This is a genomic window from Amycolatopsis sp. NPDC005003, assembly GCF_053600695.1.
Window position 1 is genome coordinate 57,257 of record NZ_JBSGAI010000011.1, and the last position, 172,087, is coordinate 229,343.

A 172,087-nucleotide genomic window follows, 5' to 3' on the forward strand; every position below is an offset into this window, starting at 1 on the left:
TCGAAGATGCGCGAGCCGCTGGTGAGCGTCGAGAGGAACGCTTCCTCCTCGATCCGGACGACCTCGTTGATGCGGTCGAAGCCGGAGACCAGCTCGGGGTAGGTCGGGCCCATCGTGTCGCGGACGACCGCCGCGAAGGCCTGCAGCACCGGCTCGTGCACGCCCAGCAGGCGCGAGGAGCGGATGATGCGGCGCAGCAGGCGGCGCAGCACGTAGCCGCGGCCGTCGTTGCCCGGGGTGACGCCGTCGCCGATCAGCATGACGCCGGTGCGGGCGTGGTCGGCGATGACCCGGAAGCGGACGTCGTCGGCGTGGTTGCTGCCGTAGCGGCGGCCCGAGAACTCCTCCGCGCGGCCGATCACCGGGCGCACCAGGTCGGTCTCGTAGACGTTCTCGACGCCCTGCAGGATCGTCGCGACGCGCTCGACGCCCATGCCGGTGTCGATGTTCTTCTTCGGCAGCTCGCCGATCGGCGGGTGCCCGAGCTTGGGGCTCAGGTCGCCGCGGACGTCCTGCATGAAGACGAGGTTCCAGATCTCGATGTAGCGGTCCTCGTCGGCGACCGGGCCGCCCTCGCGGCCGTACGCCGGGCCGCGGTCGTAGTAGATCTCCGAGCAGGGGCCGCCGGGACCGGGCACGCCCATGTCCCAGTAGTTGTCCTTGCCGTCGCGGGCCTGGATGCGCTCGCCGGGCAGGCCGGTGAGCTTGCGCCACAGCCCGGCCGCCTCGGAGTCGTCGTTGTAGACGGTCGCCCAGATGCGGTCCGGGTCGAGGCCGAAGCCGCCTTCGCTCTGCGGCTTGGTGATCAGCTCCCAGGCCGCCTCGATGGCGCCTTCCTTGAAGTAGTCGCCGAAGGAGAAGTTCCCGGCCATCTGGAAGAAGGTGTTGTGCCGGGTGGTCTTGCCGACCTCGTCGATGTCCGGCGTGCGCACGCACTTCTGCACGGAGGTCGCGCGCGGGTACGGCGGCGGCGCCTCACCGAGGAAGTACGGCTTGAACTGCACCATGCCGGCGTTGACGAACAGCAGGTTCGGGTCGTCGAGGATCAGTGGCGCGCTGGGCACGCGCGTGTGGCCCTTGCCCTCGAAATGGCGCAGGAAACGGTCGGTGATTTCGTGTGTGTCCACGGGTCAAGTCCTTGTAGCTGTGGTTCGGAACGGGGTCGGCGGCTGTTGCAACGGCGGAAGGGGTTTCCGGGCAGGCCCGGATCAGCCCTCCGCCCGGCGAGCTCGCCGGACCGGGCGCCGGGCAGCCGCGTGCCGCCCCTCGGCGCGGGGCGCGCTCACGCCCGTCCGCTCCTCGACCATGTCGTGCAGCTCCTGTTCCCGCTCGTTCATGCCCGCGCGCACCTCGGCGCCGAACGAACCCACGGCGCCGGCCAGCTCGCGCACGGCGTCCCCCAGGTTCGATGCTATCCCGGCCGGAGTGGCCTGACGAGCGGTTTCGGTGGCCTTGCGGGACAGCGCGACGCCGGCGACGACCCCGACGCCGAGCCAGAACAGCCGCTTCACTTGCCGGCCTTCCTCGCGGCCTTCAAGGCGCTCTTCTTCTTGCGCGCCTTGATCGCCTTGCTGAGCCCGTACGACAGCGCCGCGGTCTTGACGAGCGGGCCGCCGAGGGTCGCGGTGAAGACGGAGGTGAGAGCGGAGACGTTGCCGGTGACCGCCTGCGCGTTCGCGGTGATCCCGTCGACCCGCTCGAGCTGGGTGTTGACGTGCGTGATCGTCTCGTTCGCGCCGATCAGCAGCGGATCGGTGTTGCTGTTGGTGCGCTCGATCGCCTCGGTGGCCGCGTCCAGCGTCTTGCCGAGCTTGATCAGCGGGATCGCCAGCAGGACGACCAGCACCACGAATGCTCCTGCGGCGATCAGCGCGGCGATCTGCCCTGCCGACACGGGCCCTCCTCGGTTCAGGGGTCGGGATGCCGACTGAGGTTACCGCCTGGGCCGGTCCCCGACCGTGTCACCCCGCCGGGCCCGGGAAACGCCCCGCCGGGAGCCGCTCCGGCTCGCCGAGGGCGGCCCGGATCGCGGGAGGTCGCCCGGGCCGTTCGGCCGGTTGCGGGCTGTCCGGCCCGCCGAAACTGTCGGTGCCTGCCGGTAGAATCGAAAACGGGGGGCGCCCCGGCGGCCCGGGCCTGTTTTCTACGGTTCCTTCCGCACCGCGCGGTACAGCGCGGCCATGTCCTCTTCGCCGTGGCCTGCCGCCACCGCCGCTTCCAAGTGGGCCAGCACGGCCTTCGCGCCCGCCACGTCGACCTCGTCGCCCGCGGCCTCCACCACCAGGCGGGCGTCCTTCGCCGCCAGCCCGGCCGGGAACGACGGGGAGAACTCGCCCGCCAGCATCGCGCCGCCCTTCACGTGCGCGTAGCCGACGTCGAGGCCGCCGCCCTTGATCGTCTCGAGGAACAGCGCCGGGTCCAGGCCGAGCGCGCCGGCCAGGCCCAGGCTCTCCGCGGTCGCGTTCGTCAGCGCGAGCACCCACGCGTTCATCACCAGCTTCAGGCGGCTGCCGCGGCCCGCCGGGCCGAGCCAGACCGTGCGCATGCCGACCGCGTCGAACACCGGCGTCGCCGCGGGCCGGGACTCCTCCGGGCCCGAGCCCAGCACCAGCAGCTGCGCCTGCTCCGCGGGTTGGCGGGTGCCGAGCACCGGCGCGTCGACGAACACCACGCCCGCCTTCTCCGCCATCGCGGCGAGCCGGTCGGTCCAGTCGAGGCCGACCGTGCTCATCTGCAGCCACAACGTCCCCGAAGCCGGTGAAGCGGCCTCGAACGCTTCGGCCACGGCGGGGCCGTCGGCGAGCATCGTCACCAGGGTGTCCGCGCCCTCGGCGGCGGCCGACGGGGAATCGGCCACCGTGGCGACGTCGGACAGCGGCTCGGCCTTGGCCCGGGTCCGGTTCCAGACCCGCACGTCGAGGCCGGCCTTGGCGATGTTGGCCGCCATCGGGGCGCCCATGATCCCGGTTCCGAGAAACGCGACAGTCATGCCGCCATCGTGGCGGAGACCGGACGGGCCCGCGCGCTCAGTAGTCGCCGAGGAGGCAGAAGGGGTGGCCCGCCGGATCGGCGTAGACGCGCCAGCCGCGGCCGCCGAGGTCGGGGTCGAGCAGCCGGCCGCCGTTGGCCAGGACGACGTGGTGGGACTCGCGGAAGTCGTCGACCTCGAAGTCGAGGTGGAACTGCTGCGGGAAGGTGGGGTCCGGCCAGCTGGGCGGCCGGTGGTCCGGCGCGCGCTGGAAGCCGAGGACCATGCCGTCCACGTGCAGGGTCGACCAGTCGTCGTCCACGCGCCACCGCGGGTCGGGCCGATCGACCTCGCCGCCGAGCAGGGCCTGGTAGAAGCGGGCGAGGTCCAGGGGTTCCGGGCAGTCCAGGACGATGCACTGCAGCGTCGCGGGCACGGGCACGCCTCCTGCGGTCGCGGGGCCCGCACCGGGTCGGGGCCGCCTGGAGGGGAAAAGTTTACGAACCCCGATGATCTTGCCGCCCCCGCCCCACACGGCGGCCGGACGGCGTTCGGTGACAGCTCGGCCGGAGCTCGCCGCCTGGGCCGACTGCCGCGGCTGGGCCCGCGCGGTTCACCGCCGCCCTGGGCAGCCGCACCCCAGTCGGCGCGGCTCACCGCCGCCGGGCCGCCGGCCGCCACTCAGCCCGGGAGGCTCGCCACCGCCCGGGCCGCCAGCCACCACACAGCCTCGCGGCTCACCACCGCCGGACACCACTCAGCCCGCGCGGCTCACATCACCCGGCCGCCAGCCACCACTCAGCCCGCGCAACGCACCACCACCGGGACCGCCAGCCACCGCACAGCCCCCGCAACTCACCGCCACCCGGCCGCCACTCAGCCCGCGCAGCTCACCACCGCCGGACACCACCCAGCCCGCGCAACTCAGCACACCCCGGGCCGCCAGCCACCACAACCCCCGCGGCTCATCGCCACCCGGCCGCCGGCCACCGCTCAACACCCCAAAGCGCCCCCCTCACTCGCCGCGGATCGTCCTCCGCAGCTTGGGAACCCGCTCGGCCAGCGTCCGCTCGGCGCCGCGCTGGGTGGGCTCGTAGTAGTCGCGGCCGATCAGCTCGTCCGGGGGGTACTGCTGGGCCAGCACGCCTTCCGGCACGTTGTGCGGGTACCGGTAGCCCTGCGCGTTGCCGAGCTTCTTCGCCCCCGCGTAGTGCCCGTCGCGCAGGTGCGGGGGCACCGTGCCCGCCAAGCCCGCGCGGACGTCCGCCAGCGCCGCGTCGATGCCCTTGATCACCGCGTTGGACTTCGGGGCCGTCGCCAGGTGGACCGTCGCCTGTGCCAGCGCCAGCCTGCCCTCCGGCATGCCGATGAACTGGACCGCGTGCGCGGCCGCGACCGCCGACTGCAGGGCCGTCGGGTCGGCCATCCCGATGTCCTCGCTCGCGTGCACCACCAGCCGGCGCGCCAGGAACCGCGGGTCTTCGCCCGCTTCGATCATCCGGGCCAGGTAGTGCAGCGCGGCGTCCACATCGGACCCGCGGATCGACTTGATGAACGCGCTGATCACGTCGTAGTGCTGGTCGCCGTCGCGGTCGTAGCGCACCGCCGCCTTGTCCACAGTGGACTCGACGATCGCCAGGTCGATCGTCTTCGCCTCGGTGGCCGACGCCGCGTCCGCCGCCGCCTCCAGCGCCGTCAGCGCGCGGCGCGCGTCCCCGCCCGCGAGGCGGACGAGGTGGGCGCGCGCGTCCTCGGTCAGCGTCAGCTCGCCACCGAGGCCGCGCTCGTCGGCCAGCGCCCGCTCGATCAGCTCCGTGATGTCGGCGTCGGTCAGCGGGCGCAGCTGCAGCACCAGCGACCGCGACAGCAGCGGCGACACCACGGAGAACGACGGGTTCTCGGTCGTCGCCGCGACCAGCAGCACCGTGCGGTCTTCGACCGCGCCGAGCAGCGCGTCCTGCTGGGTCTTGGAGAACCGGTGCACCTCGTCGATGAACAGCACCGTGTTCTCGGTGTTGTACTGACGGCGCCGCCTCGCCTCTTCGATGACGCCGCGGACCTCCTTGACGCCCGCCGACAGCGCGGACATCGCCACGAACCGGCGGCCGGTCGCGATCGAGACCAGGTTGGCCAGCGTCGTCTTGCCCGTGCCGGGCGGGCCGTAGAGCAGCACCGACGCCGGCGCGGCGCCCTCGACCAGCCGCCGCAGCGGCGCGCCCTCGCGCAGCAGGTGCTGCTGGCCCACGACCTCGTCGAGCGAGCGCGGCCGCATCCGCACGGCCAGCGGCGAACTCGCCGGGTCCGCCTGCGGTTCCGCGCCCGCGTTCGACGTCGTGCGCTCCGGCGGAGGCGCGATGTCGGCGTTCGCTCGATGGGATGCCGGCTCCGCGGAGAAGAGTGCGTCGCCGGGGAAGAGCTCGTCCTGTGCCACAGAGATGACGTTAACCGAACCCACCGACAGAACCGCTTGCCCCGGCCTCCACCGGAGCGCTACCGTCGTGATGACTGGTTGACCGAAATCGCAAATCCGGTCAACCAGTCAAATGCTCAACGAAACCACAGGTGGAGACGCATGAGCCATCCCAACCGCGAGCGCGCCGACCGGATCCTGGACGCGGCGGGCGAGCTGCTGCTGCGGATGGGCTACCGCAAGGTGGCGGTCGACGACGTCGCGCGGGCGGTCGGCATCGGCAAGGGCACGGTCTACCTGCACTGGCGCAACAAGGAACTGCTGTTCAAGGCGCTGATGCTGCGCGAATCGGCCGACCTGACCGACGAGCTGCTGGCCGAGATCAAGGCCGACCCGGAGATGATCCTGCCCCACCGGATGATCCCGGCGTCGTTCCTGATCACCCACCGCCGCCCGCTGGTGATGGCGATGCTGCGCGGCAACGCGGAGATGTTCGGCTCGCTCGGCGACATCGCGCTGAAGAAGCAGCAGGACGAGGTGAGCGGGCACTTCGAGAACGCGCTCCTCCGGCGCGGGCTGATCCGCGGGGACGTCCCGCACATGAGCTACGCGCTGCACGCCGCGACGCTCGGCTTCTACGTCGGCGACACGATTTCGGACGAGTTCGAGGGCATCCCCGTCGAGGAGAAGGCGGAGGTCCTCGCCCACCTGATCCGCACCGCGTTCGAACCGCCCGGGGCACCCGACCCCGCCGCGGTCGCGGAAGTGGCGGCGGAGCTGAGTTCGACGCTCGAGGAGCTCGTCTCGGGCTTCCGAAACGGGATCTACGCACACGATCCCACCAGGGCCTCCGGCTGATTCGTGAGGCCACACCGGGGAAAGGGGCGGAAATGACCAGCACGATGGCCGACACCTGGGGACTCCACGAGGCCCAGTTCTGGCTGCGGGGGAAGCAACCGGAGAAGCGGATCGAGTTCGCCGCGGAACTGGGGATGTGGAACGTCTACGGGCACCCGGAGATCGAGACGATCCTCCGCGACCCGGCGACGTTCTCGTCCGACACCACGCGGCTGATCCCGAAGGAGCTGATGCCGGACCCCGACTACGACATGTCGACGGGCAGCATCCTGCAGCTCGACCCGCCACTGCACAACAAGATGCGCAAGCTCGTCAGCCGCGCGTTCACGCCCAAGGTGGTGGCGGACCTCGAGCCGAGGATCGCCGCGATCACCCACGAGCTCCTGGACGCGGTCCCCGCCGGGGAGCGGCTGGAGCTGGTCGAGCACCTGGCCTACCCGCTGCCGGTGATCGTGATCGCCGAGCTGCTGGGCGTCCCGGCCGCTGACCGGAACCTGTTCAAGGGCTGGGTGGACAAGATGTTCGAGTCCTCCAACCAGGTTTCGCTGGTGAAGAAGGACGAGAGCCAGGACGCGGCCATCCGGTCGTCCATGGAAGGCCAGAAGGCGCTCGCCGACTACCTCGGCGTCCACGTCGACGAGCGGCGCAGGCAGCCGCGGGAAGACCTGCTGACGAAGCTGGTCGAGGCCGAGCTGGACGGCGAACGGCTGTCGCGCACCGACGTCGTCAACTTCGCGAACATCCTGCTGCTGGCCGGCCACATCACCACCACGATGCTGCTCGGCAACGCGGTGCTGTGCCTGGACACGCACCGGGAGTGGGACGAGCGGGTGCGCGCCGACCGCTCGCTCGTGCCGCCGACGATCGAAGAGTCGCTGCGGTACCTGACGCCGTTCGCGGCGGTGGCCCGCGTGACCATGCGGGAGGTCGAGGTCGGCGGCGTCACCGTGCCGGCCGACCAGATGCTGCTCTGCTGGGTGGCGGCGGCCAACCGCGACGAGCGGGTGTTCCGCAACCCGGACACGTTCGACCCGCTGCGCGCGGAGAACCCGCACCTGGCGTTCGGCCGCGGGATCCACTTCTGCATCGGCGCGCCGCTCGCGCGGCTGGAGGGCCGGGTGGCGCTGGACATCCTGTTCGACCGCTACCCGGTGCTGCGCACGATCCCGGGTGAGCCGCCGAAGTTCCAGGTCAACCCGAACATGACCGGCGTGCGCGAACTGCCGCTGTCGACGGTGTGAGGCAAGTTGCGCCCTGGGCGAAATCCCTCGCCCGGGGCGCTCGCCGTGCCCGATGGTGGACCGGTGAACGTGGCGGTGCTGGCGGACATCCACGGCGTCCTCCCGGCGCTCGAGGCGGTCCTGGCGGAGCCGGACGTCCAGGCGGCGGAAAAGATCGTTCTGCTCGGCGACCTGCTCGCCGGGCCGATGCCCGTGGAGACGCTCGATCGGCTCCGGGCGCTCGGCGACCGGGCGGTGTGGGTGCGCGGCAACGCCGACCGCGAACTGGCCGAATCGGCCCGCACCGGGGGCACGTTCGTCCCCGACCCGATCTTCCCGTGGGCGGCGCGGCAGCTGCGTCCGGCCGACCTGCCGCTGCTCGACGCGCTGCCGCTGACGGTGACGCTCGGCGGAGTGCTGTTCTGCCACGCGACCCCGCGCGACGACACCGAGATCGCGCTCGTCGACTCGCCTCCGGAGCGCTGGGCGGAGGTCCTGGACGGCGTCTCCGCGTCGACGATCGTCTGCGGGCACACGCACATGCCGTTCGTCCGCCTCGCGGACCGGCGGCTGGTGGTGAACCCCGGAAGTGTCGGAATGCCGTACGGCGCAAGGGGTGCGCACTGGGCCCTGCTCGGCGACGGTGTCCAGCTGCGGCGCACGGTGTACGACGCCGAGGAGGCGTGCCGCTACCTGGCGGCGCACTGCGCGTACCCGGACATCGAGGAGTGGGCGGACTTCTTCGTCCGCAACCCGGCTTCGGACGTCGAAGCGCTGCGGGTGTTCAGCGGGCCCGGAACGAGTTCCACATGATGACGGCGGCGTAGGGCAGGAACTCGCGGCCGCGGCGCCAGAGCCACGGGACGCCCTTGAGCACCAGCCAGCCCACGTGTCCGGTGGTGCTCGGCTCGACACCGCCGCCGCAGGTGAGGCTCACCGGTTCCGGCACGGCGAACCCGGCGTCGGCGAGCAGCCCGGTGAAGCCGCTCGCGAGCATGCGGTGGCCGAGTTCGGAGGGGTGCAGCCGGTCGACGCTCCAGGACGCGAGGTCGTAGGCGCCGGGCAGCCGCTCGAGGTCGAGGCACGGCACGCCTTCGCGGGCGACGACGTCGTCGATGGCGGCGTTGAGTTCGGCGACGCGGGCGCTGAGGGCGCGCTTGAGCGAGGCGGGGAGGCGGAAGACCTTGCTGTGGTCGTGGAAGCGGACGGGTACCACGGTGGTCCCGGTTTCCCGCAGGCGCCGGATCACTTCGGTGAGATCGGCGGCGATCCGCGCGGCATCGAAGTCCGGCCGAAGGGTGTCGTTCATCCCGGCGACGAGCAGGGCGACATCGGGCCGGTGCGCAACGGCGGCGGGCACCTGCTCGCTGAGAACGCACCGCATCCGAGCCCCGGCGAAGGAGGGGTTGAGATAGCCATGGCCCTCAACCCCCAGCGCGGCGGCGACCAGCGGGCCAACCCCACGCCAGCCGGCCCGCCGCGGAAGCGGATCCCCGAGCCCGACGGCGGTGGAATCGCCGAGAACGGCCAGGCGCCGGGCTCGTTTGAGCGGGATCGAGGGGCGATCGGGCTGTTCGGGCGGCTCGGGCGGCTCGGGCCGGGGAGTGACATCGACGCTCATCACGGTCACGGTCAAGACCATCGGCCACGCAGGCTCACACCCGGTGAGGTAGAGGTAACGCGGTCACGACACGGGGCCTAATTCTTGACTCGCACCTCACAGCCCACCGATGCACCCCACCAACCTTCCGGCCACACCCCCCTGCCGACCCGACACGCAGCCGCTGAACAATCCGGCGTTCGGGCCGGCGGGGGAACCCTCACCGAAAAGCGGGATAAAAAGCCAGATCGGCGTGCGGCCCCAGCCGGGCCGCCAACGCCGCGGCCACCCGGGCCGCAAACTCCGAAACCGCCGTCATCCGAACATATCCGGCGTGCTTCGCCAGGTCCCGCCACCAGGTCACGAACGCCGCTTCGCGGCTCACCGGGGCCGCGTGGCGGGACAGGTTCAACGCCCCCAGCTCCTCGCCCGTGATCAGCCAGACCCGCAGGAGCTCGCTCGACGTCAGATGTCCCGCGAGAACGTCGTCGTCGGCGAAGGCCGGCCACACCCCGACCACCTCGGCACGCCAGGCCGCGATCATCGCCTCGCTCATCCCCGCCGGCAGGGCCAGCGCGTCCGGCCAGCTCGCGAACGGCAGCCGCAGGTGCGCCGCGTCCACCAGCGCCGACCGGACGCGGCCGTTCTCGAAGTCGAGGAACCGGACCCCCTGGCCCGTCACCAGGTTGTTGTCCGGGCTCAGCTCGACCGGGCTGAACGCCCGGAACCCCGCCGCCCGTGACTGGTCGACCGCCGCCTTCACCTGCGCGAGCACGTCGTCCGGCACCGGGATGCCCAGGCGCTTCTGGACCAGCGGCGGGACCCGCGAACACAACGCGTCGACCTCGTCGGAGTCGGGCTTCACCGGGCCGCCGAGGCGCCGCAGCAGGGCGTTGAAGTCCGCTTCGCGGCCGGCCGTGCTCGCGTGCAGGCGGCCCAGCGACCGGGCCCAGGACAGCAGCGCCCGCTCGGCCGCGCGGGAGTCGCGGGCGTAGAGCTTGTCTTCGAGCGTCGGCGTGCGGCCGAGGTCCTCCAGCACCAGCACGCGGTCGCGGCCGTCGTGGGCCACCAGCTCCGGGCACATCCGCTCGTCCGGGGCCAGCGCCGTGAACAGCTGGTAGCTGACCGCCTCCTGGGCGAACGGGTCGGCACCGGACTCCGGCCGGTCCGGGTAGTGCTTGATGACGAGCGTGCGCGGCAGCGCGAACGACGACACCACCCGCGCGCGGACCACCGTGGCCGGCCCGCTCCCCGCCAGGTCCTCGGGCGAGACCAACGTGATCGCGCTGCCGAACCGGCGTGAGAGAACGGACTCGCCCGCCGCGACCGCCGCGGCGATGGCGAGCTGCTCGGCTCCTGCCCCGACTCCAGCGTCGCCGGCGGAGGAGGTGTCGACTGTCATTGTCACCGACCCTACTCGTGACTGAGCAACCATGACTACTGACATCCGGACAAGAAAGGGCATCCCGCCCGGATACGGGTCACCCGCGTGAAAGCGGACGCATTCCCACCCGTGAACGTTGCCCATTCCGGCGCACCATCAACACAATGGCCGCAGCTGCAACGATTCCGAGAAGGTTGACCAGCAGCTGCCCGACGGACTGGAGGCACCGGCTCCACTCCCCCGCCACGGCCGCGACGACCGCGTACCCCGCGGCCGGCACGGTGGTCACGGAGATGAACACGCCGACCAGCGCGGCCGACTTCGCCGACGTCATGGCGAGCATCCCGGCCGCGCCGGCGAGCAACGCGACCACCAGCGACGGCGCGCCGACGGAGAACACGAAGTCGACCTCGTCGTGCTCTTGCAGCTCGAAGGCGCGCTCGCCGAGCACGCCGGTCGCGCGGAACAGCAGCGTCGCGCCGAGCGTGACGGCCATCGCCAGCGGGAAGCCGACGCCGAGGGCCACCCCGGCCCGGCGGACCAGATCCCACCGGCGCAGCACCAGGCCGACCGCCAGAGCGGCCAGCGGCCCGAACTCCGGCCCGACGACCATCGCGCCGACGATCGTCACCGCCGACGAGGTGAGCACGCCGACGGCGGCGAGCAGGCAGGCGATGGTGAGGAACGCCAGGAACGTCACGTTCAGCCGTGACTCCTCGCCCGTGCGGCCGAGAAGCTCCTGCCAGACGACGGCGTCGGCCGCTTCGCCCGGCGCCTTCTCCTCCGCCTTGTCGGCGGCGTCGGACAGCGCGGTGTCGAGCGCTTCGAGCGTGATCCCGCCGGTGTGGTCGAGCTCGAGCACGCACAGCGCCTCGATGATCTCGTCCGCCGCTTCGCGGGCGATGTCGGCCTCGACCAGGTCACCCGCGGGCTCCACGGCGGCACCGCGGTGCACGACGAGGTGCGCGGTGCCGGCGTGGGCCCGCAGGATTTCCAGGGCCTCGGCGGTCTTGTCCGGCGGGCACACGGCCCTGAGGTGGAGCACTAGTTCTGCGGGGCGGCGGCCGGTTTCGCGTCGATCCCGGCTTCCTTGCGCTGCTGCGCGGTGATCGGCGCGGGCGCCGCGGTCAGCGGGTCGTAGCCGCCGCCGGTCTTCGGGAACGCGATGACGTCACGCAGCGAGTCGGCCTTGGCCAGCAGCATGACGATGCGGTCCCAGCCGAACGCGATGCCGCCGTGCGGCGGGGGGCCGAACTGGAAGGCGTCGAGCAGGAAGCCGAACTTCTCCTGCGCCTCCTCGTCGCCGAGGCCCATCAGGTTGAAGACGCGCTTCTGGACGTCGCCGCGGTGGATACGGATCGAGCCGCCGCCGATCTCGTTGCCGTTGCAGACGATGTCGTAGGCGTAGGCCAGGGCGTTGCCCGGGTCCTGCTCGAACTTGTCGATCCACTCCGGGGTCGGCGAGGTGAACGCGTGGTGCACCGCGGTCCACTTGCCGGAGCCGACCGCGACGTCGTCGCCGATGTCCTCGACCGGCGCGAACAGCGGCGCGTCGACGACCCAGACGAACGACCAGGCGTCCTCGTCGATCAGGCCGAGCCGCTTGCCGATCTCGTCGCGCGCGGCGCCGAGCAGCGGCTGCGTCGAAGACGCCTTGCCCGCGGAGAAGAAGATGCAGTCGCCCGGCTTCGCGCCCGCCGCGGCGGCGACGTTCTCGCGCTCGTGCTCGGACAGGTTCTTCGCGACCGGGCCGCCGAGCGTGCCGTCCTCGTTGACGAGGATGTACGCGAGGCCGCGCGCGCCGCGCTGCTTCGCCCACTCCTGCCACGCGTCGAGCTGGCGCCGCGGCTGGTCCGCCCCGCCGGCCATCACGACCGCACCGACGTACGGGGCCTGGAACACGCGGAACGGCGTGTCGGCGAAGAACTCCGTCATGTCGGTGATCTCGAGGTCGAAGCGCAGGTCCGGCTTGTCGGAGCCGTACTTGGCCATCGCCTCGTGGTAGGTGATGCGCGGGATGGGCCGCGGGATCTCGTGCCCGATCAGCTTCCACAGCGCGGAGACGATGTCCTCGCCGAGCGCGATGACGTCGTCCTGCTCGACGAAGCTCATCTCGATGTCGAGCTGGGTGAACTCGGGCTGGCGGTCGGCGCGGAAGTCTTCGTCGCGGTAGCAGCGGGCGATCTGGTAGTACCGCTCCATGCCGCCGACCATGAGCAGCTGCTTGAACAGCTGCGGCGACTGCGGCAGCGCGTACCAGGAGCCGGGCTTGAGCCGGGCCGGGACCAGGAAGTCGCGCGCGCCTTCGGGCGTCGAGCGGGTCATCGTCGGGGTCTCGATCTCGACGAAGTCCTGGGCGTGCAGCACCTCGCGCGCGGCGCGGCTGACCTCGCTGCGCAGCCGCATGGCCGCGGCCGGGCCGCTGCGGCGCAGGTCGAGGTAGCGGTGCTTGAGGCGGACCTCTTCGCCGACGTCGACGCGGTCGTCGATCGGGAACGGCAGCGGCGCGGACTCCGACAGCACCTCGAGCTGGGTCGCCAGGACCTCGATCTCGCCGGTGGGGATTTCGGCGTTGGCGTTGCCCTCGGGGCGCTTCGCGACCTCGCCGACGATCTTGACGCAGAACTCCGAGCGCAGCGCGTGGGCGCGCTCGGCCATCTCGCCCTCGCGGAAGACGACCTGGGCGACGCCGCTGGCGTCGCGGAGGTCGATGAAGATGACGCCGCCGTGATCGCGCCGCCGGGCCACCCATCCGGTGAGGGTGACGGTCTGTCCGGCCTGTCCGGCACGCAGGGTGCCGGCGTTGTGAGTGCGGAGCACTGCGACTGCTCTCCTTCGACAGGGGGTGGTTCTCGCTGCTTGGAAAGGCTAACGAACCGCCCAGCCTACGATGTCGGCAGGCTTGCCCGGCGCAGCGGGTCGCCCGGGTGGACTAACCAGACAGTTCATTGCTGGAGCGAACTAACCAGGTGGTCCATAGCGGCGACGAACTAACCAGGCAGTTCATGGCGGCAACGAACTAACTGGGTGGTCCATAGCGGCAACGAACTAACCAGGCAGTTCATGGCGGCAACGAACCAACTGGGTGGTCCATAGCGGCAACGAACTAACCAGGCAGTTCATTGTGCTCCGAACGGCCGCGTTCCGACGGTCAGAGGACGTACTTGGGCCGGGTCTCCAGCGCCGCGACCAGGCGGTGGGTCTGGGCCAGGTAGGCGGCCACCTGGTAGATGCGGCCGCCCGGGTGCGCCACCAGCCAGCTCGCCGCCGCGGTGGCGGAGGCGAAGAACGGCTGGCCGGCGCAGGCCACCGCGTCGACCCCCTCGAGCCCGAACCCGAGGTCGACCGCCGCGACCACCGCTGTCGGCGGGTCGGCCAGCAGGATCGCGTGGGACGTCAGCTCGATGCGGATCCGCGTCCCGGTGACCGGGCAGATCGCCGCCGCGTGGACGCGCTCACCGGTCGCGATGGCCAGGAGGAACATGTCGACGGTGCCGTCCGGGCCCGCGCCGAGGGTGCCTTCGGCCGGCTGGAGGCGGTGGTGGGCGCCGCGCGGGGCCGGGCCGGTCGACACGAGGTCGCGGTGCAGGGTGAACCCGATCAGCTCGACCAGCCGCCGGGCCTCGGCCGGGGCGACGCCGACGGTCGCGGCCAGCCGGTCGACGCCCACCGGGTGCCGTCCGGCCCGGGTCAGCTTCAGAGCGGCCCAGGCGAGCCGGGCGGCCGCGACACGGTCGGTCTGCGAGGTCGTCATCGTCCGGCTCCTTTCGGGATCGATCCCTTCGACGTTAGGCGCCGGAGAGGCGGGACGACAACGACATGACCGGACATTTTGCCGCAAACCGAAGACACCGGGTCGCAAACGCCCCGAACGGCCCAGTACGTCACCCGGTGGGTCCACAAAGGACCATCACAGCAGGCGCAGCTGCTCCGCGGGCGCGGCCTCGGCCGCCGTCGGCTCGGGGCCACGCGCGCCGAAATCGCTCTTGCGGTCCAGGCCGTGCCGCCGCAGCAACGGCCCCACCCGCTCCGCGAGCCCCTCCCGGTAGGCCTTCCGGACGTAACTCCCCCGCGCGTACAGCTCCCGGTAGCGCGGGACGAGCTCCGGGTGCGAGTCCGCCAGCCAGCGGCCGAACCACTCGCGCGCCCCGGGCCGCAGGTGCAGCGCGAAGGCCGTGACGCTCGTCGCGCCGACGTCGGCGAGGCGGGCGAACAGCGCGTCGAGCGCCTCCTCGGAGTCGGTCAGCCACGGCAGCACCGGCGCCACCAGCACCGAGCACGGCAGCCCGGCCTCGCGCGCCTTGCGAACCAGCTCCAGCCGCGCCCGCGGGCTCGGCGTGCCGGGTTCGAGGCGGTGCTGGAGCTCTTCGTCGAGCAGCGCGATCGACACCGCGAGCCCGACCGGGACGTCCCGGGCGACGTCCCGCAGCAGCGGCAGGTCCCTGGCCAGCACCGTGCCCTTGGTCAGCACCGAAAGCGGGGTGCCGGAGCGCGCCAGCGCCGTGATGATGCCGGGCATCAGCCGGTAGCGGCCCTCGGCGCGCTGGTACGGGTCGGTGTTGGTGCCCATCGCGACGTGCTCGCGCCGCCACGACGGCTTCTTCAGCTGCGCGGCCAGCACCTGCGGCGCGTTGACCTTGACGACCACCTGCGTGTCGAAGTCGCGGCCGGCGTCGAAGTCGAGGTAGGTGTGGGTGTTCCGGGCGAAGCAGTTGTGCGACACCATGCCGTCGGCCACGAAGTCGCCGGTTCCGGTGGTGATGTCGAACAGCGGCAGCTGCAGGCCCAGCGGCTCGATCGCTTCGACGCGGCGGCGGCTCGCGCCGATCACCGCGCCTTCGAGGGACCGCTTCCAGGTCACCGCCGGGTTGCCGACGTGGAAGAACCGCAGCACTTCGCCGACGCCGCCGAGCAGCCGGATCTCCTGGCGCGTCGGGAACTTCGGCACCTCGTCGAGCTGGTACGCGAAGCCGAAGCGGGCGAGCGCGGCGGTGAAGGCGTCGGCGATCTCCGGTTCGTCGTGCGCCACCGCGAGGACGCCGCGGCCGTAGTCGCCCGCGATGTCGAAGACCCCGGCGAGGAATCCGCGCTGCCAGTGGGCGTCCGGATCCGGCGGCACCTTGAGAAAACCGACCGACGCCCCGAAGTCCGGCAGGTAGCGCAACGCACGGGCGGCGGCGTCCGGCTCCGCGGCGAACCCGCCCGAGCGCAGCATCCCGCACAGGTAGCCGGCCCGGTAGCCGAGCGTCTCGTCCGGCGTCGGCGCGAACCGGCCGACGCCGATCAGCTCGGCGCCCGGCTCCAGGTGTGGTCGCTGCGCGGCGCCGAACTTGCTGCCGGTGACGTGCTTCCAGCCCTTGCTGGTGAGAAACCGGTGGTCGCCGCCGGCGACGAGCCGGGTGCCGTCTTCGAGCGTCACGCGGTAGGCGGCGCGCAGCGTGGTCCAGTGGGCTTCGACCCGGGTCGGCACCAGCCGCCGGGACGCGCCGTGGCCGCGGGTGCCGTAGATCTCGTCGCCGACCGTCAAGTCGGACAACGCCTTCGTGCGGCCGTCGGCCATCAGGATCCGGGTGCCGCCTTCGAGGCAGTAGGTGCAGGCGTGGGAGCAGCCGCGGTAGGGGTTGACGGTCCAGCCGAAGGGCACGCCGGAGCCGGCGGGCACCTTGTTCAGCACCGATCGCGCGTGCACCTCGTGAAAGGTGACGCCGTCGAATTCCGGTGACCGCACCGATCGCACCAGGCCCTCGAGCCCGGGCAGTGCCGGTTCACCCTCCCTTGTCCGCTGCCGATCCCATCGCACGGCGCCAGTCGAACATATGTTCTAGACGGGTGTCAAACCGGTTCGGGACGGGTGGATCATGTGGTGCTGGTGTGGCTGCTGGGGCGATCAGGAAAAGCGTTCCAAGGCCCGGATCTTGTTGGTCGCGTCCAGCGCCGCCACCTTGTACGCCTCCGACAGCGTCGGGTAGTTGAACACCGCGTCCACCAGGTAGTCGACCGTGCCGCCGCAGCCCATCACCGCCTGTCCGATGTGGACCAGGTCCGTCGCGCCCGTGCCGAACACGTGGACGCCGAGCAGCTTGCGGTCCGTCGTGGACACCAGCAGCTTCAGCATCCCGTAGCTGTCGCCGGTGATCTGGCCGCGGGCCAGCTCGCGGTACCGCGCGATGCCGACCTCGTACGGCACCGAGGACGACGTCAGCTGGGCCTCGGTCGAGCCGACGTACGAGATCTCCGGGATCGTGTAGATGCCGATCGGCTGCAGCGCGCCGAGCTCGTGCGCCGGTTCGCCGAACGCGTGGTACGCCGCCAGCCTGCCCTGGTCCATCGACGTCGCCGCCAGGGCCGGGAAGCCGATCACGTCGCCGACCGCGTAGATGTGCGGCACCGCCGTGCGGTAGCTCTCGTCGACCACCAGCCGGCCGCGCTCGTCCGCGCTCAGGCCCGCCGCCTCCAGGTTGAGCTCGCCGGTCATGCCCTGGCGGCCCGCCGAGTACATGACGCCGTCGGCCGGGATGCGCTTGCCGCTGACCAGCGTCGTGATCGTCGCGTGGTCGGACACCGCCACGTCCGCGACCTTCTCGCCGAAGCGGAAGGTGACGCCCAGGTCGCGCAGCTGGAACTTGAGCGACTCGACGATCTCCGGGTCGCAGAAGTCGAGCATGTGGTCGCGCTGCTCGACCACGGTGACCCGCGAGCCGAGCGCGGCGAACATCGACGCGTACTCGATCCCGATCACCCCGGCGCCCACCACGACCAGCGAAGACGGTATCTGCTCCAGCTGCAGGATCTCGTCGGAGTCGAGCACGCGGGCGGCGTCGAAGTCGACCTGCTTCGGCCGCGCGGGCCGGGTGCCGGTGGCGATCACGACGTGGTCGGCCGACAGCGTCCGCCGGTCGCCGCGGTGGCGGCCTTCGACCAGCACGGTGTGCGGGTCGGCGAAGGAGCCGGTGCCGTCGATCAGGTCGATGTGGTTGCGCATCAGCTGCGCGCGCACGACCTGGACTTCGCGCCCGACGACGTGCTGGGTGCGGGCGAGCAGATCGGCGATGGTGATGTCCTGCTTGACGCGGTAGCTCGCGCCGTAGAGCTCCCGCTGGTTCATGCCGGTCAGGTAGAGCACGGCTTCGCGCAGCGTCTTGGACGGGATCGTGCCGGTGTTGACGCACACCCCGCCGACCATGTCGTGGCGGTCGACGACCGCCACCTTCTTGCCGAGCTTCGCCGCGGCGATCGCGGCCTTCTGCCCGCCGGGGCCCGAACCGATGACGATGAGGTCGTACTCGTGCTCGCTCACGACGTCGAGCGTGCGCACCCGGCGGGCCGGGCGCAAGCCCCTGCCGGTGAAGATCCGCGCACGGACGGCCGGAGGGGCTAGCGTGTCCGGGTGCTGCGCGTCTCGCTGCTGGGCGAGCAGGTGATCGCCGACGACGAGTCCGGCGCCGTGCTGACGCGGTCGCCGCGGTCGGTCGCGCTCGTGGCCCACCTCGTCGTGCACGCCGGGCGGGCGCAGCCCCGGCGCCTGCTCGCCGGCCTGTTCTGGCCGGACTCCACCGACGCACAGGCGCTCACCAACCTGCGCCGCGAGCTGCACCAGCTGCGCCGGGTGCTGGGCGACCCGCCCGCGCTGACCGTCACCGGGCAGGACCTGTGCTGGCGGGACACGCCCTCGAGCCGCGTGGACGTCCGGGAGTTCGCCGCCGCCCACCGGGCCGCGCTGGCCGCCGCCGAACCCGGTGAAGCCGTCGCCCACGCCCGGGCCGCGCTGGCGGCCTACCGCGGCGAGCTGCTGCCCGGCCTGGCCGACGACTGGGTACTGGCGGCCCGCGCCGAGCTCGAGCGCCAGTGCGTCGAACTGTGCGACCTGATCTGCCGGACGCCGTCGGGCGACCCCGCCGCCGCGCTCGCCGCGGCCCGCCGCCGGATCGCGCTGCGCCCCCTCGAAGAGACCGGCTACCGGACGCTGATGGGGCTGCAGGCCGAGGCCGGGGACCGGGCGGGCGCGGTGAGCACCTACCACCGGTGCGCGTCGGTGCTGGAGCGCGAGCTCGGCGTGGTCCCGGCCGAACCGACCCGCGCGGCGCTGCGCCGGCTGCTCGCCCGGCCGGACCCAGAGCCGCGGCGGGCGGCCGCACCCGGCCTGGTCGGCCGCGCCGCGGAGCTGGCCCGGCTGGGCGAGCTCTGGCGGACGGCCGCGGCGGGGCGAGCCGGGTTCGTCCTCGTCCGCGGGGACGCCGGGGTCGGCAAGACCCGGCTGGTGACCGAGCTCGCCGGGCTGGCGCGGGCCGACGGCGCGGTCGTGGCGGCCGGCCGGTGCTTTCCGGCGCCGGGTCGGCTCGCGCTGGCCCCGGTGGCCGAGTGGCTGCGCACGCCGGCCGTGCGGCAGGCGGCGGCGTCACTGGACCCGGTGTGGCGCGCCGAGGTCGACCGGCTGGTGCCGGCCACGCGCACCTCCGGCGAGCACGCCGTCGTCGAGGCCTGGCAGCGCCTGCGGTTCTTCGAGGGGCTGGCCCGGGCGCTCACCGCCGGCGGCCGGCCCGTCCTGCTGGTGCTCGACAACGCGCAGTGGTGCGACGAAGAGACCGGCGCGTTCGTCGCCTTCTGCCTCGGCCTGCTGCCGGAGGCGCCGCTGCTGGTCGTGGCGACGCTGCGCGACGGCGACCCGGCCGCGGGCGTCGCGGCCTGGACCGGTCAGCTGCGCGACGACGGCAGGCTGACCGAGCTGCCGCTGCGCCCGTTCGACGCCGACGGCACGGCCCGCCTCGGCGCAGCGGTCGCCGGGCGCCCTCTGTCCACTTCGGACCGTGACCTGCTGCACGCGGCCACCGGCGGTTACCCGCTCTACGTCGTCGAAGCCCTGCGGGCGCACGATTCCCCGCCCGCCGAGGGGCTGGCCGCCGTGCTGCGGACGCGGCTGGAGCAGCCGGGCCCGGCCGCCCGCGAGATCGCCGGGCTCGCCGCCGCGGCCGGCCGGGACGTCACCCTCGAGCTGCTCACCGAGGCGAGCGACCTCGACGCGGACACCGTCGTCGACGCCGTCGACGAGCTGTGGCGCCGCCGGCTCGTGCGCGAGTTCGGCGGCAGCTACGACTTCACCCACGACCTGCTGCGCGAGGCCGCCTACGAGCAGATCAGCCCGCCGCGGCGGTGGCTGCTGCACCGGCGGCTGGCCCAGGGCCTCGAGCTGCTGCACGCCGGCGACACCGACGCCGTGGCGGCGCAGCTGGCCGAGCAGTACGCCCGCGGCGGCCGCCCGGACCGCGCCGTCGCGCACTACCGGCGGGCCGCCGCCGTCGCCGCGGGCACGTTCGCCCACGCCGAGGCGATCCGGCTGCTGCGGGAGGCACTGGACCTCGTCCGCGCCCGCCCGGCGAGCGGCAACCGCGACCGGGACGAGCTGGCCGTGCTCGAAGCCCTTGCCGGGCCGCTGAACGCCCACCAGGGCTACTCGTCCCCCGAACTGCAGCGCACCCTGGAACGGTCGCTCGCGCTCGCGGAGTCGCTGGGCGACGAGGAGGCCGCGCTCACCGCGCTGCTGGAGCTGTGGTCGTCCCGGTTCGTGCAGGGCCGGACGGTCCAGGCCCACGAGGCGGCCGAACGCGCCCTCGAGCTCCTCGCGCCGGGGACGAGCGCCGAACAGAGCGGCTCGGCGCACTTCATCGTCGCGGGTTCGTCGCTGAGCCTCGGGCACGACCCGGCCGAGGCGCTGCGGCACTTCGACCTGGGCGCCGAGCGCACCCGCGGCGCGTCGTCGTGGCCGATCGGCACCCGCCCGGACGTCCACGGCCCGGCGTGGGCGGCGCACGCCCACTGGCTGCTCGGCCACGAAGACGCGGCCGTGGCGTGCGGCGCCGAAGCGATCGCCCTCGCCCGCCGGATCGACCACCCGTACAGCCTGGCCATCGCGCTGGCCTACGCCGGGATCACCCACCAGATGCGCGGCGACCGCCGGGCGCTCGGGCAGGCCGTCGCCGAGCTGAGGGCGCTGTGCGACCGGTACGGCTTCGCCTACTACCGCGAGTGGGCGCTGGTACTGGGCGGCTGGGCCCGCGGCGACGCGACCGGGCTGGCCGCGGCGCAGCAGGGCGTCGCGAATCTCAAGGCGGAGGGGTCGTTCGCGCGGATGCCGTACTGGCTTTCGCTGGTCGCCGAGCTGTCGCCGCCGGAAGCGGCGCGGGCGACGCTGGACGCCGCCCTGGCCGCCGGGGAAGCCCGCGACGACCGCTGGTGGCTGCCGGAGGTGCTCCGGCTGCGGGCGGCGCACGACGTCGATCCGGTTCCCCGCCTGCGCGCGGCCGTGGAGCTGGCCCGCGCCCAGGGCAGCACCGCCCTGCGGGAGCGGGCGGAGGCGGACCTGCGGCGCCGGCGCTGACCGGGCCCGAACGACCCGAACGCTGCGCGAACGCCGGCTGCCTACGTTCCCTCCGGTACCGGAAATCCGAGAGGGGCCACTCATGACCACCACCGCTCTGCCGCACGAGGAACTGGCCGCCACGCTGCGCGGCGACCTCGTCACCCCCGCCGACCCCGGCTACGACGAGGCCCGCGCCGTCTACAACGCCATGATCGACAAGCGGCCGGCCGCGATCGCCTACTGCCGCGACGCCGCCGACGTCGTCACCTGTGTCCGCTACGGCCGCGCCCAGGGCCTGGACATCGCGGTGCGCGGCGGCGGCCACAACGCGGGCGGCCTCGGTGTCGCCGACGGCGCGCTCGTCATCGACCTGTCCCGGCTGCGCAGCACCACGGTGGACCCGGTCCACCACACGGTCCGCGCCGACGCCGGCTGCACCTGGGGCGACGTCGACCACGCCACGGTCGCGTTCGGGATGGCCACGCCGTCGGGCATCGTCGCGTCGACCGGAGTGGCGGGCCTGACCCTGGGCGGCGGCATCGGCTACCTGGCCCGCCGCTTCGGACTGACGGTCGACAACCTGCTCGGAGCGGACGTCGTCCTCGCCGACGGCTCGTTCGTGCACGCTTCGGCGTCCGAGCACCCCGACCTGTTCTGGGCCCTGCGCGGCGGCGGCGGCAATTTCGGTGTCGTCACCTCGTTCACGTTCCGCTGCCACGACATCGGCGAGCACGGCGTGGTCATCGGCGGCCCGGTGCTGTACGACCTGGCCGACACCCCGGAGGTGCTGCGCTGGTACCGCGAGCTGCTGCCGTCGCTGCCCGAGGAGCTGAACGGCTGGTTCGGCCTGCTGACGGTGCCGCCGGCCCCGCCGTTCCCGGAGCAGCTGTGGGGCCGCAAGGCCTGCGGAATCGTCTGGTGCTACACGGGATCGCACGACAAGGCGGACGAGGTGCTGGCCCCGGTCCGGTCGTTCGGGACACCGCTGCTGGTCGGCCTGCACGACATGCCGTACACGGCACTGCAGGGAGCGTTCGACGCGCTGTACCCGGCGGGCCTCCAGTGGTACTGGCGAGCGGACGTGTTCCACGAGATCTCCGACGAGGCGATCGACATCCACCTCAAGCACGGCGAGGGATTGCCGACCATGCACTCGTCGATGCACCTGTACCCGATCGACGGCGCGGCGAGCCGGGTGGCCGCGGACGCCACGGCGTTCCCCCACCGCGCGGGCGGCTGGTCGGGCGTGATCGTGGGAGTGGACCCGGCACCGGAGAACGCCGAGAAGATTTCCCGGTGGACCAAGAACTACTGGGAGGAACTGCACCCGACATCGGCGGGAGGGGCGTACGTCAACTTCATGATGGAGGAGGGCCAGGACCGGGTCCGGGCGTCCTACCAGGGCAACTACGAGCGCCTGGCGGCGGTGAAGCGGAAGTACGACCCGAAGAACGTGTTCCACGTCAACCAGAACATCCACCCGGCGTAGTTCACGAGCGGAGCGCACCGCGGCGGCGCTGCCAGTCGGTGACCGTGTCCAGCCCGGACTCGATCTCCTCGGTGAGCAGCGCCGCCAGCTGTGCGGCGACGTCGGCGCCCAGCAGCTCGCCCACCCGGTCCAGCAGCGGCAACGCCTCCCACGGCGACCTCGCCAGCGCGCCGGCCGCGACCCCCGGTTCGGGTGGCACCAAGCCCTCCTCCAGGCCGAACCGCCCCGCCGCCAGCAGCGCGGCGACCACGAGGTGCGGCTGAGCATCGGCCCCGGCGAACCGGAACTCCAGCCGGGGACTCGACGACGGCCCGGCCACCCGCACGGAGGCAGTCCGATCGTCGTGGCCCCAGCGAACCTCCCGGGGCGAGAACGGCGCGGTCCGCAGCCGGACGTAGGAGTTCCACGTCGGCGCCCAAACCGCCGTCAACGCCCGGGCATCCCGGAGCACACCGGCCAGGAACCCACCGAGCAGATCCGGTTCCGAACCGTCCAAAGCAGACAGGGACAGGTGAACGTGCCCGGAGTTCCCCTGCCCCGGCTCGGGAGCCGCGAGGTAGTCGGCAGTGACCCCGTGACGCGCACAAGCCCGGCGCACCACGAGCTGCTGCAGGAGCACATCGTCACAAGCGGCGAGCGCGTCCCGGTGCCGCAGGACGATCTCGTACTGCCCGGGGTGGCACTCGGCCCGAGCCGATTCGACGCCGAGCCCGGCGTCGGCCAGCTCCCTCCGCAGCTCCCCCAGCAACGGCGCCAGCCGTTCGGTACCACCGAGCGCGTAGTCGACGCCGTGCGCGGTGAGCGGCACCCCGGCGGAATCCCGGAACACGACCTCGTGCTCGATCCCCACCGAAGGCACCAGCCCCAGCCCCTCCAACGCCACGAGCTGACTCCGCAGCACCTCCCGCGGCGCCAGCTCCGCGGCGACCCCGGACGGCCATTCGGCGTCGCCGACCACCGCCCAGGTGCGCTCCCCCAGCGGGATGGCCGAAGCCGCGTCCGGCCGCACCCGCAGATCGCCGAACCCTTCGAGGTACCCGCCCAGCACACCGGACGCCGGCAGCGGATCCCGCGACGGCGTCCACGCGAAGACGTAGCTGCAGACGCCGTAGCCGTCTTCGAGCACCGAAGCGGCGAACGGCGCGGCGAGCTCGACCGCGGCGAACCGGGCGTGCGGGTCGGGGACCAGCAGGAGCAGCCGGGCACCGTCCTCGGCGAGCACGCCGCGCAGCACCGCCTCGCCCGCCGTGGCCGCCGCGCGCCGGGCCGAGAGGGACCGCGGGCCGGCCGGTCGCGCGAACGCCGTCACCACGCGCCGCCCGGATCCGGGGCGTGCAGCGGGTTCGGCACCCGGCCCCAGCGGACGTCGAACTCGTCGTCGCGCTCCACCTTGTCGAAGCCCTGCCCGGCGAAGTGCTCCCGGTTGAGCGTCACGCGCTCGACGTCCGGGGCGAACAGGCGGCACGCGTCGAAGCGCGCGGCCAGGTCCGGGTTCTCGTCGCGGTAGCGGCCGACGACGGCACGCACGAGGCTCCAGAACCGGGCGCGGGGCAGGCCCACCTCGTCGAGCAGCACCTCGGCCCAGAACCGGAACTGGCCGGAGAACACCGAGCTGAACAGCGACTGGGCCAGCAGGTGCGCCGGCCAGCGGAGCATGTCCGCCGCGGCTTCGGGCGGGAGGCTCGCGTAGCTTTCGACCTGCTCGTCGAGCAGGTCGACGCCCTGGGCGAAGTCCTTGATCAGCACCCGCCGCGGGAGCCCGGCGCCGTCGACGACGAGGATCAGGTTCTGGCCGTGCGGGCAGAACCCGACGCCGTGCCGCAGCAGCCACTGCAGCAACGGCGTGAGCAGCAGGTCGAAAAGCCGGGCCAGCCACGTTTCCGGGTCGTGGCCGCCGATCAGGTGGGCCAGCACCGAGCCGCCGTCGGGACCCCGGTACGGCAGGGCGGCGAACGAAATCGCGCGCTCCCCCTCGGCGAGCCGGATGGGCTCGCGCCACAGGGCGCCGAGGGTTTCGTGGAACCGGTACGGCAGCTCGTCCAAGTGCCCGAACAACGGGTGCTTCACCGACACGCTCGCGACCTCGCCGAGCAGGCCGAACCGGTACTCCTCGCGCAGCACCGGATCGGCGGCGCCGACCTGCCGCAGCCACGACGTCACCGACGGCCCGGCGAGCGTCGCCGCGGAGTTGAGCCCGCGGTAGACGAGCGTGTTGCGCACCGAAACGGCGGTCTTGACGTCGTGGCGGCCGGGCGTGCTCACGTTCGCCAGGGTCCGGACGGTCTGGTGCGGCCGGTAGGCGTCGGTGCTCTCCCCCAGGTCGATCACGACGCCGGTGGCGAGTTCGGCGGCGTAGAGCGTGCCGAGGATTTCGTCGGCCTGCCACGGGTGCACGGGCACCCAGACGTAGTCCTCGGGTGCTTTCGCGGCGAACTCGCCGCGCTGGTCGCCGAGTTCGGCGGCCAGCAGCGCGTCCCGGCTGAGCTCCTCGACGCAGCGGAATTCGGCGTGCTCGGGGTGGACGGCGAACCAGCGCAGCCGGACGTCCGCGCCCGCTTCGGGCGCGTACCGGGCCCGGTCGCGCGCGGAGAACCCGACGCGGCCCTTGTTGAGCACGAGCCGCGGGTGCCCGGTCAGGTGCCCGTCCGCGAGGTTGTAGTCCATCGTGGACAGTTCGGTCGCGGTCGGCGCGCGGCGCAGGCGGGCGGCTTCGTTGGCGACGGTCGAGGTCAGCTCGGCGAGCACATCGGCCAGCCGCAGCCCGCTCAGGCCCAGGACTTCGCGGGCGTCCACGACGAGGGTGCGCGGGTCGGTGACCGGTTCGCCGGACCGGCGCGCGCTGCCCGCTTCGACCGTGAGCGCGTCGAAGGCGCCGCGCCGGGCGCGGAACGTGTAGACCGCGCCGGGCAGCTCCAGCCGGTGGGCGTCGCCGTCGCCGGCCGGCTCCAGCATGTGCTCGTAGGACAGTTCGCCGAGCATCTTGTGCGTGATCAGGGCGCCGGCCTCGCGCCAGGCGGCCGCCTCGTCCAGGGTCACAGGTCCTCCAGGCCGAACGTGGTGAACGCGGTGCGGTCGGGCAGCTCGTGCACGGTCCTGCCGCACACGGCGTTGAGGATCACGGCCGCCCGCCACGCGCCGAGCCCGAGGTCGGGGGCGCCGGGCCCGTGGGTGTGCCGTTCGGCGTTCTGCACGAACAACGAGCCGGGCACGTCGAGCGCGACGCGGTAGTCCGCGCCGACGTCGAGGCGGCCCTGCCGGTCGCGGCGGACGGCGCCGCCGAGCCCGGCCAGCAGCGGCCCGGTCGGCGCCTCCGCGTACCCGGTGGCCGCGACGAGGGCGGCGGTGCGCAGGGTGGCCTCGCGGCCCTGCTGCGCGTGCCGGACGCCGAGCTCGATCTCGCCGTCCACTGTGGACGCCGAGACGACTTCCACGCCGGGGATCAGCACCGCACCGGGCGGGCCGGTGATGCTGCGGCGGTAGAGCTCGTCGTGGATCGCGCCGATCGTTTCGGTGTCGATGCCCTTGTAGAGCTGCCACTGCGCGGGCAGCAGCCGGTCGCGGACGGCTTCGGGCAGGCCGTGGAAGTACGCGGTGTAGTCCGGCGTGAACTGCTCCAGCCCGAGTTTCGAGTACTCCATCGGCGCGAACGCGGGCGTCCGGGCGAGCCAGCGCAGGCCGTCCACGGCGGACCGGCCGCGCAGGAGGTCGAGCACGACTTCGGCGCCCGACTGCCCCGAGCCGACGACCGTGACGCTGCCGGCGGCGAGGAGCGCGTCCCGGTGCGTGAGGTAGTCGGCCGAGTGCAGGGCCGGCACACCGGGATCGGCGACGAGCTCGCGCAGCGGCTCCGGCACCGACGGCACCGAGCCGACGCCGAGCACGACGTTGTCCGCGAGGACGGGTTCGGCGCCGTCGATCGTGAGCTCGAAGGCGTCGCCGGCCCAGCGCAGCCCGGTCACCTCGTGCCCGAAGCGGCACGACGGCAGCCGCGCGGCGGCCCAGCGCCCGTAGTCGTCGTACTCCTCGCGCGGCAGGTGGAACCGCTCGGCGAAGTAGAACGGCAGCAGGCGGCCGCGGTCGCGCAGGTAGTTGAGGAAGGAGAACGGGTTCGTCGGGTCGACCAGCGTGACGAGGTCGGCCAGGAACGGCACCTGCAGCGTCGCGCCCTCGACGAGCAGGCCGGGGTGCCAGCGGAACTCCGGGCGCGTGTCGAAGAAGACGGCGTCGAGGCCGTCGACCCCGGCGGCCAGCGCCGCGAGCGAAAGGTTGAACGGCCCGATCCCGACACCCGCGAGGTGGTGGCGCCTCACGAAGCGACCGGGCTTTCCCGGCCGGCCACGAGCTCGGCGCCCGCCGTGGCGGCGATCCGGTCGAGCAGCGGGCGGTAGTCGGCGGCGGTGGTGTGCGGGTGCAGCAGCGTCAGCTTGAGCCACAGCTGGTGCGCGCCGCCGGGCCCGGTCGGCAGCGCGGCCCGGCCGATGACCGCGGTGCCCGCTTCGAGCAGGGCCCGGCGGACGCGCGCGACGAGCTCGTCGCCGCCCGCCTCGTCGGCGACGACCGGCCGCAGGACCACTGTGGACAGTTCGGGTGGGCCCCAGAGCCGCAGGCCGGGGTGGGCCTCGACGCTGCGGGCGACCTCGGCGGCGGTGGCGCAGCAGCGTTCGACGAGCGCGCCGAGGCCGTCGGTGCCGAGCGCGTGCACGGTGACGGCCATCCGGAAGGCGTCCGGCCGCCGTGACGTCCGGATCGAGCGGCCGAGCAGGTCCGGCAGGCCGGCTTCGGTGTCGTCGTCGGCGTTGAGGTATTCGGCGCGGACGGTGAGCGCGCCGAGATCGGCGGCTTCGCGGGCGGCGAAGAGCCCGGCGGCGACCGGCTGCCAGCCGAACTTGTGCAGGTCGAGCGCGACGGAGTCGGCTCGGTCCAGTCCGACGAGCTTGGGTTTGAGCGTGTCGCTGCAGAGGGCCATGCCGCCGTAGGCCGCGTCGACGTGCAGCCGGGCGTTGTGCCGCCGGCAGATTTCGGTGATTTCCGGCAGCGGGTCGAGGGTGCCGGTGTTGGTGGTGCCGGCAGTGGCGACGACGACGCAGCCGGGGGTGAGGACCTCGGCGAGCGCCTCGGGGAGCAGCCGGTCGCCTTCGCACTGGACGACGATCGGGGCGGGCAGGCCGAGCAGCCAGGCGGCGCGGGCGACGCTGTGGTGGGCGTTGGCCCCGCAGACCGGCTGGACGACGCCGTTTTCACGGGCGAGGAGCAGCCCGAGGAGGTTCGATTCGGTGCCCCCGGTGGTCACGACGGCGTCGGGGTTTCCGGCCTGGGGGTAGCAGAGCCGGGCGATGCCGGTGGTGAATTCGCGCTCGAGTTCGCCGGCGACGGGGGCTTGGTCCCAGGAGTCCATGGAGGGGTTGAGGGCACCGGCGACGACATCGGCGGCAACGGACACGGCCAGGGGCGGGCAGTGGAGGTGGGCGGCGCAGGCGGGATCGGCGGGATCCGCGGACCCGGCGGCGAGCAGCCGGCTGAGCTGTTCGAGCGCGGCTTCGGCCCCGACGCCCCGGCGGGGCAGGACCCCGGCCCGGGCAGGCGCTGGGGCAGTGCCGTGCGGCCCGGCGGCGGCAGGGAAGTCCGGCTCGGCGGGAGTTGCGTCGGCCACCCGCCGCAACTCGGCGTGCTCGGGAGCCGGGATCGGCCCGCCTGCGGGCACGAACTCCACGCGCCCCAACTCGGCGAGCGCCGCGTCGGAGGCGACCGGCCGCAACTCGCCCGCCAAGCTCGGCCCGGCCACGGGCGCCGACTCCGGCCCGGCGGCAGCCGCGTCGGCCGGCCCGCTGTCCCCCGCCGCCTGGCCACGCTCCGCCACCAGGGCCGCCGCCACCGCGGCCGGGCCGCCCGCCGGGATCGGGCCGCCGCGCTCGGCCACGCCGGCCGCCATTGCGCGCAGGGCCACCGGGATCAGCTCGCCGAGCCGGTCCGCGCCGCCGTCGCCCCCGGCCAGCCCGTCTGCCCGCATGTGCCCGCCTTCCTTAGGGTTGCCTTGCCTACGCTGAGCAACAGTACGGCGACCGGCGACCGCCTGTCATCCCCGTCCAGCATGCTCGACCGGGTGGCGGCGACGCGTCGGCCATCGGGAGTAGGTTCACCGCGAGGAGGTGATCAGCGTGCCCCGGTGGGACGTCCTGGCCGCGATCGGCGCCGGCGGCGCGCTCGGCAGCCTGGCCCGCTACGGCCTGTCGGTGGCGCTCCCGCACGCGCGCGGCGAGTTCGCCGTCGCCACGCTGCTCACCAACGTGCTCGGCTGCCTGCTCATCGGCGTCCTGATGGCGGTACTGACGACCACCGCCCGCCCGCACCACCTCCTCCGCCCGTTCCTCGGCGTCGGGATCCTCGGCGGCTTCACGACGTTCTCCACGTTCGTGACCGACACCCTCGACGCGGCGACGACCGGCCGTCTCGTGGGATCCTTGGCGTACGTGGCCGCTTCGGTGGTGCTGTGCCTGGCCGCCGTCGCCGCCGGTCTGGCCGCGACCCGCGCGGTGCGAAAGGGACGCTGATGGAAGGACCGGCCACCCGCCTGACGATCTACCTCGGCGAAGACGACCACTGGCACCACAAGCCGCTCTACCACGAGATCGTCCGCCGGGCGCGCGATGCGGGCCTCGCCGGCGCTTCGGTGCTTCGCGGCGTCGAGGGCTACGGCGCGTCGTCGCTCATCCACACCACGCGGATCCTGTCCCTGTCCGAGGACCTGCCCGTGGTGATCGTGATCGTCGACGAAGAGGCGAAGCTCCGGGCGTTCCTGCCCCAGCTGGACGAGCTGATCGGCGAAGGGCTGGTGACGCTCGACCAGGTCGAGGTGGTCCGTCACGTGGGGCGGACGGAGTGACTCTCGTCCTGGTGGCCCTCGGCGGGGCGGCGGGCTCGATCCTGCGCTACCTGACCGACCGGAAGGTGCAGCAGTGGCGCGATTCGCCGTTCCCGTTCGGGACGCTGACGGTGAACATCGCGGGCTCGTTCGTCCTCGGCTTCCTGAGCGGCTGGCTCCTGCACGGCGCGGAGCCGTCGTCGGTCCGCGCGTTGGTGGCGGTGGGCTTCTGCGGCGGCCTGACGACGTTCTCGACGTTCGGCTACGAGACGGTCCGGCTGTTCCTGGAGAAGACCCGGCTGTACGCGGTGGTCAACGTGCTGGTGACGGTGGCCGCGGGCCTGGCGTCCGGCGCGCTCGGGCTTGCGCTGGCCACCGTCACCTTCACGTGAGCGTCAGCGCGGTGCCAGGCCGCGCACCTGCTCGAACGGGTCTTCCCCGGTCGGCAGCAGAGCGATGATCGGCGTCGTCAGGCCGTTGTCCACATAGGCCTGCACCTGCTCCCGGCACGACTCGACGCTGCCGTGGATCACCAGCTCGTCCACGACCGAATCCGGGATCACCTGGTTGGCCTTCTGCCGGTCCCCCGCCGCCCAGGCCTCGTGCATCGGCGCCAGCGCTTCCCCGCGGCCCAGCCACTCGTGGAACGCCGCGTACACCGGCACCGTCAGGTAGCTCGAAATCAGCATCCGCCCCAGGCCACGCGCCGCGTCGGCGTCCTCCGTCGGGCAGACGAAGATCCGGGCCGCCAGCTCGACGTCCGGCCCCACCACCGCACGCACCTTCGGGACGTCCGAAGCCGCCAGCCAGTTCGTGATCGCGCCGTCCGCCTCACGCGCGGCGAGGCGGAGCATGCCCGGGCGGAGAGCCGCCAGCATGATCGACGGCGGCGGGTCGGCCGGGCGCTCCAGGCGGAACTTCGACACCGCGAACGTCTCGTACTTCTCGCTGACCTTCTCCCCCGCCAACGCCGACCGCAGGAAGCGCAACGTGTCCCGCGAACGCGCGAAGGGCTCGTCGAAGGAAGCCGCGTTCCAGGCCGAGACGATCACCGGGGACGACGCGCCGATGCCGAGGACGAACCGGCCGGGGGCCAGCTCCGCCACCGTCGCCGCCTGCATCGCCAGCAGGCCCGGGCCACGCGTGTACACCGGGACGATCGCCGTGCCCAGCCGCAGCTGCGGCGCCCACTGCGAGGCCAGGACCAGCGGCGTGAACGCGTCCGTGCCCGCCGTCTCGGCCGTCCACGCGTCGGTGTAGCCCAGGTCCGGCAGCTGTTCCACCAGTTCGCGGTGCGCCGTCAGCGGCACTCCGGTCAGCGGGATCGTGAGGCCCCAGCGACTCATGCGCGCCTCGCTGACGCTCGGCCCGGCCTGAGCCGAAGACGCAGTGTCCAATGGTTCGCTCGCAGGCTCACTCACGCGGTCTCCTTCTCGACACTGGACAGTTCACGCAGCAGCCAGTCCACCTGCGTGCGCATCAGGTTCTCCGCGACCTCTTCGGCCTGCGGCGTCATGTGGGTCGCGCCCGCCAGCGGCAGGAACACGTGCGGCCGCCCCTTCGCCAGCAGCGCCGACGACAGCCGCAGCGCGTGGGCGACGAACACGTTGTCGTCGGCCAGCCCGTGCACGATCAGCAGCGCGCGGCTCAGCTCGCCCGCGCTCTCGATCAGCGAGTTGTGCGCGTAGCTCTCCGGTTCGTCCTGGGGCTTGCCCAGGTACCGCTCGGTGTAGTGGGTGTCGTACAGCGACCAGTCGGTGACCGGCGCGCCCGCGACCGCCGCGTGGAAGACGTCCGGGCGCCGCAGCACGGCCAGCGCCGAGAGGTAGCCGCCGTAGGACCAGCCCCGGATCGCCACCCGCTCCAGATCCAGCTCCGGGTACGACGCGGCCGCCGCCTGCAGCGCGTCCACCTGGTCCTGCAGGGTGACGTCGGCGAGGCGCCCGTGGATCTCCCGCTCCCACACCGCGCCGCGGCCCGGCGTGCCGCGGCCGTCCGCCACCAGCACCGCGAAGCCCTGGTCGGCGAGCCACTGCGACGTCAGGAAACTGTTGCGGCTCTGCAGGACGCGCTGGGCGTGCGGGCCGCCGTACGGGTCGAGCAGCACCGGCAGCCTGCCCTCGCTCGGCTCGTACCCCCGGGGCAGCAGCAGCGCGGCGCGCAGGTTCCGCTCACCCAGCGTCAGCCAGGTCAGGTTCGGCACGATGTCCGGGTCCACAGTGGACGACTCGATCGTCGCGACCGGCGAGCCGTCCCGCAGCACCGAGACGCGCGGGCCGCTGTGCTCCAGGCTCCACGACGACAGCACGGTGACCTCGGCGGACCCGGCACCGATGTGCACGCCGTCCACAGTGGACAAGCGCCGGACCGACGAGCCCTCGGTCCGGAAGACGTGGATCTGGGTCGGGTCGGCCTCGGACGCGCTGAACAGGATCTCGTCGCCGACGTCGAGCACGGCCCGCAGCTGCAGCCCGGCCGGAGTGACGGCCTCACCGCCGACGAAGAGCCGGTGATCGCCGTCGACCATGCCCTCGACGACCAGGCGGCCGTCGGGCGTCCACGCCGGGACACCGCCGACGATGTCGATCCAGTGCTGGTCGGAGGCGCTGTGCACCACCGACGTCGAGCCGTCGGCGACGTCCACCGCGAGGACGTCCATCCGCTTCTGGTCGCGCGGCTGCACGGCGAGCAGCGGCGCGCCGCCTGCCGACCAGTGCACCGACGCCAGGTACTCCCAGTCGCCCTGCGCCACATCGACGCGGGAACCGTCCAGGCCGAGCACCGACAGGGAAACGAGGGCGTTCGTGGTGCCCGCGGCCGGGTAGGCGACGACGTTCGCTGGGTTCTGCGGGTTGACCGGGTCGGCGATGGTCCAGTGCGGGACCGGGCCGCGGTCGGAGCGCTCGGCCAGGACGCTGCGGCCGTCGGGGGCCCACCAGTAGCCGCGGGTGCGGTCCATCTCCTCGGCGGCGATGAACTCGGCGAGGCCCCAGGCGATGTCCTCGCCGTCCTCCTCGACCAGCACGCGGTCGTCGCCGGTGGCCAGCTCCAGCACGTGCAGCCGCCGGTTCTGGACGTAGGCGACGTGCGTGCCGGTGGGGTTCGGCCGCGGGTCGACGACCGCGCCGTCGACCCGCAGCGCCACCTCGCCCGAAGCGAGGTCCAGGGTGTAGAGCTTGCCCGAAAGGGAGAACACCGCGACGGTGAAGGCCGCGTCGACGCCGTAGTGCACGACACCGCCGCCGCTCTCGCGGGCCCGTTCGCGCCGCGCGCGCTCTTCGGCGGGCAGCTCCTCTTCGCCGGGCAGCAGCTCGGCGGCGTCGACGAGCTTGGTCTCGGCGCCGGTCGCCAGGTCGGCCGACCAGAGGCTGTGCCGGGGGTCGCTGCCCGACTCCGCGCGCAGGAACAGCACGCGGGAGGCGTCCGGGGCGACCCGGAACTCCTTCGGCGCGCCGAGGGTGAAGCGCTGGGTCCGGGCCTGTTTGCGGAGGAACGGGAGGTCGTCGACATCGGTCACGCCCGCACTCTTCCAGACGATCACGAGGGGGCGCCAACACCCTTCAGCTTGGCCAGCTCGGCGTCGACGTCGTAGTCCGGCGCCGGGAAGCGCGGCTTCAGCTCGGTGAGGGTTTCGATGAGCAGTTCGGCGACGGCCCAGTTGCGGTACCACTTGTGGTCGGCGGGCACCGCGTACCAGGTCGGCGTCTTCGCGAAGATGTCGGCGTAGGCCTTCGCGTAGGCCGGCCAGTGCGACCGGGCCTCCAGGTCGCCCGGGTTGTACTTCCAGCGCTTCTCGGGCGTGTCGAGCCGGGCCTTCAGCCGCTTGAGCTGTTCTTCGGGCGAGATGTGCAGGAACACCTTGAGCACGGTCGTGCCCGCTTCGGCCAGCTCCGCCTCGAACGCGGTGATCTCGGCGTAGCGGCGGCGCCGCTCGGCCGCGGTGAGCAGGCCGTTCACCCGCGGGACCAGGATGTCCTCGTAGTGCGAGCGGTCGAAGACGCCGATCTGGCCGGGTGCGGGCAGCTGCTTGCGGATCCGCCAGAGGTAGTGGTGCCGCCGCTCGGCGGCGGTCGGCTTCTTGAACGCGGCATACCGGACCCCCATCGGGTTCACCAGGCCGAGCACGTGGGAGACCGTGCCGCCTTTGCCGGAGGTGTCCATGCCCTGCAGCACGAGCAGCACCCGGCGGGTGCCGCCGCCGACGCCCTCGGCGTAGAGCGCCTCCTGCAGCGCGGACAGCCGCTCGCCCGCGCTGCCGAGCCGCTCGAGGGCCTTCGCCTTCTTGCCCGGCCCCACCGGGACCGAGCCCGGGTCCGGCAGTGCGCCGTCGACGCGCAGCGCGTCCCGGACCCGGCTCCCTGCGTCCTTCTTCGCCATCCCGGCAGGCTAACCGCTCAGGCGGCGGCTTTCTCGGCGAAGAGCTTCAGCAGGGCGCCGTGCCCGCCGTCACCCGAGACGCCTTCGCGAACCTTGGGACCGGTTTCGCCGTGCCGCTCGAAGTCCCGGTGCTCCAGCTCGACGCGGGTCGACCTCGGCCCCTCCTCGATGAATCTGACCTCGATTTCGCTGGCGTAGGCGGGGTCGGGGTTGATCTTCCAGTCGCCGTCGATGCGCCAGGAAAGCACCACCCGGGCCGGCGGCTCCCAGACGAGCACCTCACCCCACTGGCACTCGGCGCCGTCCACGGTCCGCTCGTACCAGTGGCCGCCGGGCTTCGGTTCGAGGACGGCTTCGGCGAGGTCGCCCGCGCCGATGTGGTGCTGCCGCGGCCACCAGCTGTCGAAGGCCTCTGTGTAGGTCTTGAAGGCGTGCTCGCGCGAACACGCGACGGTGACGCTCCTGCGGATCGGCTCGAGTGTCATGACTGCTCCTCTTCGGTGGATTCCGCCAGTTCGGCGAAGGCGTTGAGCGCGTCCGACCACATCCCGTCGAGGTAGGCGCGCAGGGCGGCGATCCCGGCCGGTTCCAGCCGGTAGAGCCGCTTGGTGCCGGCGGCCCGGTCGGTGACCAGGCCGGCCGCCTTGAGCACCTTGAGGTGCTGGGACACGGCCGGGCGGCTGATCGGCAGGTCCGCGGCCAGCTCGCCGACCGCGCGCGGCCCGGCCCGCAGCGCTTCGAAGATCGCGCGGCGCGACGGGTCGGCGAGGGCGGCCAGCTGGTCGCTTCCGTAAGTCGCCACGAACGGTAAGTTACGACTTACCAAGGAGCTCGTCAACCGGAACGCACTGTTTCGGGGGTGTGAACGCGATATTGCGCAACGAACAACGGGTGAAAGCAATGTTTCCCGGCTGAACTCTGCGTGTCCTGCCTCTAACCTGAACGTATGACGACGTTCGCCGGCCGGGAGACCGCCGCCCCCACCGCCGCGAGCTTCATCGAGCTCGACGAGCGGTGGAGCACGCACAACTACCACCCGCTGCCCGTCGTGATCGCCGAAGCCGAAGGCGCTTCGGTGACCGACGTCGAGGGCAAGTCCTACCTCGACTTCCTCTCCGGCTACTCGGCGCTGAACTTCGGCCACCGCCACCCGGACCTGGTCGCCGCCGCCGTCGAGCAGCTCGGGCGCGTCACCCTGACGTCGAGGGCGTTCCACCACGACCAGCTGGGGCTGTTCTGCCGCGAGCTGGCCGAGCTGACCGGCACCGAGCTGGTGCTGCCGATGAACTCCGGCGCCGAGGCCGTCGAGTCCGCGGTCAAGATCGCCCGCAAGTGGGCGCACCGGGTCAAGGGCGTGCCGGACGGCACCGCGGAGATCATCGTCGCCGGGTCGAACTTCCACGGCCGGACCACCACGATCGTGTCGTTCTCGACCGACGAGACCGCGCGCGCCGACTTCGGCCCGTTCACGCCGGGGTTCGTCACGGTGAAGTACGGCGACGCGGCCGCGCTGCGCGACGCGATCACCCCGCGCACCGCCGCGGTGCTGCTGGAGCCGGTGCAGGGCGAGGCCGGCGTGATCGTGCCGCCGGAGGGCTACTTCGCCGACGTCCGGCAGGCCTGCGACGAACACGGCGTGCTGCTGATCGCCGACGAGATCCAGTCGGGCCTGGCCCGCACCGGCACGGTGCTGGCACTGGACCACGAGGGCGTCCGCGCCGACATGTACACGCTGGGCAAGGCCCTCGGCGGCGGCATCATGCCGGTGTCCGCGGTGGCCGGCCGCCGCGACGTGCTGGGCGTCCTGAAGCCGGGCGAGCACGGCTCGACCTTCGGCGGCAACCCGCTGGCCTGCGCGGTCGGGCGCGCGGTCGTGCGCCTGCTGAACACGGGCGAGTTCCAGCAGCGGGCGACCGAGCTGGGCGCGCACCTGCACTCGCGACTGAACGAGCTGGTCGGCCACGGCCTGTCGGAGGTCCGCGGCCGCGGCCTGTGGGCGGGCATCGACATCGCCCCGGGCGGCCCGTCGGGCCGGGCGGCCTCGGAGGCGCTGATCGCGCGGGGCGTGCTGTGCAAGGAGACGCACGAGCGCACCCTGCGGGTCGCCCCGCCGCTGGTGATCACCCGCGAGGAGCTGGACCGCGGCATCGACGCGATCGCCGAGGTGATCCGCCCCTGAAACCACCCGGACGCCGCCGGGTGAGCCTCCCGCCCCGGCGGCGTCCGGGAGCACAACGTCGGGTTCGGACGTTGTGCCCGGTATGGGATCAGGGGAATGGGCCGAACGGCCGCTGGTCGGCACCGACAGCGTGACACCGGCCGAGCTGTACGAACGGGGGAAGCGGCTCCGGGAGAAGACCCCGGCCGCGGCACACGACCACCAGGCCGCCGCGCGAGACCGGCCGAGCGCGAAGCAGTACTTCGACGCCACCAACGCCGGGCGGCTGCCGGACCTGATCGAACTGCGGCGGGAACGCATGCTCGCCTCGCCGTTCACCTTCTTCCGCGGCGCGGCCGGGCTGATGGGCGCCGACCTCGCCGGGACGCCGGACTCGGGGCTCACCGCCCAGCTCTGCGGCGACGCGCACGCGGCGAACTTCGGGCTCTACGGCACGCCCGAAGGCAAGATCGTGATGGACATCAACGACTTCGACGAGACCGTGCCGGGCCCGTGGGAATGGGACCTCAAGCGGCTCGCGGCGAGCCTCGTGCTCGCCGGCCGCGAAGGCGGCATCGGCGAGTCCGGCTGCCGCGAAGCCGCCGAAGACGCCGTGAAGTCCTACCGCCGGACCATCCGCGCGCTGGCCGAGCTGCCGTTCCTGCGCAGCTGGAACGCGCTGCCCGACTCGTCGGTGCTGTCGAAGGCGCGGGCCGACGAGCTGATCGACGACTTCGCCGACGCCGCCGAGAAGGCCCGCAAGAACGACAGCGCGAAGGTGGCCGCGCGGTGGACCGAGCGCGTCGACGACCACGAGACCGGCCTGGCCCGCCACCGGTTCGTCGCGGACCCGCCGGTGCTGACGCACGTCGACGAGAAGACCGCCGAAGCCGTCGCCGCCGGCCTTCTGTCCTATGTGGACACCCTGCGCGAGTCGCGGCGCACGCTGATCGCGCGGTACCGGCTCGCCGACGTCGCCTTCCGGGTGGTCGGCACGGGCAGCGTGGGCCTGCGCAGCTACGTCGCCCTGCTGCACGGCAACGACGACGAAGACCTGGTCCTGCAGGTGAAACAGGCCCAGCGGCCGGCGCTGGCGCCGTACCTGGGCCTGCCGCCGGCCCCGCACGAAGGGCAGCGCATCGTCGACGGCGCCCGGCTGGTGCAGGCGGAAACCGACATCCTGCTCGGCTGGACCACGATCGACGGCGTCCCGTTCATCGTCCGGCAGTTCCGCAACCTCAAGGGCGACATCGACCCGTCGGAACTCGAGAAGGACCACCTCGACGACTACGGCAGGCTGGCCGGGGCGTTGCTCGCCCGCGCCCACACTCGGTCGCTGCACCCGAAGCTCCTGGCGGGCTACTTCGCCGAAGACTCGGAGCTCGACGAGGCGATGGGGGCGTACGCCGTGCGGTATGCCGACCGAACGGAAGCCGATCATGCCGCCTTCTCCCGCAATTGACGGACAGATCGCCGGTCACCCCTGGAGATCGACTTCCCCGCCGTGCTAGATGTGCGCGAACACAAGGAGGCGGCGTGGCGGATCTCAAGCGGCGGTCGGTGCTCACCGGAGCGGTCGCGACGGCGCTGGCCGCCACAGCGGCACCCGCACTGGCGGCTCCCCCGCCGCGGGCGTTCCGCCTGGGCGTCAACTACACGCCCTCGACGCGCTGGTTCCACATGTGGGAGGACTGGCGCGAGGACGACCTGCGCCGCGACCTCGACGACATCGCCGCGATCGGGCTCGACCACCTCCGGCTGATGCTGCTCTGGTCGGCCTTCCAGCCGGAACCCGCGCTGGTGAGCGGCGAGAAGCTCGACCGGCTGCACCGGTTCCTGGACCTCGCGGGCGCGGCCGGGCTGGACGTCGAGGTCACGGTGTTCAACGGCCACATCTCCGCCCGCTACTGGACGCCGAACTGGCTGCAGACGAAGCCGAAGCCGGTCAACTGGTTCACCGACCCGGCGGCCCTCGACGCGCAGCGGACGCTGCTGCGGGCCCTCGCCGAGCGGATCGGGCGGCACCCGCGCTTCCTCGGCTTCGACCTGTCGAACGAGCCGTACTACTACTGGGACGACTTCGCCGGCCTGTTCGTCACCCAGGCGCAGGCGGACGCCTGGGCCCGCACGCTCTGCGCCACCGCCGAAGAGGTGGCGCCCGGCAAGGCGCACACGGTCGGCTGCGACCGGGCGCCGTGGGACAACGGCACGTATTTCACCCGCCGCGGGCTCGCGGACGCGGGCAACGTGGTGGCGATCCACCCCTGGACGTCGTTCTCCAGCGCGCTCGAGACGGACCCGCTCGGCGCGGTCGCGACGCACAACGCGGAGCGGCTGATCCAGGTGGCCCAGGCGTACGCGACGGACCCGGCCCGCCGCGTCTGGATCCAGGAGGACGGCGCGGCGCCGTCGATCCACTTCAGCGACGCGACCCGCCCGCAGTACGGCGAGTGGCTGTCCCGGTCGATCCGGAACGCGGCCTCCTGCGCCCGCACCCTCGGCTTCACGTGGTGGTGCTCCCACGACGTGGACCCGGCTCTGGTGCCGAACCTGAACCCCCTGGAGTACGACCTCGGGCTGTACACGAACGACCGGCGCCTCAAGCCGGCCGGCCAGGCGTTGAAGGCACTGGTCGCGGAGTTCGACCGGACCCCGCCGCAGCCGGCCCCGCGCACGACGGCGATCGTGGTCCCGGACCTCTTCCCGACCTGGGGCAACGACCGGTTCTTCAAGCTGGCCGCCGAGGGGAAGCCGGTCGCGTTCGTGCTGCAGAGCCGCGCTTCGGACACCGGCTATCTGAAGCAGCGGGGGATCACCGAGCTCATCAGCCTGTGACCAGCGCGGCCGCTCAGCCTTCGGGGTCTTCTTGCGAGAACAGGTCGGGTTCCGCCCCCAATTTGGGGGCGGCTTTGGCGGCGGCAGGTACCGGAAGGACGTTCGCCTCGATCAGGTCGTCGACCGCGAGCAGGGGACCAGCCATGATCTCGTCCAGCAAGGCGGCCTGACGTGGCTCGAGCGCGACACAGAGCTCGAGGACGTTCAGCAACTCGAGCAACTCGGTCGTCATGCCGGGCGTCCACGTGGTCGCGACCACGTCGTCGAGCGGCGACTTCCGGTTCCCGGATGGCTTTTTCTTCCGGTAATCGCACCAATGCTTGACGACCCGCATCCCGGCGACCCGGTAGTTCCAGACTTCCGGGGAAACCGGAGAGATACGGCCGTCCCCCACATTCAGGGTCCGTATCTGGTCGTCGTAGGTGATGCGCTCCGGCATGCCGTCCTCAGTGTCCGGGATACCGATCCGCACCGCCGGACGGCCACCCGGCATCTTCGGCGGCCCGGGACGGCGCCCGGCCGAGGCATCGGCGAAACGTTCTCCGTACGTGTGCAGCCACACAACCTCGCGACCGACCCGAACCGCTTCCTCCCACAAGCCTGGACTGAGCGTGAGCGGGACCCTGATCCCCGGGGTCTTGAGATCCGCTGCGAACCGGGTGGTGAACGCCGGGTGGGCGACGATGGCCGCCAGGTAGGCCACCAGATCTTCGGGCGCCACGTCGAGGGAGAGCCGACTGGACAGGAACCGCAGCAGGCCTGGCGAGATGTTGGGTGCCCGCCCCACCGAGTCTCGGTACAACGGCGAAATCCGGCCACCACGTCCAGCGAAGTGATGCATATCGGGGATGAGGCTGCAGAAGACCAACCCCGGTCCCGTTCCGATGTCGTGCAGATGCTGCTCGACCACGAAGACTTGCCGATCTCCCAAGGCAGACCAAAGAGCGGGTCGCGGCGTCGCCAGCAGCCGTGAGTCCGGAATTATCCACTGTCGGTCGAAGGATCGGAACCCGACACGAACCGGTTGCGGCGGAGCACCGCACTCTTCGATGAATGGCGAGGCCGACGTCGGATAGCCGGGGAGGGGTGGATTGACACGCCGCAGGTTCGCATCTCGACTTTCGTAGAAAAGCGCGGACTTCGCGTCCGCGTCTGCTTGCACGAGCGTACGCCAGCGCGCGTGCAGTGAACCACGATCCGGCGCATACACCCATGTTCGATTCGGCTTCACTCCCGGCGACTGCCAAGGCATGAGATCGGTCAACGGCGGCATCGAACTCCAGAGCTCGTCGCCGGCACTACGGAATGGTGCTGACCAGGAGCTTGAGCAGGTGTCCCACTGACCGTCCACCTGCAACCGATCCAATGCCCTCTCCTTCTCCGGGATAGTTCCAGAGACACTCAGCCGGTGGATCAGCGCCGGAACCTCAGGTGTCGGCGATCCCCGGCGGATAAAGATTGCCACACAGATGGGTTGCTGATTTTCCCTGAAGAAGCGCGTCGAGATCGGCGGTTGATGTCCCTCCGGAGTCAGATCGATGAACCAGCCTTCGTCCGCCGTCCGGCGAAGATACTCGCGCATACCCGCAAAGCCCTCCCCGGTTGCGAAACCCGAGGGACACACCAGCGCCACGACACCTGCGGGATCAGCCGGATGCGCGTCGAACGCTTTCCAAGTCGCCCATCGCCAGAAGTAGATGTACTTGTTCGACAGAACATACTCAAGACGACCGTTACCAGGCTTCTTGAAGGCGTGCAGGCTTGGCGCAGCAACCGCAGTAGCAGGAGATTCAAGCCACGACGAGATGCCCTTCACCTTGTCAACAAAGGGCGGATTTCCGATCACCACCATGACCGGTTCTTCACGTTTGACTCTGTTCGCACCTCGACGAGATCGCTCAATGGCTTCGTACATCCGCCCCATCGGCAGGAGTTGAACGTCAGGATCATCGAGGGTGTCAGCAAGGAACCTCCGCTCCGAGGCGGGCACCTCCGCGCGATGGCGCTTCTTCAGTAAACTATGGAGGCGAAGTTCCGCAACTGCGTAGGGAGCGGCCTGGTTCTCGAAGCCGATCAGCCTCTTCGAGAGTTCCCGCAAACTGGCGGGGACAGCGCCGACCCCTTCTTCTTCCGCAACGGTGCACGCAACCTTGTCGACAACCTCAGCCAGAAAGCTTCCTGTACCCATCGCCGGGTCGACCACGATGACGTCCTGGTCAGCGAACCCCAAACTCCGCCCCAACCGTGACCGCAGCACGTCGTCCACAAATCTGGTCATGAACGAAACCAGCGATACCGGCGTGTAGTAGACGCCGCTCTTCCGCCGCAAGGCCGGGTCGTAGACGGTGAGGAAGCGCTCGTACAGCATCGCATAGGTATCGTCGGGGAACGCGCCCCAATCCACGACGCTCAGCACTCTCACCATGGTGGTCAGAGCCACACTCTGATCCTCTTCGGGTTGATCGGTGAGGACAGTGAGCGCACGTCCCATCAGCGAGTGCTTCTTCCCCAACAAGCGAGCGATTTCGCCAATGGAACGCCCGGGAAAGCTGACGCCCTCCACCCGAGCTAGCAGAAGTGCAAAAGTGACCGTTTGTGCGTACTGGTCCGCGAATTCGACATCAGTCAAGTTCGGAAAGAGGGCCTGACGCCAATCGGCCGCGAGACCGAGAAAGGTCTGCGCCGTCGACTTTCCGGTGTACTCCCGCACAATCTCAGCCATGACATCATCCCGAAGCAGGCCGCACAGGTTGGCGATCAGGCGAACGAGCTCGTCCAACGTGCGCGGACGTTCGGGCTCCCAGAGCAGGAAATCGGTGAGAACCCGCGCAAAGTCGGTTCCGACCGCATGCAGCTTGCTGCCAGCGCGTTCGAGCCCCGGCTCGAGCTTCGCAACCACTCCCTGCAGCTTGCCGAAGTTGTAACGCGCGAACTGTTCTCCGTCGGTGTAGAGCACGTTTGGAAGCCGTTTGAATTTCTCCCACTGCTCGAGGTCGTGCTTGCTCGCTTTCGTCCAGGTGTCCGGAACGCCGTGGCCGGGCTTCTTCAACTCGACGTACCCGGCCCGGGTACCAGCAACGTCAATGGCATAGTCAGGCCGGATCGAGAGGTCAGGAAGACGCGTCTCGCCGATACTCGTGATCTTCAGCCCCAGACTTCCCGCAATCGCACCGAGCATGCGCTCGAAGGGGCCACGCAGATGATCCTCTCGCGACCCATGGCCAGTCCGGAGCTTGCTGGTGACCTCCCGGCCGAACTCTGCAATGACTGTTTCGACGACAGTGGTACCGATCGTGATTCCGACCGTGCGGCTTCGGGGCATTTACCCTCCTGCCAAACTGGCAACCCGACAGGTCAAATTCACCTGATTTGAAGCGAACTGTCTTCGACCTAAAGTGTATGATCGCCACGACAGGCGATCACCAAGAGTCAACAAAGATGACGCCTGGATACTGATCGGAAAACGAATTCGCGACGAAACCGCCAAACAGGGGATCTTTGCGAAATTACAGACTTGTTCTTCGTCCACTTTTTGACCAGTTTATCATTGACCGCGACCGACGCGGGTTCATGATTCCCCGTCGCTCCGAACTAGCCGATCAGCGCGGCGACGTCCGCCGCGCAGCCCCAGGCCAGGGTGATCCCCGCGCCGCCGTGCCCGTAGCAGTGCACCACGTCGCCGACCCGCTCCAGCCGGACCCCGGGCCGGAACGGGCGCAGCCCCACCAGCGACCGCAGCACGCCGGCGCCCGCCAGCCGCGGCTCCAGCTCCCGGCAGCGGCGCAGGATGTCCGCCGTGACGGCCGGGTTCGGGTCGGTGTCCCCGCGCCCCGGCTCCTCCGTGCCGCCGCACACCACGTGGGTGCCGTGCGGGATCACGTAGGTCACGCCCGGGCCCGTCTCGTCGACCACGAACTCCGCCAGCCCCGGGTCGGTCACGTGCACGACCTGGCCGCCCACCGGGACCATCGCGGGGTCGCCCGCCAGCGCGCCCGCGCCGAGACCCGCCGCGTTCACCACGATGTCCGCGCCCAGACCCGACAACGACGTCAAGGGCCGGTACTCCACCCGGACGCCCAGCGAACCCACCCGGGCGAGCAGCCACTCCAGGTAGACCGGCGTGTCGACCACCGCGGTCGCGAACGCCACGCCGTCGCCCTCGCGGACCGGGTCCGCCACGGCCGGGAGCCACCAGGGGTCCGGGTCGCCCAGGACGCGGCCACGGCGGAAGCGGATCCCCGGCGCGTCCTGCCCGCGCAGCACCGCGAGGCTCGCCGCCGTCCACCGCACGACCCGCTCGTCCGGGCGGCGCAGCGGCGGGTACACCACCCCGCCGGCGACCGCCGACGTCGACCCGGCCGGCGGGGCCGCCGCCACGACCGTGACGTCGTGGCCGGCTTCCGCCAGCCGGTACGCGCAGCTCAGCCCGACCATCCCGGCCCCGGCGACAGTGACCCGCATCCGCTCCTCCAAGTCGGTCTCCCCGCATCGTGACGCACCCGCGGCCCCCGCCGCCTCCCGGGGGCCCGGCTACCCTCGCGCGGGTGAGGATGACCGCCGCCGTGTGCGGCCTGTTCGCGCTGCTGCTGGGCCTGCCGTTCGCCGGCGGGCGCACCCCCGGCGCGGTCGACGCCGCCGCGGCCGGGGCCGTCGCGCACCTGGGCCCCGGCGTGCTGCGGGCGCTGATCCTCCCGACCGAGCCGTACGTCGTGGTCGCGCTGGGCCTGCTCGCGGTCCTGCTGTGCCTGCGCGCCGGCAGGCGGCTGGAGGCCGGCTTCGCCCTGGCCGTCCCGGTGCTGGCGATCCTGCTGACGACCTGGCTGCTCAAACCGCTGTACGACCGGTGGAAGAACGACACCCTGGTCTACCCGAGCGGCCACACGGTGAGCCTGGTCGCGGTGCTGACGGTGCTCGTCCTGGTCACGCGCCGGGCCGTCGTGGCCGCGCTGTCGGCGGTCGCGCTGCTCGCCGCGGCGGCCGGGCTGGTCGGCATGGGCTACCACTACCTCACCGACGTCGTCGGCGGGACGCTCTTCGCCGTCTCGGTCGTGCTGTTCAGCTGGCCGGCACGGCGTCCCGAGCCAGCGCCGTCAACCGGCTGACCGCGCGCAGGTACTTCTTGCGGTAGCCGCCGTTCACCATCTCCTCGGTGAACAGCGACGGCAGCGGGTTCCCCGACACGACCAGCGGGACGGCCCGGTCGTAGAGCCGGTCGGCGAAGGCGACCAGCCGCAGCGCCACGTTCTGGTCCGGCGCCGGGTGGATGCCGCGCAGGTGCACGCGGGTGACGTCGTCGAGCAGCCGTCCGTAGCGCGACGGGTGCAGCTCGGCGAGGTGTGCGCACAGCGCGTCGAAATCGTCCACAGTGGACCCTTCGTGCGCGGCGGCGGACGCCTCGAGCGCTTCGTCGGAAACCGGCGGCGGGGCGTCCGGCAGGCCCCGGTGGCGGTAGTCCGGGCCGTCGACGCGGACCACGCCGAAGCGGGCCGACAGCGTCTGGATCTCGCGCAGGAAGTCCTCGGCCGCGAACCGGCCCTCGCCCAGCTTCTCCGGCAGGGTGTTCGACGTCGCCGCGACGAACACCCCGGCGTCCATCAGCTCCTGCAGCAGCCGCGTCACCAGCGTCGTGTCGCCCGGGTCGTCCAGCTCGAACTCGTCGATGGCCAGGATCCGGTGCTCCGACAGCCGCCGGACGGCCTCGGCGAACCCGAGCGCGCCGACCAGGTGGGTCAGCTCGACGAAGGTGCCGTACGCCTTGGGCCCCGGCGCCGCGTGCCACGTCGAGGCGAGCAGGTGGGTCTTGCCGACGCCGAACCCGCCGTCGAGGTAGAGCCCCATCGGCCCGGCCGGCCCGGTGGTGCCGCCGAAGAGCTTGAACCGCTTCTTCTCCTTGCGCGCAGCCACCTTCGCCGCGAACGCCGAGCACGCCTCGACCGCGGCGGCCTGGCTCGGCTCGTCGGGATTCGGGAGGTACGTGTCGAACCGGACGGCGTCGAAGCGCGGCGGCGGCACCAGCGCGCCGATCAGCTCGTCGGCGGACAGCTCGGGACGGCGGCCGGTCAGGTGCGCGGGCATGGTCGCAGAGCCTAGCCACGCGCCAGGTGCCGGTGAGCGGGTATATCCCCCGGTAGAGACGCGATTCACGTCCGTGCTGGGATGATCGGGTGCAGAGTGTGTGGCCCGAACGGACGGGCGAGCTGAGCGGTTCGGACCTCGAGCGGATCTACGCCTACCCCGAGGACCTGGATCGCCCCTGGGTGCAGGTGAACTTCGTCGCGTCCGCCGATGGCGCCGTCGAGATCGACACGACCTCGGCCGGGCTCTCGCACGCTGCCGACCGGAAGGTCTTCCTGCTGGGCCGCGACCTCGCCGACGTCATCCTGGTCGGCGCGGGAACCGCCCGCGCCGAGGACTACCGCGGGGTCGTCGCGGGCGCGAAACGCCTGGAGCGCCGTCGCCGGCTCGGGTTCACGACCGTCCCGCCGATCGCCGTCGTGACGCGCACCGCCGACCTCGACCCGGCATCCCGGCTGTTCACCGAAACCGCCGTGCCGCCGATCGTGGTCACCACGGACACCGCCGACACGCGCGCCCTCGAAGCCGCCGGGGCGGAGGTCCTGCGCGCGGGCGCCGAAGACGTCGACCTCGCGCGCGCCCTCGACCTGCTGGCCGCCCGCGGCCTGCGCCGCGTCGACTGCGAAGGCGGCCCCGGCCTTTTCGCCCGGCTCGTCGCCGACGACCTCGTCGACCAGCTGTGCCTGACCGTCGCCCCGTTGCTGGTGGCCGGGACGGCGGGCCGGATCGCCGCGGGTGCCACGCCCGCCGTGCCGCGCCGGCTCGCCCTGGCGTCGATCCTCGTCGAGGACGGCTTCACGCTCCTGCGCTACCGCCGGGACGCCGGGTGAGCGACGACGCCGAGCTGCTCGCCCGCGCCGCGGGCGGCGACGACACCGCGTTCGGCACGCTGGTGCGCGAGCACACGCCCCGGATGTACCGGGTCGCGCTGCGGATCACCGGCAGCGCGGCCGAGGCCGAGGACGTCGTGCAGGAGGCGTGGCTGGCCGCGTGGCGGGCACTGGCCGGGTTCCGGCAGGAGTCGGCGGTGTCGACTTGGCTCTACCGGGTGGTCACCAACAGCGCGCTCGCCGTGCTGCGCCGCCGCCGTCCGACGGTCTCGCTCGACGACCCCGATCCGCAGTCCACTGTGGACAGCGCACTGCTCGCCGCGGCGGTGCCCGGCCCGGAAGGCCGGGTCGTGCGGGCCGAAGAGGTCGACGCGGTGCTGCGGGCGGTCGGCAGGCTGGAGGTGTCCCAGCGCGTGCCGCTCGTGCTGCGCGAACTGGAGGGGCTGAGCTACGAAGAGGTCGCCGAAGTGCTCGACGTGAACGTCGGCGCCTTGCGTTCCCGGCTGCACCGGGCCAGGGTGGCGCTGCTCGCCGAGTTGAGGGAGCGGTGATGACCGAGACCCACGATCCCGAGCGGGACCCCCGCTGGGACGCCGTGCGCGCCGCGGCCCGGCGCCGGGTGCCGACCCCGCCCGGCCTGGTCGAACGGGTGCTGCGGGCGGTCGCGCGCGGCCGCCGGACGGCGGTGGAGGTGCCTGGCGAGGCGGGGCGGCTGCGCGTCACCGAAGGCGTGGTCGACCGGCTGGCCAGGACGATCGCCGTGGACCGGGCCCCGTTCGGCGTGCGGATCTCGGCCGTCGCGGTCGAAGACGACGTCGTGCAGGTGCTCGTGTCGGTCCGGTTCGGCATGGTGGCCGACGTGGCCGCCGAAGCGCTCCGGCGGGAGGTCACCGCGGAGCTGTCGCGGCAGCTGGGCGTTCCCTCGGTGGTGAACGTGCACGTCGTGGACGTCCACCCGGGCTGACATTAACCCATTCGAGGGACCTTGCGTGAGGGTTTCGCGCCGCCGGGCATCGTAAGGGCGAGAAACCCGGCGAGAGGAGCCCGAAGGCATGCACCCGGAACGGACCGAGAGCCCCGGCACGGTCACGCCGCTCAACGAAGAGGGCGCCGCCGGCCGCACCACCATCTCGTCGCTGGTCGTGCAGAAGGTGGCCGGCCTGGCCACCCGCGAAGTCGCCGGCGTGCACACGCTGGGTGGTGGCGGGGTGTCCCGCGCGATCGGCGCGCTGCGCGAGCGGATCCCCGGCTCCGGCACGGTCACCACCACCGGCGTGTCGGTGGAGGTCGGCGAGAAGCAGACCGCGATCGACCTCGACGTCGTCGTGGAGTACGGCGCCCGCATCACCGACGTCGCCCGCGCGGTGCGGCGCAACGTGATCACCGCGGTCGAGCAGATCACCGGCCTCGAGGTGATCGAGGTGAACATCGCGGTCAACGACATCTTCCTGCCGGGCGACGAAGAACCCGAATCGACGCGGGTGGAATGAGCGACCGCACGGCCTTCCGGGCGTTCGCCCGCAGGCACCGCCCCGACGTGGGCGGCGACCCGGCCGTGTTCGCCGCCGGGCTCGCGCGGTTCCGGGAGCCCGATACCCGGTTCGACGCGCCGGTGACGTTCGTGGCGCGCCGCCGCCGGGTCGCGGCGGTTCCTTTCCGCCGCCGAAGGGTGGCCCGCTCGGGCCGAGTGGCGGCTTCGCGCGGCGCGGCCGCGGTGCCCGCCCGCCTCCGGGCGGCACTCTTCCCCAGCCGCCGGGTGGCGGCTCCTGTCCCCCGCCGCCGGGCAGCCCTCTTCCCCAGCCGCGGGGTGGCGGCCGCGGTGCCCACCCGCCGCCAGGCGGCGCTCTTCCCCCGCCGGGTGGCGACCCCCGTCCCCCGCCGCCGGGTGGCGGCGCTGCTCACCCGCTTCCGCCGCCCGTCCCGCGTGCGGTGACTTCTCCGTCCCAGTCCAAGGAGGACATGTGAACGCAACGCAGACCGGGCTCCTGGCCGGGCTGATCCTCGGCCTGGCCGCGACCCAGGGGTTCACCGCGTTCCTGGTGACCCTGGCGGTCGGGATCATCGGCCTCGTCGCCGGCCGGGTCCTCGACGGCGAACTCGATCTCGGCGAGCTGTTCGGCAAGGGCCGCGACAAGTGAGCCCCGCCTTGGACGTGCCGCGCGAGCTCGCCGAACCGGCCGAGCGCGGCACCCTGACCATCGGGCACGCGGTGGTCCGCAAGGTCGCCCAGCACGCGGCCGGCCAGGTCCCCGGCACCGCCCGCGACGGCAAGAAGGGCCCGAAGGCCAAGGTCGGCGGCCACGACAACGACGTCGACCTCGCCCTCGACCTGGCCCTGCGCTACCCGGCGGCGGTCCGCGCGGTCGTCGGCGACGTGCGCGAGAAGGTCACCGAAGAGGTCGAGCTGATCACCGGCTACCGCGTGCGGAGCATGGCCGTGACGGTGTCGGCGCTGCTGCCGGACGTCGCCCCGAGGGTGCGGTAGCCGTGCGCCCCTTCGTCCGCATCGTCGCCACCCTGCTGGGCCTGGCCTTCGCGGCGGCCGGCGCGCTGCTGGCCCTGGAAGTCGGCTGGCACTGGTGGCGCCCGTCGTCGGCGCCGCTGCTGGTGCCGTGGCCGCGCTGGCAGGCCGGCCTGGCCTCGCTGGGCTGGGACGCCCACGCGGTGCGCGTCGGGGCCGGCGTGCTGGCCGCCGCGGGCCTGGTGCTGGTGGGGTGCGCGCTCGCCGCCGGCAGCCGCGCGGTGCGGCTGACCGACCCGGCCGGCGACGTGAGCGTCTCGACGTCACCGCGCTCGCTGGCCCGGCTGGTCGGGTTGACCGTGCGCGCGCAGGACAACGTCGCGGGCGCGTCGGTCACCGCGAGCGCCCGCCGCGTCCGCGTCCGCGCGAAGAGCACTCTCGAGACCGAAGGCGAGCTGCGGCCGCGCCTGCTCGCCACGGTGTCGGCGCTGCTGGACGAGCTCCCCCTGGTGCGGCGGCCGAAGGTGACGGTCGTCGTCGACTCGCCGAAGGACCGCCGATGAGCAAGACGATCGCCGCGAAGGCACTTTCCCGGTCCTACACCGGCGAACGGACGCTGACGTTCCTGGTCGGCCTGCTCGCCTTCCTGGGCGGCGCGCTGGCGCTCGTGGTCGGCTTCGGCGGGCTCGGCGAGTTCCGCGGCCGCCGTCCCCTGCTGGACCCGATCGCGGTGAGCTGGCTCGGCGGCCACGCGACACCGGCGCGGATCGCCGCGATCGTGCTCGGCGTGCTGCTGTTCGTACTGGGGCTGCGGTGGGCGCTGCGCTCGCTGCGCCCGGAACCGCGGCCCGACCTGGACCTCGACCGCACGGAGGGCGCGGAGCTGGTGGTCACGGCGGCCGCGATCGCCGGCGCGGTCCAGGCCGACGCGGAGCAGCTCGACGGCGTCAGCCGGGCCCGCGCCCGCGCGGTCGGCTCGCGGACTTCTCCGGCGTTGCGCATCACCCTGTGGCTGCGCGAAGGCACAGACATCAAGGCGGTCTGGTCGGATCTGGACACGCGGGTGCTGACCAGGGCGCGCGAATCGCTCGGCCTGGCGTCGCTGCCTGCCGCGGTCCGGCTGGAACTCGACACGGCCCCGGCGAAACGCGTGCGCTGAGCCGGGGTTTTCCGCAGAATGCGGGGCATGCCCCTACCGCTGCAGCCGCCGCTGAAGCCGATGCTCGCCAAGCCCGCCAAGGCCATCCCGGACTCCGGGGGCCTGCTGTTCGAACCCAAGTGGGACGGCTTCCGCTGCATCGTCTTCCGCGACGGCGACGAGCTGTACCTGCAGTCGCGCGCGGAAAAACCGCTCAACCGGTACTTCCCCGAGGCCGTCGCGCGGCTGCTGGACACGCTGCCGCCGCGGGTGGTGCTCGACGGTGAGCTCGTCGTCGCGCGGGAGGGCAAGCTCGACTTCGACGCCCTCACCGAACGCATCCACCCCGCGGAAAGCCGGATCACGCTGCTGGCGGCCGGACAGCCCGCCGAGTTCGTCGCCTTCGACGTCCTGGCCCTCGGCGACGAAACCCTGCTCGACGAGCCGACGTCCGTGCGCCGCGAGCGGCTCGTCGAACTGGCCGGCGACCGGTTCCCGCTCACCCCGGCCACCACCGATCCGGACACCGCGCGGCACTGGTTCGAGCTGTTCGAAGGCGCCGGCCTCGACGGCGTCATCGGCAAGCCCCTCGACGAGCCCTACACCCCCGGCAAGCGCGTCATGGTCAAGTACAAGCACGTGCGCACCGCCGACTGCGTGCTCGCCGGGCTGCGCTGGCACGTCGACGGCGGCCCCGGCGAACTCGTCGGCTCCTTCCTGCTCGGCCTGCACGACGAAAAGGGCGTGCTGCACCACGTCGGCACCATCGGGTCGTTCCCCAAGGAACGCCGCCGCGAGCTCGCCGAAGAGCTGGCGCCGCTGATCACCGACGGCGAGGACCACCCCTGGGGCGGCCGGGCCACCGGCGAGGCGCAGCGCATCCCGGGCGGGATCACCCGCTGGCGCGCCACCGAGCACGAATGGGTGCCGCTGCGGCCCGAGCGCGTCGTCGAGGTCGCCTACGAGAACACCGAAGGCGGGATGCCGTCGCGGTTCCGGCACAACGCGCGGTTCGTGCGGTGGCGGCCGGACCGCGAACCCGCGTCGTGCGACTACGGCCAGCTCGACGAGCCGGCCCGCTACGACCTCGACGCCGTCTTCCGCGGCCAGGTGGTGCGGACCCGCTAACCCGCGTCCCACACCGGCCGTGCGAAGCTCGGCCTGCCCTTGATCGACGTTCGACGTGAGGACCCCGCCCGTGCGCCGCCGCCGTACCCGTCTCCTGGCCGGGCTGCTCGCCGTGACCGCCGCCGCGGGGTGCGCCGCGGGGCCGTCGGTCCGCCCGGCGCTGGTCGAGAACGACGGGAAGACGACCGGCAGCACGCCGACGCGCACGCCCGGGGTGCCGCTGCCGCCGCTGAACGAGCCGCAGGTGCCGCCGACGCTGAAGTGGGCCGACTGCGACGACGACACCCGCCAGCGCATCGGCACCCCCGGCGTCCCGGACGGCCTGCACTTCAGCTGCGCCCGCGTCACCGCGCCGCTCGACGCCCCGGGCGAGCCGCGGCGGTCGGTGGTGCGGCTGCTCGCACTGAAGGTCGGTAGCGGGCCGGTTCCGCTGGTCGTGGTCAACGACGTCGACGGCGATCCGGGCACCGTGTACGCCGCGCGGCTGGCCGCGACGCTGCCGCCCGCGTTCCTGGAGAAGTTCTCGCTGATCGGCCTGGACCGGCGCGGCACCGGGCTCTCGGGCGCCGCGCAGTGCGTTCCCCCGGACATCCGGCACGACCTCGTCGACGCCGACCCGGCGCAGGGCGGCCTGGGCGACGTGCTCGACGCGGCCCGCAAGGCCGGCCAGCAGTGCGCCATCGAACTGGACGACACCCAGACCGCGCTGGACAGCTGGCGCGGCGCGGGCGATCTCGACGAGCTGCGCAAGCAGCTGGGCATGCAACGGCTCGACGCGCTCGGCCACGGCGACGGCTCGAAGGTGCTGGCCGAGTACGCCGTGCGCTTCCCCGGCCTGGTCGGGCGCATGGTCCTCGACGGTGTGCCCGACCCCGGCGCCGACACGGCCGCGGTCCTCGACGCGGTCGCCGCCGGCGCCCAGTCCACATGGGACGCCTTCGCGGCGGACTGCGCGTCGCGGCACTGCGCCCTCGGCGACGCCAAGGCCGCGCTGGGCGCGCTCACCGACCAGCTGCGGAGCACCCCGGCGACGACCGGCGACGGCGTCTCGTTCGGCCCCGGCCTCGCGACGTTCGCCGTCTACACGGGACTTTCGCAGCGCTCGCGGTGGCCGGAGCTGGCCGACGCGATCGCCGCGGCGCGCGCCGGCGACATCGGGCCGCTGGCGGCCTTCGCCGCGCCGGTGCTGCGCGACACGCGCGCCCAGCCGTCGCGGATCGACGCCACGATCGCGACCCGCTGCAACGACAGCCAGACCCGGCTCTCGGCCGACCAGCTCGACCAGGTCGCGGCCGGGATGCGCGGCAAGTACCCGCAGTTCGGCGCGGTCGTCGCCCAGCAGCTGGCCTGGTGCGGCCCCTGGCCGGTGCGCACCGAGCCGCTGCCGGCGCCGGGCACGCCGGGCGTCCCGCCGATCCTGGTCGCGGCCACCGCGACCGACCCGGTCACGCCCCAGGTCGGCAGCACCCGCGCGGCCGACCAGATGCCCTCCGCGGTGACCATCACCTGGCAGGGCGCGGGCCACGGCGCCCTCGGCGTCTCCCCCTGCGTCACCGAGGCGGCCCGCGCCTTCCTGATCGACGGAAAAATCCCCGCCGACGGCACCCTCTGCCCCGCCTGACCCCGTAACCCGCGTGATAAGAGCCGTAACCGGCGTGATTGAAGCCGTAAGTGGCGTGATTGGGGCCGTACCTCGCGAGTTCCGGCTTCAATCACGCGGGTTACTGGCCCAGTCACGCGAGTTGCGGGCTCAAGCACGCGAGTTGCGGGTGTGGAGGCGGGCGGCCTGGCGGGTGAGGTGGTCGACCTCGGCGAGGCTCGACGCCTTGGCTGCCGCCTCCGTGTACAGCTTGGCCGCTGTCTCGAGGTCGCCGTCGCGCTCGTGGAGGTAGGCCGACACTGCCGTGTGGCGCGGGACGGCGGAGTCCACTTCCGCGAGCGCCGCGAGGCCGGCGCGCGGGCCGTCCGCCTCGCCGACGGCGACCGCGCGGTTGAGCCGCACGACCGGGCTGCCGGTCAGGCGCACGAGCTCGTCGTACCACTCGACGATCTGGACCCAGTCGGTCTCCGCGGCGTCCCGCGCGTCGGCGTGCAGGGCCGCGATGGCGGCCTGGGCCTGGAACTCGCCCAGCCGGTCGCGGGACAGCGCCCGTTGCAGGACGGCGACCCCCTCGGCGATCAGCGTGGTGTCCCACCGGGACCGGTCCTGCTCGGCCAGCGGCACGAGGGCGCCGCCGTCCGTGGTCCGGGAGGCGCGCCGGGCGTGGTGCAGCAGCATCAGCGCCAGCAGTCCGGCCACCTCGGGGTGGTCGATCGCCGCCGCGAGCTGCCGGGTCAGCCGGATCGCCTCGGCCGCGAGGTCGACGTCCCCCGAGTAGCCCTCGTTGAAGACCAGGTAGAGGACGCGCAGCACGGTGGCGACGTCACCGGGCCGGTCGAACCGCACGCCCGCCACCGTCCGCTTGGCGCGGCTGATGCGCTGCGCCATGGTCGCCTCGGGCACCAGGTACGCCTGTGCGATCTGCCGGGTGGTCAGCCCGCCGACGGCCCGCAGCGTGAGCGCCACCGCGGACGACGGCGTCAGCGACGGGTGCGCGCACAGGAAGTACAGCTGCAGCGTGTCGTCCACGGCCGCCGCCTCCCCGGGCGCCACCTCGGCGTCGACGACGTCCTCGCGCTTGCGGCGGGCGGCGTCCGCCCGGGTCGCGTCGAGGAACTTCCGCCAAGACACCGTGACCAGCCAGCCCTTGGGATCCCGGGGCGGGTCGGCGGGCCAGACGCGCAGCGCCTCCACCAGCGCCTCCTGGACGGCGTCCTCGGCCGCCGCGAACTCGGCGCCGCGGCGGACGAGGACGGCCAGGACGCCCGGGGTGAGGCTCCGGAGCAGGGCTTCGTCCACGAGCTCAGCCGATCCGCTCGGCCAGCTCGACGATGATCCCCTCGGGCCCGCGGACGTAGCAGAGCTTGAAGCTGTCCTCGTACCGCACCAGCTCGCCGACGAGTTCGGCGCCGTGCGGCTTCAGCCGGGCCAGGACGTCTTCGATGTCCGCCACCTCGAACAGGATGTGCCGCAGGCCGGGCGCGTTCGACGGCGCCTGCGGGTCCCCGTCCGGCCCCGCCGGCGTCCGGTACCGGATCAGCTCCAGCTTCCCGTGGCCGTCCGGCGTCCGCAGCATCGCCATGGCGGACTCGACGCCGTCCAGCCCGACGATCCGGTCGACCGCGCGGCCTTCGACCGTCATCTCCGCCTCGACCTCGAGCCCGAGTTCGGCGAAGAACGCCTTCGCGGCTTCGAGGTCCCCGACGACGATGCCGACGTGCTCCAGCCGTGGCAGCACCATGGTCTCCCCCGTCATTCCGTGATGGTCGGCGGCGCGGCCATGAACGGGCGCAGCTCGAGCCACTCGTGGATCGGCTCGCCGTTCGGGCCGGGCGCGGCCGACAGCTCCGCGGCCAGCTCCAGGGCCCGTTCGTAGCTGTCGACGTCGATCACCGTCCAGCCGGCGATGAGGTCCTTGGTCTCGGGGAAGGGACCGTCGGTGACCGGCGGCTTCCCCTCGCCGTCGTACCGGACCCACGTCCCCTCCGGGGCGAGCGCCTGGTGCTCGACGAACTCGCCGGTGGCGACGAGCTTCTCCCCGAAGTCCTGCATGTACCGGATGTGCGCCGTGATCTCCTCCGGCGTCCACTGGTCGATGGTCGTGTCGCAGTTGGCCGGGGCCGGCGCGCCGCGGTAGTGCTTCAGCAGCAGGTACTTGGCCATCGTGGTGCTCCCTCGTGTCGGACGGCCCATTCTGGCCGCTTCCACCCCGGGGACGGAGCCGGTTCCGGGTTCTCGACATCACGAGCGAGGGAGTTTTCGCGGCCGCCCCGCACGGGAGCGGCCGCGCGGCCCTACTGGCGGTAGGACTCCACCTCGGACACCGGGCGCGCCGCGGCGTCGTCCGGGTTCTCGTGGAACTCCGCCTTCGCCCGCCGCTGGCGCAGCAGGTCCCAGCACTGGTCGAGCTGCTGCTCGACCGCGGTGAGCCGGTCCTTGTCGCCGCCGCTCAGCCCCACGCCGACCGAGCGCGACCGGAGCTCGTGCTCCTCCGCGATCAGCTCGTCGATCCGGCCCAGGATTTCGCCGTCGGCCATCTGTTCCTCCTCTTCGCGGGTGCGCTCGTGCAGACGCTACCCCGGCCCCGGGAATTCCCGCCGGACGCGGATCGTTGACCAGGGCATGAGCACCGTTGAGCTGACCGCCGAGAACTTCGACCAGACGGTAACCGACAACGAGTTCGTCCTGATCGACTTCTGGGCGAGCTGGTGCGGGCCGTGCCGCCAGTTCGCGCCGGTCTACGAGAAGGCGTCCGAGAAGCACGAGGACATCGTGTTCGCGAGCGTCGACACCGAAGCGCAGCAGCAGCTCGCGGCCGCCTTCGACGTCCGCTCGATCCCGACGCTGGCCATCATCCGGGACAAGACGCTGATCTACGCCCAGCCCGGTGCGCTGCCCGAAGCCGCCCTCGAGGACCTGATCAAGCAGGCCCGCGAGGTCGACATGGACGAGGTCAAGCGCAAGGCCGCCGAAGCCGAGGCCGAACAGGCCTGACCACCACCACACGGCGAAGGCCGCCCCAGCTCAGCGGGGCGGCCTTCGCTGTATCCGAGACCGTCGTGTTCAGGACCGGGTGGCGAGCCCGCGCAGGAAGAACGCCAGGTTGGCCGGGCGCTCGGCCAGCCGCCGCATGAAGTAGCCGTACCACTCGTCGCCGTAGGGCACGTAGACGCGCATCCGGGCGCCCGACGCGGCGATCCGCGCCTGCTCCTCCGGCCGGATGCCGTAGAGCATCTGGAACTCGTGGTCGTCGTCGGTCCGGCCGTTCTCCTCGGCCAGTGTGGCGGCGATCCCGATCATCCGCGGGTCGTGCGAGGCCACCATCGGGTAGCCCTCGCCCGCCATCAGGACGCGCAGGCAGCGGACGTAGGACTTGTCCACGTCGGACTTGTCCGCGAACGCCACCGATTCCGGCTCGGCGTACGCGCCCTTGCACAGCCGCACGCGCGAACCGGGCCCGGACAGCTCGCGGCAGTCCTGCTCGGTGCGGCGCAGGTAGGCCTGCAGCACCGCGCCCACCCACGGGTACTCGCCGCGCAGCTCGCGCAGGATGCCGAGCGTCGAGTCCGTGGTGGTGTGGTCCTCCATGTCGAGCGTCACGGTGGCCCCGACCGCCTCGGCCGCCGCGCAGATCTTCCGCGCGTTCTCGAGGGCGACGTCCTCGCCGTTCGACGGCAGGAACTGGCCCACCGCGGACAGCTTCACGGAGACGTCGGCACCGGCGGCCAGCCCTTCCGCGGCCAGCGCGGTCAGCACCGCCTCGTAGGCCCGCACGGTCGCCGCCGCCTGCGCGGCGTCGGTGGTGTCCTCGCCCAGGTGGTCGAGGGTGATCCGGCGGCCGTCGGCGGCCAGTTCCCGGGCCACCCGGACGGCGTCGGCGGTCTCGGACCCGGCCACGAACCGGCGCACCACGGATCGCGTGGCGGGCACGGCCTCGACCAGCGCCCGGATGCGCCGCGATCGGGCGGCGGCGAGCAGCGGGGCACGCAGCATGACGGTCTCCCTCTCAGCCCTGGTGCGGGTAACGCACGCTGGTCGGCGGCACGAACGTCTCCTTGACCGAGCGGGGGCTCGTCCAGCGGAGCAGGTTGAACACCGAGCCGGCCTTGTCGTTGGTGCCCGAGGCCCGCGCCCCGCCGAACGGCTGCTGGCCGACGACCGCGCCGGTCGGCTTGTCGTTGACGTAGAAGTTGCCCGCGGAGAACTTCAGCGCCTCGGACGCCTTCGCGACGGCAGTGCGGTCGTTGGCGATCACCGCGCCGGTCAGCGCGTACGCGGCGGAGGAGTCGATCAGCTTCAGGACGTCGTCGAAGCCGCCGTCCTCGTAGACGTACACCGACAGGATCGGGCCGAAGTACTCGGTCGAGAAGATTTCGTGCTTCGGGTCGTCCGAGACCAGGATCGTCGGCTGCACGAAGTAGCCGACGCTGTCGTCGGCGGTGCCGCCGGTGAGGATCTCCACCGAAGCGTCGCCCCGCACGCGGTCGAACAGGTCGGTGTGCTTGGTGAACGCGCGCCGGTCGATGACCGCGCCGCCGAAGTGCGACAGATCGGTGACGTCGCCGTAGGTCAGCGCCTCGGTCTCGGCGACCAGGCCATCCTTCAGCTCGTTCCAGACGCTGCGTGGGACGTACGCGCGCGAAGCGGCGGAGCACTTCTGGCCCTGGTACTCGAAGGCGCCGCGGACCAGGGCCGTGCGCAGGACGTCGACGTCGGCGGAGGCGTGCGCGAGCACGAAGTCCTTGCCGCCGGTCTCGCCGACCAGGCGCGGGTAGCCGCGGTAGCCCGCGATGTTCGCGCCGACCGTGCCCCACAGGTGCTGGAAGGTCGCGGTCGAGCCGGTGAAGTGGATGCCGGCCAGGTCGCGGTGGGTCAGGGCGACCTCGGAGACGGCCTTGCCGTCGCCCGGCAGCAGGTTGATCACGCCCGGCGGCATGCCGGCCTCTTCGAGCAGCCGCATGGTCAGGTGCGCGGCGAACGACTGCGTCGGCGACGGCTTCCACAGCACGGTGTTGCCCATCAGCGCGGGCGCGGTCGGCAGGTTGCCGGCGATCGCGGTGAAGTTGAACGGCGTGATCGCGTAGACGAAGCCTTCCAGCGGCCGGTGCTCCATCCGGTTCCACACACCCGGCGAGCTGATCGGCTGCTCGGCCAGGATGCGGCGGCCGAACTCGACGTTGAAGCGCCAGAAGTCGGCGAGCTCGCAGGCGGCGTCGATCTCGGCCTGGGTCGCGGTCTTGGACTGGCCGAGCATGGTGGCGGCGTTCAGCGTGGCGCGCCACTTCCCGGTGAGCAGGTCGGCCGCGCGCAGCAGGATCGCGGCGCGGTCGTCGTAGGACAGCGCGCGCCACTCCGGCGCGGCCTTCGCGGCGGCCGCGATGGCGTCGGTGGCGTCCTGCTGCGTGGCGCTGTGGATGGTGCCGAGGACGTGCTTGTGGTTGTGCGGCTGGACGACGTCGATCTTCTCGCCGCCGCCGGGGCGCTGCTCGCCGCCGATGGTGACGGTCAGGTCGACCGGTTCCGCCTGGCCCAGCCGCTGGAGCGCACCCTCGAGCTCGGCGCGCTCGGCGCTGCCCGGCGCGTACGTCAGCACCGGCTCGTTCTTCGGGGCGGGGGTCTGGGTCACGGCGTCCACGGCGGCTCCTCTGCTTTGTGTCCAGATGCCCCGAACGGTAACTCCGGACACGTCCTGGCGGCTTGTCCGATCGGCTAAAATCAATCAGGTGATCTTGGCCGATCGGATAACACTGCCGTGACGTCGCTGCGCCACGTGCTGGCGACCCTGGGCGAGCCGCTCGTCGAGGTCGTCGTGGCCCCGCACGGCCTCGGCGTTCCGGTCTCCGACGTCGTGATCCTCGACCCCGAGGACCCGCTCGAAGCCTCCCCAGGCGACCTGGTGCTGGTGATCGGCGCCCGCGGCCGGGCGGCGGCGCCGGCCATCCGCGCGGCCGGGCGCGGCGGGGCGGCCGCGGTGGCGGTCAAGGGCGCGACGGGCGCCGACGTCGCCGCGGACGCGGGTGTCGCGCTGCTGACGGTCGGGGCGGAGGCGCGCTGGGAGCAGGTGGAATCGCTGGCCCGCGGGGTGGTCGAGGCGGCCCGCGCGGGTGGCGAAGCGGCGAGCGGCGAGGTGCTCGGCGACCTGTTCGCGCTGGCGCAGACGATCGCGACGCTCACCGGCGGCCTGGTCAGCATCGAAGACACGGCGAACCGCGTGCTCGCGTATTCGCGGGCCGGCGACGAGGTCGACGAGCTGCGGCGGCTGTCCATCCTCGGCCGCGAGGGGCCGGAGCGCTACCTCGCGATGCTCCGCGAATGGGGCGTCTACCAGCGGCTTCGCGCCGGGGAAGGGATCGTCCGGATCGACGAGCGACCCGACCTGGGCATCCGCCGCCGGATCGCGGCGGGCATCCACGCGGGCAAGCAGCCGCTCGGCACGATCTGGGTCCAGGAGGGCGCCCAGCCGCTCACCGAGCGGGCCGAGACGGCCCTGCTCGGCGCGAGCCGCGCCCTGGCACCACAGCTGATCCGGGCGCGCACGCTGCCGAGCCCGGAGCTGCGGCTGCGTGAAGACCTCCTGGCCAGCTTGCTCGAAGGGCGGCTGGACGCGGAGTCCGTCGCGGACGACATCGGCGCGGACCCGGCACGGCCGGCGCAGGTGCTGGCCTTCTCCCTGGAGCGCTCGGACAACCGGCAGCTCCGCCGAGCCGAGCTGGTGCACCTGATCGCCGTCCACACGGCGGCCTACCGCCGCAGCGCGCTGGTGAGCGTGATCGGCGGCCGCGTCTACGCGCTGCTGCCGGACCTGCCCGAGCACTCCGACGCGGCGGTGCTGGCGCTGGCCCGCGAGATCACCGCGACGGCCCGCCGTCACCTGGACGTCCCGGTCCGCGCGGCCCTCGGCGGCGTGGTGCCCCGGCTGTCGGAGGCGGCGGCGTCCCGCGGCGACGCCGACCGCGTCCTGGCGGCGATGACGCGCGGGCACTGGGCGGCGGACGTCGCCTCGCTGGCCGACGTCCGCGCCGAGGTCCTGCTGTCGGAGGTGCTGGCGTTCCTGGCCGCGCAGCCGCGCATCCGCGACCCGCGGCTGACGGCCCTGGTGGAGCACGACGCCGAGCACGGCGGCATCCTCGTCCCGGCGGTCCTGGCCTGGCTGAACGCGTTCGGCGACGTCCGCGCGGCGGCCCGGGCGCTGAACATCCACCCGAACACGGTCCGGTACCGCGTCCGGCGCGCGGCGGAGGTGTCCGGCGTGGACTTCGACGACCCGGCGCAGCGCCTGTTGACTCAGCTGCAGCTGCGGTTGTGATGCTGCTAGCTTCGCGCGCGTGGATCTCTTCTCGCGCACGTGGGCGGCGTTGCGCGCCGCTGTCGCTTCCCTACCTGATGCGGACTTCGCGAAGCCGTCCGGCTGCCGGGGGTGGCTGGTCCAGGACCTGGTCTGCCACCTGGTGATCGACGCGCAGGACGTGCTGATCACCCTCGCCACCCCGGCTTCCTCGGCGCTGACGCACGACGCGATCACGTACTGGGCGGTGTCTTCCGAACCACCGGCGGGCGACGACCCGCTGTCGGCGTTGATCGTCCGCCTGGCGGCGGCGTACGAGGACCCGGCGCTGCTGAAGTTCCACCTGGACGACGTGGGGTCGGCGGCGGGCCGCGCGGCGGACCTGGTGGACCCGGGCGAGCGGGTGTCGACGCAGGACATGGTCCTGACCGCGGGCGACTACCTGTCGGCGTACGTGCTGGAGTGGACGCTGCACCACCTGGACCTGGTGGCGCACGTCCCGTCGGTGGCCGGGCCGCCTGCCGAGGGGCTGGCGCGGACGCGGGTGATGGTGGAGAAGATCGCGGGGGCGGAGTTCCCGGCGTCGTTCTCGGACACCGACGTCCTGCTGGTGGCCACCGGCCGCCGCGAGCCGACCGAAGCGGAGGCGGCGGCGCTGGGCGACCTGGCCGCGCGGCTGCCGCTGGTGCTCGGGTGAGGCAAGGCGCCTTGCCTCACCCGGCTCACCTCACGCCTTCACCAGGCTGAACCGGCGCCGCTCCACGTCGATCCGTTCGATGCGGACCGGCAGCCGCGTGCCGGCCGGCGGGGCCGCGTCCGTCACCAGCAAGCCGTGGATGCCGTCCGCGACTTCGACGAAGGCGCCGAACGGCAGCACCCGGGCCACGACGCCGTCGAGGACGCCGCCCTCGGCGTGGGCCGCGAGAAACTCCTGCCATGGGGTCATGCGATTTCACCTCCTTCCGCGCACGTCCCAATCAGGGTTTGCGTGCGAGGAGGCGGCGGCCCGCGGGGCCGCCCGGAGGTCACGGCACAGCCGGGTACCCCGTCTGCTCACGGCTCGAGGCCGACCCGGCAGTCACCCGGAAATCGTACCACCGGATTTCGCTCCGAAATTCTTTGACGGGCTGTCCGCGGATCAGGAAACGAGCTCACGCCGGCCCGCCAGTTCGGCGAGCGAGGCGAAAGAATCCAAGCGCGCCGATTGGTCGTACGCGGCGGTCGTGGCGAGGATTTCGTCGGCGCCGGTCAGCGCGACCAGTCTCCCCAGGCGGTCTTCCACCTCGGCCGGCGTGCCGGAGATCTGACCGTCCAAAGTCTCCTCGAGCCGCCTGCGCTCGCGATCGGTCATCGGCCCCGCGAGGACGTCGCCGGGCGGGTCCAGCGGGGGGAAGACGCCGTGGGAGCGCGAATACACCGTCGCCCAGGCTTCCGAGACGAGCAGGCGGCGGGCGGCCGCCGCGGAGTCCGCCACCGCGATCGCCGTCGACACCACCACGTACGGCTCGCGCGCCCACCCGGACGGCTGAAACCCGTCCCGGTAGCGCGTCACCGCCTCGACCAGGGCGGGTTCGCCGCGCACCGGCGCGATCACCAGCGGCAGCCCGAGTTCCGCGGCGAGCTCCGCGCCCGACCCGGTAGCCAGCAGGAACGGCGGCACGCGCAGCCCCTCGGCCGGGTAGGCGTGGACGCCCGGGTAGGCGTGCTCGCCGGTGAAGAACCCGAGCAGCTCGCGGACCTGCGCGCCGAAGTCGTCGGCGGCCTCTTTGCCGTGCCCCAGCGCCGATCGGACGCCACCGGTGAAGCCGACGGACCGGCCGAGGCCCATGTCGATGCGGCCCGGGTGAAGCGCTTCCAGCACGCCGAACTGCTCGGCCACGACCAGCGGCCGGTGGTTCGGCAGCATCACGCCCCCGGTGCCGACGCGGATCCGGCTGGTCGCGCCCGCGACGGCGGCGGCGAGCACGGTCGGCGCGGACCCGGCGACGCCGGGCACGCCGTGGTGTTCGGAGACCCAGAACCGGTGGTAGCCCAGCCGTTCGGCCTCGGCGGCGAAGGCGACGGTGTCCCGCAGCGCCCGCGCGGGCCCGCGGTCCCGCCGCACCGGCGAGCGGTCGAGCACGGAGAACCTCACGCCGAGTGCAACGCCCGGCGTCCGGCGGGATTCCCGTCAGGGCCGCCAGCGCTCGCTGTACTCCGGGTGGTCGGCGTACGGCAGGGCCAGCAGGCGCAGCGTGAGGCACCAGTTGGAGCCGGCCTCGTCGGCGGGCACGTGGCAGGTCTCACACCAGTATTCGCTGCCGTAGAGCGGAAAACCGGGCACCTTCTCCGACACCGTGGTGCGGTGGGCGAGCAGGATCCGCCGGGCCGCCTCGATCTCGTTGATCATCTGGTTGACCACGTCGAGCTCGAGATCGGTGAGCCCCCGGATCTTCTGCTCCACGGCGACCTTGGTCTCGCCGCGGTTCATCACCTCGCCGGCCTTCGCCTTGTTGACGGCCTGCATGATCAACGCCTGCCGCGCGCCCACGCGCGCCGCGAGGAAAGCGATCAGGTCGTCCACGAACGGCCTCCTTCCTCGAACCCGCCCCTCGATGGCCCCGGGGAGTCGTCGGTCCGGGACCGCACGTTACGCCGTCGGAGACGAAGATCGTGACATGGAGATCGGCCGTGCAACATTTGTGACCCGAAAGGCGACAGCGGGCGCCTGAGCGGTCACTCGCTGTTCTCCGGCCGGGCTTTACTCGGCTGCACGCGCTTCGGTTCGCCCGGCATTTTCGGATAATCGGGTGGGTAAGGCAGATCACCGAGACCGTGATCACGCGCGTCGCGTTCGTACCACTCCAATGCCGCCTCCAGGCCGAACGGTTCTTCGTCCATTCGGGCGTGCAGGTCGCCGTGCTTCTCCAGGAACGCCGGGATCGTCAGCACGTCGAAGTCGTCCGCGTCGACCTCGCCCAGCAGGTCCCACGTCAGTGGCGTCGACACCGTCGCGCGCGGGGTGCCCCGGACCGACCACGCCGAGGCCACCGTGCGGTCGCGGGCCGCCTGGTTGTAGTCGAGGAACACCCGGCCGCCGCGTTCCTCCTTCCACCAGGAGATCGTCGCCTTCTCCGGGATCCGGCGCTCGACCTCGCGGCCGAGCGCGATCACCGCGTGCCGGACCGCCACGAAGTCCCACTCCGGCCTGATCCTGACCAGCACGTGCACCCCGCGGCCGCCCGACGTCTTCGGCCAGCCCGTCAGGCCCGCGTCCGCCAGGACCTCGCGGACCACCAGCGCCACCTCGACCGCGTCCGCGAAGCCCGCCCGGTCCGGCGGGTCGACGTCGATGCGCAGCTCGTCCGGGTGGTCGACGTCGGGACGGCGGACCGGCCACGGGTGGAAGTCGAACGTGCCCAGGTTGGCCGCCCACGCGAACACCGCGGGCTCGGTCGGGCAGACCTCGGCGGCCTTGCGGCCCGACGGGAACGTGATCTCGGCCGTGTCGACCCACGAAGGCGCCCCCTTGGGCAGGCGCTTGGCGTAGAACCACTCGCCCTCGACGCCGTCGACGTAGCGCTTCAGCGTCGTCGGGCGCTCGCCGACGGCGCGCAGCAGCGGCTCGCCCACCGTGATGTAGTGCTCCACCACCTGCCGCTTCGTGATGCCACGCTGGGGGAAGTACACCTTGTCGGGGCTGGTGACGCGGACCGTGCGCCCGCCCACCTCGTACTCGACCGGATCACCGTGCTTGGGCATGCGGCCACGCTAGCGCGCACCGGAGGGGCCGGTAGGCTCGAACGGGTGTCCGGCCGCACCAAGCTGATCGTCGCGCTCGCCGTGCTCGCCGTCTTCGCGGTGGCCACGGTGCTGCTGCCGATCCCCGGTCCGGCCGAGCTGCGGGCCTGGGCCGCCACCACCGGCCCCGCGACCCCGCTCGTGCTGCTCGTCGCGTACTCGCTGCTGACCGTGGCGCCCGTCCCGCGGACGGTGTTCAACCTCGCCGCCGGTCTGCTGGTCGGCACCGCGGCCGGGATCGCGATCGGCCTGGTCGCCACCACCATCGCGGCCGGTCTCTCCTTCGGGCTGGCCCGGCTGCTCGGCCGCGACCTGGTCACCCGCCACCTGCACCGGTCCGCCGTCCGCACGGTCAACGACCGCCTGTCCGACGGCGGCGTCCTCGCCGTCACGTCGCTGCGGCTGATCCCGGTGGTGCCGTTCGCGCCGTTCAGCTACCTCTGCGGGGTGTCCTCGGTGCGCCTGGCCCCGTACCTGGCCGGTACGCTGCTCGGGAGCGTGCCCGGCACGGTCGCCGTGGTCGTCCTCGGCGACGCGCTGACCGGCGACACGCCGCCCGCGCTGCTCGCCTGTTACGGCGTGTTCGCGCTGGCCGGAGCGATCGGCCTGGTCAAGGTGTTCAAGAAGCGGGCACCGGCCGAACCGCAGCCCGCCGGACCGGCTGGCTGACGCGAAGAGCACGCGGCCGACCGCTACACTCGATCGGGTGCGCGAAGCGGTAACGCGCTGAGCAGGGACACCACCACCGGGAATTTCGTCAGGAGCAGTCGCCATCGACACCGGTCAGCTGATCGCGGGGCACTACCGCCTCGTCGAGCACATTGGTAGCGGTGCCATGGGTGTCGTGTGGCGCGCCACCGACGTGCGCCTCGAGCGCACCGTCGCGATCAAGCAGATCCTCCCGCAGCCGGGTGTCTCCGAGACCGAACGCGACAACATGCGCCAGCGCGCGATGCGCGAGGCGAAGAACGCGGCCCGGTTCCAGCACCCGAACGCCATCGTCGTGTTCGACATCGCCGAGCACAACGGCGACCCCTGCCTGGTGATGGAGTACCTGAACGGGCCCAGCCTCTCCACGATCCTCGCCGAGGAGGGCACCCTGCCGCTCGGCCGGGTCGCCCGGATCGGCGAGCAGGTCGCGTCCGCGCTGGTGGCCGCTCACCGCGCCGGGATCGTGCATCGCGACGTCAAGCCGGGCAACATCCTGATCGACGAGACCGGCACCGCGAAGATCACCGACTTCGGCATCTCCCGCGCGGCCGGCGACATGACGCTGACCGCGACCGGCCTGATCGGCGGCACCCCCGCGTACCTGGCGCCCGAGCTGGCCCGCGGTGCCGACCCGGTGCCCAGCTCCGACGTCTTCGCCCTCGGCGCGACCCTCTACCAGGCGATCGAGGGCACCACGCCGTACGGCAACACGACCAACCAGCTCGCGCTGCTCTACGCGGCGGCGAACGGCCAGATCAACCCGCCGGTGCAGGCGGGCGCGGCCACCGCGCTGCTGATGAGCCTGCTGCGCAGCGAGCCGGGCGAGCGGCCGAGCATGGCCGAGGCCCGCGAGCGGCTGGCCGCGCTGGCCCGCACCGAGCCCGGCGGCATGACGGCGTCACCGCCGCTGCTCTCCGGCGGCGCGGGCCGCAAGCCCGCCGCACCCGCGGCACCAGCGTCTTCGGACGAGGGCGAGCGGCCCCCGTGGCAGCGGACCGCGAACAAGGCGCCGTCGTCCCCGCCGGTCGGCACGCCGGCGCCCGCGAACAAGGCACCGTCGTCGAACCCGCCGCGCCCGACCGCGGCGTTCATGCCGATGCGGTCCCCGGCCGCGCCGCCGAACACCCCGCCCAGACCGATGCCCGCGGCCGCGCCGTCGGCCAGGGCTCCCCAGTACTCGTCGGGCGCCGCGAAGCCGGACAACAAGCGCAGGTACGCGGTGTTCGCCGGAGCGGGCGCGGCGGTCGTCGTGGTCGCGGTGATCGTGTTCCTGGTCCTGAACTCGGGCAACGGCGGTTCGGGCGGCAACCAGAACGCCCAGTCGCCGGGCCGCCAGCCGACCACGGGCCACAGTTCGAAGACCACCGGTCCGAGCGACGACGCGCCGGCTTCCTCCCAGCTCGGCCAGACGCCGTCCGAAGGGAAGATCACCGACTACGGCGCGGCGGGCCGGCTGCTCGCCAACAGCTACTACCCGAACGTCGAGAGCGGCTGGGGCCAGCTGACGCCGGCCGCGCAGGCGGTCTACGGCTCGCAGGCCAACTACCAGTCCTACTGGGCGGAGCACAAGAGCGAGCTCTCCAGCTGGAAGTCGGCCAGCGCGGCGGGCAACGGGAGCGACGGCTCGCTGGACCTGACGATGGAGCTGAACGGCACCCGCCGGAAGTACCACATCGTCCTGGTCGGCGGACAGCTGCTGATCGACAGCAACACCAAGCTCGACGCCAACCCCAGCACCGGCCTCTGAGACTTAACGCGCGTCCGGTGGGCTGACGGGCCCGGATGGCCTACCGTGGTGGCATGGCCGACAACGGAGCTTCGCTGCCGGGCCAGAATCCTCGCTTCCACGAGGACCTGGTCGGCCTGGACCCGTACGACCCGGAGGCGCGCGCGTTCGCCGAGCACCTCGACCGCATCGAGCGGTGCGGCCCCAACTTCACCATCGAAGCCGCCCTCGACGGCGTGGCCGACTTCGCCGACTCCAGCAACCGGCTCGGTGGGCTGCGCTACTGGGTGTCCGCCCTGATCGTGGTCCTCATCGTGCTCGGCGTGATCGTGGCCGCATGGGACATCGTGGTGCACGCCCTCGCCTGGCTCGCGGCGTAACGTGGATCGGGTGAAAGGTATGAAACCCGTTGTCGGCGCGACCCCGCGCGTCGTGAAGTCCGAGCAGGAATGGCGGGCCCAGCTCAGCCCCGACGAGTTCGCCGTGCTCCGCCAGGCGGGCACCGAACGGCCGTTCACCGGTGAGTACACCGACACCAAGACCACCGGCGTCTACGAGTGCCGCGCGTGCGGTGCCGAGCTGTTCCGCAGCGACACGAAGTTCGACAGCCACTGCGGCTGGCCGTCGTTCTACGACCCGGCCGATTCGGACGCGGTGCTGCTGCGCGAAGACCGCACCATGGGCATGAAGCGGATCGAGGTGCTCTGCGGCTCCTGCCACAGCCACCTCGGGCACGTCTTCGAGGGCGAGGGCTACCCGACCCCGACCGACCAGCGCTACTGCATCAACTCGATCTCGCTGAAGCTGGTACCCGAGTCCTAAATCCTCCTTAAGCGAGCAACCCGCCGCCCTTCCTCGAACGTAGTCTCCGCACACGGACGAGGGAGGGCGGACTCATGACCGACACCTGGGGTGTTCCCGGACCGGTGTTCGCGGGGTTCTACGGAGGCCTGCTGCTCCTGACGGCGCTGGCCGCGCTGGTCCGCCGCGCGCTGCTGGCGCGGGGCCACGCCGGCGGCTCCCCCGCGCGGGGCGAAGAGCTCGCCCTGCTCACCGGCGGGCGGGCCCGCGCGGCGGAGTTCGTCGTCGCCCGCCTGCTGGACCAGCAGGCCGTCCGGCTGGACGGCACCGGCAGGCTTTCGCGGGTCAAGGGGTCGGCGGCCGACGACCTGGGCCGCGCGGCCCTGCTGAAGATCGGCAAGAACGGCGCCTCGATCGACCGGGTCCGCGCCACCGTCGCCGGCCACCCCGCAATGCGGGCGCTGGAAGCCGGGCTGACCGGCCGGGGCTTGCTCACCGACGCGCGGAAGGTGCGCTCGACCTGGGTGCTCGCTGCCGTGGCGTACTGGCTGCTCGTGGTCTTGGGCATTGTCCGGCTGATCGCCGGGGCGAGCACCGGGCACCCCGTGGGGTACCTGCTCGGCCTGCTCGCGGCCGGGGTGGCCGCGGCGGTCGTCGTGACGGTCAGGGCCCGGAAAGCACCGCCGGTCAAGGCCACCGCGGCCGGCCGGGCGGCCGCCGAGGAGGCGCACCGGGCCGGCACCCTCGTGGCGGGACCGGCCGGAGCGGTCGCCGCGGGCGGCTTCGACGGGCACCCCGAGAAGGACGTTCGGCTGGCGGTCAGCCGAGCGGCGCAGCAGTCGGCGGCGCGGACCCACCGCCGGGCCCGGTTCGCCGGCGCCGGCGGCGGGACCGCCGTCGGCTACTGGGGCGGCAGCTCGTGCGGCGGAGGTTCGAGCAGCTCCTGCGGCGGTGGGGGCGGCGGCTGCGGTGGGGGCGGCGGCGGGGGCTGCGGCGGTTGAAACGCCGACGCGAGCGTGTGCGTCTCACAGCTACGGTAACCGCGACACACTGAGGGGAGACGGTCGATGACCGACCCGTGGGGCATCTCCGGACCGGATTTCGTGGTCCTCTACATCGCGTTGCTCGGCGCGGTCCTGCTGGTCAGGGTCATCGTGTCCGGGATCGTGAACAGCCGGGCGATGCGGGCGGACGCCGTCGCGCCCGGCCCGCCGCCGACCGTCTACCAGCTGGCCTTCCTCGCCGGCGGCCCCGACCGGGCCGTCGACGCGGCGATCGCGGCCCTGGTCGAGCGGGGGCAGCTGCGCGTCAACAGCTACAAGCAGGTCAGCCAGGCCGGGACGCGCCCGGCCGAGCCGCTGGAGCAGGCCGTCTTCGACGTGGCGCAGCTGAAGACCACGTCGGCCATCCGGGGGTACGTGCGCGGCTCCGCGGCCATGCGGGCGCTGGAGGAGGGCCTCGACCAGCGCGGGCTGCTGGCGTCGGCGGCCGCCAAGCGGCAGGCGCGGACGTTCGGGCTGTTCCTGCAGCTGGCCGTGCTGGCGTTCGGGGTGGCCCGCCTGGTCAACGGCATCGCCCTCGGCCGCCCGGTCGGGATCCTGGTGTTCCTGGTGATCGTCGCGGCGGTGCTGGCGATCATGGCGGCGGTCCGCCGGTCGAAGACGGGGGCCCGGCAGCCGTCGGCCGCGGGGCACCGCCTGCTCGGCCAGGCCCGCGCCGCGGCGAGCGGGCCGGTCCCGGCCGGCATGCTGGCGGGCGGCGTCCTGCTCGGCGGGGCCGCGGCCGCGGTGGCGTTGGGCGGCTGGGCGATGTACCCGGACGAGGAGATCAGCGCGGCGCTGATGCCGCCGGTGAACTACGGCGGCGGCTCGTCCGGTTCGTCCGGGTCGTCGTGCAGCAGCGGGTCGTCGTGCTCGAGCTCGTCGTGCAGCAGCGGCTCTTCGTGTGGTTCGTCGTGCGGCGGCGGAGGGGGTTGCGGTGGGTGAGCTCGGCATCGGGATCGGCTGGCGGCACGAGCTCGACCTGTCCATCGCGCGGCTGCCGGGCGTGGACTGGGTCGAGGTCGTCGCCGAGAACCTGCACGCCGACCACCTGCCGGAGACGCTGGTGGCGCTGGGCAAGCGGGGCCTGCCGGTGCTGCCGCACGCGGTCTCGCTGTCCCTCGGCGGGGCCGAGCCGCTGGACACCGGCCGCGTCCAGCACCTCGCGGAGATCGCGCGGGCCCTGGACGCGCCGCTGGTCAGCGACCACGTGTGCTTCGTGCGCGCGGGCGGGCTCGACTCGGGCCACCTGATGCCGCTCCCCCGCACGCGCGAGGCGCTGGACGTCCTGGTGGCGAACGTCCGGCTGGCCCAGTCCATCGTGGACGTGCCGCTGGCGCTGGAGAACATCGCCGCGGTGCTCGACTGGCCGGACGCCGAGCTGACCGAGGAGCAGTTCCTCACCGAGCTGACCGACCGCACGGGCTGCCGGCTGATCATCGACGTCGCGAACCTCTACGCCAACGCCCGCAACATCGGCACGGACCCGGTCGCGTTCCTGGACGGCATCCCCTGGGAGCGGCTGGCGTACGTCCACATGGCGGGCGGCATCGAGCGCGACGGCGTCTACCACGACACGCACGCGCACCCGGTGCTGCCGGAGGTGTTGTCGTTGTTGGCGGAGCTGCGCCGCCGCACGGACCCGCCGGGTGTCCTGCTGGAGCGCGACGACGACTACCCGAGCGACGACGAGCTGGCTTCGGAGCTCGCGGCCCTGCGCGAGGCGGTGACGGGGTGAGCCGCTCGGACCTGGCCCGTCGCCAGGCGGAGTTGTTGCAGGCGCTGCTGGCCGACGGCCCGCCACCACCGGGGTTCGACCCCGCGCGGCTCCGGGTGGAGGCGGGGGTGTTGCGCCGGAAGCACGGCCGGGTGCTGGCTTATCAGCGGCCGGAGCTGGCGGAGGAGCTGGGCGAGCGGTTCGGGCCGCTGTTCGCGGAGTTCAACGCCGGGCGCCCGAAGAAGGCCGCCGAGCGCTCGGGGGCGTACGCGGACGAGTTCGTGACATGGCTGATCGAGGGCGGCCACTTGCCGAAGCCGAAACGCCGGCTGGTGGACCGCCTCCGGCGCCGGTGATCCACAATCCCGCCGGGGTGTGGACAACCTGGCCGTCTTGGGGCTGATCCCGCGATTTCTGTCGGGCCGCCTCGATACGCTGGAAGCGGGGGCAGCCCCCAGGGAGGGCGGGCTCCGCCCGAGTCGATGGGCCCTTTCCGGTGACTCACCGGCCTGAGCGGCTCGCTCGCCGGCGTGAACGGCTGGCTCACCGGCCTGAGCAGCAGACTAACCAGCCTGAGCAGCTGGCTCACCGGCCTCAACGGCAGAACTCACCAGGCTGAGCGGCAGGCTCACCAGCCTCAGCGGCAGAACTCACCAGGCTGAGCGGCAGGCTCACCAGCCTCAGCGGCAGAACTCACCAGGCTGAGCGGCAGGCTCACCGGCACCCACCCAGACCTCCCCGCAACCCCGATCCGAAGCCCCAACACGGCCGGCAGCGCCGGGTCAAGGCACGCTTTCCCGCCTTGACGCGGCACTGCCGGCCGTAGTCACAATCGGGCATCGGGGTGGTGGGTCCCACCGAGCCTGGCTTCGAGGGTCGCGGCCACCCGCCTGCCCGTCGAGCCAAAAGAGACCCGGGCCAGCTCCACCTCGGCCCCAGCAACGAATCCCGACCCGCACAACGACTTTGCCGAAGCCCCGCCCGGGCGGGCGGAGCCTGCCTCAGGGGGTCCAGGTCGGTTTGTCGACTCCCGGTTCCCGCGTCCCGAACTCCCAGTACGGCTCCGAGCCCGGCAATCCACCCGCCATCCGGACCCGCGTCAGCCGCCCGTAACCGCTGTCCGCTTCCTCCAGCAAGTCCGCGAAATCCACGTCCACGGCCGCCGGATCCTTACGGCCCAGGGAATCCAGCCACCGGCCCGTCCCGGCCAGGGACAGCCGGGCCCGCCAGGTGCCGCCCTCCTCCAGCTGGCGGTGCAGGGCCGTCATCACCGCCGCCGCCGTGAGCCAGCCTGTGGCGTGGTCCAGGGCCTGGACCGGCAGCGGCGAGGGAGGATCGCCCCACGCGATGCCGCTCGACATCTGGACCAGGCTGTCGAACCCGCGCCGGCGCGCCCACGGGCCTTCCCAGCCGTACGCGCTCAGGTCCGCGATCACCAGCCCCGGGCGCAGCTCGGCCAGCTCCGCGGGCCCGAAACCGATGCGCTCCAGCGCCCCCGGGCGGAACGACTGCACCAGCACGTCGGCCCGGCTGATCAGCTTCTTCAGCCGCGCGCGGCCGCCCTCGGTGTCCAGTGCCACGAACGTCGAACGCTTGCCCTGGTTCGTGTCCCGCACCAGCGCCTCGACCCGCGGCAGGTGCGCCGCCCCGACGTGCAGGACGTCGGCTCCGTGCGCCGCGAGCACCCGCCCCGCCACCGGGCCGGCCAGGACGTGGGTCAGCTCCAGCACCCGGATCCCGCCCAGCGGCCGGTCCGAGTAGAACAGCGTCCGCTTCGGAGCCGAGCGCAGTGGAGACAGCGAAACCAGCGGCAACGTGGCCACCGCCGAACCCTGCGGGTGCGCCGCCCAGTCCGACGGCGACCGCAGCTCGGCGGCCGCTCCCCCGGCCGACACCACCGCGTGCTCGACCTCGCGCGCGGGACGCCCGGCGACCGCCTTCTCGACGGCCTCGCGGGCCGCGGGGACGCCGAGTCCCCAGCACACCGCCGCTTCGTGACGCGGGTAGTTGCAGTGCAGCCGCACCCAGCCGTCGGTCGCGCGGTAGTCACCCGAAAGCGGGGCCCAGACCGGCTCCGCGCCGACGCCGTCGACCTTCAGCAGCTGCTCGCTCCGGAACGCCGCCGCCGCGTGCCGGGTGTCCGCCGTGACCACGCCGGGCTCGATGTCCCGCGCCCGCAGCAGTTCCCCGGCCGCCAGCGTCGCCGCGGCGACCGACGCCGTGGCCGCGGCCGCCACCCGGTACGGGCCCGGCAGGACGTCCTCGGCACCGGTCAGCTCGAAGGGCCCCGGCGCAGACCCGGTGAGGGCGTCCCAGACGCCCTCCACGATGTCCCGCACTACGGGAGCGCCGCGACGAGCTCGGCGGGCGGCACGCGGGTGCCGGTGTAGAACGGGATCTCCTCGCGCACGTGCAGCCGCGCCTCGGTGCCGCGCAGGTGGCGCATGAGGTCGACGATCCGGTGCAGCTCGTCGGCCTCGAAGGCGAGGATCCACTCGTAGTCGCCCAGCGCGAACGACGCGACCGTGTTCGCGCGGACGTCCGGGTAGTCGCGGGCTTCCTTGCCGTGGTCGGCGAGCATCTTGCGGCGGTCGGCGTCCGGCAGCAGGTACCACTCGTAGGACCGCACGAACGGGTACACGCAGACGTACTTGCGGGCCTCTTCACCGGCCAGGAAGGCCGGGATGTGGCTCTTGTTGAACTCGGCGGGCCGGTGCAGCGCGGTCTGGCTCCAGACCGGCGTCGACGCGCGGCCCAGCGGCGTCCGGCGGAACCCGGCGTACGCGGCCTGGACCTGCTCGATCTCCTCGGCATGCCACCAGATCATGAAGTCGGCGTCGGCGCGCAGCGCGGACAGGTCGTAGACACCGCGCACGGTGACGCCCTTGGCCTCGAGGCCGTCGAGGTACTCGGCGGTCTCCCGGCCGGCGGTCCCACGGTCCTCGCCCAGCCGCCCCGGCTCGATCCGGAAGACCGACCAGGTGGTGTAGCGGATGGTGTCGTTGAGCTCGTTGTAGTTGACCCGCGCCATGGCTCCATCCTGTCACCGCGGTGGCCCGGCCGCTGCCACGGGTCAGGTGAGAGCACTCACGAAGACAACTGGGCCGCGATCCGCTGTGCCGCCGCCTCCGCGGTCGCCACACAGGCCGGCAGTCCGACACCGTGCAGGGTCGCCCCGGCGACCGCCAGGCCCGGGACCCCCGCCACGGCCTTCTCGATCCGCTCGACGCGGTCGAGGTGGCCGGTGCCGTACTGCGGCAGCCCGCCACCCCACCGCGTCACCAGGGTCTCGATCGGCGCCGCCGTGATGCCGGTCAGCCGGGCGAGGTCGTCGCGGACCACGCGGACCAGCTCGACGTCGTCGGCCCGCAGCGCGCCCGGCTCGCCGAACCGGCCGACCGACCCACGGACCAGTACCGGGCCGGTGCCGAAGTGGGCCCACTTGCGCGAAGAGAACGTGAACGCCTTCGCCGCGTACGGCTTGCCCGAGGCGTCGCGCTCGCCGGCGCCGATCAGGATGCCGGACGCTTCCGGGAGCGGGGTGCCGGGCGGCAGCGCCAGCGCGACCACGGCCATCGACGCCAGCTCGACCTCGCCGAACGCCGCCGAGGCGGCCGGGACGAGGTCGGCCAGGAGCCGGCGGGCCGAGGGCGCGGGCACGGCGAGCACCACCGCGTCGGCTTCGAAGGTGTTGTCCGCCGGCGCGTGCGCGGTCGGCGCCGCGCCGATGCGCAGCCGCCAGCCGGCGCCGTGCCGTTCGATTTCGCATACCGGCAGGCCGGTCCGCAGGTCGGCGCCGGACGCCGTGGTGAGCCGGTCGATCACCGCGCCCAGGCCGCCCGGGACGGTGCCGAACACCGGCGCCGTCGACGGGTTCGCCGGCAGCTGGGCGGCGGCCGCCGCGGTCAGCGAGCCCGCGCCCGCCGCCAGCGCGGCCGCCAGGCCGGGCATGGTCGCGCGCAGGCCGAGGCCGTCGGCCCCGCCCGCGTATACGCCGCCGAGCAACGGGTCGACCAGCCGGTCGACCAGTTCGTCGCCGAAGCGCTCGCGCAGCAGCGGCCCCAGCGGCACGTCCCCGCCGGGCAGCCGCAGCTCGGGCAGCGACGGCTCGGCCTCGACGGCCCGCCGTCCCGCCTCGGAGAGCACCCCCGCCACCGACTCCGCGGACGCCGGCACACCCATCACCGTGCCGGGCGGCAGCCCGGTGACGGCGCCGCCCGCGTGGATCTTCGCACGGGCCTTCGTGGGGTTGACGACGTCGAGCCCGAGCTCCTGCACCAGGCCGAGCATTTCGGGGCGGCGGACGAGGAACGCCTCGGCGCCGACGTCGTAGGGCACCCCGGCGAGCTCGGCGGTGCGCAGCTTCCCGCCCGGCGCCGTCGTCTTCTCGAAGACGGTGATCCCGGCGTCCGGGCCGAGCAGCCGCCGCAGCCGGTACGCCGCGGTCAGCCCGGAGACACCGCCGCCGACGACCGCGACGTGCTTCACAGTCCGTGCACCAGCCCGACGACGCGGGTCAGCACGTCGGGGTCGACGCCCGGCAGCACGCCGTGGCCGAGGTTGAAGATGTGGCCGTCGGCCGCCTTGCCCTCGGCGACGATCCGCCGGACTTCGGCTTCCAGCACCGGCCAGGAGGCGTGCAGCAGCGCCGGGTCGAGGTTGCCCTGCACGACCGCGCGGCCACCCAGCCGCCGGACAGCTTCGTCGAGGGGGATCCGCCAGTCGACGCCGACGACGTCCGCGCCCGCGTCGCGCATCGCGGCGAGGAGCTCGCCGGTGCCGACGCCGAAGTGGATCCGCGGCACGCCGTACTCCGCCACGCCCGCGAGGACCTTCGCCGAGTGCGGCAGGACGAACTCGCGGTAGTCCCGCTCGGACAGCGCGCCGGCCCAGGAGTCGAACAGCTGGACCGCGTCGACGCCGGCGTCGAGCTGGGCGCGCAGGAAGGTCAGCGCGACGTCGGCCAGCCGCCCGGCCAGCTCGTGCCAGAGCGCCGGCTCCGAGTGCATCAGCGCCTTGGTGTGCTCGTGGTTGCGGCTCGGACCGCCTTCGATGAGGTAGCTGGCCAGCGTGAACGGCGCGCCGGCGAAGCCGATCAGCGCGGTTTCGCCGAGCCGCTCGACCAGCAGCCGGACGCCGTCGGCGACCTTCGAGACCTGCTCGGGCTCGAGCTCCGGCAGCGCCTTCACCGCGGCGAGGTCGCGCACCGGCGCGGCGGCCACCGGGCCGGTGCCGGGCACGATGTCGATGTCGACCCCGGCCGCCTTGAGCGGCACGACGATGTCGCTGAAGAGGATCGCGGCGTCGACGCCGTGGCGGCGGACCGGCTGCAGCGTGATCTCGGCCAGCATTTCCGGGTCGAAGCAGGCGTCGAGCATCGGCACGCCCTCGCGCAGCGCGCGGTACTCCGGCAGCGAGCGGCCGGCCTGGCGCATGAACCAGACGGGCGTGCGGGCCGGGCGTTCGCCGCGCGCGGCGGCCAGGAACGGGGCTTCGGGCAGCTCGCGGCGGGCGGCCGGAGCGGCCTGGCGCGGCAGGGGCGTGGTCTGAGACATCGCCGTCAATCGTGCCACGAGGCCGGGCGGGCCGTTCTCTCGGCGCGCCTGCGCCCGCAACGGGGCGTGCCCGCCCTAAAGTCGAAGCGTGACCGCGATGACGCCAGTGCCCGAACTCTTCCGCGAAGCAGTCGCGGCGCTGCAGTCCGTCCGGCCCCGCCCGGAGGTGCTGCTGGAGCCGATGCGGGCCCCGCAGCGGCTCGCGCCGTGGTCGTACGCGGTCAGTTGCGAAGTGGCCGGGCCCGCCGACGTGCTGGCCTCGGGCCGGCTGGTCCTGCTGCACGACCCGGCGGGCCAGGACGGCTGGGACGGCGTGCTGCGCCTGGTCATGTACGTGCGCGCGGAACTGGACCGGGAGCTGGCGACGGATCCGTTCCTGCCGGCGGTCGGCTGGTCGTGGCTGACCGACGCCCTGGAGGTGTCGGGCGCGAGCTGGACGGCGCTGGGCGGCACGGTGACCGAGACGTCTTCGGCCCGCTTCGGCGACATCTCCGGGCCCGCCCGGACCGACGACCTGGAGCTGCGGGCGTCGTGGACGCCGGCGGACGCCGGGCTGCTGCCCCACGGGCAGGCCTTCTGTCAGGTGATGGCGAGCGTCGTGGGCCTGCCCCCGGTCGGGGTGACCCTCTTCGGGCAGCGCCAGGGCTCCTGACCGGCACGGCTGTCCGGGCGATCTTCGGCAACGAATCGGCAACGGCGGGCCGCCGCCGGCCGGCCTGGGACGCCGTCTTGTACGGAAGTGAGCAAAATTCACGTCCGCTGAACGTCGTTCATTTCGTTATCGGGCCCGGAGAGGCCGCCTGGCGGCCCGAACGGCCCGGATGACCGTCGAGGGGCCTGGGAGAGCCGCCACGGTCTGCGAGGCCGTTTCACGTCTCCTCGTTCGTGACTCCCCGCGGTCACGCACCGCAACAAGATCAAATCACTGTCCGGGCGCCCGCCGGCACCCCGCGACGGACACGGACAGTCACACTTCCTTGCTTCGGCAGCCACCCGCGAAGCCTCGCGGCGGAGCCGACGCGGAGTTGATCATGCCCCGGCCGGAGCCACATTCCGAGGCTTGGGGGAGCCCATCCGGCCCCTCGTCACTAGGCGCACCGGAAGCTGCACGCCTCATCTGCACGACCATTTGGGCGCCGGTAACTCCTTAGCATCGTGTTCACTGGGCTATCCGTTAGCAACCGGCCGTGTACTAGCCCGATCGTGTTACTACGAACCCACTGAGTGACTGTTCGTTTGAGATAGATACCCATTCGATCCCCCCGCAACGGCCTCAGGACGGCTACAGTGCCTTCGACGACACCACTTTCGGTCTAAAGCTGGCGCGGCTGAACGGCCGAAGGTCCCGGTGCCGGTCGGGGGGCACGACCGACTCCAGGGAGGTAGTGACGTGGCTACCGTCGGCATTTCTCAGGCCGTCCGATCCACGCCAGCCGGCGCGTTGCCGGCGAGCATGGTTCCGCACCCGCGGGAAGAGCTCTTTTCGGTACTGGTGGTCGATGACCACCCGCTGTTGAGGGAGGCAATCGCAGCAAGACTCGCACAGATGGGTGCGGGCACCGTCCACGAAGCCGCCACGGTGGCCGAGGCGAGGGCGCGAGCACAGGCCACCGGGCCTTGTGACCTGGCGATCCTCGATCTCGGACTGCCGGACGGCAGCGGCATCGAGCTGGTCACGGAACTCCGTAGCCACGGCTGGCCGCGCGTGGTGGTCCTCGCATCCTCGGACGACCCGTACGCGGTCCGCTCGGCCTTCCAGGCCGGGGCCCAGGCGTACCTGCTGAAGTCCGCGTCGCCGGTCGTGGTGACCGACGGCGTGCGGCGCGTGCTCGAGGGCGGCGTCTACGCCGACCCGAGCGTGGCTCCGGTGCTCGCCACCGGGACCCGCGTCGCGGGCACCGACAACACCCCGCGCGAGCTGTCCGCTCGTGAGGTGGAGGTGCTCCAGCTGGTCGCCGACGGGCAGTCCAACAAGGAGATCGGCGAGGAGCTTTCGCTCTCCGCCCTCACCGTCAAGTCCCACCTGTCCCGGATCGGGCGCAAGCTCGGCACGGGCGACCGGGCGCAGATGGTGGCGCTGGCCATGCGGGCCGGCGTCATCCGCTGACGAAAGCACACCTCCCTGCGGGGCGGGCAGACCAGGCGCGGTATGCCCGTCCCGTAGGGTCGTCAACCATGGGAAGCACAGAGGCCGAGGACACCGGGATGGAGATCGAGTCCACGGGCGGCCCGGTGCTGCTACGCGAACCCGCCGAGGGCACGCCCCCGGTGATCACCGAACCTTCCGCGCTGGCCGAGGCCTGCGCGAAGCTCGCCGCGGGCTCCGGCGCGGTCGCCGTCGACACCGAACGCGCGTCCGGCTACCGGTACTGGCCCAAGGCCTACCTCGTGCAGCTGCGCCGCGAGGGCGCGGGCACGTTCCTGATCGACCCGATCGCGCTGGCCGACGACCTGCAGCCGCTGCGCGACGTCCTGAACCACCTGGAGTGGGTGCTCCACGCGGCCTCCCAGGACCTCCCCTGCCTCGCCGAGCTGGGCCTGCACCCGGCGGCGCTGTTCGACACCGAGCTGGCCGGCCGGCTGGCGGGCTACGAACGCGTCGCGCTGGGCACGCTCGTCGAGCTGCTGCTGGGGTACACCCTCGAGAAGGGCCACAGCGCGGCCGACTGGTCGAAGCGGCCGCTGCCGGTCGACTGGCTGAACTACGCCGCCCTCGACGTCGAGCTGCTCGTCCAGCTGCGGGAAAAGCTGGAAGCGGAGCTGGGCGCCCAGGGCAAGCTGGAGTGGGCGCGCCAGGAGTTCGAGAACGTGCGGACGGCCCCGCCGCCGTCGCCGCGCGCCGAGCCGTGGCGCCGGACCTCCGGCGTGCACAAGATCCGCAGCCCGCGCGGCCTCGCGGCGGTCCGCGAGCTGTGGCAGGCGCGCGACGAGCTGGCCCGCAAGCGCGACCGGGCGCCGAGCCGGATCCTGCCGGACAGCGCGATCGTCAACGCCGTCACGGCCGACCCCAAGACGGTCGAGGAACTGCAGGCGCTGCCGGTGTTCAGCGGTCGCGTCCAGCGCAAGTACACCGCGAGCTGGCTGCGCCACCTGCAGGCGGCCCGCGCGCTGCCGGCTTCCGAACTGCCGTCGCCGTCGCAGCCGACGGACGGCCCGCCCCCGGTGAACCGCTGGGCGGACAAGGACCCGGACGCGGCGGCCCGGTTGGCGGCGGCCCGCGCGGCACTGGCGGCCATCGCGGAGGACCGCCGGCTCCCGGTGGAGAACCTGCTGCTGCCCGATCTGGTCCGCCGCACGTGCTGGCGTCCGCCGTCCGAGACGGACGAGGACGCGGTGGCGGCGGTCCTGCGCGCGGGCGGGGCCCGGCCGTGGCAGGTGGAGCTGACGGTGGCGGCGCTGAGCAAGGCGTTGCAGGCCACCGCTTCCTGAACGGACAGATCCGGGACAGTTCCCGGGATCGTGCTGCCCCGGCCACCGGCTGCCCTAGGCTGCGCCGGAAAAGCCGTGCCGCCCGAAGGTCTCCCGATGCCCGATTTCCTGTCCGACCGGCCAGCCGTGCAATGCTTTCTCAGCTTCACGCACGAAGATGACAGTTTTCTGAATTTCGTCACACCGCTCAAGAATTCGCTGGAAAAGTTCTGCGCTTCGGCGCACGGCCGCCGGATCGAAGTGTTCGTGGACCGCGAAAGCATCGGCTGGGGCGAGGACTGGCGAGCGAAGATCCAGGACGGCCTCAATGCCGCGATGGTGTTCCTCCCGGTCATCTCGATGAACTACTTCTACGAAAGCAGCGCCTGCCGCGAGGAGCTGACCGCCTTCTACGCCAAGGCGAACGAGCTCGGGCTCACCCAGCTGATCCTGCCGCTGATCGTGCTGGGGCACGAGCTGCTCACCGGCCAGAGCGACGACGCCGACATCCGGATCATCGAAAAGCTCCAGTACGTCGACATCAAGGAGGCGGTGCTGTCCGGCGCCGGCACCGCGGAATGGCGGCGCACCATGGACCTGGTGGCGGGCAGGCTCATCAAGGCGATCCGCTCCGCGGAGGCGGCGCTGGCACAGCTGAAGAAATGCGACCGGCTGCTGCTCGGTGTCGGCACACCGGAAAAAGCCGGGCCGGGGCTGCAGGAATACAAGGAAACGCTGACGAAGATCGGCAAGCTGCTGGAAAAGCAGTTCGACGCGATCAGCCGCTCGCTGGACGAACTGGCCGAGGCGATGCGCCAGGTGACCGGCGACGTGGCCGGGCTGGCCCCGGAGGCGATCAGAGCCCGGGTGGTCCGCGCGGCCGACACGATCAGGCCGATGGCGGTCGACATCCAGCGGGTCGGCACGGCGTTCGAGGCCACGGTCGCGGAGACCGACGCGACGATCCGCTCGTACATGCGCCTGCTGGACTCGCGCATGAACCCCGAACTGCTGGCCCGCGCGCACCGCGAATACGACGAATTCGTCGAAATGCTGGCCGGGCTGATGGAACTGGAAGCCCGGGTCACGGAGTTCCTGACGCAGATCCGCCCGCTGGAAGCGATCAACGCGCCGTTGCGCGCGGCGATCCGCCCGCTGCGCGTCGGCGCGCGGTCGATCCGGCTCGGGATGCAGACGATGTGCGAGCTGTCGCGGGTGATCAGCGGCCTGCTGAGCGGCTGCCCCCGGCCGCCGGCTTGAGCCTATTCGGCGAGCGCCGCCAGCAGCCGGTGCGCCTCCGCCCGCAGCTCTTCCGACGGCTCACCCAAGCCCACCAGCCGGACCACTCCGTCGGCGCCTTCGCGCACGTGGGCTTCGACGTCCAGGTCCGGGTCGTCCCTGCGGATCACCGCGATGCTCTCGACCAGCCCGAACACCAGATCCGTCCGGATGCCGACCGCGTCCGGCGCCACGCCCGAAGCCGCCACCAACCGGCTGTACGCCGCCTTCAGCTCCGCTCGCTCGATGCGGAACCGGGCCAGGTTGGGCGAGCCGACCTCCGGCAGGAGGTACAGCGCGCCCAGGTTGTGCCGGGCGCCGCCCAGCAGGCCGATGTCCGCGTACGCCAGTGCCCACAACCGGGTCGCCGCCGGGGCCGCGCCGGCCACCAGGCGGGCCGCCAGTGCCAGTGACGGGCGGACCGTCTCGGCCAGCAGCGCCGCGAGGATGTCTTCCTTCGCCGGGAAGTGGTAGTAGAGCGACGCCTGGCGCAGTCCCGCGCGTTCGGCGATCGCTCTGGTGGTCGTGGCCGCGTACCCGGCTCCGGTGAACAGCTCGCCCGCCGCTTCGAGCACCGCCTGGCGCGCGTCGGGGCGGCTCGCCGCCGCTCCGCTCGCCCTCGGCCTGCCGACTCCCGACCCTTTGACCACGGATGTGATCTTGCCAGGTCACCGGCCGTGACACGCGCACGGAGGTGCGGTTACGCCCGGATGTCGTCATTGACGCGGTGTCGGTCCCGCCGTTAACAGCTCCCTAACCGAGCGGAGACCACCGCGTCGCGGCGGCGACCTAATTTCTGTCAAGCGATCGAAACAAGGAGCCCGCATGACACCACCCGACGAACTCGCCGCCTTCGGTTACCGCCAGGAACTCCGCCGGTCGCTGGGCGGGTTCTCCGCCTTCGCCGCCGGGTTCTCCTTCGTCTCCATCCTGACCACCGTCTTCCAGCTCTTCGGCTTCGGCTACACCTTCGGCGGCCCGCTGTTCTTCTGGACGTGGCCGGTCGTCCTGGCCGGCCAGCTGCTCGTGGCCCTCAACTTCGCCGAGCTCGCCGCGCGCTACCCGCTCGCCGGATCCGTGTACCAGTGGGCGAAACAGCTCGGCAAAGGCTTCCTGGGCTGGCTCGCCGGCTGGATGATGCTGATCGGCTGCATCGTCGCCCTCGCCGCGGCCGCGATCGCGCTCCAGATCGTGCTCCCGTCGGTGTGGGACGGCTTCCAGCTCGTCGGCGGCGACTCTTCGGTGACGTCGCCGACCGGCGCGGCCAACGCCGTGCTGCTCGGCACCGTGCTGCTCGTCTTCACCACCGCCGTCAACGCCGGCGGCGTCCGGCTGATGGCGCGGATCAACGACGTCGGCGTCGCGGCCGAGCTCCTCGGCGTCGTCGTCCTCATCACCGGGCTGCTCCTGTTCGCCGTCCGCGGCCCGCAGGTGGTGCTGCACGACGCGCCCGGCAGCAGCGCCGGGATCGGCGGCGTGCTCGCTTCCGCACTCATGGCCGCGTACGTCCTCTACGGCTTCGACACCGCCGCCTCGGTGGCCGAAGAGACGAAGGACGCGCGTCGGGCGGCTCCGCGGGCGGTGCTGCGCGCCGTGCTCGTCTCCGGGATCGGGGGGCTCGCGGTGGTCGTCACCGCGCTGATGGCCGCGCCGAGCCTCACCGACGGGCAGCTCGCCGGCAAGGGCCTGCCGTACGTGATCACCGCCGTCTTCGGCGACACCCTCGGCCGGGTCTTCCTCGCCGACGTCGCGATCGCCGTGGTCGTCTGCACCCTCACCATCCAGACCGGCACCGTCCGGCTGATCTACGCGATGGCCCGCGACGGCGCGCTCCCCGCGTCCACCCGCCTCGCCGGGGTCAGCCCCCGCACCGGGACGCCGGTCGCGCCCGCGCTGCTGTCCGGCGCACTGGCCATCGGGCTGTTGCTGCTCAACGTCGGCAACCCGACGCTGTTCAGCACGATCACCGGGACGTCGGTGGTGGTCGTCTACCTGGCCTACCTGCTGGTGACCGGCCCGCTGCTGCTCAAGCGGCTGCGCGGGGGCCTCCCGGCCGAGCCGGGCCGGTTCTCGCTCGGCCGCTGGGGCGTTCCACTGAACGGAGCAGCCGTTCTGTACGGAATCGGCATGATCGTGAACATCGCCTGGCCGCGTGCGGAGATCTACGATCTCGCCGGTTCGGGCTCCCCCTGGATGCTCCTGTTCCCGATAGAGTTCGTCGGCGGCGCACTGGTGATCGGCTGGCTCTGCTGGCTGCGGCTGCGTCCCGCTCCCGCCCTCGAACCCGCGACCTGAGAGAGGACGACCATGAGCACCACCGCGACGACCTACGGAGCGCGCGACCACGCCCGCGCCCAGGCCGGCACCGTGGTCGACACGATGCCGTCGATCCCGGCGAGCACCTGGCCCGCCCCGCCGGCCGAGGTCGCCCCCGAGGCGCTGACCTGGGCCGAAACCGTGGCCGGGGGCGGCTACACGCACAAGGTGCTGGCCCGGGGCACGCGGCTGCGGCTGACCGACGTCGACGGTGCCGCCTGCGCGCACCTGCTGCTGTTCAACGCCGACCAGCCGTGGGAGCGGCTGAACGTCGCCGACACGGTCAAGGTGCAGTGGAACGCCTACCTCGGCGAATCGGTGGCGCTGCTGTCGGACCAGGCCCGGGTGCTGGCCACGATCGTCGCGGACGCGAGCGGGAAGCACGACGCCCTCTGCGGGACGTCCACTGTGGACGGCAACACCGAGCGCTACGGCGACGGCGCCCCGCAGGGCCCCTCCCCCGCCGGACTGCCGCTGTTCACCCTGGCGGCGGCCAAGAACGGGCTGGGGCCGCGGGACCTGCCGCCGAGCCTGTCGTTCTTCCAGGGCGTGCGGGTCCAGCCGGAGGGCGGCCTGGAGTTCACCGGTTCCGCGGGCCCCGGCAAGGCCGTCGACCTCCGGATCGAGATCCCCTCGATCGTCCTGATCGCCAATGTCGCCCACCCCGTCGACCCGCGCCCGGACTACACCGTGTCCAAGCTCGAAGTGCTCGCCTGGCGCGACCGGCCGACCACCCCGGACAGTCCGGAGTGGACGGCCACGCCGGAAGCGCAGCGCGCGTTCGAGAACACCGCCGACTACCTGACCGCACGGGGGATCGCATGAGCACGGCCTACGAATCCCAGCTGGAAGTCAGCGTCGACGTTCCCGCGCGGGCGCCGTATTCGACGGTGCTGCAGCAGGGCCAGGAGCTGGCGATCATCGACCTCGGCGGCAACCAGGCCGTCGACTTCCTCTGCTACGACGCGAACGACACGGCCAAGCGCTACAGCGCGGCCGCGACGATCGCCGCGCAGGGCAACATCTTCCTGACCACCGGCAGCGTGCTGCGCACCCAGGAGGGCGCGCCGCTGCTGACCGTCGTGGCCGACACCTGCGGCCGCCACGACACCATCGGCGGCGCGTGCAGCAAGGAGTCCAACAGCCTCCGCTACGGCCAGCACACCCGGTACCAGCACGCCTGCGTCGAGAACTTCCTCATCGAGGGCGCCAAGTGGGGCCTGGGCAAGCGCGACCTGGTCAGCAACGTCAACTGGTACATGAACGTGCCGGTCGAGGCGGACGGCACGCTCGGCATCGTCGACGGGATCTCCGCGCCGGGGCTGGAGGTCCGGCTGCGCGCGGAGACCGACGTGCTGGTGCTCGTCTCGAACTGCCCGCAGATCAACAACCCGTGCAACGGCTTCGACCCGACGCCGGTGCGGATGGTCGTCATCTCCCCGGGAGTCGGCGCGTGAGGCTGCTCGTCGCCAACCGCGGCGAGATCGCGGTCCGGATCCTGCGCAGCGCCAAGGAACTGGGTCTCGAAACCGTGGCCGTGTACTCCGACGCCGACCGCCTCGCCCCGCACGTGCGGCTCGCCGACCGGGCCGTCCGGCTCGGCCCGGCGCCCGCGGCGGAAAGCTACCTGCGGGCCGGCGCCATCGTCCAGGCCGCCCTCGACACCAGCTGCGACGCGATCCACCCCGGCTACGGCTTCCTCTCGGAGGACGCGGCGTTCGCGCGGGCCTGCGAAGACGCCGGGATCGCGTTCGCCGGGCCGTCGCCGGAGCACCTGGAGGTGTTCGGCAGCAAGCACACCGCGCGCGAAGCGGCGATCGCGGCCGGCGTTCCGCTGCTGGCCGGCACCGGCCTGTTGTCCGATGTGGACGAAGCGCTGGCGCGCGCGGAGGACATCGGCTACCCGGTGATGCTCAAGGCGACCGGCGGCGGGGGCGGGATCGGGATGCGCGCCTGCGCGTCGCCGGACGAGCTGCGCGCCGCCTGGGACACCGTGCGCAGCGTCGCGGCCAAGAGTTTCGCCAGTTCCGGGGTCTTCCTCGAACGCCTGGTGACCCGCGCGCGGCACGTCGAGGTCCAGGTGTTCGGCGACGGCTTCGGCGAGGTACTGGCCCTGGGCACGCGCGACTGCTCGCTGCAGCGGCGCAACCAGAAGGTCGTCGAGGAGTGCCCGGCGCCGGACCTGCCCGAGGCCGTCCGGAAGCACCTGGTGGCGTCCGCCGTCGCGCTGTGCTCGTCGGTGCGGTACCGCTCGGCGGGCACGGTCGAGTACGTCTACGACCCCGAGCGCGGCGAAGCGGCGTTCCTCGAGGTCAACACGCGGCTGCAGGTCGAGCACCCGGTCACCGAGGCGGTCTACGGTGTCGACCTGGTCGCCTGGATGCTGCGGCTCGCCCAGGGCGACCGCGCGATGTTCCGGGCGGTCCCGGTCGCGCGCGGGCACGCCGTCGAAGCACGCGTGTACGCCGAAGACCCGGGCGCCGGCCACCGGCCCAGCGCGGGCCTCGTCACCCGGGTCACGCTGCCCGCCGGCACCCGCGTCGACACCTGGGTCGAGCCGGGCGCGACCGTCACGACGCACTACGACCCCATGCTGGCCAAGGTGATCTGCACCGGCGCCGACCGCGCCGAGGCACTGGCGAACCTGCGGGAAGCGCTCGCCGCGACCCGGTTCGACGGCGTCCAGACCAACCTGGGCCAGCTGCGGGCGGCGGCCGCCGAGGCGGCCTTCGGCGCGGCGACGCACGACACGTCCACCTTGGACCACGTCGAGGACGCGGAGCCGCGGATCGACGTCCTGCGCGGCGGGACGATGACGACCGTGCAGGACTGGCCCGGCCGCACCGGGTACTGGGCCGTCGGGGTGCCGCCGAGCGGGCCGATGGACGACCTTTCCCTGCGGCTGGGCAACCTCGCGCTCGGCAACCCGGAGGGTGCGCCCGGCCTGGAGTGCACTGTGGACGGTGTCGCGCTGCGGTTCTCGCACGCCACCGAGGTGTGCGTCACCGGCGCGCCGACGACCGTGCTCGTCGACGGCGCCGAAGTTCCCCTGTGGACACCCGTCGGAGTCCCCGCGGGGGCGACCGTCGACGTCCGGGCGTGCACGGCCGGGCTGCGCAGCTACGTCCTGGTGCGCGGCGGCGTCGACGTGCCGGAGTTCCTCGGCAGCGCGGCGACGTTCACCCTGGGGAAGTTCGGCGGGCACGGCGGCCGCGCGCTGGCCGCCGGGGACGTCCTGCGGCCCGGGCCGGCTCCCGCGGACCCGGTGGTGGGCCCGGTGCCGGCCGCCGACCGGCCGGAGTTCGCTCCGGAGTGGACGATCGGTGCGCTCGAAGGGCCGCACGCGGCCCCGGAGTTCTTCACCCCGGAAGACGTCGACACGTTCTACGCCACGGACTGGCAGGTGCACTTCAACTCGGCCCGCACCGGCGTCCGGCTCGTCGGGCCGCGGCCGAAGTGGGCGCGGCCGGACGGCGGCGAGGCCGGCCTGCACCCGTCGAACATCCACGACACGCCGTACGCGATCGGCGCCGTCGACTACACCGGTGACCTGCCGATCCTGCTCGGCCCGGACGGGCCGAGCCTCGGCGGGTTCGTCTGCCCGGCGACGGTCGCCACCGGCGAACGGTGGAAGCTCGGGCAGCTGCGGCCGGGCGACACCGTGCGGTTCGTGCCGATCGGCACCGACCACGCGGCGGCGCTGCGGACGCGGCCGGCGTCGGCGGTCGAGCCGAGCCGCCCCGCGCGCGACGACGGTGGCGTCCTCGCGCGGCTGTCCGCTTCCGATGACGAGCCGTCCGTCACCTACCGCCGCAGCGGCGACGACAACCTGCTCGTCGAATACGGCGAGATGAAGCTCGATCTCGCGCTGCGGATGCGGGTGCACGCGCTCGCGGAACGGCTCACGGCCGAGGGCGTGCCGGGGATCGTGGACCTGACGCCGGGCATCCGGTCGCTGCAGGTGCACGTCGACCCGGACGCCCTGCCGGTCGGCAAGGCGCTCGGGCTGGTGCGCGAGCTGGAGCGGGACCTGCCGCCGACGCACGACCTCGTCGTGCCGAGCCGCAGCGTCCGGCTGCCGCTGTCGTGGGACGACCCGGCCACCCGCGAGGCGATCGAGCGGTACATGACCGGCGTCCGCGACGACGCGCCGTGGTGCCCGTGGAACATCGAGTTCATCCGGCGCGTCAACGGACTGTCCAGTGTGGACGACGTGTACCGGACGGTGTTCGACGCGGAGTACCTCGTGCTCGGCCTCGGCGACGTCTACCTCGGCGCGCCGGTGGCGACGCCGCTGGACCCGCGCCACCGCCTGGTGACGACCAAGTACAACCCGGCCCGGACGTGGACGGCGGAGAACTCCGTCGGCATCGGCGGCGCCTACCTGTGCATCTACGGCATGGAGGGCCCGGGCGGCTACCAGTTCGTCGGGCGGACGGTCCAGGTGTGGAACAGCTGGCACGGCGGCGACCAGCCGTGGAACCTGCGGTTCTTCGACCGGATCTCCTGGTACCCGGTGTCGGCCGAAGAACTCCTGGACCTGCGGGCGCAGAGCGCGTCCGGGCAGCTGGCGCTCGACACCACCGAAGGCTCCTTCGCGCTGGCGGACTACCAGAAGTTCTTGGCGGACAACGCCGAGAGCATCGCCGCCTTCCGGGCAACGCAGTCGGCCGCCTTCGAGGCGGAGCGGCAGGCCTGGGCCGCGGCGGGCGAGTTCGACCCGAAGCCGGAGCCGGTCACCCGGCCGCCGGCGCGGGTCGAGGCACCACCGGGCGGGCACGTCGTCGAGGCGCCGTTCGCGGCGACGGTGTGGCGGGTCGACGTCACCGCGGGCGAACGCGTCGAGAACGCGCAGTCGCTGGTGACGCTGGAAGCGATGAAGACCGAGGCGCGGATCCCCGCGCCGGCGAGTGGTGAGGTGGTCGAGGTGCTCGTGTCCCCCGGTGACCAGGTGGCCCCCGGCACGCCGCTGGTGGTGCTGGGATGAGTCTTTCGGACCGAGTGCGGGCCGCGTACCGCCGGATCGAGCAGGTGGACCGGCCGGAGATCTGGATCGATCTGCGGCCGGAAGCCGACGTCCTGGCCGAGGCCGCGGCGTTGTCGGAACGTGGGTTGCCGCTCTACGGGAAGCTGGTGGCGGTCAAGGGCAACATCGACGTCGCGGGCCTGCCGACGACGGCGGCCTGCCCGGATTACGCGTACAAGCCGGAGGCCGACGCCCCGGTCGTCGCGCGGCTGCGGGCGGCGGGCGCGTTGGTGCTCGGCACGACGAACCTGGACCAGTTCGCGACCGGGCTGGTCGGGACGCGCAGCCCCTATGGCGCGGTGCGCAACGCCGTCGACCCGGCTTACGTCTCCGGCGGGTCGAGCTCGGGCTCCGCGGTGGCCGTCGCGTTGGGCATCGTGGATCTCGCGTTGGGGACGGACACCGCGGGGTCCGGCCGGGTGCCCGCGGCGTTCAACGGGATCGTCGGGCTCAAGCCGACGCCGGGCCTGCTGCCGACGCTCGGGGTGGTCCCCGCGTGCGCGAGCATCGACTGCGTGTCGCTGTTCGCGCGGACGGTCGAGGAAGCGTCCTTCGCGCTGACCTGCCTGGCCGAGCCCGCGCAGGTCCACACGGGACGGTTCCGGCTCGGCGTCCCCTCCCCGGATCAGCTGGGTCCCCTGGCTCCCGGCTGGGCGGAGGCGTTCGACGCGGCGGTGTCCGAGTACGCGGCGGCGGGCGCCGAAGTGACCACAGTGGACATTTCGGCGTTCCTGGAGGCGGCCCGGCTGTTGTACGGCGGGGCGTTCGTCGCCGAGCGGTACACCGCGGTCGGGGAGTTCGTCGACGCGCACCCGGACGCGGTCGACCCGGTCGTCCGCTCGATCATCGCCCCGGCCCGCGACATCCCGGCCCATCGGCTGTTCGCCGACCAGGCCACTCTGGCGGGCCTGCGCACGGCGGCGCTGGCCACGCTGGCCGGCGTCGACGCGCTCCTGCTCCCGACGACGACCGAGCACCCGACGCTCGCGGAGGTCGCGGCGGACCCGGTGGCGGTCAACGCCCGCCTGGGCCGGTTCACCAACGCCACCAACCTGTTCGGGCTGTCGGCATTGGCCGTTCCGGCGGGCACGGTGGCCGGGCGCCCGTTCGGCGTGATGTTCCTCGGCGCCCCGCACGACGACCTGAAGCTGGCGGCCCTGGCCGGGCTGCGCCGCGAGCGCATCCCGATCGTGGTGGTCGGCGCGCACCTGCGGGGTCAGCCGCTGAACCACGAGCTGACCTCCCGCGGCGGCCGGTTCGTGTCCGCGGTCTCGACGGCGGCTGCTTACCGGCTGTACGCGCTGGACACCGTGCCGCCCAAGCCGGGCTTGGTGCGCGTCGCGACCGGCGGGGTGTCGGTGGCGGCGGAGGTCTGGGAGCTGCCGGTCGCCGGGTTCGGCGAGTTCGTGGCCGGCATCCCGGCCCCCCTGACGATCGGGAAGCTGGAGCTGGCCGACGGGACGCGGGTGCCCGGCTTCCTCTGCGAACCGGCGGCCGTCGAGGGCGCGGAGGACATTTCGGCGAAGGGTGGTTGGCTGGCCCACCTCGGCGGGTAACGATCAGCTGCCCGGCGCGGTAACGAGCCTTCAGCGACCGCGCCGGGCGTACCGATGTACCCGGTAGCGACTCCGGAGGCGGCCATGACCACGGCGACCAGATCCCCGCAGAACACCCTCGTCCACTCGTACCTGTTCCTGAGGCGCGCCATCGGGCTCATCGGCCTCGCCCTGCCGTTCGTCCTCATCCTCGGCAAGCAGCTCGTCCAGGGCGGCGACCTCCTCGGCTCGCTGAGCAGCTACTACTACACCGACCTGCGGGACGTCCTCGTCGGCGCGATGTGCGCGGTCGGGGTGTTCCTGCTCGCCTACTACGGCCACGACCACGTCGACAACGTCGCCAGCACGGTCGCCGGGCTGGGGGCGATCGGGCTCGCGCTGTTCCCGACCACCCCCGACCACGACGTGACGGCGTGGGACCGGACGGCCGGTATCCTGCACCTCGCCTTCGCGGCCGTGTTCTTCCTCTCCCTCGCCTACTTCTGCCTTCGCCTCTTCCCGCACGACGGCGAACAGCCCGAGAAGTTCGGCGCGCTCTACCGCGTCTGCGGCGGCGTGATCCTCGTCTGCCTGGTGCTGATCGCCGGGGCCAAGTACCTCGGGCTCACCCCGGACCTGCACCCGGCGCTGTGGCTGGAGGCCGTCGCCGTGGAGGCGTTCGGCGTCGCCTGGCTCGTGAAAGGCGGGACCCTCAAGCCCAAGAGTGTGCCGTAGCCCACTCGACCGGGCCACACCACTGGTTACCGGTGGGTAACAAGGGCTATCGTGCGGTCAACAGACATCTACTTCCATGGAGCATTCGTGGCCGCACCAGCAACGCCGCTCGCGCCGACCGCGCGAGGCGTGCGCAACGTCGCCTTCGTCGAGGGGGTCCGCACCCCCTTCGGCAAGGCCGGCGACAAGGGCATCTACGCCGGGACCCGGGCCGACGACCTGGTCGTCAACGCCATCCGCGAGCTGCTGCGGCGGCACCCCGAACTGCCGCCCGAGCGCGTCGACGAGGTGGCCATCGCCGCCACCACCCAGACCGGCGACCAGGGCCTGACCATCGGCCGGACCGCCGCGCTGCTGGCCGGGCTGCCCAAGTCGGTGCCCGGCTTCGCCATCGACCGCATGTGCGCCGGCGCCATGACGGCCGTCACCACCGCCGCGTCCGGCATCGGCTTCGGCGCCTACGACATCGCCATCGCCGGCGGCGTCGAGCACATGGGCCGCCACCCGATGGGCGAAGGCGTCGACCCGAACCCGCGGATCATCGCCGACAAGCTCGTCGACCCGACCGCCCTGGTCATGGGCCAGACCGCCGAGAACCTGCACGACCGCTTCCCGGCGATCACCAAGCAGCGCACCGACGCCTACGCGGCGCGCAGCCAGGAGCGCTACGCCGAAGCCGTCAAGACCGGCAAGATCGGCCCCGAGCTGGTCCCGGTCGCCACCCGCTCGAAAGAGCTGGGCTGGGGTCTGGCCACCGAGGACGAGCCGCCGCGGCCGGGCACCACCGTCGAGCAGCTGGCGAACCTCAAGACGCCGTTCCGCCCGTTCGGCCGGGTCACCGCGGGCAACGCGGCCGGCCTGAACGACGGCGCGACCGCATCGATCCTCGCCGACGAGGAAACCGCCCGCGAGTTGGGCCTGCCGGTCGCCATGCGGCTGGTCGGCTACTCCTTCGCCGGCGTCGAGCCGGAGGTCATGGGGATCGGCCCGGTGCCGGCCACCGAGAAGCTGTTCAAGCGCACCGGCCTGTCCATCGACGACATCGGCCTGTTCGAGATCAACGAGGCCTTCGCCGTGCAGGTGCTGGCCTTCCTCGACCACTTCGGCATCGACGACGAAGACCCGCGCGTCAACCAGTGGGGCGGCGCGATCGCCTGCGGCCACCCGCTGGCTTCGTCCGGCGTCCGGCTCATGACGCAGCTGGCCCGCCAGTTCGCCGAGCGGCCCGACGTGCGCTACGGCATGACCACGATGTGCATCGGCATCGGCATGGGCGGCACCGTGATCTGGGAGAACCCGGCGTTCGAGGGGGCGAAGTAATGACTTTCACCGCTGAAGAAGCGAAGGCCGCGTTCCCGGACGAGGTCGTCACGGTTGCCAAGACCCGCCTGGTCAAGGTGCCCAGGCTCGAGAAGCCCGTCGCGCTGATCACGCTCGACAACGGCCACGACCACACCCGGCCGAACACCTTCGGCCCGCAGGGGCTCGTCTCGTTGAACGCCGCGCTGGACGAGGCCTTCGCCGCCGAGCCGGCCGCGATCGCCGTCACCGGCAAGCCGTTCATCTTCGCCGTCGGCGCCGACCTGTCCGGCGTCGAGGCCGTGAGCGACCCGAAGCTGGCGCGCGAAATCGCCCAGACCGGGCACGACGTGTTCCGCCGCCTGACCGAGTCGAAGATCCCGACCTTCGGGTTCGTCAACGGCGCGGTCATGGGCGGTGGCCTCGAGCTGGCGCTGTCCTGCCACTACCGGACGCTGTCGGAGAACACCGCCGCGATCGCGTTCCCCGAGGCCTTCCTCGGCCTGTTCCCGGGCTGGGGCGGCACGCAGCTGCTGCCGAACCTGATCGGCGCGGACGCCGCCGTCACGGTGATCATCGAAAACGCCCTGGCGCAGAACAAGATGCTCAACGTCAAGCAGGCGGCCGAGCTCGGCATCGTCGACGAGGTCTTCGGCTCGGCCGACTACCTCGAGCAGTCGCTGCTGTGGCTGGCGAAGGTGGTCAACGGCGAGATCACCCCGGCCCGCCGCGAGATCGACCGCGGTTCGGCCTGGGACGCGGCCATCGCCCGCGCCAAGTCCATTGTGGACGGCCGCACGCACGGCGCCTCGCCGGGCGCGACCAAGGCCGTCGAGCTCCTCGAACTGGCCCGCGAAAACGATCTGGACCGCGGCTACGCGGCCGAGACCGACGGCCTCGCCGAGCTGCTCATGTCCGACGTCCTGCGCGCCGGGCTGTACTCGTTCAACCTGGTCAACAAGCGCGCCAAGCGCCCGGCCGGCGCGCCGGACAAGTCCCTGGCGCGCAAGGTGAACAAGGTCGGCATCGTCGGCGCCGGCCTGATGGCCAGCCAGCTCGCCCTGCTGTTCGTCCGCCGCCTGAAGGTGCCGGTCGTGCTCACCGACGTCGACCAGGAACGCGTCGACAAGGGCGTCGGCTACGTGCACGCCGAGATCGACAAGCTCCTGGCCAAGAAGCGCGTCTCCCCGGACGGCGCGAACCGGCTCAAGGCCCTGGTCACCGGCTCGCTCGACAAGGCCGCGTTCGCCGACGCCGACTTCGTCATCGAAGCCGTCTTCGAGGAGCTGGGCGTCAAGCAGCAGGTGTTCGCCGAGCTGGAGCAGCACGTCAAGCCCGAGGCGATCCTGGCGACGAACACCTCGTCGCTGTCGATCACCGCGATGGCGTCGAAGCTGCAGCACCCCGAGCGCGTGGTCGGCTTCCACTTCTTCAACCCGGTGGCCGTGCTGCCGCTGCTGGAGATCGTCCGCGGCGAGCAGACCGACGACGCTTCGCTGGCGACGGCGTTCTCGGTCGGCAAGCAGCTGAAGAAGTCCAGCGTGCTGGTTAAGGACGCGTCGGCGTTCGTCGTCAACCGGCTCCTGCTGCGCTTCCTCGGCGAGGTGCTGGTCACCGTCGACGAGGGCACGCCGTTCGAGGTCGCCGACAAGGCCCTGGAACCGCTCGGCCTGCCGATGACGCCGCTGACGCTGATGCAGCTCGTCGGCCCGGCCATCGCCCTGCACGTCGGCGAGACGCTGCACGAGTCGTTCCCGGACCGGTTCACCGTGTCCGAGAACCTCGCCAAGTTCGTCAAGGCGGGCAAGAAGGGCGTCTGGATCTGGGACGCCCAGGGCAACTCCTCGGCCGACCCCGAGGTCGTCGAGCTGTGGACGCAGGGTGACAAGCCGTCCACCTCGGAGGAGGTGCGCGACCGGGCGCTGTCCGCGATCGCCGAGGAGATCCGGATCATGCTCGACGAGGGCGTGGTCGCCGAGGCGCAGGACATCGACCTGTGCCTGATCCTCGGCGCGGGCTGGCCGTTCTGGAACGGCGGCATCACGCCGTACCTGGACCGATCCGGCGTGTCCGAGCGCGTGAACGGCAAGCCGTTCCTCGCCCCGGGTGTGGCCTCGGTCCCGACGGCCTAGTACTCGCCCTCGCGAGGGCACTTCGGCGGCGGCGCAGTGAGTTTCAGCTGCGCCGCCGTCGTGTCGGAGTCGATCACCGTCACGCGTTCGGCGGTCCGGTAGCGGGCGTGCAGCTCCTGCGCCCACACCTTCAGGTCCGTGCCCGGGACGGCGAGCAGCGACACCGACGGCGGGTCCACGAACAGCCGCCGGGCCTTGGCGTCGTCGCGGAAGGACGGCACCGCGGCCCGCATGTCCTCTTCGGACAAAAAGGTCACCACCACCGCCGCGCAGAGCGTGTGCCCAGCCAGGGGCGCGGGGTTCGTGTCCACCGGCAGGTCCGGTGGCCGGACGAGCGCGGCGATGAAGAACGCGAGCCCGGCGCCCGCGGCCAGTGCCAGCGCGATCACCGGCGGCAGCACCCGGGTCAGGGATTTCTCCTCCACACCGAAGATCACAACACAGTTGGCCGCCGGGACACCGCCCGTTCACCCCGGCGGCTTAGCGTCCCGCCGTGACCACCGATCGACGCCGGTTCCTCAAGGGGGCGGGCCTCGCGGCCGCCGCCGCGAGCGTGCCCCTCCCGGCTCCCGCTCTCCCCGATTTCGACCTGGGCCGCGTGTGCGGCCGTTACCAGTGGCTGGTGGGCGACCACCACACGCACAGCCAGTACTCCTACGACGCGATGTACCGGATCGACGACATCGCGCGCGGCGGGCGGGCGCACGGCGCGGACTGGATCGTCTTCACCGACCACGGCCACGCCGAGCACGAGAAGGTGTCGGTCGAGCCGACCGAAGCCGACTTCCTCGCCGCCCGGCGGAAGTACCCGGACCTGCTGCTGTGGCACGGGATGGAGTGGAACGTCCCGGGCGCCGAGCACGCGACCGTGTTCTTCCAGGCCGGTGACCGGCAAGCGGCGAAGCTGCGCGAGTTCGAGCGGGCCTTCGACTGGCGGCTGACGAACTCGGAGGCGTCGAGCCCGGCGAACGAGGCGCTCGCCCTCCGGGCGTTGCGCTGGCTCGCTGCCGAGGAACAGGCGAAGCGGATCCACGCGCCGGTCGTGCTGATCAACCACCCGCTGCGCAACGGCCGGGTCGCCCCGCACGAGCTGCGAGCCTACCGCGACGCCGCGCCGGGCATCGTCATCGGCATGGAGGGCGCCCCCGGTGCCCAGGCGGACGGCTTCCCGAAGCCGCTCGGCAACGGCGGCGCGCGCGGCGGCTACGTCAACACCCCCGGCCCGAACTCGTGGCCGGGCTTCCCGGCCGAGGCGTACCGGACGCACGGCGGCTGGGACTGGGCGACGGCGAAGGTCGGCGGGCTCTGGGACTCGCTGCTCGCCGAAGGCAAGCCGTGGTGGATCACCACGAACTCCGACTCGCACTACAACCGCGGGGACACGCTGGTCCGCCCGGACGTGCCGGGTGACTGGTACGACACGCACGGGAAGTTCCCCGACCCGGTCGACGCCGGCACGCCGCAACTGCTCGCGCCGTACGCGGACTTCTACCCGGGTGAGTTCAGCCGGACGTACGTCGGCGTCACGCGGCGCAGCCTCGAAGGCGTCCTGGAAGGCTTGCGGGCCGGGCGGATCTGGCTGACGCACGGCGGTCTCGTCCAGGGGCTCGAGGTCGAAGCGCACGGCGGTGGTTCCGCCGCGACGCTCGGCGGGCGCCTGCGGGTGCGGCGCGGCTCCGACGTCACGGTCGTGGTGCGCGCGCGGCTGGCGGACCGGCCGAACGGGGGCGGCTCGGTGCCGCGGCTGGCCCGCCTGGACGTCGTTTCGGGCCCGGTGACCGGCCCGGTCGCCGACCGCGACACGATGACCGCGCCGGGTACGCGGGTCGTGGAGTCGTTCGAGCCGCGCTGGGCGCCGGGACGGCAGGTCGTGTTCCGGCACACCTTCCGGAACGTCCGGGACCCGTTCTACCTGCGTGTCCGGGGTGCCAACGGCGATGCCGAGCCCACGCCGGACGTCGTCGGGCAGGCGAACCCGTTCGAGGACTTGTGGTTGTACGCGAATCCGATATTTGTGGACCTGTGCTGAATGGACTGTCCCGGCGGCTGCTCGTGCGGTCGATCATGGCCGGATTGCGTTTCCTGTTGCGGCTGCCGTCGCCCGTGTTGCGGGTGATCGCCGGCCGGCCGGTGGTGGTCGACGGCCGCCGGCCGGTCCTCACCGCCCAGGTGCTGATGCGGGTGTCGCGGCTGGCGCCGTTCGACGCGCCGCACCAGAACGGCAGCCTGGCGCGGGCCCGGGCCGAGCTGAACCTGGCGGGGGCGCTGGCCGGCGCCGGGATCTGCCCCGGCGTCCGGACCCGCGACGCGTCGTGGCCCGGGCCGGGCGGGCCGCTGCCGCTGCGGCTGTACGAACCGGCCGGGGTCCCGGCGCCCTCCCCGGCGATCGTGTACTTCCACGGCGGCGGGTTCGTGCTCGGCAGCCTCGACACGCACGAAGGCGCGTGCCGGCTGCTCGCCGAGGAAGCCGGGGTCCGGGTGGTGTCGATCGGCTACCGGCTCGCCCCGGAGCACCCGTTCCCCGCGGCGGCTTCGGACGCGGTGGCGGCTTTCGCGTACGTCTTTTCCCACGCGGAGGAGCTCGGCATCGACCAGGCCCGGCTGGCGGTGGGCGGCGACAGCAGCGGCGGCAACCTCGCGGCGGTGGTCGCCCACGCGGCGGCCCGCGGCGAGCTGCCCCGGCCGGCGTTCAGCCTCCTGCTCACCCCGGCGACGGACGCGCTCGGCTCGTCACGGTCCCATCGGCAGTTCGGCTCGGGCTTCCGCCTCGACCGGGACGAATGGGCCTGGTACCGCGAGCAGTACCTCCGCGACCCGGCGTCCTACACCGACCCGCGCGCGTCGGTCCTCTACGACGACAGCCTCGACGGCTTGCCCCCGACGTACGTGGCCACCTGCGGCTTCGACCTCCTCCGCGACGAAGGCGAGGCCTACGCGGCCCGCCTCGCCTCGGCGGGAGTCCCCCTGGTCCACCGCCGTCACGAAGGCCAGCTCCACGGCTTCGCCAACCGAGTCGGCGTGGACCCGGACGCCCGCGCAGCCATGCTCCACGCCGCCGGAGTCCTCCGCGCCGCCCTCGCCCTGGGGCATCACACGTGACTGAGCGGGCATCACGCGTGACCCGAGAGGCATCACACGTGATTGGCGGGGCATCATGCCGATGCCCGTCCAATCACACGTGATGCCCCTTCAAGCACGGGAGATGCCCGGCTGATCACGCGAGATGCCGGTTGGCGCTCGGTCAGTGGGCCGGGAGGTGGACCGTCACGCCGAGGCCGCCGCCCACGATGGGCTCGGCCGTCACCGTTCCGCCGTGGGCCGCCACCGCGGCGCGGACGATCGAGAGGCCCAGGCCGGCGCCGTGGCGGGCGGTGCGGGCCACGCCCGCGCGGCGGAACGGCTCGAACAGCTCCGGCACCGCGGCCGGGTCGACCAGGCCGCCCGACGACCGGACCCGCAGCGTCGACCACCGCGGCCCGGCCTGCGTCACGACCTCCAGCCAGCCGCCGTCGACGTTGTGGCGGACGGCGTTCTCCAGCAGGTTGCCCGCGATCCGCTCCAGCAGCGCCGGGTCGCCGAACGCGGACGCCGGCGGTGTCGTGAACGTCGCCCGGATGCCGCGTTGCGCAGCTTCCCGGTGCACCGCCCGCCACGCCCGGTCGACGACCACCGCGAGGTCCACCGGCTCGTGCACACCGAGCCCGGCACCGTCGGTGCGGGCCAGCAGCAGCAGGGAGTTCACCAGCTGCCCGGCGCGCTCGGTCGCGTCCCGGACGACGCCGGCCATCCGGCGCAGCTCGGCTTCGTCGGCGTCGTCGTCGGCGAGGGTGACGTCGAGTTCCGTGCGGATCACCGACAACGGCGTCCGCAGCTCGTGGCTCGCGTTGGCGACGAAGTGGCGTTGCGCGTCGAACGCCGCTTGGAGCCGGTCGAGCATGTCGTCGAACGTGCTCGCCAGCTCGGCCAGCTCGTCGCGGGAGCGGATCTCGCCGATCCGCTCCCCCAGCGACTCGACCGACAGCCGCCGCGCGGTCCCGGTGATCTCGCGCAGCGGCAGCAGCACGCGCGAGGTGAACGTCCAGGCGAGGATCGCCGCGGCCGCCACCACCAGCAGGAACGCGATCGAGCCGAACAGCAGCATCCGGTCGCGGGCGTGCACGCGCAGGTGCTCGGCGAGCGTGGAGGCGTCGACCGTGACGCCGTCGACGACCACCACACTGCCCGACGGCATCTGCGGGACGCTGTCGAGCGAGTCCCGCACCAGCGTCCAGGCGAGCCAGAGCAGCAGCAGGCTGACGGCGGCGACCAGCACGGTCGCCAGCAGGGTGATCCGGGCGCGGAGGGTGCGCGTGCCCGGCAGGTTCACGCGCGCTGCGGTGTGCCGGGTTCCGGCACGCGGTACCCGGAGCCGACGACGGTCTCGATGATCCCCGGCTCGCCGAGCTTCTTGCGCAGCGTCATGACGGTGACCCGGACGGTCGTGGTGAACGGGTCGGCGTTTTCGTCCCAGACCCGCTCCAGCAGCTCCTCGCTGCTGACGACGGACCCGGCGGCCTGCAGCAGCACCTCGAGGACACCGAACTCCTTGCGCGTCAGCTCGACCGGCCCGCTCGCCCGCCGCACGGTGCGCTTGGCCGGGTCGAGTTCGACGTCGCCGGCGGTGAGCAGCGGCGGCGCGGCCGGCGTGGCCCGGCGGCCCAGCGCCCGCACCCGCGCGACCAGCTCGGGGAAGGCGAACGGCTTCGCGAGGTAGTCGTCGGCGCCCAGCGAAAGCCCGTCCACGCGATCGGACACCGAGCTGCTCGCGGTGAGCATCAGCACCCGGGTCAGTTCCCCGGACGCGACGATCTCCCGGCACAGCTCGTCGCCGGACATCCCGGGCAGGTCCCGGTCCAGCAGCACGACGTCGTACCGCGTGACGGCGGCCTTCTCGTGCCCGTCGTCGCCGGTGAGCGCGACGTCCACCGCCATGCCCTCACGGCGCAGGCCGCGGGCGATCGCGTCGGCCAGGGGTTCTTCGTCCTCGACTACCAAAACTCGCACCAGCCCACAATCCCATATTTTCCTGAGAGTGCCCTTTAAGGACGGGGTGCCACCCAGCGCAGGGCGAACCACAGCCGCATCCGGACCTCCGGGTCCGCCAGATCCACTCCGAGCGCCTTCTCGACCTGCGCGATCCGGTGCCGGACACTGTTGCGGTGGACGCCCAGCTCGGCCGCCGTCGGTTCCCAGCCGCCGTGGTGGGCCAGCCACGTCCGCAGCGTCAGCACGAGCGACCGATCGCCGGCTTCGTCGAGGGCCACCAGCGGTTCCAGCGCCTTCGCCGCGAAACCGCGGGAAGCGCCCGGGTCCACCACCGCGTCGAAGTCCAGCGGCGCATCCCCGGCCACCACCGGTCGTCCCAGTGCCTGAGCCCGCGCGAGCAGCAGGTCGACCTCGCCGTCCGGCGGCTGCCCCGCCGGTGCCGGTGAGCCCACCGCCGCCACCCAGCCGTGCGCGCGCAGGTCCTCCAGCACCGCGAGCGGCGGCGCGGACCCGGCGATCGCCACGAACCGGCCGGGCGACACCGAGACCAGCGGCGTGTCCAGCCGGGCCCGCAGCCAGTCCGGGCGCCGGGCCACCTCGTCCGGGCCACGCCGGTACGCCGCCCCGGCGACCAGCCGGACCACCTCCGACCCCAGCAGCGACCGGGCCACCTCCGGAGGAGACGCGCGGCCGAGCAGCAGGCCGGTGGCCGCCGCGCCCAGCTCGGCCGCGTCCGAGCCCGCGCGGCCGACCAGGCCGAGCAGGGCCGCGCCCACCGCGAGGATCGCCCGGTCCGCCCCTTCGAACCGCCGGGACCGGCCGACGACCACCAGGTGCGAGGCCGTGGCCTGCGGGTACACCGGCTGGACGACGACGAACCCGCCGTCGAGCTCGGTCGTCGCGCTGCGGATCCCGCTGCCCGCCCGCACGGTCGCCATCAGCGCCCGCACCTGCGGCGGCAGCGGTGCCGGCGCGTCGTGCGCCGAGGCCAGCACGTCCCCGGCACCGACCAGGGCGACCCAGGACCGCAGCACCGCCGCCAGCGCCGTCGTCAGCTCGCCGAGCCCGCCACCCGCCGCCCGCGTCAGCGTCTCGCGTGCCGCCGTGATCCGCCGCTGTTCACGCTGCCCGGCTTCGGTCAGCGCGACGGAAACCGCCCGGTTGATCGCGAGGAACGGCGTGCGCGAGGGCACCACCAGCAGCGGCAGCCCGCGGCGCGCGCAGGCCCGGCGCAGGGACTCCGGCAGGGTCTCGTGCACGGTCGGGGTGAGGCCGAAGCCCAGCGCCGTCACGCCGGCGTCCCGCAGCCCGCGCACGTACCGGTCGATCCGCTCCGGCAGGTTCACCCCCGCGGTGAGGATCAGCTCGCCGCCCAGCAGGTAGGGCGCGGGGTCCTCCAGCTCACTGACGTGGGCCCAGCGCACCGGCAGGTCCAGCGCGCCCGGCCGCAGCGTCTCGGGCACGACGTCCAGCGCGAGCTCCCGGTTGCCGACCACGTCCCGTAACGGGACATTCACCTCGGTGGGCAAAGAATCCGGCATCCTGGCCATTTCATCCTGGTCGAAGTCGATTTGTGGATGAATCATCCCATGCCGGGGTGGTGGCGGGCGAACCTACGGTGACCCGAAACCGACGTGAGGAGGACACCGTGACCGGCGACTACGCGGTGATCGCGCTGTACATCGCGGGCATGCTCGGGGTCGGCTGGTACGGCCTCCGGCTCGCGAAGACGAAATCCGACTACCTCGTCGCCGGGCGGCGGCTGGGCTGGTTCATGTACTCCGGCACGATGTCGGCCGTCGTGCTCGGCGGCGCGTCGACCGTCGGCGGCGTGAAGCTCGGCTACAAGTTCGGCATCTCCGGCATGTGGCTGGTGGTCAGCATCGGCGTCGGCATCCTCGTGCTGCACGCGCTGTTCGCGCGGCGCCTGGTGCGGCTGAAGGTCTACACCGTCGGCGAGATGCTCGACCTGCGCTACGGCGGCCGCACCAGCGCGGTGTCCGGCGTCGTCATGTGGGGCTACACCCTGATGCTGACGGTGACCTCGACGCTGGCCTTCGCGACCATCTTCAAGGTGCTGTTCGACCTGCCGAACTGGGCCGGGATCGCGATCGGCGGCTCGATCGTGGTGCTCTACTCGGTGCTCGGCGGCATGTGGTCGATCACGCTCACCGACATCGCCCAGTTCGTCATCAAGACCATCGGCATCCTGGCCATCCTGCTGCCGGTCGCGATCACCTCCGCCGGCGGCTTCAGCGGGATGAGCGAAAAGCTGGACGCGAGCTTCTTCAGCTTCACCTCGATCGGCACCGACACGATCGTCACCTACTTCGTGATCTACACCTTCGGCCTGCTGATCGGCCAGGACATCTGGCAGCGCGTGTTCACCGCCCGCACCCCGGCGATCGCGACGTCCGGCGGCATCACCTCCGGCGTCTACTGCCTGGTCTACGGCCTGGCCGGCGCCCTGATCGGCACCGCCGCGCACGCGCTCTACCCGGACATCGCCAGCGCCCAGGACGCCTTCGCGACGATCGTCGAGCGGCTGCTGCCCACCGGCGTCCGCGGCCTGGTCCTGGCCGCCGCGCTGTCGGCGATGATGTCGACGGCGAGCGGCGCGCTCATCGCGTGTTCCACCACCACGACGTCGGACCTGCTCACCAAGCTCGGCCTGAAGAAGGGTGGCGAGGTCAGCCGCAACCGGCTCGCCACGCTGCTGCTCGGCCTGCTGGCCATCGGCATCGCGATGGTGGTCGACGACGTCGTCAACGCGCTCACCATCGCCTACGACATCCTGGTCGGCGGCCTGCTGGTGGCGATCGTCGGCGCGCTGTTCTGGAAGCGCGGCACCCGGCAGGGCGCGTACGCGTCGATGGTGGCCGGCACGCTCTCGGTGATCGCCTTCATGATCATCGACGGTGTCGACGCCAACACCCCGATCTACTGGGGCCTCGGCGCGAGCCTGGTCGTGTACCTGGCGGTCAGCCTCGCCACGCCCCGCACCTCCGAGACCATCCTCTCGGTCTGGACCCGGCGCCTGAACGGCGTCGAAACCGAAGAAGCGGCCACCCCCGCGCCCGTCGATGCCTGACCACGAGAACAGGAGCCCGCAGCAGTGAACGACATGCCCCCGGTCGGCCCGCTCGACTCGTCCCGCGTCCCCCGGTTCGCCGGATTCGCGACCTTCGCGAGGCTGCCCCGGATCGACCAGGTCGACCACGCCGACGTCGCCGTCGTCGGGGTGCCCTTCGACTCCGGCGTGTCCTACCGCCCCGGCGCGCGGTTCGGCCCGGCCGCCGTCCGCGAGGCGAGCCGGCTGCTGCGGCCGTACCACCCGGAGCTGGACGTCTCGCCGTTCGCCGAGCGGCAGGTGGTCGACGCCGGCGACATCGCGGTCAACCCGTTCAACATCGGCGAAGCGATCGAGACGCTGCAGCAGGAAGCCGAGGCGCTGCAGGCGAACGGGACGCGGCTGGTGACCGTCGGCGGCGACCACACCATCGCGCTGCCGCTGCTGCGGGCCGCGGCCAAGAAGCACGGCCCGGTGGCCCTGCTGCACTTCGACGCCCACCTGGACACCTGGGACACCTACTTCGGCGAGCCGTACACCCACGGCACCCCGTTCCGGCGGGCGTCCGAGGAAGGCATCCTCGACACGAGCGCGCTGTCGCACGTCGGCACGCGCGGGCCGCTGTACGGCAAGCGGGACCTCGAAGAGGACCGCCGGCTCGGCTTCGGCATCGTCACCTCGGGCGACGTCCTGCGCCGCGGGGTCGCCGAGACCGTCGACGCGCTGCGGCAGCGCATCGGCGACCGGCCGCTGTACGTCTCGGTCGACATCGACGTGCTCGACCCGGCCCACGCGCCCGGCACCGGCACCCCCGAGGCGGGCGGGATGACCAGCCGGGAGCTCCTGGAGATCCTGCGCGGGCTGCGTGACCTCAACCTGGTCGGCGCGGACGTCGTCGAGCTCGCCCCGGCGTACGACCACGCCGAGATCACCGCCATCGCGGCCTCCCACGTCGCCTACGACCTGGTGAGCCTGCTGACCCTCGGGAAGGGCGCATGACACGCATCGGTGGCGACGTCGTCGTCGAAACCCTGCGGGCCCTGGGCGCCGACACGGTGTTCGGCCTGCCCGGCCAGCACGCGCTGGGCCTGTTCGAGGCGCTGCGGCGGGCCGGCGACCTGCGCGTGATCAGCGGGCGCGTCGAGAACAACCTCGCCTTCGCCGCCGACGGGCACGCCCGCGCCCGGCTCGCGGCGGACCCGGACGGCCCGGTGCCGGTGACGCCGCTGATCGTCTCGACCGGCCCGGGCGCGCTGCTGACGCTGGCCTCGCTGCAGGAATCCCGGGCGGCGTCGGTGCCGGTGCTCGGCATCTCCAGCCAGGTCCCGGTCGCCGGCCTCGGCGGCGGCCGGCACGGCTACCTGCACGAGCTGCCCGACCAGCAGGCGAGTTTCCGTGACGTGGTGAAGTCGGTGCACGTCGTCCGCCGCGCGAGCCAGATCCCTTCCGCGTTGCGGGACGCGTGGACGTCCGCCGCGACCGCGCCCTACGGCCCGGTGTGGGTCGAGATCCCCCAGGACGTGCTGCTCGGGCCGGCCGGTCTGCCGCCGATCACGTCGGTGTCGGCCACCGCGCCTCCGCTGGAACCCCTTCCGGAGCTGGTCACCGAGGCCGCCCGGCTGCTCGGCGCGGCGGCGGACCCGGTGATCCTGGCCGGCGGCGGGGCGCTGCGGTCGGGGGCGCACGCCGAGCTGCTGGCCCTGGCCGAAGCGCTGCGCGCGCCGGTGATCTCGACGTTCGGGGGCAAGGGCGTCTTCCCGTGGGACCACGAGCTGTCCGGGCGGTCGTGGCTGGAGGACTGGCACACCACGGAGTTCCTCGCGAACGCCGACGTGCTGCTCGTGCTCGGCTCCGGCCTCGGCGAGCTGTCCAGCAACTACCGCGCGTTCGCCCCGCGCGGCCGGGTGATCCAGGTCGAGGCCGACCTCGGCAAGCTGGAGTCGAACTACCCGGGCCTGGGCATCCACGCCGACGTCCGGCACACCCTGCAGGCGTTGCTGGAGTGGGTGCCGATGCGGGCGTCCGACGGCCGGGCCGAAAAGGCGGTCGCGGGGCTGCTCGCGCGGGTCGAGTCGCGGTTGGACGGTCAGGACCTCGCTGTCGAGCGGAAGCTGATCGACGACGTCCGGGCCGCGCTCCCCGAAGGCACCCAGACGTTCTGGGACATGACGATCGCCGCGTACTGGGCCTGGTCGGCGTGGAACCCGCAGGGCGCGCCGATCCACACCGCGCAGGGCGCGGGCGGGCTGGGCTACGGCCTGCCGGGCGCGCTCGGCGGCGCCGTCACCGGAGGTCCCACGCTCGCCGTGTCCGGGGACGGCGGCGCGATGTACGGCGTCGCCGAGCTGGCGACCGCGGTGCAGCACGGCCTCGACGTCACGTGGCTGATCATCGACGACGGCGGCTACGGCGTGCTGCGCGAGTACCTCACCGACGCCTTCGGCCGGACGACGGCCACGGAACTGGCCCGGCCCGACTTCGCCGCCTTGGCGTCGTCGTTCGGCATCCCCGCCCGGTTGTCTTCTTTGGACACGGTGGGCGCGGACCTCGCGGAGGCGCTGCGCACGCCCGGGCCGTCCGTCGTCGTCCTCCCCGCATTGCTGAAGCTGTTCGCGCCGACCCACCTGGAGCACGCATGACCCGCACGCTCGACCTGACCGACCCGGCGACCGGCGAAGTCTTCGGCACCAGCGTGATCGCCACGCAGTCCGAAGTGGACGCGGCGCTCGAATCGGCGGCGCAAGCGTTTGCGGTCTGGCGTCGCAGCACTCCGGCGCAGCGGCAGCTGGCGCTGCTCAAGATCGCCGACGCGCTCGAGGCCAGGGCGGCCGAGTTCGCGGACCTCGAGGTGCGCGAGACCGGCAAGATCCGGTCCGTGGTGCTCGAAGAGGAAATCCCGGAGTGCGTGAGCGCGCTGCGGTTCTTCGCCGGCGCCGCGCGGCACCTGGAAGGCACCGCGGCGGGCGAGTACACGCCGGGCCACACGTCGGTGATCCGCCGGGAGCCGATCGGCGTCTGCGCGCAGATCGCGCCGTGGAACTACCCGCTGATGATGGCGGTCTGGAAGATCGCGCCGGCGCTGGCCGCGGGCAACACGGTGGTGCTCAAACCGGCCGAGACGACCCCGTCGACGGCCGTGCTGCTGGCCCGAGTCGCCGCGGAGTTCCTGCCGCCGGGAGCGTTCACCGTGCTGACCGGCGACCGCGACACCGGCCGCGCGCTGGTCCGCCACCCGATCACGGCGCTGGTCTCGATCACCGGGTCGACGCGCGCGGGCATCGACGTGGCCACCGTGGCGGCCGCGGACCTCAAGCGCACCCACCTGGAGCTGGGTGGCAACGCGCCGCTGCTGGTCTTCCCGGACGTCGACCCCGCCTCGACGGCCGAGGGCATCGTGGGTGCGGCGTTCTACAACGCGGGCCAGGACTGCACGGCCGGCAGCCGGGTGCTGGTCCACGAGTCGGTCCACGACGACTTCGTGGCGGAACTGGCGAAGACGGCCGCGGCGCAGACACCGGGCGTCGACTACGGGCCGTTGAACAGCGCGGCGCAGCTCGCCCGCGTCGAGGGCCTCATCTCGCGGCTGCCGTCCCACGCCCGCATCGAGACCGGCGGCACCCGCTTCGGTTCCCGGGGCTTCGCCTTCTCCCCCACGGTGATCTCGGGGGTGCGCCAGGACGACGAGATGGTCCAGGAGGAGATCTTCGGCCCGGTGATCACGGTCCAGTCCTTCGCGGACGAAGCGGCGGCTGTCGCGCTGGCCAACGGCGTCCCGTACGGGCTGGCCTCATCGGTGTGGACGAAGGACCTCGGCGTCGCCGCACGGGTGTCGGCCGACCTGGACTTCGGCTGCGTGTGGGTGAACACGCACGGCCCCCTGGTGGCGGAGATGCCCCACGGCGGCTTCGGCCACTCCGGCCACGGCAAGGACCTCTCGGCGTACGCGTTCACCGAGTACACCCGCGTCAAGCACGTGATGACGAGGTTCGCATGAGGGAGCGGATCACGGAAGTCTTCGATCAAGCCCCGACAGCGGTCCCAGCCAGGCCCTGAGCTGATTGATCATCCCAGAGCCTGCCCGTCCGGCCCCCGTCCGGCGAGGACGATCTTTTCACCGGCGACCGGCTTTCACCGGCGATTGGCATCCTTCTTGTCCCGCCGAGCAGGCTCATCCGAACCCAACCGCCCGGAGGCCCATTCGGTCACGCGCCGAGCCACATCCTGAGCGGTCAGCCCGACCCGCCCCAGCACCTCATCCCGGCTCCCGTGATCGTGGAAAGCCTGCGGCACGGCCAGATCCCGCAACGGAACATCACACTCGGCATCCCGGAACAGCGCAGCCAAGGCCGACCCGAACCCACCGTGCCGCCCACTGTCCTCGACCGTGACCACAAGCTTGTGCCGCGAAGCCAGCGCCACCAGCTCGGCGGGCACCGGAAGGACCCACCGCGGATCCACCACCGTCACCCCGATCCCCTGGTCAGCGAGCCGATCAGCAGCCGCGAGACCCAGCGTCGCGAAGGCACCGACCGTCACCAGCAGCACATCCGCGCCCTCGGCCGGCCGCCGCAGCACGTCGACGGTCCCGACCCGCTCGACGGCGGCGACGTCGGTGCCGACCTTGCCCTTGGAGAACCGCAGCGCGGTCGGCCCGTCCGACACCGCGACCGCCTCGCGAAGCTCCTCGCGGAGGGTCGCCGGGTCGCGCGGCGCGGCCACCCGCATCCCCGGCACCATCCCGAGCAGCGAAAGGTCCCACATCCCGTGGTGACTGGGCCCGTCCGGCCCGGTGATCCCGGCCCGGTCGAGCACCAGCGTCACCGGCAGCCGGTGCAGCGCGACATCCATCAGCACCTGGTCGAACGCCCGGTTCAGGAACGTCGAGTAGATCGCCACCACCGGGTGCAGCCCACCCATGGCCAGCCCCGCGGCCGAGGTGACCGCGTGCTGCTCGGCGATCCCGACGTCGTACCACCGGTCCGGGAACGCCTCGGCGAACTTGTCCAGCCCGGTCGACCGCAGCATCGCCGCGGTGATCGCGACGACGTCCGCACGCTCGGCGCCGATCGCCGCCAACTCGGCGCCGAACACGCCGGTCCAGCTCGGGCCCTTCACCGGCGGCAGGCCGGTCTCCGGGTCGATCGGGTCGGTCTGGTGCATCTGGTCGTGCTGGTTGTTCACCGCGGGCGCGTAGCCGTGCCCCTTTTCGGTGACCACGTGCACGATCACCGCGCCGCCGAACGTCTTCGCGCTGTGCAGCGCCTTCTCCAGCGCCACCTGGTCGTGGCCGTCCACCGGGCCGAGGTACTTCAGGCCCAGGTCGGAGAACATCGCCTGCGGGCTCAGCGCGTCCTTCAGGCCGGCCTTCGCGGCGTGCAGCGCGGCGTAGATCGGCTTGCCGACGACCGGGGTGTGCTTGAGGATCTCGCGGCCGCCGTCGAGGAGCCGCTCGTAGCCGGGCTGCAGGCGCAGCGCCGCGAGGTGGTCGGCCAGGCCGCCGATGGTCGGCGAGTAGGACCGGCCGTTGTCGTTGATCACGATGACGACCGGGCGGTCCTTGTGCGCGGCGATGTTGTTGAGCGCCTCCCAGCACATGCCGCCGGTGAGCGCGCCGTCGCCGACGACGGCGATCGCGTGCCGCCCGCCGCCGGCCAGCGCGAACGCCTTCGCCAGGCCGTCCACATAGGACAGGCCGGACGACGCGTGGCTGCTCTCCACCCAGTCGTGCTCGCTCTCCGCGCGCGACGGGTAGCCGGTGACCCCGCCGGTCTGGCGCAGCAGGTCGAAGCCGGCCGCGCGGCCGGTGACCAGCTTGTGCACGTACGCCTGGTGACCGACGTCCCACACGATCGCGTCGCGCGGCGAGTCGAACACGCGGTGCAGCGCCAGGGTCAGCTCGACGACACCGAGGTTCGGCCCCAGGTGGCCGCCCGCCCGGCGGACCTTGTCGACGAGGAAGTCCCGGATCTCGGCGGCCAGTTCGCCGAGGTCCTCGACACTCATGCGCTTCAGGTCCGCCGGTCCGCTCACGGACTCCAGCATCGTCACTCGTCTCCACCTCACTCGCTCGGTTCCGGCCAGTCTACGGAGAGCCGCTAGAGCGAGACCGCAGGCCGCGTCAGGCGTCACAACCGGAGCGCGACCGCACGTCGACACGCAGGGTGAATCTCCTCTCCCCGCACCGCTGTGGCGGTCACGCGGCGTGGCCACGAGAATGGGTCGCATGGCGGATTTCTTCATCGGTGGCGAATGGGTGGACGCGCTCGAAGGCGCACGACGGGAGATCCGCTGCCCGGCCGACGGCTCCCTGGTCGCGACCGTCGCCGAGGGCACCGCCAAGGACACCGAGGCGGCCATTGCGGCGGCGCGGCGGGCGTTCGACACCGGCCCGTGGCCCGGCACCCCCGCCCACCTGCGCGGTGACCTGCTGCTGCGCACGGCCGACCTGCTCGACCGCGACGCGGAGGCGTTCGCCCGCGCCGAGTCGCTCGACACCGGCAAGCGCCTGGTCGAGAGCCGGTACGACATGGCCGACATCGCGGCCTGCCTGCGGTATTTCGGCAAGCTCGCGGCGCAGGACGCCGGACGGGTCGTCGACACCGGCAACCCGGACGCGTTCAGCCGGATCGTGCACGAGCCGGTCGGGGTCTGCGGGCTGATCACCCCGTGGAACTACCCGCTGCTGCAGACCGTGTGGAAGATCGCACCGGCGCTGGCCGCGGGCAACACGTTCGTGCTCAAACCCAGCGAGCTCACCCCGCACACCGCGATCCTGTTCCTCAAGCTGCTCACCGAGGCGGGCCTGCCGCCGGGGGTGGGCAACCTGGTGCTCGGCGCGGGCGCCGAGGCGGGCGCGCCGCTGGCTTCGCACCCGGACGTCGACCTCGTGTCGTTCACCGGCGGCCTGGCGACCGGCAAGGTGATCGCCGCGGCGGCCGCGGGGACGGTCAAGAAGGTGGCGCTGGAGCTGGGCGGGAAGAACCCGAACGTGGTGTTCGCCGACGCCGACTTCGAAACCGCGGTCGACTACGCGCTGACGGCGGTGTTCCTGCACTCCGGCCAGGTCTGCTCGGCGGGCGCGCGGCTGATCGTGCAGCGGGAGTGGCACGGCGAGTTCGTCGACGAGCTGGTGCGCCGCGCCGAGCGGATCCGCCTGGGCGGCCCGTTCGACGCGCAGGCGGAAACCGGCCCGCTGATCTCGGCGGCACACCGGGCGAAGGTCGAGGCGTACGTGGCGGCGGCGCTGGCGGAGGGCGCGGTGCTGCGCACGGGCGGCCGCCGCCCGGACGACCCGGCGCTGGCCGACGGCTTCTACTACCTGCCGACCATCCTCGACCAGGTGAAACAGGGCTCGTCGGCGGTGGTCGACGAGTCGTTCGGCCCGGTGCTGACGGTCGAGACGTTCACCGACGAGGACGACGCCGTCCGCATCGCCAACGACACGCACTACGGTCTCGCCGGCGCGGTGTTCACGAACGACGCTTCCCGGGCGCAGCGGGTCGCCGGGCGGCTGCGCCACGGGACGGTGTGGATCAACGACTTCCACCCGTACCTGCCCCAGGCCGAGTGGGGCGGCTACAAGCAGTCCGGGTTCGGCCGCGAGCTGGGCCCGACGGGGCTGGCCGAGTACACCGAGGTCAAGCACATCTACCAGAACCTGCGGCCGGCCCCGCAGCGCTGGTTCTCGGGCTGAAACCCGCCTTATGCTGCGCGTCTACGGCGACGCAGGGGAGGCGGGAGTGGACGAGCAGCGAAAGCGTCTCCGAGGCCCACGGGCCGTGCTGGTGGGGGCGGCGGGCCTGGGCGTGATCGCCGGGCTGACCCTGCGGACGGCCGAGTACCCGGGCATGCTCCCGCCCGGAACGCCGGACCCGGAGCTGGACCTGGGCCTGCGCCTGGTGTGCGCGGCCGCGGTGCTGATCGCGGTGACGCTGGCGTACCTGACGTTCGCCCGCCACCAGGACGAGCCCCTGGCCATGGCGTGCCTGCCGGGGCTCGTGGTGACGGGCGTGATCCTGCGGCACCTGGTGGTGACGCTGCCCGGGGTGACCCGCATCCAGCCGGCGGCGCGGGTGATCCCGGGAGCCGGGGCCTGGGTGCTGCTCGTGTCGGGCGTGGCGATGACCGCGACCGGCCTCGCGGCGGCGTTCGCGGTGCGCCGGGCAGGCTGAGCAGCGGCCTCGCGGTTCTCGGCCCACGGCGCGGCGGCGACCGGGCGGCCTGCCGGTGCGCCGAGCAGCCACCTCACCGCCCTCGGCTCACCAGCGCGACACCACCGCACCACGGCGACACCCGCTACACGGGGGCCGAGCAGCCACCCTCCTGGCCCTGCCCGCGCCACCGTCGCACAGCAACCACTGGCCCTGCGGTGTGCTGGCGCGCCGAAGCCCAGCCGATCCCGGCGCCACCGAGCGACCAAAGCCCAGCCGACCCCGATGCCGCCAAGCGACCAAAGCCCAGCCGACCCCAGCGCCGCCAAGCGACCGAAACCCCCTCTCCCTCTCCCTCCCCCAGCCCGCCCTCCCCCACCTCCGCCGAACTGCGCTAGCCGCTCACCGCCTTCCGCCCCAGGAAGGCCGCCAGCCGGTCGGCCGCCGTCGCGTCCGGGGGTGCCGGGATCTCCGGCCCGAACGGGCCGCCCGGCTGCCGGGGCATCGCACCGAACCGCGACCGCCACTGCTCCAGCGCCCGCGAAGCCAGCTCGGGTGCCAGGTCCGTCGGCCGGCCCGTCGCGTCCGCGATGTCCCAGCCGTGGGCGAGGTACTCGTTCACCCGCATGTGCACCAGGAACACCCCGGGCACCTCACCCAGCGGTGTGGTCACCTGCCGGGAAAACAGCCCGGGCGCGGCCAGCACCGCCCGGGCCGCCGCCACCGACGCGGGGAACGCCTCGGCCGGAGCAGCGCCCAGGTAGTCGCCGTCCGGAGCCGGTGGGCCCATTCCGGCCCAGAACGCCACCTTCGCGTTGCCGTGCGCCAGGTGGTTCACCACCGCGCGCACGTCCCAGTCCGCGCACGCCGTCGGGAGCGCCCACTGGTCGGCACGGACCGCGGCGACCAGGCCGGTCACCGTCGAAGCTGCGAGGTCGAAGTCGTCGAGTGCAGTCATGAGCACAGTGTGCCGACCACCACCGACAAAAACTCAGGACAGCAGCGCCACGCACTCCACGTGGTGGGTCATCGGGAACGCGTCGAACGCCCGCAGGTCCGTCAGCGAGTACCCGTGCGCCGCGAAGGTCGCGACATCGCGCGCCAGCGCCGCCGGGTCGCAGGCCACGTACACGATCCGGTCCGGGGCACCGGCCACGATCGACTCCACGACCGCCTTGCCCGCGCCCTTGCGCGGCGGGTCCAGCACGACCACGTCGACCGGTTTGGCCGCCGACGCCAGCACGTGTTCCACCCGGCCGGCGTGCCACGACACCTGCGGCAGGTCCGCGAGGTTGCGCTCGCCGTCGGCGACCGCGCGCCGGCCGGACTCGACCGCCAGCACGTGCCCCGAAGGACCGACCTGCGCGGCCAGCACCGACGCGAACAGCCCGACCCCGGCGTAGAGGTCCCACGCCGTGCCGCCGGACGGCGCTTCCGCCCACTCCCCCACGACCGCGGCCAGTGCCGACGCCGCCGCGGGGTGGACCTGCCAGAAGCCGTGTGCGTCGAGGCGCCAGTCGCGGCCCGCCGCGTGCTGGACCGCGACGCCGCCGGTCAGCTGCCGGGCGCGGACCTTGCCGCGCACCGTCGACAGCTCGCGGACGTGCAGTTCGCCGTCGCCGTCGGTCGTGACCTCCAGCTCGCTGCCCGGGCGCCAGCGCCGCGCCAGGACGTCGTCGAGCTCGCCGGGGACGGCGATCGGGCAGTCGTCCAGGGCCACCACCCGGTGGCTGTGGTGGGCGCGCAGCCCGGCGCGCCCGTCCCGCCCGGCGACCAGCCGGACCCGGCTGCGCCAGTCCAGCGGCCCGCCGTCGAGGGCCTCCACGACGACGTCCCGGTCGATCCCGGCCAGGCGCTGCAGCTGCTCCGCGACCACCGACGCCTTGAGCGAGCGCTGGTAGTCCGGCGAAGCGTGCTGCCAGTCGCAGCCGCCGCAGCCGCCCGGCACGGCCAGCGGGCACGGCGGCTCGACCCGGTGCGGAGACGCCGAGAGCACCTCGATCGCGTCGCCGCGGCAGAACGAGCCGCCGTTGTCCTCGGTGACCTCGACGCGGACCTGCTCGCCCGGCAGCGCGTGCCGGACGAACACGACCCGTCCTTCCGCGCGGGCGACGCAGTGGCCGCCGTGCGCGACCGCGCCGACCTCGACCTCGAGGACGCGGCCCAGCCAGCTCGTCATTCGGCGGGCTCCTTGGGCTTCGGCGCCGCGACCGGCTTCCCGTTGGCCGAGAACCCGCGGCGGACGTCGCCCGCGGCCGGGCGCTCGGTCCGGACCCGCGCGGCCGCCTTGGCCGACGACTCCAGCTGCCACGGCACGCTCGCCACGATCACGCCGGACTGGAACAGCAGCCTGCCCTTGAGCCGCAGCGCGCTCTGGTTGTGCAGCACCTGCTCCCACCAGTGCCCGACCACGTACTCCGGGATGAACACGGTGACCACGTTGCGCGGGTTGTCACCGCGCACGCGCTTCACGTAGTCGAGGACGGGTTTCGTGATCTCGCGGTAGGGCGATTCGACGACCTTCAGCGGCACCTTGAAGTTGTGGGCGTCCCACTCGGCGGTGAGCTTGCGGGTGTCGGCATCGTCCACATTGACCGTCACGGCCTCGAGGACGTCCGGGCGCATCGCCTTGGCGTAGGCCAGCGCGCGCAGCGTCGGCCGGTGCAGTTTGGACACCAGGACGATCGCGTGGTTGCGCGACGGCAGCACGGTCGGGGTGTCGCCGAGCTCCTTCAGCTCGTCGGCGACGCGGTCGTAGTGCCGCCGGATCGCCGTCATCAGCGCGAAGATGGCCACCATCGCGGCGATCGCGATCCACGCGCCGAGCAGGAACTTGGTGATGAGCACGATCACCAGGACGGTCGCGGTCATGGTCAGGCCGATCGCGTTGACCGTCTGCGAGCGCCGCATCCGGCGCCGCACGCCCGGGTCGGTTTCCTTGGCCAGCAAACGGTTCCAGTGCCGGATCATGCCCGCCTGGCTCACCGTGAACGACACGAACACGCCCACGATGTAGAGCTGGATGAGCCGGGTCACCTCGGCGTCGAACGCGATGATCAGGACCAGCGCGAAGGCGGCCAGGAACAGGATGCCGTTGGAGAAGGCCAGCCGGTCGCCGCGGGTGTGCAGCTGCCGGGGCAGGTAGCGGTCCTGCGCCAGGATCGAGCCCAGCACCGGGAAGCCGTTGAACGCGGTGTTCGCGGCCAGCAGCAGGATGATGCCGGTGGAGAAGGAGATGTAGTAGAAGGCCGGCGGGAAGTCGGCGAACACCGCGTGCGCGATCTGCGCCACGATCGTCTTCTGCTCGTAGCCGGCGGGCGCGCCTTCGAGCTGCTGCGCCGGGTCCTCGGCGAACTTGACGTCGGTGATCGTGGCCAGCGTGATGATGCCGACCAGCATGGTGACCGCGAGCAGGCCCATCATCAGCAGCGTGGTGGCCGCGTTCTTCGACTTCGGCTTCTGGAACGCCGGGACGCCGTTGCTGATGGCCTCCACGCCGGTCAGCGCGGCGGCGCCGGACGAGAAAGCGCGCAGCACCAGGAAGGCGTACCCGACGCCCGCGAAGGTGCCCTCGGCGGTCAGGGTGAACCCGGCGCTCTCGGCCTTCATCTCGGTACCGGTGGCGGCCTGCACCAGTCCCCAGGCGACCATGACGAGGATGCCGATGATGAACCCGTATGTCGGGATCGCGAAGGCCTTCCCCGACTCGCGGATCCCGCGCAGGTTCAGCGACGTCAGCACGACCACGATGACGATCGAAGCGAGCACTTTGTGTTGCGCGACCCAGGGGACCGCCGAGCCGATGTTGGCCACACCGGACGAAGTGGACACCGCGACCGTCAGCACGTAGTCGACGAGCAGGGCGCTGGCCACGGTGAGGCCGAACTTGCCGCCCAGGTTCGTGTTGGCGACCTCGTAGTCGCCGCCACCGCTGGGGTAGGCGTGCACGTTCTGCCGGTAGGAGGCGACGACGACCAGCATGACCAGGGCGACCATGACGCCGATCCACGGCGCGAGCGCGTACGCCGAGAGGCCCGCCACGCTCAGTGTCAGGAAGATCTCTTCGGGTGCATACGCCACGCTCGAGAGCGCGTCGGAGGCGAAGATCGGCAGCGCGATGCGCTTGGGCAGCAGCGTGTGGGACAGCCGGTCACTGCGGAACGGGCGTCCGAGGACCAGGCGTTTCAGCACGGTCGGGAACTTCGACACCACGAAAGCCTAACGGCACCGGGCACGGTAGGTTCGGCCCTGGTATGTCGGGGAAGGTACGGACGGGTAACCGCCGAGGAGGAGGCAGGGCGTGCACGTGGTGATCATGGGGTGCGGCCGGGTCGGCGCGTCCCTGGCCGCTGCGCTGGAGCGGCTCGGCCACGAGGTGGCCGTCATCGACAAGAACCAGCAGGCGTTCCGCCGGCTCGGCAGCGACTTCCACGGCCACCAGGTCGTCGGCGTCGGGTTCGACCGCCGGGTGCTGGTCGAGGCCGGCATCGAGCGGGCGGGTGCGTTCGCGGCGGTGTCCAGCGGCGACAATTCGAACATCATCTCGGCGCGGGTCGCCCGCGAGAACTTCGGCGTCGAGCACGTCGTCGCCCGCATCTACGACCACAAGCGCGCGGCCGTGTACGAGCGGCTGGGCATCCCGACGGTGGCGACCGTGCCGTGGACCACCGACCGGTTCCTGCGCACCCTGCTGCCGGACGGCGTGGCGTCGGCGTGGCGGGACCCGTCGGGCAACGTGGCGCTGCTGCAGCTGCCGCTGCACGAGGGCTGGGTCGGGCACTCGGTGAAGTCGCTGCAGGAGGCGACCGGCGCGCGGGTGGCGTTCATCATGCGTTTCGGCACCGGCGTGCTGCCCGACACGAAGACGGTGCTGCAGGCCGACGACGTCGTGTGGGTGGCGGCGCGGTCCGGCACCGTCACCGACGTGACCAGTGTGGCCCACCGCGAACCGGAGGACGAGGCATGAGGGTCGCGATTGCGGGCGCCGGGGCGGTCGGCCGTTCCATCGCCGCCGAGCTGATCGACGGCAGGCACCAGGTGATGCTGATCGAGCGCGAGGCCGACCAGTTCGACCCGCACACGGTCGAGCAGGCCGACTGGGTGCTCGGCGACGCGTGCGAGGTGTCGATCCTGGAGGAGTCCGGGATCGAGCAGTGCGATGTCGTCATCGCCGCGACGGGCGACGACAAGGCGAACCTGGTGGTGTCGCTGCTGGCCAAGACGGAGTTCGCGGTCCGGCGCGTGGTGGCCCGGGTGAACAACCCGGCCAACGAGTGGCTGTTCACCGACGCGTGGGGCGTCGACGTGGCGGTCTCGACCCCGCGGATGCTCGCGGCGATGGTCGAGGAGGCGGTCAGCGTCGGTGACCTGGTGCGGCTGATGACGTTCCGGCAGAGCAACGCGAACCTGGTCGAGCTGACGCTGCCGGCGGAGACGCCGCTGGCCGGGAAGCCGGTGAGTGAGCTGACGCTGCCTCGGGACGCGGCTTTGGTGACCATCCTGCGAGGGGATCGGGTGATCGTGCCGCAGCCTGAGGACCCGCTGGAGCCCGGCGACGAGCTGCTGTTCGTGGCGACCGCGGACGTGGAGCCGGAGATCCGGACGGCGCTCGGGTACTGACGCTTGGCGAGGATGGCCCTCGGCGAGTTTGCCTGGGGCCTTTCCCGGATCTCGCTTGGTCTCGGCGCGGATGGCGGTGCCGGCGCGGTCGCCTGGGGGTGACCCTGCTTTCTCCGGCACTTCTCCGCCACCCCGAAGCCTGATTGTGACTACGGCCGGCAGCACCGCGTCAAGGCGGGAAAGCGTGCCTTGACCCGGCGCCGCCGGCCGTGTTCTGGCTTCGGATCGGGGGGTCTGGGTGTCGTCCGATTTGGTTGCTGCCGGGCCTTTTGCCGCGTGTCGTAGCCTCCGGCGTGCCGCCGTCCCGTGATCAGGCCCGGAGCTCACGTGACTCGGCCCGGAACTCGCGGGATCGGGACCGGAACTCGCGGGATCGGGGCCGCAACTCGCGGGATCGGGCCCGGATCTCACGTGCCGGAACCGGCATCACGTGTGCTCAGGCAGGCATCTCGCGTGATCAGCGGGGCATCACGCGTGATTGAGGGGGCATCTCGCCTGATCAGGTGGGCGACACGGCAAAACTGTCGGTGGTGTCCGGTAGCGTGAAAACCGGGGGGTCCCCCTCGCGCGCGGGTTGTCAGGCTTCGGGGGTCTGGGCGTACTTCTCGCGCAGCCGGGCTTCGACCTCCGCGTCCGTCTCCGGCTTCGGCTCCTCCTCGGCCATGGCCTTCAGGCGCTTGTCCGACCTCCGGACCGCCCACACGACCACCAGCAGGCCCAACGCGTACAGCGGGTACCCCATCGCGATCTTCGCGAAGGCCAGCCAGCCGGTGTAGTCCTCCTGGTAGAGCCACCGCTGCACCACGAACCGGGCCGCGAAGATCAGCGCCATGGCCAGCGTGGCGATGTCGTAGCCGTAGCGGGAGGGCTTGTCCTTGCGCCACGCCTGGCCGGTCCCGTTGAGCATGTTCCAGACCACGCCCGCGATCGGCCAGCGCACCACCACCGACAGCACGAAGATGCCGCAGTAGATCAGGCTCGCGTAGATCCCGAACAGGAAGAAGCCCTTCGCCGACCCCGTGCGGTAGGCGATGAACGCCGCGATCGCGACGCCGAAGAAGCCGGAGATCGCCGGCTGCAGAGGCTCCTTGCGGACCACCCGCAGCACGGTGATGGCCACCGCGCTGCCGATCGAGGTCCAGATGCCCGCGGTCAGCCCGAAGAACGAGTTGGCCAGCACGAACACGATCACCGGCACCGACGAGTAGATCAGGCCGGACACCCCGCCCATCTGCTCGAGCAGGGTCGGCTGCGGCTCTTCGCCGTCGGTCTTCGCGGGTTCAGTCACTTTGGGTGATCAACTCACTGGGCTCTGGAGCTCGTAATAGGGGTTGTACAGCACCTTCTGGCCGTCACGCTCGGCCATCCGGCCGCGCACCTTGATCGTCCGGCCAGGCTCGATGCCCGGGATCCGGCGGCGGCCGAGCCAGATTAGCGTCACGCCCTGTGTCCCGTCGAACAGCTCCGCCTCCAGCGTGGCGGCCTCGTTCGTCGGGCAGAGCTCCACGCTGCGGAGTCTCCCCATCACGGTGACCTCTTCGCCGGAGCGGCAGTCGCAGGCCCGCTGCGCCCCTTCGGCGCCGGACCTCATGGACATCTCGTCGGCGTCGAGATCCTCGACGTCGCTGGTCAGCTTGCGTACCAGCCGGCTGAAGTAGCCGCCGTCTTTGGCGGACATAGGTGCTCCTGTGCTCCGGGGCCCCCGACAAACTGCTTGCGGCCCGTGCGATTCCAGCGTACTGCGGTCCCCGCCAGGGAAACGCCTTTGCGCAAAGATCGCAACGTGACGTCCGCGATCAGAGTTCCCGCCGCGGTGCTGCTGCCCGGCACCGGCTCGGACGAGGTGTTCGTCCGAGCCGTCTTCGAACGGCCCCTGCGCGCCCTCGGTGTCCCGCTCATCGCGCCACCGCCGCCCCCCGGCGCGGCGCTCGCCGAGGGCTACCTGGCGACGCTCGACGCGCTGGCGGACGAACACGGCGAACTGCTCGTAGGCGGCATTTCGTTCGGCGCGCACCTCGCCGCGGAGTGGGCGGTGCGCCACCCGGCCCGTTGCGGGGGCCTGCTGGCCGCTCTCCCGGCCTGGAACGGCGTCCCGGGCCCGGCACCCGCCTCGCTGGCCGCGACGCTGACGGCGGATCTGGTGGCCTCTTCCGGCGTCGACGCGGCCCTGGCGCAGACCGAAGGCAGCCCGGGGTGGCTGCGAGCGGAACTCGACCGGGCGTGGCGGCGCCACGGCGACGACCTGGCCGGCAACCTGCGCGCCGCGGCGGACCGTCCGGCACCGACCCTGGAGGAGCTGGCGGCGCTGGCCGTTCCGGCCGGGATCGGCACCTGCACCGACGACCCGATCCACCCGACGAAAGTCGCGGCGGAGTGGGCGGGCGCGCTCCCACGGGCGGCCCTCGGCGAGACGACGCTCACGGCGCTGGGCGCGGACCGCGAGTCACTCGGCCGGGCGACCGTCCTCGCCTTCCTCAGGGCCCGGAAAACGCGCTGAAGGGCGCCCTCGACGTCGAGGGCGCCCTTCAGGGGAACGTCAGCCCTGTTGCTGCTGGGCCGCGATGTGCTCCGCGACCGCCTCGGGCAGCGTGATGGTCAGCGGGGTCCGGACCGGCATGGGCGCGTCGCCGCGGTCGACGATGGTCCGCCGGACGATCTCGCGCAGCACCTCGACGGCGGCCGCCGCCTCCGACTGGGGGCCGGCGATGACGCCGCGCAGCATCCAGCGGGGCCGGTCGACGCCGACGAAGCGCAGGGCGACGTCGCCGATGATGGCCGAGATCTCCAGGCCCCACACGCCGCGGCCCAGGGTGACCTTGGCGCCGTCGGAGCGCAGCTGGTCGGCCAGCTCGGAGCTGACCTCCCGCCACAGCCCGCCCGAGCGCGGCGCGGCGTACGCGCTGACCGTGATCTGGCCCTGTTCGGTGACGACGTGCACGGCGCGCACGCCCCCGGCCTCCGGGTCCATCTCGACCTGGACCTGGGAGCCGTCGGGCACCGGCACCTTCACCGAGCCGAGGTCGATCCGCGGGATGCCGTCGTCGTCGAAGTCGGCCACGTCGTACGGGCCGTCGGAGACGTCCGAAAGCTCCGATTCCTCGTCGTACGGCTCGTCCTCGAAAGTGTCTTCGGCCTCGGGCGCGGCGTGCCGTCCCGCGGACCCGCCCTCGGTCCGCCGCTTGCGTCCGAAAATCCCCACTACTTCTCCGTTCCTTCCCCCGTGGCGGCGCTCGCGGCGAGCGCCGGTGCTCCCAGTGTGGCGTGTCCACCCGTGGAGCCGTAGCCTCCGTCGCCCCGCTCGGTCGCGTCGAGCGTCTCGACCTCGACGAACTCGGCGTGCTCGACCCGCTGCACGACCAGCTGGGCGATGCGGTCGCCGCGCGTCAGCTCCAGCGGGTGCACCGGGTCGTGGTTGATCAGGCAGACCTTGATCTCCCCGCGGTAGCCGGAGTCGATCGTGCCCGGGGTGTTCACCACCGAGAGGCCGGCCCGGGCGGCCAGGCCGGACCGGGGGTGGACGAACCCCGCGTACCCGGGCGGGAGCGCGATCGCGACGCCGGTGCCGACGACGCCGCGTTCCCCGGGTCCGAGGACGATATCCGAGGTGGTGACGAGATCGGCGCCCGCGTCGCCCGGTCGGGCGTAGGCGGGCGGCGGGACATCCGGATCGAGCCGGGAGAGGAGTACCTGAACGCTGGACACGGGCCGCGAGATTACTCTGTTGCCGTGGGTGAATCAGCGAAGACGGCCGCGAACGCCGCGGTCCGGCACTCCGAACGGCTGTACGTCCCGTGGTGGGGCTGGCCGCTGCCGGTACTGGGCGCGATCCTCCTGGCCGCCGAGATCGATCTCGGATACCCGGGGATCCGGGCGTGGCTGCCGTACGTGATCGCGCTGCCGGTCGTCGTGGCGCTGCTGCTGTCGCTGGGCCGGTCGAAGGTCCGGGTCACCGGCGGTGACGAGCCGGAACTGTGGGTCGGCGACGCCCACCTGCCCCTGCGGTTCGCGGGTGAGGTGGAGATCTTCGACAAGGAAGCCAAGCGCAAGGCGCTGGGGCGCGACGGCGACCCGGCGGCCTACGTGCTGCACCGCGGCTGGGTCGGCCCGGTCGTGAAGGTGCACCTCACCGACGCGAACGACCCGACGCCGTACTGGCTGTTCAGCACCCGGCACCCGGAAAAGGTCGCCGAGCTGCTCAAGAGCTCCTGAACCCCGGCATGTGGAAGGGGGCCGGCCTGCCGGCCGGCCCCCTTGTCCCCAGCGCGCTTCGAGCCTCCCCCGGTCTCCCTCGAGGCTCTCCGTCGCGTCTGTTCGTCCCCTGTGTCCGAGAACCCCTCTGCGCGGTTCAGGCGCAGTCGCGGCAGATCAGGCGTCCGCCGTTGTCCTCGGCCAGCCGGCTGCGGTGGTGCACCAGGAAGCACACGGAGCAGGTGAACTCGTCCGCCTGCTTCGGCACCACCTTCACGGTCATGTCCTCACCGGAAAGCCCGGAAAGGTCCGCACCCGGCAGCTCGAAGTTCTCGGCGGTCGCGTCCTCGTCGACGTCGACGACGCCGGACTGGTTCTCGTTCCGCCGGGCCTTGAGCTCCTCCAACGAGTCTTCGGCCAGCTCGTCGGCTTCGCTGCGGCGCGGAGCGTCGTAGTCGGTAGCCATGTTGTCCCTCACCCCTGCGATCAGCTTGTGTAGTCGTTTTCCCGGACTCCCGGATGCGTCCCGTGAGTCCGCCGTGCCGCTGGTCAACGTCCCAGGGCCCCTGTTTGTGCCCGACGGCCGAAGTGACCGAGGTCTCTTCTTTTGGGCCTCTTCCTGCGGCCGGAGCCCGGGAAGGGTAGCTCACCGCTCCGGGGGTTCTGCAACGAGTCAGACATTGCCGGGGAATCGTCACCCGACAGGGGGAACCCGCAGGTAAGACGCGTTGTCGTCCGTTCGGGTTGCGCGGGGGTGGAGAACTTCACGCGCGACCCGTGTCCGCTTGCCCCCGCCGGCCCCGCCGTGGTGCGATCGCTGCACGGGGATCGGTCCGGCTGGGGCCCGGTACCGCAGGCTAGAGCACGGAACCCGCGGGGTTGACCCTGGACGAGGCGCGCCGGCTGCAGCGCCTAGGCTGAACGGCCTCGACGGTGCGCGGTACGCACGGTCGGTTTCGGTGTTCGGGAAGGGACGGGCAGGTGGCGTCGGGGAACGGCATCGGGGACCGTAAGGCGCGGCCGTATCGCAAGCACAAGCCGCTGCCGGCGCTGATCGTCATCGGCGTGCTCGCCCTCGGCGCGATCATCGTCTGGGTGAACGCCGCCGTCGGCAAGGGCGACGTCGACGAGGCCGTCAAGTGCGATCCGCCCGCGAGCCCGCCGCCGGGCGTCACGTTCAGCAGCCTGCCCCACAACGCGCTCGACGACCGCGCGCCGGTCCCGCCGGACAAGGTCGCCTACCGGGTCCTCAACGCCTCGGGCAGCCGCGGCCAGGGCGGCATCACGACGACGGCGCTGCGCGAACTCGGCTTCACGAGCGCGGCCGACCCGGCCAACGACCCGGCGTACGAGAACCGCGAGGCCAAGTGCCGCGGCCAGATCCGCTTCGGCGAAAACGGCGTCACCGCGGCCCGCACGCTCAGCCTGGTGGTGCCGTGCGCCGAGCTGGTCCAGGACAACCGCAAGGACGCGAGCGTCGACGTGGTGACCGGAACGCTCTTCGGCGACCTGCGGCCGCGGGCCGAGGCGCGGCAGATCATCACCCAGCTGGCGGACTGGTCGAAGGCGCACCAGGGCGGCGGCGGGAACGAGCAGTCCGCGGGCGCCAAGGCGCCGGTGGTGGACCAGACGCTGCTGGCCTCCGCCCGCGACGTGGCCTGCTGACCCGCGCCGGACACCGCGCCGAACCCCCGCCCGCGGGGGCGCCCCCCGTTTTTCATGCTACCGGAGGGCACCGACATTTCCGGTCCCTCCGCTGGTCGGGCCGATACCGCGAGAGTCGGTTCGCGTACCGGAAGGGTCGGCTCGCGTACCGGGACGGTCGCCCCGGGTCGAGCCCGCCGGAGCGGTCAGACCTCCGCCGCCCCGCAGTCGGACAGGGCCTTCCGCAGCGGGTCCGCGATCGACGGTGCCGCCGCGTACGTCGCGTCCGCGCCCAGCTCCGGCGCCACGCCCGGGAGGGACACCTCCGCGCCCGCCTCCGCCGCGATCAGCGCCCCCGCCGCCCAGTCCCAGCGGTTGAGCCCGTGCTCCACGTACGCGTCCAGCCAGCCCGCCGCCACCGCGCACAGGTCCAGCGACGCCGCCCCGTTGCGGCGGATGTCGCGCACCCGTCCGAGCAGCGAGGCCGCGAACTCCGCCTGCCGCGTCCGCCGCGACGGCGAATACGCGAAACCGGTTCCGACCAGCGTGACCTCGAGCCCCGCTGGCGCCGACACCGCCAGCCGCCGTCCGTCCAGGTGGGCACCCTGGCCGCGGGCCGCGGACCACACGCGGCCGCTCGCCGGTTCGACCACCGCCCCGGCCACCGACACCCCGCCGACCTGCGCGGCCACCGACACCGCGAACCACGGCAGGCCGTAGAGGAAGTTGACCGTCCCGTCGATCGGGTCGACCACCCACGTCACGCCGTCGCCCGCGGCGCCGCCGCCTTCCTCGCCCAGCACCGGCTCCCCCGGGCGCAGCGAAGCCAGCCGCGACCGCACGAGCCGCTCCGACTCGTGGTCCACCGCGGTCACCACGTCGGTCGCCCCGGACTTGGTCCCGACGGCCACCGACCGGCCGGAAGCCATCCCCTCCCAGGCCTCGCGGACCAGGGCGGCGGCCTCCGTCGCGACCTGCACCGCGACGCTTTTCAGCAACGACTCGTCAACTCCCACGTCCGACATGTCACCACATCCGGTTAAAGTCTCCGAGGCAGGCTTCTGAATCGTGCGAGAAGGGACCACGTCCGTGGTGGAGGCGACCCGCCGAGGTTTCGGCATCGACATCGGCGGCAGCGGGATCAAGGGCGCCTTGGTCGACCTGGACAAGGGACAGCTCATCGGCGACCGCATCCGGATCGAGACGCCGAAGCCGTCCACGCCGACGGCGGTGGCCGACGTCGTGCACGACATCGTCACGCAGGCGGGCTGGGACGGCCCGGTCGGCGTCACCCTCCCCGCGGTCGTCAAGAAGGGCGTCGCGCACACCGCCGCCAACATCGACAAGCAGTGGATCGGCACCGACGCCGATGCGCTGTTCGCCAAGCGGCTCGGCCGCAGCGTCGACCAGGTCGCGATGCTCAACGACGCGGACGCTGCGGGCATGGCGGAGATCCGCTTCGGCGACCCGGTCGCGCGCAAGGGCGTGACCGCGCTGCTCACCTTCGGCACCGGCATCGGCAGCGCGGTGTTCCAGGACGGCAAGCTCGTCCCCAACACCGAATTCGGCCACCTCGAGATCGACGGCCACGACGCCGAGAAGCGCGCGGCCGCTTCGGTGAAGGACAACGAGGGGCTCTCCTACCCCGAATGGGCCAAGCGCGTGCACCGTTACCTGACCGTGCTGGAGAACCTGATCTGGCCCGATCTGTTCATCGTCGGCGGCGGGGTCAGCAAGAAGGCCGAAAAATGGGTGCCGCTGCTGGACATCCGCACTCCGGTGCTGGTGGCGAGCCTGCAGAACAACGCCGGCATCGTCGGCGCCGCGGCCGCCGCGGCGGAGGGCATCCAGCACTGAATCGGCGCTGAGGGTGATCGCTTCGCACCGCATGCGCGTACCGTCGTTACAATGGAACACGGCCCACGGCTGCGGAGGGCAAAACCGCAGGCCGAGGCGTGATCCCCGAATGTGAGGCAGCAGTGGCACCCGTGCCGTTGCTCGTCGTGATCGACCGCTGCGAAAGGGCGTAAGTGGCAGCCGCAAGAACCGCAACCCGAGGCGGGACGAAGACCGCGACCGCAGCCGGCGAGCCGGCCGAAGAGGCAGCCACCGGGACGGCGAAGCCGGCGGCCCGCAAGACCACCACCGCCAAGAAGGCGCCGGCCAAGAAGGCACCGGCGAAGAAGCCCGTGACCAAGGGCCCCAAGACCGAAGACGGCGAGCCGGACGGCCCCGGCGACCTCGAGGACGACGAACTGGGTACGCCCGATCTGTCGGACCTGGAAGAGGTCGAGGTCGACGTCGTCGACGAAACGGTCAACGACGAGCCGGACACCGACTCGGCCGACGACGACGATGACGACGAGGAAGCCGACGAGGAGACGCCGGCCCAGCGTCGTCGCGGCGCCGCGGCCGACAAGGCGGCGAAGGGCTCCGACAACCCGGACTTCGTCTGGGACGAAGAGGAGTCCGAGGCGCTGCGCCAGGCGCGCAAGGACGCCGAGCTCACCGCGTCGGCCGACTCCGTGCGTGCCTACCTCAAGCAGATCGGCAAGGTCGCGCTGCTGAACGCCGAGGAGGAGGTGGAGCTGGCCAAGCGGATCGAGGCCGGGCTCTACGCCGCCGAGCGCGTGCGCACCGCCGAGGAGGAGGGCGAGAAGCTCGTCACCCAGATGCGCCGCGATCTCAAGTGGATCGTGCGTGACGGCGAGCGCGCCAAGAACCACCTGCTGGAGGCGAACCTCCGGCTGGTCGTCTCGCTGGCCAAGCGCTACACCGGCCGCGGCATGGCGTTCCTGGACCTGATCCAGGAGGGCAACCTCGGCCTGATCCGCGCGGTGGAGAAGTTCGACTACACCAAGGGCTACAAGTTCTCGACGTACGCCACGTGGTGGATCCGCCAGGCGATCACCCGCGCGATGGCCGACCAGGCGCGCACCATCCGCATCCCGGTGCACATGGTCGAGGTCATCAACAAGCTGGGCCGCATCCAGCGCGAGCTGCTCCAGGACCTCGGCCGCGAGCCGACCCCGGAAGAGCTCGCGAAGGAGATGGACATCTCCCCGGAGAAGGTCCTGGAGATCCAGCAGTACGCGCGCGAACCGATCTCGCTGGACCAGACGATCGGCGACGAGGGCGACTCGCAGCTCGGTGACTTCATCGAGGACTCCGAAGCGGTCGTCGCGGTCGACGCGGTGTCGTTCACGCTGCTGCAGGACCAGCTCCAGTCGGTGCTGCAGACGCTGTCCGAGCGCGAGGCGGGCGTGGTCCGGCTGCGCTTCGGCCTCACGGACGGCCAGCCGCGCACGCTCGACGAGATCGGCCAGGTGTACGGGGTGACCCGCGAGCGCATCCGGCAGATCGAGTCGAAGACGATGTCGAAGCTGCGCCACCCGTCGCGGTCCCAGGTCCTGCGCGACTACCTGGACTGATTTTCCTTCCGGCACAACGGAAACCCCGTCACCTCGGTGGCGGGGTTTCCGCGTTCAGGGGACGGCAAGGCCGCGCTCCCGCAGCGACTGTTCGACGCGCAGGCGTTCGATCTCGCGGTCCATCCCCTCGGGCAGCTCGCCGAGCCGGTGCGGGACGCCGACCTGGCGGCAGGCCACGGTGAGGAGCTCGTCGTACGCCTGCCGGGTGCCGATCCGGCGCGCGGCGGGCGTGCCGGACGGGTAGCCGGCGAGCAGCCGGTGCACCCGCCGCAGGTCCGCGGCGACGCGTTCGATCGGCGGCCCTTCCGGCTGTGGCCCCGCGCGTTTCTCCCGGACCCAGCCGACCAGCTTGGGGACGCGCAGCGCGCACCAGAACAGCACCGTGGGCGCAAAGCAGACCACGGCGAAGAGGATCAGGTTCGCGAGGACGCCACCGGCGCCGTCCATCCCCTGATGGTAAGCCCGCACCACCCGCCCGGCGGAGGTCTTTTCGCGTGACTGAAGGGTCAGCACGCGTGATTGGAGAGTCGACTCGCGTGATTGGAGGGTCGACACGAAATCCGTCGCCGTGTCGTCCCCTCAATCACGCGTGTCGACCTCCTGATCACGCGTGTTGACCCTTCAGCTACGGGAGTTCGGGGGTCTCCGGGGCTTCTTCGACCAGCCAGAGGACTCCGGCCGGGGGGAGCTGGAGGACTGCGGAGGCCGGTTGGCCGTGCCACGGGTCCTCCGTGGCCTCCACCGCGCCCAGGTTGCCGACGCCGGAGCCGCCGTAGGCCTCCGCGTCGGTGTTGACGACCTCACGCCAGCGGCCCGCCGAAGGCAGGCCGACCCGGTAGTCGTGGTGCGGGACGCCGGCGAAGTTGGCCACGCAGGCCAGCCGCGAGCCGTCGGCGCCGATACGGAGGAAGCTGAGCACGTTGCCGCTCGAGTCGTTCGCGTCGATCCAGCGGAAGCCGTCCGGTGAGGTGTCCTGGCTGTACAGCGCCGGCGACGACCGGTAGATCGTGTTCAGCGACCGCAGCAGCTCCCACACCCCGAGGTGCAGCGGCTCGTCCATGAGGTGCCAGTCGAGCGACCGCGACTCCGACCACTCCCCCGGCTGGCCGAACTCGCCGCCCATGAACAGCAGCTGCTTGCCCGGGTGCGCCCACATGAACGCCAGCAGCGACCGCAGCCCGGCCGCCTTGTTCCAGGCGTCGCCCGGCATCCGGCCCCACAGGGAGCCCTTGCCGTGCACCACTTCGTCGTGCGACAGCGGCAGCACGAAGTTCTCGCTCCACGCGTACACGAGCGAGAACGTCATCTCGTTGTGGTGGTACGCGCGGTGGATCGGCTCGTGCGACAGGTACCGGAGCGTGTCGTGCATCCAGCCCATGTTCCACTTGAAGCCGAACCCGAGCCCGCCCAGGTGGGTCGGGCGCGTGACGCCCGGCCACGCCGTCGACTCCTCGGCCACCATCACGATGCCCGGGTGTCGCTTGTAGACGGTCGCGTTCAGCTCCTGCAGGAACCGCACCGCGTCCAGGTTTTCCCGCCCGCCGTACTGGTTGGGCAGCCACTCCCCTTCCTTGCGGGAGTAGTCGAGATAGAGCATCGAGGCGACGGCGTCGACGCGCAGGCCGTCGAGGTGGAACTCCTCGATCCAGTACAGCGCGTTGGCGACCAGGAAGTTGCGGACCTCGTTGCGGCCGAAGTCGAACACGAGCGTGCCCCAGTCGGGCTGCTCGCCGCGGCGCGGGTCCGCGTGCTCGTACAGGGCCGTGCCGTCGAACTTCGCCAGCGCCCAGCTGTCGCGCGGGAAGTGCGCCGGCACCCAGTCCACCAGCACGCCGATCCCGCGCTGGTGCAGGCGGTCGACGAAGTAGCGGAAGTCGTCCGGGGAGCCGAAGCGGGACGTCGGCGCGTAGTACGACGTCACCTGGTAGCCCCACGAGCCGCCGAACGGGTGCTCCGACACCGGCAGCAGCTCGACGTGCGTGAAACCGGTTTCGACGAGGTAGTCGCCCAGCTGGTCGGCCAGTTCGCGATAATCGAGCCCGGGCCGCCACGAGCCGAGGTGGACCTCGTAGACGCTCATCGGCGCCGCGGCCCACTGCGTGGCTTCGCGCTGCGCGACCCACTCGTCGTCTTCCCACAGGTGCGCCGACTGCGTCACGACCGAAGCCGTCGCGGGCGGCTGCTCCGTGCCGAACGCCATGGGGTCGGCCTTCTCGTGCCAGTTGCCGTCGGCGCCGAGGATCCGGAACTTGTAGCAGGTGCCCGCGCCGACGCCCGGCACGAACAGCTCCCAGACGCCGGACCCGCCGAGCGAGCGCATCGGGTGCCCGCGCCCGTCCCAGCCGTTGAAGTCGCCGATCACGCGGATGCCGCGCGCGTTCGGCGCCCAGACCGCGAACGACGTCCCCTCGACCACGCCACCAGGGGTCTCGTACGACCGGACGTGCGCGCCGAGCGCCTCCCAGAGCCGTTCGTGCCGGCCCTCGCCGATCAGGTGCAGGTCGAGCTCGCCCACCGTGGGCAGCCAGCGGTACGGGTCATCGGCGGTGACGGTGTGCCCGTCGTACTCCACCTCGAGGCGGTAGTCGCCGGGGTGTTCCGGCACGGCGACGGCGAACAGCGCGTCGATCACCGGTTCCATGGGGTACTTCTCGCCGCCCGCGCAGAGCGTGACGGCTTTCGCGCCGGGCAGCAGCGCCCGGGCCACGAAGCCCTTGCCCACGGCGTGCACACCCAGCACCGAGTGCGGGTCGTGGTGGGATCCGGCGAGCAGCCGGTCGATGTCCGCGGCCGGCGGGGCCGCGGCCGGGAGGCCTTCGGGAGCCGCGTTCACGGTGTCGTCCCTCCGCTAGTGATCCGGGCGATCGAGGCGAGCGGCACGCCCAGCCAGTCCGGCCGGTTCGCGTGCTCGTAACCCACTTCGTAGACCGCCTTGTCCAGTTCGAAGGCGCGCAGCAGCTCGCCCTGGTCACGCGGGTCCGCCGCGATCGCGGCGTAGCCCTCGCAGAACGCCGCCCGGTTGCGCTCCGACCATTCGTGGGCGCGCTCGGCCAGCGCCGGCTCGTCCGGCTGGCCGACCAGCATCTGCTGGGCCGCGTAGTCGAACGACCTCAGCATGCCCGCCACGTCGCGCAACGGCGAGCGGAGCGCGTGGCGTTCTTCCACCGGCGCCGCGGGCTCGCCCTCGAAGTCGATCAGGAGCCAGCCGCCGACGGTCCGCAGCACCTGGCCGAGGTGCAGGTCGCCGTGGATGTACTGCATCTCCACCGCACCGGCGGGCAGCGTGCGCAGCTTCTCGAACGCCGCCCGCAGCTTCGGGGCGTGCGCGGCCAGCTCCGGCACCCGCCCGGCGATCGTGTCGAGCCGCTCGAGCATCGCCTTCGCCGAGCGTTCCAGCTCGTCGGCGTCCACGGGCTCGGTGCCGAGCGCCTCGGCCAGGTCCGCGTGCACCTCGGCGACGGCCCGCCCGAGCCGCTCGGCCTCGCCCGCGAAGTCGCCGCCGACCTCCCCGGCGTGCAGTTCCGGCGCGGCCATCAGGTCGCGGACGCTGGTGGTGGCCATCGCCCAGCCGTCCACCGCGTCCGAGACGAACTGCTGGAGCATGCCGACCGTGGTCGGCTCGCCGTCCAGGTCGCCGGTGATCGAGCCGAGCGGCGCCGCGATGTGCTTGCTGCCGACGGCCTGCAGCGCGCGGTGCAGCAGCAGGTCCTTGTTCTTGCCCGGCGACAGCTTCCGGAACAGCTTGAGGATGTACTGCCCGCCGTAGACCAGGGACGTGTTGCTCTGCTCCGACGTGATCGGCCGCGCCCGCAGGCCGGTCTCCAGCTCCACGCCGGGCTCGTGTTCGAAGACCAGCGACCCCACGGTCTCCTCGCGGGCCATCAGGTCCAGCAGCACTCCGGTGACGTCCAGGTCGCCGGACGCCTCGTAGGCGTTGAGGTCGCCGACCGCGCCGATCCAGCTGGTCGACGCGATCTCCGGCGGGTGCGTCCGCCGGCCCACCAGCAGCTGGTAGGGCTCCCGCCGGTCGTCCTGGGCCACCTCCACGACCACGTGCAGCAGCTGCGGATCACCGGACACCAGCTCGGTCACACCGAGCGGCCGGACGCCGGTCACCGGCCGGTCCTTGCCGGCGAACCAGCGCTGTTCGGGCAGCCAGCGCTTCAGGTCCTCGGTCAGGTCGTCGACCAGCTCGCGCGGGTCGGACAAGGGACTCACCTCGCTTCGCCTTCGTCTCCCGGGCTCGTCAGCTGGAACCAGTAGAAGCCGTGCCCGGGCAGCGTCAGCAGGTACGACAGGTCCCCGATGCTGGGGAACCGCACGCCGCCGGTGAGCTCCACCGGCGTGCACCCGCGGTGCGCGGACAGATCGAGCTCCACCGGCTGCGGGAACCGGGAGAGGTTGTTCACGCAGAGCACGACGTCTTCGCCGCCGTCCGGGCGCCGCCACTGGCGCTTGTAGGCCAGCACGCTCGGGTTGGACCCGCCGAGGTCGACGAACTCGCCTTCGGCGAACGCGTGGTGCTGCTTGCGCACCTCGATCATCCGGCGGGTCCAGTTGAGCAGCGAGGCGTCGTTGTTCGACTGGGCCTCGACGTTCAGGCCCTGGTAGCCGTACACCGGGTCCATGATCACCGGCAGGTAGATGCGGCCGGGGTCGCAGGAGGAGAACCCGGCGTTGCGGTCCGGGGTCCACTGCATGGGGGTGCGCACCGCGTCGCGGTCGCCGAGCCAGATGTTGTCTCCCATGCCGATCTCGTCACCGTAGTACAGAACGGGTGAACCCGGCAGGGACAGCAGCATCGCGGTGAACAGCTCCTGCTGGTTCCGGTCGTTGTCCAGCAGCGGCGCGAGCCTTCGGCGGATCCCGATGTTGGCCTTCATGCGCGGGTCCTTGGCGTACTCCGCGTACATGTAGTCGCGCTCTTCGTCGGTGACCATCTCGAGGGTCAGCTCGTCGTGGTTGCGCAGGAAGATGCCCCACTGGGTGCCGGCGGGGATTTCCGGGGTCTGGTCGAGGATCTCCGAGATCGGGAAGCGCGACTCGCGGCGCACGGCCATGAAGATCCGCGGCATCAGGGGGAAGTGGAACGCCATGTGGCACTCGTCGCCGCCGACCGCCGGGTCGCCGAAGTACTCGACGACGTCCGAGGGCCACTGGTTGGCTTCGGCGAGCAGGATCCGGCCCGGGTACTCGTCGTCGACGACCTTCCGGCAGCGCTTGAGGAATTCGTGCGTGCGCGGCAGGTTCTCGCAGTTCGTGCCCTCCTGCTCGAACAGGTACGGCACGGCGTCCAGGCGGAACCCGTCGATGCCCAGGTCGAGCCAGAAGCGCAGGACGTCGATCATCGCGTTCTGGACGTCGACGTTCTCGTAGTTCAGGTCCGGCTGGTGGGAGAAGAACCGGTGCCAGTAGAACTGGCCGCGGACCGGGTCGTAGGTCCAGTTCGACGTCTCGGTGTCGACGAAGATGATCCGCGCGTCGGCGTAGCGGGAGTCGTCGTCGCTCCACACGTAGTAGTCGCCGTACGGGCCGTCGGGCTCGCTGCGGGACTGCTGGAACCACGGGTGCGCGTCCGATGTGTGGTTGAGCACCAGGTCGGTGATCACCCGGATGCCGCGCCGGTGCGCCTCGTTGAGCAAGAAGACGAAGTCCTCGACGCTGCCGAACTCCGGCAGCACCGCGCGGAAGTCACTGATGTCGTACCCGCCGTCGCGCAGCGGCGAGGCGTAGAACGGCGGCAGCCACAGGCAGTCGATGCCCAGCCAGGCCAGGTAGTCGAGCCGCCCGGCCAGGCCTCTCAGGTCGCCGGTGCCGTCGCCGTTCGAGTCGGCGAACGCGCGCACCAGCACTTCGTAGAACACCGCGCCCTTGAACCACTCCGGGTTGCTCGGCGCCTGCTGCGCCGACCGGAAGTCCCCGGCCTGCGGTTCCACGAGCATGCCGTCGGCGGTCATCGCCTCGCCGGTGTGCGGCACGCCCTCCAGCCCCAACGCGGCGTCGGGCCGGGCTTCTTCCGCCATCTGTTCCACCTCAGTCCCTCGGATTCCTGTCCTTCCGTTCTCAGCCGGCCAGCCGTCGTCTCAGCGACACGACGTGCGCCACCGCCCGCCAGGGCTCGAGCCGGACGAAGTTCGCCGGGCCCCAGTCCCAGGTGTCGCCCGTGACTTCGTCGTGGGCGATGAGCCGTTCGTGCGCTTCGAAGCCGAGCGCGCCGGTGTCGAGCCAGAGCGTGCCCTCCTGGGGCCCGTACGGGTCGAGGGTGACGACCGTGACCACGGTGTCGCCGGTGGCCGGGTCCTGTTTGGAATAGGCCAGCAGCGCGTCGTTGTCGACGTGGTGGAAGTGCAGGGTGCGCATCTGCTGCAGCGCGGGGTGGGCTTTGCGGACGGCGTTGAGCTTCGCCAGCCACGGCTCCAGCGAGCGCCCTTCGGCGAGCGCGCGCTCGAAGTCGCGCGGGCGCAGCTGGTACTTCTCCGAGTCGAGGTACTCCTCGCTGCCCTCGCGGACCGGGACGTGCTCGAACAGCTCGTAGCCGGAGTAGACGCCCCACGTCGGCGAGATCGTCGCCGCGAGCGCGGCCCGCAGCGCGAACATGCCCGGGCCGCCGCGCTGCAGCGACTCGTGGAGGATGTCCGGGGTGTTGACGAACAGGTTCGGCCGGCCCTCGTTCCAGTGTTCCCGCAGGTCGATCGCGAAGTCGATCAGTTCCTGCTTGCCGGTGCGCCAGGTGAAGTAGGTGTAGCTCTGGGTGAAGCCGAGCCGGGCCAGGCCCCACAGGCGCGCCGGGCGGGTGAACGCCTCGGCCAGGAACAGCACGTCCGGGTGGGCGTCCTTGACCGACTGGATCAACCACGCCCAGAAGTCCGGCGGCTTGGTGTGCGGGTTGTCGACCCGGAAGATCTTCACCCCGTGGTCGATCCACACGGTGATGACCCGCAGCATCTCTTCGTAGACGGCCTTGGGGTCGTTGTCGAAGTTGATCGGGTAGATGTCCTGGTACTTCTTCGGCGGGTTCTCCGCGTACGCGATCGAGCCGTCCGGGCGGGTGGTGAAGAACTCGGGGTGTTTGAGCACCCACGGGTGGTCGGGGGCGGCCTGCAGCGCGAAGTCGAGCGCCACCTCCATGCCGAGCTCTTCCGCGCGCGCCACGAAGGCGTCGAAGTCCTCGAAGGTGCCGAGGTCGGGGTGGATGGCGTCGTGGCCGCCCTCGTCGGCGCCGATCGCCCACGGCGAGCCGACGTCGTCGGGCTTGGCGTCGAGGGTGTTGTTGGGTCCCTTGCGGTTGACTCGCCCGATCGGGTGAATCGGCGGGAGGTAGACGACGTCGAAGCCCATGTTCGCGACCCGGTCGAGCGCGGTCGCGGCGGTGGCGAAGGTGCCGTGCACCGGCTTGCCTTCGGCGTCGAGGCCGCCGGTGCTGCGGGGGAACAGCTCGTACCAGGAGCCGTACGCGGCGCGGCGGCGGTCGACCCAGATCTTGTGCGGCTTGCCCTTGGTGATCAGTTCGCGCACCGGGAACTCGTGCATGACCTGGCGGACCTCGGGCGAGAGCGCCGGCCCGACGCGCTCGGCGAGGCTGCGCTCCTCGTCGCGCAGGGCCTTCACCGCGCCGACCAGGAGCGCCTTTTCCGCCCGGCGGTCGGGGCGGCGGGAGACGCGCTCGATCAGCCGGGCGCCGTTCTCGAGGTCGTTCGCGAGGTCTTCGGGCCCCTGCCCGGCGGCGACCTTCACCTCGACGGCGTGCTCCCACGTCGCCCAGGGATCGCCCCACGCGTCGATCCGGAACGTCCACAGGCCGGTGGTGTCCGGGGCGATCACCGCGGCGAACTCGTCCGGGTGGTCGGGACCGCGCGGCACCATCCGCGTCTGGCGGGTGAGCCGGTCTCCCGGACCGCGCCACGCGACAGTCGCCGCGACGGCGTCGTGGCCCTCGCGCCAGACGGTCGCGAAGACCGGGATGTGTTCCCCCACAACGGCTTTGGCCGGATACCGGCCGCAGCTCACGCTGGGGGAGACGTCGTCGATGCCGAGCCGGCCGGTCATGGGCAACGCCCTTCGCTATGTCGGTTGGACGCAGACGGCGACAGTCTGCCTGACTCGATCAAGCGCCCACGAGGCAGGGTTCTTAAGGCTGGTACCCAGTGCACGCCGACTGAAACGCTTTCGCCGCAACGAATTTCCAGCGGATGTCCGGCAGGTTAAGCCGGCGCGCGAACGACACGCGAACCCGAACGGCCAACACCCGTACCCGAATGGACGATTCGCGTACCTGGAGGGTCGGCCCGCGTACCTGAAGGGTCGGATCGCGTACCTGGACGGTCGGCTCGCCGTCCGACCCTCTGGGTACGCAGGCCGACTCCCTGGGTACGCAGGCCGACTCCCTGGGTACGCAGGCCGACTCCCTGGGTACGCGGGCCGACCCTTCCGGTACGGGTCAGTAGGGTTCGGGCTGGGGGTCGGCGGCCAGGCGCGGGGCGCGGAGCAGGAGCAGGGAGCGGGACTGGAGGGTCACGCGGGTCTTCGCCTCGAGGACGCCGGGGTTGGCCGGGTTGCCGTCCGCGGTGCTCGTGTCCAGGGTCGGTTTGAACGTCTCCCCGTACTCGCGGCCCGGGAGGATCACCTCGGCCGGGGCGTCGCCGGCGTGCAGCCAGAGCAGCCACGAGTGGTCCGGCACCAGCTCGCCGTCGCGGTTGCGGGCCTGGCTGTTCGAGCCGTCGATCCACATGCCGAGCGTGTGCCGGTCTTCGAACCAGTCGGTCTCGCCGAACTCCTCGCCGTCCGGGCGGAACCAGACCAGGTCCGGCTTGCCGGTCGGCGTGGTCCGGCCTTCGAAGAACTCCGGCTGCCGCAGCGCCGGGCTGTTCGCGCGCAGCCGCACCACCCGGCGGGCGAAGGCGAGCATGGCCTCGGCCTCGGGGGTGTCCGGCGTCCAGTCGAACCACGACGTCTCGTCGTCGAGGCAGTACGCGTTGTTGTTGCCGCGCTGGGTCCGCCAGAACTCGTCGCCCGCGGTGATCATCGGGGTGCCGGTGGACAGCAGCAGCGTCGCGAACATGTTCCGGGCCTGGCGGGTCCGCAGGTCGCGGATCGCCGGGTCGGCCGTGTCGCCCTCGGCGCCGTGGTTCCACGAGCGGTTGTCGTTGCCGCCGTCGCGGTTGTCCTCGCCGTTGGCCTCGTTGTGCTTTTCGTTGTAGGACACCAGGTCCCGCAGCGTGAAGCCGTCGTGCGCGGTGACGAAGTTGATCGACTGCCACGGCCGCCGCAGGTTGTGGTCGTACAGGTCCGACGAACCGGACAGCCGGTAGGCGAGGTCGCGGACGCCGGTCGCGCCGCGCCAGAAGTCGCGGATCGTGTCGCGGTAGCGGCCGTTCCACTCGGCCCACTGGGCGCCGAAGCCGCCGACGCGGTAGCCCTCGCCGGTCGCGTCCCACGGCTCGGCGATCAGCTTGCACCGCGAGAGCACCGGGTCGACGGTGATCGCCGTGAGCAGCGTCGAGGCGTCGTCGAACGCTCCCCCGCGCGGCCGTCCGAGCGTGCTGGCGAGGTCGAACCGGAAGCCGTCGACGCCCATCTCCTGCGTCCAGTACCGCAGCGAGTCGGTGACCAGCCGGACCACGGTCGGCGAGCCGGCCTCCAGGGTGTTGCCGCAGCCGGTGATGTCGGCCATGTGCCCGCGGTCGGTGTGCAGGTAGTACACCGGCGCGTTCAGCCCGCGGAAGCTCAGCGTCGGCCCGTCCGGCCCGCCCTCGCAGGTGTGGTTGAACACGACGTCGAGGATCACCTCGATGCCGGCCGCGTGCAGGGCGGCCACCATCAGCCGGAACTCCTCGACTTCGTGGCCGGGCTCGCTGGCGTACGCGGCGTGCGGGGCGAAGAAGCCGAGCGGCGAGTAGCCCCAGTAGTTGTGCCGCCCGGCCCGGATCAGCGACGGCTCGTCGAGGAACGCGTGCACCGGCAGCAGCTCGACCGACGTGACGCCGAGGCGGGTCAGGTACTCGATCGCCACCGGGTGGGCCAGGCCGAGGTAGGTGCCGCGCAGCGCCTCCGGGATGAACGGGTGCTGCCGGGTGAAGCCCTTGACGTGCAGCTCGTAGACCACCGCCTCCTCGAACGGCACCTCCGGCTTGATCCCGGTGTCCGGCCCGCCGGGCGAGGTGACCACCGACAGCGGCACGCTGCCCAGGGAGTCCACAGTGGACATCGGCCCGCGCTCGGGGTCGCCGGTGAAGCCCTGGGCCGCGGTCAGGTCGGTCAGGCTGCCGGTGATCTGCCGGGCGTACGGGTCGACCAGCAGCTTGTGCGGGTTGCAGCGCAGGCCGCGGGCCGGGTCGTACGGGCCGTGGATCCGGTAGCCGTACCGCTGCCCCGGCGTCACCCCGGGCACCAGGCCGTGCCAGACGCCGAAGGTGCGCTCGGTGAGCGCGATCCGGCGTTCCGACCCGTCGGCGTCGATCAGGCACAGCTCGACGGCGTCCGCGACGGCGGACGTGATCGCGAACCGCACCCCGCCCGCCTCGGGGTGGGCCCCGAGCGGGAACGGACGGCCGGCGAGGACGTGGTCGGCGGAGGGTCGTGTGGCCATTCCTGAATCGTCCCAGATGAGTGGTGGTCCGTGCGCGCCATTACCGAGGAGTTACCCGGAGGTAACCGTCGTTCCGGCCAGCACGAAGGTGTCCGGCGGCAGGTGGGCGGCACCCCCGTCCACCGTGGCCTTCCCCCAGGTCAGCAGCGACTCCGTCGCCCCGAGCGGCAGCGTCACCGGGCCGGGGCCGAAGTTGACGGCCAGCCGCAGCCCGCCCCGGTGCAGCACGAGCCAGGACCCGTCCGGCGCGGAGTCGACGCGCAGGTCGGCGACCCGCGGGTCGGCCAGCTCGGGCCGGTCCCGCCGCAGCCGGATCAACGCGCGGTAGAGCTCCAGCATGTCCCGGTGACCGGGACGCTCCGGCTCGGTCCAGTCGAGCCGCGACCGTTCGACCGTGGCCGGATCCATCGGGTCCGGCACCTCCGATTCGCCCCAGCCGTGCCGGGAGAACTCGCGACGGCGGCCCGTGCGGACGGCCTCGGCCAGCTCCGGGTCCGGGAAGGACGCGAAGAACTGCCACGGCGTGCTCGCCGCCCACTCCTCCCCCATGAACACCATCGGCGTGAACGGCGAGCAGAACAGGATCGCCGCGCCGCAGGCCAGGCGGTCCGCCGGCACCGTCGCGGACAGCCGGTCGCCGGTGGCGCGGTTGCCGATCTGGTCGTGGTTCTGCAGGTAGCCGAGGAAGCGGTGGCCGGGCACGGTCCGCGTGTCGACCGGACGGCCGTGGGTCCGCTCCCGGAAGGACGACCAGGTCCCGGCGTGGAAGAACACCTCGCGCAGCACCCGCTCGAGCGCGTCCGGCGCGGCGAAGTCGGTGTAGTACCCGGTCGTCTCGCCGGTGAGCTTGACGTGCAGGACGTGGTGGAAGTCGTCCGACCACTGGGCGTGCAGGCCGAAGCCGCCGCGCTCGCGGGGCGTGACCAGCCGCGGGTCGTTGAGGTCCGACTCGGCGATCAGCGTCAGCGGCCGGTTCAGCGCCGCCGACAGCGCGTCGACCTCGGTGGCGAGCTGTTCGAGCAGGTGGACGGCCCGCCGGTCGAGCAGCGCGTGGACGGCGTCGAGGCGCAGCGCGTCGATGTGGAAGTCGCGGAACCAGCTCAGCGCGTTGTCGATCACGTACCGGCGGACCTCGTCGGAGCCGGGGCCGTCGAGGTTGAGGCCGGGCCCCCAGTCGTTCTGCCCGGCGAAGTAGGGCCCGAACTTGTCGAGGTAGGCGCCCGAAGGCCCGAGGTGGTTGTAGACGACGTCGAGCACGACGGCCAGCCCGCGCGCGTGGGCCGCGTCGACGAACCGCTTGAGCCCGTCCGGGCCGCCGTAGGGCTGGTGGACCGCGCCCCAGAGGACGCCGTCGTAGCCCCAGCCCGCGGTGCCGTCGAAGGCGTTCACCGGCAGCAGCTCGACGTGCGTGATGCCGAGGTCGACGAGGTGGTCGAGCCGGTCGATGGCCGCGTCGAAGGTGCCGCCCTCGGTGAACGTGCCGACGTGGAGCTCGTAGAGGACGGCGCCGGGCAGCTGGCGGCCGTGCCAGGCGTCGTCGGTCCAGCCGAACTCGCCGTGGTCGTACACGCGCGACTCCGCGTGGACGCCGTGCGGCTGCCACCGCGACCGCGGGTCGGGCAGCGGCTTCTCGTCGTCGTCGAGCAGGAAGGCGTAGTTGACGCCCTCGGCGTCGGCGTGCCACCAGCCGCCGTCGCCCTCGGTCATTTCGTGGACGCCTTCGTCGACGCTCACCCGGACCCGGCGGGCCGCCGGGGCCCACACGCTGAACTTCATGCGTCTCCTCGCACCAGCAACGCGACGGGGTACCGCTCGAACAGGGTGGCCAGGTCGCCGGTGACTTCCCGGCCGGTCAGGATGTCGGTCCAGCTGCCGGGCGGCAGCGGGAGGACCGTGTCGCGCCAGCCCCCGCCGGCTTCCAGGCCGACCGGGAGCCGGGTCACCGCGACGGCGAGGCCGGCGCTGCGCGTGTAGGCCAGGCAGTGGGCCGCCGCCGGGCCCTCGGCCCGCAGGGGCCGGTAGCCGCGGAACAGCGCGGGGTGTTCCCGGCGCAGCCGCAGCGCCTTGTGCACGACCAGCAGCTTCGCCGCGCCCGAGGCGTCGATCTCCGGCAGCTCGCCGTCGAGGATCCGGGCCAGGGTCTCGCGGCGGACGACGTAGTCGACCGGGCGGCGGTTGTCCGGGTCGACCAGGGAGAAGTCCCACAGCTCGGTGCCCTGGTAGACGTCCGGGACGCCGGGCGCGGTCAGCTGGACGAGCTTCTGCCCGAGCGAGTTCGCGTAGCCGGGCCCCTCGATGCGCTTGACGAACGCCTCGACGTCGGCGGCCAGCTCGGCGTCGTTCACGACGTCCTCGGGCCACGCGGCGACATCGGCCTCGAAGGCCTCGTCGTGGTCGGTCCAGCTGGTCCGGAGCTTGGCCTCCTTGGCCGCCTTGTCGAGGTAGTCCCGCAGCCGCGCGGGCTCGATCGGCCAGGTCGCCACCAGCGTCTGCCAGGCCAGCAGGTTCAGCGACGGCTCGCCGATCCCCCGCCGCGCGGTCCACCGCCGGACGGCCTGGGCGAACTCGCCGGGCACCTCGGCCAGCACCGCCATCCGGGCACGGGTGTCCTCGGAGCGCTTGGTGTCGTGCGTGGTCAGCGTCGTCATCGCGGCCGGATGGCCCGCCTCGCGCTCGGCGGCCAGCCGGTGGAACTCCTCGACGCCGAGGCCGAACCGGTCCGGGTTGCCGCCGACCTCGTTGAGCGCGGCGAAGCGCGTGTAGCGGTAGAACGTCGTGTCCTCGGTGCCCTTGGCCACGACCATGCCGGAGGTCTGCTGCAGCCGGGTGGCCAGCTCGCTTTCCGGGTTCTTGCGCATGACGGCGTCCAGCATCGCCAGGGGTTCGGCGAGGTCGGGCCGGGCCCGGCGGGCGCCGTCGATGGCCGCCGCCCAGTGCGCCGCGCCTTCGGGGAGGTACGAGCGGTAGACGGGGAAGGCGATCATGGTCTCGGCCACCGCCTGCCGGGCCTGCTCGGGATCGACGTACCGCAGCTGCGCGGCGATCCGGCGGACCTCGGCGACCAGGATGCGGTCGGTGACCAGGCGCCGGGCCTCGGCCTCGACGCGGTGGTAGCCGGTCTTCACGCCCAGTTCGTTCGCCAGCGCGGTGAAGTCCGGCTCGCCCGCCGGGTCGATGAAGACGCCGGCGATTTCGCGCAGGGCGTCGTAGCCGGTGGTGCCGTCGACCGGCCAGCTCTGCGGCAGGGGCTCGCCGGGGTGCAGGATCTTCTCGGCCACGATCCAGGCGTTCGGCGCGTTCTCCCGGAGCCGCCGGAAGTAGCCGCCGGGGTCCGCGAGCCCGTCGGGGTGGTCGACGCGCAGGCCGGTGACGTCGCCGTCGGCGACCCAGCGCAGCACCTCGCCGTGCGTCTCGGCGAACACCTTCGGGTCCTCGACGCGGACCGCGGCCAGGTTCGTGATGTCGAAGAACCGGCGGTAGTTCAGCTCCGCGTTGCCGCGGCGCCAGCCGATCAGGCGGTAGTGCTGGCGCTCGTGGACCTCTTGTGGCGTCCCGGATTCCGTGCCGGGGGCGATCGGGAACCGGTGGTCGTAGTAGACCAGCTCGTCACCTTCGACCGAGAGTTCCCCGACGGCGTCGTCGTCGCCGAGGACCGGCAGCAGGAGCGGGCCCCGCTCCCAGTCGATGTCGAAGAAGGACGCGTACTCCGAGTCGCGGCAGTGCTTGAGGACGTCCCACCACCAGCGGTTCGCCTTCGGCACCTCGACCGACATGTGGTTCGGCACGATGTCGACCACCAGGCCCAGCCCGAGCTCCTTCAGCAGCGCCGACAGCTCCTGGCGCGCCCCCTCGCCGCCCAGCGCGGGCCGCGCGCGCGTCGGGTCGACGACGTCGTAGCCGTGCGTCGAGCCCGGCGCCGCGTCCAGCACCGGCGACGCGTACAGCGCCCCGATGCCCAGGTCGCGCAGGTAGCCGGCGATGCCGGCCGCGTCGGCGAAGGTGAACTCCGGGCGCAGCTGCACCCGGTAGGTCGACTCCGGCACCGTCATTCGGCTTCCGTCTCCGTCCGTTGCAGCACGATCAGGGACCGGGCGGGGAGGGTGAGCCGGCCGCCGCCTTCGATCGGCTTCGCGTCGGCGGGTTCCACCTCCCCGGTCGCGGTGTCGACCACGACGGTCCAGCTCTCCCCGTAGCCGTTGCCCGGGAGCGTGGTGTCGATGTCCTCGTAGTGGGCGTTGAAGGCGAGCAGGAACGAGTTGTCCTCGACGTGCATCCCGCGCGGGTCGAGGTCGGGGATCGCCTTGCCGTTGAGGAAGACGACGACCGCCTTGCCGAAGCCGTCGTCCCAGTTCTGCTCGGTCATCTCCTCGCCGGCCGGGGTGAACCAGGCGATGTCGCCGAGCTTCTCGCCCTTGCCGACCGGGCCGCCCTGGAAGAACCGGCGGCGGCGGAACACCGGGTGCCGGCGCCGGAACGCGCCCAGCCCGGCGGTGAACTTGACCAGGTCCGCATTCTGCTTGGCCAGCTCCCAGTCCATCCAGGACAGTTCCGAGTCCTGGCAGTAGACGTTGTTGTTGCCCTGCTGGGTGCGGCCGAACTCGTCGCCGTGCAGGAGCATCGGCACGCCCTGGGACAGCATCAGTGTCGCGAGCATGTTGCGCTGCTGCCGGACGCGCAGGGTGAGGACCTCGGGGTCGTCGGTCTCGCCTTCGACCCCGCAGTTCCACGACCGGTTGTCGTCGGCGCCGTCGCGGCCGTCCTCGCCGTTGGCCTCGTTGTGCTTCTCGTTGTAGGACACCAGGTCCCGCAGCGTGAAGCCGTCGTGCGCGGTGACGAAGTTGATCGACGCGAACGGGCGGCGGCCGTCGTCCTGGTAGAGGTCCGACGAGCCGGTGATGCGCGAGGCGAACTCCCCCAGCGTGGACGGCTCGCCGCGCCAGAAGTCGCGGACGGTGTCGCGGAACTGCCCGTTCCACTCGGTCCACAGCGGCGGGAAGTTGCCCACCTGGTAGCCACCGGGGCCGACGTCCCACGGCTCGGCGATCAGCTTCACCTGGCTGACGATCGGGTCCTGCTGCACCAGGTCGAAGAACGTCGACAGCCGGTCGACGTCGTAGAACTCGCGGGCCAGCGCCGAGGCGAGGTCGAAGCGGAAGCCGTCGACGTGCATCTCCGTCACCCAGTAGCGCAGCGAATCCATGATCAGCTGCAGGGTGTGCGGGTTGCGGACGTTGAGGGAGTTCCCGGTGCCGGTGTAGTCCATGTAGTACTCGGGCTCCCCCTCCACCAGCCGGTAGTAGGCCTCGTTGTCGATGCCCCGCATCGACAGCGTCGGCCCGAGGTGGTTTCCCTCGGCCGTGTGGTTGTAAACCACGTCGAGGATGACTTCGATCCCGGCTTCGTGGAGGGCCTTGACCATGCCCTTGAACTCCTGGACCTGACCGCCCTCGCCGGGCATCGCCGCGTAGGAGTCGTGCGGCGCGAAGTACCCGATCGTGTTGTAACCCCAGTAGTTCGTCAGGCCCTTCCCGTCCAGGCCGTGATCGGTGACGAACTGGTGCACCGGCAGCAGTTCCACCGCGGTCACGCCGAGTTTCTGCAGGTGCTCGACGACGGCGGGGTGCGCGAGGCCGGCGTACGTGCCCCGCAGCGGCTCGGGCACGAACGGGTGGTTCACGGTCATGCCCTTGACGTGGGCCTCGTAGATGACCGTCTCGTTGTACGGCCGCTTCGGCTGGCGGTCGTTGCCCCAGTCGAAGAACGGGTTCGCCACCAGCGAATACGGCACGTGGCCGGCGCTGTCGTCGTCGTTGCGCTCGGCCGGGTTGTCGAACTTGTAGCCGAACAGCGACTCGTCCCACTTCACGCCGTGCGAGACGGCCTTCGCGTACGGGTCGATGAGCAGCTTGTTCGGGTTGCAGCGCAGGCCGCGCTTCGGGTCGTACGGGCCGTGCACGCGGAACCCGTAGCGCTGCCCGGGCCCGACGTTGAGCAGGTAGCCGTGGTGGACGAAGCCGTCGACCTCTTCGAGCGCGTAGCGGGTCTCCTTGCCCTCGGCGTCGAACAGGCACAGTTCGACGCGCTCGGCCACCTCGGAGAACAGGGCGAAGTTCGTCCCGACTCCGTCGTAGGTGGCGCCGAGCGGGTAGGGCGTTCCGGGCCAGGGCCGCACTGGGTTTCTCCTCGAGCTTGGTCGTGCCGGTGACGTACCACCGGGGGTCGCGCGCGAAGGGACGGTCGTTACCGGGGCAGCGGGCGGGCCGCCGCCAGCGGTGCGACCGCGGCGCGGACCCCCTGCGCGGTGAAAAAGCCGTCCACGCTGACGGGCAGGCGAATCCGCCAGTTAGGGTACTGGTCGACGGTTCCGGGCAGATTCGGCTGCCGCACCTGGCCCGCCACGTCGGCCGGCGAGGTCAGCACGAGCCGTGACGCGGCCTTCGCGAGCAGGTTGTGCAGCGCGACCACCGGGTCTTCGTCCGGAAGCCCTTCGCGCGCAACAAGATCCAGCAGTGTCCTGCGCTCTTCGGCGGCGGATTCTTCTTCGGCCTCGACGCCGCGGTCCAGCAGCCCCAGCTCGGCCCGGACCCGGACGTGCTCGCCCTTCAGCCACCCCGACACCGTGGGCAGGTCGTGCGTGGAGATGCTGGCCATGGCGTCCGGATCCCAGCTTTCCGGTCGCTTGAACGGCTGACCGGGCGCGTCCCAGTCGCGCTCGAACCACAGCACAGCGGAGCTGAGCATCCCCCGTTCGTGCATGGTTTCGGTGACGACCTCCTCGACGGTGCCGAGGTCCTCCCCCACGACGACGGCCCCGGCCCGGTGCGCTTCGAGCGCGAGCACGCCGACCATGGCTTCGGCGTCGTAGTGGACGTACGTGCCGCGGTGCGCGGGCTCGCCCGGCGGGATCCACCAGAGCCGCCACAGGCCGGCGATGTGGTCGACGCGGATGCCGTCGGCGAAGCGCAGGACGCCCCGGATGACGTCGCGGAACGGCGCGTACCCGGCCTCGGCCAGCTTGTCCGGCCGCCAGGGCGGCAGGTTCCAGTCCTGGCCCTGCTGGTTGAAGGCATCGGGCGGCGCGCCGACCCGCACGTCGGCGGCGAAGACGTCCTTGAGCGCCCACGTGTCGGCCCCACCGGGGTGCACGCCGACCGGCAGGTCGTGCACGATCCCGACGGTCATCCCGGCCTCGCGCGCGGCGGCCCGCGCCGCTTCCAGCTGAACCCGGCAGAGGTGCTGCAGCCACGCGTGGAAGGCGACGCGCTCCTTGAGCTCTTCGCGCGCCTTCGTCACCGCGGGTCCGGCGGGGTCACGCAGCTCTTCGGGCCAGTCCCGCCAGTCCCCGCCGTGCTGTTCGGCGAGTGCGCAGAAGAGGGCGAAGTCCAGCAGGTCGTCGTCTTCGGGCACCTCTTCGACGCGGTGCGGCCACAGCAGCTCGAGCGCGGCCCGCTTGGCGGTCCAGACGGCGTCGTAGTCGATCAGCTCGCCTTCGCGGTCAGGGGCCAGGGACTCGACGGCGGCCTGGGTGGCGGCGTCGGCCTGGGCGAACGTCTCGGTGGCGGTGACCCGCAGGTAGACCGGGTTGGCGAACCGACGGCTCGCCGGCGAGTAGGGCGAGCGTTCGACGGGGTGGGCGGGGCTGATCGCCTGCACCGGGTTCACCAGCAGGACGCCGGCGTCCAGTTCCGCGGCCGACCGGGCGGCGAAGGTGGCGAGGTCGGCGTAGTCGCCGATGCCCCAGGAGCCGGCCGAGTGCAGGGCGTAGAGCTGCAGCATCCACCCCCAGGCGGGCCGCACCCGCGGCAGCTTCGCCGGCACGACGGCGAGGACGACGTCCTGGTCGGCGGTGACCACCCGGTGCCACCCGAGCGGCAGGTCGGCGGGCAGTTCCCCGTCGGCCCGCCGCCGCGTCCCGTCTTCGAGGACGATTTCGGCGTCGACGCCCAGCGTTTTGCCGGTGCCTTCCCGCACGACGATCGTCGGCGGAAGGGCGGCCGGGGCTTCGCGCGCGGCGCTCAGCGCGGCGGCGATGGCCTGGTCACTGGTCGCATCGACGCCGAACTGGCCGAGTACGGCGGCGACGACGTCGTCGGCCACGTCGACCCAGACCCGGTCGGCGTTCTGGTACCGGGTGGCGACGCCGTGGAAGGCGGCGAGCTCGTGCAGGGCGGGGATCTGTTCGGGCACGGGACCAGCATTCCGGTGCCCGGCCGTTCCCGCCATCTGCGCGGCCGACGTCACCCCGCGCTGCGGTGTCCTCCCGCCTCCTTCGTGCCGAACAGCTCCTCCCACACCGGCCCCGCGAACAGCCAGATCACCGTCACGGTGCCCAGCCGCGGGAACCACCCCCACAGCGGCGCGACCCGCTCCGGCTCGCCGATCGCGAAGATCACCGCCAGCAGCGCCACCGCGGCGAGCCCGCAGGCCAGCAGGCACTTGCCCCACTCTCGCCACTCGTGGCGCGCCTTCTCCCGTCCCTGCCGCTTCGGCGGCAGTGGCGCGTGGGCGAACCGGTGCGCGAACCGCTCGTCCGCCCACCGGACCATGCTCGGCCCGAACACCACGCTGAAGCCGAGGTAGACCGCCGCGAGGCCGTGGGTGAACCCCGGCTTGCCCCCGGCCGACAGATCGAGCACGGTCGCCACCAGCACCACGACGTCGATCAGCGGGACCATGGCCAGCAGCACCGCCGAGACGCGCCGCGCCCGCAGCACGTACCGCACCGCGAGCCCCGCCGCGATGAACACCCAGAACCCGATCTCGCCCGCCGCGATGACGGCGGCCATCGGATTTTCCGCGAAGAACCTGCCGATTTCGTCCACCCCGCCACGCTCGCGCGCCGACGCGGCCGGGCGCGTCGGCGAAGGGGAGGACCGGGCGTCATCACTTCGTAGGACGCGGGCGCCGCACGCGGTGTGCTGGGATGATCAGGTGCCGCTCCCCCGCCTGCGCTCGCTCCCGGTGTGGCAGCAGGACGGCCTGATCGCGCTGGCCACCTGGCTGATCGGGTTCCTCGTCTACGCGACCGGCGCCCACCGGCTGGTGAGCGCGTACGACCACGCGCCGCTGGGGGTGCGGCTGCTGGAGCTGACCGCGTTGTGCGGGCTCGAGCTGTTCCGCCGGCGGGTGCCCCTCGCGCTCGTGCTCGCCTCGGCGGTGCTCGCGGCGGACGTCTGGCTCGGGCCGTCGCTGCCGGTGATGATCGTCTACACCGACTTCCTGTACGCGGCGACCCTCTACGGCTCCCGGCGCACCAGCCGGGTGATGATCGGCCTCGCCGCGTTCTCGGTGGTGGGCGTGCTCGCCGCGGTGCTGGTCCTCGCGCAGCAGTGGCGGACGGCGGTGCTGGCCGCGGTCGCCGTGCTGCCGTTCGTCATCACGCCCGTGTGGTGGGCGGCGAACGTCCGCCAGCAGCGCGACGTCGCCGAGTCCGAGCGGGCGAACGCGGCGCAGCTGGCGAAGATCGCGGACCTGGACCGGCGGGCGGCGGTCGCGGCCGAACGCGGGCGGATGGCCCGCGACCTGCACGACGTGATCGCCGGGCACCTTTCGGCCATCGCCATCCAGTCGGAGGCGGCGCTCTCGCTGCCGGACACGGAACTGGCGAAAGCGGTGCTGGAATCGGTGCGGGAGAACAGTGTCAGCGCCCTGGAGGAGATGCGCGCGATGATCGGGCTGCTCAAGGCCGACGGCGGCGAGGCGGAGACGACCGCGCCCGCCCGGCTCGCGGACCTGGCCAAGCTGGTGGAGTCGGCCAGGGCCAGCGGGCTGGAGGTGCACGTCGATTCCACAGTGGACTCCCGGGTGCCGCTGCCGGCGGCGGTCGACCTCACCGCGTACCGGATCGCGCAGGAGGCGCTGACCAACGCCGTCAAGCACGCCCCCGGCGGGCGGGTGGACATCGCCGTCCACCGCCTCGGCGGCGTCCTCGCGGTGGAGGTCCGCAACGACGTCCGCGGCCCGCTTCCCGCGGCCGGCGGCGGCACGGGCCTGCTGAACATGCGCGAACGCGCCGACGCGGTGGGCGGCGAGCTCACCGCGGGCCCGGCGGACGGCGGCTGGCTGGTCCGCGCGGAACTCCCGGTGGGCGGGCCGCTGTGACAACCGGGAAGCCCGTCCGCGTCCTGGTCGCCGACGACCACAGCGCCGTCCGCTTCGGCCTCACGACCATCCTCGCCCACGCCGAGGGCATCGAGGTCGTCGGCGAGGCCGCCGACGGCGCCGCCGCCGTCCGGCAGGCCAGGGCGCTGCGACCGGACGTCACCCTGATGGACGTCCGGATGCCGGGCACCGACGGCATCACCGCCACCCGGGAGCTGGTGTCCGCCGGGCTCACGCAGGTGCTCGTGCTGACCACGTTCGACCTCGACGAGTACGTGCACGGCGCACTGCGGGCCGGAGCCGCCGGATTCCTGCTCAAATCGGTCGAAGCCCCCCGGCTGATCGAAGCCGTGAAGCTCGTCGCGGCCGGCGACGGCGTGCTGGCCCCTCAGGTCACGCGGCGGCTGATCACCGCGTTCGCCGCCCGGCCGGAGGCCGCCGTCCCGCACGGCCTCGGCGACCTCACCGAGCGCGAGCGCGAGGTGCTCGGCTGCCTCGGCGAAGGCCTGTCCAACGCCCAGATCGGCACCCGGCTGCACATCGGCGAGACGACCGTGAAGACGCACGTCTCGCGCGTGCTCGCCAAACTCGGCCTGCGCTCCCGGGTGCAGGCCGCCATCCTCGCCCAGGAGACCGGCCTCACCGCCGCCGATCTGCGGAAAGACCCGTGACCTTTTAACTTCTCCTCATGGGTGAGCGGCGAACGCTGAACGTGGACGAGGTCCTGGAACGCCAGGACTCCGGAGAGCTCAAACGACGGCTGCGCGGGCGGGACCTGATCGGGTTCGGCGTCGGGATCATCATCGGCACCGGCATCTTCACCTTGGCCGGCGTCGAGGCGAAGACCCACGCGGGGCCCGCCGTGACGCTGTCGTTCGTGCTCGGCGCGGTCGTCGCCGGGCTCGCGGCGCTGTGCTACGCCGAGCTCGCCTCCAGCGTCCCGACGGCGGGAAGCGCTTACACCTACGCGTTCGCCACCCTCGGCGAGGTGTTCGCCTGGATCATCGGCTGGGACCTGCTGCTGGAGTTCGCGCTCGGCGCCGCCGTGGTGTCGCGGGGCTGGTCGGGCTACCTGGCGAACCTGCTCGGCCTGTCACCGGAGTGGTTCGGCGAAGACGCGAAGGTGAACATCGGCGCGGTGCTGATCATCGCCGTGCTGACCGTGGTCGCCGTGCTGGGGATCAAGGAGTCGGCCTGGCTGACGAACCTGCTGGTGTGCGTGAAGGTCGCGGTCTGCGTGCTGGTGCTCGCGGTCGGCCTGTTCTTCGTGCGCGGTGCCAACCTGACGCCGTTCATCCCGCCTGCTCACGCGCCCGAAGCCGGCACGACGGTGCTGGAACAACCGGTGGTCCAGGCCGCGCTCGGCCTCGAGCAGTCGGTCTACGGCATCGCGGGCATGATCACCGCGGCCGCCGTGGTCTTCTTCGCCTACACCGGCTTCGAAGCGCTCGCGAACCTGGGCGAGGAGACGCTGAACCCCCGCAAGGACCTGCGCGTCGGCATCCTCGGCGCGCTCGGCGTGTGCGCGCTGCTCTACATCGGCGTCTCGATCGTGCTGACCGGCATGGTCCCGTTCACCGACATCGACACCGGCGCACCGCTGGCCGACGCGTTCGACCGGGTCGGCCAGCACTGGGTGGGCGCGCTGATCTCGCTCGGCGCGGTGACCGGGCTGACGTCGGTGATGATGGTCGAGCTGGTCACGATCGGGCGGATCGGGTTCGCGATGGGCCGCGACGGCCTGCTGCCCAAGGCGCTCGGCACCGCGCACCCCCGCTGGGGCACCCCGCACCGGATGACCATCGGCGGCGCCGCCCTGATCGCCGTGCTGGCCGCGTTCATCCCGATTTCGGAGCTGGCCGACATGGTGAGCATCGGCGCCCTGTCGGCGATGATCATCGTGGCGGTGGCGGTCCCGGTGCTGCGCCGCCGCCGTCCCGACCTCGACCGGCCGTTCAAGGTGCCGTTCTCGCCGGCGATCCCGGTCGTGGGCGCGCTGGCGTGCCTGTACCTGATGCTCAACCTGAACGTGCTGACGTGGATCCGGTTCGCCGCGTGGCTGGTGATCGGCCTGGTGATCTACTTCGCCTACGGCCGCCGCCACTCCCGCTTCGCGGCCGGGTCGCCGGTCAGTCCCAAAAGGACGGAGTGAGCCCGGCGGCGCGAGCGGCCCCGCGCACCACGCCGGCCTGGTCGGCGTCGACGACCACGAGGACGCCGAGGCTCCGCAGCGCCGCCGTCACCCATTCGACCGGCTGGTCGTGCCAGCCGTGGTCGCCGAAGGACGGATAAGTGTCCACAACGGACAGCAGGGTGCCTTCGGCGCCGATGCGGATGCCCGCCAGGAGCACGAAGTGGCCGCCGGGCGGGCGCCAGCGGGACGTCCACAATGGCGGGATACCGGTGTCGAGGTAGTCGAGCAGCGCGCGGTCCGGGGTGTCGTGGGCGCCGAGCTCGGCGCCGTCGATCCGGGCGAGCACCGCCACGCGCGGGACGTCCCACAGCCCGACGAGCAGGTCGAACAGGGCCTCGGTGGTCCACTCCCCCGTCACCGGCACCGCCGCGAGGGCGCCCCGCGACAGTGACCCGACGGCGGCCGCCAGCCCGGAAACCCGGGTGCCTGCCGCGGCCGGGTCGTCGACGACCGGCAGCGGGAGCCGGAAGTCGCGGCGGCCCGGCTCGCCCGGCGGGTGCACGGCCGGGCCGCGGACGGTGCCCGCGGCCGCCGCGACGACGTCCTGGTCGGGCACGTCGACCCCGGCGGCCCGCAGTGCGGCGAGCCCGCAGAACGCCGCGGCCAAGCCGTCCTTCTGGGGCAGCTCCGCCTGGGCCACCGCGGCCAGCCGAGCCCCGCCCGGCAGCCACCGCACCCCGGACAGGTCGAGCTGCCCGCCGTCGATCCCGGAAGTCATCGGTCCCCTCAGCACCTTGTCGAGCCGTCGGCCGGCGCGAAGGTCATCGCAGGCGGTCGGTGGCGCCGTCCTGACCAGGATAATGTTCTCAGTAGCGCCAAAGGTGGGCGGCGACGATCTCCTCGGCCGTGCGGTCGGCCGCCCACGCCGCGTCGGAGGCCCGGACGGCGCGGAAGGCGCCCAGCAGCTCGTCGCCGAGCACCCCGGCGATCCGCGGCGACGCCACGAGCGCGGCGTCCTGTTCCGCCGGGTTCGCCGGCAGCCGGCACACCCCGCGGGTCTCCCGTTCGCCGTCGGTCCAGCCGCCCGGGTCTTCGCCGATCGGCTCGGGCAGCGCCGGCGCGTCCTCGATCCCGGCCATCCCGGCGGCGAGCACCGCGGCCAGCGCCAGGTACGGGTTCGCCGAGGCGTCGGACGTCTTGAGCTCGACGTTCGCGTGGCCGTCGCCCAGCAGCGCCGAGCCGGGGACGTACCGCAGCGGCGCCTCCCGGTTCTCGACGCCCCAGAACGCGTACGCGCCCGCGAAGTAGCCGGGCCGCAGCCGCAGCGTCGACGGGACGCTCGGCGCGGTGATCGCGGTCAGGGCCGGCAGGTCGCGCAGCAGCCCGGCGAGGTAGCCGGCGCCGTCCCCTTCGGGCCGCCCGGTTTCCCCGGTTTCGAGAAGGTTCCGGCCGTTGCGGTGGACCGAGGTGTGCAGGTGCCACCCGTTGCCGGCCGCGTCGAGGCCGATCAGGGGCGCGAAGCTGACGGCGAGACCGTGCACCCGCGCGGCGGCGTGGATGGTCTGCCGGGCGAGCAGCTGGTCGTCGGCGGCGGACACGGGATCGGTGGCGGCGAGGGAGAGCTCGAGCTGCGCGACGCCGTACTCGGCGTGGAGCTGGCCGATCCGCAGGCCGTTGGCCGCGAAGTCGTGCAGGAGGGCCCCGACGAAGCCGTCGAGCGGGACGAGGGCGTGCGGGCTGTAGGCGGGCCCGGGGTGCCCGGGGTTCTCGGTGATGCCGGCACTGCCCGCCGGCGCGACGGCGAACTCGAGTTCGTAGCCGGCCCGGAATTCGAGCCCGCGCTTCGCGCCCTCGGCAACCTGGGCTTCGAGGACGGCGCGCTGGCAGTAGGGCCAGGGATCACCGTCCCGGGTGAGCTGCCGCACGGGCGCCCAGGCGAGCGCGGGCTGCCCGGCCAGCCGCCGCAGCCGCTCGACGACGGGCACGAGCCGGATGTCCCCGGAGGGCGTGCCGAGGTTTTCGTGGGCGTAGGTGATGGCGTCATGGCTGTCGAAGACGGCGAAGAGCGAGGTCGCCCCGACACCCCGCGTGGCGGCATCGGCCAGCCCGGCCACGGGCACGATCCGCGAGCGCGGGATGCCGTTGTTGTCCGCCCAGGCGAGGTGAACCCCACCCACTCCGGCGGCGGCGAAGTCCTTCGCCGCGGCCGACGCCGCCTTGGTCATGGCCACCCGCTTCCTGCCCGCCCGGGGTAAGTATCCCGGGCGGAAGTGGCGGGGGCCATCACGAACCGGCGGGGGCACCTGGCCAGGGATCCGCCGGACTGCGGCGACGGGGTTGTGGTCGCCCCGCGCTCGTCGCCTTCGCCCGGCCCGCTGCGCGACCGCCTTCGCCGCTCGCTCACCGCCCACCCGCCAGTCGACCGCCCCGCCGCAGGACCGCCCGGCCGCAGGACCGCCCGGCCGCAGGACCCACCCTCCCGGGGGTTCCGCCCCGCTTCAGCCTATCGACGGCCGCCGACGAAAACGGCCCGGAAACGTCCGGCGAGGAGGGGTTGTCCACAGCACAGCCGAGTTGTGGGCAACCACCCCGCCGCAGAGCCCACCCTCCCTGGGGGATCCGCCCCGCTCCAGCGTATCGACGGCGACCGACGAAAACGGCCCGGAAACGTCCGGCGAGGAAGGGTTGTCCACAGCACAGCCGACTTGTGGGCAACCGGCCTCGAGCCGCCCTCACCACGGCATCCGACCGCGCCCGCGCCTCCGCTGCGCCCACTGAAGCCGCTTGCCAGGCACCGTCAACGCGCCGGGCAAACACGCTCCAAACCGGCAGCCGCCGCGCCTCCACCCCAGCGGCTCGAACCGCCCAGCCGCCGCGCCTCCACCCCAGCGCCTTCACCCCAGCGGCTCGAACCGCCCACCGCACCTCACCCCAGCGACCCCACCGCCCGGCCCCCATCCCGGCTCCGCAGCGCCACCCCGGCCACCACGGCCAGCGTCCCCGCCGCCTCCGGCAGTGACGGCACCTGCCCCAGCAGCACGAACCCCATCACCCCCGCCGTCACCGGGAGCAGCGCCAGCAGCGTTGCGAACCGGGCCTGGCCCACCCGGCGCAGGACCACCTGGTCCAGCGCGTACGGCACCACCGTCGACAGCACGCCCACCCCGATCCCGAGCAGGAGCAACCGTGGCGAAGACCACACCGGGCCCGTCCCCAGTGCCAGCGGGGACAACACCACCGTCCCCGCGAAGAAGCCGATCGCCAGGCTGTCGATGCCGTCGCCGCCGACCGCCACCCTCTTGCCCAGCAGGATGTACCCCGCCCAGGCCAGGGCCGCCCCGAGGGCGAACGCCACGCCCCAGAAGCTGCCGCCGATCCGCACGTCCGCGATCGCCACCACCCCGGCCGCCACCAGGACCAGCGCGAACACGTCCCGCACCGTCCGGGAGCCGAGGGCCGCCACCACCACCGGGCCCGCGAACTCCACCGCCACCGCCGTGCCCAGGGGCAGTCTGGCGATCGCCTCGTAGAACAGCACGTTCATGCCCGCCGTCACCACGCCGAACACCATCGCCAGGAGGAGCCGCCTGCCGCGCCATGCCGCGGGGCCGGGCCGCCGCCAGGCCAGCAGGACCACCGCCGCGCCCAGGCAGCGGAGCCAGGCCACGCCCGCCGGGGTCGCGTGGCCGAAAAGGTCGACCGCCACCGCCGCTCCGGCGTACATGGAAATTCCGCTGAGAACGAACAAGAGCGGGGCGGGCACCCGGGAAAGCCGTCGGGAGGAAGTCGCCGTACTCACGACCCCATGGTGCCTGACCACGGAAAACGTCACTCTCCGGGTAAACGTCTCCTGAAATGCGGGACCCGGTTACGGCATCCGGGGTAAATCGACGTGACTCCGGTCCCACCGGCGCGGGAACACTTGCGAGCCGCGAAACGTCTGGAACAGTGGAAGCACGAACACGCGGAGCCGGAGGCGATCGCCGCCACCGGCATCAGTCCCGAAGTGGGCGTAGCTGGATCGATGGCACCGGGCGACCGGTGCCGGGACGGAGGGAGACCCCCATGACATCGCCGACGCTCACCCGCCCCGAACTGACCGCCGCCGACCGCTGTGACCGGTGCGGAGCAGCAGCTCAGGTACGAGCCATCCTCAGCACGGGTGGCGAACTGCTCTTCTGCGGGCACCACGCCCGCGAGCACGAGGCCAAGCTCAAGGAACTGTCCGCCGACATCCAGCGGTAACCCAGACGCGAAAGGCGGCCGGTGCGCACAGGCGCCGGCCGCCTTTCTGCATCTTGCAGATTGCGTGTCGGTTATCACGTTATGGCTACCAAGAGCAGTGATTTCGGACACGAAAGCAGACAGAAAATCAGACAGAATCCAGGACCACTTCGAACGCCACTTCCGCGGCGCCGAGCAGCTTCCCGTCGGCCCCCAAGGCCGAGCTGACGATCCGCGTGCCCCCGACCGCCCGGCTCACCAGGCTGCGCCGGCGCACCTCGGTGCCGACGTGCCGCAGCACCGCCTCCGGCAGCACCGTCAGCAGGTCGCCGAGGATCACCAGCTGCGGTCCCAGCAGGTTGACGACGTTGATCAGCCCGAGGGTCAGCCATTCCGCGAACTCCGCCAGCCGCGACATCGCCGCCTCCGGGTCGCGCCCCAGCTCCCGCAGCTCGAACAGGATCGCCCCGCGCGGGGTGTCCTCGGGCAGCCCGAGCGCCCGGCACAGCGCCGCCTCGCCGACCTCGGTCTCCCAGCAGCCGCTGCTGCCGCAGTAGCAGGGCCGCCCGTCGGGCCGGATGACCATGTGCCCGATCTCGCCGACGTACCCGGAGCCGCCGCGCAGCGCCGAGCCCTCGGCGATGACGCCGCCGCCGACTCCGACGTCCGCCGAGATGTACACCACGTCGGACGCCCCGCGGGCCGCCCCGCGCAGGTGCTCGGCGACCGCGCCGAACTCGGCGTCGTTGCCGACCAGGATCGGGATCTGCAGCACCCCGCCGAGCCGGTCGCCGAGCGCGACGTCGGTCCAGCGCAGGTTCGGGGCCTCGTGCACGTGCCCGTCCGCGCGCCGGACGACGCCGGGCACCGACACCCCGGCCGCCACCGGGGTCACGTCGAGGTCGCCGGCCAGGATGGCCGTCGACTCGACGACGTGGGTGATGACCTCTTCGGGCTGCCCCATCCGGCCACGCAGGTTCCAGCTGTTGCGGCCCAGGATCTGGCCGCCCAGCCCGACCAGCGCGATCGCGACGTGCTCGACCTGCAGGTCGACCGCGAGCACGACCGCCGCGTGGGGCTGGGGCAGGACCAGGAGCGAGGGGCGGCCCGCCCCTCGTCCCGGCCTCGGCACCTTCTCCTCGACGACGCCGGCTTCGGCGAGCCCGTCGACGAGGGTCTTGATCGTGCTCCGGTTGAGCCCCAGCTCCGCGGCCAGAGTCGCCCGGGTGCTCGGCCCGCCGACGTGCAGCAGCCGGAGCAGGGTCGTGCGGTTGTGCCGGCGCACCTCGTCCGGTCGAGCAACGGGCGAGCTGGTCACGGGCTTGATCATCCCATGCTGGCTCAGCGCGCCGACGCAGCCGCGCGGCGCCGGGACAGCGCGTCGACCGTGGCGGCGAGCAGCAGGACCAGACCGGTGATGATGTTGACCACCGCGGCCGGCTGCTTGAGCAGGCCCAGGCCGTTGATCACGACGGCGATCACGAGCCCGCCGACCACGGCGTCGGACACCCGGCCCTTGCCGCCGAACAGCGACGTGCCGCCGATGACGGCCGAACCGACCGCGAACAGCAGCGTGTTCAGGCCACCGGACTGCGGGCTGACCGAGCCGACCTTCGACGCGGCGACGATGCCGCCGATGGCCGCGACCGCCGAGCCGATGACGAACACGCTCGCCCGGATCTTCGGCACGTCGATACCGGCACGGCGGGCGGCTTCCTTGTTGCCGCCGACCGCGTAGACGTACCGGCCGTACTTGGTCCGGTTGAGCACGTAGGTCCCAGCCACCAGCAGGGCCAGCATGATCGGGATGACGTAGGGGACGCCCTGGATCGTCACGACCGTCTTGTTCGGCGAGCGGTCGATCGTCAGCAGCCAGGTGCCCAGCGCCGACAGCACGACAAGCACGGCGACCTTGACCAGCACCAGCGCCGTCGGCTGGACGACCAGGCCGCGCTGGAGCCGCTTGAAGTGGCTGATCAGCGTGATCACCGCGAACCCGCCGGCCGCGACGAGGAAGAAGATCCAGCTGCCGACGATGTTCAGGTTGCCGTTGGCGATCTTGTACAGGATGTCCGAGTTGCTGATGCCGATCGTGCCACCCTCACCGATGAACTGCAGGAGAACGCCCTGCCACACGATGAACAGCGCCAGCGTCACGACGAAGGACGGCATGCCGATCTTCGACACGAGGAAGCCGGTGATGCAGCCGATCGCGGTACCGACGCAGATCGACAGCAGGATCTCGAGCCAGGCGTTGGCCGGGACGCCGATCGCGACGATCAGCAGGCCGATCAGCGACAGCGCGGCACCCGCCCAGATCCGCTGGTAGGCCGACAGCAGCATGGCCAGCGCCAGGACCCCGATGAACGTGATGAACACGCCGGTGCCCATGTTGCCCAGCAGGTTCCCGTTCTGGACGTAGTGCAGTGCCATCACCGACGCGGCGACACCGGAGGCCACCCCGGCGGCGAGGTCGATCTCGCCGAGCAGCAGCACGAACACGATGCCCATCGCGATGATGATGACGCCCGCGCCCTGCGGGAACACGTTGGCGATGTTGGCCAGCGTGAAGAAGTTGTCCGACAGCGCGCTGAACAGGATGACCAGCACGAGCAGGCCGAACAGCGACGGCAGCGCGCCGAGTTCACCGGCCCGCAGGCGGGCGAAGTAGTCGCGGACGGCTTCGCCGGTTGACATCGATGTCGTGTCGATGCCGAAGTCGGAGATGGCCCCGGTGGGGGCCTGGGTCTGCGCGAGCGCGTCGGCAGGGGTGCCGACCTCGTGCTTGGCAGGGGTTTCAGTCATTTCCGGTTCTTTCTTCCCGCTCACAGGACCACGGCTTCGGGCCGGGCCAGGCCGAGGTCACCGGAGCGACCCGCGGTGATCAGCTCCACGACCTGGCCGTGGGTGACGTCCTTCGTGTGCACCTCGGCGACGAGCCGGCCGAGGTAGAGCACGGCGATGCGGTCGGCGACCTCGAACACGTCGGCCATGTTGTGGCTGATCAGCACGACCCCGAGGCCCTGCTCGGCCAGCCGGCGGACCAGGTCGAGCACCTGCCGGGTCTGCGCGACACCGAGGGCGGCGGTCGGCTCGTCGAGCACGACGACCTTGCTGTTCCACAGCACCGACTTCGCGATCGCGACGGTCTGCCGCTGGCCACCGGACAGCGAGGAGACCGGCGTGCGGACCGACTTCACGGTCCGGACCGACAGGGAGGCCAGCGTCTCGCGGGCGGCCTTCTCCATGCTGGCTTCGTCGAGCTTCCAGGAACTGCCTCGCTCGCGGCCGAGGAACATGTTCTGGACGATGTCGAGGTTGTCGGCGAGCGCGAGGTCCTGGTAGACGACCTCGATGCCGAGCTCGGCCGCGTCCTTCGGGCCGCGGATGTGGGCGTCCTGCCCGTTGAACCGCACGGCCCCCGAGTCGTACGGGTGGATGCCGGCGATGCACTTGACGAGGGTCGACTTGCCGGCACCGTTGTCGCCGACCAGTGCGGTGACCTCGCCCGCGCGCACGTCGAAGTCCACGTCGTGGAGGACGTGGACCGGGCCGAAGCTCTTGTTCAGGCCCTTGATCTCGAGAATGGGCTCACTCATGGATGGGCTTTCTCCTGGGTGGGGACCGGGCCGGGACGCGCCGTCGGGGTGCGCGTCCCGGCCCGGCTGTTCATGGGTACTACCGGGGGCTCAGGAGATGCCGAGCGAGGTGCACTTGGCGGCGAGGTCGCCACCGCAGATCTCGGTCGCCTTCACGTAGCCCTGGGTCACGACGGTCTTGACGTCCTTCGCCAGGATCGTCGTCGGGGTCAGCAGCACGGACTTGATGTCCCGGTTGTTCTTCGGGTCGTGCAGCTTGCCGGTCGCGATGGCGTCGGCCGCGGCCTTGTCACCCTTGGCCAGCGCGGCCGCCAGCTTGGCGCTCGCCTCGGCCTCTTCCTTGATCGGCTTGAAGACGGTCATGTACTGCTCGCCGCGCATGACCGCCATCAGGCCGTCGGCGGTGGCGTCCTGGCCGGTGACCGGGATCTTGCCGTTGAGGCCGTTCTTCTTGAGGATGGTGATGACCGCGCCCGCCAGGCCGTCGTTCGCCGCGACGACGCCGTCGACCCGGCCGCCGTTGGCCTGGAAGATCTGCTCGAACGTCGTGCCGCCGAGCTGGTTGTCCCAGTCGTTGATCGGCTGCTTCTGGATCCGCTTCAGCGTGCCGGCCGAGAACAGCGGGTCGAGGACGGAGTCCTGGCCCTTGGTGAACAGCGTGGCGTTGTTGTCGGTCGGGGCGCCCTCGATCTGGACGACGCCAGCGCCCGGCTTGTCCTTCAGCGCGTCCGCCATGGCCTGGCCCTGGAGCTGGCCGACCTTCTCGTTGTCGAACGAGACGTAGTACTCGGCGCTGCCGCCGAGGCTCGGGCGGTCGTAGTTGATGACCGGGATGCCCGCGGTCTTCGCCTTGGCCTCGACCGCGGCACCGACGGCCGGGTCGGACGGGGCGATGATCAGGACCTTGACGCCGGAGCTGATGAAGCCGTCGGCCAGGGTCGAGAACTTCTGGGCGTCGCCCTGGGCGTTCTGGACGTCGGCGTCGAAGCCCTGCGCCGCGAGCGCGGCCTGCAGCATCGGCTTGTCGAAGGCTTCCCAGCGGGCCGAGCTGGCGGTCTCCGGCAGGATCACGCCGACCTTGCCGTTGGCGCCGGCACCGGCCGGGGCGGACGAGGAAGCGGAGTTGCTCCCCGTGCCCCCGCTGTTCGAACTGTTGGTACCGCAGGCGGTCAGCACCAGGCCGGCGCTCACCGTCGCGGCGAGGAGGGTAAGGGTTCTGCTGCGCATCCTCGTTCCTTCCGGATCCAAGCATTGGTGACGAGCGGCCGTCGGCGTGTGCGTCGGGCCAGCACGGCGGTGATCCGGGAGGCCCGGCGCACCGTCGCGCATATGTTGTGGGCGACAACATATGCCGCTGAGCGGCTGCGGGGAAGATAGCTGGATCGATTAAATGACACCAATTGGACACGGTTCGGCAACACGGGCTGAACCTCGCCCGGAAAGAGTAGATCCGCTGACGATGTGATCGCCAGCACTCACCGTTAGTTACATCCAGGTTTCATCAAGGCGTGATGTTAGGCCGGTGGTGTGCACCGAGCGCAACTCGTGGCGAACCCACGACCCGCCGCCGCGATTGGTCGCCGACTTGCGGAGTTCGGGCCGCGTGGTGCCCGGAAGGCCACCGGACAGGGGACGAAGAGGCGGCTCGCCGGTGACAGAGCGATACGCTGCGTCACAAGCCTGGCGGTGCGGTGATCCGGCCGTTCCGGGAACGGACGGTGACCGCCGGAACTTCAGCCTCTCGGGCGACAACACCCGGGATCCGGCGTCACCAGGACCGCAGCGTCACGATCCGCTCCTCCAGCTGCTCGACGGTGGCCATCGCGGTCACCGGGCCGCCGCAGACCCGCCGCAGCTCGTTGTGGATGGCGCCGTGCGGCTTCTTCGTGCGGTGGTGGTACATCCCCACCAGCGCGTTCAGCTCCTTGCGCAACGCACCCAGCCGCTCGCTCACCGACTGCGGGCGGGCCGCCGGCGGCGGTGCTTCGTCCTTGGCCGGCTTGCGGCGCTTCTCGTCCGCGATCTGCTCTTCCTGCCGCTTGCGCAGCAGCGCCCGGACCTGGTCCGGCTCCAGCAGGCCGGGCAGCCCCAGGTACTCCTGCTCCTCGTCCGAGCCCGAGAACACCGCGGTGCCGAACGAGTTGCCGTCGTAGATCACCTGGTCGAGCTCGGCCGAGGCGCCCAGCGAGGTGAACGCCTTCTCCTCTTCGCCCGGTTCGTCCTCGGTGCGGTTGGCCTGGGCGAGGAGCTCGTCCTCCCAGCCTTCCTTCTCCCGGTGCGGCTTGCCGAGGACGTGGTCGCGCTGCGCCTCCAGCTCGCTGGCCAGCTCCAGCAGCACCGGCACCGACGGCAGGAACACGCTCGCCGTCTCGCCCTTCTTGCGCGCTCGCACGTACCGGCCGATCGCCTGGGCGAAGAACAGCGGGGTCGAGGCGCTCGTCGCGTACACGCCCACGGCCAGGCGCGGGACGTCGACGCCTTCGGAGACCATCCGGACCGCCACGATCCAGCGCTCGTTCGTCTCGGAGAACTCCTTGATCCGGCCCGAGGCCTTCGGGTCGTCCGAGAGCACCAGCGTCGGCATCTCGCCCGAGATGCGCTCCAGGATCTTCGCGTACGCCCGCGCCGACTCCTGGTCGGTCGCGATCACCAGGCCGCCCGCGTCCGGCACGCTCTGGCGGACCTGCGACAACCGGGTGTCGGCGGCCTGCAGCACCGCCGGGATCCACTCGCCCGCCGGGTCGAGCGCCGTGCGCCACGCCCGGGCGTTCTGCTCCGCCGTCAGCGGCTCGCCGAGCCGGGCGGTGAACTCCTCCCCCGCGCTGGTGCGCCAGGAGGCCTCCCCCGAGTACGCCAGGAAGACGACCGGCCGGACCACGCCGTCGGCCAGCGCGTCCGCGTAGCCGTATGCGTGGTCGGCCTTGCTGCGCTGGAAGCCGCCCGCGTCCGGCTCGTACGTCACGAACGGGATGGCCGAGTCGTCGGACCGGAACGGCGTCCCGGTCAAGGACAGCCGCCGGACGGCCGGGGTGAAGGCCTCGCGGATCGCGTCGCCCCAGCTCTTCGCGTCGCCGCCGTGGTGGATCTCGTCGAGGATGACCAGCGTCTTGCGGTTCTCCGTGCGCACCCGGTGCAGCGTCGGGTGCGCCGCGACCTGCGCGTACGTCAGCGCGACGCCGTTGTAGTCGGACGAGGTGACGCCGGTGGTGTTGCGGAAGTTCGAGTCGATGGCGATGCCGGCCGCCGCGGCCGAGGCCGCCCACTGGTGCTTGAGGTGCTCGGTCGGCGTGACGATGGTGATCGCCTCGACCGTGCGGTCGCTCAGCAGTTCTGCGGCGATCCGGAGGCCGAACACCGTCTTGCCGGCACCGGGCGTCGCCACCGCGAGGAAGTCCTTCGGCTTCTGCGTCAGGTACTTGGTGAGCGCCCGCCGCTGCCACGCCCGCAGCGGGCGCGCGGTCGAGTCCTTCTCCGCGGGAGGCGCCCCGAGCTGCGTCTCCGTCATCGCCGGTCCTCCCCCTCGCTCAACTGCCTCAAGTGCTGTGACGTGCGAAAACCCTCACTGTGGTACCGACTGCTGCTGCATCGGGCGGCCGGCGGCTCCGGTGAGGGCACGGCGGCGAGTCTACCGGCCGGGTCCGACACTTCCGGGCACCGGCACGGGTGACGTCCGCCGACACGCCCGGCCGCAGGGGGTGTGACGAGCCAAATCAGCACGGATGGACCATGCTGGACACGTCATGGGTGAGGTGCAGCCGTCCGCAGCGACGAAGGTGGCCCGCAAGGGGCCGTGGCGGCTCGTCACGCGCACGTTCGCCAAGGCCTGGGAGGGCAACATCTTCTCCGAGGCCGCCGAGGCGGCCTTCTGGCAGACGCTGTCCCTGCCGCCGCTGCTGCTCGGGCTCCTGGGCGCGCTGGGCTTCGTCGGCGAGTGGTTCGGCGCCGGCGTCGTCACGGCGGTGCACGACCGGATCATCGGCTTCTGCCGGACGGTCTTCAGCACGAACGCCGTCCAGGACATCATCGAACCGACCGTGAACAGCATCCTCACCGTCGGCAAGGGCGAGATCGTCTCGGTCGGCTTCCTCATCTCCCTGTGGGCGGGTTCGTCGGCGATGTCGTCGTTCGTGGACGCCATCACCGTCGCGCACGACCAGTACGGCGTCCGCAACGACGTCTGGCAGCGGATCTTCGCGCTCCTGCTGTACCTGTGCGGCCTGGTGATCCTGGTCGTCGGGCTGCCGCTGCTGGCGATCGGCCCGGACCTGCTGCCGGAGTTCTTCCCGGCCGCCTGGCGCCCGACCGTGACGTCGTGGGTGAGCGCGCTCTACTTCCCGACCCTCGGCGTGATGATCACCCTGGCGCTGACCACGTTGTACAAGCTCGCCCTGCCGCGGAAGCTGCCGTGGCACCGCGGGCTGCCCGGCGCGGTGCTCGCCATGGTCGTGTTCCTGCTCTCTTCGGTCGGCCTGCGCGTCTACCTGAACTGGATCACCAAGACCGGCTACACCTACGGCGCGCTGGCCGCTCCGATCGCGTTCCTGCTGCTGATGTTCTTCATCGGGCTGGCCGTGGTCGGCGGGGCGTACTTCAACAGCGCGATCCAGGAGCTGTGGCCGGCGAAGGCGACGCGGCGGCAGCGGCGCAAGTGGCGGCGGCTGGAGATGGAACGCGCCTCCGAGCGGCTGCGCTCCGAGGAGGGCCGCAAGCTGTGGGAGCGCTCGACCACGCCGCTGAAGCGCCCGCGCGCCGAAGACGTCTCCGCCAACGGCAACGAGCCCGAGCCGTCCGAAGAGGACACGCCGTCACCGAGCGCGCCCGAACCGGCACCCAGCGCTGCTCAGGGTCGTGGGTCCACCGAAGGGACGACCCGGAATCCACCCCCAGACTGAGTCGCTCCTCAGGTCGGACATGGGACGCTTCCCCGGTCACTGACGCAGGCGTCGGTCGCCGCGTCATTCCCGAGGGGGTTTCCAAGTCATGTCCGTGCTGGCCAGACTGAGCCTGCGCAACCGAAGCCTGATCGGCCTGCTCGCGCTGGTGGTCGTCGGCTTCGGCGCCTTCGCGCTGCCGCAGCTCAAACAGCAGCTCTTCCCGTCCCTGCAGTTCCCGCAGGCCCAGATCGTCACCGCGTACCCGGGCGCCTCGCCGGACGCGGTCGACCGGCAGGTCTCCGAGCCGCTCGAAGGCGGGCTCCAGGGGCTGAAGGGCCTCGAACAGATCACGTCGACGTCGTCGGACGGCGTCTCGCGCGTCGTCGCGCAGTTCGAGTTCGGCACGGACATCGACGCCGCCGTCTCGCAGATCCAGCAGGTGGTCAACCAGGTCCGGCCCCGGCTGCCGCAGAACAGCGAGCCCGCCGTGTCCGCGGGCAGCACCGACGACCTGCCGGTCGTGCTCGTCGCCGCGGGCACCACCGGCGACCCGCAGGCGCTCGCGCCCGCGCTGACCGACCAGGTCGCGCCGGAGCTGCGGAAGATCGACGGCGTCCGCACGGTGACCGTCACCGGTGTGCAGCAGCCGCGCGTCACGATCACGCTCGACTACGCGAAGCTGGCCGCGGCGGGGGTCGACCCGGCGTCGGTCGCCACCACGCTGCAGACGGCCGGGGCCGCGGTGCCGGCCGGGACGCTGACCGAGAACGGCAAGACGCTGTCGGTGCAGGTCGGCGGCGGGCAGACCACTGTGGACAGTCTCCGCAACCTGTACCTGACGCCCACCGCGCGGGCGGGTGCCCCGGCCCGTGGCCCGGTCAAGCTGGGTGACGTCGCCGACGTCCAGGCCGGGTTCGCGCCGCCGACGTCGATCACGCGCACCAACGGCAAGCCCAGCCTCGGCCTCTCGATCACCATGGTGGACAACGGGAACGCCGTCGCGATCTCCGACGCCGTCCGGAGCAAGCTGCCGGACCTGGGGAAGAAGACCGGCGCCGAGATGAGCGTCGTGTTCGACCAGGGCACCCCGGTGAAGGACGCGATCAGCGGCCTGACCACCGAAGGCCTGCTGGGCCTGGCCTTCGCCGTCGTCGTCATCCTGCTGTTCCTGCTGTCGGTGCGCTCGACGCTGGTGACCGCGGTGTCGATCCCGCTGTCGGTGGTCGTCGCGCTGCTGGCGCTGTGGACCGGCGACCTGTCGCTCAACCTGCTCACCCTCGGCGCGCTGACCATCGCGATCGGCCGGGTGGTCGACGACTCGATCGTCGTGCTGGAGAACATCAAACGGCATCTTGCCTACGGCGAGGAGAAGGACCGCGCGGTGCTCGACGGCGTCCGCGAGGTGGCCGGCGCGGTGACGTCGTCCACGCTGACGACCGTCGCGGTGTTCCTGCCGATCGCGTTCGTCGGCGGGTTCGTCGGCGAGCTGTTCTCGCCCTTCGCGATCACCGTGACGGTGGCGCTGCTGGCGTCGCTGCTCGTCTCGCTGACCGTGGTTCCCGTGCTGGCGTACTGGTTCCTGAAGCGGCCGGAGGTCCCGGCGGACGCCGTCGAGGCCGAACGGGCGCGTGCGGCGGCCGTCGAGAAGGAGCGCCGCAGCGTCCTGCAGCGCGCCTACCTGCCGGTGATCCGGTTCGCGACCCGGCGGCGGCTGACCGTCGTCCTGCTGGCCCTGCTGATCTTCGCGGGCACGGTCGGGCTGGCGACGCGGCTGAACACGAACTTCCTCGACCAGTCCGGCGGGACCACGCTGAACATGACGCAGAAGCTGCCCGCCGGCACCAGCGTCGAGGCGAAGGAGAAGGCGGCCACGGCCGTCGAGCAGGCCCTCGCGGCCGAGCCCGCGGTGCAGACCTACCAGGTCAGCATCGGTGGCGGTGGCGCGTTCGGCTTCGGCGGCGGGACCAACACGAGCATCTCCGTCACCGTCGCCAAGGACACCGATCTCAACGCGCTGTCGGACCGGCTGCGGTCGAAGCTGACGTCCCGGCCCGAGCTGGGCGAGGTCAAGATCGGGGCGGACGCGTCCGGGTTCAACTCCGACCAGGTCTCGGTCACGGTGACCGCGCCGTCGGAGGCCGCGCTGAAGCCGGCGTCCGACCAGGTGGTGCAGGCGCTGCGCGGGGTGTCCGGGCTCGCCGAGGTGTCGAGCGACCTGAGCGTCGGCTCGCCGCGGGTGCAGGTCGAGGTGGACGACGCCGCGGCCGCCGCGCGCGGGCTGTCGGCGAGCACCATCGGGCAGATCGCCAACCAGGCGATCGCCGGGCGCACGGTGACGCAGCTGCCGGTCGGCGGGCAGCGCACGGACATCGTGCTGCGCGCCGGCACGGCTCCGGTGACGGTCGACCAGGTGCGCGGGCTGCCGATCCCGGGCCCGGGCGGCGTCGTCCGGCTCGACGAGGTGGCTCGCGTGTCCACTGTGGACGGACCGGCGTCGGTGCGGCGCACCGGCGGCGACCTGAGCACCACGGTGACCGCGAAGAACACCGGCGACGACCTGAGCAAGACGACCGCGGACATCAAGTCCAAACTGGACGGACTGACGTTCACCGGCGGTGCGGCGTACTCGCTCGGCGGCGTCAGCCAGGACCAGCAGGAGGCGTTCTCGAACCTGTTCCTGGCGCTGCTCGCGGCCATCGCGATCGTGTTCCTGATCATGGTGGCGACGTTCCGGAGCCTGATCCAGCCGCTGATCCTGCTGGTGTCGATCCCGTTCGCGGCGACCGGCGCGATCGGGCTGCTGCTGGCCACCGGCACCGCGCTCGGCCTGCCGGCGCTGATCGGGATGCTGATGCTGGTCGGCATCGTCGTGACCAACGCGATCGTGCTGATCGACCTGATCAACCAGTACCGGGCGGAGGGGATGAGCGTCGCCGACGCCGTCACCGAAGGCGGCCGCCGCCGGCTGCGGCCGATCCTGATGACCGCGGCGGCGACCATCTTCGCGCTGGTCCCGATGGCACTGGGCATCACCGGCCAGGGCGGCTTCATCGGCCAGCCCCTCGCCATCGTGGTGATCGGCGGCCTGGTCAGCTCCACCCTGCTGACCCTGGTCCTGGTCCCCACCCTCTACACGATGGTCGAGACCCGCAAGGAACGCCGCCGCGCCCGCCGCGACGCCCGCCGCACCCCGGCCCAGGCCCCGGAATCGGAGTCCCTCAACCCGGAACTCGCGTGATTTGAGCCGGATCTCGCGTGATTGGGGCCGTAACTCGCGAGTTACGGCCCCAATCACGTGAATGACGGGCCTGATCACGCGAGTTACGGGTTACTGGCGGAAGCGGTAGGTCTTGCTGTCGAAGAGGATGCAGATGCTCGGGGACATGACCACCACGCGGAGGGTGTTGTCGCGCTCGTCGAAGTCGATGCCTTCGACCTCGAACGAGCCCGAGCAGCCGCTGCGGAGCGGGAGCTGGCCCAGCGAGGTGACGTGGGCGGTGACGTCGGAGCCGTTCAACACCGCAGCCAGGTCGACCTGGAGCAGGGGTTTCGTGGTGCCGAAGAGGCTGCCGTCCGGGTCGTCGGACGCGCAGAGCAGGCGGGTCGCCGTCTGGAAGTCGCAGCCCTGGACGTCGCGGACCGGGTGATCCAGGCGGATGGCCGCCGCGTAGGGCAGGTTCTGCGCCGGGTCCTTCGCGACCACGCCGGGCATCGGGTGCACCAGGAGCCGGGTCATCGTGCCCCACTCCCCCGCCACCAGCCAGCGGGCGTCCGGCGACACCGCGGCGAAGGAGTTGTTGTTCGCTTCCCACGACTCGAGGGTGTGCTTGTAGTTGGCCCACGAGCCGTCCGGGGCCTGGACGCGGAAGAGCTTCGCGCCGCGGTCGTCACGCTGGTAGGGCTCGACGTACCAGCCCTGGGCCGAGCCGGGGTCGCCGACGTGGTTCCAGCCCTGCGAGTTCAGGTCGGCCGGGATCGTGCCGATCCCGGTGTAGCGGATCGTCGTGCCCGAGGGGCGCACGATCGTCGCGAGGCCCTGGCTCTCGTCGAGGGCCCGGGCGTTGTCGGAGCCGACCTCCGTCCAGCCGGTGACGGCCTGGGCCAGCGCGGGCGAGGCCACGGCGAGCAGGGCGGCGAGGGTGAGCACGATCCCGGTTCTGCGCATGTGCGACTCCGGTGGGTGAGAGGACCTGGCTCGGGAGGATTTACCAGGCCTCGCCCGACGAGCACACCCGCCGAATGAAGGTTATTCACGTTTGTTCGACATCTTGTCCGATTCCGGACAGCAGAAAGCCCCGGCGGGGACACCCGCCGGGGACCTCAGGCCCGGCTCAGTTGCCCGGACGGAGACTGTCGTAGATCTCCTTGCAGGCCGGGCAGACCGGCGACCCGGGCTTCGGCGACTTCGTCACCGGGAAGACCTCGCCGCACAGCGCCACCACGTGAGTGCCCATGACCGCGCTCTCGGCGATCTTGTTCTTCTTCACGTAGTGGAACATCTTCGGCGAGTCGTCGTCGGTGGTGTCCGTGCCCTCGGGCGTGGTTTCCGGCTTCGTCAGCGTCTCGGTGCTCACCCGTCCATTGTGCCCGAGTCCCCGCGCGGAAGGTCTCCGGCCTGGCAGGATCCCCGGCATGTTCCAGAAGGTGCTCGCGACGTTCGGCTCCGGCGGCGCGCGGATCGACGCCCGCCTCCTCGACTCCACCGCCGCCCCCGGCCGCCCGCTGCACGGCGAGGTCCTGCTGCTCGGCGGCGAGGTCGACCAGGAGATCAACGGGCTCGCGGTGACGCTGCTGGCCCGGGTCCAGGTGCCCGGCGGCAAGACGGAAGACCTCCCGTTCGGCACCCAGCCGCTGGTCGGCAGCGAAACCATCCGGGCCGGGCAGCAGGTCCGGGTGCCGTTCGAGGTGCCGCTGCCCTGGGAGACGCCGGTGACCAGCGTCTACGCCAAGCCGCTCACCGGCATGGCGGTCGGCGTCCGGGCCGAGCTCGACCTGGCCGCCGCGGTCAGCGACCCGTTCGACGCCGACGCCGTCGCGATCGAGCCGCTCCCGGCGCAGAAGCGGGTCCTCGACGCGCTGAGCCGGATCGGCTTCACCTTCCGCGAGGCGGTCCTCGAGCAGGGCCGGGTCGACGGCGCCCGCCAGCAGCTGCCGTTCTTCCAGGAGATCCGCTTCACGCCTTCGCCACGCTTCGCGAACGTCTTCTCTCAGGTCGCGGTCACCTTCCTGACCTCGGCCGAACGCACCGACGTCGTGCTGGAGGTCACCAAGCGGGTCCGCGTCAGCAAGACCGGCGGGTTCGGCGGCCGCGGCCAGGACTTCCTCGGCATGTTCACCATGAAGCCGGACGTGAACTGGGAGAAGCAGCTCGAAGACTGGCTCGACCTCCTCGCCCGGCCGCGCGGGATCTTCGACTGATGCGCTGGCCCGACGCGGTCGCCGTGCTCGGCGGCACGTCCGAGGCGTGGCCGCGGCTGCAAGCCCGGTACGCCGAACCCCACCGCCGTTACCACACGCTCACCCACGCGGCCGCCGTCGCGCGCGACTCCGCCTGGCTGGCCGAAGGCCTCGGCGACACCGACCGCGCGATCGTCGCCGTCGCGGCCTGGACGCACGACGTCGTGTACGACGCGAAGCCCGGCGAAGACGAACGAGCCAGCGCCGCCTGGGCCCGCGAGGCCCTGGCCGGGGTGCCCGAAGCGCACGTCGAGCGGGTCGAAGGCCTGATCCTCGCGACCATCGGGCACGACGCACCGCCGGACGACCTCCTGGCCACCGCCCTCCTCGACGCCGACCTCGCCGTCCTCGGCGCGCCCGAAGAGCAGTACGCGGCGTACGCCCGCGGAGTGCGCGAGGAGTACGCGAAGTACCCCGACGACGTCTGGCGCGAAGGCCGCATCGCCGTCCTGGAGCGCATGCTGGGGCGCGAGCTCTACCGCAGCGAAGCCGCGCGGACACGCTGGGCGAGCGCCGCCGAAAAGAACCTGACCGCCGAGCTGACCCACTGGCGCGGCGAGCGGACCGATCACCGATGATGGTCCCTCGTGACCACCCCACTCCACCTGCACGAAGAGATCGCCTCGGCGCTGCGTGACGGGCACCCCGTCGTCGCGCTGGAGAGCACCATCCTGTCCCACGGCCTGCCGCCGGGCCGCAACCTCGACGTCGCCCGCCGGCTCGAAGGCGTGGTCCGCGACGGCGGCGCCGTCCCGGCCACCATCGCGGTGCTCGACGGGCGGGTCGTCGTCGGCCTCTCCCCCGCCGAGCTCGAGCGCGTCTGCGCGCCGGACGCCGGCCTCGACAAGCTCTCCCTGCGCGACCTCGGCCCGGCCGTCGGCCTCGGCCGCTCCGGCGCGACGACCGTGGCGAGCACGTCGGCGCTGGCCGCCGCGGCCGGCATCGGCATGTTCGCCACCGGCGGACTCGGCGGCGTGCACGTCGGCGCGTCGCAGTCGTGGGACGTCTCGGCGGACCTCGGCGTGCTCGCGAAGGTGCCGACCGTGGTCGTCTGCTCCGGGGTGAAGTCGGTGCTCGACATCCCGGCCACCCTCGAGGTGCTGGAGACGAACTCGGTGCCGGTGCTGGGCTACCGCACCGGCGACTTCCCGGCGTTCTACCTGCGTTCGTCGGGGCACCAGGTCGGCTGGCGGGTCGACGACCCGAAGCAGGCCGCCGCGGTGATCGACGCGCACCGCGCGTACGCGGATTCCGGTGTCCTGCTGGCGAACCCGATCCCCGAAGCGTCCGAAATGGACAGGGAACTGCACGACCGGCTGCTCGCCGAGGGCCTCGCGCTGGTCGAGGCGCAGGGCGTGCACGGCGCCGACGTCACGCCGGTGCTGCTGGAGCACTTCCACACCGCCAGCGGCGGCGTGAGCATCGATGCGAACGAGGCGCTGGTGCTCAACAACGCGAAGCTGGCCACTGAAGTCGCGGTGGCGCTGGCATGAGCGAGCTTGCGAGTGAATCATCCAACGCCGGCGGGATCGTGGTGGTCGGCGACGCCGCCCTGGACGTGATCGCCCGGCACGACAAGCCGTTGCCGCACGGCGGCGACGCCCGCGCGAAGATCCGCTTCACCGGCGGCGGCTCGGGCGCCAACACGGCGCTGTGGCTGCGGCACCTCGGCGCGGAGACGACGCTGCTCGCGCGGATCGGCGACGACCCGGGCGGCCGGCTCATCCGGGCCGAGCTGGAGGCGGCGGGCGTGCGGTGCGCGTTCGCCGTCGACCCCGAGGCGCCGACCTGCTGCGTCGTCGTCATGGTCGACGGCTCGGGGCAGCGCAGCATGCTGGCCGACCGCGGCGCGAACCAGCGCTTCGCGCCCGAGGACGTCACCCCCGAGGCGCTCGAAGGGGCGAGCCACCTGCACCTGTCCGGGTACGTGCTGCTGGACCCGCCGTCACGCGCGGCCGGTCTCGCGGCGCTGGCCGCCGCTCGCGAAGCCGGGCTGACCACGTCGGTCGACCCCCAGGCCGCCGCGCACATCACCGACCCGGCCGCGTTCCTGGCCGACGTCCGCGGGGTCGACCTGCTGATGCCGAACACCGAGGAACTGGTCGCGCTGACCGGCTCCGCGGACCCGGTTTCGGCGAAGGAACTGCTCGGCGCGGTCGGCGCGGTGGTGGTCACCGCCGGGCTCGGCGGCGCCAGCTGGGTCGACGCGGACGGGGTCACGAGCGTGCCCGCGGTCGAGGCGGACTGCATCGACTCGACCGGCGCGGGCGACGCCTTCGACGCGGGCGTGCTCACCGGCTGGCTGGCCGGGGAGTCCACTGTGGACGTCCTGCGGCACGGGACGCGGCTGGGCGCGCTGGCCGTCGGCAAGGTGGGCCCCCAGCCCTCGTGAGTGGTAATTCGGGTTCTAACCCTAATTACCACTCACGAGCCGGGTGAGCCTCAGCCGTCGATGATGCGGTGGGTGGTGCCTTCGATCGCCTTCGCCTCGTGCTCGTACCGCGAAATCTTCTCGGACTTGCGGGGCGGGCGGTCGTTGGCGATCAGCACCGCGATCCACGGCAGCGGCACGGAGATCGCCAGGAACCCCAGCGCCAGCCACCAGGTGTGGTAGGTCAGCCCGGCGAGGATCAGGCACGGGATCCGGCAGGCCATCATGATCACGTACTTGCGCTTGCGGGCGGCGAACTGTTCTTCGTACGACGGGGCCGCCCCGGTGATCAGCACCGGGTCCGAGTCCTTGGCGGGCGTGGTCACTGCACCACCTCCACCGTCCATCGTCCCACTTGCGCGGTTCATCCGACACCGGGGTGACGCAACTTGCTCAACGCGGCGACGACGAGGGTTTCGATGCCGGTGCGCAGGGTCGGGTGCAGCACCGGCGCGAACCGCGGCGAGTGGTTCGACGGGATGTCGCGCTCGAAGCGGCCCTCGGTCATCGCCGTGATCACCGTCTGCGGGTCGAAGCCGCCGACCAGCCAGAACACCGACGGCACGCCCGCCGCCCGGCCGAACTCGCTGAAGTCCTCACTGCCGGTGATCAGCGGCGCCGGCAGCACGACGTCGGCGCCGAAGCGGCCGCGGAAGACCTCGGTGAGCGCCTCGTTGGCGGCTTCGTCGTTCTCGGTGATCGGATAGGAGCCGGACCGCTCGATTTCGGGCGGTTTCGGCGCGCCGGCCGTGGCGGCCTCGCCGTTCACGATCCGCTCGACCGCGGCCAGCACCCGCTCGCGCACGGCCTGGTCGAAGGACCGGACGTTGACTTCCAGCACGGCGTCGTCGGCGATCACGTTGCTCGCGGTGCCCACGTGCAGCGAACCGACGGTGACCACGGCCGAGTCCGTGGCGGCGATCTCGCGCGACACGATCGTCTGCAGCTTCAGCACCACGGACGCGGCCAGCACGGCCGGGTCGACGGTCGTCTCCGGGCGCGAGCCGTGCCCGCCGCGGCCGTGCAGGGTGACGCGCAGCGTGTCGGTGGCCGCCATGATCACGCCGGGCCGGGTGAGCACCCAGCCGGCCGGGCCGGGCACCAGGTGCTGGCCGAACACGACGTCGGGCGTCCCGGCGATGTCGAACAGGCCGTGGCGGACCATCGCCGCGGCGCCGCCCGCGCTCTCCTCCCCCGGCTGGAACACCACCAGCAGCGTGCCCGCCCAGGTGTCGCGGCCCTTCGCCAGCAGCGCGGCGGCGCCGGAGAGCCAGGTGGCGTGCATGTCGTGCCCGCAGGCGTGCATCACCGGGACGTCGTTGCCGTGCTCGTCCGTGCCGCGCGCGGTGCTGGCGTACGACAGGCCGGTCTTCTCCTCGACCGGCAGCGCGTCGATGTCGGCCCGCAGCAGCACCGTGGGCCCCTCGCCGTTGCGCAGCACGCCCAGCACACCGGTGCCGGCGATGCCGGTGTGCACCTCGTAGCCGTCGCCCTCGAGCCGCCGGGCCAGCTCCGCCGCCGTCCGGGTCTCGGCGAAGGACAGCTCCGGATGGCGGTGGAGGTCGATGTACAGCGCTTCGAGTTCGGGCAGCGCCGCGTCGAGCGGGGCGAGGACGCGTTCATGGGTCACGGGGGCCATCGTGGCAGCATTACCCACCGTGAGCACGCGAAGTGGATTGCCCGACCTGTCCGACGACGTCTGCGCGCGCCTGCGCGAGGCCTTCCGGCGCACCTCCTACGACGCCGACGGCGTGGTGGCGGCCCTCGGCGGGGCCGCGCACGCGGCGCTCGGCCGCGGCGAGCCGGTGCCGGCCGAACGAGCGAGCCGCGACGCGGGTGACCTCGGCACGCTGATCCGGCTGTTCCTGCTGGGCGGCACCGAACCGGAGACCGCCGTCAAGGCCGCCTTCGCGCCTCTCGCGCCCGAAGACGCCGTTTCCGCCGGCGTGCTGCGGGCCGTCGACGGCGGCTACCGGGCCGCGCTCGACATCCGGCCGCACGGCGACGAGGAAGGCTCCTGGTGGGTCGTGTCCGACCTCGACGCCGACCTGCTCGGTCACACCGTCCCGGAAGACCACGTGCTCGGCGTCGGCCACGCGTCGCTGTCGCTGATCCGCGCGACGAGCCGCCGCCCGGTCGGCACCCTGCTCGACCTGGGCACCGGCAACGGCGTCCAGGCACTGCACGCGACCCGGCACGCCGAGCGCGTCACCGCCACCGACGTCTCGGAGCGGGCGCTGGCACTGGCCGCGGCGACCTTCCGGCTGAACGAGCTGGACGTCGAGCTGGTGCGGGGCGAGTGGTTCGCGCCGGTCGCGCGGCGGAAGTTCGACCAGGTCGTCTGCAACCCGCCGTTCGTGGTCGGCCCGGCGCGGGTGGACTACACCTACCGCGACTCCGGGCTGGCCGGCGACGACGCGAGCGCCCTGGTCGTGCGGCAGCTGCCGGGCTTCCTCAACGACGGCGGCACCGGCCACCTGCTCGCGTCCTGGCTGCACACCTCCCGCGAAGACTGGGCCGACCGGGTGAGCCGCTGGCTGCCCGCCGAGACCGACGCCTGGTTCGTGCAGCGCGACGTCGCCGATCCGGCGCTGTACGTCGGCACGTGGCTGCGGGACGCCGGGCTCGACCCCCGCTCCCCCGAAGGCCGGGCGAAGGCCGCGGCGTGGCTCGACTGGTTCGGCGCGAACGACGTCCGGGGCATCGGCTTCGGGTTCGTCACGCTGCGCCGGGCGGCCGGGCGGACGCCGACCGTCGTGTGCGAAGACCTGCGGCAGGCCTACGACGACCCGCTGGGCCCGGAAGCGGCGGGCTGGCTGGACCGCGTGGAATGGTTGCGCGAGTCGGGCGATTCATTACTGGATGTCCGTTTCGTGGTGCCCGACACGGTTTTGCTCGAGAGCGTCGAGGAACCCGGGGACGAAGGCTGGGCGGCGACCGTCCGGCGGCTGCACCGCACCGACGGGCCGGGCTGGCAGCACGAAGTCGACGACCTGGCCGTGCGGTTGCTCGCGGGCTGCCGCGGCGCGCTGCCGCTGGAGGACCTGATCGAGCTCCTCGCGGCGGCGCAGGGCCTGTCTTCGGAGGAGCTGGCGGCCGCGGCGCTGCCCGTCGTCCGGGAGCTCGTCCGGCACGGCATGCTCGTCCCGGCGGACCGGTGAGGGCGGTCGCGGCCCGCGTCACGCGGGCGGACGTGACGGTGGACGGCGCGGTCGTCGGCGCGATCGACGAACCGGGTTTGCTTGTCCTGCTGGGAATTCACGTCGACGACGATGCCGCGAAGGCCGCGACGATGGCGCGCAAACTGCACGAACTGCGGCTGCTGCGCGACGAGGAATCATGCGCCACGGCGAATGCACCGCTGCTCGTGGTGAGCCAGTTCACCCTCTACGGCGACACGAAGAAAGGGCGGCGGCCGTCGTGGACGCAAGCAGCCCGGCCGGAGGTCGCCGAGCCGTTGGTGGACGCCGTCGTGGCCGGGCTGCGCGGCCGCGGCGCCACCGTGGCGACCGGCCGGTTCGGGGCGATGATGGCGGTCTCGAGCGTGAACGACGGTCCGTTCACGGTTTTGGTAGAGGTCTAGACCACGCTGCCCCGGTTCAGTTTCTGACCGGATTCATATGGAATTCTCAGGTTCACCCGTCACGGAACGTTCTCAGCAAAAGCTCAGCATTGGTTGAGCAACCGGATCGCTCCGGCATCCGTCTTCTTCTATGACGAGCCGGGAACGTTTTGGGAACCCGGAGCGTTGTGCCAGATGTCCAGCCAAGCCGGCCGGACCGGCGTACCGGGATCCACAGGCCCCGGTCCGCGGGTACGCACCCGGTGGACGACCGCAGCAGCACGTTCAGCCCGTGACCGGGGAGGCAGAATGTCAGTCCAGACTCTCGAACGCGAGTCGCGCGGGATTCGCGAGCGCATCCCGGCTCAGACGACCGAGGAGCCGTCGATGGGCGTGGGGGCGCTCACCGACGCCGACCTCGACGCCCAGAGCCCCGCCGCCGACCTCGTCCGCGTCTACCTCAACGGCATCGGCAAGACGGCCCTGCTGTCCGCGGCCGACGAGGTCGAGCTGGCGAAGCGCATCGAAGCCGGCGTGTTCGCCCAGCACATGCTGGACACGGCCGAGGACCTCACGGCCAAGCGCCGCACCGAGCTGGCCGCGCTGGTCCGTGACGGCCACGTGGCGAAGAACCACCTGCTGGAGGCGAACCTCCGCCTGGTGGTCTCGCTCGCCAAGCGCTACACCGGCCGGGGGATGCCGCTGCTCGACCTGATCCAGGAGGGGAACCTGGGTCTGATCCGCGCGGTGGAGAAGTTCGACTACTCCAAGGGGTTCAAGTTCTCGACCTACGCCACCTGGTGGATCCGGCAGGCGATCACCCGGGGCATGGCCGACCAGGGCCGCACCATCCGGCTGCCGGTCCACCTGGTGGAACAGGTGAACAAGCTGGCCCGCATCAAGCGTGACCTGCACCAGCAGCTCGGCCGCGACGCGACGCACGAGGAGCTGGCGGCCGAGTCGGGCATCCCGGCGCACAAGATCTCGGACCTGCTCGACCACTCGCGTGACCCGGTAAGCCTGGACATGCCGGTCGGCACCGAGGAGGACGCCCCACTGGGCGACTTCATCGAGGACTCCGAGGCGACCGACGCGGAGAGCGCCGTGATCTCGGGCCTGCTGCAGGACGACCTGCGCCGCGTCCTGGCGACGCTGGACGACCGCGAGCAGCACGTGATCCGCCTGCGCTACGGCCTCGACGACGGCCAGCCCCGCACGCTCGACCAGATCGGCAAGCACTTCGGGCTGTCCCGCGAGCGCGTCCGCCAGATCGAGCGCGAGGTCATGTCGAAGCTGCGTCAGGGCGAGCGAGCGGACCGGCTCCGCGCGTACGCCAGCTGATCCATCGTTTCCTCTTCGGGGCGGGTGCCTAGCGCACCCGCCCCTTTTTTTGCGCTGCCCGCAACCCCCTGACCAGGCGTTCGGCGAAACTGGAGATTTTTCCACGAAACCGGGGTTTCATGATCGCCACCGGTGGGTAGCAACCCTTCGCCAGCACCCGTTCGGCGGCGTTGACTTATGACCTGCGTCACGACAGCCTCGTTTCGAGGCGGCGGGCCAGTGCCGGCGCAGGCTTCGCAACCGGATGTGCACGCATCCGGGAGCTTTCCCCGGGAGGTCGGGTCCGTCGGGGTGGACCCGGCCTCCCGACCACTTCGCTGACGCCACCACCACCGCCGCCGCCATCACTGGCCGGCTCGCGCACCCGAAGGGTCGCCAGCGTGCCCGAAGGGCGCGCCTCCCCAAACCCCAAAACAAACCGCCGCAAACGGCACAACCCGCCCCCAACACCCAGACCCTCCCGCAACCCCGATCCGAAGCCCCAACACGGCCGGCAGCGCCGGGTCAAGGCACGCTTTCCCGCCTTGACGCGGCCGAGGAGGAAGCCCCGAAGCCGAAGCGCGG

General features: G+C 72.2%; 151 protein-coding genes (1 of these 151 only partly in view). 74 read left to right on the forward strand and 77 right to left on the reverse strand.

The features are described from left to right. The 6 genes from alaS to ACWED2_RS15200 all read right to left on the reverse strand — a co-directional run. On the reverse strand, positions 1-1,127 hold the 5' end (the start) of the coding sequence (gene alaS, locus ACWED2_RS15175) for an alanine--tRNA ligase (RefSeq protein ID WP_449691063.1). Its footprint begins 1,534 nt before the window's first position; 1,127 of the gene's 2,661 nt are visible here — the first part of the coding sequence; its start codon is at positions 1,125-1,127; its stop codon lies beyond the left edge, outside the window. A gap of 81 nt (positions 1,128-1,208) precedes the next feature. Beyond that, positions 1,209-1,511, reverse strand: a complete 303-nt coding sequence (locus tag ACWED2_RS15180) for a hypothetical protein (protein ID WP_449691064.1) — start codon at positions 1,509-1,511, stop codon at positions 1,209-1,211. After that, positions 1,508-1,894 (reverse strand): DUF948 domain-containing protein, encoded by a 387-nt coding sequence (locus ACWED2_RS15185; RefSeq protein ID WP_086841104.1) that lies wholly within the window; start codon positions 1,892-1,894, stop codon positions 1,508-1,510. The genes ACWED2_RS15180 and ACWED2_RS15185 overlap by 4 nt, the downstream gene beginning before the upstream one ends. Positions 1,895-2,143: 249 nt before the next feature. Further along, positions 2,144-2,989, reverse strand: coding sequence for an NAD(P)-dependent oxidoreductase (locus tag ACWED2_RS15190; protein WP_449691065.1), 846 nt, complete (start codon positions 2,987-2,989; stop codon positions 2,144-2,146). A 37-nt stretch (positions 2,990-3,026) separates the two neighbouring features. Further along, a complete protein-coding gene (locus ACWED2_RS15195) occupies positions 3,027-3,404 on the reverse strand; it encodes a VOC family protein (RefSeq protein ID WP_449691066.1) in 378 nt (125 codons plus the stop codon). A 579-nt stretch (positions 3,405-3,983) separates the two neighbouring features. Further along, a complete protein-coding gene (locus ACWED2_RS15200; RefSeq protein WP_449691067.1) occupies positions 3,984-5,399 on the reverse strand; it encodes a replication-associated recombination protein A in 1,416 nt (471 codons plus the stop codon). Between the two features lie 141 nt (positions 5,400-5,540). On the opposite strand from ACWED2_RS15200, the gene ACWED2_RS15205 reads away from it, so the two are divergent. The 3 genes from ACWED2_RS15205 to ACWED2_RS15215 all read left to right on the forward strand — a co-directional run bounded on the left by ACWED2_RS15205 (position 5,541) and on the right by ACWED2_RS15215 (position 8,269). Then, the gene (locus ACWED2_RS15205) at positions 5,541-6,236 is read left to right on the forward strand and encodes a TetR/AcrR family transcriptional regulator (protein WP_449691068.1); all 696 of its coding nucleotides are present in this window, start codon (positions 5,541-5,543) and stop codon (positions 6,234-6,236) included. Positions 6,237-6,268: 32 nt separating this feature from the next. Then, entirely contained in the window at positions 6,269-7,477 is a 1,209-nt protein-coding gene (locus ACWED2_RS15210) for a cytochrome P450 (protein ID WP_449691069.1), read from the forward strand. 63 nt (positions 7,478-7,540) lie between these two features. Further along, positions 7,541-8,269: a metallophosphoesterase family protein gene (locus ACWED2_RS15215; RefSeq protein WP_449691070.1), complete on the forward strand. Its 729-nt coding sequence runs from the start codon at positions 7,541-7,543 to the stop codon at positions 8,267-8,269. Here ACWED2_RS15215 and ACWED2_RS15220 read toward each other — a convergent pair. The 7 genes from ACWED2_RS15220 to sthA all read right to left on the reverse strand — a co-directional run bounded on the left by ACWED2_RS15220 (position 8,241) and on the right by sthA (position 17,737). Then, the gene (locus ACWED2_RS15220) at positions 8,241-9,098 is read right to left on the reverse strand and encodes an SGNH/GDSL hydrolase family protein (RefSeq protein WP_449691071.1); all 858 of its coding nucleotides are present in this window, start codon (positions 9,096-9,098) and stop codon (positions 8,241-8,243) included. The two genes, ACWED2_RS15215 and ACWED2_RS15220, sit on opposite strands and share 29 nt — an antisense overlap. A 178-nt stretch (positions 9,099-9,276) precedes the next feature. Continuing rightward, positions 9,277-10,458 carry a phosphotransferase gene (locus ACWED2_RS15225; protein WP_449691072.1) on the reverse strand — a complete coding sequence of 394 codons (1,182 nt, stop codon included), beginning with the start codon at positions 10,456-10,458 and terminating at the stop codon, positions 9,277-9,279. A gap of 79 nt (positions 10,459-10,537) precedes the next feature. Further along, the gene (locus ACWED2_RS15230) at positions 10,538-11,485 is read right to left on the reverse strand and encodes a DUF389 domain-containing protein (RefSeq protein ID WP_449691073.1); all 948 of its coding nucleotides are present in this window, start codon (positions 11,483-11,485) and stop codon (positions 10,538-10,540) included. Continuing rightward, on the reverse strand, positions 11,485-13,260 hold the full coding sequence (aspS, locus tag ACWED2_RS15235; RefSeq protein WP_449691074.1) for an aspartate--tRNA ligase: 1,776 nt from the start codon (positions 13,258-13,260) through the stop codon (positions 11,485-11,487). Before aspS ends, ACWED2_RS15230 begins: the two co-directional genes overlap by 1 nt. 331 nt (positions 13,261-13,591) lie before the next feature. Then, complete coding sequence (merB, locus tag ACWED2_RS15240; RefSeq protein ID WP_449691075.1) at positions 13,592-14,194, reverse strand: organomercurial lyase; 603 nt, start codon at positions 14,192-14,194, stop codon at positions 13,592-13,594. Positions 14,195-14,350: 156 nt separating this feature from the next. Beyond that, positions 14,351-16,240 (reverse strand): intein-containing Rv2578c family radical SAM protein, encoded by a 1,890-nt coding sequence (locus ACWED2_RS15245; RefSeq protein ID WP_449691076.1) that lies wholly within the window; start codon positions 16,238-16,240, stop codon positions 14,351-14,353. A gap of 87 nt (positions 16,241-16,327) precedes the next feature. Beyond that, positions 16,328-17,737: a Si-specific NAD(P)(+) transhydrogenase gene (gene sthA, locus ACWED2_RS15250; protein ID WP_449691077.1), complete on the reverse strand. Its 1,410-nt coding sequence runs from the start codon at positions 17,735-17,737 to the stop codon at positions 16,328-16,330. A gap of 90 nt (positions 17,738-17,827) precedes the next feature. On the opposite strand from sthA, the gene ACWED2_RS15255 reads away from it, so the two are divergent. Both ACWED2_RS15255 and ACWED2_RS15260 read left to right on the forward strand, forming a co-directional pair. Further along, complete coding sequence (locus ACWED2_RS15255) at positions 17,828-20,812, forward strand: ATP-binding protein (protein WP_449691078.1); 2,985 nt, start codon at positions 17,828-17,830, stop codon at positions 20,810-20,812. Positions 20,813-20,894: 82 nt separating this feature from the next. After that, entirely contained in the window at positions 20,895-22,283 is a 1,389-nt protein-coding gene (locus ACWED2_RS15260) for an FAD-binding oxidoreductase (RefSeq protein WP_449691079.1), read from the forward strand. A gap of 1 nt (position 22,284) precedes the next feature. Here the strand turns inward: ACWED2_RS15260 and ACWED2_RS15265 are convergent, their stop codons facing one another. The 4 genes from ACWED2_RS15265 to ACWED2_RS15280 are packed head-to-tail and all read right to left on the reverse strand — an operon-like array spanning position 22,285 to position 28,290. Further along, positions 22,285-23,592 carry a glutamine synthetase gene (locus ACWED2_RS15265; RefSeq protein WP_449691195.1) on the reverse strand — a complete coding sequence of 436 codons (1,308 nt, stop codon included), beginning with the start codon at positions 23,590-23,592 and terminating at the stop codon, positions 22,285-22,287. Further along, entirely contained in the window at positions 23,589-25,319 is a 1,731-nt protein-coding gene (locus tag ACWED2_RS15270; RefSeq protein WP_449691080.1) for an IucA/IucC family protein, read from the reverse strand. Before ACWED2_RS15270 ends, ACWED2_RS15265 begins: the two co-directional genes overlap by 4 nt. Beyond that, positions 25,316-26,593: a lysine N(6)-hydroxylase/L-ornithine N(5)-oxygenase family protein gene (locus ACWED2_RS15275; RefSeq protein WP_449691081.1), complete on the reverse strand. Its 1,278-nt coding sequence runs from the start codon at positions 26,591-26,593 to the stop codon at positions 25,316-25,318. The genes ACWED2_RS15270 and ACWED2_RS15275 overlap by 4 nt, the downstream gene beginning before the upstream one ends. Next, positions 26,590-28,290, reverse strand: coding sequence for a pyridoxal phosphate-dependent decarboxylase family protein (locus ACWED2_RS15280; protein WP_449691082.1), 1,701 nt, complete (start codon positions 28,288-28,290; stop codon positions 26,590-26,592). The genes ACWED2_RS15275 and ACWED2_RS15280 overlap by 4 nt, the downstream gene beginning before the upstream one ends. Before the next feature lie 139 nt (positions 28,291-28,429). On the opposite strand from ACWED2_RS15280, the gene ACWED2_RS15285 reads away from it, so the two are divergent. From ACWED2_RS15285 to crcB, 3 genes are read left to right on the forward strand one after another with little or no spacing between them, the layout of a single operon-like run. Next, positions 28,430-28,831, forward strand: coding sequence for a fluoride efflux transporter FluC (locus tag ACWED2_RS15285; RefSeq protein ID WP_449691083.1), 402 nt, complete (start codon positions 28,430-28,432; stop codon positions 28,829-28,831). After that, positions 28,831-29,163 carry a DUF190 domain-containing protein gene (locus tag ACWED2_RS15290; RefSeq protein ID WP_449691084.1) on the forward strand — a complete coding sequence of 111 codons (333 nt, stop codon included), beginning with the start codon at positions 28,831-28,833 and terminating at the stop codon, positions 29,161-29,163. The genes ACWED2_RS15285 and ACWED2_RS15290 overlap by 1 nt, the downstream gene beginning before the upstream one ends. Beyond that, on the forward strand, positions 29,160-29,534 hold the full coding sequence (gene crcB / locus ACWED2_RS15295) for a fluoride efflux transporter CrcB (protein ID WP_449691085.1): 375 nt from the start codon (positions 29,160-29,162) through the stop codon (positions 29,532-29,534). Before ACWED2_RS15290 ends, crcB begins: the two co-directional genes overlap by 4 nt. Positions 29,535-29,537: 3 nt before the next feature. Here the strand turns inward: crcB and ACWED2_RS15300 are convergent, their stop codons facing one another. The 5 genes from ACWED2_RS15300 to ACWED2_RS15320 all read right to left on the reverse strand — a co-directional run bounded on the left by ACWED2_RS15300 (position 29,538) and on the right by ACWED2_RS15320 (position 34,321). After that, on the reverse strand, positions 29,538-30,488 hold the full coding sequence (locus ACWED2_RS15300; RefSeq protein WP_449691086.1) for an LLM class F420-dependent oxidoreductase: 951 nt from the start codon (positions 30,486-30,488) through the stop codon (positions 29,538-29,540). A gap of 71 nt (positions 30,489-30,559) precedes the next feature. Continuing rightward, positions 30,560-32,659: a prolyl oligopeptidase family serine peptidase gene (locus ACWED2_RS15305; protein WP_449691087.1), complete on the reverse strand. Its 2,100-nt coding sequence runs from the start codon at positions 32,657-32,659 to the stop codon at positions 30,560-30,562. A gap of 20 nt (positions 32,660-32,679) precedes the next feature. After that, positions 32,680-33,519 (reverse strand): PPK2 family polyphosphate kinase, encoded by an 840-nt coding sequence (locus tag ACWED2_RS15310; protein WP_449691088.1) that lies wholly within the window; start codon positions 33,517-33,519, stop codon positions 32,680-32,682. Between the two features lie 17 nt (positions 33,520-33,536). Next, positions 33,537-34,004, reverse strand: a complete 468-nt coding sequence (locus ACWED2_RS15315) for an SRPBCC family protein (RefSeq protein ID WP_449691089.1) — start codon at positions 34,002-34,004, stop codon at positions 33,537-33,539. Continuing rightward, the gene (locus ACWED2_RS15320; RefSeq protein ID WP_449691090.1) at positions 34,001-34,321 is read right to left on the reverse strand and encodes an ArsR/SmtB family transcription factor; all 321 of its coding nucleotides are present in this window, start codon (positions 34,319-34,321) and stop codon (positions 34,001-34,003) included. Before ACWED2_RS15320 ends, ACWED2_RS15315 begins: the two co-directional genes overlap by 4 nt. 144 nt (positions 34,322-34,465) lie before the next feature. On the opposite strand from ACWED2_RS15320, the gene rocD reads away from it, so the two are divergent. The 3 genes from rocD (at position 34,466) to ACWED2_RS15335 (ending at position 38,512) form a co-directional block, all read left to right on the forward strand. Then, positions 34,466-35,698, forward strand: coding sequence for an ornithine--oxo-acid transaminase (gene rocD, locus ACWED2_RS15325; protein ID WP_449691091.1), 1,233 nt, complete (start codon positions 34,466-34,468; stop codon positions 35,696-35,698). Positions 35,699-35,780: 82 nt separating this feature from the next. Continuing rightward, positions 35,781-37,139, forward strand: a complete 1,359-nt coding sequence (locus ACWED2_RS15330) for a DUF2252 domain-containing protein (RefSeq protein ID WP_449691092.1) — start codon at positions 35,781-35,783, stop codon at positions 37,137-37,139. A gap of 74 nt (positions 37,140-37,213) precedes the next feature. Beyond that, positions 37,214-38,512, forward strand: coding sequence for a glycoside hydrolase 5 family protein (locus ACWED2_RS15335; protein ID WP_449691093.1), 1,299 nt, complete (start codon positions 37,214-37,216; stop codon positions 38,510-38,512). 13 nt (positions 38,513-38,525) lie between these two features. Here ACWED2_RS15335 and ACWED2_RS15340 read toward each other — a convergent pair whose 3' ends face one another. Both ACWED2_RS15340 and ACWED2_RS15345 read right to left on the reverse strand, forming a co-directional pair. Beyond that, positions 38,526-41,834, reverse strand: a complete 3,309-nt coding sequence (locus ACWED2_RS15340) for a type ISP restriction/modification enzyme (protein WP_449691094.1) — start codon at positions 41,832-41,834, stop codon at positions 38,526-38,528. Between the two features lie 269 nt (positions 41,835-42,103). Beyond that, a complete protein-coding gene (locus tag ACWED2_RS15345) occupies positions 42,104-42,973 on the reverse strand; it encodes an FAD-dependent oxidoreductase (protein ID WP_449691095.1) in 870 nt (289 codons plus the stop codon). 89 nt (positions 42,974-43,062) lie between these two features. Between ACWED2_RS15345 and ACWED2_RS15350 the strand changes: the two genes are divergently transcribed. Then, the gene (locus ACWED2_RS15350; RefSeq protein WP_449691196.1) at positions 43,063-43,614 is read left to right on the forward strand and encodes a phosphatase PAP2 family protein; all 552 of its coding nucleotides are present in this window, start codon (positions 43,063-43,065) and stop codon (positions 43,612-43,614) included. Here the strand turns inward: ACWED2_RS15350 and zapE are convergent. Next, positions 43,568-44,587, reverse strand: coding sequence for a cell division protein ZapE (gene zapE, locus ACWED2_RS15355; protein ID WP_449691096.1), 1,020 nt, complete (start codon positions 44,585-44,587; stop codon positions 43,568-43,570). The two genes, ACWED2_RS15350 and zapE, sit on opposite strands and share 47 nt — an antisense overlap. An 89-nt stretch (positions 44,588-44,676) precedes the next feature. Between zapE and ACWED2_RS15360 the strand changes: the two genes are divergently transcribed. The 11 genes from ACWED2_RS15360 to ACWED2_RS15410 all read left to right on the forward strand — a co-directional run bounded on the left by ACWED2_RS15360 (position 44,677) and on the right by ACWED2_RS15410 (position 51,765). After that, on the forward strand, positions 44,677-45,417 hold the full coding sequence (locus ACWED2_RS15360) for a pyrimidine reductase family protein (RefSeq protein ID WP_449691097.1): 741 nt from the start codon (positions 44,677-44,679) through the stop codon (positions 45,415-45,417). Continuing rightward, positions 45,414-45,968, forward strand: coding sequence for an RNA polymerase sigma factor (locus tag ACWED2_RS15365; protein ID WP_449691098.1), 555 nt, complete (start codon positions 45,414-45,416; stop codon positions 45,966-45,968). The genes ACWED2_RS15360 and ACWED2_RS15365 overlap by 4 nt, the downstream gene beginning before the upstream one ends. After that, entirely contained in the window at positions 45,968-46,381 is a 414-nt protein-coding gene (locus ACWED2_RS15370; protein ID WP_449691099.1) for a hypothetical protein, read from the forward strand. Before ACWED2_RS15365 ends, ACWED2_RS15370 begins: the two co-directional genes overlap by 1 nt. Before the next feature lie 88 nt (positions 46,382-46,469). Beyond that, positions 46,470-46,907, forward strand: a complete 438-nt coding sequence (locus tag ACWED2_RS15375) for an Asp23/Gls24 family envelope stress response protein (protein ID WP_449691100.1) — start codon at positions 46,470-46,472, stop codon at positions 46,905-46,907. Continuing rightward, positions 46,904-47,350, forward strand: coding sequence for a hypothetical protein (locus tag ACWED2_RS15380; RefSeq protein WP_449691101.1), 447 nt, complete (start codon positions 46,904-46,906; stop codon positions 47,348-47,350). The genes ACWED2_RS15375 and ACWED2_RS15380 overlap by 4 nt, the downstream gene beginning before the upstream one ends. Positions 47,351-47,378: 28 nt before the next feature. After that, positions 47,379-47,555: a hypothetical protein gene (locus ACWED2_RS15385; RefSeq protein ID WP_013224542.1), complete on the forward strand. Its 177-nt coding sequence runs from the start codon at positions 47,379-47,381 to the stop codon at positions 47,553-47,555. Beyond that, complete coding sequence (locus ACWED2_RS15390) at positions 47,552-47,902, forward strand: Asp23/Gls24 family envelope stress response protein (RefSeq protein WP_449691102.1); 351 nt, start codon at positions 47,552-47,554, stop codon at positions 47,900-47,902. The genes ACWED2_RS15385 and ACWED2_RS15390 overlap by 4 nt, the downstream gene beginning before the upstream one ends. A 2-nt stretch (positions 47,903-47,904) precedes the next feature. Next, complete coding sequence (locus ACWED2_RS15395) at positions 47,905-48,441, forward strand: DUF6286 domain-containing protein (RefSeq protein WP_449691103.1); 537 nt, start codon at positions 47,905-47,907, stop codon at positions 48,439-48,441. Further along, complete coding sequence (locus tag ACWED2_RS15400) at positions 48,438-49,037, forward strand: alkaline shock response membrane anchor protein AmaP (protein WP_449691104.1); 600 nt, start codon at positions 48,438-48,440, stop codon at positions 49,035-49,037. The genes ACWED2_RS15395 and ACWED2_RS15400 overlap by 4 nt, the downstream gene beginning before the upstream one ends. A gap of 27 nt (positions 49,038-49,064) precedes the next feature. Further along, positions 49,065-50,144 (forward strand): ATP-dependent DNA ligase, encoded by a 1,080-nt coding sequence (locus ACWED2_RS15405; RefSeq protein ID WP_449691105.1) that lies wholly within the window; start codon positions 49,065-49,067, stop codon positions 50,142-50,144. 70 nt (positions 50,145-50,214) lie between these two features. Then, entirely contained in the window at positions 50,215-51,765 is a 1,551-nt protein-coding gene (locus ACWED2_RS15410) for an alpha/beta hydrolase (RefSeq protein WP_449691106.1), read from the forward strand. A gap of 129 nt (positions 51,766-51,894) precedes the next feature. Here ACWED2_RS15410 and ACWED2_RS15415 read toward each other — a convergent pair whose 3' ends face one another. The 4 genes from ACWED2_RS15415 to ACWED2_RS15430 all read right to left on the reverse strand — a co-directional run bounded on the left by ACWED2_RS15415 (position 51,895) and on the right by ACWED2_RS15430 (position 54,281). After that, positions 51,895-53,043, reverse strand: coding sequence for an RNA polymerase sigma factor (locus ACWED2_RS15415; protein ID WP_449691107.1), 1,149 nt, complete (start codon positions 53,041-53,043; stop codon positions 51,895-51,897). Between the two features lie 4 nt (positions 53,044-53,047). Next, the gene (locus ACWED2_RS15420; RefSeq protein ID WP_449691197.1) at positions 53,048-53,485 is read right to left on the reverse strand and encodes a VOC family protein; all 438 of its coding nucleotides are present in this window, start codon (positions 53,483-53,485) and stop codon (positions 53,048-53,050) included. A gap of 11 nt (positions 53,486-53,496) precedes the next feature. Next, positions 53,497-53,907, reverse strand: a complete 411-nt coding sequence (locus ACWED2_RS15425; protein WP_449691108.1) for a YciI family protein — start codon at positions 53,905-53,907, stop codon at positions 53,497-53,499. Positions 53,908-54,038: 131 nt separating this feature from the next. Beyond that, positions 54,039-54,281, reverse strand: a complete 243-nt coding sequence (locus tag ACWED2_RS15430) for a DUF2630 family protein (RefSeq protein ID WP_091308255.1) — start codon at positions 54,279-54,281, stop codon at positions 54,039-54,041. A gap of 85 nt (positions 54,282-54,366) precedes the next feature. On the opposite strand from ACWED2_RS15430, the gene trxA reads away from it, so the two are divergent. Then, entirely contained in the window at positions 54,367-54,738 is a 372-nt protein-coding gene (gene trxA, locus ACWED2_RS15435) for a thioredoxin (RefSeq protein WP_176176156.1), read from the forward strand. 69 nt (positions 54,739-54,807) lie between these two features. Here trxA and ACWED2_RS15440 read toward each other — a convergent pair whose 3' ends face one another. Both ACWED2_RS15440 and pruA read right to left on the reverse strand, forming a co-directional pair. Next, a complete protein-coding gene (locus ACWED2_RS15440; protein WP_449691109.1) occupies positions 54,808-55,737 on the reverse strand; it encodes a proline dehydrogenase family protein in 930 nt (309 codons plus the stop codon). 13 nt (positions 55,738-55,750) lie between these two features. Further along, positions 55,751-57,379 carry an L-glutamate gamma-semialdehyde dehydrogenase gene (gene pruA, locus ACWED2_RS15445; protein WP_449691110.1) on the reverse strand — a complete coding sequence of 543 codons (1,629 nt, stop codon included), beginning with the start codon at positions 57,377-57,379 and terminating at the stop codon, positions 55,751-55,753. Between the two features lie 117 nt (positions 57,380-57,496). On the opposite strand from pruA, the gene ACWED2_RS15450 reads away from it, so the two are divergent. Next, complete coding sequence (locus ACWED2_RS15450; protein WP_449691112.1) at positions 57,497-59,050, forward strand: PucR family transcriptional regulator; 1,554 nt, start codon at positions 57,497-57,499, stop codon at positions 59,048-59,050. A gap of 19 nt (positions 59,051-59,069) precedes the next feature. Further along, the gene (locus ACWED2_RS15455) at positions 59,070-59,726 is read left to right on the forward strand and encodes a maleylpyruvate isomerase N-terminal domain-containing protein (RefSeq protein WP_449691113.1); all 657 of its coding nucleotides are present in this window, start codon (positions 59,070-59,072) and stop codon (positions 59,724-59,726) included. Between the two features lie 30 nt (positions 59,727-59,756). Here the strand turns inward: ACWED2_RS15455 and ACWED2_RS15460 are convergent, their stop codons facing one another. The 4 genes from ACWED2_RS15460 to ACWED2_RS15475 all read right to left on the reverse strand — a co-directional run bounded on the left by ACWED2_RS15460 (position 59,757) and on the right by ACWED2_RS15475 (position 62,770). Further along, positions 59,757-59,975 carry a hypothetical protein gene (locus ACWED2_RS15460; protein WP_449691114.1) on the reverse strand — a complete coding sequence of 73 codons (219 nt, stop codon included), beginning with the start codon at positions 59,973-59,975 and terminating at the stop codon, positions 59,757-59,759. Positions 59,976-60,167: 192 nt separating this feature from the next. Further along, positions 60,168-61,163: an LLM class flavin-dependent oxidoreductase gene (locus ACWED2_RS15465; RefSeq protein ID WP_449691115.1), complete on the reverse strand. Its 996-nt coding sequence runs from the start codon at positions 61,161-61,163 to the stop codon at positions 60,168-60,170. A gap of 36 nt (positions 61,164-61,199) precedes the next feature. Next, positions 61,200-61,592 (reverse strand): DUF6221 family protein, encoded by a 393-nt coding sequence (locus tag ACWED2_RS15470; protein ID WP_449691116.1) that lies wholly within the window; start codon positions 61,590-61,592, stop codon positions 61,200-61,202. A gap of 152 nt (positions 61,593-61,744) precedes the next feature. Continuing rightward, positions 61,745-62,770, reverse strand: coding sequence for a DNA polymerase domain-containing protein (locus ACWED2_RS15475; RefSeq protein WP_449691117.1), 1,026 nt, complete (start codon positions 62,768-62,770; stop codon positions 61,745-61,747). Between the two features lie 45 nt (positions 62,771-62,815). On the opposite strand from ACWED2_RS15475, the gene ACWED2_RS15480 reads away from it, so the two are divergent. The 8 genes from ACWED2_RS15480 (at position 62,816) to ACWED2_RS15515 (ending at position 69,160) form a co-directional block, all read left to right on the forward strand. Beyond that, positions 62,816-63,478, forward strand: a complete 663-nt coding sequence (locus ACWED2_RS15480; protein ID WP_449691118.1) for a TVP38/TMEM64 family protein — start codon at positions 62,816-62,818, stop codon at positions 63,476-63,478. A 166-nt stretch (positions 63,479-63,644) separates the two neighbouring features. Further along, complete coding sequence (locus ACWED2_RS15485) at positions 63,645-65,267, forward strand: protein kinase domain-containing protein (protein ID WP_449691119.1); 1,623 nt, start codon at positions 63,645-63,647, stop codon at positions 65,265-65,267. Positions 65,268-65,320: 53 nt separating this feature from the next. Further along, the gene (locus tag ACWED2_RS15490) at positions 65,321-65,626 is read left to right on the forward strand and encodes a hypothetical protein (RefSeq protein WP_354819337.1); all 306 of its coding nucleotides are present in this window, start codon (positions 65,321-65,323) and stop codon (positions 65,624-65,626) included. A 19-nt stretch (positions 65,627-65,645) separates the two neighbouring features. Beyond that, positions 65,646-66,068 (forward strand): peptide-methionine (R)-S-oxide reductase MsrB, encoded by a 423-nt coding sequence (msrB, locus tag ACWED2_RS15495; protein ID WP_449691120.1) that lies wholly within the window; start codon positions 65,646-65,648, stop codon positions 66,066-66,068. Between the two features lie 74 nt (positions 66,069-66,142). Then, positions 66,143-67,048 (forward strand): TIGR04222 domain-containing membrane protein, encoded by a 906-nt coding sequence (locus ACWED2_RS15500; protein ID WP_449691121.1) that lies wholly within the window; start codon positions 66,143-66,145, stop codon positions 67,046-67,048. A gap of 66 nt (positions 67,049-67,114) precedes the next feature. Beyond that, a complete protein-coding gene (locus ACWED2_RS15505) occupies positions 67,115-68,032 on the forward strand; it encodes a TIGR04222 domain-containing membrane protein (protein WP_449691122.1) in 918 nt (305 codons plus the stop codon). After that, a complete protein-coding gene (locus tag ACWED2_RS15510) occupies positions 68,025-68,825 on the forward strand; it encodes a DUF692 domain-containing protein (protein ID WP_449691123.1) in 801 nt (266 codons plus the stop codon). Before ACWED2_RS15505 ends, ACWED2_RS15510 begins: the two co-directional genes overlap by 8 nt. Beyond that, entirely contained in the window at positions 68,822-69,160 is a 339-nt protein-coding gene (locus tag ACWED2_RS15515) for a hypothetical protein (protein WP_449691124.1), read from the forward strand. The genes ACWED2_RS15510 and ACWED2_RS15515 overlap by 4 nt, the downstream gene beginning before the upstream one ends. A gap of 645 nt (positions 69,161-69,805) precedes the next feature. Here ACWED2_RS15515 and ACWED2_RS15520 read toward each other — a convergent pair. Genes ACWED2_RS15520 through hemE form a run of 4 tightly spaced genes read right to left on the reverse strand, consistent with a single transcriptional unit; the run spans position 69,806 to position 74,359 of the window. Beyond that, the gene (locus ACWED2_RS15520; protein WP_449691125.1) at positions 69,806-71,143 is read right to left on the reverse strand and encodes a CoA transferase; all 1,338 of its coding nucleotides are present in this window, start codon (positions 71,141-71,143) and stop codon (positions 69,806-69,808) included. Beyond that, on the reverse strand, positions 71,143-71,835 hold the full coding sequence (gene hemQ, locus ACWED2_RS15525) for a hydrogen peroxide-dependent heme synthase (RefSeq protein ID WP_449666551.1): 693 nt from the start codon (positions 71,833-71,835) through the stop codon (positions 71,143-71,145). Before hemQ ends, ACWED2_RS15520 begins: the two co-directional genes overlap by 1 nt. Positions 71,836-71,891: 56 nt before the next feature. Continuing rightward, positions 71,892-73,292 carry a protoporphyrinogen oxidase gene (gene hemG, locus ACWED2_RS15530; RefSeq protein ID WP_449691126.1) on the reverse strand — a complete coding sequence of 467 codons (1,401 nt, stop codon included), beginning with the start codon at positions 73,290-73,292 and terminating at the stop codon, positions 71,892-71,894. Continuing rightward, positions 73,289-74,359: a uroporphyrinogen decarboxylase gene (hemE, locus tag ACWED2_RS15535; protein WP_449691127.1), complete on the reverse strand. Its 1,071-nt coding sequence runs from the start codon at positions 74,357-74,359 to the stop codon at positions 73,289-73,291. Before hemE ends, hemG begins: the two co-directional genes overlap by 4 nt. A gap of 88 nt (positions 74,360-74,447) precedes the next feature. Between hemE and ACWED2_RS15540 the strand changes: the two genes are divergently transcribed. The 4 genes from ACWED2_RS15540 (at position 74,448) to ACWED2_RS15555 (ending at position 79,027) form a co-directional block, all read left to right on the forward strand. Beyond that, positions 74,448-75,011, forward strand: coding sequence for a DUF3000 domain-containing protein (locus tag ACWED2_RS15540; RefSeq protein ID WP_449691128.1), 564 nt, complete (start codon positions 74,448-74,450; stop codon positions 75,009-75,011). 738 nt (positions 75,012-75,749) lie between these two features. Beyond that, positions 75,750-76,466, forward strand: a complete 717-nt coding sequence (locus ACWED2_RS15545; protein ID WP_033261886.1) for a response regulator — start codon at positions 75,750-75,752, stop codon at positions 76,464-76,466. A gap of 98 nt (positions 76,467-76,564) precedes the next feature. Next, entirely contained in the window at positions 76,565-77,788 is a 1,224-nt protein-coding gene (locus ACWED2_RS15550; protein WP_449691198.1) for an HRDC domain-containing protein, read from the forward strand. A 96-nt stretch (positions 77,789-77,884) separates the two neighbouring features. Continuing rightward, a complete protein-coding gene (locus tag ACWED2_RS15555; protein ID WP_449691129.1) occupies positions 77,885-79,027 on the forward strand; it encodes a toll/interleukin-1 receptor domain-containing protein in 1,143 nt (380 codons plus the stop codon). Between the two features lie 2 nt (positions 79,028-79,029). Here the strand turns inward: ACWED2_RS15555 and ACWED2_RS15560 are convergent, their stop codons facing one another. After that, a complete protein-coding gene (locus ACWED2_RS15560) occupies positions 79,030-79,695 on the reverse strand; it encodes a TetR/AcrR family transcriptional regulator (protein WP_449691130.1) in 666 nt (221 codons plus the stop codon). A 175-nt stretch (positions 79,696-79,870) separates the two neighbouring features. Between ACWED2_RS15560 and ACWED2_RS15565 the strand changes: the two genes are divergently transcribed. The 8 genes from ACWED2_RS15565 to ACWED2_RS15600 all read left to right on the forward strand — a co-directional run bounded on the left by ACWED2_RS15565 (position 79,871) and on the right by ACWED2_RS15600 (position 92,088). Beyond that, positions 79,871-81,340, forward strand: coding sequence for an amino acid permease (locus tag ACWED2_RS15565; RefSeq protein ID WP_449691131.1), 1,470 nt, complete (start codon positions 79,871-79,873; stop codon positions 81,338-81,340). Between the two features lie 12 nt (positions 81,341-81,352). Next, positions 81,353-82,186, forward strand: coding sequence for an urea amidolyase associated protein UAAP1 (locus tag ACWED2_RS15570; protein WP_449691132.1), 834 nt, complete (start codon positions 81,353-81,355; stop codon positions 82,184-82,186). Beyond that, entirely contained in the window at positions 82,183-82,818 is a 636-nt protein-coding gene (locus ACWED2_RS15575; RefSeq protein WP_449691133.1) for an urea amidolyase associated protein UAAP2, read from the forward strand. The genes ACWED2_RS15570 and ACWED2_RS15575 overlap by 4 nt, the downstream gene beginning before the upstream one ends. Further along, positions 82,815-86,348, forward strand: coding sequence for an urea carboxylase (uca, locus tag ACWED2_RS15580; protein ID WP_449691134.1), 3,534 nt, complete (start codon positions 82,815-82,817; stop codon positions 86,346-86,348). Before ACWED2_RS15575 ends, uca begins: the two co-directional genes overlap by 4 nt. Then, positions 86,345-87,943, forward strand: coding sequence for an allophanate hydrolase (locus ACWED2_RS15585; RefSeq protein WP_449691135.1), 1,599 nt, complete (start codon positions 86,345-86,347; stop codon positions 87,941-87,943). The genes uca and ACWED2_RS15585 overlap by 4 nt, the downstream gene beginning before the upstream one ends. Before the next feature lie 84 nt (positions 87,944-88,027). Next, positions 88,028-88,657, forward strand: a complete 630-nt coding sequence (locus ACWED2_RS15590; protein WP_449691136.1) for a DUF998 domain-containing protein — start codon at positions 88,028-88,030, stop codon at positions 88,655-88,657. Between the two features lie 129 nt (positions 88,658-88,786). After that, positions 88,787-89,977, forward strand: coding sequence for a thiolase family protein (locus ACWED2_RS15595; protein WP_449691199.1), 1,191 nt, complete (start codon positions 88,787-88,789; stop codon positions 89,975-89,977). Next, a complete protein-coding gene (locus tag ACWED2_RS15600; RefSeq protein WP_449691137.1) occupies positions 89,977-92,088 on the forward strand; it encodes a 3-hydroxyacyl-CoA dehydrogenase NAD-binding domain-containing protein in 2,112 nt (703 codons plus the stop codon). The genes ACWED2_RS15595 and ACWED2_RS15600 overlap by 1 nt, the downstream gene beginning before the upstream one ends. On the opposite strand, the gene ACWED2_RS15605 is transcribed toward ACWED2_RS15600, so the two are convergent. Next, on the reverse strand, positions 92,085-92,513 hold the full coding sequence (locus tag ACWED2_RS15605; RefSeq protein ID WP_449691138.1) for a hypothetical protein: 429 nt from the start codon (positions 92,511-92,513) through the stop codon (positions 92,085-92,087). The genes ACWED2_RS15600 and ACWED2_RS15605 overlap by 4 nt on opposite strands. Before the next feature lie 68 nt (positions 92,514-92,581). On the opposite strand from ACWED2_RS15605, the gene ACWED2_RS15610 reads away from it, so the two are divergent. Continuing rightward, the gene (locus ACWED2_RS15610) at positions 92,582-94,117 is read left to right on the forward strand and encodes a PHP domain-containing protein (RefSeq protein ID WP_449691139.1); all 1,536 of its coding nucleotides are present in this window, start codon (positions 92,582-92,584) and stop codon (positions 94,115-94,117) included. Further along, on the forward strand, positions 94,111-95,187 hold the full coding sequence (locus ACWED2_RS15615; RefSeq protein WP_449691140.1) for an alpha/beta hydrolase: 1,077 nt from the start codon (positions 94,111-94,113) through the stop codon (positions 95,185-95,187). The genes ACWED2_RS15610 and ACWED2_RS15615 overlap by 7 nt, the downstream gene beginning before the upstream one ends. 142 nt (positions 95,188-95,329) lie before the next feature. Here ACWED2_RS15615 and ACWED2_RS15620 read toward each other — a convergent pair whose 3' ends face one another. From ACWED2_RS15620 to ACWED2_RS15630, 3 genes are read right to left on the reverse strand one after another with little or no spacing between them, the layout of a single operon-like run. After that, positions 95,330-96,454 (reverse strand): sensor histidine kinase, encoded by a 1,125-nt coding sequence (locus ACWED2_RS15620; RefSeq protein WP_449691141.1) that lies wholly within the window; start codon positions 96,452-96,454, stop codon positions 95,330-95,332. Next, positions 96,451-97,131: a response regulator transcription factor gene (locus ACWED2_RS15625; protein WP_043781112.1), complete on the reverse strand. Its 681-nt coding sequence runs from the start codon at positions 97,129-97,131 to the stop codon at positions 96,451-96,453. Before ACWED2_RS15625 ends, ACWED2_RS15620 begins: the two co-directional genes overlap by 4 nt. A 35-nt stretch (positions 97,132-97,166) precedes the next feature. Then, positions 97,167-98,654, reverse strand: coding sequence for a PucR family transcriptional regulator (locus tag ACWED2_RS15630; protein WP_449691142.1), 1,488 nt, complete (start codon positions 98,652-98,654; stop codon positions 97,167-97,169). Between the two features lie 107 nt (positions 98,655-98,761). On the opposite strand from ACWED2_RS15630, the gene ACWED2_RS15635 reads away from it, so the two are divergent. Genes ACWED2_RS15635 through ACWED2_RS15650 form a run of 4 tightly spaced genes read left to right on the forward strand, consistent with a single transcriptional unit; the run spans position 98,762 to position 104,177 of the window. After that, positions 98,762-100,204 (forward strand): sodium:solute symporter, encoded by a 1,443-nt coding sequence (locus ACWED2_RS15635; RefSeq protein ID WP_449691143.1) that lies wholly within the window; start codon positions 98,762-98,764, stop codon positions 100,202-100,204. 33 nt (positions 100,205-100,237) lie between these two features. Continuing rightward, on the forward strand, positions 100,238-101,182 hold the full coding sequence (speB, locus tag ACWED2_RS15640; RefSeq protein ID WP_449691200.1) for an agmatinase: 945 nt from the start codon (positions 100,238-100,240) through the stop codon (positions 101,180-101,182). Next, positions 101,179-102,822: a thiamine pyrophosphate-binding protein gene (locus ACWED2_RS15645; protein WP_449691144.1), complete on the forward strand. Its 1,644-nt coding sequence runs from the start codon at positions 101,179-101,181 to the stop codon at positions 102,820-102,822. Before speB ends, ACWED2_RS15645 begins: the two co-directional genes overlap by 4 nt. Continuing rightward, a complete protein-coding gene (locus ACWED2_RS15650; protein WP_449691145.1) occupies positions 102,819-104,177 on the forward strand; it encodes an aminobutyraldehyde dehydrogenase in 1,359 nt (452 codons plus the stop codon). Before ACWED2_RS15645 ends, ACWED2_RS15650 begins: the two co-directional genes overlap by 4 nt. 134 nt (positions 104,178-104,311) lie before the next feature. Here ACWED2_RS15650 and dxs read toward each other — a convergent pair whose 3' ends face one another. Further along, positions 104,312-106,231, reverse strand: a complete 1,920-nt coding sequence (gene dxs, locus ACWED2_RS15655) for a 1-deoxy-D-xylulose-5-phosphate synthase (RefSeq protein ID WP_449691146.1) — start codon at positions 106,229-106,231, stop codon at positions 104,312-104,314. Positions 106,232-106,406: 175 nt separating this feature from the next. Here dxs and ACWED2_RS15660 point away from each other — a divergent pair, with 175 nt between their 5' ends. Together ACWED2_RS15660 and ACWED2_RS15665 are read left to right on the forward strand one after the other, a co-directional pair. Beyond that, complete coding sequence (locus tag ACWED2_RS15660; RefSeq protein ID WP_449691147.1) at positions 106,407-107,876, forward strand: aldehyde dehydrogenase family protein; 1,470 nt, start codon at positions 106,407-106,409, stop codon at positions 107,874-107,876. A gap of 46 nt (positions 107,877-107,922) precedes the next feature. After that, positions 107,923-108,354 carry a hypothetical protein gene (locus ACWED2_RS15665; RefSeq protein WP_449691148.1) on the forward strand — a complete coding sequence of 144 codons (432 nt, stop codon included), beginning with the start codon at positions 107,923-107,925 and terminating at the stop codon, positions 108,352-108,354. Between the two features lie 373 nt (positions 108,355-108,727). Here the strand turns inward: ACWED2_RS15665 and ACWED2_RS15670 are convergent, their stop codons facing one another. The 3 genes from ACWED2_RS15670 to ACWED2_RS15680 are packed head-to-tail and all read right to left on the reverse strand — an operon-like array spanning position 108,728 to position 112,542. After that, complete coding sequence (locus tag ACWED2_RS15670; RefSeq protein WP_449691149.1) at positions 108,728-109,291, reverse strand: TIGR03086 family metal-binding protein; 564 nt, start codon at positions 109,289-109,291, stop codon at positions 108,728-108,730. 33 nt (positions 109,292-109,324) lie between these two features. Continuing rightward, complete coding sequence (locus ACWED2_RS15675) at positions 109,325-110,512, reverse strand: class I SAM-dependent RNA methyltransferase (RefSeq protein WP_449691150.1); 1,188 nt, start codon at positions 110,510-110,512, stop codon at positions 109,325-109,327. Then, positions 110,509-112,542, reverse strand: coding sequence for an APC family permease (locus tag ACWED2_RS15680; RefSeq protein WP_449691151.1), 2,034 nt, complete (start codon positions 112,540-112,542; stop codon positions 110,509-110,511). Before ACWED2_RS15680 ends, ACWED2_RS15675 begins: the two co-directional genes overlap by 4 nt. A 91-nt stretch (positions 112,543-112,633) precedes the next feature. On the opposite strand from ACWED2_RS15680, the gene ACWED2_RS15685 reads away from it, so the two are divergent. Both ACWED2_RS15685 and ACWED2_RS15690 read left to right on the forward strand, forming a co-directional pair. Beyond that, on the forward strand, positions 112,634-113,299 hold the full coding sequence (locus ACWED2_RS15685) for a potassium channel family protein (protein ID WP_449691152.1): 666 nt from the start codon (positions 112,634-112,636) through the stop codon (positions 113,297-113,299). Next, the gene (locus ACWED2_RS15690) at positions 113,296-113,952 is read left to right on the forward strand and encodes a potassium channel family protein (RefSeq protein WP_354922486.1); all 657 of its coding nucleotides are present in this window, start codon (positions 113,296-113,298) and stop codon (positions 113,950-113,952) included. Before ACWED2_RS15685 ends, ACWED2_RS15690 begins: the two co-directional genes overlap by 4 nt. Positions 113,953-114,529: 577 nt before the next feature. Here ACWED2_RS15690 and ACWED2_RS15695 read toward each other — a convergent pair. Then, positions 114,530-115,240, reverse strand: coding sequence for a DUF3159 domain-containing protein (locus tag ACWED2_RS15695; protein WP_449691153.1), 711 nt, complete (start codon positions 115,238-115,240; stop codon positions 114,530-114,532). Between the two features lie 9 nt (positions 115,241-115,249). Continuing rightward, complete coding sequence (locus tag ACWED2_RS15700; protein WP_003074944.1) at positions 115,250-115,630, reverse strand: OB-fold nucleic acid binding domain-containing protein; 381 nt, start codon at positions 115,628-115,630, stop codon at positions 115,250-115,252. A 135-nt stretch (positions 115,631-115,765) separates the two neighbouring features. Between ACWED2_RS15700 and ACWED2_RS15705 the strand changes: the two genes are divergently transcribed. Next, on the forward strand, positions 115,766-116,449 hold the full coding sequence (locus tag ACWED2_RS15705; protein WP_449691201.1) for an alpha/beta fold hydrolase: 684 nt from the start codon (positions 115,766-115,768) through the stop codon (positions 116,447-116,449). 39 nt (positions 116,450-116,488) lie between these two features. Here ACWED2_RS15705 and ACWED2_RS15710 read toward each other — a convergent pair whose 3' ends face one another. Continuing rightward, positions 116,489-117,151, reverse strand: coding sequence for a DUF3710 domain-containing protein (locus tag ACWED2_RS15710; protein WP_449691154.1), 663 nt, complete (start codon positions 117,149-117,151; stop codon positions 116,489-116,491). Next, positions 117,151-117,654 (reverse strand): dUTP diphosphatase, encoded by a 504-nt coding sequence (gene dut, locus ACWED2_RS15715; RefSeq protein WP_449691155.1) that lies wholly within the window; start codon positions 117,652-117,654, stop codon positions 117,151-117,153. Before dut ends, ACWED2_RS15710 begins: the two co-directional genes overlap by 1 nt. Positions 117,655-117,678: 24 nt before the next feature. On the opposite strand from dut, the gene ACWED2_RS15720 reads away from it, so the two are divergent. Then, positions 117,679-118,161, forward strand: coding sequence for a DUF3093 domain-containing protein (locus tag ACWED2_RS15720; protein ID WP_449691156.1), 483 nt, complete (start codon positions 117,679-117,681; stop codon positions 118,159-118,161). Positions 118,162-118,297: 136 nt separating this feature from the next. Here ACWED2_RS15720 and ACWED2_RS15725 read toward each other — a convergent pair whose 3' ends face one another. Continuing rightward, positions 118,298-118,606, reverse strand: a complete 309-nt coding sequence (locus tag ACWED2_RS15725; RefSeq protein ID WP_013224476.1) for a DUF4193 domain-containing protein — start codon at positions 118,604-118,606, stop codon at positions 118,298-118,300. Positions 118,607-119,121: 515 nt separating this feature from the next. Here ACWED2_RS15725 and cei point away from each other — a divergent pair. Beyond that, on the forward strand, positions 119,122-119,805 hold the full coding sequence (gene cei / locus ACWED2_RS15730; RefSeq protein ID WP_449691157.1) for an envelope integrity protein Cei: 684 nt from the start codon (positions 119,122-119,124) through the stop codon (positions 119,803-119,805). A 185-nt stretch (positions 119,806-119,990) separates the two neighbouring features. Here the strand turns inward: cei and ACWED2_RS15735 are convergent, their stop codons facing one another. After that, positions 119,991-120,809, reverse strand: a complete 819-nt coding sequence (locus ACWED2_RS15735) for an inositol monophosphatase family protein (RefSeq protein WP_449691158.1) — start codon at positions 120,807-120,809, stop codon at positions 119,991-119,993. Positions 120,810-120,873: 64 nt separating this feature from the next. Here ACWED2_RS15735 and ppgK point away from each other — a divergent pair, with 64 nt between their 5' ends. After that, positions 120,874-121,641: a polyphosphate--glucose phosphotransferase gene (ppgK, locus tag ACWED2_RS15740; RefSeq protein WP_449691202.1), complete on the forward strand. Its 768-nt coding sequence runs from the start codon at positions 120,874-120,876 to the stop codon at positions 121,639-121,641. Positions 121,642-121,814: 173 nt separating this feature from the next. After that, the gene (locus ACWED2_RS15745) at positions 121,815-123,215 is read left to right on the forward strand and encodes an RNA polymerase sigma factor (protein ID WP_449691159.1); all 1,401 of its coding nucleotides are present in this window, start codon (positions 121,815-121,817) and stop codon (positions 123,213-123,215) included. 54 nt (positions 123,216-123,269) lie between these two features. On the opposite strand, the gene ACWED2_RS15750 is transcribed toward ACWED2_RS15745, so the two are convergent. The 11 genes from ACWED2_RS15750 to ACWED2_RS15800 form a co-directional block, all read right to left on the reverse strand. Continuing rightward, positions 123,270-123,662, reverse strand: a complete 393-nt coding sequence (locus tag ACWED2_RS15750; RefSeq protein WP_449691160.1) for a hypothetical protein — start codon at positions 123,660-123,662, stop codon at positions 123,270-123,272. A gap of 178 nt (positions 123,663-123,840) precedes the next feature. Continuing rightward, entirely contained in the window at positions 123,841-126,048 is a 2,208-nt protein-coding gene (gene glgB, locus ACWED2_RS15755; protein WP_449691161.1) for a 1,4-alpha-glucan branching protein GlgB, read from the reverse strand. Then, positions 126,045-127,424, reverse strand: coding sequence for a maltokinase N-terminal cap-like domain-containing protein (locus ACWED2_RS15760; protein ID WP_449691162.1), 1,380 nt, complete (start codon positions 127,422-127,424; stop codon positions 126,045-126,047). Before ACWED2_RS15760 ends, glgB begins: the two co-directional genes overlap by 4 nt. A gap of 5 nt (positions 127,425-127,429) precedes the next feature. Continuing rightward, positions 127,430-129,238, reverse strand: coding sequence for a maltose alpha-D-glucosyltransferase (gene treS / locus ACWED2_RS15765; protein WP_449691163.1), 1,809 nt, complete (start codon positions 129,236-129,238; stop codon positions 127,430-127,432). Between the two features lie 40 nt (positions 129,239-129,278). Beyond that, positions 129,279-131,261, reverse strand: a complete 1,983-nt coding sequence (locus ACWED2_RS15770; RefSeq protein WP_449691164.1) for an alpha-1,4-glucan--maltose-1-phosphate maltosyltransferase — start codon at positions 131,259-131,261, stop codon at positions 129,279-129,281. A gap of 391 nt (positions 131,262-131,652) precedes the next feature. Then, positions 131,653-133,800 carry a glycogen debranching protein GlgX gene (gene glgX, locus ACWED2_RS15775; RefSeq protein WP_449691165.1) on the reverse strand — a complete coding sequence of 716 codons (2,148 nt, stop codon included), beginning with the start codon at positions 133,798-133,800 and terminating at the stop codon, positions 131,653-131,655. Between the two features lie 51 nt (positions 133,801-133,851). Beyond that, positions 133,852-135,576, reverse strand: coding sequence for a malto-oligosyltrehalose trehalohydrolase (treZ, locus tag ACWED2_RS15780; protein ID WP_449691166.1), 1,725 nt, complete (start codon positions 135,574-135,576; stop codon positions 133,852-133,854). Then, positions 135,573-137,849 (reverse strand): malto-oligosyltrehalose synthase, encoded by a 2,277-nt coding sequence (gene treY, locus ACWED2_RS15785; RefSeq protein ID WP_449691167.1) that lies wholly within the window; start codon positions 137,847-137,849, stop codon positions 135,573-135,575. Before treY ends, treZ begins: the two co-directional genes overlap by 4 nt. Further along, a complete protein-coding gene (gene glgX, locus ACWED2_RS15790) occupies positions 137,846-139,972 on the reverse strand; it encodes a glycogen debranching protein GlgX (protein WP_449691168.1) in 2,127 nt (708 codons plus the stop codon). Before glgX (ACWED2_RS15790) ends, treY begins: the two co-directional genes overlap by 4 nt. 68 nt (positions 139,973-140,040) lie before the next feature. Further along, positions 140,041-142,023: a 4-alpha-glucanotransferase gene (malQ, locus tag ACWED2_RS15795; protein WP_449691203.1), complete on the reverse strand. Its 1,983-nt coding sequence runs from the start codon at positions 142,021-142,023 to the stop codon at positions 140,041-140,043. Between the two features lie 14 nt (positions 142,024-142,037). Continuing rightward, entirely contained in the window at positions 142,038-142,586 is a 549-nt protein-coding gene (locus tag ACWED2_RS15800; RefSeq protein ID WP_449691169.1) for a hypothetical protein, read from the reverse strand. Between ACWED2_RS15800 and ACWED2_RS15805 the strand changes: the two genes are divergently transcribed. From ACWED2_RS15805 to ACWED2_RS15815, 3 genes are read left to right on the forward strand one after another with little or no spacing between them, the layout of a single operon-like run. Then, the gene (locus ACWED2_RS15805) at positions 142,540-143,901 is read left to right on the forward strand and encodes a sensor histidine kinase (protein WP_449691170.1); all 1,362 of its coding nucleotides are present in this window, start codon (positions 142,540-142,542) and stop codon (positions 143,899-143,901) included. The genes ACWED2_RS15800 and ACWED2_RS15805 overlap by 47 nt on opposite strands. After that, on the forward strand, positions 143,898-144,572 hold the full coding sequence (locus ACWED2_RS15810; RefSeq protein WP_449691171.1) for a response regulator: 675 nt from the start codon (positions 143,898-143,900) through the stop codon (positions 144,570-144,572). Before ACWED2_RS15805 ends, ACWED2_RS15810 begins: the two co-directional genes overlap by 4 nt. A 41-nt stretch (positions 144,573-144,613) precedes the next feature. After that, entirely contained in the window at positions 144,614-146,053 is a 1,440-nt protein-coding gene (locus tag ACWED2_RS15815) for an amino acid permease (RefSeq protein ID WP_449691204.1), read from the forward strand. On the opposite strand, the gene ACWED2_RS15820 is transcribed toward ACWED2_RS15815, so the two are convergent. The 3 genes from ACWED2_RS15820 to ACWED2_RS15830 form a co-directional block, all read right to left on the reverse strand. Next, positions 146,031-146,813, reverse strand: a complete 783-nt coding sequence (locus tag ACWED2_RS15820; RefSeq protein ID WP_449691172.1) for a DUF6885 family protein — start codon at positions 146,811-146,813, stop codon at positions 146,031-146,033. The two genes, ACWED2_RS15815 and ACWED2_RS15820, sit on opposite strands and share 23 nt — an antisense overlap. Before the next feature lie 88 nt (positions 146,814-146,901). After that, the gene (locus tag ACWED2_RS15825; protein ID WP_449691173.1) at positions 146,902-148,260 is read right to left on the reverse strand and encodes a glutamine synthetase; all 1,359 of its coding nucleotides are present in this window, start codon (positions 148,258-148,260) and stop codon (positions 146,902-146,904) included. A gap of 701 nt (positions 148,261-148,961) precedes the next feature. After that, on the reverse strand, positions 148,962-149,759 hold the full coding sequence (locus ACWED2_RS15830) for an EamA family transporter (protein ID WP_449691174.1): 798 nt from the start codon (positions 149,757-149,759) through the stop codon (positions 148,962-148,964). 341 nt (positions 149,760-150,100) lie between these two features. Here ACWED2_RS15830 and ACWED2_RS15835 point away from each other — a divergent pair, with 341 nt between their 5' ends. Next, positions 150,101-150,280, forward strand: coding sequence for a DUF7455 domain-containing protein (locus ACWED2_RS15835; protein ID WP_004561029.1), 180 nt, complete (start codon positions 150,101-150,103; stop codon positions 150,278-150,280). Between the two features lie 127 nt (positions 150,281-150,407). Here ACWED2_RS15835 and ACWED2_RS15840 read toward each other — a convergent pair whose 3' ends face one another. The 5 genes from ACWED2_RS15840 to ACWED2_RS15860 form a co-directional block, all read right to left on the reverse strand. Then, positions 150,408-151,589, reverse strand: a complete 1,182-nt coding sequence (locus ACWED2_RS15840) for an ROK family protein (protein WP_449691175.1) — start codon at positions 151,587-151,589, stop codon at positions 150,408-150,410. Between the two features lie 11 nt (positions 151,590-151,600). Next, on the reverse strand, positions 151,601-153,064 hold the full coding sequence (locus ACWED2_RS15845) for a sugar ABC transporter permease (RefSeq protein ID WP_449691176.1): 1,464 nt from the start codon (positions 153,062-153,064) through the stop codon (positions 151,601-151,603). Between the two features lie 20 nt (positions 153,065-153,084). Further along, a complete protein-coding gene (locus tag ACWED2_RS15850; RefSeq protein ID WP_004561026.1) occupies positions 153,085-153,858 on the reverse strand; it encodes an ATP-binding cassette domain-containing protein in 774 nt (257 codons plus the stop codon). A 90-nt stretch (positions 153,859-153,948) separates the two neighbouring features. Further along, positions 153,949-155,085, reverse strand: a complete 1,137-nt coding sequence (locus tag ACWED2_RS15855; RefSeq protein ID WP_449691177.1) for a sugar ABC transporter substrate-binding protein — start codon at positions 155,083-155,085, stop codon at positions 153,949-153,951. Positions 155,086-155,626: 541 nt separating this feature from the next. After that, a complete protein-coding gene (locus tag ACWED2_RS15860; protein ID WP_449691178.1) occupies positions 155,627-157,363 on the reverse strand; it encodes a DEAD/DEAH box helicase in 1,737 nt (578 codons plus the stop codon). Positions 157,364-157,598: 235 nt separating this feature from the next. Between ACWED2_RS15860 and ACWED2_RS15865 the strand changes: the two genes are divergently transcribed. Both ACWED2_RS15865 and ACWED2_RS15870 read left to right on the forward strand, forming a co-directional pair. Continuing rightward, positions 157,599-158,750, forward strand: a complete 1,152-nt coding sequence (locus ACWED2_RS15865) for a YihY/virulence factor BrkB family protein (protein WP_449691179.1) — start codon at positions 157,599-157,601, stop codon at positions 158,748-158,750. 88 nt (positions 158,751-158,838) lie between these two features. Next, entirely contained in the window at positions 158,839-161,970 is a 3,132-nt protein-coding gene (locus ACWED2_RS15870; RefSeq protein ID WP_449691180.1) for an efflux RND transporter permease subunit, read from the forward strand. Positions 161,971-162,060: 90 nt separating this feature from the next. Here ACWED2_RS15870 and ACWED2_RS15875 read toward each other — a convergent pair whose 3' ends face one another. Together ACWED2_RS15875 and ACWED2_RS15880 are read right to left on the reverse strand one after the other, a co-directional pair. After that, on the reverse strand, positions 162,061-162,897 hold the full coding sequence (locus tag ACWED2_RS15875; RefSeq protein ID WP_449691181.1) for a hypothetical protein: 837 nt from the start codon (positions 162,895-162,897) through the stop codon (positions 162,061-162,063). A gap of 166 nt (positions 162,898-163,063) precedes the next feature. Beyond that, positions 163,064-163,306, reverse strand: a complete 243-nt coding sequence (locus ACWED2_RS15880) for a DUF3039 domain-containing protein (protein ID WP_176176076.1) — start codon at positions 163,304-163,306, stop codon at positions 163,064-163,066. Between the two features lie 58 nt (positions 163,307-163,364). Between ACWED2_RS15880 and ACWED2_RS15885 the strand changes: the two genes are divergently transcribed. Genes ACWED2_RS15885 through ACWED2_RS15900 form a run of 4 tightly spaced genes read left to right on the forward strand, consistent with a single transcriptional unit; the run spans position 163,365 to position 166,581 of the window. Then, on the forward strand, positions 163,365-164,150 hold the full coding sequence (locus tag ACWED2_RS15885) for a sporulation protein (RefSeq protein ID WP_449691182.1): 786 nt from the start codon (positions 163,365-163,367) through the stop codon (positions 164,148-164,150). Continuing rightward, entirely contained in the window at positions 164,150-164,767 is a 618-nt protein-coding gene (locus ACWED2_RS15890; RefSeq protein ID WP_449691183.1) for an HD domain-containing protein, read from the forward strand. Before ACWED2_RS15885 ends, ACWED2_RS15890 begins: the two co-directional genes overlap by 1 nt. A gap of 9 nt (positions 164,768-164,776) precedes the next feature. After that, on the forward strand, positions 164,777-165,682 hold the full coding sequence (locus tag ACWED2_RS15895) for a pseudouridine-5'-phosphate glycosidase (protein ID WP_449691184.1): 906 nt from the start codon (positions 164,777-164,779) through the stop codon (positions 165,680-165,682). Continuing rightward, on the forward strand, positions 165,679-166,581 hold the full coding sequence (locus ACWED2_RS15900; protein WP_449691185.1) for a carbohydrate kinase family protein: 903 nt from the start codon (positions 165,679-165,681) through the stop codon (positions 166,579-166,581). The genes ACWED2_RS15895 and ACWED2_RS15900 overlap by 4 nt, the downstream gene beginning before the upstream one ends. Before the next feature lie 50 nt (positions 166,582-166,631). Here the strand turns inward: ACWED2_RS15900 and ACWED2_RS15905 are convergent, their stop codons facing one another. Further along, positions 166,632-166,967: a DUF3099 domain-containing protein gene (locus tag ACWED2_RS15905; RefSeq protein WP_449691186.1), complete on the reverse strand. Its 336-nt coding sequence runs from the start codon at positions 166,965-166,967 to the stop codon at positions 166,632-166,634. 17 nt (positions 166,968-166,984) lie between these two features. Beyond that, a complete protein-coding gene (locus tag ACWED2_RS15910; protein ID WP_449691187.1) occupies positions 166,985-168,250 on the reverse strand; it encodes an amidohydrolase in 1,266 nt (421 codons plus the stop codon). 28 nt (positions 168,251-168,278) lie between these two features. Between ACWED2_RS15910 and ACWED2_RS15915 the strand changes: the two genes are divergently transcribed. The 3 genes from ACWED2_RS15915 (at position 168,279) to ACWED2_RS15925 (ending at position 171,523) form a co-directional block, all read left to right on the forward strand. Further along, positions 168,279-169,781: a DUF7782 domain-containing protein gene (locus ACWED2_RS15915; RefSeq protein ID WP_449691188.1), complete on the forward strand. Its 1,503-nt coding sequence runs from the start codon at positions 168,279-168,281 to the stop codon at positions 169,779-169,781. Further along, on the forward strand, positions 169,778-170,203 hold the full coding sequence (gene dtd, locus ACWED2_RS15920; protein WP_091308041.1) for a D-aminoacyl-tRNA deacylase: 426 nt from the start codon (positions 169,778-169,780) through the stop codon (positions 170,201-170,203). Before ACWED2_RS15915 ends, dtd begins: the two co-directional genes overlap by 4 nt. A 288-nt stretch (positions 170,204-170,491) precedes the next feature. Next, on the forward strand, positions 170,492-171,523 hold the full coding sequence (locus ACWED2_RS15925) for a sigma-70 family RNA polymerase sigma factor (RefSeq protein WP_449691189.1): 1,032 nt from the start codon (positions 170,492-170,494) through the stop codon (positions 171,521-171,523). The last annotated feature ends 564 nt before the right edge of the window (positions 171,524-172,087 follow it).

What these genes read in the sequence shown, in the direction of transcription:
- ACWED2_RS15460 (WP_449691114.1), bottom strand. Translation starts at nt 59,975, where the DNA reads ATGACCCCATGGCAGGAGTTTCTCGCGGCCCACGCCGAGGGCGGCGTC.
- ACWED2_RS15650 (WP_449691145.1), top strand. Translation starts at nt 102,819, where the DNA reads ATGACCCGCACGCTCGACCTGACCGACCCGGCGACCGGCGAAGTCTTC.
- ACWED2_RS15870 (WP_449691180.1), top strand. Translation starts at nt 158,839, where the DNA reads ATGTCCGTGCTGGCCAGACTGAGCCTGCGCAACCGAAGCCTGATCGGC.
- trxA (WP_176176156.1), top strand. Translation starts at nt 54,367, where the DNA reads ATGAGCACCGTTGAGCTGACCGCCGAGAACTTCGACCAGACGGTAACC.
- ACWED2_RS15750 (WP_449691160.1), bottom strand. Translation starts at nt 123,662, where the DNA reads ATGGACGGCGCCGGTGGCGTCCTCGCGAACCTGATCCTCTTCGCCGTG.
- treZ (WP_449691166.1), bottom strand. Translation starts at nt 135,576, where the DNA reads ATGAAGTTCAGCGTGTGGGCCCCGGCGGCCCGCCGGGTCCGGGTGAGC.
- ACWED2_RS15890 (WP_449691183.1), top strand. Translation starts at nt 164,150, where the DNA reads ATGCGCTGGCCCGACGCGGTCGCCGTGCTCGGCGGCACGTCCGAGGCG.
- ACWED2_RS15370 (WP_449691099.1), top strand. Translation starts at nt 45,968, where the DNA reads ATGACCGAGACCCACGATCCCGAGCGGGACCCCCGCTGGGACGCCGTG.
- ACWED2_RS15725 (WP_013224476.1), bottom strand. Translation starts at nt 118,606, where the DNA reads ATGGCTACCGACTACGACGCTCCGCGCCGCAGCGAAGCCGACGAGCTG.
- ACWED2_RS15585 (WP_449691135.1), top strand. Translation starts at nt 86,345, where the DNA reads ATGAGTCTTTCGGACCGAGTGCGGGCCGCGTACCGCCGGATCGAGCAG.
- treS (WP_449691163.1), bottom strand. Translation starts at nt 129,238, where the DNA reads ATGGCGGAAGAAGCCCGGCCCGACGCCGCGTTGGGGCTGGAGGGCGTG.
- ACWED2_RS15430 (WP_091308255.1), bottom strand. Translation starts at nt 54,281, where the DNA reads ATGGCCGACGGCGAAATCCTGGGCCGGATCGACGAGCTGATCGCGGAG.
- ACWED2_RS15805 (WP_449691170.1), top strand. Translation starts at nt 142,540, where the DNA reads ATGAACACCCAGAACCCGATCTCGCCCGCCGCGATGACGGCGGCCATC.
- ACWED2_RS15840 (WP_449691175.1), bottom strand. Translation starts at nt 151,589, where the DNA reads ATGATCAAGCCCGTGACCAGCTCGCCCGTTGCTCGACCGGACGAGGTG.
- ACWED2_RS15835 (WP_004561029.1), top strand. Translation starts at nt 150,101, where the DNA reads ATGACATCGCCGACGCTCACCCGCCCCGAACTGACCGCCGCCGACCGC.
- ACWED2_RS15505 (WP_449691122.1), top strand. Translation starts at nt 67,115, where the DNA reads ATGACCGACCCGTGGGGCATCTCCGGACCGGATTTCGTGGTCCTCTAC.
- ACWED2_RS15315 (WP_449691089.1), bottom strand. Translation starts at nt 34,004, where the DNA reads ATGACACTCGAGCCGATCCGCAGGAGCGTCACCGTCGCGTGTTCGCGC.
- ACWED2_RS15825 (WP_449691173.1), bottom strand. Translation starts at nt 148,260, where the DNA reads ATGACCAAGGCGGCGTCGGCCGCGGCGAAGGACTTCGCCGCCGCCGGA.
- hemQ (WP_449666551.1), bottom strand. Translation starts at nt 71,835, where the DNA reads ATGGCGCGGGTCAACTACAACGAGCTCAACGACACCATCCGCTACACC.
- ACWED2_RS15865 (WP_449691179.1), top strand. Translation starts at nt 157,599, where the DNA reads ATGGGTGAGGTGCAGCCGTCCGCAGCGACGAAGGTGGCCCGCAAGGGG.
- rocD (WP_449691091.1), top strand. Translation starts at nt 34,466, where the DNA reads ATGACGACGTTCGCCGGCCGGGAGACCGCCGCCCCCACCGCCGCGAGC.
- ACWED2_RS15330 (WP_449691092.1), top strand. Translation starts at nt 35,781, where the DNA reads ATGGGATCAGGGGAATGGGCCGAACGGCCGCTGGTCGGCACCGACAGC.
- ACWED2_RS15485 (WP_449691119.1), top strand. Translation starts at nt 63,645, where the DNA reads ATGGGTGTCGTGTGGCGCGCCACCGACGTGCGCCTCGAGCGCACCGTC.
- merB (WP_449691075.1), bottom strand. Translation starts at nt 14,194, where the DNA reads ATGACGACCTCGCAGACCGACCGTGTCGCGGCCGCCCGGCTCGCCTGG.
- ACWED2_RS15345 (WP_449691095.1), bottom strand. Translation starts at nt 42,973, where the DNA reads ATGCGGGTCACTGTCGCCGGGGCCGGGATGGTCGGGCTGAGCTGCGCG.
- zapE (WP_449691096.1), bottom strand. Translation starts at nt 44,587, where the DNA reads ATGCCCGCGCACCTGACCGGCCGCCGTCCCGAGCTGTCCGCCGACGAG.
- ACWED2_RS15770 (WP_449691164.1), bottom strand. Translation starts at nt 131,261, where the DNA reads ATGACCGGCCGGCTCGGCATCGACGACGTCTCCCCCAGCGTGAGCTGC.
- msrB (WP_449691120.1), top strand. Translation starts at nt 65,646, where the DNA reads ATGAAACCCGTTGTCGGCGCGACCCCGCGCGTCGTGAAGTCCGAGCAG.
- ACWED2_RS15690 (WP_354922486.1), top strand. Translation starts at nt 113,296, where the DNA reads ATGAGGGTCGCGATTGCGGGCGCCGGGGCGGTCGGCCGTTCCATCGCC.
- ACWED2_RS15885 (WP_449691182.1), top strand. Translation starts at nt 163,365, where the DNA reads ATGTTCCAGAAGGTGCTCGCGACGTTCGGCTCCGGCGGCGCGCGGATC.
- ACWED2_RS15925 (WP_449691189.1), top strand. Translation starts at nt 170,492, where the DNA reads ATGTCAGTCCAGACTCTCGAACGCGAGTCGCGCGGGATTCGCGAGCGC.
- ACWED2_RS15290 (WP_449691084.1), top strand. Translation starts at nt 28,831, where the DNA reads ATGGAAGGACCGGCCACCCGCCTGACGATCTACCTCGGCGAAGACGAC.
- ACWED2_RS15820 (WP_449691172.1), bottom strand. Translation starts at nt 146,813, where the DNA reads ATGACTTCCGGGATCGACGGCGGGCAGCTCGACCTGTCCGGGGTGCGG.
- ACWED2_RS15280 (WP_449691082.1), bottom strand. Translation starts at nt 28,290, where the DNA reads ATGCGGGCAGACGGGCTGGCCGGGGGCGACGGCGGCGCGGACCGGCTC.
- ACWED2_RS15600 (WP_449691137.1), top strand. Translation starts at nt 89,977, where the DNA reads ATGACTTTCACCGCTGAAGAAGCGAAGGCCGCGTTCCCGGACGAGGTC.
- ACWED2_RS15875 (WP_449691181.1), bottom strand. Translation starts at nt 162,897, where the DNA reads ATGCGCAGAACCGGGATCGTGCTCACCCTCGCCGCCCTGCTCGCCGTG.
- ACWED2_RS15850 (WP_004561026.1), bottom strand. Translation starts at nt 153,858, where the DNA reads ATGAGTGAGCCCATTCTCGAGATCAAGGGCCTGAACAAGAGCTTCGGC.
- ACWED2_RS15375 (WP_449691100.1), top strand. Translation starts at nt 46,470, where the DNA reads ATGCACCCGGAACGGACCGAGAGCCCCGGCACGGTCACGCCGCTCAAC.
- ACWED2_RS15575 (WP_449691133.1), top strand. Translation starts at nt 82,183, where the DNA reads ATGAGCACGGCCTACGAATCCCAGCTGGAAGTCAGCGTCGACGTTCCC.
- ACWED2_RS15735 (WP_449691158.1), bottom strand. Translation starts at nt 120,809, where the DNA reads ATGTCGGACGTGGGAGTTGACGAGTCGTTGCTGAAAAGCGTCGCGGTG.
- ACWED2_RS15405 (WP_449691105.1), top strand. Translation starts at nt 49,065, where the DNA reads ATGCCCCTACCGCTGCAGCCGCCGCTGAAGCCGATGCTCGCCAAGCCC.
- malQ (WP_449691203.1), bottom strand. Translation starts at nt 142,023, where the DNA reads ATGGCGGGAACGGCCGGGCACCGGAATGCTGGTCCCGTGCCCGAACAG.
- treY (WP_449691167.1), bottom strand. Translation starts at nt 137,849, where the DNA reads ATGACGGTGCCGGAGTCGACCTACCGGGTGCAGCTGCGCCCGGAGTTC.
- ACWED2_RS15475 (WP_449691117.1), bottom strand. Translation starts at nt 62,770, where the DNA reads ATGCCCAAGCACGGTGATCCGGTCGAGTACGAGGTGGGCGGGCGCACG.
- ACWED2_RS15860 (WP_449691178.1), bottom strand. Translation starts at nt 157,363, where the DNA reads ATGACGGAGACGCAGCTCGGGGCGCCTCCCGCGGAGAAGGACTCGACC.
- ACWED2_RS15310 (WP_449691088.1), bottom strand. Translation starts at nt 33,519, where the DNA reads ATGGCGAAGAAGGACGCAGGGAGCCGGGTCCGGGACGCGCTGCGCGTC.
- ACWED2_RS15300 (WP_449691086.1), bottom strand. Translation starts at nt 30,488, where the DNA reads ATGAGTCGCTGGGGCCTCACGATCCCGCTGACCGGAGTGCCGCTGACG.
- ACWED2_RS15420 (WP_449691197.1), bottom strand. Translation starts at nt 53,485, where the DNA reads ATGGTGCTGCCACGGCTGGAGCACGTCGGCATCGTCGTCGGGGACCTC.
- ACWED2_RS15645 (WP_449691144.1), top strand. Translation starts at nt 101,179, where the DNA reads ATGACACGCATCGGTGGCGACGTCGTCGTCGAAACCCTGCGGGCCCTG.
- hemE (WP_449691127.1), bottom strand. Translation starts at nt 74,359, where the DNA reads ATGTCTCAGACCACGCCCCTGCCGCGCCAGGCCGCTCCGGCCGCCCGC.
- ACWED2_RS15550 (WP_449691198.1), top strand. Translation starts at nt 76,565, where the DNA reads ATGGAGATCGAGTCCACGGGCGGCCCGGTGCTGCTACGCGAACCCGCC.
- ACWED2_RS15675 (WP_449691150.1), bottom strand. Translation starts at nt 110,512, where the DNA reads ATGACGAGCTGGCTGGGCCGCGTCCTCGAGGTCGAGGTCGGCGCGGTC.
- ACWED2_RS15670 (WP_449691149.1), bottom strand. Translation starts at nt 109,291, where the DNA reads ATGACTGCACTCGACGACTTCGACCTCGCAGCTTCGACGGTGACCGGC.
- ACWED2_RS15425 (WP_449691108.1), bottom strand. Translation starts at nt 53,907, where the DNA reads ATGGCCAAGTACCTGCTGCTGAAGCACTACCGCGGCGCGCCGGCCCCG.
- ACWED2_RS15855 (WP_449691177.1), bottom strand. Translation starts at nt 155,085, where the DNA reads ATGCGCAGCAGAACCCTTACCCTCCTCGCCGCGACGGTGAGCGCCGGC.
- ACWED2_RS15350 (WP_449691196.1), top strand. Translation starts at nt 43,063, where the DNA reads ATGACCGCCGCCGTGTGCGGCCTGTTCGCGCTGCTGCTGGGCCTGCCG.
- ACWED2_RS15210 (WP_449691069.1), top strand. Translation starts at nt 6,269, where the DNA reads ATGACCAGCACGATGGCCGACACCTGGGGACTCCACGAGGCCCAGTTC.
- ACWED2_RS15830 (WP_449691174.1), bottom strand. Translation starts at nt 149,759, where the DNA reads ATGTACGCCGGAGCGGCGGTGGCGGTCGACCTTTTCGGCCACGCGACC.
- ACWED2_RS15570 (WP_449691132.1), top strand. Translation starts at nt 81,353, where the DNA reads ATGAGCACCACCGCGACGACCTACGGAGCGCGCGACCACGCCCGCGCC.
- ACWED2_RS15205 (WP_449691068.1), top strand. Translation starts at nt 5,541, where the DNA reads ATGAGCCATCCCAACCGCGAGCGCGCCGACCGGATCCTGGACGCGGCG.
- ACWED2_RS15660 (WP_449691147.1), top strand. Translation starts at nt 106,407, where the DNA reads ATGGCGGATTTCTTCATCGGTGGCGAATGGGTGGACGCGCTCGAAGGC.
- ACWED2_RS15905 (WP_449691186.1), bottom strand. Translation starts at nt 166,967, where the DNA reads ATGGACGGTGGAGGTGGTGCAGTGACCACGCCCGCCAAGGACTCGGAC.
- ACWED2_RS15845 (WP_449691176.1), bottom strand. Translation starts at nt 153,064, where the DNA reads ATGACTGAAACCCCTGCCAAGCACGAGGTCGGCACCCCTGCCGACGCG.
- ACWED2_RS15490 (WP_354819337.1), top strand. Translation starts at nt 65,321, where the DNA reads ATGGCCGACAACGGAGCTTCGCTGCCGGGCCAGAATCCTCGCTTCCAC.
- glgX (WP_449691165.1), bottom strand. Translation starts at nt 133,800, where the DNA reads ATGGCCACACGACCCTCCGCCGACCACGTCCTCGCCGGCCGTCCGTTC.
- ACWED2_RS15590 (WP_449691136.1), top strand. Translation starts at nt 88,028, where the DNA reads ATGACCACGGCGACCAGATCCCCGCAGAACACCCTCGTCCACTCGTAC.
- ACWED2_RS15800 (WP_449691169.1), bottom strand. Translation starts at nt 142,586, where the DNA reads ATGGCCGCCGTCATCGCGGCGGGCGAGATCGGGTTCTGGGTGTTCATC.
- ACWED2_RS15380 (WP_449691101.1), top strand. Translation starts at nt 46,904, where the DNA reads ATGAGCGACCGCACGGCCTTCCGGGCGTTCGCCCGCAGGCACCGCCCC.
- ACWED2_RS15555 (WP_449691129.1), top strand. Translation starts at nt 77,885, where the DNA reads ATGCCCGATTTCCTGTCCGACCGGCCAGCCGTGCAATGCTTTCTCAGC.
- ACWED2_RS15500 (WP_449691121.1), top strand. Translation starts at nt 66,143, where the DNA reads ATGACCGACACCTGGGGTGTTCCCGGACCGGTGTTCGCGGGGTTCTAC.
- speB (WP_449691200.1), top strand. Translation starts at nt 100,238, where the DNA reads ATGCCCCCGGTCGGCCCGCTCGACTCGTCCCGCGTCCCCCGGTTCGCC.
- ACWED2_RS15225 (WP_449691072.1), bottom strand. Translation starts at nt 10,458, where the DNA reads ATGACAGTCGACACCTCCTCCGCCGGCGACGCTGGAGTCGGGGCAGGA.
- ACWED2_RS15700 (WP_003074944.1), bottom strand. Translation starts at nt 115,630, where the DNA reads ATGTCCGCCAAAGACGGCGGCTACTTCAGCCGGCTGGTACGCAAGCTG.
- ACWED2_RS15260 (WP_449691079.1), top strand. Translation starts at nt 20,895, where the DNA reads ATGACCACCACCGCTCTGCCGCACGAGGAACTGGCCGCCACGCTGCGC.
- ACWED2_RS15220 (WP_449691071.1), bottom strand. Translation starts at nt 9,098, where the DNA reads ATGGTCTTGACCGTGACCGTGATGAGCGTCGATGTCACTCCCCGGCCC.
- ACWED2_RS15440 (WP_449691109.1), bottom strand. Translation starts at nt 55,737, where the DNA reads ATGCTGCGTGCCCCGCTGCTCGCCGCCGCCCGATCGCGGCGCATCCGG.
- ACWED2_RS15340 (WP_449691094.1), bottom strand. Translation starts at nt 41,834, where the DNA reads ATGCCCCGAAGCCGCACGGTCGGAATCACGATCGGTACCACTGTCGTC.
- ACWED2_RS15190 (WP_449691065.1), bottom strand. Translation starts at nt 2,989, where the DNA reads ATGACTGTCGCGTTTCTCGGAACCGGGATCATGGGCGCCCCGATGGCG.
- ACWED2_RS15565 (WP_449691131.1), top strand. Translation starts at nt 79,871, where the DNA reads ATGACACCACCCGACGAACTCGCCGCCTTCGGTTACCGCCAGGAACTC.
- ACWED2_RS15400 (WP_449691104.1), top strand. Translation starts at nt 48,438, where the DNA reads ATGAGCAAGACGATCGCCGCGAAGGCACTTTCCCGGTCCTACACCGGC.
- ACWED2_RS15630 (WP_449691142.1), bottom strand. Translation starts at nt 98,654, where the DNA reads ATGCCGGATTCTTTGCCCACCGAGGTGAATGTCCCGTTACGGGACGTG.
- ACWED2_RS15900 (WP_449691185.1), top strand. Translation starts at nt 165,679, where the DNA reads ATGAGCGAGCTTGCGAGTGAATCATCCAACGCCGGCGGGATCGTGGTG.